General features: G+C 57.1%; 206 protein-coding genes, 6 tRNA genes and 2 pseudogenes (1 of these 214 cut by a window edge). 86 read left to right on the plus strand and 128 right to left on the minus strand.

All coding sequences use genetic code 11. The features are described from left to right. Positions 1-365: 365 nt before the first annotated feature. On the minus strand, positions 366-425 hold the full coding sequence (locus QP503_RS08885) for a DUF8730 family Cys-rich protein (protein WP_502929447.1): 60 nt from the start codon (positions 423-425) through the stop codon (positions 366-368). A 309-nt stretch (positions 426-734) separates the two neighbouring features. Here QP503_RS08885 and QP503_RS00005 point away from each other — a divergent pair, with 309 nt between their 5' ends. After that, the gene (locus QP503_RS00005) at positions 735-2,174 is read left to right on the plus strand and encodes an alanine/glycine:cation symporter family protein (RefSeq protein WP_103632459.1); all 1,440 of its coding nucleotides are present in this window, start codon (positions 735-737) and stop codon (positions 2,172-2,174) included. Positions 2,175-2,680: 506 nt separating this feature from the next. Here the strand turns inward: QP503_RS00005 and QP503_RS00010 are convergent. The 22 genes from QP503_RS00010 to QP503_RS00115 all read right to left on the minus strand — a co-directional run bounded on the left by QP503_RS00010 (position 2,681) and on the right by QP503_RS00115 (position 26,429). Continuing rightward, a complete protein-coding gene (locus QP503_RS00010) occupies positions 2,681-4,285 on the minus strand; it encodes an alcohol dehydrogenase catalytic domain-containing protein (protein ID WP_103632460.1) in 1,605 nt (534 codons plus the stop codon). A 34-nt stretch (positions 4,286-4,319) separates the two neighbouring features. Beyond that, the gene (locus QP503_RS00015) at positions 4,320-5,339 is read right to left on the minus strand and encodes an SDR family NAD(P)-dependent oxidoreductase (RefSeq protein ID WP_006680213.1); all 1,020 of its coding nucleotides are present in this window, start codon (positions 5,337-5,339) and stop codon (positions 4,320-4,322) included. 21 nt (positions 5,340-5,360) lie between these two features. Further along, complete coding sequence (locus QP503_RS00020) at positions 5,361-6,662, minus strand: PHP domain-containing protein (protein ID WP_006680214.1); 1,302 nt, start codon at positions 6,660-6,662, stop codon at positions 5,361-5,363. A gap of 95 nt (positions 6,663-6,757) precedes the next feature. Continuing rightward, entirely contained in the window at positions 6,758-9,208 is a 2,451-nt protein-coding gene (locus QP503_RS00025; protein WP_103632461.1) for an alpha-ketoacid dehydrogenase subunit alpha/beta, read from the minus strand. A gap of 32 nt (positions 9,209-9,240) precedes the next feature. Then, entirely contained in the window at positions 9,241-10,608 is a 1,368-nt protein-coding gene (gene lpdA, locus QP503_RS00030; protein ID WP_103632462.1) for a dihydrolipoyl dehydrogenase, read from the minus strand. Positions 10,609-10,627: 19 nt separating this feature from the next. Beyond that, entirely contained in the window at positions 10,628-11,980 is a 1,353-nt protein-coding gene (locus tag QP503_RS00035) for a dihydrolipoamide acetyltransferase family protein (RefSeq protein ID WP_006680217.1), read from the minus strand. Between the two features lie 10 nt (positions 11,981-11,990). Beyond that, a complete protein-coding gene (locus tag QP503_RS00040) occupies positions 11,991-12,737 on the minus strand; it encodes a DeoR/GlpR family DNA-binding transcription regulator (protein WP_006680218.1) in 747 nt (248 codons plus the stop codon). A gap of 246 nt (positions 12,738-12,983) precedes the next feature. Further along, on the minus strand, positions 12,984-13,415 hold the full coding sequence (locus QP503_RS00045) for an RbsD/FucU family protein (protein WP_006680219.1): 432 nt from the start codon (positions 13,413-13,415) through the stop codon (positions 12,984-12,986). Between the two features lie 15 nt (positions 13,416-13,430). After that, on the minus strand, positions 13,431-14,426 hold the full coding sequence (locus QP503_RS00050) for a LacI family DNA-binding transcriptional regulator (protein WP_006680220.1): 996 nt from the start codon (positions 14,424-14,426) through the stop codon (positions 13,431-13,433). After that, the gene (locus tag QP503_RS00055) at positions 14,401-15,810 is read right to left on the minus strand and encodes a rhamnulokinase (RefSeq protein WP_006680221.1); all 1,410 of its coding nucleotides are present in this window, start codon (positions 15,808-15,810) and stop codon (positions 14,401-14,403) included. Before QP503_RS00055 ends, QP503_RS00050 begins: the two co-directional genes overlap by 26 nt. Positions 15,811-16,013: 203 nt before the next feature. Further along, positions 16,014-17,774, minus strand: a complete 1,761-nt coding sequence (locus QP503_RS00060; RefSeq protein WP_006680222.1) for an L-fucose isomerase — start codon at positions 17,772-17,774, stop codon at positions 16,014-16,016. Between the two features lie 121 nt (positions 17,775-17,895). Further along, on the minus strand, positions 17,896-18,942 hold the full coding sequence (locus QP503_RS00065) for an ABC transporter substrate-binding protein (protein WP_006680223.1): 1,047 nt from the start codon (positions 18,940-18,942) through the stop codon (positions 17,896-17,898). Between the two features lie 94 nt (positions 18,943-19,036). Further along, positions 19,037-20,038, minus strand: coding sequence for an ABC transporter permease (locus QP503_RS00070; protein ID WP_006680224.1), 1,002 nt, complete (start codon positions 20,036-20,038; stop codon positions 19,037-19,039). Next, complete coding sequence (locus tag QP503_RS00075; RefSeq protein WP_006680225.1) at positions 20,035-21,555, minus strand: sugar ABC transporter ATP-binding protein; 1,521 nt, start codon at positions 21,553-21,555, stop codon at positions 20,035-20,037. Before QP503_RS00075 ends, QP503_RS00070 begins: the two co-directional genes overlap by 4 nt. Before the next feature lie 611 nt (positions 21,556-22,166). Further along, positions 22,167-22,241: transfer RNA gene (locus tag QP503_RS00080), tRNA-Asn, on the minus strand. Positions 22,242-22,455: 214 nt separating this feature from the next. Further along, on the minus strand, positions 22,456-22,836 hold the full coding sequence (gene rplL, locus QP503_RS00085) for a 50S ribosomal protein L7/L12 (RefSeq protein ID WP_006680226.1): 381 nt from the start codon (positions 22,834-22,836) through the stop codon (positions 22,456-22,458). Positions 22,837-22,926: 90 nt separating this feature from the next. Further along, on the minus strand, positions 22,927-23,448 hold the full coding sequence (gene rplJ / locus QP503_RS00090; protein WP_006680227.1) for a 50S ribosomal protein L10: 522 nt from the start codon (positions 23,446-23,448) through the stop codon (positions 22,927-22,929). A 347-nt stretch (positions 23,449-23,795) separates the two neighbouring features. Further along, on the minus strand, positions 23,796-24,512 hold the full coding sequence (gene rplA / locus QP503_RS00095; protein ID WP_006680228.1) for a 50S ribosomal protein L1: 717 nt from the start codon (positions 24,510-24,512) through the stop codon (positions 23,796-23,798). Between the two features lie 68 nt (positions 24,513-24,580). Next, a complete protein-coding gene (rplK, locus tag QP503_RS00100; protein ID WP_006680229.1) occupies positions 24,581-25,012 on the minus strand; it encodes a 50S ribosomal protein L11 in 432 nt (143 codons plus the stop codon). A gap of 162 nt (positions 25,013-25,174) precedes the next feature. Then, positions 25,175-25,930 (minus strand): transcription termination/antitermination protein NusG, encoded by a 756-nt coding sequence (gene nusG, locus QP503_RS00105; RefSeq protein ID WP_179369930.1) that lies wholly within the window; start codon positions 25,928-25,930, stop codon positions 25,175-25,177. Positions 25,931-26,026: 96 nt separating this feature from the next. Next, entirely contained in the window at positions 26,027-26,320 is a 294-nt protein-coding gene (gene secE / locus QP503_RS00110; protein ID WP_006680231.1) for a preprotein translocase subunit SecE, read from the minus strand. Between the two features lie 33 nt (positions 26,321-26,353). Continuing rightward, positions 26,354-26,429 (minus strand) — tRNA-Trp (locus tag QP503_RS00115). A 133-nt stretch (positions 26,430-26,562) separates the two neighbouring features. On the opposite strand from QP503_RS00115, the gene QP503_RS00120 reads away from it, so the two are divergent. The 3 genes and pseudogenes from QP503_RS00120 to QP503_RS00130 all read left to right on the plus strand — a co-directional run bounded on the left by QP503_RS00120 (position 26,563) and on the right by QP503_RS00130 (position 29,921). Continuing rightward, the gene (locus QP503_RS00120) at positions 26,563-27,777 is read left to right on the plus strand and encodes a pyridoxal phosphate-dependent aminotransferase (protein WP_006680232.1); all 1,215 of its coding nucleotides are present in this window, start codon (positions 26,563-26,565) and stop codon (positions 27,775-27,777) included. A 185-nt stretch (positions 27,778-27,962) separates the two neighbouring features. Then, positions 27,963-28,773, plus strand: a pseudogene (locus QP503_RS00125) (alpha/beta hydrolase). Further along, entirely contained in the window at positions 28,773-29,921 is a 1,149-nt protein-coding gene (locus QP503_RS00130; protein WP_285069749.1) for an adenosine deaminase, read from the plus strand. Before QP503_RS00125 ends, QP503_RS00130 begins: the two are co-directional and overlap by 1 nt. 41 nt (positions 29,922-29,962) lie before the next feature. On the opposite strand, the gene QP503_RS00135 is transcribed toward QP503_RS00130, so the two are convergent. Continuing rightward, positions 29,963-31,093, minus strand: a complete 1,131-nt coding sequence (locus QP503_RS00135; protein WP_442953378.1) for a UDP-N-acetylmuramate dehydrogenase — start codon at positions 31,091-31,093, stop codon at positions 29,963-29,965. Positions 31,094-31,374: 281 nt separating this feature from the next. On the opposite strand from QP503_RS00135, the gene QP503_RS00140 reads away from it, so the two are divergent. Continuing rightward, positions 31,375-32,328 (plus strand): cation diffusion facilitator family transporter, encoded by a 954-nt coding sequence (locus tag QP503_RS00140; protein WP_179369933.1) that lies wholly within the window; start codon positions 31,375-31,377, stop codon positions 32,326-32,328. Positions 32,329-32,355: 27 nt separating this feature from the next. Here QP503_RS00140 and QP503_RS00145 read toward each other — a convergent pair. The 3 genes from QP503_RS00145 to QP503_RS00155 all read right to left on the minus strand — a co-directional run bounded on the left by QP503_RS00145 (position 32,356) and on the right by QP503_RS00155 (position 35,257). Further along, a tRNA-Thr gene (locus QP503_RS00145) sits at positions 32,356-32,428 on the minus strand. Positions 32,429-32,530: 102 nt separating this feature from the next. Further along, a complete protein-coding gene (locus QP503_RS00150) occupies positions 32,531-33,349 on the minus strand; it encodes a DsbA family protein (RefSeq protein WP_006680237.1) in 819 nt (272 codons plus the stop codon). A 63-nt stretch (positions 33,350-33,412) separates the two neighbouring features. Beyond that, positions 33,413-35,257 (minus strand): serine/threonine-protein kinase, encoded by a 1,845-nt coding sequence (locus QP503_RS00155; RefSeq protein ID WP_179369936.1) that lies wholly within the window; start codon positions 35,255-35,257, stop codon positions 33,413-33,415. Between the two features lie 264 nt (positions 35,258-35,521). Between QP503_RS00155 and QP503_RS00160 the strand changes: the two genes are divergently transcribed. The 3 genes from QP503_RS00160 (at position 35,522) to QP503_RS00170 (ending at position 38,874) form a co-directional block, all read left to right on the plus strand. Further along, complete coding sequence (locus QP503_RS00160) at positions 35,522-36,646, plus strand: ABC transporter ATP-binding protein (RefSeq protein ID WP_006680240.1); 1,125 nt, start codon at positions 35,522-35,524, stop codon at positions 36,644-36,646. A gap of 146 nt (positions 36,647-36,792) precedes the next feature. Beyond that, positions 36,793-38,049: a DUF4032 domain-containing protein gene (locus tag QP503_RS00165; RefSeq protein WP_179369938.1), complete on the plus strand. Its 1,257-nt coding sequence runs from the start codon at positions 36,793-36,795 to the stop codon at positions 38,047-38,049. Positions 38,050-38,124: 75 nt separating this feature from the next. After that, positions 38,125-38,874, plus strand: coding sequence for a glycerophosphoryl diester phosphodiesterase (locus QP503_RS00170; protein WP_285100931.1), 750 nt, complete (start codon positions 38,125-38,127; stop codon positions 38,872-38,874). 134 nt (positions 38,875-39,008) lie between these two features. Here the strand turns inward: QP503_RS00170 and QP503_RS00175 are convergent, their stop codons facing one another. The 3 genes from QP503_RS00175 to QP503_RS00185 all read right to left on the minus strand — a co-directional run bounded on the left by QP503_RS00175 (position 39,009) and on the right by QP503_RS00185 (position 42,243). Further along, positions 39,009-40,187 (minus strand): hypothetical protein, encoded by a 1,179-nt coding sequence (locus QP503_RS00175; RefSeq protein ID WP_179369939.1) that lies wholly within the window; start codon positions 40,185-40,187, stop codon positions 39,009-39,011. 206 nt (positions 40,188-40,393) lie between these two features. Then, complete coding sequence (fbaA, locus tag QP503_RS00180; protein ID WP_006680244.1) at positions 40,394-41,410, minus strand: class II fructose-bisphosphate aldolase; 1,017 nt, start codon at positions 41,408-41,410, stop codon at positions 40,394-40,396. A 209-nt stretch (positions 41,411-41,619) separates the two neighbouring features. Further along, positions 41,620-42,243 carry a TrmH family RNA methyltransferase gene (locus tag QP503_RS00185; protein ID WP_285084596.1) on the minus strand — a complete coding sequence of 208 codons (624 nt, stop codon included), beginning with the start codon at positions 42,241-42,243 and terminating at the stop codon, positions 41,620-41,622. Positions 42,244-42,392: 149 nt separating this feature from the next. Between QP503_RS00185 and QP503_RS00190 the strand changes: the two genes are divergently transcribed. The 4 genes from QP503_RS00190 (at position 42,393) to QP503_RS00205 (ending at position 45,226) form a co-directional block, all read left to right on the plus strand. Further along, positions 42,393-42,902 (plus strand): PH domain-containing protein, encoded by a 510-nt coding sequence (locus QP503_RS00190; RefSeq protein WP_285068172.1) that lies wholly within the window; start codon positions 42,393-42,395, stop codon positions 42,900-42,902. A 45-nt stretch (positions 42,903-42,947) separates the two neighbouring features. Beyond that, the gene (locus tag QP503_RS00195) at positions 42,948-43,772 is read left to right on the plus strand and encodes an HAD-IIA family hydrolase (protein WP_006680247.1); all 825 of its coding nucleotides are present in this window, start codon (positions 42,948-42,950) and stop codon (positions 43,770-43,772) included. 248 nt (positions 43,773-44,020) lie between these two features. Further along, entirely contained in the window at positions 44,021-44,590 is a 570-nt protein-coding gene (gene pyrE, locus QP503_RS00200; protein ID WP_006680248.1) for an orotate phosphoribosyltransferase, read from the plus strand. A gap of 18 nt (positions 44,591-44,608) precedes the next feature. Continuing rightward, complete coding sequence (locus QP503_RS00205) at positions 44,609-45,226, plus strand: hypothetical protein (protein ID WP_285068175.1); 618 nt, start codon at positions 44,609-44,611, stop codon at positions 45,224-45,226. Between the two features lie 173 nt (positions 45,227-45,399). Here QP503_RS00205 and QP503_RS00210 read toward each other — a convergent pair whose 3' ends face one another. The 3 genes from QP503_RS00210 to QP503_RS00220 form a co-directional block, all read right to left on the minus strand. After that, on the minus strand, positions 45,400-47,616 hold the full coding sequence (locus tag QP503_RS00210; protein WP_285100934.1) for an NlpC/P60 family protein: 2,217 nt from the start codon (positions 47,614-47,616) through the stop codon (positions 45,400-45,402). A 213-nt stretch (positions 47,617-47,829) separates the two neighbouring features. Then, positions 47,830-49,101 (minus strand): hypothetical protein, encoded by a 1,272-nt coding sequence (locus tag QP503_RS00215; protein ID WP_285100936.1) that lies wholly within the window; start codon positions 49,099-49,101, stop codon positions 47,830-47,832. Positions 49,102-49,284: 183 nt separating this feature from the next. Continuing rightward, the gene (locus QP503_RS00220) at positions 49,285-50,070 is read right to left on the minus strand and encodes an SDR family NAD(P)-dependent oxidoreductase (RefSeq protein ID WP_006680253.1); all 786 of its coding nucleotides are present in this window, start codon (positions 50,068-50,070) and stop codon (positions 49,285-49,287) included. Positions 50,071-50,247: 177 nt separating this feature from the next. Between QP503_RS00220 and QP503_RS00225 the strand changes: the two genes are divergently transcribed. Further along, positions 50,248-51,045 (plus strand): exodeoxyribonuclease III, encoded by a 798-nt coding sequence (locus tag QP503_RS00225; RefSeq protein WP_006680254.1) that lies wholly within the window; start codon positions 50,248-50,250, stop codon positions 51,043-51,045. Positions 51,046-51,080: 35 nt separating this feature from the next. On the opposite strand, the gene QP503_RS00230 is transcribed toward QP503_RS00225, so the two are convergent. From QP503_RS00230 to dnaK, 13 genes are all read right to left on the minus strand, one after another. Further along, a complete protein-coding gene (locus tag QP503_RS00230) occupies positions 51,081-51,893 on the minus strand; it encodes a serine hydrolase domain-containing protein (RefSeq protein WP_006680255.1) in 813 nt (270 codons plus the stop codon). Between the two features lie 166 nt (positions 51,894-52,059). Then, on the minus strand, positions 52,060-54,696 hold the full coding sequence (clpB, locus tag QP503_RS00235) for an ATP-dependent chaperone ClpB (protein ID WP_285084419.1): 2,637 nt from the start codon (positions 54,694-54,696) through the stop codon (positions 52,060-52,062). 249 nt (positions 54,697-54,945) lie between these two features. Next, a complete protein-coding gene (locus tag QP503_RS00240) occupies positions 54,946-55,935 on the minus strand; it encodes a DUF5692 family protein (protein ID WP_006680257.1) in 990 nt (329 codons plus the stop codon). A gap of 203 nt (positions 55,936-56,138) precedes the next feature. Continuing rightward, positions 56,139-56,762, minus strand: coding sequence for a TetR/AcrR family transcriptional regulator (locus QP503_RS00245; protein WP_006680258.1), 624 nt, complete (start codon positions 56,760-56,762; stop codon positions 56,139-56,141). A gap of 81 nt (positions 56,763-56,843) precedes the next feature. Next, positions 56,844-57,524: a YbjN domain-containing protein gene (locus tag QP503_RS00250; protein ID WP_006680259.1), complete on the minus strand. Its 681-nt coding sequence runs from the start codon at positions 57,522-57,524 to the stop codon at positions 56,844-56,846. Continuing rightward, positions 57,521-57,973: a type III secretion system chaperone family protein gene (locus tag QP503_RS00255; protein WP_103632488.1), complete on the minus strand. Its 453-nt coding sequence runs from the start codon at positions 57,971-57,973 to the stop codon at positions 57,521-57,523. The genes QP503_RS00250 and QP503_RS00255 overlap by 4 nt, the downstream gene beginning before the upstream one ends. 520 nt (positions 57,974-58,493) lie before the next feature. Next, the gene (locus tag QP503_RS00260; RefSeq protein ID WP_006680261.1) at positions 58,494-59,384 is read right to left on the minus strand and encodes a hypothetical protein; all 891 of its coding nucleotides are present in this window, start codon (positions 59,382-59,384) and stop codon (positions 58,494-58,496) included. Between the two features lie 120 nt (positions 59,385-59,504). Beyond that, the gene (locus tag QP503_RS00265; RefSeq protein ID WP_006680262.1) at positions 59,505-60,242 is read right to left on the minus strand and encodes a type 1 glutamine amidotransferase; all 738 of its coding nucleotides are present in this window, start codon (positions 60,240-60,242) and stop codon (positions 59,505-59,507) included. Between the two features lie 11 nt (positions 60,243-60,253). Continuing rightward, positions 60,254-61,594, minus strand: a complete 1,341-nt coding sequence (locus QP503_RS00270) for a Mur ligase family protein (RefSeq protein WP_006680263.1) — start codon at positions 61,592-61,594, stop codon at positions 60,254-60,256. A gap of 102 nt (positions 61,595-61,696) precedes the next feature. Further along, positions 61,697-62,245 carry a heat shock protein transcriptional repressor HspR gene (locus QP503_RS00275; RefSeq protein ID WP_006680264.1) on the minus strand — a complete coding sequence of 183 codons (549 nt, stop codon included), beginning with the start codon at positions 62,243-62,245 and terminating at the stop codon, positions 61,697-61,699. A 3-nt stretch (positions 62,246-62,248) separates the two neighbouring features. Continuing rightward, complete coding sequence (locus QP503_RS00280; protein ID WP_285084420.1) at positions 62,249-63,262, minus strand: DnaJ C-terminal domain-containing protein; 1,014 nt, start codon at positions 63,260-63,262, stop codon at positions 62,249-62,251. Positions 63,263-63,313: 51 nt separating this feature from the next. Continuing rightward, positions 63,314-64,000, minus strand: a complete 687-nt coding sequence (locus tag QP503_RS00285; RefSeq protein ID WP_285084421.1) for a nucleotide exchange factor GrpE — start codon at positions 63,998-64,000, stop codon at positions 63,314-63,316. Next, complete coding sequence (gene dnaK, locus QP503_RS00290) at positions 63,997-65,853, minus strand: molecular chaperone DnaK (protein ID WP_285084422.1); 1,857 nt, start codon at positions 65,851-65,853, stop codon at positions 63,997-63,999. Before dnaK ends, QP503_RS00285 begins: the two co-directional genes overlap by 4 nt. Before the next feature lie 181 nt (positions 65,854-66,034). Here dnaK and QP503_RS00295 point away from each other — a divergent pair, with 181 nt between their 5' ends. From QP503_RS00295 to QP503_RS00335, 10 genes are all read left to right on the plus strand, one after another. Continuing rightward, the gene (locus tag QP503_RS00295; protein WP_285069757.1) at positions 66,035-66,250 is read left to right on the plus strand and encodes a hypothetical protein; all 216 of its coding nucleotides are present in this window, start codon (positions 66,035-66,037) and stop codon (positions 66,248-66,250) included. Positions 66,251-66,389: 139 nt separating this feature from the next. After that, on the plus strand, positions 66,390-67,556 hold the full coding sequence (locus QP503_RS00300) for a methyltransferase domain-containing protein (protein WP_285101061.1): 1,167 nt from the start codon (positions 66,390-66,392) through the stop codon (positions 67,554-67,556). A 279-nt stretch (positions 67,557-67,835) separates the two neighbouring features. Continuing rightward, entirely contained in the window at positions 67,836-68,054 is a 219-nt protein-coding gene (locus QP503_RS08820) for a helix-turn-helix transcriptional regulator (protein WP_350338031.1), read from the plus strand. Between the two features lie 26 nt (positions 68,055-68,080). Continuing rightward, on the plus strand, positions 68,081-68,752 hold the full coding sequence (locus QP503_RS00305; RefSeq protein WP_285100938.1) for a hypothetical protein: 672 nt from the start codon (positions 68,081-68,083) through the stop codon (positions 68,750-68,752). 21 nt (positions 68,753-68,773) lie between these two features. Beyond that, positions 68,774-69,892: an SPFH domain-containing protein gene (locus tag QP503_RS00310; RefSeq protein ID WP_285100940.1), complete on the plus strand. Its 1,119-nt coding sequence runs from the start codon at positions 68,774-68,776 to the stop codon at positions 69,890-69,892. 654 nt (positions 69,893-70,546) lie between these two features. Further along, on the plus strand, positions 70,547-70,807 hold the full coding sequence (locus QP503_RS00315; RefSeq protein WP_285100942.1) for a hypothetical protein: 261 nt from the start codon (positions 70,547-70,549) through the stop codon (positions 70,805-70,807). A 42-nt stretch (positions 70,808-70,849) separates the two neighbouring features. After that, entirely contained in the window at positions 70,850-71,212 is a 363-nt protein-coding gene (locus QP503_RS00320) for a hypothetical protein (protein WP_285100944.1), read from the plus strand. Beyond that, the gene (locus QP503_RS00325) at positions 71,209-71,868 is read left to right on the plus strand and encodes a hypothetical protein (protein WP_285100946.1); all 660 of its coding nucleotides are present in this window, start codon (positions 71,209-71,211) and stop codon (positions 71,866-71,868) included. The genes QP503_RS00320 and QP503_RS00325 overlap by 4 nt, the downstream gene beginning before the upstream one ends. A 55-nt stretch (positions 71,869-71,923) precedes the next feature. Beyond that, on the plus strand, positions 71,924-72,403 hold the full coding sequence (locus tag QP503_RS00330; protein ID WP_285100948.1) for a hypothetical protein: 480 nt from the start codon (positions 71,924-71,926) through the stop codon (positions 72,401-72,403). 399 nt (positions 72,404-72,802) lie between these two features. Beyond that, a complete protein-coding gene (locus QP503_RS00335; RefSeq protein WP_285100950.1) occupies positions 72,803-73,900 on the plus strand; it encodes a Fic family protein in 1,098 nt (365 codons plus the stop codon). Positions 73,901-74,196: 296 nt separating this feature from the next. Here QP503_RS00335 and QP503_RS00340 read toward each other — a convergent pair whose 3' ends face one another. Both QP503_RS00340 and hemH read right to left on the minus strand, forming a co-directional pair. After that, complete coding sequence (locus tag QP503_RS00340) at positions 74,197-74,550, minus strand: DNA cytosine methyltransferase (RefSeq protein ID WP_285100952.1); 354 nt, start codon at positions 74,548-74,550, stop codon at positions 74,197-74,199. 68 nt (positions 74,551-74,618) lie between these two features. Then, positions 74,619-75,611, minus strand: coding sequence for a ferrochelatase (gene hemH, locus QP503_RS00345; RefSeq protein WP_285100954.1), 993 nt, complete (start codon positions 75,609-75,611; stop codon positions 74,619-74,621). A gap of 240 nt (positions 75,612-75,851) precedes the next feature. On the opposite strand from hemH, the gene QP503_RS00350 reads away from it, so the two are divergent. After that, positions 75,852-76,094: a hypothetical protein gene (locus QP503_RS00350; RefSeq protein ID WP_285100956.1), complete on the plus strand. Its 243-nt coding sequence runs from the start codon at positions 75,852-75,854 to the stop codon at positions 76,092-76,094. A 390-nt stretch (positions 76,095-76,484) separates the two neighbouring features. Beyond that, positions 76,485-76,937, plus strand: a complete 453-nt coding sequence (locus QP503_RS00355) for a GNAT family N-acetyltransferase (RefSeq protein WP_006680274.1) — start codon at positions 76,485-76,487, stop codon at positions 76,935-76,937. A gap of 230 nt (positions 76,938-77,167) precedes the next feature. On the opposite strand, the gene QP503_RS00360 is transcribed toward QP503_RS00355, so the two are convergent. Together QP503_RS00360 and QP503_RS00365 are read right to left on the minus strand one after the other, a co-directional pair. Then, entirely contained in the window at positions 77,168-77,371 is a 204-nt protein-coding gene (locus tag QP503_RS00360; protein ID WP_006680275.1) for a hypothetical protein, read from the minus strand. A 36-nt stretch (positions 77,372-77,407) separates the two neighbouring features. Continuing rightward, a complete protein-coding gene (locus QP503_RS00365) occupies positions 77,408-78,247 on the minus strand; it encodes an aldo/keto reductase (protein ID WP_006680276.1) in 840 nt (279 codons plus the stop codon). A gap of 41 nt (positions 78,248-78,288) precedes the next feature. On the opposite strand from QP503_RS00365, the gene QP503_RS00370 reads away from it, so the two are divergent. Continuing rightward, entirely contained in the window at positions 78,289-79,590 is a 1,302-nt protein-coding gene (locus tag QP503_RS00370) for a M18 family aminopeptidase (protein ID WP_285100958.1), read from the plus strand. 90 nt (positions 79,591-79,680) lie between these two features. Here the strand turns inward: QP503_RS00370 and QP503_RS00375 are convergent, their stop codons facing one another. From QP503_RS00375 to QP503_RS00385, 3 genes are all read right to left on the minus strand, one after another. Next, positions 79,681-79,860 carry a hypothetical protein gene (locus QP503_RS00375; RefSeq protein ID WP_285068189.1) on the minus strand — a complete coding sequence of 60 codons (180 nt, stop codon included), beginning with the start codon at positions 79,858-79,860 and terminating at the stop codon, positions 79,681-79,683. A 70-nt stretch (positions 79,861-79,930) separates the two neighbouring features. Next, entirely contained in the window at positions 79,931-81,499 is a 1,569-nt protein-coding gene (locus tag QP503_RS00380) for an aspartate:alanine exchanger family transporter (RefSeq protein ID WP_285100960.1), read from the minus strand. 13 nt (positions 81,500-81,512) lie between these two features. Continuing rightward, a complete protein-coding gene (locus QP503_RS00385; RefSeq protein WP_006680279.1) occupies positions 81,513-82,220 on the minus strand; it encodes a TetR/AcrR family transcriptional regulator in 708 nt (235 codons plus the stop codon). 121 nt (positions 82,221-82,341) lie between these two features. On the opposite strand from QP503_RS00385, the gene QP503_RS00390 reads away from it, so the two are divergent. The 3 genes from QP503_RS00390 to QP503_RS00400 are packed head-to-tail and all read left to right on the plus strand — an operon-like array spanning position 82,342 to position 87,985. After that, positions 82,342-85,020 (plus strand): MMPL family transporter, encoded by a 2,679-nt coding sequence (locus QP503_RS00390; protein WP_285100962.1) that lies wholly within the window; start codon positions 82,342-82,344, stop codon positions 85,018-85,020. After that, the gene (locus QP503_RS00395; protein WP_285100964.1) at positions 85,017-87,452 is read left to right on the plus strand and encodes a YhgE/Pip domain-containing protein; all 2,436 of its coding nucleotides are present in this window, start codon (positions 85,017-85,019) and stop codon (positions 87,450-87,452) included. Before QP503_RS00390 ends, QP503_RS00395 begins: the two co-directional genes overlap by 4 nt. Before the next feature lie 29 nt (positions 87,453-87,481). Continuing rightward, positions 87,482-87,985, plus strand: a complete 504-nt coding sequence (locus QP503_RS00400; protein WP_285100966.1) for an RNA-binding S4 domain-containing protein — start codon at positions 87,482-87,484, stop codon at positions 87,983-87,985. Between the two features lie 76 nt (positions 87,986-88,061). On the opposite strand, the gene QP503_RS00405 is transcribed toward QP503_RS00400, so the two are convergent. The 4 genes from QP503_RS00405 to QP503_RS00420 all read right to left on the minus strand — a co-directional run bounded on the left by QP503_RS00405 (position 88,062) and on the right by QP503_RS00420 (position 92,868). Continuing rightward, on the minus strand, positions 88,062-90,785 hold the full coding sequence (locus QP503_RS00405; RefSeq protein WP_285100968.1) for an ABC transporter permease: 2,724 nt from the start codon (positions 90,783-90,785) through the stop codon (positions 88,062-88,064). After that, a complete protein-coding gene (locus QP503_RS00410; protein ID WP_006680284.1) occupies positions 90,782-91,495 on the minus strand; it encodes an ABC transporter ATP-binding protein in 714 nt (237 codons plus the stop codon). Before QP503_RS00410 ends, QP503_RS00405 begins: the two co-directional genes overlap by 4 nt. After that, the gene (locus tag QP503_RS00415) at positions 91,492-92,088 is read right to left on the minus strand and encodes a PadR family transcriptional regulator (RefSeq protein WP_285100970.1); all 597 of its coding nucleotides are present in this window, start codon (positions 92,086-92,088) and stop codon (positions 91,492-91,494) included. The genes QP503_RS00410 and QP503_RS00415 overlap by 4 nt, the downstream gene beginning before the upstream one ends. 123 nt (positions 92,089-92,211) lie before the next feature. Then, positions 92,212-92,868 (minus strand): hypothetical protein, encoded by a 657-nt coding sequence (locus QP503_RS00420; RefSeq protein WP_103632476.1) that lies wholly within the window; start codon positions 92,866-92,868, stop codon positions 92,212-92,214. Positions 92,869-93,073: 205 nt separating this feature from the next. Here QP503_RS00420 and QP503_RS00425 point away from each other — a divergent pair, with 205 nt between their 5' ends. After that, entirely contained in the window at positions 93,074-93,919 is an 846-nt protein-coding gene (locus QP503_RS00425) for an aldo/keto reductase (protein WP_006680287.1), read from the plus strand. 9 nt (positions 93,920-93,928) lie between these two features. On the opposite strand, the gene QP503_RS00430 is transcribed toward QP503_RS00425, so the two are convergent. Then, a complete protein-coding gene (locus QP503_RS00430; RefSeq protein ID WP_006680288.1) occupies positions 93,929-94,051 on the minus strand; it encodes a hypothetical protein in 123 nt (40 codons plus the stop codon). Positions 94,052-94,098: 47 nt separating this feature from the next. Between QP503_RS00430 and QP503_RS00435 the strand changes: the two genes are divergently transcribed. Together QP503_RS00435 and QP503_RS00440 are read left to right on the plus strand one after the other, a co-directional pair. Then, positions 94,099-94,509 (plus strand): ACT domain-containing protein, encoded by a 411-nt coding sequence (locus QP503_RS00435; protein ID WP_103632490.1) that lies wholly within the window; start codon positions 94,099-94,101, stop codon positions 94,507-94,509. 265 nt (positions 94,510-94,774) lie between these two features. Further along, positions 94,775-96,094: a DUF4921 family protein gene (locus tag QP503_RS00440; RefSeq protein ID WP_103632478.1), complete on the plus strand. Its 1,320-nt coding sequence runs from the start codon at positions 94,775-94,777 to the stop codon at positions 96,092-96,094. A 3-nt stretch (positions 96,095-96,097) separates the two neighbouring features. On the opposite strand, the gene QP503_RS00445 is transcribed toward QP503_RS00440, so the two are convergent. Further along, the gene (locus QP503_RS00445; RefSeq protein WP_006680291.1) at positions 96,098-97,276 is read right to left on the minus strand and encodes a type 2 periplasmic-binding domain-containing protein; all 1,179 of its coding nucleotides are present in this window, start codon (positions 97,274-97,276) and stop codon (positions 96,098-96,100) included. A gap of 152 nt (positions 97,277-97,428) precedes the next feature. Here QP503_RS00445 and QP503_RS00450 point away from each other — a divergent pair, with 152 nt between their 5' ends. Continuing rightward, entirely contained in the window at positions 97,429-97,686 is a 258-nt protein-coding gene (locus QP503_RS00450) for a DUF4235 domain-containing protein (RefSeq protein WP_006680292.1), read from the plus strand. Between the two features lie 93 nt (positions 97,687-97,779). On the opposite strand, the gene QP503_RS00455 is transcribed toward QP503_RS00450, so the two are convergent. Further along, positions 97,780-98,172, minus strand: coding sequence for a sterol carrier family protein (locus QP503_RS00455; RefSeq protein WP_040318326.1), 393 nt, complete (start codon positions 98,170-98,172; stop codon positions 97,780-97,782). 160 nt (positions 98,173-98,332) lie between these two features. Here QP503_RS00455 and QP503_RS00460 point away from each other — a divergent pair, with 160 nt between their 5' ends. Beyond that, a complete protein-coding gene (locus tag QP503_RS00460; protein WP_006680294.1) occupies positions 98,333-99,337 on the plus strand; it encodes a hypothetical protein in 1,005 nt (334 codons plus the stop codon). A gap of 32 nt (positions 99,338-99,369) precedes the next feature. Here the strand turns inward: QP503_RS00460 and QP503_RS00465 are convergent, their stop codons facing one another. The 13 genes from QP503_RS00465 to QP503_RS00525 all read right to left on the minus strand — a co-directional run bounded on the left by QP503_RS00465 (position 99,370) and on the right by QP503_RS00525 (position 113,940). Next, positions 99,370-100,173, minus strand: coding sequence for a CDP-alcohol phosphatidyltransferase family protein (locus QP503_RS00465; protein WP_006680295.1), 804 nt, complete (start codon positions 100,171-100,173; stop codon positions 99,370-99,372). A 284-nt stretch (positions 100,174-100,457) separates the two neighbouring features. Further along, positions 100,458-102,830 carry a phosphoribosylformylglycinamidine synthase subunit PurL gene (purL, locus tag QP503_RS00470; RefSeq protein ID WP_006680296.1) on the minus strand — a complete coding sequence of 791 codons (2,373 nt, stop codon included), beginning with the start codon at positions 102,828-102,830 and terminating at the stop codon, positions 100,458-100,460. 103 nt (positions 102,831-102,933) lie between these two features. Next, positions 102,934-103,641, minus strand: coding sequence for a phosphoribosylformylglycinamidine synthase subunit PurQ (gene purQ / locus QP503_RS00475; protein WP_006680297.1), 708 nt, complete (start codon positions 103,639-103,641; stop codon positions 102,934-102,936). Then, entirely contained in the window at positions 103,638-103,904 is a 267-nt protein-coding gene (gene purS / locus QP503_RS00480; protein ID WP_006680298.1) for a phosphoribosylformylglycinamidine synthase subunit PurS, read from the minus strand. Before purS ends, purQ begins: the two co-directional genes overlap by 4 nt. Positions 103,905-103,979: 75 nt before the next feature. Beyond that, the gene (locus tag QP503_RS00485; protein WP_006680299.1) at positions 103,980-104,891 is read right to left on the minus strand and encodes a phosphoribosylaminoimidazolesuccinocarboxamide synthase; all 912 of its coding nucleotides are present in this window, start codon (positions 104,889-104,891) and stop codon (positions 103,980-103,982) included. 25 nt (positions 104,892-104,916) lie between these two features. Further along, on the minus strand, positions 104,917-106,248 hold the full coding sequence (gene purD, locus QP503_RS00490) for a phosphoribosylamine--glycine ligase (protein WP_006680300.1): 1,332 nt from the start codon (positions 106,246-106,248) through the stop codon (positions 104,917-104,919). A 123-nt stretch (positions 106,249-106,371) separates the two neighbouring features. Continuing rightward, positions 106,372-107,469, minus strand: a complete 1,098-nt coding sequence (locus QP503_RS00495) for a hypothetical protein (protein ID WP_103632479.1) — start codon at positions 107,467-107,469, stop codon at positions 106,372-106,374. Continuing rightward, complete coding sequence (locus tag QP503_RS00500; protein WP_181002134.1) at positions 107,459-108,535, minus strand: vWA domain-containing protein; 1,077 nt, start codon at positions 108,533-108,535, stop codon at positions 107,459-107,461. The genes QP503_RS00495 and QP503_RS00500 overlap by 11 nt, the downstream gene beginning before the upstream one ends. A 1-nt stretch (position 108,536) precedes the next feature. Next, a complete protein-coding gene (locus QP503_RS00505) occupies positions 108,537-109,556 on the minus strand; it encodes a vWA domain-containing protein (protein WP_103632481.1) in 1,020 nt (339 codons plus the stop codon). Continuing rightward, entirely contained in the window at positions 109,553-110,023 is a 471-nt protein-coding gene (locus QP503_RS00510) for a hypothetical protein (RefSeq protein WP_103632482.1), read from the minus strand. Before QP503_RS00510 ends, QP503_RS00505 begins: the two co-directional genes overlap by 4 nt. Beyond that, positions 110,013-110,906 carry a DUF58 domain-containing protein gene (locus QP503_RS00515; RefSeq protein ID WP_103632483.1) on the minus strand — a complete coding sequence of 298 codons (894 nt, stop codon included), beginning with the start codon at positions 110,904-110,906 and terminating at the stop codon, positions 110,013-110,015. Before QP503_RS00515 ends, QP503_RS00510 begins: the two co-directional genes overlap by 11 nt. Positions 110,907-110,956: 50 nt before the next feature. After that, a complete protein-coding gene (locus QP503_RS00520; RefSeq protein WP_103632484.1) occupies positions 110,957-111,946 on the minus strand; it encodes an AAA family ATPase in 990 nt (329 codons plus the stop codon). Positions 111,947-112,104: 158 nt separating this feature from the next. Further along, a complete protein-coding gene (locus QP503_RS00525; RefSeq protein WP_103632485.1) occupies positions 112,105-113,940 on the minus strand; it encodes a phosphoenolpyruvate carboxykinase (GTP) in 1,836 nt (611 codons plus the stop codon). A 240-nt stretch (positions 113,941-114,180) separates the two neighbouring features. Here QP503_RS00525 and QP503_RS00530 point away from each other — a divergent pair, with 240 nt between their 5' ends. Genes QP503_RS00530 through QP503_RS00540 form a run of 3 tightly spaced genes read left to right on the plus strand, consistent with a single transcriptional unit; the run spans position 114,181 to position 116,345 of the window. Next, positions 114,181-114,813 carry a DUF47 domain-containing protein gene (locus QP503_RS00530; protein ID WP_006680308.1) on the plus strand — a complete coding sequence of 211 codons (633 nt, stop codon included), beginning with the start codon at positions 114,181-114,183 and terminating at the stop codon, positions 114,811-114,813. Between the two features lie 3 nt (positions 114,814-114,816). Further along, the gene (locus tag QP503_RS00535; protein ID WP_006680309.1) at positions 114,817-115,878 is read left to right on the plus strand and encodes an inorganic phosphate transporter; all 1,062 of its coding nucleotides are present in this window, start codon (positions 114,817-114,819) and stop codon (positions 115,876-115,878) included. Positions 115,879-115,883: 5 nt separating this feature from the next. Continuing rightward, entirely contained in the window at positions 115,884-116,345 is a 462-nt protein-coding gene (locus QP503_RS00540; protein ID WP_285100974.1) for a septum formation family protein, read from the plus strand. A gap of 430 nt (positions 116,346-116,775) precedes the next feature. On the opposite strand, the gene QP503_RS00545 is transcribed toward QP503_RS00540, so the two are convergent. The 5 genes from QP503_RS00545 to QP503_RS00565 form a co-directional block, all read right to left on the minus strand. Next, a complete protein-coding gene (locus QP503_RS00545; protein ID WP_179370303.1) occupies positions 116,776-119,742 on the minus strand; it encodes a restriction endonuclease in 2,967 nt (988 codons plus the stop codon). 15 nt (positions 119,743-119,757) lie between these two features. Continuing rightward, complete coding sequence (locus tag QP503_RS00550; RefSeq protein WP_285100976.1) at positions 119,758-121,077, minus strand: DNA methyltransferase; 1,320 nt, start codon at positions 121,075-121,077, stop codon at positions 119,758-119,760. After that, positions 121,074-121,598: a site-specific DNA-methyltransferase (adenine-specific) gene (locus QP503_RS00555; RefSeq protein ID WP_285100978.1), complete on the minus strand. Its 525-nt coding sequence runs from the start codon at positions 121,596-121,598 to the stop codon at positions 121,074-121,076. The genes QP503_RS00550 and QP503_RS00555 overlap by 4 nt, the downstream gene beginning before the upstream one ends. Before the next feature lie 79 nt (positions 121,599-121,677). Next, on the minus strand, positions 121,678-121,878 hold the full coding sequence (locus QP503_RS00560; RefSeq protein WP_006680313.1) for a helix-turn-helix domain-containing protein: 201 nt from the start codon (positions 121,876-121,878) through the stop codon (positions 121,678-121,680). A gap of 11 nt (positions 121,879-121,889) precedes the next feature. Beyond that, positions 121,890-122,234, minus strand: coding sequence for a hypothetical protein (locus QP503_RS00565; protein ID WP_285100980.1), 345 nt, complete (start codon positions 122,232-122,234; stop codon positions 121,890-121,892). A gap of 661 nt (positions 122,235-122,895) precedes the next feature. Here QP503_RS00565 and nrdI point away from each other — a divergent pair. The 10 genes and pseudogenes from nrdI (at position 122,896) to QP503_RS00615 (ending at position 134,658) form a co-directional block, all read left to right on the plus strand. Next, complete coding sequence (gene nrdI / locus QP503_RS00570) at positions 122,896-123,342, plus strand: class Ib ribonucleoside-diphosphate reductase assembly flavoprotein NrdI (protein ID WP_464812787.1); 447 nt, start codon at positions 122,896-122,898, stop codon at positions 123,340-123,342. Continuing rightward, the gene (nrdE, locus tag QP503_RS00575; RefSeq protein WP_285100984.1) at positions 123,339-125,492 is read left to right on the plus strand and encodes a class 1b ribonucleoside-diphosphate reductase subunit alpha; all 2,154 of its coding nucleotides are present in this window, start codon (positions 123,339-123,341) and stop codon (positions 125,490-125,492) included. The genes nrdI and nrdE overlap by 4 nt, the downstream gene beginning before the upstream one ends. Before the next feature lie 42 nt (positions 125,493-125,534). After that, entirely contained in the window at positions 125,535-126,557 is a 1,023-nt protein-coding gene (nrdF, locus tag QP503_RS00580) for a class 1b ribonucleoside-diphosphate reductase subunit beta (RefSeq protein WP_179369981.1), read from the plus strand. A gap of 501 nt (positions 126,558-127,058) precedes the next feature. Next, entirely contained in the window at positions 127,059-127,442 is a 384-nt protein-coding gene (locus QP503_RS00585) for a primase alpha helix C-terminal domain-containing protein (RefSeq protein WP_285100987.1), read from the plus strand. 729 nt (positions 127,443-128,171) lie between these two features. After that, positions 128,172-128,297: pseudogene (locus tag QP503_RS00590) on the plus strand (terminase TerL endonuclease subunit); the annotation flags it as partial. A gap of 107 nt (positions 128,298-128,404) precedes the next feature. Further along, positions 128,405-130,192, plus strand: a complete 1,788-nt coding sequence (locus QP503_RS00595) for an ABC transporter ATP-binding protein (RefSeq protein ID WP_285100991.1) — start codon at positions 128,405-128,407, stop codon at positions 130,190-130,192. Continuing rightward, on the plus strand, positions 130,189-131,937 hold the full coding sequence (locus QP503_RS00600) for an ABC transporter ATP-binding protein (RefSeq protein WP_285100993.1): 1,749 nt from the start codon (positions 130,189-130,191) through the stop codon (positions 131,935-131,937). Before QP503_RS00595 ends, QP503_RS00600 begins: the two co-directional genes overlap by 4 nt. Before the next feature lie 36 nt (positions 131,938-131,973). Then, positions 131,974-132,570 (plus strand): MptD family putative ECF transporter S component, encoded by a 597-nt coding sequence (locus tag QP503_RS00605; RefSeq protein WP_103632986.1) that lies wholly within the window; start codon positions 131,974-131,976, stop codon positions 132,568-132,570. Beyond that, positions 132,563-133,249 (plus strand): energy-coupling factor transporter transmembrane component T family protein, encoded by a 687-nt coding sequence (locus tag QP503_RS00610; protein ID WP_285100995.1) that lies wholly within the window; start codon positions 132,563-132,565, stop codon positions 133,247-133,249. Before QP503_RS00605 ends, QP503_RS00610 begins: the two co-directional genes overlap by 8 nt. After that, positions 133,246-134,658 (plus strand): ABC transporter ATP-binding protein, encoded by a 1,413-nt coding sequence (locus QP503_RS00615; RefSeq protein WP_006680336.1) that lies wholly within the window; start codon positions 133,246-133,248, stop codon positions 134,656-134,658. The genes QP503_RS00610 and QP503_RS00615 overlap by 4 nt, the downstream gene beginning before the upstream one ends. Before the next feature lie 236 nt (positions 134,659-134,894). On the opposite strand, the gene QP503_RS00620 is transcribed toward QP503_RS00615, so the two are convergent. After that, positions 134,895-135,008: a GIY-YIG nuclease family protein gene (locus tag QP503_RS00620; RefSeq protein WP_243440748.1), complete on the minus strand. Its 114-nt coding sequence runs from the start codon at positions 135,006-135,008 to the stop codon at positions 134,895-134,897. A 158-nt stretch (positions 135,009-135,166) separates the two neighbouring features. Then, complete coding sequence (locus tag QP503_RS00625) at positions 135,167-136,390, minus strand: MFS transporter (protein WP_006680337.1); 1,224 nt, start codon at positions 136,388-136,390, stop codon at positions 135,167-135,169. A 93-nt stretch (positions 136,391-136,483) separates the two neighbouring features. Here QP503_RS00625 and QP503_RS00630 point away from each other — a divergent pair, with 93 nt between their 5' ends. Next, a complete protein-coding gene (locus QP503_RS00630) occupies positions 136,484-137,185 on the plus strand; it encodes a TetR/AcrR family transcriptional regulator (RefSeq protein WP_006680338.1) in 702 nt (233 codons plus the stop codon). A gap of 898 nt (positions 137,186-138,083) precedes the next feature. After that, the gene (locus QP503_RS00640; protein WP_006680340.1) at positions 138,084-139,829 is read left to right on the plus strand and encodes a glycerol-3-phosphate dehydrogenase/oxidase; all 1,746 of its coding nucleotides are present in this window, start codon (positions 138,084-138,086) and stop codon (positions 139,827-139,829) included. A 435-nt stretch (positions 139,830-140,264) separates the two neighbouring features. On the opposite strand, the gene QP503_RS00645 is transcribed toward QP503_RS00640, so the two are convergent. The 14 genes from QP503_RS00645 to QP503_RS00710 form a co-directional block, all read right to left on the minus strand. Next, the gene (locus QP503_RS00645; protein ID WP_040318328.1) at positions 140,265-140,564 is read right to left on the minus strand and encodes a hypothetical protein; all 300 of its coding nucleotides are present in this window, start codon (positions 140,562-140,564) and stop codon (positions 140,265-140,267) included. 195 nt (positions 140,565-140,759) lie between these two features. Then, positions 140,760-140,960, minus strand: coding sequence for an LPXTG cell wall anchor domain-containing protein (locus QP503_RS00650; RefSeq protein ID WP_006680342.1), 201 nt, complete (start codon positions 140,958-140,960; stop codon positions 140,760-140,762). Positions 140,961-140,996: 36 nt separating this feature from the next. After that, positions 140,997-142,652: a Cys-Gln thioester bond-forming surface protein gene (locus tag QP503_RS00655; protein WP_285069580.1), complete on the minus strand. Its 1,656-nt coding sequence runs from the start codon at positions 142,650-142,652 to the stop codon at positions 140,997-140,999. Positions 142,653-143,156: 504 nt separating this feature from the next. After that, positions 143,157-144,710, minus strand: coding sequence for a recombinase family protein (locus QP503_RS00660; RefSeq protein ID WP_006680344.1), 1,554 nt, complete (start codon positions 144,708-144,710; stop codon positions 143,157-143,159). Beyond that, positions 144,707-145,945 (minus strand): recombinase family protein, encoded by a 1,239-nt coding sequence (locus QP503_RS00665; RefSeq protein ID WP_040318399.1) that lies wholly within the window; start codon positions 145,943-145,945, stop codon positions 144,707-144,709. The genes QP503_RS00660 and QP503_RS00665 overlap by 4 nt, the downstream gene beginning before the upstream one ends. Positions 145,946-146,027: 82 nt before the next feature. Further along, a complete protein-coding gene (locus QP503_RS00670; RefSeq protein WP_006680346.1) occupies positions 146,028-146,216 on the minus strand; it encodes a hypothetical protein in 189 nt (62 codons plus the stop codon). Beyond that, a complete protein-coding gene (locus tag QP503_RS00675; protein ID WP_006680347.1) occupies positions 146,213-146,626 on the minus strand; it encodes a hypothetical protein in 414 nt (137 codons plus the stop codon). The genes QP503_RS00670 and QP503_RS00675 overlap by 4 nt, the downstream gene beginning before the upstream one ends. A gap of 216 nt (positions 146,627-146,842) precedes the next feature. Then, positions 146,843-147,670 carry an N-acetylmuramoyl-L-alanine amidase gene (locus tag QP503_RS00680; protein ID WP_285084311.1) on the minus strand — a complete coding sequence of 276 codons (828 nt, stop codon included), beginning with the start codon at positions 147,668-147,670 and terminating at the stop codon, positions 146,843-146,845. Beyond that, entirely contained in the window at positions 147,670-148,125 is a 456-nt protein-coding gene (locus QP503_RS00685; RefSeq protein ID WP_285084309.1) for a phage holin family protein, read from the minus strand. Before QP503_RS00685 ends, QP503_RS00680 begins: the two co-directional genes overlap by 1 nt. An 82-nt stretch (positions 148,126-148,207) precedes the next feature. Further along, positions 148,208-148,426: a hypothetical protein gene (locus tag QP503_RS00690; RefSeq protein WP_004007216.1), complete on the minus strand. Its 219-nt coding sequence runs from the start codon at positions 148,424-148,426 to the stop codon at positions 148,208-148,210. Between the two features lie 148 nt (positions 148,427-148,574). Then, on the minus strand, positions 148,575-149,981 hold the full coding sequence (locus QP503_RS00695) for a DNA cytosine methyltransferase (protein ID WP_006680351.1): 1,407 nt from the start codon (positions 149,979-149,981) through the stop codon (positions 148,575-148,577). Next, a complete protein-coding gene (locus QP503_RS00700; protein WP_285084308.1) occupies positions 149,978-151,228 on the minus strand; it encodes a site-specific DNA-methyltransferase in 1,251 nt (416 codons plus the stop codon). The genes QP503_RS00695 and QP503_RS00700 overlap by 4 nt, the downstream gene beginning before the upstream one ends. Beyond that, positions 151,200-152,390, minus strand: coding sequence for a methionine adenosyltransferase (gene metK, locus QP503_RS00705; RefSeq protein ID WP_004007620.1), 1,191 nt, complete (start codon positions 152,388-152,390; stop codon positions 151,200-151,202). Before metK ends, QP503_RS00700 begins: the two co-directional genes overlap by 29 nt. 79 nt (positions 152,391-152,469) lie before the next feature. After that, positions 152,470-153,042, minus strand: coding sequence for a P27 family phage terminase small subunit (locus QP503_RS00710; RefSeq protein WP_004007621.1), 573 nt, complete (start codon positions 153,040-153,042; stop codon positions 152,470-152,472). Positions 153,043-153,112: 70 nt separating this feature from the next. On the opposite strand from QP503_RS00710, the gene QP503_RS00715 reads away from it, so the two are divergent. Beyond that, positions 153,113-153,649 carry a ClbS/DfsB family four-helix bundle protein gene (locus QP503_RS00715; protein ID WP_240923141.1) on the plus strand — a complete coding sequence of 179 codons (537 nt, stop codon included), beginning with the start codon at positions 153,113-153,115 and terminating at the stop codon, positions 153,647-153,649. 237 nt (positions 153,650-153,886) lie between these two features. Further along, positions 153,887-154,321: a hypothetical protein gene (locus QP503_RS00720; RefSeq protein WP_227469326.1), complete on the plus strand. Its 435-nt coding sequence runs from the start codon at positions 153,887-153,889 to the stop codon at positions 154,319-154,321. Here the strand turns inward: QP503_RS00720 and QP503_RS00725 are convergent. The 8 genes from QP503_RS00725 to QP503_RS00760 all read right to left on the minus strand — a co-directional run bounded on the left by QP503_RS00725 (position 154,312) and on the right by QP503_RS00760 (position 162,860). Further along, positions 154,312-156,801, minus strand: coding sequence for a glycoside hydrolase domain-containing protein (locus tag QP503_RS00725; RefSeq protein WP_285100999.1), 2,490 nt, complete (start codon positions 156,799-156,801; stop codon positions 154,312-154,314). The two genes, QP503_RS00720 and QP503_RS00725, sit on opposite strands and share 10 nt — an antisense overlap. A gap of 409 nt (positions 156,802-157,210) precedes the next feature. Continuing rightward, positions 157,211-157,588, minus strand: coding sequence for an HNH endonuclease (locus QP503_RS00730; protein ID WP_006680358.1), 378 nt, complete (start codon positions 157,586-157,588; stop codon positions 157,211-157,213). Between the two features lie 158 nt (positions 157,589-157,746). After that, positions 157,747-158,205 (minus strand): ArpU family phage packaging/lysis transcriptional regulator, encoded by a 459-nt coding sequence (locus tag QP503_RS00735; RefSeq protein ID WP_006680359.1) that lies wholly within the window; start codon positions 158,203-158,205, stop codon positions 157,747-157,749. Beyond that, positions 158,196-159,572, minus strand: coding sequence for an SNF2-related protein (locus QP503_RS00740; RefSeq protein ID WP_006680360.1), 1,377 nt, complete (start codon positions 159,570-159,572; stop codon positions 158,196-158,198). The genes QP503_RS00735 and QP503_RS00740 overlap by 10 nt, the downstream gene beginning before the upstream one ends. Continuing rightward, positions 159,553-159,831, minus strand: a complete 279-nt coding sequence (locus QP503_RS00745) for a PDDEXK family nuclease (protein ID WP_006680361.1) — start codon at positions 159,829-159,831, stop codon at positions 159,553-159,555. The genes QP503_RS00740 and QP503_RS00745 overlap by 20 nt, the downstream gene beginning before the upstream one ends. Positions 159,832-159,964: 133 nt before the next feature. Further along, on the minus strand, positions 159,965-162,223 hold the full coding sequence (locus tag QP503_RS00750; RefSeq protein WP_006680362.1) for a phage/plasmid primase, P4 family: 2,259 nt from the start codon (positions 162,221-162,223) through the stop codon (positions 159,965-159,967). Next, positions 162,220-162,660 carry a DUF7768 domain-containing protein gene (locus QP503_RS00755; RefSeq protein WP_006680363.1) on the minus strand — a complete coding sequence of 147 codons (441 nt, stop codon included), beginning with the start codon at positions 162,658-162,660 and terminating at the stop codon, positions 162,220-162,222. Before QP503_RS00755 ends, QP503_RS00750 begins: the two co-directional genes overlap by 4 nt. Next, entirely contained in the window at positions 162,657-162,860 is a 204-nt protein-coding gene (locus QP503_RS00760) for a hypothetical protein (RefSeq protein WP_006680364.1), read from the minus strand. Before QP503_RS00760 ends, QP503_RS00755 begins: the two co-directional genes overlap by 4 nt. 242 nt (positions 162,861-163,102) lie before the next feature. On the opposite strand from QP503_RS00760, the gene QP503_RS00765 reads away from it, so the two are divergent. Continuing rightward, entirely contained in the window at positions 163,103-163,285 is a 183-nt protein-coding gene (locus QP503_RS00765) for a hypothetical protein (RefSeq protein WP_131367586.1), read from the plus strand. A gap of 100 nt (positions 163,286-163,385) precedes the next feature. Here the strand turns inward: QP503_RS00765 and QP503_RS00770 are convergent, their stop codons facing one another. From QP503_RS00770 to QP503_RS00810, 9 genes are all read right to left on the minus strand, one after another. After that, on the minus strand, positions 163,386-163,631 hold the full coding sequence (locus QP503_RS00770) for a hypothetical protein (protein ID WP_006680366.1): 246 nt from the start codon (positions 163,629-163,631) through the stop codon (positions 163,386-163,388). Positions 163,632-164,057: 426 nt separating this feature from the next. Beyond that, entirely contained in the window at positions 164,058-166,025 is a 1,968-nt protein-coding gene (locus tag QP503_RS00775) for a DNA polymerase (RefSeq protein ID WP_006680367.1), read from the minus strand. Between the two features lie 72 nt (positions 166,026-166,097). Then, positions 166,098-166,286, minus strand: coding sequence for a hypothetical protein (locus QP503_RS00780; protein ID WP_006680368.1), 189 nt, complete (start codon positions 166,284-166,286; stop codon positions 166,098-166,100). A gap of 13 nt (positions 166,287-166,299) precedes the next feature. Beyond that, the gene (locus QP503_RS00785; RefSeq protein ID WP_006680369.1) at positions 166,300-166,851 is read right to left on the minus strand and encodes a DUF2815 family protein; all 552 of its coding nucleotides are present in this window, start codon (positions 166,849-166,851) and stop codon (positions 166,300-166,302) included. Positions 166,852-166,868: 17 nt separating this feature from the next. Beyond that, the gene (locus QP503_RS00790; RefSeq protein ID WP_103632976.1) at positions 166,869-168,005 is read right to left on the minus strand and encodes a DUF2800 domain-containing protein; all 1,137 of its coding nucleotides are present in this window, start codon (positions 168,003-168,005) and stop codon (positions 166,869-166,871) included. Then, entirely contained in the window at positions 167,998-168,396 is a 399-nt protein-coding gene (locus QP503_RS00795) for a hypothetical protein (RefSeq protein ID WP_006680371.1), read from the minus strand. The genes QP503_RS00790 and QP503_RS00795 overlap by 8 nt, the downstream gene beginning before the upstream one ends. Next, complete coding sequence (locus tag QP503_RS00800; RefSeq protein ID WP_006680372.1) at positions 168,393-168,671, minus strand: hypothetical protein; 279 nt, start codon at positions 168,669-168,671, stop codon at positions 168,393-168,395. Before QP503_RS00800 ends, QP503_RS00795 begins: the two co-directional genes overlap by 4 nt. Before the next feature lie 34 nt (positions 168,672-168,705). Continuing rightward, positions 168,706-169,347 (minus strand): hypothetical protein, encoded by a 642-nt coding sequence (locus QP503_RS00805; RefSeq protein WP_006680373.1) that lies wholly within the window; start codon positions 169,345-169,347, stop codon positions 168,706-168,708. Between the two features lie 273 nt (positions 169,348-169,620). Next, positions 169,621-169,767, minus strand: coding sequence for a hypothetical protein (locus tag QP503_RS00810; protein ID WP_006680374.1), 147 nt, complete (start codon positions 169,765-169,767; stop codon positions 169,621-169,623). A 459-nt stretch (positions 169,768-170,226) separates the two neighbouring features. On the opposite strand from QP503_RS00810, the gene QP503_RS00815 reads away from it, so the two are divergent. The 8 genes from QP503_RS00815 to QP503_RS00850 are packed head-to-tail and all read left to right on the plus strand — an operon-like array spanning position 170,227 to position 180,587. Then, positions 170,227-170,988: an ABC-three component system protein gene (locus tag QP503_RS00815; RefSeq protein ID WP_285069578.1), complete on the plus strand. Its 762-nt coding sequence runs from the start codon at positions 170,227-170,229 to the stop codon at positions 170,986-170,988. Then, positions 170,985-171,407, plus strand: coding sequence for an ABC-three component system middle component 2 (locus QP503_RS00820; RefSeq protein WP_131367587.1), 423 nt, complete (start codon positions 170,985-170,987; stop codon positions 171,405-171,407). The genes QP503_RS00815 and QP503_RS00820 overlap by 4 nt, the downstream gene beginning before the upstream one ends. Next, complete coding sequence (locus tag QP503_RS00825) at positions 171,404-173,230, plus strand: AAA family ATPase (RefSeq protein WP_006680377.1); 1,827 nt, start codon at positions 171,404-171,406, stop codon at positions 173,228-173,230. The genes QP503_RS00820 and QP503_RS00825 overlap by 4 nt, the downstream gene beginning before the upstream one ends. Further along, positions 173,223-173,471, plus strand: a complete 249-nt coding sequence (locus QP503_RS00830; protein WP_006680378.1) for a helix-turn-helix domain-containing protein — start codon at positions 173,223-173,225, stop codon at positions 173,469-173,471. Before QP503_RS00825 ends, QP503_RS00830 begins: the two co-directional genes overlap by 8 nt. 28 nt (positions 173,472-173,499) lie before the next feature. Further along, on the plus strand, positions 173,500-175,065 hold the full coding sequence (locus QP503_RS00835; RefSeq protein WP_006680379.1) for a type I restriction-modification system subunit M: 1,566 nt from the start codon (positions 173,500-173,502) through the stop codon (positions 175,063-175,065). After that, the gene (locus QP503_RS00840) at positions 175,062-176,564 is read left to right on the plus strand and encodes a type I restriction-modification system subunit M (RefSeq protein WP_006680380.1); all 1,503 of its coding nucleotides are present in this window, start codon (positions 175,062-175,064) and stop codon (positions 176,562-176,564) included. Before QP503_RS00835 ends, QP503_RS00840 begins: the two co-directional genes overlap by 4 nt. Continuing rightward, entirely contained in the window at positions 176,561-177,673 is a 1,113-nt protein-coding gene (locus QP503_RS00845) for a restriction endonuclease subunit S (RefSeq protein ID WP_006680381.1), read from the plus strand. Before QP503_RS00840 ends, QP503_RS00845 begins: the two co-directional genes overlap by 4 nt. Then, positions 177,663-180,587: a type I restriction endonuclease subunit R gene (locus QP503_RS00850; RefSeq protein WP_006680382.1), complete on the plus strand. Its 2,925-nt coding sequence runs from the start codon at positions 177,663-177,665 to the stop codon at positions 180,585-180,587. The genes QP503_RS00845 and QP503_RS00850 overlap by 11 nt, the downstream gene beginning before the upstream one ends. A 278-nt stretch (positions 180,588-180,865) precedes the next feature. On the opposite strand, the gene QP503_RS00855 is transcribed toward QP503_RS00850, so the two are convergent. Beyond that, positions 180,866-180,939, minus strand: a tRNA-Gly gene (locus QP503_RS00855). Positions 180,940-181,316: 377 nt separating this feature from the next. On the opposite strand from QP503_RS00855, the gene QP503_RS00860 reads away from it, so the two are divergent. The 8 genes from QP503_RS00860 (at position 181,317) to QP503_RS00895 (ending at position 190,001) form a co-directional block, all read left to right on the plus strand. Further along, positions 181,317-181,751: a (deoxy)nucleoside triphosphate pyrophosphohydrolase gene (locus QP503_RS00860; RefSeq protein ID WP_103632974.1), complete on the plus strand. Its 435-nt coding sequence runs from the start codon at positions 181,317-181,319 to the stop codon at positions 181,749-181,751. Positions 181,752-181,821: 70 nt separating this feature from the next. Continuing rightward, positions 181,822-182,508 (plus strand): TetR/AcrR family transcriptional regulator, encoded by a 687-nt coding sequence (locus QP503_RS00865; protein ID WP_103632973.1) that lies wholly within the window; start codon positions 181,822-181,824, stop codon positions 182,506-182,508. A 220-nt stretch (positions 182,509-182,728) separates the two neighbouring features. Continuing rightward, entirely contained in the window at positions 182,729-183,091 is a 363-nt protein-coding gene (gene trxA / locus QP503_RS00870) for a thioredoxin (protein WP_103632972.1), read from the plus strand. 61 nt (positions 183,092-183,152) lie between these two features. Then, on the plus strand, positions 183,153-183,977 hold the full coding sequence (locus QP503_RS00875; RefSeq protein ID WP_219810995.1) for a sensor histidine kinase: 825 nt from the start codon (positions 183,153-183,155) through the stop codon (positions 183,975-183,977). Next, positions 183,977-184,669 (plus strand): response regulator transcription factor, encoded by a 693-nt coding sequence (locus tag QP503_RS00880; RefSeq protein ID WP_006680387.1) that lies wholly within the window; start codon positions 183,977-183,979, stop codon positions 184,667-184,669. Before QP503_RS00875 ends, QP503_RS00880 begins: the two co-directional genes overlap by 1 nt. A gap of 214 nt (positions 184,670-184,883) precedes the next feature. Further along, positions 184,884-186,263 (plus strand): MFS transporter, encoded by a 1,380-nt coding sequence (locus QP503_RS00885; protein ID WP_006680388.1) that lies wholly within the window; start codon positions 184,884-184,886, stop codon positions 186,261-186,263. Between the two features lie 133 nt (positions 186,264-186,396). Beyond that, positions 186,397-188,892 carry a substrate-binding domain-containing protein gene (locus QP503_RS00890; protein WP_285084305.1) on the plus strand — a complete coding sequence of 832 codons (2,496 nt, stop codon included), beginning with the start codon at positions 186,397-186,399 and terminating at the stop codon, positions 188,890-188,892. Continuing rightward, a complete protein-coding gene (locus QP503_RS00895) occupies positions 188,889-190,001 on the plus strand; it encodes an ABC transporter ATP-binding protein (RefSeq protein ID WP_179369998.1) in 1,113 nt (370 codons plus the stop codon). The genes QP503_RS00890 and QP503_RS00895 overlap by 4 nt, the downstream gene beginning before the upstream one ends. Before the next feature lie 66 nt (positions 190,002-190,067). Here QP503_RS00895 and QP503_RS00900 read toward each other — a convergent pair whose 3' ends face one another. Both QP503_RS00900 and QP503_RS00905 read right to left on the minus strand, forming a co-directional pair. Next, positions 190,068-191,117, minus strand: coding sequence for an aspartate-semialdehyde dehydrogenase (locus QP503_RS00900; protein ID WP_285084304.1), 1,050 nt, complete (start codon positions 191,115-191,117; stop codon positions 190,068-190,070). 153 nt (positions 191,118-191,270) lie between these two features. After that, the gene (locus QP503_RS00905; protein WP_285084303.1) at positions 191,271-192,587 is read right to left on the minus strand and encodes an aspartate kinase; all 1,317 of its coding nucleotides are present in this window, start codon (positions 192,585-192,587) and stop codon (positions 191,271-191,273) included. 238 nt (positions 192,588-192,825) lie between these two features. Here QP503_RS00905 and ptsP point away from each other — a divergent pair, with 238 nt between their 5' ends. The 5 genes from ptsP (at position 192,826) to QP503_RS00930 (ending at position 198,317) form a co-directional block, all read left to right on the plus strand. After that, entirely contained in the window at positions 192,826-194,520 is a 1,695-nt protein-coding gene (ptsP, locus tag QP503_RS00910; RefSeq protein ID WP_285084301.1) for a phosphoenolpyruvate--protein phosphotransferase, read from the plus strand. A 230-nt stretch (positions 194,521-194,750) separates the two neighbouring features. Further along, positions 194,751-195,749, plus strand: coding sequence for an ABC transporter substrate-binding protein (locus QP503_RS00915; RefSeq protein ID WP_103633020.1), 999 nt, complete (start codon positions 194,751-194,753; stop codon positions 195,747-195,749). A 98-nt stretch (positions 195,750-195,847) separates the two neighbouring features. Then, on the plus strand, positions 195,848-196,795 hold the full coding sequence (locus QP503_RS00920; RefSeq protein WP_006680395.1) for an ABC transporter permease: 948 nt from the start codon (positions 195,848-195,850) through the stop codon (positions 196,793-196,795). Next, positions 196,795-197,595: an ABC transporter ATP-binding protein gene (locus QP503_RS00925; protein WP_103632967.1), complete on the plus strand. Its 801-nt coding sequence runs from the start codon at positions 196,795-196,797 to the stop codon at positions 197,593-197,595. The genes QP503_RS00920 and QP503_RS00925 overlap by 1 nt, the downstream gene beginning before the upstream one ends. 344 nt (positions 197,596-197,939) lie before the next feature. Further along, entirely contained in the window at positions 197,940-198,317 is a 378-nt protein-coding gene (locus QP503_RS00930; RefSeq protein WP_083856915.1) for a TM2 domain-containing protein, read from the plus strand. A gap of 61 nt (positions 198,318-198,378) precedes the next feature. On the opposite strand, the gene recR is transcribed toward QP503_RS00930, so the two are convergent. The 5 genes from recR to QP503_RS00955 form a co-directional block, all read right to left on the minus strand. Continuing rightward, the gene (gene recR, locus QP503_RS00935; RefSeq protein ID WP_006680398.1) at positions 198,379-198,975 is read right to left on the minus strand and encodes a recombination mediator RecR; all 597 of its coding nucleotides are present in this window, start codon (positions 198,973-198,975) and stop codon (positions 198,379-198,381) included. Between the two features lie 2 nt (positions 198,976-198,977). Further along, positions 198,978-201,833, minus strand: coding sequence for a DNA polymerase III subunit gamma and tau (locus QP503_RS00940; protein ID WP_285084300.1), 2,856 nt, complete (start codon positions 201,831-201,833; stop codon positions 198,978-198,980). A gap of 546 nt (positions 201,834-202,379) precedes the next feature. Next, positions 202,380-203,123, minus strand: a complete 744-nt coding sequence (gene hemQ / locus QP503_RS00945) for a hydrogen peroxide-dependent heme synthase (protein ID WP_103632965.1) — start codon at positions 203,121-203,123, stop codon at positions 202,380-202,382. Between the two features lie 109 nt (positions 203,124-203,232). Beyond that, positions 203,233-204,495, minus strand: a complete 1,263-nt coding sequence (locus QP503_RS00950) for a ferrochelatase (protein ID WP_181002160.1) — start codon at positions 204,493-204,495, stop codon at positions 203,233-203,235. Further along, complete coding sequence (locus QP503_RS00955; RefSeq protein ID WP_285084299.1) at positions 204,440-205,639, minus strand: glutamyl-tRNA reductase; 1,200 nt, start codon at positions 205,637-205,639, stop codon at positions 204,440-204,442. The genes QP503_RS00950 and QP503_RS00955 overlap by 56 nt, the downstream gene beginning before the upstream one ends. 152 nt (positions 205,640-205,791) lie before the next feature. Between QP503_RS00955 and hemE the strand changes: the two genes are divergently transcribed. The 6 genes from hemE to hemL all read left to right on the plus strand — a co-directional run bounded on the left by hemE (position 205,792) and on the right by hemL (position 212,921). After that, positions 205,792-206,901: a uroporphyrinogen decarboxylase gene (gene hemE / locus QP503_RS00960; protein ID WP_285084298.1), complete on the plus strand. Its 1,110-nt coding sequence runs from the start codon at positions 205,792-205,794 to the stop codon at positions 206,899-206,901. Continuing rightward, the gene (locus QP503_RS00965) at positions 206,898-208,448 is read left to right on the plus strand and encodes a protoporphyrinogen/coproporphyrinogen oxidase (protein ID WP_285084297.1); all 1,551 of its coding nucleotides are present in this window, start codon (positions 206,898-206,900) and stop codon (positions 208,446-208,448) included. The genes hemE and QP503_RS00965 overlap by 4 nt, the downstream gene beginning before the upstream one ends. 202 nt (positions 208,449-208,650) lie before the next feature. After that, positions 208,651-209,667 carry a hydroxymethylbilane synthase gene (gene hemC, locus QP503_RS00970; RefSeq protein ID WP_285084314.1) on the plus strand — a complete coding sequence of 339 codons (1,017 nt, stop codon included), beginning with the start codon at positions 208,651-208,653 and terminating at the stop codon, positions 209,665-209,667. Next, positions 209,664-210,503, plus strand: a complete 840-nt coding sequence (locus tag QP503_RS00975; protein WP_219585494.1) for a uroporphyrinogen-III synthase — start codon at positions 209,664-209,666, stop codon at positions 210,501-210,503. Before hemC ends, QP503_RS00975 begins: the two co-directional genes overlap by 4 nt. A gap of 6 nt (positions 210,504-210,509) precedes the next feature. Next, positions 210,510-211,493, plus strand: coding sequence for a porphobilinogen synthase (hemB, locus tag QP503_RS00980; RefSeq protein WP_179370008.1), 984 nt, complete (start codon positions 210,510-210,512; stop codon positions 211,491-211,493). A 108-nt stretch (positions 211,494-211,601) separates the two neighbouring features. Then, complete coding sequence (gene hemL / locus QP503_RS00985; protein ID WP_103632957.1) at positions 211,602-212,921, plus strand: glutamate-1-semialdehyde 2,1-aminomutase; 1,320 nt, start codon at positions 211,602-211,604, stop codon at positions 212,919-212,921. Between the two features lie 302 nt (positions 212,922-213,223). Here hemL and QP503_RS00990 read toward each other — a convergent pair whose 3' ends face one another. The 4 genes from QP503_RS00990 to QP503_RS01005 all read right to left on the minus strand — a co-directional run bounded on the left by QP503_RS00990 (position 213,224) and on the right by QP503_RS01005 (position 217,376). Next, complete coding sequence (locus QP503_RS00990; protein WP_285084295.1) at positions 213,224-214,456, minus strand: N-acetylglucosamine-6-phosphate deacetylase; 1,233 nt, start codon at positions 214,454-214,456, stop codon at positions 213,224-213,226. Continuing rightward, positions 214,438-215,214, minus strand: coding sequence for a glucosamine-6-phosphate deaminase (gene nagB / locus QP503_RS00995; RefSeq protein WP_179370010.1), 777 nt, complete (start codon positions 215,212-215,214; stop codon positions 214,438-214,440). Before nagB ends, QP503_RS00990 begins: the two co-directional genes overlap by 19 nt. A 240-nt stretch (positions 215,215-215,454) precedes the next feature. Further along, positions 215,455-215,543 (minus strand) — tRNA-Ser (locus QP503_RS01000). Positions 215,544-215,693: 150 nt separating this feature from the next. Further along, on the minus strand, positions 215,694-217,376 hold the full coding sequence (locus QP503_RS01005) for a hypothetical protein (RefSeq protein ID WP_006680411.1): 1,683 nt from the start codon (positions 217,374-217,376) through the stop codon (positions 215,694-215,696). Between the two features lie 527 nt (positions 217,377-217,903). Between QP503_RS01005 and QP503_RS08890 the strand changes: the two genes are divergently transcribed. From QP503_RS08890 to QP503_RS01020, 3 genes are all read left to right on the plus strand, one after another. Beyond that, positions 217,904-218,044, plus strand: coding sequence for a DDE-type integrase/transposase/recombinase (locus tag QP503_RS08890; protein ID WP_006680413.1), 141 nt, complete (start codon positions 217,904-217,906; stop codon positions 218,042-218,044). 779 nt (positions 218,045-218,823) lie between these two features. Beyond that, positions 218,824-219,297, plus strand: a complete 474-nt coding sequence (locus QP503_RS01015) for a LytTR family DNA-binding domain-containing protein (RefSeq protein ID WP_006680414.1) — start codon at positions 218,824-218,826, stop codon at positions 219,295-219,297. 41 nt (positions 219,298-219,338) lie between these two features. After that, positions 219,339-219,782 (plus strand): DUF3021 domain-containing protein, encoded by a 444-nt coding sequence (locus QP503_RS01020; protein ID WP_103632951.1) that lies wholly within the window; start codon positions 219,339-219,341, stop codon positions 219,780-219,782. Between the two features lie 91 nt (positions 219,783-219,873). Here the strand turns inward: QP503_RS01020 and QP503_RS01025 are convergent. Then, a tRNA-Ser gene (locus QP503_RS01025) sits at positions 219,874-219,960 on the minus strand. 170 nt (positions 219,961-220,130) lie between these two features. Next, a complete protein-coding gene (locus tag QP503_RS01030) occupies positions 220,131-221,471 on the minus strand; it encodes an AGE family epimerase/isomerase (RefSeq protein WP_103633019.1) in 1,341 nt (446 codons plus the stop codon). Between the two features lie 233 nt (positions 221,472-221,704). Here QP503_RS01030 and pgm point away from each other — a divergent pair, with 233 nt between their 5' ends. The 3 genes from pgm (at position 221,705) to QP503_RS01045 (ending at position 226,618) form a co-directional block, all read left to right on the plus strand. Then, complete coding sequence (gene pgm / locus QP503_RS01035) at positions 221,705-223,375, plus strand: phosphoglucomutase (alpha-D-glucose-1,6-bisphosphate-dependent) (RefSeq protein ID WP_285101001.1); 1,671 nt, start codon at positions 221,705-221,707, stop codon at positions 223,373-223,375. A gap of 625 nt (positions 223,376-224,000) precedes the next feature. Beyond that, positions 224,001-225,311, plus strand: a complete 1,311-nt coding sequence (locus QP503_RS01040; RefSeq protein WP_006680418.1) for an MFS transporter — start codon at positions 224,001-224,003, stop codon at positions 225,309-225,311. Between the two features lie 14 nt (positions 225,312-225,325). Continuing rightward, positions 225,326-226,618, plus strand: a complete 1,293-nt coding sequence (locus tag QP503_RS01045) for an App1 family protein phosphatidate phosphatase (protein ID WP_103632948.1) — start codon at positions 225,326-225,328, stop codon at positions 226,616-226,618. A 164-nt stretch (positions 226,619-226,782) separates the two neighbouring features. Here the strand turns inward: QP503_RS01045 and QP503_RS01050 are convergent, their stop codons facing one another. After that, the gene (locus QP503_RS01050) at positions 226,783-227,499 is read right to left on the minus strand and encodes a LytR C-terminal domain-containing protein (protein WP_006680420.1); all 717 of its coding nucleotides are present in this window, start codon (positions 227,497-227,499) and stop codon (positions 226,783-226,785) included. A gap of 146 nt (positions 227,500-227,645) precedes the next feature. On the opposite strand from QP503_RS01050, the gene QP503_RS01055 reads away from it, so the two are divergent. Beyond that, positions 227,646-228,791: an acyl-CoA dehydrogenase family protein gene (locus QP503_RS01055; protein WP_103632947.1), complete on the plus strand. Its 1,146-nt coding sequence runs from the start codon at positions 227,646-227,648 to the stop codon at positions 228,789-228,791. Positions 228,792-229,002: 211 nt separating this feature from the next. Here the strand turns inward: QP503_RS01055 and QP503_RS01060 are convergent, their stop codons facing one another. Both QP503_RS01060 and QP503_RS01065 read right to left on the minus strand, forming a co-directional pair. Then, complete coding sequence (locus QP503_RS01060; protein WP_103632946.1) at positions 229,003-230,145, minus strand: variant leucine-rich repeat-containing protein; 1,143 nt, start codon at positions 230,143-230,145, stop codon at positions 229,003-229,005. Positions 230,146-230,310: 165 nt separating this feature from the next. Beyond that, positions 230,311-230,686, minus strand: partial view of an anaerobic ribonucleoside-triphosphate reductase activating protein gene (locus QP503_RS01065; RefSeq protein WP_006680423.1) — the final stretch only. Its footprint extends 467 nt past the window's final position; only the last 376 of its 843 coding nucleotides appear in the window; its start codon lies off the right edge, out of view — the gene reads right to left on this strand; it ends in the stop codon at positions 230,311-230,313.

The raw sequence follows: 230,686 nt of genomic DNA on the forward strand, positions 1-230,686 counted from the left end.
AATAAAAACAAACTCAAAAACAAAAAACAGGCATAAAAACAAACACACTATCGAGTTCACAAACAACACCCACACACTCACCAAAAGCACTCAACTTTCGTTGGTTACCTCAGTGAGGGAGGCAGTCGATTCGAGCTTTTCTCGCTCTCGGCGACAGGAAAATAATTTACACACCTTCGTGGCAACTCGTCAAATCATTTTGACGTGAGCGTCACCACACTCGGCGCGAAGGCTCATTTTCTCCTCAAATTCAGCCACTTTGACGAGCTAAACACAAATTTCTTCTTCTGACGATTGCCACTCTCCTCACAGTGACCAGGGCACCAGTCGCTTGCAGGAACCGATGCCTTGACAGCGTCAATATGCTACCCACAGCCAGCCCACGTCGTCTTTCCGCAGATGTCACACTTCACCGGTCGACACATTGTTCATTCCTCTTCCTTTAGGGTCTTCGAAGCAATCGACGATTGCTTCACCGTCATGTCTCAGTAGTCCAATAGTTCCTGATGGCAATGAGCCCACGCTTCAGGGCATCAGCATTCACCCTGCGCGAATGCGTATCCAACGACGAAAACCAGGAGACAAGCATTGCTGAATTGGAGAAGCTTTTCCTTTCCCTTTCCTAGATTTTCCAAACATTAGCCCAAACGTGACTAGTCCTTTGCCTTTCCCGTACAATCACCTTGTCAATCGCTACGCCATGTAGCGTCCCATCTTCCGACAAGGTAACGAGCATGCTTCCTGCTTCTTCATCGATTGTCGACTCGATTAACACAGTCCTCGACGTTCTCAACACCTGGCTGTACTCATACATCCTGATCGCACTGCTTATCGGTGGCGGCCTCTACTTCTTCATTCGCACCAAAGGCTTGCCTGTGCGTATGTTCCGCGAATCAATCCGCGTGGTCACCGAGCCCCCAGAGAAGAAAGGCGAGCTTTCATCCTTCCGCGCACTGATGGTCTCCACCGCATCGCGCGTGGGCGTCGGCAACATCGCCGGAGTCGGTACCGCAGTCGCTCTTGGTGGCGCAGGCTCCGTCTTCTGGATGTGGGTCATCGCAACACTCGGCGCCGCGTCAGCATTCATCGAATCCACACTTGCCCAGATCTACAAGAAGCGTGGCCACTCAGCTGACGACCATTCCATCGGCGGCCCCGCGTACTACATCCAGATCGCGCTCAAGCAGCGTTGGCTTGCAGTGATCTTCGCAATCGCATTGATCCTCACCTACATGGGTGGCTTCAACCTGCTGGCCTCGTTCAACGTCGCTGACGCATTCACCTCGTACTCCTGGTACCACGAAGGCTCGACCCCGTACATCATCGGCGCAATCCTTGCCATCGCGATGGCACTATCAATCTTTGGGGGCACACGGCGCCTGACTTCGGTTACCGGCGTCTTGGTTCCGATCATGGCCCTCATTTACCTGACCGTTGCTGCGATCGTCATCATCTTCAACTACCAGAACATCCCCACAATGCTCGCCGCGATCTTCCAAGGCGCCTTCGATTTTGAGGCAATCTTCGGCGGTTTCGCCGGCTCGGCAATGATGCTCGGTATTAAGCGCGGTCTTTACTCGAACGAAGCCGGTGTCGGCTCTGCTCCGAACGCGGCTGCGTCCGCATCTGTTTCACACCCCGTGAAGCAGGGCTTGGTCCAGATGCTTTCCGTCTTCATCGACACGATGATCATTTGTACTCTGACCGCGTTCCTGATCCTCTCCTCTGGCGTCCAGGGTGGTGACGATCTGAAAGGCGCTCCGCTGGTTACAGCTTCGATGCAGACCGTTCTCGGTGGCGTCGCTCTGCCGTTCACGACCACCGCGTTGCTGCTCTTCGCATTCACGACGATCATCGGTAACTTCTACTACGCCGAGGTCAACCTGCGCTTCCTCGCTGGTGGACGCGTTCCGATCTGGGGTCTGCAGATTTTCCGTGGCATCGCAGTGATTCTTGTGTTCTCGGGTGCTCTTCTGGACTTCTCAGTTGCATGGAACCTTGGTGACCTATTGATGGGTCTAATGGCTCTGATCAACCTGCCGGTCATCATCATCTTGGGCAACAAGGCCATTAAGGCTGCGAACGACTACCAGGCGCAGCGCAAGGCTGGAAAGAACCCCGAATTCAAGGCGACTTCCATCGGTATCACCGAAGAACTCGACTACTGGAAGTGATAATCACGCTCAACTAGTTCTGACCTCACATCCGTGACGTGTGGCCCTCGTTCAGAAATGAGCGAGGGCCACACTTTTACCTTTTTCAGGATTAATTTCGAGAAGGCAGCCCCGTATCGGCATTCATCAGGCGGGTACACGCTTTCCGTTTCGCGAATCATCCCACCAGTCAGTTTTTCCAGCTCAGGCATACGAGGCAACGAAATCAGGCTCCCAGCTGGTAAAACAACATCTCAGACGACAAAACCTGCCACACCGGACCTCGTACACCAGCGCACACGCACAAGGCCCACAGACGCGCATAACCCAGTCACAGCCCAAGGCTCTTAACCAACCTCAATCAGGGACAAACACACCTGGGCCGGACCTGCAATGCAGATCCGGCCCAGGCCTCGGCAATTATTCACCAACTGGCACGAGCACGAAAGGAACAAAGGCTTGCGCCACGATGAGGCTTACCGCTGAGTTGCTAGGTAGCTTTCCCCTTCAAAAACCACCCAGAAACGTCATTTGGCTACTTCGAGAAGAACTTCTTCAGCTTCCTTCGTCCACAGACCATCCACCAGCTTGGCAGCAACCTCAGGGTACTTGTCACCAAGTTCCGTCAGCGGCGTCAAACCAAGGTCATGCAGGGTCGGGAAGACCATGATCTTACCCCCCGACGTACGGTTGATCACCGCGTTGATGGCGTCGCCGAAGCCTGCCATACCGGTCACTGCGTACAGGGAGATCGACGTATCAATGATGCCGGCTTCGATCTTGCGCAGAACGGTACGCATATCGGAAACATCAGAGCCTGACGTGCCCAGCATGAAAATCTTGCGCTCGATGATGCCCTGCAGATCAAAGTCACCAAAGGTGCCCGCCGGAATACCAGCGAACGCATTGAGGATCGCACCATCTGCACACATATCGACAGCCTGAGAAACCAGCGCCGGCACCGGCACCAGGCAGGTGATGTAGGTGTAGCCGTACTCAAGCGGAGTGGTGGAGGTGTTGATGATCTCCAGCGGAACACCGTTCTTTTCGGCGGTCGGGCCAACGGTCTTCTTCAGACCTGCCAGGCGATCGTCAGAAAGGTCGGTGCCGACAACGGAGATGCCCTCAACACCGGAGGTGACCGCACGCATCGTGTGCATCACACCCATCGGGCCGGCGGCACCGATGAACGCGCATTTATCGTTCGGACGCAGGTCGCCGTTAGCGGGGATCCATGCATAGCCTTCGCGCGGGTCCGTGCCGACGGTGCCACAGAAGCGGATAAAGTCGTAGTGAACACGACCGATGTCAAGGCTGACCTTGCGGGAGATGGTTTCTCCGCCGAGGACAACACACATGACCGCACGGGTACCGAGCAGCAGAGACGCCTTTTCAATGCCGTCCGCGTCCGCTCCGAAGAAGACGATGTCATCGAAGGTCTGTCCTTCAAGACCATCAATACCGGCAACGTCAACGGTAACGATCTGCGCAGGCTTGTGATCAGCGGTCAGCTCTTCGACAGAGCCTTCGCCGACAACCAGCAGGCGACCACCGTCTGCAACGTGGTTGCGCTCTGCCCACGCGTAGGAGCCTTCAACGGTTGCCCACGGCTCGATCAGGCCAACGGCCGCTGCCGATGGACCCTCGGTCACGTGGATCAGGAACTCTTCACCTTCGGGGGAGACGACACAACGCTCATCGACGACCGTGTATTCCTGAAGGGCACCGTCGAAGTTGTAACCGAATGCGCCATTGGACTTCGCAGTGCGCAGATGCTTCCAGTCAGCCTGGACCAGCAGACGATCGCCAACCTTGAAGTGGGTGACCTTCTCGCCTACCTCGACGACGCGGACAACGGGCTCGTGACCCGGAACCGTCGGCTGGGAGCCGGGACGGTAGTTCGGGATCTCGGCAAGTGCTTCGGGGGTGATTCCCGCGATGACTTCGGACTTACGCGGGTGCTTGTCGAACTGGTGCAACAGCTTCGTGTCAGAGAAGCAGATGCCACATGCCTCAACCTTGAGCATCATCTGGTGAGGGCCGACCTTGTCGATGCCCTTCTCCTTGTTGACGACGAATTCTTCGGCGCCGACGATCTGGATCGCATACTGCGATTCGGGGTACTCAGTCATTGGATTCTCCTTATTTTCCGGATCAAGCTTGCGCTCAGTTCATCATGACTTGGCCACCCGTAACCGGGACGGCCTGGCCGGTTTCGTATGCCTGCTCGACGATGTAGAAGATCGCGCGCAGAACGTCGATGCCTTGGGCACCACGACGCATCGGAACCTTTGCTTCGTAGAACTCCTTGACGTCCGCGACAGTCTTCGCGCCGGGGACCTTGCCCGAGTTCAGGTACTGAACGAACAGGCCACGGTCGGGGTCAGACCAGAGCGGGCCGTCGTAGAAATTACCGGGGCAGATTGCGTTGACCTTGACACCATGCTCGACCATCTCGAGGGCGAAGGACTGGACCAGGCCGATGCCACCGAACTTGGAGCCTGCGTATGCGGCGTTCTTGTTCGAGCCCACCAGACCGGACTTGGAGTTGATCTGGATAATGTCGGTCAGCCATGCACCAGATGTTGCATGCTGACGAGCAAGCAGACCACCAAGGTGCTTGGTAACCAGGAAGAATGCGACGTAGTTGATGTCGGTCGACAGGCGGAAAGCAGATGCGTCTTGTTCAAGGACAGATCCCGCACGAACGATGCCTGCGTTAGAGACGATCAGGTCGATACCACCGGTGACCTTTTCGATTTCCTCGGTCATCGCGGTCACGGATTCTTCATCCGCAACGTTGACGGTAATCGGGTACGTGGTGTCTTCGCCGAGTTCCTTGCACTTGGCAGCAGCGCCTTCGCCGTTCAGGTCAGCGATGTAGACGAAGCAACCCTGGCCGACGAGGCCTTTGGCGATCTCGGCACCGAAGCCCTGTGCGCCACCGGTAACCAGCGCGACACGACCGGAGATTTCACGGTCGTTGCGCGGGGTCGCGGTGATCTCGTAGGTTTCTTCGCCGACGGTGACGACGACGGGAAGTTCGGTTTCGGAAAGAGTCGAAGCGTCAACCGTTTCAAGGTTGGCATCGAGGGTCAGGGTCGCAGCCTTATCGGTTGGGCGAACGATGACCGGTCGAGCAAGCGCGCTCAGGAACAGGCCTCGAAGCAACGGTGCATGAGTCATGTTTAATCCTTCGGATAGTTCTCAGACGGTAGGAATATTTGCTGCGACTTCAGCCGGATCTGCGCCATCAGCAATAGCGCGTCCAAGCGGAGCGTAGGAAGCAATACGGACGGCAAGGTGCTCAGGAGTGAGTCGCTCGCTACCCAGGATGTTGTACTTCGGATCGAAGCTGGTCAGGGCCTCGTGCGCGACAAGTGCCCACGTGGCCTCGTTGAGATCTTCGAACTCGGGGCGACGCAGTTCGGGGCAGTTGAAGAGCTGGCGTGGCTGGTTAATGTCGACGCCGGAGATCTCGAGCATGCCGTGCTTGACTGCGAGTTCATGGATTCGCTTGAGCTGTTCCGGAGTGTTACGCGGAGGCATATAGGTAACAGCGCGCAGGCCCTTTTCTTCGAGAGCTTCGAAGAGCTCGTCAAGGAATTCATCTTCGAACTTTTCAGCCTTCTTGTCGCCGGTCGGCGAAGCGGAAACATCACCGAGGTAGGCGTAGGTGGCAATGGCACCGATGGAATCTGCGAACTGAACAACTTCCTTCGCAGTCGGCAACTCGTCAGTGGGCTGAATGTAGATGCGACCCAAGTATTCCGACTTCAGTACACCCAGAAGATCGTAGACGAGGTGCGGATTCTCAGCGTCACCGAGTGCGCCTTCGAGGGCTGGCGGAATGTTGACACCCATGCTCTTCAGGCCATCGACGAGGCTCTGACCGCGACCGAATCCCTTAATGAGAGCCGATGCCATCGCGGCAAGCAGGTGGCGCTCTGTGATACCGCCACCGTTGGCATACTGAGAGATGCCGACCATGTCAGTTTGAGGATCGAAAGGCTCCAGGCCAAGACCAACGAGGATCTTGTTCGCGGCCTCAGCCATCTTCAGGGTGCGCTCGAGACGGGCAGCGCGCTTGGGCGCCAACCACTCGGTAACCTTTTCGCGAGCAGGAGCCGGAACACCCTGAACCGTCATGTAGGCGATGCCTTCGGAGTCCGGATTGTTCAGCTTACGAGTAGCAAACGGACCGTCGGGATCAAAGAAAGCGCGGATTTCAAAGCCGGTGACTGAGCCCATTCCCAGCAGACGACATGCGCCGGTCATTTCGGGCGCAGCTGCGATCGAGTCATGATCGACGGAGCCAACAACACGCAGGCCTGCGCGACGAGCATTCAATGCTGCAGCGGTCGGCGTGTAGGGGCTGAAGGAGTAGCACGTATGAATGTGGTTGTTCGATTCAGGAACCCACGCGGGGAACTCTTCATCATTCAGAACTGCGGCAAGAGCGGCGAGGCGGTCCTCCTGGCTCAGGCTAACGTCGTTGGTGGCGTCCATCGGATCCTCGTATCGAAATGTAGAAAAAAATTAAAGCGTTAAATGCCTGATGGCACCGGTGGGGCGAGCCGAAGCCCGCCCCACCGGGTCAATCATCAGAGACCGAGACGGTTGCGACGAGCAATCTCGCCTTCAGTCTGGTTCGACGAGGGCACATGGCCCGGGAGCGGAACAATGCGCTCGTGGATTGTGTCGATGATCCACTCGACCTGCGGGAAGAAGTAGGACTCCAACTCGGGGCCGGGGGTGATGCCGTTGCGCGAGCCGACAACCGCGATCGGCGCGTCGAGAGCGTCAAATGCGAGAGTCTGGACGTTCGCTGCAACGGTGTTGAGGAAGTTGCCACGCTCGACAGCATCGGAGGTGAGAAGCAGGCGACCTGTCTTCTTCACGGATTCGATGAGCTTGTCGTAGTTGAGCGGTGCGACGAAGCGGAGGTCGATGACCTCGGCGCTCATGCCGTACTTCTCCTGAAGGACATCAGCAGCCTCAAGTGCACGGTAGATCGTTGCGCCGTAGCCGGCGATCGTGATGTCGGTGCCTTCGCGACGGATTGCCGGTTCACCTTCGGGGGTCTCGTAGTAGCCTTCCGGAACACCACCGGGCTCGAATTCTTCGCCCTTGTCGTACAGGAGCTGGGATTCGAAGAAGACAACCGGGTCGGTGCCACGAAGAGCAAGGTTGAGCATGCCCTTTGCATCGGTCGGCGTGGTCGGGAAGTAGACCTTGAGGCCCGGGATGTGGGCGGTCAATGCCGACCAATCCTGCGAGTGCTGTGCACCGTACTTGTTACCAACGGAGACACGGAGGACGAGAGGCATCTTCAGCAGGCCAGCGGACATGGACTGCCACTTTGCCATCTGGTTGAAGACCTCGTCGCCGCTTCGGCCGAGGAAGTCGCAGTACATGAGTTCGACAACTGCACGGCCACCGGCCATTGCGTAGCCAACGCCTGCGCCGACGATTGACGCTTCAGCGATCGGCGAGTTGAACAGACGACGGTACGGAAGCGCTTCGGTCAGGCCACGGTAGACAGCGAATGCGCCACCCCAGTCACGGTTTTCTTCGCCCCATGCGGCCATCGTCGGATCTTCCTTGAAACGATGGAGCATAGCTTCGAAGAGACCATCACGGAACTGGTACATCTTCATCTTGGAAACGGGCTTGCCGTTCTCGTCCTTAGCGGTGCGGATCTTGCGCGAGATCGCGGCGACGCGCGGGTTGTTTTCGAGATCAATCTCCGCTTCGCCTTCTTCCATCTTCTCGGTCGGCGTGTTCGAGAACATAACCGTGTCGATGTAGCCGTCGGCAACGCGCGGGCAGGTGTCTTCGTCGATGGCAAGCTTGAGGACCTTAACGAGCTTTTCGGTGAGGGTAGCGGTGTAGTCCTCAATATCGGACTGCGTGGTCAGACCGTTGGAGATCAACAAATCCGAGTAGGTCTTGATGCAGTCGACCTTCTCCCAGAGCTCGACCTCGTCCTTGGTGCGGTACGAGGAGGCATCCGACGGGGAGTGACCAGAGAAGCGGTACGTGATGGTATCCATGAGGACCGGGCCACGTCCCTCTTCGAGGATCTTCTTCTTGCGGGAGACGGCGTCGGCAACAGCCAGCGGGTTAATACCGTCGACGCGCTCTGCGTGCATAGCCTCGGGGTTGAGGGCTGCACCGACACGGGCGAGGATGTCGTACCCCATGGTCTCACCGAAGGTCTGACCGCCCATGCCGTAGAAGTTGTTGAAGAAGTTGAACAGAATCGGCGGGTTGCCACCGTCCTCTTCACGCCACAGCGTGCGGAACTGATCCATGGAAGCGAAGTTCATTGCTTCCCAGACCGGACCACATGCAAGGGCTGCGTCGCCGACGTTGGAGACAACGATGCCGGGCTTGCGGTTGATGCGCTTAAAGAGTGCTGCACCGTTTGCGACTGGAGCAGAGCCACCAACGATTGCGTTGTTCGGATAGGAGCCAAACGGCAGGAAGAAGGTGTGCATCGAGCCGCCGAGGCCACGGTTGAAGCCGGACTTGCGGGCGAAGATTTCCGCGAGGGCACCGAAGAGGATGAAGTTCTCGGTGAGGTCCTTTGTGTCCTTGTAGTCGATCTTCTCTGCGAACGAGAGGGTCTCGCCGTCGAGGAAGGTCTTCATGATGTTTTCAAGCTCACCGTTTTCGATCTGGCGCATTGCCGAGTAGCACTTGGCAAGAATTTCACCGTGCGAACGGTGCGAACCAAAAACCTGGTCATCCGGGGTCAGGACTGATGCCTGGCCAACGTATGCCGATTCCTGACCGATACCAAGGTGAGCCGGACCCCTGTGGTTGTAGGCAATGCCCTGCCACTCGCCGGTCTTTTTGATGGAGTCAAGCATGGATTCGAAGGTACGGACCACGATCATGTCGTGGAGCATGTTCACCATGCCGTCCTTGCCATAGCGACCAAGTTCGGTATCGAGATCAAACGTGTACTGGTTCACCGGGATGTCCGGGAACTGGATATGACCTGTCGCGCGGACCTGCGACGGGTCGATGATCAGAGACTTCGTCATTGTGTCTTACTTCTTTCTTCGTCTGTGGAGGTTCAGAGCTTGACGGCCCAGGCAGCCTCGCGAATAACTTCGGAGACAGTCGGGTGGGGGAAGACAACCTGACGGAGGTCTTCGACGGTCAGTTCCATTTCGAGGACGGCCTGTGCGCCCCAGATCATTTCTGCTGCGTATGCGCCGAGCACATGGATGCCGAGGACCTGCTGGGTCTTCGGATCAACGAGGATCTTGGCTTCACCAGGAGCCTTGAAGCCGTTCTCCGCAATGAAGCGACCAGACATCTGAGCGGGGACCTTTGCAACTAGGACGTCGCGGCCTTCGCGCTTTGCAGCAGATTCGGTGAGGCCAACGCCTGCAGCCTCGGGAATGGAGAAGACTGCCCACGGAACAGTGTTCCAGCGCATAACCTCGCCAACCTTGCATGCATCGGGGTTGATGATGTTCGCGGAAGCAATTTCTGCCATGCGGTATGCGGCGTGTGCTAGCAGTGAACGGCCGGTGACGTCACCAATTGCCCACACGTTCGGCAGATTGGTACGCATGCAGTCATCGACAACGATGCCTCGGTTGATTTCGAGACCCGCTTCTTCGGCGCCCCAGCCAGCGGTTGCCGAGCGACGACCAACAGCCATGAGCACGACGTCAGCTTCGAGGACCTTCTTTTCGTCACCCTTCGAGTAGTGGACCGTTGCGCCGTCGAGAGACTCAACGCGGCAACCGAGTTCGAAGGTGATGCCCTTCATCGCTGCGCGCATCTTGGCAGCCATGTCATCATCCATGAATGGCAGGATTTCCGGGGTCATTTCGATAATCGTGACCTCCGAGCCGAGGGTCGAGTACAGTGAAGCAAACTCGACGCCGATAACGCCACCACCGATAACGGCGAGACGCTTGGGGACCTCAGGCAGAGAGAGGATACCGGTCGAATCGACCAGGTGCGGGTTGTCCTTGACACCCGGCAACGGCGGAACAGCGGGAACCGAACCGGTTGCGATGATGACGTGCTCGGAAGTGTAGGTGATACCGTCAGCGGTGACCTTGCCGGGACCGTCGAAGTGACCACGTGCGGACACAACGGTGACGCCTGCTCGCTTTTCGGTTGCTGCAACACCGGAAACGAGGCCCTTAACAACCTTTTCCTTCCAGTCCTGCAGGCGACCCCAGTCGAGGGTCACGCCGGTTGCGTCAACACCGAACTGGCCAGCTTCCTTGGCGTGCAGGTAGTTCTTTGCACCAGCAAGGAGGGTCTTGGTCGGGATGCACCCAACGTTAAGGCAGGTGCCACCAAGGTACTGCTCTTCAATGAGAAGAACCTTTTTGCCGGCGTGCCCCAGACGCTCGGCAGCAAGGTAGCCACCAGGGCCTGCGCCGAGGACAATTACGTCGTAGTGAGTTTCAGTCATTATGTGTACTCCTAATTACTCAAGCCAGAACAGTGACGTCGATGTTTTCGATAGCGACAACGAGGTCCTTCAGGAAGCGTGCGCCGTCGGCGCCATCAATGACCTGGTGGTCGATCGTAAGCGACAGGTTGATACGTTGTTCAACACCGATCTCGCCGTCAGCTTTGACAACCGGACGCGGCGTGATGGTGCCAACGCCGAGGATTGCGGTCTGCGGGCGGTTAATGACCGGGGTGAAGGTTTCGATGCCGAAGGAACCGATGTTGGACACCGTGAAAGTGCCACCACCAAGAAGGTCGGGGCTGATCGTTCCGGCGATGGCGTCAGCTGCGAGGCTCTTTGCCTGAGCAGAGAACTGCTTGAGCGACAGGGCCTGAGCGGAGCGGATCACGGGAACCAAAAGACCGCGCGGAGTATCGGCTGCGAAGCCGAGGTGAACCTGCTCGAACTTGGTCAGGGTGCCATCCTCGAGGTGAGCGTTGAAAACCGGGTACTTCGGGAGCGTGCGGGACACTGCGAAGCAGACGAGGTCGTTCAGGGTGATCTTGTTGAGGCCCAGAGCTTCGTCCGAGTTCTTGACCTTCTTGCGCATCGCAAGAATGCCGGCTGCGTTGGCCGTCGTGTTGAGGGTCAGCTGTGCCGACTCCTGCAGGGATGCCATCATGCGCGAAGCAACAACCTTGCGGACACCCTTGAGCTTCTCGGAGGTGGAAGCACCCGGGAACTCTGCAGCAGGAATTGCAACTGCAGTCGCCACGACGGGAGCCGGAGCAGTCGGGTTTGCCAGATCAGCAGTCGTCACGCGACCACCAATACCGGTGCCTTCGCCAGTAGCCACACCTCCTTGCGCCTGCGCCGCTGAAGTGTACGCGGGGCCTGCTGCAATAGCGGCCTGAACATCACGTTCAATCACGCGACCGTGAGGACCGGAGCCCTCAGCAATCGCAGCGGTGTCAATACCCTTAGAACCGGCAAGAGCACGAGCGCGCGGGGAGACTGCACCGGTCGCAGCGGTCGTAGCAAAGGACGGCGCGGGAGCTGCTTCTTGAGCCGGAGCGCTTTCCGCCGCTGCTTCAGCAGCGCCGGCCTCGTCCGCCGAATCGTCAGCGGGAACAAGAGCGGAAATATCTTCGCCGGGCTCGCCGACGATGATGAGCGGATCCTTAACCGGAACCTCGTCGCCCTCTTCCCACAGGATCTTCAGGACGGTACCGGCGTCAGTGCTCGGCACCTCCATTGTGGATTTGTCGGTCTCAATCGAGCAGAGAGTCTGGTCAACAGCGACGGTATCGCCAACCGAAACCTGCCATTCGACGATAATGCACGACTCCACAGAGTTGCCCAGCTGGGGCATCACCACGATGGTGGCCATGTGTTTCCTCCTAGACGATGCGTAGCTGCGTACGCTCGGTCAATTCCTTGATGGATTCTTCAGGAAGGTCGCCATCGGTAATGATGCCGGTGACGTCCTCAATTCCCATGAAGCTAACGAAGCCTGCTCGCCCAAACTTCGAAGAGTCTGAAAGCAACCAGGTTTCCTCCGTGCGCCCTCGCATGAGACTGCCAACATGCCCACCTTCAGCGAGCTGGGTTGTCAGACCTCGTTCGACACTGAATCCGTCAGTGCCAAGAAATACTAGGCGCGCGTTGAAGTCATTAATGGAACGCTCTGTAACAGGGCCGACCAAAGATTCGGTTTCAGCATGGAAGCTACCGCCGGTCAGCGTGACCCGAATATGCGGGTTCGGACGAGCATTCTGGAAAACAAGAAGAGAATTAGTAACGACCTGAACGCCACGACGTCCGGTCAGGTGCTTGACGACAAGAGCGCACGTCGTGCCAGCTTCGATCATGATGCGATCATCGTCGCGCACCATTTCGGCGGCCGCGCGGGCAATGCGCTCTTTGTCCTCGATTCGGTCAGACTGACGCAGTCGAATATTGCGGTAGGCAGTCGGACGAGCACCACCGTGGGTGCGAACAAGATGACCCTCATCTTCGAGGTCCTTCAAAGTGGTTCTAATCGTGACAGGCGAAACGTCGAGTTCTTCAGCCAGGACGTTAACATTCACCTCGCCTTCAACGGCAAGGCGATCAAGGATGTAACTGGTTCGTTGTGCGCGCCCCACACCCATCCCCTCTTCGTGAGCATCGATTAGATTGTCACTTTCGTTTCGGTTTTTACAGTCTAGCAACTAAAACGAAAATCAACAAGACCTGCCTCACAAGAAATAATAGCGACAATTCACTGAAAAACTCACGAAAATATACGCAATTTTCACTGAAAAATCGCCAAATAACGAACTGCACTGTCGCTCAAACACTCAACGCGCTTGAACAACAGTGCAGTTTCGTATGAAAGTTCTACGAAAGACTCATTCTCCGGGCTGACGAACGCCCACAGTCAGCAAAAGATTGCCGTACAGGCGCTGTTCGCCAGTCGCCACAATGATGCCCACATCTTCGCTACGCGCTGCATCGTAGAAGTCGAAACGCGACAGCTCACCGAACTCGGTATCGGGCAACTGGGCCTTGAACTCATCATGGATCGGGATCTCAACGGCCGGCTGATCGGGAGCCGGAACCATGATCTCTGCCTTCTCGATCGGGCAGACCTGCTTCAGAACTTCCAGAATCTGAAGAACGTCCAGCATGCCAGGAGCGAAGTTCAGCGAGATAAGCTCGCAACGCTCAGACACACCGGTGGTGTGCGGGTAGTTCGCATCAGCAAGCAGAATCTTCGAACCGTGGCCAGCCGCGGCCAGTGCACGCAGGAACTGCGGGTGCGTCATTGCTCCATAGATCATGAAGATCTGTCCTTTCTATTCAATCGAGCTGGACCGGATGATCAGCTCAGGGTCAATCGTCACATCCTCGCTCTTACCGCCGCGCATCATCGAACACACGATACGAACAGCAGCACGACCAAGGCGGTCAAAAGGCTGACGAACAGTCGTCAGCGGAGGGGCATAGCAATCAGCGCCATCAATATCATCGAATCCAACGACCTTAACGTCTGTCGGAATCTTCGCTCCCCGTTCGTGAATCAATCGCATGGCACCAAGCGCCAACTGATCATTCGCTGTTTGAATTCCCTGGGGAAGCTCTGCCAGCGAGCGCATAGCGTCATATCCATCTTGCGAGTTCCACGAATATGACTCGATCACTTTGCCTTCGACTCCGTGTTCTTCGCACGAGAGTTTAAAGCCCTGCAAGCGCATGGAAGCATCAGACCAACCCGACGGGCCCGCAACATGAACGATGTCGGTAATCCCTTGATTCAGCAGATGATCAGTCGCTAGCTCTGCGCCTCGAACATTATTAATGGACACTGTCGAAATTCCATCCAAATCGTGTTCGCTAGTCAGCACCAAAACCGTCGGAACCCGCTTGCCAATCTGAATGGCAAGGTCAACGCTCGGGTCCTGTCCAGCAAGGATCACAACCCCATCAACATCGAATGGCGCCACGTCGTTATGCAGTTCACCATTTGGCACATATGCGTTTGAAAGCGACACGTGATAGCCGGCTTCAGAACCTGCATTCAAAACCGAAAGCAAAACCCTCGCATGCCCGTGAAACATCGGGGCAGCCAGCAAAACGTGCAGAACGCCCGTCCGATTCGACGCAAGCGCGCGCGCCGCGTAATTCGGTCGATACCCAACTTCAGTAAGGATCAAGGAAATACGCGCACGCGTCGCATCCGCAACCTCAGGATCACCGCGAACAACGCGTGAAACGGTATTCGATGAGACGCCCGCTAAACGCGCAACGTCTGCTAGCGAGACCTTCTTACCTGTTGGACGGCGTGTGGACATGGGTCTTTGCCGTTGCCGCAATCATCGCGGGGCGATCCGCGGGATCAAGGTGTCCAAGAAGTTCGAGTTGAGCAAGAAGCGAACCGAGAGTTGAAGCTTCAATCGGGCCGGCAACAACACGAACCTGCGCCGCTTCTGCCGTGAGATCGCACAGCAGGTGGTTGCGGGCACCTCCACCCACAAGGTTCAGCTGATCGGGTCGCTCTCCTGAAATCTGAGTCAGCTCATCAATCGCACGCGCATAGCGACGAGCGAAGGATTCGATAATCAGGCGAACGTACTCGGGCATCGAGGTCGGATGCGGAGCACACTGGTCATCGAGGGCAATATCAATCTTCTGTTGCATCTCACCAGGCTCAGCAAAGCGCGGGTCATCCGGGTTGAAGAACACGGTGCACGGTGCACATTCACGGGCCTGCGCGACAAGCTCATCCGTATCAGTCGGAGTTCCTTCACGCTCCCACTGACGCTGGATTTCCTGAAGAATCCACATACCCGTGATGTTGAAGAGCGGGCGAACTCCCCCGTCAGTGCGAGATTCGTTCGTCAAACCACGTTCGTATGCAGCATCCGAGATCAGCGGGTGATCCTCAAGAGCACCAAGAACTGACCAAGAACCACACGAGAGGAAGTACGCGCGGACGCCTTCATCAATGGGCAGACCGTGAACTGCGCATGCGGAGTCGTGTGCACCACCGCGGACGACGGTCAGTTGCTCGAGGCCTTCGACGGTGCACTGCCCAACAGCGGTGAGGTCGTCATTCAATTCACCAACCCACGAGCGATCCAAGCCGAGGCGTTCGAACATGGCGTCGTTGAATCGTGGTGAGCCCGGTTCACATAGACCCGAGGTAGAGGCGATGGTGCGCGACCAGCCCTTCACTCCGGAAAGCTTCCAGGCGAAGTAGTCAGGAAGGAAAAGAATCGAGTCGGTCTTGGCAGCAAGTTCTGGATCTTCCAACGTAAAAGCCAGAAGCTGGTTTGCTGTGTTGATCGTTGCCGGGGCGATACCCGACATTTCAAAGAATGTGCGATCATCAACGCGCGAGCGGAATTCTTCGTGTGTGCGCTCGGTGCGCTCGTCGCGGTAGGCACGAACCTTGCCAACTCGCTCGTTATTTGCATCGAGGGGAACGAAGTCAACACCCCACGTATCCACGGAAACAGACACCGAGTCCGGGAATTGTTCCACTGCCTTTTTCAAACCGATAACGGTCTGTTCCCACATCGTGTCAACGTCCCAAGTCAACGAACCCGTTTCGTCACGGATTGCCTGATGCTTGAAACGGTGAACGTCAGTGATCTCAAGACGGCCATCAACAATAGTTCCAGCTAGAACTCGACCCGAAGCGGAACCGAGGTCAACAGCAAGTGCGGTGGTCATTAAACGGGTCCTTCCTGGTACGGCAGGCGGGATGCTCATTTCGCGTCAATGCGAAGTGGCGACTTTGAGTGTTTTATAGCTTTATGGTCCGCGTCATCATTGAACGCTTGGGTGACTCTCAACATTGAGAGTCGGTGCGGTGGGTGAGCCCTAATGGGCTCACCCACCGCTTTGACTTTCGTCAGCTAACTGCGACTAAACAATCAGCGGTACATCGGACCGAAGGTCTCGCATGCACGGTAGTCCGCGCCTTCGAGATCAACGGTACCGAACAGCGACCATGCCTTCGGGCGGAAGATCTTTTCTTCCGGAACGTTGTGCATGTTGACCGGGATACGGAGCATCGAGGCAAGCGTGATGAACAGGGCACCGTTGTGACCGTAGGAAATCGCGCCGTGGTTTGCGCCCCAGTTGTTCATGACATCGTAGGTCGTCTTAAAGGCACCTTCACCGGTGAGGTTCGGAACGAACCAGGTAGTCGGCCATTCGATATTCGTGCGCTCTTCGATGGTGTAAGCAACTTCGTCAGGAAGCTCGACGGTCCAGCCTTCGCAGATCTGCATGACTGGCTTGCCGGCAACCAGGTTAATGCGAATCATGGTGACAGGCATTTCACCTTCAGTGCGGAAGTGAGTCGAGAAACCACCACCGCGGAAGTAACCTGTCGATGCTGGGTGGAAGGTGGTTGCCTCAAGGGTTGCCTTCTGGTCTTCTTCGGTGACCTCCCAGAACGGCTTGATGACGGGCTTACCGTCACGGGTTGCCTTGCCAGCACCGTCAAGGGTGGTGGAACCGGAGTTGCGCAGGTCAAGGAAGCCCTGTGCCGCGCGCCCTTCCGGCTTCCAGCCGGTGACGCGCTCGACGGACTCGGGGCTCCAGTAGGTGCGAACATCGGAGAAGATCTGGGGCGTATTGGTCAACAGGTAGCCAAACAGCATCGAAGCACCGTTGAGCGAATCGTTCTCGGTTGCAAGAACGTTGGGCTGACGCGGACCGGTCCAGTCGAAGTTCGTGTTCAGAATGGTTTCCATAACGTCACCATTCGGGAAGTGGTCGGTCCACTGGCGCTGTCCTTGGAAACCTGCGGCGATAGCACCGTGGCCACCAGCTTCTTCTTCAAAACCGAGCTCTGCAAGACGTGGGTTGCCGTTCATCAGGTCGCGACCGATCAAGGTCATCTTAGTGACGAACTTCCACCAGTCCTCATGCTTCTCTGGGAACTGCCAATCTTCGGGGTTCCAGTCCTTGCCCTGCTTGAAGTTCTCGCGGATCCAGGTGTAAGCCCTCTCGTATTCTTCCGGATCGTAGATGCCTTCTTCAATGCGGCGGGCGAACTCGGACATGTCGATGTATTCGTTGCGCATTCCAAGGTAGGCACCGAAGAAGTCAGGGTTGACGACAGAACCAGCAATACCCATGGAAACCGAGCCCATGGACAGGTATGCCTTGCCACGCATCTGGGCAACTGCAAGACCAGCGGTAGCGTAGCTCAGAAGACGCTCACGAACATCTTCCGGAATGGAATTGTCATCGCCATCCTGGACATCCTTGCCGTAGATGCCGAATGCGGGGATACCGATCTGTGCGTGCCCAGCAAGAGCTGCTGCCAAGTAGACAGCGCCGGGGCGCTCGGTGCCGTTGAAGCCCCAGATTGCGTGCGGCATGGTGGCATCCATGTCCGTGGTTTCAGTGCCGTAGCACCAGCAGGGGGTAACGGTCAGGGTCAAGCCGACATTGTTGACGCGGAACTTGTCAGCGCAAGCCATTGCTTCGTGGACACGACCAATGGTGGTGTCAGCAATGACGCACTCGACGGGGGTGCCGTCGGTGTAACGGAGGTTTTCGGAGAAGAGCTTGGCAACAGCCTCAGCCATGCCCATGGTCTGCTCTTCGAGGCTTTCGCGGACACCGCGACGGCGACCATCGATTGCCGGGCGGATACCGATGCGGGGGTGATCAGTCATTTGTTCCCTCATTCCTTGATCAAAACTTCATTGTTGAGTGGGGGGCGATTCACACCCCTCGGATCCTACGTGTGAGTTGGGGCGGGCCCGAGTGAATGAGCCCACCCCAACTCAGTCAACATCACTCGTAGAGGTTCGGAGCGACCTTGTCAGAGTCGATGTTGGATGCGTCGTACCAGTAGAAGCCGGAGTCAATCGTCTTCGGGAGTGCGATGCCGTTGATTGCCTGGATGGCTGCAGTGACGGTCTTGTAGCCCATGAGCTTCGGTGCCTGGGTGATGGCGCCGGCCTGCGTGCCGTCCTTGATTGCAGCGATCTGGGTCTTGCCGGAGTCAAAGCCGACAACGGTCAGGGTCTTGCCGGACTCGTTAGCACCCTGGATGGCGCCGGAAGCTGCTGCTTCGTTGGAGCCGTACATGCCGACGATGTCGTCGTTTGCCTGGATGATGGCCTTGGAGGTGTCAGCTGCCTTGCCGACCTCGCCTGCAATCTGCTCTTCGAGGAGCTTCAGGCCCTCGGGTGCGTTGGCCTTGAAGTATTCCTTGAAACCATCGCAACGCTGCTTGCCGGTGGTGGAGGTTGCGTCGTGGCAGATCACGCCGACGGAGCCGGTCTTGCCATCGAGCAGTTCGATCATGTGCTTTGCGGCCTCAGCTGCTGCTGCCTTGTTATCGGTCGAAACCGTGGTCAGCGGGAGGTCGGAGTCAACACCGGAGTCGAATGCGACCAGCGGGATGCCTGCGGACTCAATCTGGGTGAGTAGCGGGGTTGCTGCGCCCGAGTCGAGAGCTGCAAGGCCGATAGCTGCCGGGGAGGTGTCGAGTGCTGCCTGGAGCTGGTCGAGCTGCTGGGTCACCTTGGTCTCGTCGTCCGGGCCGACGAACTGGATCTTGTAGTTGAACTCCTTGCCGGCGTCCTCGGCGCCTTCCTTCACTGCCTGCCAGAAGCGGTGCTGGAAGCCCTTGGAGACGAGGTAGATGGTCTTGGTGCCATCGCCAGCAGGAACTTCGTCAGACTGCTCGGTGACCTCTTCCTTTGATGCGGAATCGGAGCCCGATGCCGCTGCGTCGGAACCCGACTCGGAGGTGTTCGAGGTGGAGCAAGCTGCCAGGCCGAAGGCCATGGTTCCGGCTGCTGCGACTGCAACGATACGGCCGATGGGGCGCATGTGTTTTTCCTTTCGTGGGGGCCAAGAAGACGTTTGCCTTCTTGAGGGTGTGAATCAAACGCCTATGTAAGATTCACGGATTCAATTGGTTTTATCAGGCTGCGTTCTCGCGAGCGCGGCGGATGTTGTCAATGAAGACTGCGAGGAGAACAACGATACCGGTAACGACCAGCTGCCATTCAGAAGCAACACCCATCATCGTCAGGCCCTTCTTCAGGGTTTCCATGATGAGTGCACCAACGAATGCACCTGGGATCGATGCGCGGCCACCGGAGAGTGACGTGCCACCGATAACGGTTGCTGCGATGACGTTGAGTTCGAAGCCGACGCCTTCAGCGGGCTGGACGAAGCCGAAACGTGCCGAGTAGAGGATTGCGCCGATTGCCATGAAGACACCAGCGGTGATGTAGATGATGACCTTCCAGAGGCGGACGTTCACACCGGAGAGGCGGGTTGCTTCCTCGTTCGAGCCAATGGCCAGAGCGTAACGACCAAGGAGGGTCTTGTTCAGCAGGAACGCTGCAAGAATCGTCAAGATGATGAAGATGACTGCTGCGTTCGAAACGCCCGGGATGATCGAACCGGTGGATAGTGCGATGTAGCCAGGGTTTGCGATCGAGATCGTGGACTTATCGGAGATGATCAGTGCCAGACCACGGGCCACCATCATCATTGCCAGTGTTGCAATGAACGGCGGAAGACCGAGAATCGAGATGTTCAGGCCGTTGATCAGACCAACGAAAGCACCGAACAGGAGAACGAGGATAAGACCGACCCCCAGGGGCAGGTTCAGCCAGTCAGCCGACAGGAAGACACCGGCCATAACGGCGACGAGGGTCATGCCCGTACCGACCGAGAGGTCAATGCCGGATGTTGCGATAACGAACGTTGCGCCGAGAGCCATCACGCCGGTGTAGGCGGCCTGCAGAAGAATATCGGTAAAGATCTTCGGCTGCGCAAAGTTCGGGGCTGCGAACATGAAGTATGCGTAGATGATGACCAGTGCGATGATCACCATGACTAGCTGCATGTTCGATTTGAAGAAGGCTGCCACCGGGCTGGTGGACTTTTCCGCCTTAGTAGCTGCGGTGCTCACGCGAGAACTCCATTCGCTTCTTCCTGACCAACGGTGGCCAGTTCCATGATGTTTTCCTGGGTGGCGACCTCGTTGTCGAGTGTGCCGATGATGCGGCCGTGGGCCATAACTGCGATGCGGTTTGCCAGGCGCAGAACCTCAGGCAGTTCGGAGGAGATCACGATGATCGCCTTGCCCTGCTTGGCAAGAGCCTCCAGAAGTGTGTAGATTTCATCCTTCGCGCCAACATCGATGCCTCGGGTCGGTTCGTCGAAGATCAGCACGTCGGAGTCGCGGACAAGCCACTTGGCGATAACGACTTTCTGCTGGTTACCACCAGAGAGGGAACGAACTTCAGTGTGAATCGAAGGGGTACGAGTGCGGAGCTTCGCGACGTATTCCTGAGCTACTGCGTCGATCTTCTTGGAGTTGATGACGCCGGCACTGGTGAATTCGCTCATCGTAGCCATTGCAGTGTTGTCTGCGATGGTCTTGTCGAGAAGAAGACCGAACTGCTTACGATCTTCGGAGAGGTAGCCGATGCCAACCTTAACGCCGTCAGCTGCGTTGCGGATCGAGACCTTCTTACCGTTGATGTAGACATCGCCGGAAGTATGGGGGTCAGCACCGGAGAGAGCGCGAGCAACTTCGGTACGACCTGCGCCAACGAGACCTGCGAAGCCGAAGATTTCGCCCTTCTTAACCTCGAAGGACACATCGTGGACGGCCTTCTTCGTGGACAGGTGCTCAACCTTCAGAACTGCTTCGTCAGACAGAGGCTTAGTGGTGGGGCGAGCATCAGCCGGAACCTCGCGACCAACCATGAGGCGAATAACCTCGGAGAGTTCGGTGGCCTTGGTATCGACGGTGCCGACGTACTCACCATCGCGCAGAACAGAGATGCGGTCAGTGAGCTCCTTGAGCTCAGGCATACGGTGCGTGATGAAGATCAGGCCGGTTTCCGGAGTAATGAAGTTGCGAACGAGCTCGAACAGGGATTCGGTCTCAGTCGTGGTCAGAGGAGCTGTGGGCTCGTCCATGACCAGGATCTTCGTTGACTCGTAGGAAAGTGCACGGGCAATTTCAAGCATCTGCAGACGGGCAACCGTGAGGTCACGGCAGGTGTCCGCCGGGTTCAGGTCCATGTTCAGGCGCTCGAACAGCTCCTTAGCATCCTTGTTGAGCTTGCGGTCGTTGATGACCGAGCCTTTGTGGGAGCCAGCACGACCGATGTACAGGTTCTGCGCAACCGTGAGGTCTGGAATAATGTTGAGCTCTTGGTGAATGATGCTCAAACCCAGATCACGAGCATGGTTGGCGTTCTTGACATCAACCTTCTGCCCCTGGAGCCAAATCTCACCGCCCGGATCCGCCTTATGGATACCAGTGAGAACCTTCATCAGCGTCGACTTACCGGCGCCGTTCTCACCACAGAGACCCAAGATCTCGCCAGCGTTAAGGTCAAGGTCCACGTTGGACAACGCCTTGACGCCAGGGAATGTCTTTGAGATCCCCTTTAACTCAAGTAACTTTGTCACTTCTCACCCCTTGGGTACCGATCACTACAGTGTGGCCGGAGTTTGTTATCTGAAACTCGTTAGCGCTACCGAAACAAGCCCCAGGAATCGCCCTCATTGGCGTGTGATAAGCCTACGACAACTGAGAGCGCCTTTGAAATCGAAAATGACGCTCCGTTATTAAATCGTTACCGCTAACGAAAAGGACTCGCGAGATATCAACAAAAGCACCCCGAGAGCTTTCACGCACTGACCTAACGACCATTTCAATTGGACATATTTGCATCTCCAACCTGCAAAAATCTGTCAACAAACAGCAGATTCCAGTGGGGACGATTCACTACACACGAACGCAAGGGAGCGAGTTGCGTTCGCCCCTCCGCTAGTCAACGACGAGGCCGGGCACATCAAATAGCGACTCCCCCACAGTGCCCGAAGGCACGAGCTATAGAGGCATGAAACTGGGGATAATGCCCGAAAGTCAACACCCCTTAGAAAACAAGCCCAAAAAGCTAACTAAACCCCTCATCACAAAGCACCCTGGCCAAAACACCAAAATTAAGACACAAAAATGGGCATTAGTCCCAAGAAACTGGGGCTTCAGTGAGTAACTCACTGAAGCCCCAGTTATGTGGCTCCCGCGACTGGATTCGAACCAGTAACCGTCCGATTAACAGTCGGATGCTCTGCCGTTGAGCTACGCGGGATTGCGACCTGTTAATTATGCCGAAGTTCAACCGCTGATTGCAAATTGACTCTGCGTGGTGCGCGCCTCATTTTGAAACACAGCATAAACAGGACCTCATCAGGCAAAAACTGTCCCCCGGGAATCACTCCCAGGGGACAGTTTCAAGCGAATGAATCGCTGAAGCGTTTCTTACCTTCTATGCGCACAAAGACACGTCAGGTAAGAAGACGAAATCACTTAAGGGTGACCTTGCCGCCTGCTTCTTCGATTTCAGCCTTTGCCTTCTCAGCGTCGTCCTTCTTGGCAGCTTCGAAGATGGTCGACGGTGCGCCGTCAACAAGATCCTTGGCTTCCTTCAGGCCGAGACCGGTGAGGTTCTTGACAGCCTTGACAACTGCGATCTTCTTATCACCTGCGGACTCGAGGACAACCTCGAACTCGTCCTTTTCTTCAGCAGCTTCAGCAGCAGCCGGAGCAGCAGCAACGGCGACAGCAGCCGGAGCAGCAGCGGTGACGTCGAAGGTCTCTTCGAAGAGCTTGACGAAGTCAGAGAGCTCGATGAGGGACATTTCCTTGAAAGCTTCGATGAGCTCATCGTTGGAGAGCTTTGCCATGATTGGCATCCTTCCTAATTGGCCTGCCTTGCGAGCAGATTGTTGGTGAGTTCCACGCGGTTACGAATCGAACGCGCGGGGCCTGTCGCTTCAGGCCGCTTCGCCCTGCTGTGCACGCAGAGCATCGATGGTGCGCACCGTCTTGGACGGGAGCGCGTTGAATGCGTACGCCGCCTGCGAAATCTTCGCCTTGAGGGCGCCGGCAGTCTTGGCCAGCAGAACCTCGCGGGATTCCAGATCAGCAAGCTTCTTAACACCCTCAACGGACAGCGCTACGCCATCCATTGCGCCCGACTTCAGGACGAGCTGGGGGTTTTCCTTGGCAAAATCACGCAGCGTCTTGGCAGCCTCAACAGGCTCACCGGTGACGAAAGCAATAGCGGTCGGACCCTTCAGGTCCTCAGCGAGGAAGCCGAGGCCGACTTCCTGTGCCGCCAGCCTTGCCAGCGTGTTCTTCACCACGGCGTAGCTCGCGTTTTCGCCCAGTCCGCGACGCAGCTGCTTGAGCTGGCCAACGGTCAGGCCGCGATACTCAGTGAGCAGGACAGCGTCAGACGCGCGGAAACGTTCCACGAGTTCGGCAACTGCTGCTACCTTGTCAGACCTCGCCATGGTCCTCCTTCCAGATAAGTGACCACCGAGTAATGAAAAAGCCCGACACGTAGGTTCGTGTCGGGCATAAATGTCCGGTGTAGTCATTGCTGACTAGTCACTCACCTACGTCGACAGCTTTCGCATTTCATCTCAGTTTCCTGAGAAACCGACGGTCTTCGGCAGTGACCAGACTAGCAGGATGGGGTGAAGCAAATCCAGTCGCGACGATGTGCAGTAGGGCACGCAGACCTCAATACTCACTCACACAACCCATGAACATAAAACGTGAGTGGGCTTGATTGGTGTTTAAGCCAATCAAGCCCACTCATACGTCAATGTTTCATTCCCCTACAGGGAGTTCAACATCAGGAAGCGTCAGCAGTTGCGACGTTCTTCGTCTTCGTGGCATCGAGCGGGATGCCCGGGCCCATCGTGGTGGAGACGGTTGCCTTCGAGATGTAGCGCCCCTTGGCGGAAGCCGGCTTCAGACGAAGGATTTCGTCCAGGACAGCGCCGTAGTTCTCGGCGAGCTGTTCTGCGGTGAAGGAGGACTTGCCAACAATGAACGCAAGGTTCGAGTGCTTGTCGACGCGGAACTCAATACGACCACCCTTGATCTCCTTGATCGCCTTCGCGACGTCCATGGTGACCGTGCCGGTCTTCGGGTTCGGCATCAAACCACGCGGGCCGAGGACGCGACCGAGGCGACCAACCTTGCCCATGAGGTCCGGGGTTGCAACGGCGACATCAAAGTCGGTGTAGCCCTTAGCAACCTTTTCGATGAGCTCGTCGCCACCGACCTCGTCAGCACCAGCGTCGATTGCATCCTGCGCACGCTCACCAACAGCGAAGACCAAGACCCGGGAGGTCTTGCCGGTGCCGTGAGGCAGCGAGACGGTGCCACGCACCATCTGGTCAGCCTTGCGAGGATCAACACCCAGTCGGAAGACGACCTCGACGGTCGAATCGAACTTGGTGACGGTGGTCTCCTTGGCCAGCTTCATGGCCTCGAGAGGGGTGTAGAGAATGTCCGCGTGAATCTTTTCAGCCGCGGCGCGGTAGCTCTTGGAGCGCTTAGTCATTCTGCTTCTTCTCCTTGCAGTTGTGGGTTCCGGGCAGCGCATGCCCTACCACGGGAAATAGTTTGGGGTCAGCCTTCGACGACGATGCCCATGGAGCGGGCGGTGCCGGCGATGATCTTGGCTGCAGCTTCGATGTCGTTCGCGTTGAGGTCGACCATCTTTGCCTGTCCAATTTCGCGAGCCTGGTCCATAGTGATGGAGCCAACCTTCACAGTGTTCGGGGTGCCGGAGCCCTTCTGGAGGCCAGCGGCCTTCTTGATCATTTCGGAAGCCGGCGGAGTCTTCAGAACGAAGGTGAACGTACGGTCTTCATAAACGGTGATTTCAACCGGAACGATCGAACCACGCTGCGACTCAGTTGCAGCGTTGTAGGCCTTCGTGAACTCAACGATGTTCACACCGTGCTGGCCCAGTGCAGGACCAACCGGAGGTGCAGGGGTTGCGGCGCCGGCTGCGATCTGAAGCTTGATCAGGCCGGTGACCTTCTTCTTCGGTGCCATATTTCGGGTCTTTCTTGTTCAATTACCAGAAGAACGGAATTCCTTCTGGTTGCATGTAGAGGCAGGGCGCTGAAGGCGCACTGAACCCACTACACACGAAGTGCAATGCTATCGCGCACCCGCCCATGTTCCCAAGTTCGGGTGCGCGACTTCACTCTTTGGTCAGTCTTCGCGCTTGGCAACCTGGTCGAAACCAAGTTCAAGCGGAGTCTCGCGTTCGAAGATCATGACGAGAACCTTGAGCTTCTCGGTCTCGGGCGAGATCTCGGAAATAGTCGCTTCCAGCGACTCGAACGGACCATCGATGACGGTGACGATCTCGCCAACCTCGAAGGCCACGCGGATCTCTTCCTTGACCTGAGCCACGGCAGGGACCTGCGGGCCAGCTTCTTCAAGGATGTTGTACTTCAGCAGATCAACGACCTCATCGATGCTGAGCGGAACCGGGTTGTGCTGGTCTCCAACGAAGCCGGTAATAGCCGGGGTGTCCTTGACCATGCGGTACGACTCTTCATCAAAGTCCATGCAGACGACGACATAGCCAGGAATACGAACGTGGCGAACACGCTTCTTCACCGAACCACGGAACTCGGTGATGTACTCATCCGGAACCTCGACGCGGAAGACCTTATCGGTCATGTTCTGGCTTTGAACGCGTTGTTCGAGGTTCGCCTTCACCTTGCGCTCGTGACCGGAGTAGGTGTGCAAGACGTACCAGTCACCGGGGATCATCATGATCTCGTTGCGGAACTTTTCGAGGGGATCAATGTCGCCAGATTCTTCGCCAGATTCAGCTTCTTCAGCTTCAACCGGCTGCTCAACGCTTCCGGCTTCTTCTTCCGCCGCTTCAGCGGGGTTTTCGGTCAGTTCAGCCTGGGCGGCCTCGTCGATTTCGACAGGCAGATTCTCTTCACTCACGCGTTCCTCCTGGGTGCTAGTTTCCTAGCAGAAAATTGAGTGCCGAAGGCTAGAAGAAACCCGCCTGCAGTATCTGCGGGCGGGTTCGCATCAGCTTCAGCTGAATATCAGTGCGTTCAGTTTACCGAATCCAAGATCCAAAAGACCAGTGAAAGCCATGATTACGGCCACAAAAACGACCACGACAACGAAGTAGGTCCACGTTTCAGAACCACTCGGGTAGACGACCTTCTTCATTTCTTCAATCACTTGAAGGAAGAAAGTCCACATCCTCACGAAAATATTCGGCTTCTTCTGAGCCTCTTTTTCGTGGGAGTCACGGGACGGCGTAGCGCCAGACTTCGTGCGATCTGTTTTCGCTGGCATGTGTGATGCCGTTGCGTCAGCCACGGAACCCCTCCTGAATTCGTGCCCAGAATATAGTGGCAGGGCAGGCGGGACTCGAACCCACAACCGCCGGTTTTGGAGACCGGTGCGCTACCAATTGCGCCACTGCCCTACTGCACGCCGTAGAACGTGCGGGAACGAGTTTATGGAAAATCTCTTCAACTGTCCAACTGGGGAGTGTCGCAAACTGCTTGATATTCGGAATTAGACTACCGAACAGCCCCATTTAATGCGACGATAGTCCTATGAGCACAACACCTCGATCGCGCGTCAGCGCACGCTTTTCCGCTATCACCCCTTCAGCCACTCTCGCGGTTGACGCGAAAGCGAAAGCCCTGAAGGCTGCGGGTCGTCCCGTCATCGGCTTCGGCGCAGGTGAGCCGGACTTCCCCACCCCTGACAATATTGTCGAGGCCGCCGTCCGCGCAGCGCGCGAGCCGGCGATGCACCGCTACACTCCGGCGGCCGGCCTTCCAGCTTTGCGCGAAGCAATTGCCGCAAAGACTCTGCGCGATTCCGGCTACGAAGTTGATCCGTTGCAGGTGCTGGTCACCAATGGCGGTAAGCAGGCCGTATTCCAGGCTTTCGCTTCCATTTTGGATCCGGGGGACGAGGCTCTTCTTCCGACCCCCTACTGGACGACCTATCCGGAAGTCATCAAGCTTGCCGGCGGTGTCACGGTTCCCGTTTTCGCTGGTGCCGATCAGAATTACAAGGTAACCGTCGAACAGCTCGAAGCTGCTCGTACGGAAAAGACGAAGCTTCTATTGCACTGCTCACCCTCGAATCCGACCGGCGCTGTTTACACTCCTGCAGAAGCTCGCGCGATTGGCGAATGGGCTCTTGAACACGGCATTTGGATTATCACCGACGAAATCTACGAGCACTTGCTCTATGAAGATGCCGAGCCGGCTCATATGGTGAAGCTTCTTCCAGAGCTTGCCAATCAGACCATCGTGTTGAACGGTGTGGCGAAGACCTACGCAATGACCGGCTGGCGTGTTGGTTGGATGATCGCTCCGACTGACATTGTGAAGGCTGCAACCTCGTTCCAATCACATTTGACCTCGAACGTATCGAATATGGCTCAGCGTGCAGCCTTGGAAGCTGTCACTGGCCCTCTCGACGCTGTTCATTCCATGCGTGAGGCATTCGACCGCAGGCGCAAGACCATGATCTCGATGCTTTCCCAAATCGACGGCCTCGATGTTCCGACCCCGAAGGGCGCGTTCTACGCCTACCCGAACGTCGAGGGCATTCTGGGTCGCGAAATCCGTGGCAAGGTCCCCACAACGTCGGCTGAGCTTGCCGACCTGATCCTCGAAGAGGTCGAGGTTGCTGTGGTGCCCGGCGAAGCGTTCGGCCCATCTGGCTTCATTCGTCTCTCCTACGCCCTGTCTGACGGCGACCTTGTTGAAGGTGTCGGCCGCATTCAGGAGCTTCTGGCGCAAGCGCACTGAGGCCAGGCCTTACTAGCACCTCCCCAGGACAGGACCTCGCGCCCAGGATCTCGAACCCACACAGTGTCTGTATTCTGTTCACGCTTGGCATGTCTGGACGAACGGACGGCTCTGAGAACCGCACAGGTTCTCAGAGCCGTCCCGTATTCTGCACACACTGCCTTCCACCTGCCACAATAGAGTGCATGAATATCCAGTATCGTTCCGCGTCAACGCTCGCCCCGAAGGGCACCGTCTTGCTCTGCCACGGATATGCCGAGCACTCGGGCCGTTTTCTTCCCCTGCAAGACGAACTTATTGAAGCTGGATACGACATCGCGTTCTACGATCACTATGCTCACGGCACATCCCCAGGCCCACGTTCGCAGGTTGATGTTGGACGCCTGATCAAAGACCATCTAGACGCTCGACGCATTGTGCTGGCGCACGCACGCACATCAGACCTCTTCCTCTTTGGTCATTCCATGGGTGGTTTGGTTACCGCCGCATCGCTTCTTCTGAACCCCTCGAACGTGAACGGTGCGATCTTGACGGGCCCAGCATTCCGCCCGCTTCCTCCGTTGCCGGCTGGCGTGGCTCGCTTACTGCTTCCGCTTGCGCGCGTTTTTCCCCGCTTTGACGGCGCAGAAGCCTCGCTCAGCAGATGACCCTTCCGTCCTCTCTCGCGACCCCAGAGTCCAAGAAGCGTTCGATGCTGATCCACTCAACTACACGGGTGGCGTTCCTCTGATCACGGGGGCAACAATGATCACTCAGGGCGACCTTGTCCTGAAGAATGCTCACCGCGCCAGGACTCCTATGCTGATCCTTCACGGAAACGCAGATACGTTGGCATCGTTGAACGCTTCAAAGACTTTCGTTCAGAACGCACTGGCATCACACCCTGATGCTGATATTCACCTACGAATCATTGACGGCGCGTACCATGAGGTCCTCAACGAACCCGAGGGTCCAGGCCTGATTAAAGACATCGTCGCCTGGCTGGACAGGCACTGATGTCCCAGTTCGTCGCCTCGTCGCCTATCCACCGATTCACTGACCAGGCCAAACGCGCACGCCCAACCCAACCGAATCTGACTGCCCCGGCGCACCAAACATCTGGTCGACGCGATTTATCGCGCCTACCGAAAGCGCATCTGCACCTGCATTTCACTGGAGCAATGCGCCCGCAGACTCTGATTGACCTGGCCAATGAGCAGGGCGTTCGCTTGCCCAGCCACCTTCTGGCCATCGACCCGTTAAAAGTCCCCGCCGACGGACGAGGCTGGTTCCGCTTCCAACGTTCCTACGATTCTGCGCGTCATCTGGTGCGCTCAGAATCCGCCATGCGACGCATCGTCCGCGAAGCTGTAGAAGACGACGCGAAAGAGGGCTCGGTTCGCCTTGAAATGCAGGTGGATCCGACCTCTTACGCCCCGTGGGTTGGTGGCATCACTCCGGCCCTCGAAATCATCCTTGACGAGGCCCGACAGGCGTGGCGCGATACGGGCGTGGAAGTGGGAATTATCGTTGCCGCATCGCGTATCCGACATCCTCTTGATGCCCGAATTCTGGCACGATTAGCCGCGCAATATGCTGGCGAGGGTCCGGGCACGGTCGTCGGTTTCGGCTTATCGAATGATGAACGCGTGGGCACAACCAGCGAGTTTGGCGCGGCCTTCGGCATCGCACGGCGCGCAGGACTGGCTTCTCTTCCCCACGGTGGTGAACTGCTAGGACCCGAGTCGGTACGCAATGTTGTCACCGCGCTCAACCCGGCACGACTCGGCCACGGCGTGCGTACGACGGAAGATCCAGACCTGCTTCGCAGGCTCATTGACGAAGGCGTTGCTTTCGAAGTCTGCCCGACCTCAAACGTCCATTTGGGGGTCTACCAGGACTTTTCACACGTTCCCCTGCCCGTTTTTATGAAATACGGGGCAACGGTGGCACTGGGCGCAGATGACCCGCTGTTATTCCGTTCGCGACTGATCCAACAGTACGCACGAGCACGCGACACCTTTAGTCTGTCCGATCAACAGATCGCAGACTTGGCTTCTCAGTCAATCAACGCTTCCCTGGCATCAAGCGCTTCGAAGAACCAATGGCACGCCCACATTCAGGCGTGGCTCAACACACCCCCATACGACGGTCACAACGACTAAGCGGGAGCCTCGCAAGCCGTCGGGAAAGGCAGAAGCGGACGCTACCAGCTGATCCCAACCGTGACGGGCTCGGGAACCAAGGTGATGCCGAATTTTTCTTGAACGCCGGCGCGAACCGCGAGCGCAAGCTCGACGACCTCATCGCTGGTGGCATCCCCGCGGTTGGTCAGGGCAAGAACGTGTTTCGTTGACAGCGAGGCGCCGTTTTCGCGCGCTCCATCCACTGCCCAGCCTTTCGTGAAGCCCGCGTGGTCGATCAACCATGCAGCTGACGTTTTCATCATGCCATTTCCGGCGTCAAAGCGTGGGGCCTCGGGTGGGAGCGTGGCAACGGTTTCGGCATCGACGATGGGGTTCGTGAAGAAGGAGCCAGCACTCCACGAATCGTGATCGTTGGGGTCGAGCACCATACCCTTTGACGTGCGCAACTCAAGGACAGTATCACGCACACGCTGAGCATTCGCGCTCTGCCCTTGTTCAATGCTCAAGCGATTCGCGAGTTCGCGGTACAGGACGGGCGCGGACTGATCGGAGATTGTGAGGCGGAACGTGGCTTCGAGGACAACCCAACGCCCGGTCGGACCCCATATACGTCCCTGGTCGTCACCTTCGCGGACTGAGCGCTTAATAATCGACTCACGGTAGACGAGATCCAGTTCAGATGCATTCAAGCGCTTCTCGCACTGTTCACCGCGATCCCAGACGTCAACGTAGGCAAGCGTGTCAGAGATCTCGTGACCGTAGGCTCCAACGTTTTGAACAGGCGCAGCTCCGACGGTTCCGGGGATGCCGGACAGGGCTTCGATGCCCGAGAGGCCTTCGGCAAGGGTCCACTGGACGAATTCGTCCCAGACGGTGCCAGCAGTCGCCGTGACGAGAACGGTGTCATCTGAGCTCTCATAACGAGTGATCTGCTGACGCCCATCTTTAACGACAATGCCTTCGAATGGGGCATCGGAGGCAAGAGTGTTTGAGCCACCCCCGATCATCAGAATCGGGAACTCACCCTTGTCTGCGCTGTCAAAGGCTGCAATCAGATCGGAACGTGAATCGGCAAGAATATAGGTAGCGACCGGACCCCCAACGTGGAAGGTCGTCAGTTCTTTCAGCGTCGTCATTGCCATTAAAGCTCCCTTATCAATTACTGCCTCTATCCTACGGCCAGGTACCACCCACTAGTCTTCGGCAGGCTCGATTCCACGCTTGAGACACATGGACTCACTCAACCGAAAACGCAGTGGTCACATCACGGTCATATTTTCATTAAAACCGTCTACGAGAGCCTCTCACTCACACACAAGCGACCTTTTTCCCAAGAAAGAACAAAGCAACTAAGGTATGACTTAGTTAGATGCACACCTCTTGGCTCCGTTCGACTTTTCCGTACCTTATGCGCTGGTACAGATGATGGATTCACGAGGGCGTGCTCGATTAATTCGACGACAGGATGGTCATGCAGCACGAGAACGAGCACGCTCATCACCACGATGACACTCACGGTCACACACATAGTCACGGGGCGAATGCGTCACGCACACGCCTTGCGATCGCACTTGGCATCACCGCATTCATTCTGGTGAGCGAAGTTGTCGTCGCAATCCTGACCGATTCACTGGCTCTTCTTGCCGATGCCGGTCACATGACAGCGGATTCTGCGGGCCTCGTATTGGCACTTGTTGTCGCCCACCTGGCTCATAAACCTGCGACCGACCGCTCAACGTGGGGGTTGCGTCGCGCCGAGATTATCGGCGCGGCTATCCAGGCTGGCGGGCTCGCCGTTATCGGCATCATCGTTGCCGTTCGCGCCACGATAAACCTCGTCAACCCGCCCCAGATCGAATCTGGCGGAATGCTCATCATGGGCGTTATTGGTTTGGTCGCGAACGTCGCATCCCTGCTGGTTCTCATGGGTGGTCGTGAAGCGAACCTCAATATGCGCGCCGCTTTCTTGGAGGTGACGAACGACGCCCTAGGGTCGATCGGCGTTATCGTCGCTGCCGCGGTTATCCATTACACCAACTGGACCCGAGCGGACGCCCTCGCTTCCCTGTTGATCGTCGTACTCATCTTCCCAAGGGCAGCACTTCTGCTTCGTAGCGCCGGCATGGTTCTGATGGGATTTACTCCCGAGAACCTCGACCTTGCCGAGGTGCGCGATCACATGCTCCGCATCGAAGGCGTCGAAGCAATCCACGACCTGCACGCGTGGACCGTCGCGTCGGCTATGCCCGTCCTGACAGCACACATCATCATCAGCGAAGAGGCTTTCCAGGCCGGCAGAAGCGAGCAGATTCTTGACCGCCTACAAAACTGCGTCGCCAAGCACTTCCCCGTTGAAATTAAACACTCCACATTCCAGCTTGAGACTGCCGAACACCTGGTCCACGAGCAGATTGAGTGCTCATAAAACCTTAAGACAAAAGGGTGTAACGAGAGCCGCCTATCGGACTCGAACCGATGACCTGCTGTTTACAAGACAGCTGCTCTACCAACTGAGCTAAGGCGGCTTCGACAATTCAACGAATCGTCATCACATAGTGTGCCATGAAGAACGGGGTCCCGACCAATCGGCCGCGACCCCGCACTTCACGTTTGTCAGTTCTTCGAACTCATCTCAGGCCAAGTCCTGAACGCAAGGACGCCATGATCGAAGCAGAATCAGAGCCCGACAACGTCAGCAGGTCCGTATGATCCTTAATGAACTCCGGTGTGCCTTTCGACTCACGGTTCGTGAAATTCGCGTTGCTCCACGTGTCGGTGGCGGTTGTCAGATAGTCGGTGACCGCGTTCACGGGCAGGGACGAAACCACGTCAGAGGAAACACCCACCTGAGAAGCGATCGTCTTCACCTGTTCCCAGGACTTCGTCGCATCCTGAATCACCGTACCGTTACCAGCCTTGAACTGGCCAGCAAAGTACGCCATCAGCCCCTGGTGAAGAGCCCCCCAGTGCTCAGGATCCCGCTGAGCAACAATCAGCGAAGCAGAGGTAGCGGCATTCGCGTATTCCATGCCGACCGTCCTCACGGGCTGGAACTCAATGTTGTATTCGCCATTGTCAGCGCCTGCGATCAAGTCTTCGCCAATCAGAACCTCAAGATTCGCGCAGTGGTGGCACGAGTAGTCGAAGTATTCGGTAACGGTCGGAAGAGAGTCATCAACCTGGCCGACACCAAGATGCGAGTAACGAATCGGCTGACCCGACGCGTAGTCACCCAAGTAATCACTGGGGTTCGCGCTCTGCGCTTCATTCTTTGCAGAAAGCTGCTGAGAAATAATCACACCAACGGTCGCAATCACTGCGATAACGATGACTGTAACGACTGCGATGATGATCGAACGTGTGCGACGCTCAGCCTTTTCCTGCGCTTCGCGCATCTGCTGAGCTTTCGCGCGCACGGAGGTATCCGTTACCTTCTTGCCTGCCATGGTTTTCCTTTCACAGGTCACATCTTTAAGGCAACCCTACCTAGCGCTAGGCACGTATGCAGTTCAGAGCGCGCCTCCGGTGACGAGGAACCATGTGGCACCTACCACGCCAACAGCAAGGAGGCCAGCAATCGCACGCACCCACACTGGGCCCAGCAGTCGCCTGACCGCAATGCTGGTTCCAACTCTCAGATCGGAAGAGGTTGGCATCAACCACGCTGAAACGATGGTCGCCAGGACAACGATCCACACGCCGATCGAGCCAATCGGTTCGGTCACTAACGGGTCGAGCGTCGCATTCGGATCGGATGCCAGAACAATGTCCAGTAGACGCATCCACTGTCCGCTTCCGCCGTGAGCAACCGTGTAGAGATTCCAGGCAAGATACGGGACGATTCCACCGATAGTCATCCCAAACACCACCTGCACCAGAGCGCGAATAAGGAGCAGTGGCGACGAGGCCACGGTCGCAGCGGTATCACTGGATCGCGCAATGCCAGCCCGAACACGGCGGTTTTCTCTATGTCGATGGAACGCGCCACCAAACGCCATGAAAAACATGAGCACGATGACCGTAGCAGTCCCCATCACTCCTGCGAACATGGGGATAAGAGCAAGTGGCATCGCAATGATGCACCCGAAGATCCACACGATTCTGGGAAGGTCAGCTTCATATCCCAGATCCTCATACGGGTCATCGACATCGAATTCATCCGACCCCGGAGCCGTCCACTGACCCGGAACCGCCACCGCATGAGGATCTACGTATCCGCCGACGGCCTGCCCATACATGCCAGCAGGTGCGCCATTCGGGTAGGTCAGCGGTTGAAAGTCCGCGGTGTTGCTGACCGTTTGCCCCATTCCCAGTTGGGGAATTGACGAGGCCGCGCTCCCCACATTCCACTCATCAGTTTCAGGGCGCGGAAGGAGCCTCGTCGATGGGTGAAGCGGAGAATCCCCAAACTGAACAGTTTCGTCGTTATTGGACCACGCCAGCATCCCTGACGAGGAGGCGACAACGCGGGGCTCATCTGCGACAACGGGGCGGACAGCGGAAACGTAGGGGTTCGCGAAGGCAGCGCTCCAGTCAAGCTGGTTGATCGACATGACGTCGCCGGGAAAACCGTAAAGTTCGACTAACGTTGCGACGACCTCGTCGGGTTCGGGGCGAGAATTCACGTCCGGAGACAGAGCCTGGTGAATGATCTGCGCAAATGAGAGCGGAAGTCCCTCAGTGTCCGGCTCGCCCGTCAGAACACGAGCAATAATCGCCTGAACATCGCCCGTGCCGTACGGAGGACGCCCGGTCGCAAGCGAGAGCAGGGTCGCCGACCACGCCCACCAGTCTGAATCATCGTCGGCCGGGCGAGCACGCAACAGCTCTGGAGCCGTGTAACCGGCAGTACCTGAAACCAGACCGGTGCGAGTGAAATGCTCATCCGCTTCACTCATTGCGATCCCGAAGTCAATCAGAATCGGGCCGTGCGGGGAACAAATAACATTCGATGGCTTGATATCGCGGTGAACGATCCGCGCGTCATGGACAGCCATCAATGTGCGCGCGAGACTGGCTGCAATCGCCGCAATCAACTCCGGCGCAAGCGGCTGGCCATTCATCAACGAGGCCAACGTCGGGCCCTCTACATATTCAGTCGCAATGAAGGGCTGCGAGGCATCGGTTTCAATGTCAACGACGTGGGCAACCCTGGCGGAGCGAACCGAATTCACGGTCGCAGCTTCACGTTGCAGGCGACGGCGAGATTCTTCGTCGGCGGCCAAAGCAGGGTGCACAAGCTTGAGGGCAACTCGATCGCCGCCCTCGTCCTCTGCAAGCCACACGGTACCCGCGCCACCCGTACCCAGCTGGGATACGAGCGTGTAGCCACCGATCTGATCGCCTTCATTCACCCGTTCAGATTACAAGGAGCCATGGGCAGATCGATTGAACAAACTCCGTGCGACGGTGAACAAGCGCAGTCTCAACAACACGCCACGCGGTGAACAAGCGCGGTGAGTAATGCGCACGACACACTGAAACCTGTTGCATAACCACGCCGTGTGCTAGGTTGAGAAAGGTTGCTCGCACGAGGAACCCGCCAGTGATGACGCTGGTGAACATCGACCCACTCGGATCGTCCGGCACGTACCTGCCGGTGGGAAGGAAAATGAATAATGGCAACTGTTACCTTTGACAAGGCAACCCGTATCTACCCGGGTAACGACAAGCCCTCGGTCGACCAGCTGGACCTCAAGATCGAGGACGGCGAATTCCTGGTCCTCGTCGGCCCGTCCGGTTGCGGGAAGTCCACTTCCCTGCGTATGCTCGCCGGCCTCGAAGAGGTCAACGGCGGTCGCATCCTGATCGGCGATAAGGACGTCACCAACGTTCCGCCAAAGAACCGCGACATCGCAATGGTCTTCCAGAACTACGCGCTCTACCCGCACATGACCGTCCGTGAAAACATGGGCTTCGCCCTCAAGATCGCCGGCACCCCGAAGGACGAAATCAACAGGCGCGTTGATGAAGCCGCACGCATCCTCGACCTTGAGCCCTACCTTGAGCGCAAGCCGAAGGCACTCTCCGGTGGTCAGCGTCAGCGCGTCGCCATGGGTCGCGCAATCGTTCGTAAGCCTCAGGTCTTCCTCATGGACGAGCCCCTGTCGAACCTCGACGCGAAGCTCCGCGTTCAGACCCGTACCCAGATCGCTTCTCTGCAGCGTGAGCTCGGCGTTACCACCGTGTACGTCACCCACGACCAGACCGAAGCTCTGACCATGGGCGATCGCATCGCCGTCCTCAACAACGGCCTCCTCCAGCAGGTCGGCACCCCGCAGGAAATGTACGAGCGCCCGGCAAACGACTTCGTCGCAGGCTTCATCGGCTCCCCGGCTATGAACCTCGGCTCGTTCACCGTCGACGGCACCAACGCTATCCTCGGCCCGGCACGCGTTCCACTCTCGCAGGCAACCCTCGACGCCCTCACTCCGGCAGACGGTGGCAAGATCACCATCGGTTTCCGCCCTGAAGGCCTCGAAGTTGTTTCCGAAACCGAAGAAAACACGATTCCGATCGAAGTTGAATTCGTTGAGGAACTCGGCTCGGATGCCTACGTTTACGGTCGTCTTGCAGGCTCTACCGAGGGCCTCGGATCCACCGACGAAGGCTCAGCGAAGCAGATCATCGTTCGCGTTCCTCCGCGCACTGCTCCGGCTCGCGGCGGCGTGATCCACGCTCGCATCCGCCCCGGCCAGCAGCATAACTTCTCTGCTGCAACCGGTATGCGTCTGCCTGAGTGATTCATCCACAGTTGGCCCCGTTCTCGTTGATAGTGACGAGGCGGGGCCAACTCATATCCCTGACGCCTGACCAGTGCCCCACTTTTGGTGGGTTGGCGCTTTCTCCTCAATAATTGCGTCCCTTTAAGCAATGAGAGAATAGAACTATGTCCGAATCACTAGAGATCATGGCCGCGACCGTTGATCCCTCGCTTCTTGATCTTCCTTGGGAAATTCCGCTGGAAGAATGGCCCGACGAGATCCTCGCGGCTCTCCCCCGTGGCATTTCTCGCCACATCGTGCGATTCGTGAACCTCTCTGACCGTGTGATCGCCGTAAAGGAAATTGGCCCGACCGTCGCACATCACGAGTACGAGATGCTTCGTGACCTCTCACGTCTTGGTGCCCCTTCCGTGCTCCCTACCGCAGTGGTCACCGGTAGGCACAGTGTTGACGGCGAGGAGCTCAATGCCGTCCTGGTCACCGAACACCTGCAGTTTTCCCTGCCCTACCGTGCTCTGTTCAGCCAACACATGCGCGCTGACACGGCAACACGTTTGATTGATGCCCTAGCGGTACTGCTTGTTCGCCTGCACCTTCTTGGTTTCTACTGGGGCGACGTTTCACTGTCGAATACTTTGTTCCGTCGAGACGCCGGAGCATTTAGTGCCTACCTGGTGGACGCAGAAACCGGCGAGCTCCACCCGAAACTCACCTCTGGCCAGCGCGAGTACGACGTTGATTTGGCACGAACTAACATCATCGGCGAACTCATGGATCTTCAGGCTGGAGAGTACTTCCCCGAAGACGCGGATCCCATTGAAGTTGGCGACCGTATTCGAAGCCGCTACGACGAATTGTGGAATGAGCTGACCGGAACAGAACTCATTGATTCTTCCCAGAAGTGGAAGGTTGCTCAGCGAATCGAACGCCTCAATGACCTGGGGTTCGACGTTGCTGAATTGAAGATGACATCGGTTGCCGGATCAACCGAACTGATGATCCAGCCGAAGGTCGTTGACGCCGGACATCATCATCGCAAGCTCATGCGACTCACCGGCATGGATGTTGGCGAGCACCAAGCACAACGCTTGTTGAACGACATCGCCACCTACCAAGCCACCTCGGGCACCCCGAACATGCCACTCGAATTGGCCGCACACCAGTGGTTGAACAACGCCTTCGAACCCGTCATGCGAGCAGTTCCAGCCGAGCTGAAAACCAAGCTCGAACCGGCTCAGATCTACCACGAGTTCCTTGAACACCGCTGGTACCTGGGCGAACAAGCCGGCCACGACGTTCCCCTCGAAGAAGCGATCGACTCGTACGTTGAAAAGATTCTTGCCGCCAAACGCGACGAAGAACGCTTCATCGACCAGACAGAAGAAGAAACCACCGCCGCATCAAACCCTGACCTCTGGTAAGAACAAGCGGTCTAGCCCCCAAGCGACTAACGTTGCAGGCAGACAACTGAACGAGAACACCCAAAAGGAACACGCATGGCATTCTCCAGGATTTTCGCGCACCGCGGAGCCTCATCCTTGGCGCCTGAAAACACGATCGCCTCCTTCGCGAAAGCAGCGGAGGTCGGTGCCCGCTGGTTCGAATTCGACGTCGACGTCATCGGCGACGGATCTTTGATCGTCATCCACGACGATAAGCTTCAACGCACAACGACCGGCAAGGGCGGCTACTACAACCTCAGCTTCTCCGACATTCGCACACTTGACGCCGGAAAGTGGTTCTCTGACACCTACCGGTTCGAACGAATCCCAGAAGTAGCTGACGTCATCTCATTCGCCAACTCGGCAAACATGGGCATGAACCTCGAGATCAAGCCCTGCTATGGTGGCACCGAACTTCGCGAAAAGCTGATCGAGAACCTCGCTGTTGCAGTTGATTCGGTCGCGAACACTGAGCGCTTCATCGTTTCTTCCTTCGACCACGAGGCCCTCGCACGCTTCCACGCTATGCGACCGAACATTAAGCTCGGTTGGCTGTTCGACCGCGAAAACCAACCCGGCCCTACCTGGCAACAGGGAGCTGATCTGCTGAGATGCACCGCAATTCACCCCGATGTCAACGGTCTCACCCCTGAAGAGGTCAAGGAAATGCGCGACGCAGGCTTCGACGTCAACGTCTGGACAGTCAACGATGTGGATCAAGCTCAGGAGCTCGCATCATGGGGCGTCACCGGTATCTTCACCGATCGCCCACAGGACTTCCCCGCTGAAGCACACGCGCTCTAAAACGCGCGTTTTAAAGTGCCACATTCCTGACGTAACGCACCGGGGTCGGCAGTTCGAATGAACTGCCGACCCCGGCCTCGTCAATAAGCAGTTGGCGCGATCATCACACGAGGACGCATCAATCGCAAGCGATACTAGCGGTCCTCTTTCGCACGCAGGTAACGCGACAGCGACAACTCTGCCACCGAATCAAACAGCAGAATAGCGCCGAGCACACCACCGAACTTCATCCAACCACGACGCGGAGCCTGCGCGCGCGCCGCGAGGGTCAGCAACGTCGTGCCGACGATAGCCTCGGCACCGGCAAAATACTTCACCAGATGCGGACGATCGACAGCGATTGAATGGTAGGACTCCCACAGAGGCTGAGCCGGTGAATCCGGTTCCTTCAGCATGATGTCCACGCTGCGACCGATCGCGTTTGAAATACCGCGAGCCATGTGGAGCTTCGCGCCTTCAACCTCATCGGCATCAATATGCCCCAGCAGGAAGCCCGCAACGGACTCGGGCAGACCAAGCGCCTTCACCGCAGCGACAACAGCGTCATCACCGAACAGGGACGTCGACTTGTACAGATCGTCAACGTTCGACCCGTTCACCGCGTCCGCAATCTTCTTCAAATTCGGACGTTCGCCGACGAGATCCAGGATCTCGTCGTCAACCTCTGTCGGCACATTGTGCGCGCCCGGAATGATCTTTGAGTCCATCGCCCAGTTGTGAATAACAACGTGTTCCAAGTGGTCATCCGTGACCAGGAAAATTTGGAACTCATCATCCTGCTTCGACAGGGTTATCAGTGGCAGTTCACCGAAGTTCCAACCGGCTTTTTCAACCGGAAGCTCAGCAAGAAGCAGGCGCTGGCCACCATTGCCCTCAAGATCGGCAAGATCGATACCCTCAAGCGCTGCAAGCAACGGCACCGACGACGCAGGTGTATTACCAATCTCAACGATTCGCGAGGATTCTGCCGGCTCATCGTCATCCAAGTCGTCATCCCACACGTCAGCAAGCGGACTGCCCCCTTCGGGAGTATGGTCCACGACCACGGTCGAAATACGGACTTCGCCCTCAAAACGGGATGCAAGCTCTTCGGCAAGATCCTCGATTGTGGGACCTTCAGAAATCGTATTGTCACGAACAACGCCAAGACGACCGCCAGAAACAGCGAAGTCAACGCCCACAAAGTGCGGGGCAGACGGATACCACTCGACTTTCGCTAGGATGGCGCGCTCATGCAACTCATTGATAACGGCCTTGGGATCAAGACCCGCGCCGATGATCATGCCTTCAACTGAAGTCCACACCTGGCCCATAGCGACCACCCTTCTTACGTCGAACTGTTCTAATCTCATCACGTTTCACCCGCGTTGTCGCTATCTGAGGCACTCTTTCAGCGAAAGCGCGCAAAACTTCCAGTGTGGCCGGACAAAAGTGCGCCCTCACGCATGCGAAACAGGGCTAAACGCGGAAAGGGCCCGCAGCCGTAGCTGCGGACCCCGTCCGTTGATCAGGTAAAAGATCAGGCCATCTTGGTTCCGACGGAACCAAGACGCTGGCAAGCCTCGACGACGCGAGCAGCCATGCCTGCTTCAGCAGACTTGCCCCACGAACGCGGGTCGTACTGCTTCTTGTTGCCGACCTCACCGTCGATCTTCAGGACACCGTCGTAGTTGCGGAACATGTGCTCCACGACCGGACGGGTGAAGGCGTACTGGGTGTCGGTGTCGACGTTCATCTTGATGACGCCGTTTTCGACTGCGAGGGCAATTTCCTCTGCGGTCGAACCGGAGCCACCGTGCATGACCAGGTCGAACGGACGGTTGTTCTTCCAACCAACCTTTGCTGCAACCTCTTCCTGGATGGTGCCCAGAATTTCGGGACGAAGCTTGACGTGACCCGGCTTGTAAACACCGTGGACATTACCGAAGGTCAGAGCGGTCAGGTAACGGCCGTTCTCGCCAAGACCGAGGGCCTCAACGGTCTTGAGTGCATCTTCGGTGGTTGTGTAGAGCTTCTCGTTGATTTCGCCGACAACACCGTCTTCTTCGCCACCGACAACGCCGATTTCGATTTCGAGGATGGTGTTTGCCTTCTGGGAGAGGGCGAGGAGTTCCTTGGCGATCTCCAGGTTCTCGGCGAGCGGAACAGCGGAGCCGTCCCACATGTGCGACTGGAAGGTCGGCAGATCCTGGGTTGCTTCAATCTCCATGAGCGGGCGGATCCAGGAATCAATATTCTGCTTTGCGCAGTGGTCGGTGTGCAGAGCGATGGTCACGCCGTAGTTCTTGGCGACCTCGGTTGCGTATGCAGCGAGGGCGAGCGAACCGGTGACGCGGTTCTTGATCGTCGAACCGGAAGCGTATTCAGCGCCACCGACGGAAATCTGAACGATACCGTCAGATTCTGCCTCGGCGAAGCCCTGGATAGCAGCGGTAACGGTCTGGGAAGAGGTCACGTTGATCGCGGGGTAGGCAAACTTGCCTTCCTTCGCGCGGTTCAGCATCTCGGCGTAGACCTCAGGGGTTGCGACAGGCACAGGAGCCTCCTATTCGAACGACAGATTTGTCACTGGCTATTGTTCCACACATCGCAAGTTTCATGTGAGGTAGGAAGTCCCTATTTCCTGCACATAAGTGCCTCTAAGGTGGACTTTTGCCCGTGCAGGCAACAAAAAAACAGCGTAGTTTTAGCTTCGCCATCCCGGCCTCGCCGATGAGGAACGAGGCCGCGCACATCACTGAAGCGTCAGGCCAAACTGGACGCGTGCGCCCACATCGCGATTGCCGCCGCGTGGCCAACATTCATTGAGCGCGTCGATCCTCGCTGGGTAATGTGGACGATCACCTCGGCAAGGTCGCTCATTTCCTGGCTCAAACCGGAGGATTCTTCGCCGAAAATCAGGCACGCTCGCTTCGGCAGTTCAGTGGATTCCAGTGGCTTGGAGCCCTCCACGTTATCGACGCCGACGAGGCTCATTCCGCGCTCTGCGCACGATCGGGCAAGGTCTTCGGGAGTCTGGCAGTGATCGATCTGCAGGTAGCGGTCAGTCACCATTGCCCCGCGACGATTCCAACGACGACGCCCGACGATGTGGACTCGGCTAGCTCCTAGCGCATTCGCAGTGCGCACGATAGACCCGATATTGAAGTCATGACCGAGGTTCTCGATTGCAACCTCGAACGGGAGCGCATGGGCTGCGATGTCTTCGCGGATCGCGTCCATCGTCCAGTAGCGATACTGGTCTTCAACGTTACGATGATCGCCGTTCTTCAATAGTTCAGGATCGTACTTTTCATCGGTCGGAAGCTCGCCAACCCACGGACCAACACCGGGCCTGCTTTCAGAAGCAGGCGTGGCCTCGCCCCCCATTGCACCACCGGAGAGCGCACGGTCTAGCACCTGCGCACCGCGCTCATCGGCGCTGACGACATCCTGATAATCATTACTCACGGGCATAACGATAGCGTCTTGCATTACATAGCACGCACAAGCGGGGGAAATAATGGCACGATTAAGACATGTCTCCACGTCATGCACTCTTGTCACAAGATGAACACATTGTCCGCCGTATGCGCACGCACTTCAAAGCCATCCTGGGCAATACGCTGGCTGAGCTGGTTCTGATCATTGTCGGCGTCTTCGCGTCGGTCTACCTACCGACTGAGTGGGCGCCCTACAGCCACGAGATCGTCTGGGCAATCGTCATCGTCGCGACATTCCCGATCTTCATCATGCCGTTCATCCGCTGGCTCACCACGACCTTCACGCTGACCACGAAGCGCATCATCACGCGCCACGGCATCATCAATAAGAAGGGTCACGACCTGCCTATCACGCGCATTTCCGACGTAGCAATGGACCGCGACTTTATCGACCGCCTGTTCGGGTGTGGCACTCTGACTCTGCAGACCAGCGCAGACGACCCGCTTGTCCTGCACGATGTTCCGCGCGTCGAATACGTTCAAGTTGAAATCTCGAACCTGCTGTTCAACGACATTCACGGCGCAATCGTCGCAGATCCCGAATAGACCCTTATCCATGTCTTTCCCCGATATTCCACATAGGATAAAGACATGACTGATAACGAAATCGCGCCCAAGGCGCTCACTGACATGCCACCTGTTTCCGCATGGCTTTCCGACATGGACGGTGTTCTGGTCAAGGAAAACCGCGCGCTTCCCGGAGCTCAGCAGTTCCTTGAGGCACTGCGCGCCAAGAACATGCCATTCTTGGTTCTGACGAACAACTCAATCTTCACCAACCGCGACCTGTCTGCTCGACTTGAACGGTCCGGTTTGGATGTTGCCGAGGAGCATATTTGGACTTCGGCAAACGCAACCGCAGCATTCCTGTCGCAGCAGTCACCCAACTCGTCCGCATTCGTGATTGGCGAGGCCGGACTGACGACCGCGCTCCACGGCGCCGGCTACATCATGACCGATCAGGATCCTGAGTACGTGGTGCTCGGCGAGACACGTAACTACGACTTCAACGCGATTACCCGAGCAATCCGACTGATCGAAAGTGGCGCAAAGTTCATCGCCACCAACCCGGACGTCACGGGTCCCTCGGATGAAGGCACACTGCCCGCCACCGGTTCGATCGCAGCAATGATCACCGCAGCCACCGGTAAGCGCCCCTACTTCGTCGGCAAACCGAACCCCGTGATGATTCGCGCAGGTCTGAACAAGATCGGCGCTCACTCTGAGCACGCTGCAATGGTCGGCGACCGCATGGACACGGATATTCAGGCGGGTGTTGAAGCCGGTCTGCGCACGCACCTTGTGCTGTCCGGCTCAACGTCAATCGAACAGGTCGAACAGTATCCATACCGCCCATTCGGAATTCACGAGGGTATTGGTGAGCTGATTGAGCTGGTCGAGGCAATCGCCGGCTGACCGCCTGTTTTCCCTTCTCGGGCTGAATGCTCGAGCTCTTGACGATACTGCCCCCAGCCTGAAGTGAACTGTCCTCCGGAAGAAAACTGAATAAATCAGTCCAACTTCCGGGAGACAGTTCAAAGGTTGGGGGCACTTTCGTATACGGCCGGCTACGGAGCGAGAGATGTGGCGAAAGCGTCCCATCCTCTATGCCCACCTACCGTCACCTCATCCTCTATGCCCACCTACCGTCTAGACTGTGAAGCATGACGAATGACTCTCAAAAAGCCCGCCTGTCCGAACTCGTCAAGGAACTCGCCGTCATCCACGAAAAGGTGACTCTGGCTTCCGGTCGCGAATCTGATTTCTACGTTGATATGCGTCGCGCAACGCTTCATCACGAAGCTGCGCCCCTGATCGGCCACGTCATGCTCGATCTTTTGGAAGAATCCGGTTTCGCTCCGGGCGAAGACTATGTTGCAGTTGGTGGCCTGACCATGGGAGCAGACCCCGTTGCAGCCGCAATGATGCATGCCGCTTCTTCGCGTGGCCTCGACCTTGATGCTTTCGTTGTGCGCAAGGCTGCCAAGGATCACGGCATGAAGCGTCGCATTGAGGGGCCGGACGTGGTCGGCAAGCGCGTGGTTGTCCTCGAAGACACCTCGACCACTGGCGGTTCACCTCTGGAAGCTGCCACTGCTCTGCGTGAAGCAGGAGCCGAGGTCGTTGCTGTTGGAGTCATCGTTGACCGCGCAACTGGCGCTAAGGAACGCATCGAGGCTGAGGGATTCCCCTACTTCTATGCGCTCGGTCTTGAAGACCTCGATCTGGCCTGATTTCACGGTAGGAATCTGATGCGAAATCAACTCTTTCCGGGACGTTGCTCAGTGTGTTTGAGCGCGGTTGCAGGTCTCACGCTTACTCTTGGCGCATGCTCACCATCGCCCAAGGCAAGCCCACAATCTGCCCCCACAGCGCAGTCAATCGGATCTGAGGCTGGAGCGGGGATCTATGCCGATCCTCAATCAACCCAAGCGCTTCCCGAGATGAGCGCTCCTTCAGCGGGCTGCCAAGCGATGGATGACATTCTCGTCCAGGCACTCGAGTCCTTACCTGAAGGACAAGCCTTTACTGAAGCAACAGTCTCAGGCAATTCCACCACTGCAACTACCGCGTGGGCTTCTTTCGTCAAGGCTTTTGCCTCGGCACAAACTGATGCTCTGGTGCAAGCAGGATCGGTGGATTCCACTGGTACTCATGCAACGGAGGCGTTCAAAGCGTACGCGGATGCAAGTGCGCGCCTGTCTGATGGCTCCTTAAACGAATACGTTGATGATCGGGCTGCAGAAGAAGCAATTAAGACCGGGAAGATGCCCGAGTTGAACCCCGAATATGCATCAACTGTGGAGCTCTTCAACTCCGCGCACATCACCTTGACCGACTGTCTTCCGCACTGGCCAATCGTGTTCTAAGACAGAGTTCCAAGGCAGATCTCCAAGGAAAATCTCAAGACCAGTAAAGATCTCAAGACCAGTAAAGACTCTCGCTTCCCTATACTGACGAACGAGGCCCCTCAGTTTCCTGAGGGGCCTCGTTACGTGCCGGCAAACTGGAAAGCTACCGACCTGCTAGATCACGATTCTCTTTACGGGAACGGGCGAATGACCCACGGTGCGGTGTTGGAGTATCCGTAGCTAGTCCACACGGAATCAACACGAGCCGGATTCCCCATCCAGTCGGTGTGGACAACCCGCTCATTACCCAAGTAGAGCGACACATGCGTCACTACGCCACCCGACGTGTAGAAGATCAAGTCACCACGTTGCCTTTGCGACAGCGGAAGATATTGGAATCCGGAGTAGTTGTAGAGCTCCTGCGAGGTGCGATAGTCAGGCCACGCATGCTTGAGCACGTTAATCGGTTGTGGATCAAGGCCACCTGCGTGTAGTGCTTGAAGCACCAAACCCGAACAGTCAAAGCCCAAGTTGTACGGGCCAGCTCCACCCCAAGTGTAGGGCGATCCCACCTGCGCCAAGGCGTAGGAAATCATTGCTTCAATGTGTTCGGAGCGACTTGCGCTAACCGAAACGGTCGGCGCAACTTGATACTGGTCGACATACCAGGAATACCCGGTTCCCATCGCGTTCCATGTGCGCTCATCGACGACGCCCGTTTGTGGCAGGCCCGCTCGACGCTGGAAGTTACGCACTGCCGACATAAAACTACTGTCAACGGACGCCAGCTTCATCGTGTGCCAGATACCTAGGCGCTGTTGAACGATTCTGACTTTCACGCCGTTCATGCCGTAGGTCAGAGTATTGGTAGCCCATCCAAGGGACTGAATTGACATTGTCGGTTGTAGATAGCCGGCAGGAGCTTGGTAGTTGACCCATTGACCCGACGAGAGGAAGTTGTACCATTTCCCGTCGATCGTGCGACCAGCATTCGCCATGATGCCTGTAGACGGTTCCAGGTAGTACCAATCTAAACCAACCCGTTGCCATCCAAGACCGACTTCACCTGAAGGCTTGCGGTAATGCCAGCCATCTGCGCGCTTGTACCATCCGGTCAACATCGCGCCGTTAGATGCGAACTCATAGGAGTTCCCGCCGATAGTTCGCTCGCCTGTCGCCATGATGCCCATAACGGGATCAAGGTAGTACCAATCTAAACCAACCCGTTGCCATCCAAGACCGACTTCACCTGAAGGCTTGCGGTAATGCCAGCCATCTGCGCGCTTGTACCATCCGGTCAACATCGCGCCGTTAGATGCGAACTCATAGGAGTTCCCGCCGATAGTTCGCTCGCCTGTCGCCATGATGCCCGTAACGGGATCAAGGTAGTACCACGTACCTCGATCATTCAACCAGCCGTAGGTTTCGTACCCGGATGCGTTGAGGTAACGCCAACCGTCAGAGTTTGATACCCAGCCGGTCTTCATCTTGCCATTGGCATCGAAAGTGTAGGTCCTGCCACCAATTGACTTGGAAGCATTTTCAACCATGACGCCATTTGATGGATCGAGGTAATACCACACCCCATTCAGACCCAGCCAGCCGAGGTACTCGACGCCATTGGAATCAGAATAGCGCCAGCCTTCCTTCAACTTGGTCCAGCCGGTAGACATTGCACCCGAAGAGTTGAACACGTAGGTGGTTCCATTGATCGCGCGTCGGCCGGTCTGCATGATTCCCGTGGACGGATCAAGGTAGTACCACGTACCTCGATCATTCAACCAACCATGAACTTCAACGCCGAACGTAGTCGCGTAATGCCACCCATCGGGCATCTCAACCCAACCGGTCAACATCGCGCCGGAGGCATTGAAGAAGTAGGTTTCGTTTCCCACTTGCTTCTGGCCGGTGACCATCTGTCCCGTTTCAGAATCGAGGTAGTACCACGTACCTCGATCATTCAACCAACCTGTGGTAAGAGCACCAGACGCGGATGCGTAGAACCACGAATCAGAGTTGCGGAACCAGTTACTTGCCATGGTCCCGTTCGCATCGAAGTAGTAGGTGGAGCCGTTAATACGCGCCCACGAGTCTTTCAGGAGCGTCCCATCGGGTTGCTTCCACTGCCAGACGCCGGAGTAGATCCATGAACCTTCAGGGGATTGCAAAGGTTCGTGGGCAGTCGTCTTTTTCGGGGTAGCGACAGGAGCTACGGTTTCAGCTCCTAGAGGTGAAGTACCCTCCTGATTCTGCGGGTTTTCTTGGGGATCGCTCTGGGTTGCGACGGTCAAAGGTGCGCTTTCACCGTTTTCGTCAGCAAACGTGGCGACGTTCGTCGACAGGACAAGCCCAGAGATAACACACGCGCTTGCCAATGTACGCCACGGGACTTGGTGTGAAACTCTCATTGTTCCCCTTGTATTGCAATTCCGTAGATGGCACCAAGATCAGCCACATTGGATTACTAGTAAATACTACTCAGGAATCACCTTATCGAATGGCGCACGTTACTGTACAGCAGCGAATCACGACGAAATGAGCACGTCGACTTCCGGACTATCCAGCACATCGAACAATTTCACGTTCGGGGTTGCGCGGATTTTACGAGGACGACCAGACGTTCAGGAACGCCATACTCCAGAAGCGTCGAAGGAGTAGGTTTTTCCACCAATATTCTTCGAGGTGTTTGCGACCATGATGCCCGTTGAGGGATCCATGTAGTACCAGTAGCCGTTCACGATTGCCCAGCCAACAGCCTCGGCACCACTGGTTGAGGAGTAGTGCCAACCATCGCTCAGACGTGCCCAGCCGGTAGACATTGCACCCGAAGCGTTGAACACGTAGGTGGTTTCATTGATCGTGTGGCGTCCGGTCTTCATGATTCCCGTGGACGGATCAAGGTAGTACCACGTTCCTCGATCATTCAACCAGCCGTAGGTTTCGTACCCGGATGCGTTGAGGTAACGCCAACCGTCAGAGTTTGATACCCAGCCGGTCTTCATCTTGCCATTGGCGTCGAAAGTGTAGGTCCTGCCACCAATTGTCTTGGAAGCATTTTCGACCATGACGCCATTTGATGGATCGAGGTAATACCACGCCCCATTCAGACCCAGCCAGCCGAGGTACTCGACGCCGTTGGAATCGGAATAGCGCCAGCCTTCCTTCAACTTGGTCCAGCCGGTAGACATTGCACCCGAAGAGTTGAACACGTAGGTGGTTCCATTGATCGCGCGTCGGCCGGTCTGCATGATTCCCGTGGACGGATCAAGGTAGTACCAGGTGCCGTTCAGCTTGAGCCAGCCGAAGACGCGGTCACCTAATGCGTCGATGTAGCGCCAACCTTGCGACATGGAGACCCAGCCGGTCTTCATCTTGCCGTCAATGTCGAAGAGGTATAGCTTTCCGTTGATGATCTTCTCCGTGTCTGCGATCATCTTGCCGGTCGTCGGATCAAGGTAGTACCAGGTTTCGCCGAGCTTGAGCCAGCCGGCGGTGTGTAGGGCTCCCGCATAGCCTCCTGAAGGCTGGAAATAGTACCAAGTGCCATCCTCTTTGTACCAACCGGTATTCATCCAGCCTGTTGATTCAAAGTGATAGATGTGCCCATTGATTTTTGCCCAGGTTGACGCAATCTGGAGACCCGTGCCATTGGCAGCCCAACGCCAATCGCCACCAATGTTCTGCCAGTTTCCTCCGGACGGGGCGTAGGGAGTGGTGGAGGTTGTCACCGTTGAAGGGGAGAAAGGATTTACGCCCGACTGCAGGTCCATCTGAGCTGCTTGCGGAATACTTACCCCTGTTGCACTCTGCGCGGAGTCGGCGCTTGTCGCTTTTACTCCGGGAATGATGAGCGCGGCAGCTACGAGGCCAAGCAGAGCCGTTCGCTTCGTCATACGCAGTTTCATTGGCGAGTTCTTCCTTCAATCGACTGATCGTTGATGGGAGTCAACAGACACACGTCGAGCAGACATGTCATTACAGAGTATCGGTGAACAAAATGAGGGAGCAAGAGCTAAACCACATTATTATCACCAATCACATTAGTAACAGTAGCCCCATTAAGTGCTGGTATGCACTCACATATGCGGAACAGCCCGCATCACACGACGCGTCAAAGAACGCGGAGCAAACTTCATCAACGCCATCCCGACCTTCGCAGGAACAGTCGGCGTGACCAACACTTTCCCGCGACGCACCGCGTCAAGGCCAGCAGTCACAACTTCCTCAGGGGTCGCCAAGAACGCACCCGGCATCTCTTCCATATCGACACCAGCCTTTGTAAAGAATTCAGTACGAACCGGCCCCGGCATAACAGCGGTAGCAGTCACTCCCGAGCCTCGTAATTCCTCCGACAGGCCCTCGGTGAACGCAACGACCCACGCTTTATGCGCGGAGTAGGTGCCCGCCCCTGTTCGCGACGCTACCGACGCCGTGTTGATGATGGCACCTCGGTGACGCACGCGCATCGACCGAGCTGCATGATGCGACAACACCATCACCGCACGAACCATGACATCCAAGCCATAGAGCTCAGCATCAAGGTCGTTGTCAGGGAAGGACGTACCTAGCCCGAATCCGGCATTATTCACCAGCAGATCGATGGGCTTCAGAGCCGAAGCGCCCACTTCAGCACCACCCACATCCAGACGCTCAGCGACGCGAGCCAGCTGGTCAGGATTCGCCAAGTCAGCGACAATCACCTCTGCGTTAATCCCCGCGTAGGCGTGAAGTCGCTCCGCAAGCTGGTGCAATGTCGCTTCACTCCGTGCCACCAGGACCAGATCATGGCCACCTGCAGCCAGTTGCCAACAAAACTCTTCGCCAATGCCCGACGTCGCGCCGGTAACAAGTGCAGTTCCCATGAGATAAGCCTACGAGGCAAAGCACGCCATCGTCAGGGACCTTCACCCGCAACTACCGCAGGAGCGAAAAAGACTGACAAACAGGTCTTTGGTGAACAAGCGCGGTCAATCCCTGAACAAGCGCGGACTCAAACCCCGAACAAGCAAGGTCGGAGCCTGCCGGCTAGGGTTTATCCCATGAGATTTGCTACCTGGAACGTCAACTCCATCCGCACCCGCGTCGATCGCGTCATCGCTTTCCTTGAACGCTCGAGCACAGACGTACTGGCGATGCAGGAAATTAAGTGCAAACCCGACCAGTTCCCCGTCGACCAGTTCACCGAAGCGGGGTACGAGGTTCGGATTCACGGCCTGAATCAGTGGAATGGTGTTGCGGTAGCCTCGCGCCTACCGATTCTTAAGGTCGAGGATCATTTCGCGGGCCAACCCGCATTTGGGAATCCTCCGGTTGTGGAGGCTCGCGCACTCGGCGTTACTGTCGAATCGCCCGATAGCTCACCATTCACGATCTGGAGCCTGTATATCCCGAACGGTCGTGAGCTGACCGACCCTCATTACGTCTACAAGCTCGAGTGGCTACGCGTCTTGAAGGAAAACGGTGTGAAGTGGCTGTCTGAGGACCCGAAGGCGCAGATCGCCATGGTCGGTGACTGGAATGTCGCCCCCTTTGATGAGGACGTGTGGGACATGACCGCATTTGCCGACGCCACCCACGTCTCACAGCCCGAGCGCGACGCATTCTTTGCTTTCGCCGATGACGGGTGGGACGAAATCACCCGCGACCGCGTCACCAACTACACCTACTGGGATTACCAGAAGCTACGCTTCCCGAAGAATGAGGGCATGCGCATTGACTTTGTGTACGCCTCCCCCGCGTTGGCGTCGCGTGTGGTTGAGGCTCAGATCGATCGGGATGAGCGTAAGGGCAAGGGCGCGTCGGATCATGTGCCAGTCATCATCGACATTGCCGACTGACCACTTGGGATCAGAACCGCCTTCGCGCCTGACAGTTAGGCATTCACGAGGCCCTGCAATTGGGCGTTGAGCTGCGACCATTGTTCCTTATGCCAGGGGCCGAATTCTTGTGAACCAAGGAACGCTGCGGTCGCGTCGTGTTCACGGTCAACCCAGAGGAACGAGCCTGAGACTCCGAAGTGGCCGAATGTTGTGGCCGGGGCATCTGGGGCGGTCCAGTGCGGGTTCTTCGTTCCCCGGATTTCAAGGCCGAGTCCCCACGGGCACGGGTTATGCCGACCGTATCCGGGGACAACGCCCGCGAGGTTGGGGAACTGCGGGGTTACCGCTTCAGTCGATAGCGCATCGCTGATCAAAGTTGGATGCAGGAGCTCCTGGCCGAGGATCAGCAGGTCATCAATACTTGCTCGCCCAGAGCGTGCGACTGAACCGGGAACGTCCGCCGTTGTCATGCCCAGAGGCTCGATCACGGATTCTTCAATCCATCGACCGATGTCTGTTCCCGTTGCTTCGGCAACCGCATCACCAAGGATCTCGAAACCGGCGTTGGAGTAAACACGTCGTTTTTCGACGCCGAACTGTGCATCGCGAGATTCTGCGGGCAAGCCCGAGGCGTGAGCCAGAAGGTGGCGAATCGTGGACCCTTCGGGACCAGCCGGATCGCCCAAACTGATAAAGCCTCGCTGGACTGCAACCAACGTTGACCATGCCATCAGAAGCTTCGTGACAGACGCCAGCGGATAGACGGTCGACGTGTCACCAACCTTGACCAGGGTCTGTCCCCCAGCATTCAACGCATACGCATGAGCAAAAGGAATATCCATCAGTTCGCTCGTGATCACTGCCATGCGTGTCCCCTTCTGCGTTGTGACGCTCGCTCGATTGTTCGGGCCGTGCTGTTATCGGTGTGCCCCCCTATTCTAAACGCGCCCTTATCGGCCACGAGTTCTGGTGACAAGCGCACGTGTGGGGCGCGCGTTGAAAACCCGCGCCCCACACGGCCTCGTGAATCAATCAGCAGGAGAAGATGTCCGGCTCTTCACCTTCTGCGACTACCTGCATCGACAGAGTCTCCAAGTCTTCGGAAACATCGACGCGAACGGTCGAACCATCGCCAACCTCGCCGGCTAGAAGCATCTTCGCCAGCTTGTCACCGATTTCCTTCTGGATCAGGCGACGTAGCGGACGAGCACCGTAAGCCGGGTCGTAGCCAATCCGGGTCAGCAGACCGCGGGCAGGCTCGGACACGTCGAGCGTGATGCGACGGCCCTCAAGACGCTTCGCGAGCTGGCCGACCATCAGGTCAACAATGCCAGCCAAGTCATCCGCCGACAGCGGGTCGAACATGACCGTCTCATCCAGACGGTTTAAGAACTCCGGCTTGAATGCATGACGCACCGTCTCCATCACCGCATCAGTCTTCATCTCTTGCGTCAAAGACTGATCGGATAGGAACTGCGAGCCAAGGTTCGATGTCAAAATCAAGATCGTATTCCTGAAATCAACCGTGCGACCCTGACCGTCAGTCAAGCGACCATCGTCGAGAACCTGAAGCAGAATGTCGAAGATCTCCGGATCAGCCTTTTCGACCTCATCCAAAAGGATCACCGAATACGGACGACGGCGAACAGCTTCGGTCAGCTGACCACCCTGCTCGTATCCAACGTATCCCGGAGGGGCGCCGACGAGGCGCGCGACCGAATGCTTCTCGGAGTACTCCGACATGTCGATGCGAATCATCGCTCGCTCATCATCGAAGAGGAACTCCGCCAGCGACTTCGCCAGCTCCGTCTTACCGACACCCGTCGGACCGAGGAACAGGAACGAACCGGTCGGACGATTCGGATCCGCAATCCCCGCACGGGAACGCCGAACCGCATCGGACACCGCCGCGACGGCCATCTTCTGACCAATCAGTCGATGCCCGATCGCATCTTCCATGGTCAGAAGCTTCTCGGTTTCCGTCTGTAGGAGCTTACCGGTCGGGATACCCGTCCAGGACTCCACGACTTCCGCAATCTCAGCCGGCCCAACCTTCTCTGCGATCATCGGCTCGCCGGCTGCTTCATCTTCCGCTTCAGCGTTCGCCTCGGCTTCGCCAATCTGGCGTTCGACCGCGGGGATTTCACCGTTCTGAAGCCTTCCGGCTTCTTCCCAACGATTCTCACGGATAGCAAGTTCCAACTGAGTACGCAGTTCATCCAGCTGAACGCGCAGATCACCGACCTTGTTATGCCCGGCCTTCTCTGCCTCCCAGCGTCCAGTTAATGCAGTCAGCTCTTCCTGCTTATCAGCGAGGTCCGCACGAAGCTTCTCTAGGCGAATCTGGGTCGCTTCATCCGTCTTATCCGAATCAGATTCGGTCAGATAGGATTCTTCCATTCGCAGACGATCCACCTGGCGACGCAACTCATCGATCTCGATCGGGGAAGAATCAAGTTCCATCCGCAGACGAGACGCAGCCTCATCAATCAAGTCGATCGCCTTATCCGGCAGTTGACGCCCCGTGATGTAGCGATCCGACAAGGTTGCCGCCGCAACGAGCGCACCATCGGAGATTGTCACCTTATGGTGAGCCTCGTACTTCGGCGCAATACCGCGCAAGATCGCAACCGTATCCTCAACGGACGGTTCGCCGACGAAAACCTGCTGGAAACGACGTTCCAGAGCCGGGTCCTTTTCAATGTTCTCGCGATACTCGTCCAGCGTGGTCGCGCCAACCATGCGCAGTTCGCCACGCGCAAGCATCGGCTTGAGCATATTGCCAGCATCCATCGCACCTTCAGACCCACCACCGGCACCGACGACCGTGTGAAGCTCGTCGATAAAGGTGATGACCTGCCCGTCAGAGCGCTGGATTTCTTCGAGGACAGCCTTCAGACGCTCCTCAAATTCACCGCGGTATTTCGCGCCTGCCACCATCAATGCCAGGTCGAGAGCAATAAGCGTCTTATCCTTCAGGGATGCCGGAACATCGCCCGCGACAATACGCTGAGCCAACCCTTCGACAACCGCAGTCTTACCCACACCGGGCTCACCGATGAGGACAGGGTTGTTCTTCGTACGACGCGACAGTACCTGCACAACGCGACGAATCTCCGCGTCACGACCGATCACCGGGTCGAGCTTGCCTTCGCGAGCAACCTCGGTCAGGTCTCGCCCGTACTTCTTGAGAGCTTCGAAGCTCCCCTCCGGGTCAGGTGATGTAATCGGATTCGGACGGAGCGTCTTCAGAGCTTCCTCCAAAGCGGTGGGCGGTGCCGCGTTGTGAGAAAGAATGGTGCCGGCCTCACTCTTTGACGCGGCAAGCGCAATCATCAGGTGTTCAGTCGACACATAAGCGTCGCCAGCCTTTTCTGCACGCTTCTGAGCGTCGTTGATGACTCCCATCAGAGCCTGGTCTGCCTGAGCGTTTTGGGCGGTCGAGCCTTGAATACTTGGCAATGCGAGCAGAGCGTTACGCGCTCTCGCGCCGATCGTCTTACGGTCGGCACCGACAGCATCGAGAAGCGCCGTCGCAATTCCTTCGTTCTGAGTCAGCAGAGCATTCAAAAGATGCAGGGGCGTAACTCCCGGGTTGCCAGCTGCCCTGGCTGACTCGAGCGCAGAGCCAATAGCTTCCTGCGCTTTCGTCGTGAATTCGTTGGTCATATTTCCTCCAGTGACGCATTGCGTCGAGATATGGGCACGTGGCGATCCCACGTGCGTCTGCATATATCAACGCTCCAAAGTTGAGTCTATTCCACTCAACTTTATTTTTCTCGCCGAAAACTCAACTTCCACCCCTTCCGCTTCCCCATTCACGAGGCCAGCTACTCACCCTTAGCTGACAAAGGTGATCTGACAAGCGAAAACCCCGCCCGACACATGCCGGGCGGGGCCTCGTCCATACAAACTGGATCAGGCGGTAGCCACATCCTCACGGCGCGCCATTGCAGCCTCGAAATCCTTCGTCCCCACGAAGATTTCATTCGTGTACGGGTTACGGCCAAGCTTGCGCGAACGGTAGATCACGTAGCCGAGAGCCAGAATGTTGGCAGCCAGAGCGAGAATCGAAACAAACAGGTTTACATTCGGATTATTCACGGACTGAACCGAGAAATTCGAGTAGTCCTGGAACGCGGGAACAACCTGCGCGAACATACACCAGAGAGCCAACGTATTTGCACGATTCTGGATCCAACCACCCTTATTCCAGAAGGCGTTGGCAACCGTCGGTGCAAGAAGCAGGGCAACACCGCAGTACCAGGCGTGAGTCGGCAAACAGTTGTAGGTGTAGCAGAAGTTCCAGAGGTCGTAGGCGACAATGAACACCCACGTCATGTCTGGCCAGAGCATGTCCTGCTTCTTTCGAGAAGCGTAGATACCAAACCAGCCGGTCATCAGGAAGATATTGATCAGACCCGCGATGCCATTGAAGACATTGTGCCAACCGCCCATCAGCGTGACACCTTCGGAGGAAACCCAGGTCGTGCCGAATGCGCGGAACGCCGACTCAAAATCAGAGACAACGGCAATCAGAATGTTGATCGCAACAATAACGAACGGGAAGCACTTGAATGCATGTGAACGACCGATTTTTCCCCAGCCATACTTCAGCATCATGAAGCCAATACAGCCAGCAGTTGCCGCATAGAGCTTCGCATAGTGGAACCAGCTATTCATGTGCACGTAGGTCGGGTTATTGAGCGCCCACTCGGCACCCTGTCCAGCACCTACGTAGATCGCAATGAAATAGACCGTCAAAATAGCCGGCAGTACAAGGAAACAGAAGATGCCTCCCGCCTTTGTACGACGCGCGATCTCATTCGCTCCGATGAGCGCAGCGAAAACTAGCACCCATCCAATCCACTGATATGCGGCATGTTCGCCGTAGACCTCGAACAACATTGTTCTTGCCTTCCTTGCACTCACAGGACGCTGAGTCGTGACACGGACTCAAGAAATGAAGGTCCACCCTTCGGGGTCAAGATCCAGATTCAAAGCGCGCGCCACTACAGATATGAACTGACTCACACAGTCTAGGGCCAACATTTACACCCTGTCAATCACTGTTTGAGCTCCGCGCATTCCCTCAATGAAGAAATCCTTCATCAATCGAGTTGAACGAGATCGTCAATCTGGAGGGTGTGGGCGACGATTCGTTTAACCGCCGCTTCGCTGATATCCGGGCGCGTTCTCATCAGGGAGATCAGACCGACGATAAGCATGTAGAAGGTCTCGTAAAGGTCACCAATTTTGATCTCATGGTGTCGGCGGAAATCTTCTACGGTGTTATCCACAATGAAGTGCGCGATACGGTCGGCCGCGCGGTCAATGAACTGCAGATACAGTTGCCCGTTCCCAGTCCCCGCCAAGCTCATGCTGAATGGACTGTCTTGATCGATGATCGAACACATAAGATGCACTGCGTCATCAAGAGCTTTATCAACGTTTCCGAGTTCTCGCCCCTCGTTCCACTGACGAACCTGAGCGAGAAAGTCATCAATCACACTGTCGAGGACCGCCGAGGCGGCTTCATCTTTGGTCGCAAAGTAGTGGTAGAACAGGGAGCGCGTGAGGTTCGCTCGCTTCGAGATTGAAGAAACCGTCATCGCTGTAGCCCCACGCTCAACAATCTCAGCTCGGACAGCGTCGAGGATGTGAGAACGCGTCGTTTCACCGCGCTCATTCAGCAGGGGATAAGCTGTAGCCCGCGATGTGAGCGGAGTGTCCATCACATCCCCCCCCCCTTTAATAAATGACTGTGTCTGCCACATGATCGGCAGAGTTCCTACGCTAGTGTCGCGAACAGCGCACTATTCGCTGTAGTCGCCGTTCATGTCAGATTCCGATGGAGCTGGGCCAAATTTCTGATCTACTTCCTCAAAGAAGGCGGAAATTGTGCCGATTCCGCATTTGCACTGAGTAACAAGCTGCGCGTCAGAAAGCCCCCACTCACAGTCCAAGTTCACTTCTGCCAGAATTCGAATCTCTCCGTTCTTTTCAGTAAACGAAGCCATCGGCCACAGGTGAGTCGCATGCCAATCTTCAATCAGTAGCTCGACTTCTGACCTCAGCTGAGCATCAACGGGGGTGCTTCGAAAGGCAATAATTGTGAAGATTTCATTCTTCTTGCCGGTGATCCGGAACACGTACTGATTCGAATCGAAACCTGTCACAAAGTCACCCTCGTCGTCGATCTCCCAATTCCAACCCTGTGAGTCAAAAAAGAACCCGACACGTTCAAGGGTGACTGGACGAGTCAGATCCAGCTGATCGGGCTGGTCCGAACGATCCTGCACATCATCTGCCGAAGAAGCTCCCCTACCTTGGTCTTCCCCGTTGTCATCTTCACTGGGAACCTGAAGGGACTGGAGTTCTTGCAGGTCTGCGTCTACATCTAGGACGAGGCCGTCTTTGGCAGAAGCATCCTTTTGCACTTCATCTGCTACTTGGGCATTCAAGATCTTCCTAATTCGATCAAAGATTCCGCTCATAACGACAGCTCCTCGTTCAGTGCTTCAAAGAATTGCATCCCCGTGCCAAGCGCACAATCGATCTGCTGGTAGAGCTGTTCGTCCGTTGCTCCAGACTCCCAGTCAACAGTGTTCTCTACTCGAATATTGACGACTCCCTGATCGTTAAGGGTCGAGCAGACTTTCGGCCAGAGGTGCTTCCTATGCCAGTCAGCAATAAAAGCACGTGCCTCTGGTAGACGGTCCGGATTGATGGGGTTACCCCAGCCACCCAGGATATGGAGAATCTCTTGCTTCGTTCCAGTCAACAAAAAATAAAAGGTGTAGCCATTCCAGCGACCACCCAAATCGCCTTCATTATCAACGAACCACGTCCAGCTACGTTGATTGAAAAGATCCTTCAGGCGGTCTTGAGTTACCGGGGTAGGAATCTTCAATCGATCTGCGCTGTTTGACTCGATGTAACCCATGCTTTCCTTCCCCTTTTTAACGAAATTACCGTTTATCTCTACCAATAACGCTAAGAAACGCATTGTTTCACGATGTCGATACCTGCGCTGAACCGTTCTCCATTCAGGGATGAGCAGTCATCCCAGGCAATCACGTGCCATGGCATCGTTGCCGACCCACCATTGTTCCCAGTCTAGAAGAGACCATGTAGAAATCATTTTGCATTTAGCGTCAATCTGGTGTGTACATGGTCCATGTCAGAATCTTGATATGAATGCTGGCGTCTTCTTCATTTAAAGCCCAAACAGCGCCATGCACCCTCGTGGGCATCCCTCTTCCAAACGCTCGGCGACTGACAGTCCCGGAAAAGAAACACGAACGCCCTCGCAGTTTTTCAGTGAAGAGGATCTTCCCTGTCACTCTGGAAGAAGCGAACCAAGAAGAACCTCGTCGACGCCGAGGAAAACACCCAGGGTGGACGTGAGGGCGAGGCGGTATCACTACCAGCCTCGCCCTCACGCGAAAGAAACTGTCAGGACATCACTGCCACTGATACGGCGAACCTATCTGAGTGGCGCGGATTTGCGAACGCTTACGATTCGTCACCACCAGCCAGATGATGCCGGCAATCAGTAGGATCAGACCAAGAATTCCGATTCCCGTCGCCCAAGCAACTCCCGACATTCCAGCCCCCACCAAATCGTCGGCGGTAACACCAGAAATTGCCATCAATCTAGTGGTTTCACCCTCACATTCAACGACGTAATTTCCGGGCGCCAGACCATCAATGTAGAAAGTGTCCGTCGCACTCGTCGTCATCTTATATTCGGTGTCCGTTTCAACCGAGGTGACCTTACACGAGTAGAGGGTGCCCGCGTAAGCCGAAGGATCCGAACGTGAGGCCGTCACCATCAGCGATCCGCCGTCACCGATGGTGATTGTGTCGCCAGAGCGGATCTCATTCGTTCCAGCAATAACACCGTCAAGATCGAGACCAGCCAGAGCGCCCACCAACAGGGAAATCGGGGCAACGATAAACATCATCAGCAAGCCAACGACCATCATGATGATCGAACCGGCACGGCTAGGAAGCTTCTGAGGCACACCCGGCATCGGCATTCCAGCAACGTTGGGGCCACCAGCCTGTTGGCCGCCATAGGGCTGTCCCATCGGCTGATTCATCGGCTGACCCGGGTACTGAGGTGCATCAGAATTCCACTGCGCTTGCGCACCCTGCGGGTAGCCCGCGCCACCATCATTGAACGTCCCACCCGCGTAAGAACCGTAGGTTGGATTCGATGAACCGGAGACCTCGCCGTACTGAGGCCACGGTGTTTGGGATGAAGCCTGAGGGGCTTGTCCGTTGAAACCGGTCGCGAAACCACCATTCGGCTGGCTACCAGTCGGATCGGTGTTCATTTCAGGGGTCATCAATCCTCCAGATCGATAGTCAATTCTTATCCATCGTATCGGTGAAGAAGCGCCCTGTCTTTGGGGAGCAACCCCGATCAAACCCTGATTTTCCGTAGACAACAGCGCAAAGCACGCTGATCAGCGGCACGCAAAATCCAAACGTTCAGCGCGCAGAGCTTCGACGCCTGGAACATCAAGTGGCGCCAGTTCAAGCCCTGTAGCGCGAGTAAGAAGCAAGTCGGCAAGCTCAGGATTTCGAGCTAAAACGGGTCCATGCATATAGGTAGCAATAACGGATCCTTGAACGACACCATCGTAGGCAATAGGCTCCGGTGTCATCCCTTCGGGAGTTCCGTTGCCAACGCCCGCAATGACGCGACCAAGCGGACGCGCGTTGGGCCCAAGAACCGTCCCACCACCGTGGTTTTCAAAACCGCTCATTGGCTGGGTCAGTCCTTCAAGAAGGGGTTCACAGACAAGCTCGCCAATTGCACGATGCCCCTGCGGATCCGTGGTGACATCAAGAACGCCGAGGCCTTCGACTCGCTCGTCGCGCGCATCGCGATACCAGTGCCCCAAAACCTGCAATGAGGCGCAGATGGCAAGAAGTGGCTTGCCGGCGTCCAAGGCGTGAAGCAAGCCCGAGTCGTCGCGGAATTTCTGAGCCGCCAGTGACTGCGCAGTGTCTTCGCCACCGCCGAGAGTGTAAAGATCCAGTTCTGCTGGGATGTCTTCGTTCAAAGACACTGTCACTAGTTCCGCATCGATACCTCGACGGCGGGCGCGCTCTGCCAGAATCAGAGCATTGCCCGTATCTCCGTAGGTGCCCAGCACGTCGGGAAACAAGACCCCGATTCGCAGGGTTGATTCACTCATCGTCCACCCTCCTATCGTCCAGTTGCTGATTTCTGGCGAGCATCAAGGATTACTTTAAAGTCTCGAAGAGCCGTGTAGTTCAGCAACATTTCAACCTTGCCGGGCTCAAGGAGCTTCAAGGCGTCCATGGGTAGTGGCGCAAGATCGCAGTGAATTCCCGCGTATTCAAGGCGGACGGCCAAGTCGGCGCCTCGTTCACCGCACGCGACAATGCGACGATCGTCGGACGCGGACAACACGGAGAAGTCGACATCCCAGAGCCACGAGAGATCCTGCCCGTCCGGAACCTGGCCGTTGACTGCAATCACGACCTGTTTGACACGCGGGTCAACCATCGTCATCGCTTCTTGCCAGCCTGCCGGATTCTTCGCCAACATGATGCGAGCGCGACGCCCATCAACGTCATGAATGGAATAGCGTCCGGCAACCTGACGCACTTGACCGATCGCGTTGGCGGCCACCTGCGGATCAATCCCCAACGCGACCGCGGCCGCTACCGCCTGGGCAGCGTTGCCAAGGTTTGCGCGCCCCGGGAGCTGCAGGTGCAAAGGAACGCGAACGTCGTTTGGTCCGTACAGAATTGCCGAGGGCCCGCTTGCTCCTTCCGGCATCAAATCGATGTTGCCGATTGTCCAGTCTGGCGTGGGACGCTGGCGAAGTTCGGGGAGTTCTTCGCCGAGGAAAGCTTCAATGAGATGCCACGAATCGGAGTCACGAACAACCCTGCCACCGCGCGGATAGGCCACGGAGTCGTCTCCCCATCCGGCGCCCGCGGCAACCCAGACAACGTTTCGCGCTTCGCAGGCTGCCGACACGATCAGCGGATCATCACAGTTCGCAACAACAAGGGAATCAGGGTTTTCTTCAACTGCCTGACGCAGACGGCGTTCAACCGAACCAATTTCACCGACGCGATCCAGCTGATCGCGAGACAGATTGAGGAAGACAAAAACTTTGGGCGAAACGTGCGCTGCAACGGCGGGCACGTGCATCTCATCAACTTCGAGGGCCGCGTGTGGCGCGGTCGGCGTGCTCATCAGCGCGGTGATAATACCCGAGCCCATGTTGTCGCCATTCACGTTCGAGGCAACCTGACCTGCTGTTTCAAGGGCCGCGCGAACGAATCGGTTGGTCGTTGACTTGCCGTTCGTCCCTGACACGATCACGGAGTCCATCGGGACTGCAAGTTCCGACAGAATATTCGGGTAGATACGGCTGGCGACTTCACCGCCGATCATTCCGCCTGATCCTCGTCCCAGAATTCGCGAGGCCGTGCGGGCAAGTGTGCCCGCACCGAGTGCAAGTTGGGCGCGCATCGGCAGTCGGTGCGCCGACGAATCGTGAGAACTCATGGGGTAACCCTAACGCGAGTGTAGAACTATCTGCGCAAATACACTTCGGGGCGAGCGTGACTATTGTCAACGCTCGCCCCGAAGATGCAGAGGTTATGGCGATTAGTCGACGACGGAAATCGTCCCGTCGATCACCCTGACACCCGAAGGTCCTGCTTCGATAACAGCCCGGATTGTGCGTTCCGGGTACGGGCTTGCAGTACGGATTGGACGCCAGATAGAGATTTCCCTCCCTTGCCCATCGCGGGCAGAAGGATTAACCCACGGGCGCTCACCGCGACGCATCGGCGACACCACGCCGTTTGCGGACGCGGCGAAGACTCGATCTTGACGAGCTTCAAGTTCTTCGATCCGCTGGCACAGCGCGACGCGCTCAGCTTCGAGGCTTTCCACTCGGCGTTCAAGTTCAAGGATCCGCTGGATTCCAGCAAGATTGATGCCTTCATCCTGGCTCATCCTCTGTACCTCGCGCAGACGTTGAACGTCGCGTTGCGAGTAGCGACGTCCTCTGCCCTTTGTGCGCGCGGGCGTCACCAAACCGAGGCGATCGTATTGACGAAGAGTCTGCGGGTGCATGCCTGCAAGCTCAGCCGCCACTGAAATAACGAACGTCAGTGCGTCATCAGAATCGGAAGAACGCCGCCTGACCATCGGTCACTCCTTCGCCTTCTCCATCAGGGTGGCTCGCACGTCCTGGTGATCAAAAGAGTCAGCAAGTGCCTTCACGGCATCTTTCTGTTCCTTGGTCAGGTGGTCTGGAACGGCAACCATGATCTCGATCAGCAGGTCACCCGTGTGCTTCGCGGTTTCAACACCGCGTTTGCGCACGCGTAGAACCGCGCCTGATTGAGTTCCAGCAGGCACCTTCACAGTCACGGTATTCCCATCGATCAGTGGAACGTCGATCTTCGTACCCAAGGCCGCTTCGGCGAACGTCACGGGAACTCTCACGCGCAGATTGTCGCCATCCCGGGTGAATACCGGATGGGGCTCAACGTGGATCGTCACCTGAAGGTCGCCGGACTGGCCACCGTTTTCCCCGGGCATTCCTTTGCCACGAAGACGAACCTTCTGACCTTCTTTAATGCCTGCGGGGATACGAATAGTGTTCTTCTTCCCGTCGACTTTCATGGTGAGCGTTGCTCCCTTGAGCGACTCACGGAAAGTGATCGACGTCGACGCGATTCGGTCGGCGCCTTTCCTGGGACGTGGCGGGGTGTGACCAAAGCGGGTACCAGCCCCGTAGCTCGGCTGAGGGCCGCCGGCGTTGAAGCCACCGGCCGCCCCACCGAACATTCCGAAGAGATCCTCGATATTGACTCCCGAACCGGAAGTTGAGAAGTTGAAGCTAGTGCCTTGACCACCGAACATCGACGAGAACGCATCTGTGAAGCCGGCGCTACCCGGCCCACCGGCGGAGAAGCGAGCTCCTCCACCCATGGCACGGATCGCGTCGTATTGCTTACGCTGTTCCTCGTCAGACAGCACCGCGTAGGCTTCGCCGATTTCCTTGAACTTGGTTTCCGCCTTTTCATCACCCGGATTCTGGTCGGGGTGATACTGGCGAGCAAGCTTGCGGTAGGCCTTCTTAACCGCTGTTTGGTCGGCATCTTTTGCTACGCCCAGCGTCTTATAGAAGTCTTTTTCAAGCCAATCTTGTCCGCTCACTTTCACTCACCTCCATCATTCTTTGAGTTTGGGCGGATACGGGTATGTGGTTTATTCAGGGTTGTCCACCATGACCTTCGCAGCACGCAGAATCTTTTCATCGCGACGATAGCCGGGCTGGAGGATCTGGGCGATGGTTGCTACCTGAACCTTAGGGTTCACGTTGGCAAGCAGGGCCTCATGCTGAGCGGGATCGAATTCTTCACCTACAGCGCCGTAGCGTTCCAGGTTGAAGCGCGAGGCCAGAACGCTTTCCATCTTCGTTGCGATCGCAGCAAAGGGGCCATCTTCGAGCTCCCCGTGAGCGCGGGCCGCATCGATGTCATCGAGAACGCTGATGAGCGCTTCAATGACTTCGCTCTGGCCGGATTCACGGTGGCCTGAAGCAGCTTCCTTCGCCCTGCGCACGTAGTTCGAGTACTCCTGATTCAGGTTGTACAGGTCAGCGTGCGCACGTGCCAGCTGGTCTTCGAGGTCAGCGATTTTCTCGAGTGCGTTTGCGAGGTCCGAGTCTTCAACTTGTTCCTCGAAGGCGCTCATGTCAGTCAGTGCCTCGTCAGCTAACTGCGCGGTGGCTTCTCCTGCAGTTTCCCCGGTTGATGCGGACGCGGCCGCGCCGGCTGCGAACTGTTCGTCCGAGCTCGGTGCGACCTGCGCCTGCGATGCCTGGTCGTTGGCCTTGGCATCGCTGTGATCCTGGGGACCGGACTGGAAGCCCTGGTTCTCAGTTTCGCTCACTTGGTGTCGTCCTCATCCACGATTTCAGCATCGATGACGTCTTCATCAGCTGCGGGGGCGTCGCCAGCCGGAGTCTCGGTGCCTGCTGCTTCAGCCGCCTGCTGGGAGGCATAGACCTCTTCGCCGATCTTCATCGCGGAAGCGTTGAGCTTCTCGAGAGCTGACTTCACGGCCTCGATGTCCTCACCCTTGAGCGCTTCCTTGACGGCGTCAACGTCAGCCTGAACCGCGGTGCGAGTCGCCTCGGTGACGGTTTCGCCGTTGTCCTTGAGGAGCTTCTCAATCGAGTAAACGACCTGCTCAGCCTGGTTACGAGTGTCGGCGTCTTCACGGCGCTTCTTGTCCTCGGCTGCGTGCTCTTCAGCTTCCTTCACCATGCGGTCAATGTCTTCCTTTGGAAGAGCGGAGCCACCGGTGATGGTGACGGACTGTTCCTTGCCGGTGCCACGGTCCTTCGCAGAAACGTGGACGATACCGTTGGCGTCGATGTCGAAGGTGACCTCAATCTGCGGGATGCCACGTGGAGCCGGCGCAATACCGGACAGCTCGAAGGTGCCGAGCAGCTTGTTGTCCCGGGCGAACTCACGCTCACCCTGGTAGACCTGAATGAGCACGGACGGCTGACCGTCTTCGGCGGTCGAGAAGACCTCGGACGCCTTGGTCGGGATCGCGGTGTTGCGATCGATCAACTTGGTCATGATGCCACCCTTGGTCTCGATACCGAGGCTCAGCGGGGTCACGTCGATCAACAGGACGTCCTTGCGGTCACCCTGGATGACGCCGGCCTGGAGGGCCGCGCCAACGGCGACAACCTCATCGGGGTTCACACCCTTGTTCGGTTCACGGCCGCCAGTCAGCTGCTTGACCACGTCGGAAACGGCAGGCATACGAGTGGAGCCACCGACCAGAACCACGTGGTCAATGTCGTTGACGGAGATTCCGGCTTCGGCAATGACGTCGTGGAACGGCTTCTTGGTGCGATCCAGCAGGTCCGAGGTCATTTCCTCGAACTTTGCGCGGGTCAGGGACTCGTCCAGGTGGATCGGGCCGTCTGCGGTCATCGACAGGTACTGCAGGGAGATGTTAGTCGAGGTTGCGCTGGAGAGTTCCTTCTTGGCCTGCTCAGCGGTTTCCTTCAGGCGCTGCAGAGCGACGGTGTCCTTGGACAGGTCCGCGCCAGTCTTTGCCTTGACCTGATCAATCAGCCAGTTGACGATGCGCTGATCCCAGTCGTCGCCACCGAGGCGGTTGTCGCCGGAGGTTGCGCGAACCTGAATGGTCGAGAAACCGTCGTCATCCTTGCCAATTTCGAGCAGGGAGACGTCAAAGGTTCCACCACCGAGGTCGAAAACCAGGATGAGTTCATCTTCCTTGCCCTTTTCGAGGCCGTATGCAAGCGCCGCTGCGGTGGGCTCGTTAACGATGCGCTGGACGTTGAGGCCTGCGATCTGGCCTGCGTCCTTCGTTGCCTGACGCTCAGCGTCGTTGAAGTAGGCGGGGACAGTGATGACGGCATCGGTGACGGGTTCGCCGAGGAATGCTTCCGCGTCAGCCTTCAGCTTGGAGAGGATGCGCGCGGAGATTTCCTGAGCGGTGTACTTCTTATCGTCAATTTCGATGCTCCAGTCGGTGCCCATGTGACGCTTGACCGAGGAGATCGTACGGTCAACGTTGGTCACAGCCTGACGCTTTGCGATTTCACCGACGAGGACCTCGCCAGACTTGGAGAATGCGACAACGGAAGGCGTGGTGCGCATGCCTTCTGCGTTCGCGATGATTGTGGGTTCGCCGCCTTCGAGGACAGCGATTGCGGAGTTGGTGGTACCGAGGTCAATGCCTACTGCACGTGCCATGTATGTGTTCCTTTCGTTCAGCCACCCAGCTTCGCCGGTGACTGCATGTGAAGATTTCTTGGACTGCCGTATGCGCGAGGCGCCTACTTGAGTCCGACAGGCTCAACTTTATACACCCGAACTTCATCACGCAAGAGGAAAACGAAAAGTTGAGTCACCAAAACTCAATGTTCACACGTTTATGCAGGTCAAGACAGTATTTGACTTCACACATTACCGAGCGCTTACCGGTGTTTTCAACGATCCCGTCGACGATAACCCCACTGGAATCATGGAAGAGGCTGACTACGAGGCTCTTGGTCTCAACCGGCGTTACATCACCACGAAAGCAAGCCACTCCGGGCGACTTCCCCAACGCGATCACCGATCAGATGACAGTCTGCGACGTTGTCTTTAAGGTAGCGAACACTCACTTCCGTCTTACCTGCCAAGGAGTGAGAGAATACTGAGACGTATCCGACCCTCCCTCTTACAGCGAATAGGCGGACCTTGTGTCTTCGATCCAGCTCAGGCTTTCCCCGCGTTCCATAAGCGACATTCTCTGTCAGCACTGGAATGCAGGTCGTTGCCACTCGTGCACGAATATTGAGGTTCCTTACGGCGACCAGCTTGCCACGAAGACAACGCGTGTTCGCGACCAGTTAGCCGACGTTGCTGGAGCCACCGATATCGCATGGCTTCCCCCTGTTGCCTCGTCGCCGACCGGCTTTCGCACGAACGCAAAGTTGGTCGTCGGTGGCACGAGGCGCCGGCCGACTCTTGGCATTTTGGGACGCGATCGCAGGGGTGTTGACCTGCCGGATTGCCCGATTCAGCATTCTGCAATTAACCGTGCGACGCCGGGGTTAAAGCGCTTTATTCGCCAGCTGAACCTGACGCCGTATGACGTGCCCACAAAGAGCGGCGAGTTGAAGTATGTGCTACTCACCGTCGGCGTGGATAATGCTCTGATGTGTCGCTTCGTGCTTCGCACGCGCGACCGCGTCTCCGATATTCGCAAGGCACTCCCCTACTTGTTTGACTTGGTGCCCCATATTGAGGTCGTCACCGCAAACATTCACCCCACACATGAAGCGATCGTCGAAGGTCCCGACGAGATCATTCTGACCACGCGTCGCACACTGAAGATGGCGGTCGGCGATGTTCAGCTGGCGCTCGGGCCTCGTTCATTCACGCAGACGAATACGGAGGTGGCCGGAAAGTTGTACCGCCAGGTCACCGAATGGGCAGTTTCGGATAACGAGGCCGACCACCCTCGCTCAGCCTGGGATCTTTACTGCGGGGTCGGAGGTTTCGCTCTTCACTTGGCAGCAGCCGGCATTATTCCCGTAACAGGCGTCGAAGTATCGGATCAGGCGATAGCTTCGGCAATTCAAGGTGCTCGCCAGTTGAAGCTGGGGCGCGCGGACGCGCAGTTCATCGCTAAGGACGCGACGGCTTGGGCTGCTCGCCAGCCCGAAGAAAGCCGACCGGACGTGCTGGTTATTAACCCGCCACGTCGAGGGATCGGCTCAGAATTGGCCTCGTGGATTAACGAATCTGGAATCCCGCGAGTCATCTACTCGTCGTGCAACCCGAAATCGCTCGCACACGACTTGACGGAAATGCCGAGCTATCGGGGCCTCGAAGCGCGCGTATTCGACATGTTCCCGCACACGGATCATGTGGAGACGGTAGTATTGATGTCGCGGGTTGAGCGATGAAGTGTGAAAAAAGACTTGATGTAAGGGCTTTTCTGGCATTTGCCCGTCAGTGGTTACGAGCAAAAGAACCGAAAAGCCGTTTTTTGAAAACATATCAAATGAAATCTGTAGAAGTTTGAGTAGGAGTTTTAGATGTCGCAGGGTTGTGGCTGTGATATAGATGTCGAGGTAAAATATTAGACGAAAAGTAAACTTGAAATATGACGAAAGCAGATATAGGAAATGTTAATATGAAAAAAAGAAATAGCCAATGTTGATAAAGCTCGTCTAATTGAAATCTTGACAGAGGAACTACCTGCATTAAGAGCTAAAATCGGATACACACAGGACGATTTGTGTGATGCAGTAGGGATAAGCAGGCAGACATATAGTTCTATTGAAACGAAAAAGAAAACGATGTCGAGGAATATATTTTTATCATTGATAATGTTTTATTCTACAAATAAAAAAACGTCACCGATTTTGGAGTCTATAGGCGCATTTCCTAAGGCAATTTGAGAGTCATTTAATATTAGCAAACGTTAATGCAACATGAAAAATATTTTACGAAATTTGGAGGACAAAGAATAGTGGCAAAAGAGTATAGGCTTATGCCAAATGAGGCGGTTATTCTCAAAGAAGTAAGTGTAGCTCACGGTGGAGTGAGGGCTGTTTATACTGATGAGCTAATGCTTACAAACTTAAATATTGTCTGTACTAACAAGGGCATGCTAGGAAATACGAAAAATATTTTACAATATCCTTTGAGTCAGATTAAGAAGTACAACGGGAGACCGCAAGTCATAATGGGAAAACTTTCAAACGGTATGCCCTGCCTTGAAGTGTATTTTATTAATGGAGGCAAGGAGTCTTTTAAATTTCAATCGGGTAATAAGAAAAAAATCAATCAATGGATTAAAGCTATTGGGGAACTAGTTGGAGGCGAAAGTGTTGATCAATCCACAGATATTGACACAAACGATTACGATGGCGAAGATACCTTGGTTGGAGCTTTCAAGGAGGTTGGTGAGCAATTTAAGGATGTTGGTACAGAGATTTTAGGATCATTAGGATTTAGACTCGGGAAAAAAATGTCTGCACCAAATCAAGGAGTAGAAAGGATAAGCAAGAAATGCGTTTCCTGTTCAGCACCGCTTGTTGGAAACAAAGGACAAACTGTAAAGTGCAAATATTGCGATACAGAACAGAGTTTATAAAGTAAGGAGAGGCTATAAAGCATGGGTATTATTAAAGCATTTACGGGTGCAATTGGCGGCACTTTTGCTGATCAATGGAAAGATATAATTACAGTAGGAGGCTTTGATGAGCACGTCGTCGTTTCTCCCGGTGTGTTGAAATCATCAAATAATGGTCGCGGAACCAATTTCTATGGTTCTGATGGTATTATTTCAAATGGATCTAAAATATATGTCCCAGAGAATACTGCAGCGTTCATTTTCAGTCAATCAGGTATTGAAGAAATTATTTCGGAAGCTGGTGGATATGAATATCAAAACGGACAGGAAAGTGTTTTTAATGAAGATAAGGTCGGGAAGGCGATTTTTGGTCAGATAAAGGACAGATTTGGCTATGGTGGCATTTCATCAGATTATAAACAGATTGCATTTGTAAATTTACGTGAGATTCGAGATATTAAATTTGGTACGAAAGGTGCGCAGGTTTATAACGATATCTTCTATGGAACTGATCTTGAAATTTTTGCATATGGTTCATTTACAATTAAGGTAACTGATCCAGTAAAATTTGTAAGAAATTTTGTTCCGGCAAATATGACTTTCTATACATTTGATGATCAGAAAGTACGTGCACAGATCTTAGCAGAATTTCTGCAGTCGTTTATCGTTGCATTAAACTCACTATCGAATACATATCGTGTTTCTCAATTGCCGTCGCAAGCAACAGCTATAGCAGAGATCGTTGCTAATGATTCTAATAATGCAGGTACTTGGGAGGAACGATTTGGCTTCAAGCTTGTACAAGTGGCAATTGAGAATATCGAATTCACAGAGGATTCCCGTGAGCTTGTTAAGCAGTATTCCGCAAACAAAATGAATCTTATTGCATATGATGATGTGTCAGAAAAAGCATCTAATATTGCTGCACAGCAAAAAATCGCTCAAGGTATACAAGATAATGGTCTTGGGAATATGGGCGGCATGGTCTTTGGAATGAATATGGCTCAAGGCTTGAATCCTACTAATGCTGAGCAAAGGTCAACAGCGTCCTCTATTGATGATCAAATAGCAAATTTGAAAAAATTGAAAGAGCTTGTAGATGCTGGAATACTTACACAAGAGGAGTTTGACATTAAGAAAAAAGAGATTATGGGTTTGTAGGAAAAACAGAAATAAAAAATAAGACAGGTATAGAAAGCACCAGCATTATCAAACTTAGTGAATAAGTCTTGTTTTACTGTGATGTCGATTATGATTCTGGGTTTGAACTCTATGATAAAGTGGTTCGCAAAGAAGACAATCTTTTCAATCAGGCGGATGACCAGCGTCTCATCAAATTCTGTTATGGGGCAGGCAGGCTTTTGACAAAATTCTGCAGGTCTCGGATTGACTTAATTTTTTCATCCTTAATTACACTATCCACCTCGGACTAATGGAGCTGATCACGGAACTGGAGCATCTTCTCTGCGATGGCGTCGTAGTAGTCTTTTTTCTTGACATTCTTTAAGTGATCCATTTGCAAATATTAATAGTCTCCAAGGTAAAAGGTAGATCAATACAAAATCTAATTCAAATTTACAAAATAAAATTGAGAAAATGCTTTTTGGGGGCGTATTTGCTACTGCTTGTAAAGAATTTCATGTAATGTAATCTTCATAAGACTCACGCCCTCAAACGAAATTCCATTTGAAAAACTCTCTCCTGCAACGAGCGTGCAGACCAAGTTCTTGATGCAGGTTTATCATCAGAGTAGTCTTAATACATTTTGAGAAGGTGTGTCTCTTAACCCGGCAACATGTCAAAGAGCATTTATATGTGGATGTTGATATGAAAGACCTGAAGAGTGAGAAACTACCACCAAAGCCAACATACAAGCAGATTCAGGCGTACGTGCTTGAAAAGTACGGTCTGAAAGTGTCGCCGCTATTTATCGCAACTTTACAAGATGAACTAGGGCTTGAGAAGCAGTTCTCCTATGAAAAAGAAGGGATGGCTGCTAAAAATCGACCTCGATGTCCGAAAGACAAACACGATGCAATCATCGAAGCATTTAAGCACTTCAAGATGATTTCATAGAGGCACTCAGAACATTGCAAGAAAAGAAACGGAGGAAAAGTAATGGTTGATGAATCAGTGAAGAAGAAACGAACGATATTATTAGTGGTGATAGACGTTATAGCGGCAATTGCGCTCTGCTGCGGAGGCGCGTATCTGTATTTCTCAGCACAAGAAGCCAAGACGTATGGCGTGCCGCTTGTAGTGAACGCCAAGGGGCTTGATACGGAGAAGGGCACAAAAATCCCTGTCCATGCTACTGGAAAAGATTCCAAGGGAAATGATGTGGACAGCGTGTTCTATGGAGGGTCAAGTTCCTCTGACATAGCGCTCAAGCCGGGGGATTACAGCCTTGCGATTGCGGCATCGCCAATCGCAGAGGATGGCACCATCTATATGACACAAAGGATGCGGTTACGAAGGTGAGCATTGCCAAGGATGGCAAGACCGATGTTGAGAAGGAAATCACTATCGAGCCAATCCCTGCGGAAGAGGTGACAGACGAGCAAATCGAAGCAGCATATAACGCAGCGAAGGACAGTGGAATAGACGCGGCCAAGCTCGATCGGCTGAAGCAGGCAGCACAGAAGCGCAGGGACGATGCCGTAGCAACCAAGAAGGCAGAGGAAGAGAAGAAGGCAGCCGAGGAGAAAGCCGCTGAGGAGAAGAATGCGGCACAGAATAGTCATTTGCTGGCGACAGACTACTTCTATGTGGATGTACTTCCTGCCTATCGGAATCCAAGTGATTGGACTGTAAAAAAGATAGATGACCATACATGGCAGATTTCGCGCCAACCTGCGAATGATTATGGCGGAGCGATTAGCATTTCCGTTGCAAAGGACAATCCGTGGCCGTATTACGGTACAAAGGAACTGGGCGCAACAGGTACTGGGCTGAATGTGTATGTTGGAGCCGGGGCAGGCGCTGGTATAGAAAAGTACCTAAACATTAAGTTGACGAAGACATGGAATCCATACGACCCCGATTCTATCCGCAAAGACGGCTTCTCAAACTCCGAATATCAGGATATTGCCGAGGCAAGGCAGCGATTGAGGGAAGAGCAGACGGGCAAGAAGTAAGTTCTTTGAACCTAAGCGGGTCGCTAGGAGCGCTATTGCCTCCCTTGCCGACAGGATGGACTCGCTGGACGTCATGGATTCTAACTATAAGAGAAAGTACGACGACGCCCAGAAAAGACAGGACAGGCTATTCGACCAGCAGGGCAAGCTGGAGCAGTCCATCAAGGAGACGATGTCTAAGCTCAGAGGTGTTCAGTTGGAGCAGGTATCGGCAGATGATGCCTTGGAGTATCTGGCTTATTTCGGGCAGGCACTGAAAGGCATCCAGAACGACGCCAAAAAGCGGTTTTACGCCACGTTCATCGACCACATAGAAATTTACGAAAACGCCGATTGGAAGAACGGCGAGGACATCGTCAAGAAAATCCGCTTCAAAATTCCGCTGACATACGGAGGACAGCAAACTTTCGAGTTAACGCATCTTGAAGATGAAAAAGGCAAGCCAACCCAGAAAGTCGTCAAGGCGGAAAACTTCCGGGTTAAGGAAAATACCGACGAGACGGCAGTATTGATGTCAAGGGTCGAAGGAAAATAGGCTCGAAAGCCCTTGATTTCAGGCACTTTTCGGCTTCCGCAACCCCGAAAACTACCGCCTCCGCATGCTCCTCGTCGGCGGAGGACTCAACCTATGACCCACGCTCAAGTACGAAGAGCCAATTTAAGAATAACCATACTTTTTAAGGATTGCCCTTTAGGGGTTTCAGAAAGGAGGCGCAGTCGGAATGAGCACAGCTACAGCAAGAGCATATCGGAGCAATTTCACAGGCCGGATTGCGCCTACGAAAAGCCACAAAAGCCCTGAAATCAAGCCTTTTCACAGGGGTAGGAGCACATATTCGCAGGAAGCACATTGTGTCAAAGATAGAATCTTGTTAGACGAGACCTGCGGAAGCGGTGGATTTATGGCATGGGCAAAAAAGCAGGGTGATATGGAGTGAACAAAGATCCCTTTAAGGAATATATCAGGGAATCCGAGCCTGCAAAGCGGGACAAGGGCTATGCATGGCATACAGCCATTGGCCTGCAGGCGGTTGACGGGTTGAAGACATCAGAATATCTGGTACATACTGCCGTCCGGAATATCGAGGGCGAGATTTCCTTTGAAGAGGCAAATGCGCTTTTGCAGACCCACTACGAGGAAAATCCTACCCGTGATGCGTCAGACCGCACCGAGGAGGCCGACAAGGTTTCTGCCCGGATTGCCACACTGCTTTCCGAGCGCGCGTTCAGCTTTACGCCGAATGAATATATCTCCATTCACAGAAAGCTGTTTGCCGGCATCTATTCTCACGCTGGACATATTCGGGGTTATAACATCACGAAGAAGGAATGGGTCTTAAATGGCGCGACTGTACTCTATGGCAGCGCTACAGAGCTGCGGGCGACATTGGATTATGATTTCTCGGAAGAGAAGAAGTTCTCTTATAAGAATCTCTCGATGGATGAGATCATCCACCACCTTGCACTTTTTGTTTCCAGACTGTGGCAGATCCATGTTTTCGGTGAGGGCAACACCAGAACGACGGCGGTATTCTTTATCAAGTATCTGCGCACGTTGGGCTTTGATGTGACAAACGATATTTTTGCTGAGAACGCTTGGTATTTTCGGAATTCACTGGTCAGAGCAAATTACAATGACCTGAAAAACGGCATTCACGAAACGATGGAGTTCCTTGAGGCGTTCCTTCGCAATCTCCTGTTGAACGAGAACCATCCGCTGCATAATCGGACATTGCACATCAGCGGCACCTTTAAGGAAACAGAAAAATCGGACATTGAAACTGCAAAACCGGACATTGACGATCTAAAATCGGACATTGAAGCTGTTTTTCAACCGAAAACGGCAAGCCATATTTTGAAGCTGCGTGAAGCATTTCCGGGGCAGACGATCTTTGGGCGGTCAGATGTAATGAAGGCGATTGATCTTAAAGCATCCAGAGCCTCTGATCTTCTGAAGGAAATGGTGGAACATGGAGTCATTGAGCCGGTGACCGGACACGGAAAAGGCAAGTATCGCTTCCGGCAGCAGTAGAGTTGAGTGGATGGGAAATAACAGGTTTTCGGATATATTCCCTCAGAGCGATGAGTAGAGACGATTGGAAAATCTGTGCGTCCGCTTATATATAGTAGGAACAACCACATCAACCTGTTTCCGAGAACGTCCGAAGTCGATAAAATGGCGGTTTTGAGGGTGTAAAAGTTGTGGATTTATTTCCGAGAACGAGCGATACCGAAAAATCGGCAAAAATGGCCATTTGACATCCATCTGGAGCAATCAAGCCACGCCGAGGTTGCAATTGCCTTGGAGCGTTGCTGACTACAATCGCCTCAGGCTTGGCTGAACTCAGGCTTGGCTGAGCACTGAGACAAGCTCAGAAATTGGACGCATATCCCCAGTTTGAACGTAGTGTCCTCCTTCACCCATATTTGACGATATCCCGCCACTGAAAAAGCCTGACAGGGGAAACCTCCGACAAAGATATCGGCATCGGGTACTTCTTCAGGCAGAACCTCGTGAATATCGCGCCCATCTACTTTGAGGTCACAGTTCTGTTCGTACGTTTGGGCGGCATATGGATCGAACTCACTGGCGTAAATCATCTTTACTTTGCCGGTTTCTTCGAATCCGAGTCGATCCCTCCGACTCCCGCCAAGAATGACTAACGTCCAGTTCTCGGCCATGAATATGCCCCATTTCCACTTGGTACGCCCCACGGCTAACAGGAATTGCGGCACGCCGCAGCTTGGCCTCAATCACCCCAGCCGGCAAGCAGGTTTCGCGCCTGCACAGCCAATGCGTCAATTGCAGGCTGCGCTTCATTGGCCCATGGAATGTAGTGGAACTCTGATCCGCCCGCATCAGTGAATGCTGTACGGTTCAGCTGGTCAATCTCTTCAAGGGTCTCCAGACAGTCGGCAACGAAGCCGGGGCAGATGATATCGACGCGCCTCGTCCCCTGCTTGCCGAGTTCACCAACCGTGTCAATCGTCGCCGGACCATTCCACTCGGCAGGACCGAAAACAGACTGGAAAGTAGCGATGCAGGACTCTTCATTCAGTCCCAGTCGCTCACGCAGAAGCGCAGCCGTTTCCTTGCATTCGTCAATATAGGGATCACCCTTCTTCGACATCGCAACCGGAATTGAGTGGAACGAGAGGATCAGACGGTCACCACCGGCAAAGTCCGGAGTTCCGTTGAGCTCCCACGACTCACGGATTGGAGTTTCAAGCGCGTCAATATAGGTGGACGCAGTCGGAAACGAACGGGATAGCCGGATTTCAGGGTGCTCGCGCCTCGACAGTAGCCACTTGGCGGCCGCGTCATTCACGGACGCAATCGTGGTCGCCGAATACTGCGGGTAGGCCGACAGGATCGCGATCTTTCGATAGCCCTGCGTCATCAGATCATCAAGGACACTTCCGAGGCTTGGCTGGCCGTAGCGCATTGCAGGCACAACTTTCATTCCAAGCTGTTCGCTCAGAAGTTCCGCCTGACGTGTCGTGTAGTGCAGTAGCGGGGATCCTTCATCCAGCCACACGGTCCGATATTTCGCGGCGGATTGGGCCGGTCGAACGCGCAGGATCACTCCCTCAAGGATCGGGCGCCAGACAGCTTTCGGCATTTCAATGACTCGCGAATCACTGAGGAACTCACGCAAATACGTGCGAACATCCGCAGTCGTCGGAGTTTTCGGAGTTCCAAGGTTGGCAAGTACGAGGGCCGGAGCATCACGGTGGCGCATAGTCCGAGTTTAACGGGTGGTTCACAGCGCTTTTCTGACAGGTGTCATCAGAATGTGTTCTGTCCGGTATTACGCGCGAACCGTCGTATGTGTCGATGGCTACGTTACGACAACACGTCCAGCAAATCTGACCTGACTAGCACAACCGACCTCACACAACCGACCAACCGACCAAGATACCAACTAAGGTGCCGACCAAGATAACTATTGGAAGTTCGACAGTTTTCTTGGGAGGTGCAGATGGAAAACGTTTCAGCAGGGGAAAACGGCGCGGTCATCGACCGTGTCACAGTCCTCGGCTTGCGCACAGTGATCGGCAGCCTGGCACTACCCGTCATCATTGCTCGCATTGTTTCCGCGAACGGCAATTTTGCTCTTAATAGGAAGGTTTTCCATGCTCGCCCTGGCACTCTTGTCTCAACTGGTCTCCGGTACGCTTCCCTCGCTTTCACACTCGTTGGCACGTCGTACGTGGGCCTTTGACTTCTGACTCACGTCGGAATCCCGCTCTGGATTGCGAAGTTGATCGTCGACATTTCGCTCTACTGTGTGTCCTAGCGCGTGCAGAAACGTTGGGTTTTCGCCAAATATGAAACGCCCATGTACGAGGCCGGATAGGTTTCACTCCCTGGCCTTCCGCTCCGATTTCACTGCTCGCGACCGCGGGGCAAGCCGGCTAGGTCCATGCGGATCAGCCGAAAGAGCACGAACTGTTTATTCGTCTGACCTCGCGGTTTGGAACGCATAAGACGGCGTGACATTCGAAGGGCGATCACGGTCGTTTCCTTGGGTGGCCTTCGCCCGTAGAATTGCGACAAGATTGCGACAAGATTGCGACAGGATTGCGTGAAGACGCGAAGTGAAAGGACCCTTATGACCATCGAGATCATCACCGAATCGTCCCCCGAAATCGTCGAGGCGATGGAGCGCCTGATTCCTCAGCTGTCCCGTTCAGCTGCCCCACTGGACGCGGCTGGGTGCGAGCGTTTCATTTCTCAGCCCGGCGTTCACCTGTTCGTTTTCCGCTCCGACAAGGCTGACGAGTCCGGCGCTTTCCCGATCCTCGGCATGCTCTCGCTGGCAACCTTCGAGATCCCGACCGGCGTGCGCGCCTGGGTCGAGGATGTCGTTGTTGATTCAGCTGCTCGTGGCCAGGGTGCCGGTCAGGCGCTCGTTGAGGCCGCGATTCGCCATGCTCAGGAAGTTGGCGCACGCACGGTCGATCTGACCAGTCGCCCGTCACGCGAGGCAGCGAACCGCCTCTACCAGCGCGCCGGTTTCGAGTTGCGCGAGACGAACGTGTACCGCGTTCCACTGGACAAGTAAGCGCTACGGCGCCAGTTGGCGCCTTTTTCTTGGGTACGAGGCTAGGTCTGCTGACCTAGCCTCGTCCTTTTTGTTGCCCGAATTGCGAGCGAGGATCCGCTAGACACACCGCGTATTCACTCCGCCCTTGATGCAAGAGAGGGGCGAGAAGCGGTGGGCGACCTCGTGAATCAATCACACGGCGAGCGAGTGAAAACTAGCTGTTATCGACCAAGTCCGAAACCGTGGAGTCAACGACCTTTGGCGCACCGCCCGTCTCCCATTCGGTCGGCATCCTTACGCAGTTTCAAGCCATAGAGAACGAAACCAATGGCAGCGGCAAGGAAAATCCAGCGAGGCCAGAAATCCACGGCATAGACCAAGTACGCGGAAAAAGCTGCGACAAAAAAGTTAACGTTCGAGCTCCGACGAAGATCATCGGGGTTGCGTGCCATAGTTCATCCTTTTCATATGCGCTTGTAAGCGTCGGCTTAGAACTCTTCGTAGAAAGCAGGGTCTTGGTTCGCACTGCGACCATCGGGGCGTGCAAGAGTGGCAATACGCGCCATCTGGTCTTCGCTAAGCTCGAAGTCGAATACGTCGAGATTTTCCGCCTGACGTTCTTTACTTGCTGACTTCGGAATCGGAAGAGTACCACGCTGGAGGTGCCAGCGAATGACAACCTGCGCGGGAGACTTACCAGTCTCGTGACCGATCTGAGTGAGAACAGGCTCATCGACAACGTGCAGTTTTCGAGCCAGCGGACTCCACGACATTGTCTGAACACCAAGATTGCGGTGGGCTTCAAGGCTTTCGGCCTGCGGGAAATACGGATGAAGCTCGATCTGATTGACAGCGGGAACAACCCCGACTTCGTCGCGCAGGCGCTCAATGTGTTCGGGCAGAAAGTTCGAAACGCCAACCGATCGAATCAAACCCTTCTTCTGCAGGTCAACAAGCGCTTGGAAGGCTTCAACATAGAGACCCTGACGCGGGTTCGGCCAGTGAATCAGGTAGAGATCCCAGTAGTCCAAACCGGCACTGAACAGGGATTCTTCAACCGTGTCAACGGCTTGTTCGTAGCGGTGATGGCGACCAGGAAGCTTTGAGACTAGGCGCAGGTCCTCGCGTGGAACGCCACAAGTGCGGACCGCTTGGCCCAGAGCCCCCTCGTTTTCGTAGTTGAACGCAGAGTCCAGCAGACGATATCCGGCATGAATCGCGTTCACCATTGATTCGACGCCGGCGTGACCACGCAAATTGTACGTGCCCAAGCCGATCAGGGGAATTGTGGTGCCGTCGTTCAGGGCGTAGGTGTCTAAATGCTTCATTGCAGACATACCCTCAGCATAGTCGGGCTTACGATTAACCCATGGGCTACTTCGATTACTCTGAGACTGACGTACACACGATCGACTATCAGCACTTCCTGCTTGACTCCCCTTCCCCATATCACGCCGCCGACTTGGTGGCGCAACGCCTGGTGGATGCAGGTTTCACTCGCCAGGACGAAACTGAGCCGTGGAACGCGAGTCCCGGCGGACACGTCATGGTTCGCGGTGGCGCCGTCGCAGCGTGGGTCGTTCCGACTTCTGTCACTGAGCAGACCGGCTTCCGTATTGTTGGTGCGCACACCGATTCCCCTGTTTTCCACGTGAAGCCGTCGCTGACGTCGTCGACCGCAGATGGTTGGGGTCAGATTGACGTCGAGGTCTACGGTGGCATGATGTGGAATTCGTGGCTTGACCGCGAGCTTGCTGTTGCCGGCCGATTGATGATGAAGGACGGTCGCCAAGTTCTGGTGCGCACCGGCGCACTGGCACGTATCCCACAGCTGGCAATTCACTTGGATCGTGGCGTGAACCCGGAAGGGCTGAAGCTCGATCCGCAGAAGCACCTGCACCCAGTGTGGACCGTCGATAACCCGGAAGCGAACTTCATGGCTGAGGTCGCGAAGTACGCCGGCGTGAATGTCAAGGACATCGTGTCACATGATTTGATCCTGATTCCTCAGCAAGGCCCTGCCACTTTTGGCGAGTCCGGCCAGTTCTTCGCTGCGGGCCAGCAGGACAATCTTTCCTCCGTTCACGCCGCTCTGACTGCATTTGAGCGCCTGACGAAGGCTGGGACTCCCACCGATGGTGACGTTCGAATTTTTATGTGCTTCAACCACGAGGAAATTGGTTCCGCAACCCGCGAAGGTGCTGCCGGCCCGATTTTGCAGACCGTTCTGGAGCGTACCGCCTACGCTCTGAGTCGCGACGCCGACGGGGTTGCGCGCATGTTTGCCGCTTCGTCGTGCATCAGCGCGGACGCCGCCCACTCAGTACACCCCAACTACGCGGAGTATCACGACCCGGCAACTCATCCGGTGATGGGACGAGGCCCGGTCTTGAAGATCAACGCCAACCAGCGGTATGCGACCGACGGAGAAGGTATTGCCCTGTGGCACCGTGCGTGCGCTGCTGCGGGCGTGCCATCTCAGGACTTCGTGTCGAATAACGCGATGCCGTGCGGATCCACGATTGGCCCGATCACGGCGACTCGCCTGGGCATTCTGACGGTGGATGTGGGCGTCGGCCTCCTGTCGATGCACTCGGCTCGCGAAATGAGCCACGTCAACGACCTGATTGGTATGTCGAAGACACTCGAGGCCTACTGGCTGGGCGCCTGACGTACTCAGACGCATTGGTGCCCCGCGGACGATCCGCTGGGCACCAATGCGTAGTTCTGCATAATCCCCCCTAGGCAAAGGTTTTCACGATCAGAAGCTGGTGAGCTCAGTCCTCGAAGGAAACAACAGCGGAACGGCCTGACCACCAAGGCCACCGGTGTTGGAAGAAGAAACGGTGTATGCAATTGCGTGTGGCGTGTTCATAGGTCCCATCTGACGACGGGAATTGAAGTCTCGCAAGCCGAATTTCGCACCGTGTGGGGTACTCATACCGCACACCCAACATCCGTTCAGCTCATGCAATGGGCACCAATGGCGCTGGCGGTGGAGCACGTCGGTGTTAGATCGACCAGATGAACGGAACCAACAGGATCTTCACGACGATGGAGAAAGCAAACAGGCTCGCGTAGGCGGCCTCGATGCGTTCATCGGGAACGCGGGCGTCCGCGGCCTGCAAGACTGCCGGTTGCCCCAGGAAACCTGCGACTCCACCGGCGCTACGAGGCGCGGACAGACCGGCAAATCGACCGGCAAGAGCCTGAGCCAAGCAGCAGACCAATACCAATATCACAGCGAGCAGCGCCGCCTTCGGACCATCGGGGCTGGTCAGAAGCGAAGCGAGTTCTGGCCCTGCATTCAAGCCGAGACCAGCAAGGAAAAGAAGCAAGCCGATCTGACGGATCGTAATATTCGCCGAGGTGGGAAGTGTCCATACCAGCGGCCCGGTGCGACGCAGGGCACCCAGCAACATGCCAACGATCAGCGGGCCGGCAGCAGAGCCAAGAGTGAACGAGGCCCCCGATGGCATCGGGAATGGAATCGCGCCGAGCAACATGCCCAGCACCAAACCGATACCGAACGCCATTGCGTCGACTTCCGCAACGCGCTTTTCGGAGTCTCCGAAGAAGGACTGGATTTCATCAAGCTCATCTGTCGGAACAACGACGGCGACGTGATCGCCGAGTTGCAGATCTAGGTCGTCTCGGGCAAGCAAGTCAAGGTCGCCTCGGCGGACGCGCGTGACAACAGCGCCGAAACGTGTGGCTACATTGAGCGCAGAAATCGGCTGGCCGGCAACTTCGGGGTTCGAGACAAGGATGCGCTCAAATGCGACGTCCGAGCGGTCATCTTCAAGGTGGTGCTCGACGGGTTCGCCGATTTGATACGCGGCTTCTTCAATCTTTGCCGGGTCGCCCACAACCAGCACGAGATCCCCTTCGTACAGGTCCTCACCGGGAACGACAACGCGGGTTTCGCCTTTGCGACGAAGGTAGGACATGCGAACCTGCTGGTCACGCCACAAGGTTACGTGACGGGTGTTGATGCGTTTGGCAACGCGAACAGTCATCGTTTCCAAGGACTGACCGGCCAGTGAGGGGGTGTCTTTTTCGCCCACCCATTTGCGGGTGACGGTCATGGTAACAACGATGATCCCGATGATGACGCCGATCGGGTATCCGAAGGCGTAACCGACTGCGGCTTGCGGGTCGCCGGTGACGCGAGTGGCCGCGTCTAGGGCAGGAGCAGCGGTCAGAGCACCGGTGAATAGGCCGAGTGTCAGCCCCTTGGGAAGCTGAAGCAGACCGCCGCCGATGAACGCGGTAATTGCGCCGATGACGCAGACTACGGCACAGCTTCCAAGAAGCGCCGTCTGTTTTCGAATGTCTTTAAAGAACACTGCGCCCGACGAGATGCCGACCGTATAGACGAAGAATGCTAGGCCGATCTGTTGGACGATTTCCATGCCTTCGCCGACTTCGGGGTTCCACGCGGAGGCTGCGAGGCCGACGAAGAGTGCCCCGGCTGCGCCGAAACGAAGTGGACCGAAGCGGATTGCGCCGAGCGCAGCACCCACTCCAACAACCAGGAAGAGGGTAAGAAGGTGGTTCGCAATCAGCAGGGAGGCCATGCTTCAACCCTAGTCAGGCTCCATTTTCAGTTCCATCTTCTGTGCGTGGAACTGCCCACGTTGGGGTGAGCCCGGCGTTAGTTGCGTCCCAATTATCACCCTGGGAGGAAATCAGTCGCGACGAGGCGAAAATAAGCCCCTCGATCATTTGGGCGAGCATCCGCTTATTCGTACCACCGCCCATTGAGGGCGCAAACGACTCCAGATAGAAGGTGGTCAGGATTCGCGAGATCACTCCTGGCTCGAAAATCGATTGGCGTCCCATTCGGGCGAGCACGCCGCGGACGATTCTTCCGACTGCTGCTTCGAGCTGTTCACGTTCAGTGACGGGGAATGCATCATCGCTAGCGATAAGTTCGGGATGACGCATCATGTAGAGGTTGTATTCGCAGGTCAGAACGTACATTGTTCGCCCCTGCGCCGAAAAACTGTCAAGGACTGCCATGATGGTGCCAACGTCGGGTTCGCCTTCGATACCCGCGAGCGCCGCTTCGATTTCATCGACGATTGTGTGGGCGCGTTGGACGAGGACATCCTTCAATACTTCATCCATTGACGAGTAGTTGGAATAGAAGGCGCCTCGGGTAAAACCCGCTGCTTTGACGACGTCATCAATTTTTACGCCGGAGAATCCTTTTTCTACGAAGACGTCTGCGGCAGCGTCGAGAAGGCGGGCGCGGGTGTTGACGCGATTGCGTACGTCGCGGGTTTTGCTGCTCACTGCCCCTCCTTCGAGGACTGAAAATATCTATAGGATCACCCTAATCGAAGTTTCAATACATTTGTGAATCGGATACGCTTTTGTATCGAAACATTGATGCGATTCATCGAAAGGACCAAACGTGTCCTCCCTTCTTCACCGCGTAGGCCGCTGGTGCGCAGACCATGCGAAGCGGACGCTTGCCATCTGGGCAGCTCTTCTTACTGTGCTCGCTATTGCCGTTGGATTACTCGGCATTAATCTGTCGGGCGCTTTCAAGATCGCCGAAGCTGAGTCGATGACCGGCTTGGAGATCCTGGCCGAGCGACTCCCCCAGGCTGCGGGCACATCCGAACAGGTACTTTTCACCGCGTCGGACTCGAATATCACCGCTCACAAGAAATCAATCGATGAGTTCGTCGACAAGGCCGGCGATATCGACGGTGTCGCGCTGGTCTCCGACCCGTTTGATTCTGAGCGTTCCACGATCACCGACAACGGGAAGAACGCGCTTGTTCAGATTCAAGCAGACACGTCGGTGGGGTCGCTCGCGGGCGGTGAAAATGCGAAGGCTCACGACGTTTCAGCCGCCCTTGATGAATTAGCATCATCCGTCCACGATTCCGATTCCGCGCTTACGGTCCAGCTGGGAGGCAATATCGGCAAGACGGTCGATATTGCCTTATCCGCGACCGAACTGGTCGGCGTTTTGATCGCAGCGATCGTCCTGCTCGTCACCTTCGGGTCACTACTGACCGCGGGCGCACCGATCCTTTCAGCGTTCATCGGTGTGGGTGTCGGCATGGCCTCGCTTCTTGTTGGCGCAACGTTTATTCAGATCAATTCGGTGACCCCGGTCCTCGCGGTCATGATCGGTTTGGCTGTGGGCATTGACTACGCGCTATTCATCATTTCGCGCGCTCGCGAGTATCTCGCCAAAGGGATCGAGGCTCACGAGGCCGCGGCTCGCGCAAACGCGACCGCGGGGTCGGCAGTGGTGTTCGCTGGTGGCACGGTGATCGTTGCACTTACTGGCTTGGGTGTTGCTGGTATCCCGTTCTTGACGGTGATGGGCGTCTCCTCAGCGATTGTTGTTGGCATTGCGGTTCTGGTTGCTTTGACCGCTGTTCCGGCTCTGCTTGCTCTTCTTGGCCAGCGCGCAACTCCAAAGAAGCGCACCCGTAAGGCCGTAGCGAACAATAGTAAGCCCGCAAAGAAGCACCGTTCCTTTGCTGCACGTTGGATCGACACAATCACGAAGATTCCCGCTTTGACGGTCCTTGTCGTCATTACGATTCTTGGTATCGCAACGATTCCAGCAACCGGTATGCGCTTAGGGCTCACTGACAACGGATACGAAGCCAAAGATACGCAGTTGCGTCAGACCTACGATGCGATCACACAAGCCTACGGTGACGGATACAACTCCCCCATTGTTGTCATCGCGGATATTTCCCAAACGGCTCAGCCACTCGAAGTGACGGACGCTCTCGCCGATCGCCTCTCGTCCCTAGACGGCGTCGACCGAATCGCACTGGCAACACCGAACCAGGATGCAACGATCGCATTCGTCCAGATCCTTCCGGAAAAGGGCCAGACCGATCCGAAAACTCACGCGCTTGTTCGAACCATTCGCGATGACGCATCCCAGATTGAAACCGACCTTGGGATCCGTGACATCATGGTGACGGGCCAAACCGCAGTCGCCATCGACATTGCCAGCCAACTCAATGCCGCGCTTGTTCCCTTCGGCATTGTTGTTGTCGGGCTCTCGATCATTCTGCTGATGATTGTCTTCCGCTCAATCGCTGTCCCACTGACAGCAACTCTCGGCTATCTGCTGAGCCTCGGCACAGCATTCGGCGCAGTCGGCCTTGTCTTCGGATGGGGCTACTTCGCTGACTTCATCCACGTGACCAAAGTGGGCGTCGTCATCTCGTTCCTCCCCGTGATCGTCATGGGTGTCCTCTTCGGCTTAGCAATGGACTACGAGGTTTTCCTTGTCTCGCGTATGCGTGAAGAATGGATCCACTCCCGCGACGCCAAGCGAGCTGTTCGACGCGGCTTCATCGGATCATCCACGGTCGTCACAGCAGCGGCCGTCATCATGACCGGCGTCTTCGCGGCGTTCATCCCACACGGGAACGTCTACATCAAGCCCATCGCTGTCGCCCTGACCGCCGGCATCGCAACAGACGCTTTCGTCGTACGCATGACCCTGATCCCCGCACTCATGGCGCTCCTCGGCAAGCGCGCATGGTGGATGCCCGCATGGCTTGACCGCATGCTCCCCGTTGTCGACGTCGAAGGCGAGGGGCTTGCCCGCTCGCTCGAACACGCCGACTGGGTAAAAGCACACGGCGAATCCTCCCTCAGGATGGAAGGAGTTCGCGTCCAAGAAGGAAGCGACGTCGTATTCAGCGGATTCACCCTTGTTTTGAAACCCGGAGAACTCGGCATCGTCAGAAGCGACGACACCCTAGCGCGTCACGCGCTCGCAACCATCATCAGCGCACGTCTTCGTCCAACACGGGGAATCATCGTCGTCGGCGATCGCGTCCTCCCAGACGGGACCGCATTCGTCCAACGTCAAACCCTTTCACTGCATAACCACGATGACGCTGTTCCTACACACACCAGGATCGTGATCGTTGACGATCCGGGAACCAGGCGGTGGAAACGTATCGACGAATTGATCGCCGCAGGTAAGACCGTGGTTGTCACCGGCAAGCGCGGCCTCGTCGTCCCTGAAAATCTCACCCCAGCAGCCGACGTTGAACTGGGTGCGAGCACCACCACCTCAAAGGAGAATGTTCGATGAAACGCCACTGGATGCTTCTGACTCTGATCCTTCTGCTCCCCACTCTGCTGGGACTGACCACCCTACTCGGCGTCAATGCGGGCACGGCAAACGCCAGCCAGATCAGTGCTGCCATCGTGAACAACGACGAAATTGCGACGCTGGATGATGGGACACAGGTGCCCGGTGGCCGACAAATCATTGCGGCCCTGACCAAGGATGACGTCAACGGCGAGCAATCACTGAACTGGTCGGTTGTTACCGAAGAGACCGCAGCCTCTGGTCTTCATGACGGCACCTACGATGCTGTCGTCACGATCCCCAAGGACTTCTCACAGTCTCTGGTCGACATTTTGGTGAACAATTCTGGCGATGTTCCACAACTGAACCTCGAAGTTGCGGACGGTTCAAGCGATGCTTTTGGCACCTTGTCGAATGCGCTTGCTCACAGTGCCGCATCGGAATTCGGTACGACGCTCACTGTCAAATACCTGACGCAATCCCTTGAAGCCACGGGGACAATTGCCGATAAGATCGGCCAGGCCGCCGACGGAGCGCGCCAAGTTGCTGACGGACAAGTCAGCGCGACTAACGGAGCGCGTCAGCTGGCTGACGGCACATCGACACTGGCAAGTGGAAGTGGCCAGCTTGCCGACGGGACACGCTCTCTAGCAAATGGGGCTTCTACGCTCAGTTCCGGAGTTGCTCAGCTCACCTCGGGGAGCTCATCCCTGGCAGACGGAGCGCGCACGTTGGACAACGGGTTGAGCGCTCTCAACGACGGCTCAACCACGCTCGCTTCCGGAGCCTCCTCCTTGGCCATGGGCATCGATTCTCTTAAGAGCGGCTCAACTTCCCTGAGCGACGGCGCCTCCTCTTTGGCAGGAGCAGTCGCGAAGTACACAGGCGGAGCCGCCCAACTCTACGCCGGCATGACTCAGTCTCTTGATGGGACCTCGCCATCATTGCAGACGGGCGCACAACAGGTCGCAGCCGGCCTTACCCAGCTGGATCAGCAGTTGGGCACCCTCGACACTACTGCTCTCAACGCTCTGCCCGGTCAGCTGAGTGCAGCAAGCAACGGAGCAAGCACCATCAAGACCAACGCAGACGCGCTACCCGCACTCATTAGCGCCTGCCAGGCAGGAAGCGCTGTAGCATGCGCGGGGGCAACCCAATACGCGCAAGGCATTTCTGCCGGTGCCGAACAGCTGGCAACTCAACTCAGCCAAGGAGCAACCGTGGCGCAAAACTCGGTGGACTCCACGGGCACACAGCTCCAGGCATTGAAAGCCGGAGTGAGCACGCTGAGCGCAGGCGCCACCAGGGTCTCCGGCGGTATTGACACCGTCGTGGCAAACATGGGCCAGCTGGCTGGGAAAAACTCTTCCGACCTGAACTCCGCTGCTTCGCAGGTGGCAGCCGGGGCGACGAAGCTCGACCACGGTGTCAGCCAGCTGAGCACGGGAGCCCATCAGGTAGCTAGCGGATCATCAACACTGTCGAGTTCCCTTGCCCAGGCCCATAGCGGATCATCTGCTCTATCTTCCGGAGCTTCAACGCTCGCCGACGGTGCATTAGAGGCGAATAGTGGCGCCTCCCAACTATCCTCCGGAGCCTCCACTCTGGCGTCGAAGACCGGCGAATTGGTCAGCGGAGCCCAAACGCTGAACTCCGGTGCCAACCAGTTGGTTGACGGCCTGAATCAGCTGAGCGACGGTTCCACCACGCTCGCCGACGGACTCCAGTTAGCCACCGATCAGATCCCCACACACTCGAAGGCAGAAGCGGCCTCGTCCGCGAAGGCACTGGCCACTCCGATCGACGTCACCTCCACTTCTGGTAAGCAGGATACGACGACATCGTGGTCTCCCACCGCAGCGGTTCTTGCCCTGTGGCTGGCGACAATGGTGGGGGCACTCGCGTTCGGCGCGCTCAATTCCAAGCGCGTTGATTCGGCGGCCACCCCCGCTGCACTCGCGTTCAATGCCCTTTGGCCGAACCTGATCGTGTCCGGTGTTTCCGCAGCTATCCTTGGTGGCGCACTGCGTATTGCCGGAGCCATGACAACTCGCCCCGTCGCAACATTCGTCATTCTTGTGGTAAGTGCGCTGACGCTCGCAATCGTTCAGCAAGCACTGATCGCAGCGTTTGGTCAGCGCGTAGGACTGGCAATCTCCGTTGTTTTATTCGCCTTCCAAGCAGTGTTGCTCGTCGGCATTTTCGCCGGCCAGCCGACCAGCGGATTCATTGGTGGCTTGCGAGGCGCGATGATCCTTCCTGCGGTTGAAGGAACGCTACGAGCGCTTGTTTTGGGAGTCGGTGCGACGAACCTTGGGCACACCGTAGGTCTGTTGATCGCATGGTCGCTTCTTGCTTTCATCGTTTCGATCGGTGCTGTTGCGAAGCGTCGCCAAACCTCCGTGAGCGAACTGCGAGCACGCCTCGCCTAGCTCCCTCGGCAACCGTCTACGATTGCCGTATGACTAGTACACCGGGCACCTCGGGCGAATCCCCGTCGACCTCTACCAGCGAGCAGAAGGCCGTCGAGATTCCCCGAGGCGCTTTGGCACCCGGAGACTCGGTTCGCGTCGATACGTGGCTCTGGGCTATCCGCAAGGTCAAGTCGCGGTCGCAAGCAACCTCTGCGGCTCGCGCCGGACATGTGAAAGTCAACGGTGACAGCGCAAAAGCCGCTCAAAAAGTGAAGGTGGGCGACGAGGTCCGCCTACGAGTCGACGGTTTCGACCAGATACTGACGGTAACGAAACTGCTGGTCAAACGCGTTGGTGCCCCTCAAGCGCGCGTCTGCTACGAGGACCTCACTCCCCCTCGTCCCAGATTGTTCATCCCGGTTGCTCAGCGTGAACGTGGAACTGGTCGCCCGTCGAAGAAAGAGCGCCGAGAGTTGGATCGCCTACGCGGGCGTGACTCTCATGAACATGCGCGTCTCGACCATCATCTTTCCGATTTCTATTGGGATTGACGAGGCGCCACTGGGGGGGATTACGCCGGGGCGCTGACTGTCCGGCTCAGTTCGAGCACCGCAGTCAGTAGGCGGCCTAGCTCACCGAAATCAGGGAGCCCGGCTTCTGCTGGCGCGAAGCAACAACGCCCGCAACGACAGTCGCCAAAATCGGAGAACCGAAGAACATCACGATCACCTGAAACCACGGGATCACAGGATGAAGGTTTGCAAGCTCAGGGAATACACCTGAACGAGCGATCGTCATGACCGTCAGCACCCCTGCAATCAAGCCGGACAGTATGGAAATAGGCAAGCAGAGCAATGCGAGTCCCATGCCCTGGTAGGCGGTAACGCGCGAACGGAGAGTCCTAGACGCACCAATCGCTTCCAGCGTCTCGAAGTCGGGACGCATAGCGTTAGCCGAAAGAACGACAATCAAAGCGATCGTTCCGGTGGCGGAAAGCAATGCGATCAGCGTAGCGATGTAGGGCATGATGATGGTCGACAACGGAGGTTGAATGACCGTCACCGATGAACCGGGGGCGCTCGACTCAATTGCTGAAATAAATCCCGACATCGCCCAAACAGACACGGGCTTATCAACAATCAAAAGCTGTCCCAGTGGAAGGACGGGAACCTTCAACACTTCAGCAGCTTTGGGAGACAAGACGATCACGTTCAGCTTCGACCAGGTGATTGCTTGAATCTGGGCTTCGGACACGGTGGTGGGGTCAGGAACCGTGTTCGAGCCTTGCGTAGCTGCCTCAACCGTGTCGCTCATATCTAGAGCACGAAGTGTCGCTTGGCCCGATTCAGAAATGTACGAGCCCTTCGGCATAATCGCGCCACCGGAGTTCAGGGTCGTTACGGCCTTCACCATCTCGTCACCGGAAATCAGGTTGGAGGCGGAGAGGAAAGTGCCATCGTCCACGATGTACGCCAAATCCAATTCCGCGAGCGAGGGAACATGGTCGTTCATTGACTCTGTGGATGACTCGTCAGGGGAGATCGTTTCGATCACGATGGAGGGGCCACAATCAGTGGATTCCCATTTCAGCCCTGACAACGTGGTGGCGCTCGATACCGAGCGACGATCCGTCACAGCTGCAGCGGCAGAATCGTGAATCACTCGCGCCTGAGAAACCCTATCCGTGACATCGGCGTCCGACACGAAGACGCTTCCTTTCGGCCCCAGGTGCGCGTGTGCATTCCACGCGGCTTCGTTCGCGCTTGTCAGAGTGATCAGAAGCGCTGTGGCCAGCAGTGCGGTGGTCATCAACGAGGCCATTGCTGGAAGCGTCCGCTGGCCGTTCCTGACCGCGTCACGAACCGCAAGACGCAAACCCAGCGAAGGATGAAGTCGGCCACGCCAGTCATATGCAACAAAGTAAGGAGCGGTTCCGATAATTCCACTGATCAGCAGGGCTAGACCGAAAGCAAGAATCCCCAGAGCCCCCGCCATCGCTGCCCACATCAAAAGCGGGATAGCAAGGACAAGAAGAAGCGGGTAGAACGGGATCTTCCGAACAAGACGCGACGGCGCACGAGTATGCCCAGAGAACAGCGTGGTCACATCCGTGTCCGCAAGGTCACGAGCCGGCGCATAACAGGCGATCAGACACACCACAATCGGTGAAATGAAGGAGAAGACTAGAGCTTCCCAAGGAATCATCGACAGACTTAAACCTTGAATCTGGACGAAGGTACCAAGGACGATCCCCACCCCTGCAAGGGACAGGAATGCCGACAGGACACCCAGTACCAGTCCCAGCGACATCATCAGACGAATCAGGTGAAAACGTGTCGCGCCAACGGCAAGCATCGTAATCGCGCTGGGGATACCGTTCGTTTGAGCGACCGCGAATAGCGGTGAGACGAACAGGATCAGCTCGATGAAAACCAGAAGAACACCGATAACAATGATGAATGGAAGCCATGCCTGAGCCGATGAAAATTCCGTGGATTGCGGAGGCGGAGCGTTCTGAGGGGGATGTGCCAGAACAGCACGAGAGATAACAGCGAAGCCTGAATGATTGAGCAACTGCACGTCGTCCCACGTCACAGGGGATTCACTCAAGATGTAGTAGTGAGCAGAGGTTCCTTGAAGTTCACTCGGCGATCTCGATGCAAAAGTTCCAAGACCTACAACAATGCTTCGTTCCTGATCCGCCACTTGGTCAATCATGACCGTCGCAGTAATTGATGGCTTCATGCTCGTGCTTGATACTGAAACATGAATCGTGTCCCCCACGCCCACGTTCAGTTCTGTAGCAACGTCTAAAGCAAGAACAGCATGCCCATTTTCAAGCCTCGGAGTCTGTTCATCCTTCTCAGCAAAAATATCCAACGACGAAGTCTCTGTGGCTGTCGTAACTAATGCAGAGCGTAAACCGTCTTCAGTTGACACATTGACCGACGGGAAAGATAGCGTTGTGACCATCACAGCATCGCTGGGGAGCCACCGATTCAGTTGAAACTCATCGACAGACGATGAATCCACGGACGCAGAAGTCACATCACCCGCTGGTTCACCCAAATAATCCTGTTCGATCGGATTAAAGCTGACGCGTGTAATTCGCGCTTGAGTCGAATCATTCGGCCCTAAGTTCTGTATCGCCAAATAGCGTGATGATGACATCATCGACCAGAGAGTGATCGACGAAATAACCAGCACGATCGGTAGCGAAACGATCAGTAACGACGTCAGGGTACGCCATCGATCACGGATCGTTGCGCGCCTCGATATCCGCAATACAATCTTCCAAGTATTAGCACGTGCGCGAATTCCGTGGCTCAATCCGGATCCGCCTTCGCTCATAGAAGATCCTCAATCCGATCTGACGAAGAGGTATCAGTCATCTTCCCATCACGAAGGAAAACTGTACGGTCAGCCCACGCGGCAAAACGGGCCTCGTGAGTCGCCAGGATTCCTGCAGCGCCCGCATCAATCTGTTGACGCAAAGCAAGCATAATCTGTTCACCCGAGTGAGAATCGAGGGAACCGGTGGGCTCGTCAGCCATGATAATCGAGCGACGACCAACCAGAGCGCGGGCAATTGCAACCTGTTGTTGCTCACGACCATTCAGGCCATCCGGGAACTTTTCAGCAAGGTCAAGAGCTCCCACTTCCTCGAGGGCAAAAAGTGCAGCATCGCGTGCTTTCGAGGAAGAAAAACCATCCAGTTCAAGTGGCATTTCAACGTTTTCCACCGCAGTCAGGGTGGGAAGTAGATTTGAATCGCGGAACACGTATCCGATTGACTTACGGCGAACCATCGCACATTCCACAGACGACATATCTGCAAAGGACTCGCCGTGAATGTAAACCTTGCCCGACGTTGGGCGCTCTAGTCCTCCAGCGATGGCAAGCAGTGTGGATTTACCAGAGCCCGAAGGTCCCATGATGGCAAGAAGCTCGCCAGGCTCAACCTGTAGGTTGATCCCAGCGAGCACCTGAACCTTCGTATTGCCGGTACCGTATTCGTGAAAGATATCGACAAGAGCAACCGGATGGGAGTTCAAACTCATCGCACGCCGGTAGCAACGTTCTTCGAAGACTTCTGACGTTCCTGACGTTTGAAGCGAGCGAATGCTGCGCGACGAGCGACCTCGGAAACGGCACCGGACTCAATGTGATCCAGCCAGTTCAGTTCCGCTTCGAGGTCGAAGATATGACGCTCAAGAATCAGCTTCCATGCGAGTTCTTCATCCGAGGCAAGCGACTTCAGACGCGTAACATCACGCAGTGCCCTCAGCGAGGAACGACGCTGGGTCTGAATGAGTGCCGTGACATCAACACTGGGGTCAGTTGCTGCGACGGCAAGCTTCATGACGAGCTCATCGCGTTCCGGGCTCTGACGCGAAACCGGGGTCTTCCACCAGTCGTTGAGGATCTCGCGACCCTTTTCGGTGACCTCGAAGACTTCAGAGTCCCGCCCAGCGTTTGTTTCCTGGCGCAAAGAGACAGAACCATCGCGTTCAAGGCGTTGCATCGTCTGATAAGCCTGACCGATATTCAACGGCCAAGCTTCGCAAGTCTGATCCTCAAACATCTGCTTGAGGCGGTACACACCAGCAGGCCGCTGAGAGACGAGCGCGAGGAGCGCTTTGCGTACTGACATTGACGACTCCAGACTTTCCGACTACCTACGTCTATCCACTCTTACAAAGGACTAAGTTTATAACTGAGGAGTCTAGTTTAATCAACACTTCATTGCTTTTACGAAATGCAATTATTCATAGGTTCATGGTTCAACAGAAGCGAGGATCACACTCCAAGTCCCATACCTCTGTCGCAAAGTGGCAACAGAAGCAACATCGTCCCTGCCCGTCGCACGTTGCCGCTTCGACCATTTCCTGTACCCCTGAAGTGTCGGTTCGATCTGATTACGCTCACATTCGGCAATGAATTCGCGCAGAACAACGGCCATTGATTCGGAAGTAAACCTGCCAGATCCGCGGGCCCGGCCTCGCGAATTCGCGCGGAACCCAAGACGAGCGGTAGCCCGACTCCACGATCCTCCCCCAAGGCGAGCTGAAATTGTCTGCGACGACGGTGGCCAGAGCAACGCGCCTTTCGTGGACGCTAAATTCCAGCGCTTCAGCAGCGCATCGCGTTCACGATTGCACTGCGACACGGACAGTGGACGCAGTTCATGGCGCTCCATCGCCCATTTGGCAGCCTCGATCAGCAAGACCGCTTCATCCACTTGCTCATCGCTGAGCGGGACCTTGCGCGCGACGGGAGCCAAAAGATCACGAAGAGCCGAATCTTTCCCCGGGATCTCATCACCGAGGCTGGACCGCGAGTTCAATGCCAGCAGAAGCCAAAGACCAGCTTCAATCTGCTCTTCAGTAAACGCGGCGGTACGTTTGTGTACTTTCGGGGTTTCTTCAGCCATACCCCTCACTTTAAACAGGACGCACGCCACTGTGAACTGCCACCCACTGCCCCATTGAGATAGAGCGCCTACGACACGTAAAATACAGGCTTTTCAGGCACCTGAAATTCTATTGGAAGTAGTGACGCATACTCTTCGCACTCGCGTGGCGACATCTACGTGGCAGAACGTGGGAAGATGAAAGTACCCGACGAAGCGAGGAACCATGCCCACCCCAACCATCCCAACGCTCACACTGCCAACCGGAGCGCCTATTCCGCAGTTCGGTTTTGGCACGTACAAAGTGACTGAGGGCGTCTATGAAGCGGTGTCAAACGCGCTGGAGCTGGGGTATCGGCACATTGATACGGCTCAGATGTACGGCAATGAGCCAGAGGTTGGGCGTGCGATCGCAGATTCTAAGATCCCGCGCGAGGAACTGTTCATCACGTCGAAGTTGAACAACACAAACCATGAGCCTGACGTTGCGCGCGCAACTTTCGCTCAGACTTTGGAGGATCTGCGTACTGACTACGTGGATTTGTTCCTCATCCACTGGCCTTTACCCACGCTGTACGACGGAAATGTTGCCCTGCCGTGGAGTGCGCTGGAAGAGTTCTACGCTGATGGTCGTGCGCGTGCGATCGGCCTGTCGAACTACGAAATCGCGCATATCCAGGCGGTTCTCGACGTGGCGACGGTGGCTCCGCATGTTCTGCAGGTGGAGGCTCACCCCTTCCTCCCCAACAACGAGTTGCGCCAGTTCGCGCGCGATCACTCCATGGTGGTGGAAGCCTGGTCTCCGTTGGCACGAGGCCGCGCCCCCTTTGACGAAACCTTGGCCATGATTGGTGCGCGGATCGGGGTCAGCGCCGCTCAGGTAGCTCTGCGGTGGGCGTTGCAACGCGGAGACGTGATCTTCCCGAAGTCGGTGACACCATCGCGTCAGGCGCAGAACCTCGATGTCTTTTCCTTCACGTTGTCGGACGAGGACATGAGAGCCATCGACGCCCTAGACGAGGGCGAGGCAGGGCGCACCGGTTCGAACCCGAATACGATGAATAGGCTCTGACTAGCACTTTTACCGGCTCTTCTTCTTCAGCCCCCACCGCGCTTGTTCACCGTCAGCACGGGCGATCGCGTGCGAATAGAAGAAGGAAGCGAGCGCGAAACGGTCCATGAAACGCTCAAGGATGTCCAGCATGAGACGACGCCTTTTACTCACCCGTGCTGAGCGATAGCATCTACGTCATGACTGAAACCCATGCTCTCGACCAAATTCTTGCCACGCTGGATCCGACAAACGCCGGCGAATACGTTTTCGCCATCGTTGACGAGGTCCCAGCAGGCACCCACCCCTTCGCCGTCATTCGTGATGAGGACAAGCTGACCGCTGTTCTTCCCGTTGACGAAGCCGAAGAGGCCGGTCTTCCGACCGAAAAGCGCTACGCTCACATCTTCCTCGGCCTGCAGGCTGACCTTGATTCGATCGGTATTACCGCGACAATCGCACAGATCCTATCGGCTCGTTCGATTGCAGCGAACCCGATCGCCTGCGCTCGTCACGACCATTTCTTCGTCCAGGCAGATCGTGCGCAGGAAGCTGCCGCTCTGATCGCTGATCTGGGTAAGAACGCTCGCGGATGGCTACCGAACGCCTGACGTTCACGTAGCATGTGCGCCATTTAATGTCGGCGAGAACCTTTCGAGGTTCTCGCCGATTGCGTTTTGCCAGCCGGCCCTACCCACCCATACAACCGCGCTTGTTCACCACCGGCCCCGCCCGTTCAGCGGCCCGACACCAGTACTTGCGCTGGTCAGACCCCATTGCGCGTGTTGGGCATGATCGCACCCCTGTCTGTATCGAATGCAAAGAATCGTTCACCGACTCTGGGAGAACGTGCATTTGGCAGGTAGAATTAACCTCATGGCAAAGGAGCTCTCTCGAACCGACCGTGCCATCGTGCGTTTAGCCGATGGCACGGTAAAGCAGCAGAACCTTCTCACCGGAACCGAGGTGTGGACCGTTCCTGGACGCGGTCACCGCCCGCTATCGGTTCCCCCGGCTCACCCAATGCCCATCGATCACGATCAGGATGGATGCCACTGCGCCTTCTGCGATCGGCGTTATCTTGAGACTCCGCCGGAAAAGTCCCGTTTGGTACGTGACCAGGCCGGAAACTGGAGTGAACTGACCGGACTTCCCGCTGACCAGCTTTCCACGACGACAGCTGAGTTCCGTCGCATCCCGAACCTGTTCGAGATCGTGTCCTACAACTACTGGCATCTGAACCACGGCCACGTTCCCAGCGAAGCTGAACACCGTCGCATGGCGGAATACTTGGCATCCTCCGAGGGCTACGACCATGTGATGCGCGTGGTGCACGCTCGCCTGTCGGCATCAGGTGTCAGCGATGGCGAAATCGACGCAATGTCGGATTCTGACAAGCTACAACAGGCGAATGGCTTCTTCTCCGGCGGTCACGACCTGATCGTTGCCCGACGCCACTACATCGATGGCGCGAAAGACACAACGCAGCTTGCTGCTTCAGGCACAATGACTCCCGAAGAGCACTTCCAGTACACGGCGTTCACAACGCGCACGATGGCGGACCTGTACACCCTTGACCCGAATGTTCGCTACGTCGCTGCATTTCAGAATTGGTTGAAGCCCGCGGGAGCCTCGTTCGACCACCTGCACAAGCAGTTGGTGGCAATCGACGACTTCTCGGTGCAGACGGAAGCCGAACTGAACCGCCTGCGCTCCCAGCCGGATATTTACGACGATATTCTGACCGTCGCCGCCACGCGCAAACTGCTGATTGCGCAGAACGACCATGCGATCGCGATGGCGGGCTTCGGACATCGTTTCCCAGGCGTCGCTATTTGGCCCCTGCATTCCCCGCGCAATCCGTGGGAAGCTTCCGAAGAGCAACTTCGTGCCGTTTCCGACCTGTTGCACGCGGTCCACGCTGCGACCGGTGCCGATGTTCCCTGCAACGAAGAGTGGTACCATCGTCCGCCCACGGTTCGCACGCCGATGCGGTGGAGGATCCTGCTCAAGTGGCGCATTTCGACGCTGGCAGGTTTCGAGGGTGGCACACGCATTTACCTCAACACGCTTGACCCGTGGCACGTGGTCGACCGCTTGGTCCCGCGCCTGGAGGAAATGCGTGGAGCAGGCACGATCGCTCCGATGAAGATCGGCGCGGAATGTCGCGTGGACCCGCAGATGCTGGCTGACTGACGTTCAGCCCGCGAGCGCGCTACTCCACTGGTCGAGCGCCCACGTCGCGGCATTGGAGGACGGCTCGTTGACGGTGATGGCATCGTCTTGAGGGGTCATAAACCAGCTGGCCGGAGTGTTTTCGCCGGCGCTTTCTTCCAGCGGGTAGACGACTCCGTCCTGCGCTAGCGCGTGTTGCCCGTCCCAGCTCAAGAGCCACGCGGCTAGGGAGCGGACACCGTCAAGCTGGGTGGTCTGCGCGGTGGGCGCAATGTACAGGTATCGGGTGACACAGCTGCTTCCCATTGCGACGCCCTGGGATTCGATGCCGGTGTTCGACGTTGTGCGAGCAAGTTCGCGCATGGAGCCGACCATGTAGGGCAGTCGTTTCGCGGGTGCGACGACCGTTTGGGCTCCACTGAGTTCTGTGGCGTCTTTTTGTGCTTCAACTCCGCCCGTGAGCGAGGTTCCTGTCCATGTGGCTAAGGCGGCCTCGTCGTTTTCGATCATCACCGAAGCGGCTTTGAGCGCGCCCACCCACTGGCCGAATCCTTCGCCGTAGGAGGTGGCGACGCCGTCGATGAACGCTCGCCCGATGTCGGATGACACGGGGTCGGGGACAATCAGCGAGGCCGCATCACCGGGATTGCGTAGCGTTTCGAGTCCACTTGGGAGGGCATATCCGTTGACGCTCATCCAGGCTTTGTCGATGAGGACGCACACGTCGTTGCGCCCGTACGCCAACGCCGAGGCGGTTGCGGCTACTTCGGTGCCCGGGGTTGGCGTCAGAGAGAAGAGTGCGTCCGTCGCCAGTTGTGCTGAAGAATTCACGAGGCTCGGCCTGTCGATTCCGAGCACTGCATCGATGTGCTGGCCATCGAGAGCGAAGGCGGAATCAATCACCTGTTGCGCGACGTCGTAGCCGGTTGCTTGGTGGAACGCCTCAATAACTGAGTCGGGAAGTTTTTCTGCCTGAGTGACACCGATGGTGATAGTGCCTGTTCCTTTGGACGGTTCGGGGGCGCCAAGGGTGGAGGCGTTCTCGGACTGCTGGCCGGATGTGGAGTCGGACGAGTGTGGAGATGAGCCGATCGGTCGCGAGAACGGGTCGGTTCCTGAGCCGATGGACGAAGAGCATGCGCTCAGCGCCATGCACATCACGACAATTGCGACGGATGTGGGCATTACGCGACGCAGGTTCACTTTAAGCTCCTCGGATCTGGATCCCAACACCCCAAGTCTACGGCTCGCGTGTGGAATCGTGGCACTCGGGTGCACTCTTCACGTGTCGTGGGGCATGATTGAAGCAGGAATTTACCGCACGTGGTGTGTTGTCGACAGAATTGGAGTGTCCCATGGAGGATTTCGGCTGGAAGATTGCAAGCGCTGGAGCGATGGCTCTTTCTGCTCTTGCCGCAGGAAAGGTCACTGAGCTCGGCTGGAAGCTGGTGACGGGACACGATATTCCGCGTGAAGACGATGACGAGGCCGCGATGGTGTCGCTGGTTCTCTTCGCCGCTACGTCGGCGGCGATCGTAGCGGTTGCTCAGCGTTATGCTCTGCGAGGCGCCAAGAAGTGGTACGGTCCGCGCGCTCCTCAGATTGAGGACTGACAGCTCTTTTTCAGACGCTGAATCTGAGCGCTTCGGCGTGATCACTCGGGCGTGGCTCTGGACTTGATGTCCCCTTTGACTCAGCCGTGATTGCTACAGCGCGGAGTCGCGATCAGCTTTCAACCCCGGAATAACGGGGAAGAACGTGGTCAGGTCAGTGCGCTCACCGGTCGCCTGAACGCGCCCATCCCCTGTTGCTTCGTCCCAGGTAATGATGCCTGTGGCCAGTTGTAACCACACCTGCATAGTCGTTTCGACGACTGCGGGTGGCGTCCCACGACGATGCGTTGTACCCGTAATAATCTGAACCGCGCCCGCAGGTGGGACACGCACCTCGACCGAACGGCCGGGGTGTAAAACTGCGAGTTCCTCAAGAGTGAAACGCACCGCTGTTAAAAGAATGGCACGTTTCGTTTCATCCCGCTCACGCATCCACGTGCGCAGAGCATTCATGCCCTGATCGGTTGGAATCTTCCGGTTAGCCATAGTGCAATCGTAGTCGCCCGGCATTTTCGGGGCTGAATGCGGGTAGACCCCTATATCTTTATTCGCTACTCTCAGACAGGCTAGACACGTAAAGTCGCTCATAGAGTGCCCATCGATGATGCGGGGCTAAAGCTTCGCTCCTCATTTATTAAGGAGATGCATGAACCAGGCAGGCTCTGTTGAGCGCCCAAGCGACGCTGAAAAGCCAGCAGGCACTATGCCTCCATGCGCCTCGTACACTCCTTCAGCTGTCGATAGACTCTTCATCCCCGCAAGTGTCGCCGATATTCCCGAGGCCTCGCGCTACTGCTGGGATGCCGACGTTCTGCTGGAACTGTCAGGCGCTGATCGTATTGGTGAAATCAGCGCACGTCGTACGCAGTTCTTCGATGACCTTGGCGATTTAGCCGATGAGGTAACAGACTCGTTCTTTTCCCTTGACTCCTGGGGACATGCGTTCGGTCACCGACTGCGTGAAGCTGTCGAACGGCGTCAGACGTTGTGGCTGGGAATCTTGCCCGCGCACCTGTTAGAGAAGCTCCGTACTTTTGCTGGCGACCCCGCGCTTGTTCGAGTTGCGGGCGTTCCGTTGGACGACGGATCTTTGCCGGTTGCTATCAACCCGATTGCTCTGATCAATCAGTGGAAGACGTCTGAGGTCACTCGCCGGTATCTGCAGCGTGTTCTTACGGGCGCGGATTCTCTCCGCGCGACGAGAACCGCCATCCATGCCTTGCGGGAGGCTGGCGTGGCTTTCCGTGACCGCTCATTCGCTATTCGAATGATGGTCAATCCGACGTTCTTGGCGTACCTGGTTGTGTTCGTCTACTCGTCACTGCGGGCACTACCGGTTGCTTTTGTTCCGGGGTTCCACGGGAAAGTCTGGGTTCTCTGGTCGATCGACATGATCACCGCTATTCCCTACACATGGGGCGTTCTGGCGATGGTTGCTGGTCGCACGTTCTTTAAACGCGTCATGGGGTTGATTGTCACTATCGTGACCTTCGTGTCCCCCTACGTGTATTTCTGGATGCACGGGCGTCACTATCCACCAATGGTGATCGTGTTCGTCGCCGCGATGATTATTGGCGCCATCGCGTTAGAAGGATTCCGCTGGTGGCGCGACCGCGTCGTGAAACGCACGCTTGTGAATTCGGTGAGTTAAAGCGTCACTCGGCTGATCTCACTGCCCTGAAGTCACTTCGCAGAAACGGCGGGCCCCTGATAGGTGCGCACGAACCCGGTGAAGAGGAACCACGCGGATGAAATCCAGAAGATGATGTTCGCCCACATCGGGATAGTGGGGAAGACTGCGACCATGAAACAGGTGACGGCAATCCAGATGACTGTGACGATGATGTTCGAGGTGCGGTTCTTCTCTACTCGCATCGGATGCGTGAAATAGAGGGGAACCAAGGTCAATACCGCCAGCATCAGCGTTGTCACGACGTTCATCCACGCCGGCGACTGGGTAATGTACATCGTCACGGCAACGATGTTCCAGGCTGCGGGGAAGCCGACGAAGTAGTTGTCGCTCGACTTTTCCCCATCGTTGGCGTAGCAGAACACCGAGGACACGGTTGCGACGATCGCCATCAGCATCGCAACCCACTTCGGACCAAACGGCAGGTAAAGGTACATGAATACTGCCGGCAGGAACGTCCACGTGATGTAGTCGATGATGTTATCCAGAACCGACCCGTCGAACCACGGGATCACTTGGCGTACGCAGGCTTTACGTGCACACGTGCCATCCACGCCGTCGACGATCATGGAGATGCCCAGCCATAGCCACATCAGTTTGATCTGACCTTCAACAAGCGCGACGGCCGCGAGGCAGGCAAAGACAAGGCCCGACATGGTCAGACCATGAACTGCCCAAGCTGCGATAACTCGTTTAATACCAGCGGGTCCACATTCGCCTGTTGTGGGAGTTGGGGCAGGTAATGAAGAATCATTGTGATCGGAATTCTCCGCCGTATTCGTCATACCAGTGGTCACGTCATGCTCCAGTCAGTCGTTTTTGGGATGAACTGGAACCAGTTTCACCCTTCACGTCGACAAAGTGTAGCGATCACGCCGGTGTTCAGGGAAGAATCAGGGCTACCCCCAAAACGAATCATAAGCAAGGCGAGACTCTCGTCTCTTTTCTCATTCATTCCTCGCGATGCTCACTGTCGGTGTTAGTCCGGGCACCATCGCATTAACGGTATACCAATACAACACAGACCCGGGGTGGGTGCGGTTTGTGCACCCACCCCGGGCCGTATGAGTTCAGTCGTATTTCAGAATCGGTCTCGCAGGGCAGCTTCTGACTGAGCGCGAAGGTCGTCCAGGTCGGCGATCCAACCAACAGACTCTCCCGAGTCAGCGAGCAGATCAGAGCCGTGAAGAACCAGCATGTCACCACCGGTCGTACCGATGCGAGCAAAGTCAATGCCTTCTGCCTGGCAGGCAGCGTAGACCGCGTCAAGTGCACCTTCAGGAACGGCGATGATCGCTCGTGCCTGCGACTCGGAGAAGAGCATGTCGAAGTCGCTCAGACCGTTCTGACCCTGTGCACCGGTCAGGTCGAAGGCACCGCCAATTCCGAAGCGGAGCACCGAATCAACGAGAGCCTGTGCCAAGCCACCGTTCGACAGGTCGTGTGCCGAGCGGATCAGCGGGCGACCATCCGGACCATCGGCCTCGGACAGGGCACGGACCACGTTGCCGAGGGCAACTTCAGCCTTCAGATCCACCTTCGGCGGGCGACCGCCCAGGTGATCGTGGCAGATACGTGCCCACGCGGAACCGTCGAGTTCCTCTTGAGTCTGGCCGAGCAGAATGACTGCCAGGCCTTCCTCGGTGAAGCCGGACGGGTTCGCGCGCGTCACGTCCTTCATGATGCCGAGCATACCCACAACCGGCGTCGGGTTAATCGACGAGGTCGGAAGGTTCTTCTCGGTACCGGATGAGTTGTAGAGTGACACGTTACCGCCGGTGACGGGCACGCCCAATTCGATGCAGCCGTCGGCCAGACCCGTCATTGCAGTAACCAGCTGCCACATGGCGTCGGTGTCTTCGGGGTTACCGAAATTGAGGCAGTCGGTAATCGCGACCGGTTCGGCACCAACGATGGCGACGTTTCGGTAGGATTCCGCGAGTGCTTGTAGCGCACCTTCACGAGGATCGAGCTTCGTATACCAGCCGTTTGCGTCGGTGGCCAGGGCAACGCCGAGACCGGTTTCTTCGTCGACGCGGATAACGCCGGCATCATCGGGCTGAGCAAGAGCGGTGTTGCCCTGCACGTAGCGGTCATACTGGTCGGTGACCCAAGCCTTAGAGGCTTGGTTAACGTTGGAGATCACCGCGTTGATATCCGCGAGCAGTTCTCCACCAGTTTCGGGACGCTTCAGGGATGCGGACGTGTTCGCCTGCAGTTCGTCCTGCCATGCTGGGCGGGCGTAGGGACGGTCGTAGACCGGGCCGTCATGGGCAACGGTCTTCGGGTCAACGTCGACGATGCGGTGTCCGAAGTGGTCGATGGTCAGGCGACCGTCACCGGTCAGCGTGCCAATGATCGACGCCTCGACGTCCCACTTGTTGATGATCTCGAAGAAACGTTCCTTATCTTCGGGGGTCACGATCGCCATCATGCGTTCCTGCGACTCGGACATCAGGATTTCGCCTGCGGTCAGGGTCGGGTCACGCAACAGCACGTTCTCAAGGTCGACGTGCATACCAGAATCGCCGTTAGAGGCCAGCTCGGAGGTGGCGCAGGAAATACCTGCGGCGCCGAGGTCCTGGATACCCTGAACGACGTCCGCTTTGAACAGGTCGAGGCAACATTCGATGAGGACCTTCTCCATGAAGGGGTCACCGACCTGCACGGAGGGACGCTTGGCGGGCATGCCGTCTTCGAAGGTTTCGGACGCCAGAATCGATGCGCCACCGATGCCGTCACCGCCGGTGCGCGCGCCGAAGAGGACAACCAGGTTGCCTTCACCGGTTGCGTTTGCCAGGTGAATGTCGTCGTGACGCAGGGTACCGACGCAGAGTGCATTGACCAGCGGGTTGCCCTGGTAGGACGGGTCAAATTCAGTTTCACCACCGATATTCGGCAGGCCGAGGCAGTTGCCGTAGCCACCCACGCCGGAAACCACACCGTGAACGACGCGCGGGGTATCCGGGTGGTCAACCGCGCCGAAACGTAGCTGATCCATGACGGCGACCGGGCGCGCGCCCATGGAGATAATGTCGCGGACAATACCGCCGACGCCGGTTGCAGCACCCTGGTAGGGCTCAACGAACGACGGATGGTTGTGCGACTCAACCTTAAAGGTAACCGCCCACCCGTTACCGATGTCGACGACGCCAGCGTTCTGCCCCATGCCGACCAACAGGTGGCGCTTCATTTCTTCGGTGGTGCGCTCGCCGAACTGCTCAGCGAGGTGCTTCTTCGATGACTTGTAGCTGCAGTGCTCTGACCACATGACAGAGTACATCGCCAGCTCAGCGTTCGTGGGGCGACGACCTAATATCTCGCAGATCTTGGCGTATTCGTCTTCCTTCAGGCCCAGTTCTTTCCAGGGCATATCTTTCGTGGGGGTTGCGGCCGCATCTTCTGTCGTATCCGGCAATTCCCGAGGATTCTCTGCTTTGACCTTCGCGGTCATACCTGCTCCATTCGTTACGCACGTTTCGGTTCGCGTCTATGAACGTTTCGTGAAAAATTCAGCGGGCGCGGCCTCGTATCTATTCACGAGGCCACACGTCGGATTACCCCACTAATCCCATCAGGGCGGACTGGAAGATCTTCAGGCCTTCGGTACCACCGTGTCCGGAGTGCACGCCATCCTTCGTGGCCAGCGGACCAAAGCCCGCTTCGGTCGCGTGTTCGGGGTGTGGCATCAGACCAACGACATTGCCCGCAGCATTTGTCACGCCAGCAATATCGTCCGCGGAACCATTCGGGTTCAGGCCGATGTAGCGGAAGACGATGTGGCCTTCACCTTCGAGACGCTCCAGCTCAGCCGGGGAGGCTTGGAAGTTGCCTTCACCGTTCTTCAGCGGAACCGTGAAGTGCTCGCCAGCGCTAAACGCACGTGTCCACGCGGTATCGGCGTTTTCGACGCGCAGTTCCTGGTCGCGGCAGAAGAACTTCTGATGATCGTTACGGATCAGAGCGCCGGGAAGCAGGTGCGCTTCGCAGAGAACCTGGAAGCCATTGCAGATGCCAAGAACGGGCATACCCTTACCGGCTGCCTCGACAATTTCACCCATCACGGGAGCAGTCGCAGCAATTGCGCCACACCGCAGGTAGTCGCCGTAGGAGAAACCACCGGGGATGACGACCGCGTCAACGCTGTGCAGGTCGGCATCCTTATGCCAGAGAGCGACGGGCTCGCCACCGGCAAGGCGGACGGCGCGCGCAGCATCCCGGTCATCCAAGGTGCCCGGGAAGGTAACAACACCAATGCGGGTCACTTGGTGGCCTCGCCTTCATCCAGCGCCTCGACGCGGACGACATCTTCGATGATCGGGTTCGACAGAACCTCTTCAGCTGCCTTGCGGGCATCCGCGAGAAGTTCCTCGGTGACCGGGCCGTCAACCGTCAGGTGGAAGCACTTGCCCTGGCGAACAGAAGCAAAGCTTGTGATTCCAAGCCTCGGAAGTGCAGATCCCACTGCCTTACCCTGGGGATCCAGGATTTCCGGCTTCGGCATCACTTCCACGATGATTCGCCCCACGGCGTCCTCCTATTGTGCGTGCGGAATTTCCGCGTGTTGGGTGACGGGCTTGACCCGCTTAATTGGTGGTGATGGTTATAGTGTCGGTTCTTCGCCGGTCAGGCGAACAAACGCTTCGATGTAACGGTCGCGAGTTGCGGTCACAACGGATTCTGGAAGGACGGGCGGATTTTCTCCCGACTTCTTGTCCCATCCGGATTCGGCGCTGGTCAGCCAGTCGCGAACGTACTGTTTATCGAAGCTCGGGGTGATCTGGCCGGGCTGCCACTGGTCGGCGGGCCAGAATCGCGAGGAATCAGGGGTCAGGATTTCGTCGCCCAGGACCAGGTTGCCTGTTGCGGGATCCAGCCCGAATTCAAACTTGGTGTCGGCGATGATGACACCGCGCTCGGCAGCGATTTCGCGAGCACCTTCATACAGGGCGATAGAAACGTCGCGCAGGCGAGACGCAAGTTCTTCGCCGACCATTTCAGCTGCGCGTCCGAAGGAAATGTTCTCGTCGTGATCGCCCAGTTCCGCCTTGGCAGCGGGAGTAAAGATCGGGGTTTCGAGGCGCGAGGCTTCAACCAGACCCTCGGGAAGAGCGATATCGCAAACGGTGCCCGACTCTTTGTATTCGACCAAGCCGGAACCCGTCAGGTATCCGCGAACGACGCACTCGATCGGAATCATATTCAGAGCCTTGGCAACCACTGATCGACCGACGAGGGGAGCCGGAACGCTCAAAGGATCTGTGGCATCAGTTTCAGCAGTGATGACATGGTTTTCAATCACGTCGCGTAGCTGTTCCATCCACCAGAGAGCAAGCTGGTTCAGCACCTTGCCCTTTCCGGGGATTTCCGACGGCAGAATGTAGTCGTAAGCGCTGATGCGGTCCGAGGTCACCAGAAGAAGACGGTCAGGTGTTTCCTGATCGGCGGGCGCGTAGATGTCACGCACCTTGCCGGAGGACACATGTTTCCATCCTGGAAGTTCCATAGCAGCCATTACGCGTCCTCCGTCTCTATTCAGTTCAGTTCTTAGCGTCTAGCTCGGCCGGCCAGGTTGCAATGTCTTTACGGTGATGCTCACCAGCGAAGCTGATCCAATCGACGCCCTCGTAGGCCTTGGCTCTGGCTTCTTCAACGGTTGCGCCGCGTCCCACGACGTCCAGCACACGCCCACCGGAATTCACCAGCATTTCGTCGGGTTCGAACCCGCAACACCCCAGTGCAACCTCCTCCGCCGAAGATGTGATCTCAAAACGAGTACCCGCGTGAATAACATGCACGCCGTCGATAGCTTCCGCGTCCTCAATGCCTGTGATTTCATGTCCGGTATCGGGTGTGTCCGGGTAGCCACCCGATGCCATCACAACCGTGACCACCGCATCCGGGGACCAGATGGGAGCAGGCAAATGAGCAAGCGTTCCAGTCGCCGCGGCGTAGAGCAGGTCAGCAAGTGACGAATCGAGGCGTTCAAGAACAACCTGCGTCTCAGGATCACCGAAGCGAACATTGAATTCGACGACGCGAATACCTTTCGACGTCATTGCCAGACCGCAGTAAAGCAGCCCCACGAACGGGGTTCCGCGACGAGCCATCTCGTCAACGGTCGGCTGAGCAACGGTCTTCACGACCTCGTCGACAACCGAGTCATCCAGCCACGGAAGCGGCGTGTACGCACCCATGCCACCCGTATTCGGACCGGAGTTTCCGTCGCCAACACGCTTGAAGTCTTGAGCGGGAACTAGCGGAACAACAGTCGTGCCATCGCTGACGCAGAACAGAGAGACCTCGGGGCCATCCAAGTATTCCTCAACCAAGACAACGCCATCTTCACGGTTCAGGCAGGTGGTTGCGTGAGCAAGCGCCACATTGCGATCATCAGTCACCACAACACCCTTGCCAGCGGCAAGCGCATCATCCTTCACCACGTAGGGAGCGCCGAATGCGTTGAACGCAGCCTCGACCTCTTCGGTCGTACGGCAGGTGAAAGCGCGAGCGGTCGGAACACCAGCTGCTTCCATGACCTCTTTAGCGAATGCCTTGGACGCCTCAAGTTGAGCAGCAACCTTCGACGGGCCAAAAACCGGGATACCTTCAGCGCGCACAGCGTCAGCGACGCCGGCGACAAGAGGAGCCTCAGGGCCAACAACAACCAGGTCCACTCCGCGACCCTTCGCGCGCACAGCGACATCATCCGGATTCAGCGGGTTAAATACAAGTGATTGCCCCAGTGGCTCAAGCCCCGGGTTACCCGCCTGAACAATCAGTTCAACCGGATCAGATGAAGATGCAGTACGTACGAGGTTTCGGGCGAGGGCGACCTCGCGCCCCCCATTTCCCACTAAGAGGACCTTCATGGCTTCAGCCTATCGATGTTTGCGAGCTGGCGCGACACTCGTCCAATTCCTCCCGACGTGGGACGTGCCACGAATCCACCTTCCGCGCCGCCCAGTTTCGTGATTGACGAGGCCGGATCCGACCTACCATGCGCCATTCGAATCGCCGGTCCGAGTGGTCGCAGACGAATCTTCATCAACGTCAGTGCTACGACGCAATCGACGTTCAATTTCTTGACGACGTTGCTCTTCTGGGGTCAATGGCTTCGATTCTTCATCGCCCTCCTGGTCCAACGAATCACCCTGCTGACTCTGTTCTTGACCGCCACCGGAAGAACTCTGGCCCGAAGAGTCGCTGCTCTGCGAATTATTCGACTTATCCGGCTTACCTTGTGCGCGCTGACGCTTATTCTTCAAGCGCTCGCGAGCCCTACTTGCCTGCTCAGATTGGGAAGATTCTTCCTGATCAGCAGATCCGTCACCCGACCCCTGGTCAGGCTGAGAGTCTCCGCCCTGCCGGTCGGCCTCGTTATCCGAAGACGAACCGGACTGCGACGAACTCGATTGGTCGGAATCGCCAGACTGACCTTGATCGCCACCTTGGCCCCCTCGGCCACCGGAGGACTGATCCTGCGGATCCGACGGGTCTTGCGGCCGGGAATCAAGAGTGCACGCAACAAGCATTTCATCCGCCTGCTGGTAATTCTGATCCGCTTCATCACCCTTGCCGGATTCTGTCGCCTGGTCGCCCAATACCTCGAGCGCAAGAGCAGTGTTAATACGCACCTGACACTCGTAAGAGAAGGCTTGAATGTGCCCCTCTTCGTCCTGTGTAGCCTTCGGGACGCCTTCAAGAGCAATCTGCAATTCGCTGAGTGCCTGACCTGCTTTGCCCTCTTTCAAAAGAGACGTGCCCACGTTGTAATGCGCCACCCATGACTCTGGCCCGTAGGTCGTCAACGTACGTTGCGTTGAATACTCGCCCGTTGCCTGGGTGTACTCGCCCGCCCGCCACTGGTCTCGCGTGTGATGAGACCAGACGGGAAGCCCCACAAGGAACGACGCAATCAGGCTAGCAACGACAATGAGGGGCGTAGACCTCAGGAGTCTGCGCAGATCTTCCTTTGTTCGCTCCCGCTTTGCCGGAACAGGCTGGCGTTCAGGATCACCAGCAGTACGCCCACCGAAGGGAAGCGCGACCTCGTACTTATTCGCCTTACGGGTGTTCTTCTTAGATGGCACGAGCCCTCCTCATGTTTCGGGCTTTACCTGCAACGATCGCGGTTTCCCACTGAAGCATTCCGCCCAAGAACAGGGCAAACGGCCAAATCAGGTAGCGTGCTGCCTTCACTTGGGCTCGCTGAGTGGCCACTACCTGCGAATTTTCATCCAGAGTCGACGCAGCCTGTTTGACCTCGGCAGTTGCCGGCGAGTGGATGTACGTCAGCCCCGTTTGCTCGGCAATGTCTTTCAAGGCGTCCTCGTCAATGCGCGTAATCGCGATCGGAGAATCCGGCTCGGAACCATCGCGAATGTACTCGTCTTCGACCACTTCACCTGCTTGATCGCCCGACTGAGAGTCTTCGGTGTATCCGCGCTCCTGCGCGTCACCCGTCAGGCGACGCACCTTCATCGGCCCACCCTCTTTCGTGCCGTACCCGATGATCGCACCACCGTCGACGTATCGGCTCATCAACCCCCACGAAGACGTACTCATGTCGTCGATGGGACTCCAGACGTCTTCATTCGAGCTTTCCCCGTCAGAGAAGACGAAAAGCCCACGGATTGCGTCCGGATCTTGTTCTTCAGCGTCAGACAGCGCACTGAAAAGAGCTGAAGCCGGACGATTCGGTGTCGACCCGTGGGACGAGTCAGAAAGCTCCTGACGCAGGTTCGTCAGATAGCTGTCGGCAGCATCCCGATCCGTCGTCAGAGGGAGAACCGTGCTGACATTCGAATCCCAGACCATGATCGTGATGCGAGCACCCGGCATTGCATCAAGGATGGTCTGAACGTCCTGTTTGACGCCCTCGATTCGAGGCCGATCGCCATCCCAGTCTTCACCCGCCATCGATCCTGTCCGGTCGATGACAATCCACGCTTCGGCCGCCGAGCCAACGTCACTTGCCTTGCCAGGAATGGAGGGGCCCGCCATCATAAAGACCAACAGAGCAACGATCGTGGCACGTCTGGCGGCTTCACGTTTCGATGTGCGCGTACCTCGCTTCAGCCCAAGCAGGACCAGCGCGAATCCAACAAGCGCCACAAGAATGAACGCTGTTAAAGAAAACACGGGACGGAAGAACATGTCAGAGCCTCCCGATCGCAAGCAGACCGAGGAACCCGATAATGCCAACAGCGGCAAGACTGAGGAAGCCAGCCGGCTTATCGATCTCAAGAACCTTCGCATGCTCGGACAATTCGATGCGCTGTAGAGATTCGATTTCTTGGATGATCCCTTGGACGCTCGCAGCGTCGGAGGCATCATAGAAGACACCGCCGTTGTCTTCGGTCAGCTCTTTCAGTTCTTCACCCTCGGTGGTCAGCAGGTCACCATCCCCGGGATACAGGGTGGTCACCTGAACGTTCTGCTGATGAGCAAAATCAAACGCCTGAGCAAGCGTGTAAATCTGCGGACCGTTGATCTCGTTATCCGTGGCAAAAAGAATCAGACGTGAACGGTCTTCGCCGGAGTGGTCAAAACTCAGCACACACGACGCCAAGCCGTCGCCTGCAAGCGACGCGGCTTCTTCTTCGTCGTCAAGGGTCGCCGCCGTGTAGTCAATCAGCTCCTGCGTGACATACACGCCGTCGGCGCTTTCACCCAGGTAGCCTTCCTTCATGATTCGGCTCATCTCGTCGAGCTCAGACACCGCAAGGTCGTAGTCGTTCGTCAGCGGGAACTTCACCAACGTGCGAGAATTCCACAGGTTCAAGCTGATTCTTTCGCCTGCAAAATGCTGAACAATCCGCGAAAAAGCATCGCCGATATTCCCGTCGTAGGGGATCATCGACCCCGACGTATCCAGGCACAAAACAATGTCACGTGACGCCGTCTTCTCATCCTGGATCACGCGATCAATGGGTGCCCCGGCACTGAATGCCACGCCGACAATGCCCAAGCTCAAAAAGACAATCGCGCCCGCAAGCATGATGCGACTACGCCTGACCAGGCGTTTAAAGCCGGGCAACGTTGAGATATAGCCGGAATGCGCCACCCAGCCTCGTGAATCATTCGCGATAGAGGACGAGGCCGCACGCCTCCACCCAACGACCAACGCGACCAGGGCGGCTCCGATAACGAGAACAACGAAAAAGGTGAACTTCACTGATCGATCACCTTCAACGCTGACTCAAGAAGCGTCGACACCCACTTGCGCGTCGGTTGGCCGGAGAACGAGGGTTCGACGCAGCGCTCCATCAGATGCACGTACGCCGGCCACATCGGCACGAGCGCGCGAATCTCAGCGACCGTCGCGGACTCAAGATTGCGCCCCGTCCGCTCGGTCCCCAGCGCGCGCATCAAGCCCGCAACCGCCAAGTGAACCTCGGATTCGTTCCATTCTCCGGCGAAGAAATTCGCTTCGATCTGCACAAGATTGTCACGGTATGCACGACGTTGCTCAGCGCTCAGATCACGCAGGCCCCGCGGACGATTCGCATCCGACTTCCACCAGCGGACAAGGCACGCCACAATCCACGCGACGATGACGAGGAACAGAATGAGACCGGCAACCCACATCCACTCGGGATACACGACCGGCTCGCGAACACCGTCCAGAATGTTACCTGACACGAATCCCCCTTTCGAGGGCGCTCATCAGAGCACGCGGCACGTCCTTCGAGCCCGAAACCGACACTCGGATCACACCGCGATGATCCAGTAGGGACGCGACCTCTTGACGCCTAGCCGACACGATCAACTTCGCCTGGTCAGCCAACTGCGTGTCACCCAACAGGAAATCCGGCAACGGCCCCTGATCGACATCGACAATGCGAGTTCCCTTCGGCAAGTCCATCGGATTCATATCATTCACAGACACCACGATCACCGCATGTTTGCGCGTCAGCTTCGCTAAGACTGCATCCGCTTGCGAACCTGGCTCAGGCTGGAGCGAATCCGTTGCCAGAACAATCAGGGACCTACGACGAATCGCAACACACGCTCGCTCAAGAAGCGCCGTCACATTCGACGCGGGTGTTTCAAGCGTGATCGTCGGGCTGAGCCGTCGCAGAAGCATCTCCGCGTAGGCATTACCTGAACGCGCCGGGGAAATCGTGATCTTCTGACTATCCCCTGAAATCGCACCCAACTGATCGCCACGCGCTACCGCCAACCATGCGATCGCCTCACAGGCACTGGCGACAACATCAATCTTCGGCTCGCCCGATGGAGCAAGCGCCCCCATCGAACGCCCCGTGTCGACCAGCAGGACAACCTGCAGGTTAGCCGTCGACTCATAGCGACGAATAATCGCCTGCCCTGTACGAGCGGTCGCAGCCCAATCAATATCCTGGACGTCATCGCCCGCATGATATTCGGCAAGATCAAGAAAATCCCAGCCACGGCCCGGACGCGCACCGGAATGCTGCCCATCCATGATGGACAGCAGTTTGCGCATGATCGGCAAGCGCGCACGCGACGACAACGCGTGGATCTCGCGACTACGAACGGGCATGACAGCGTATCAGCTTCCTAGAATTCGACCGAAATAACATGAAGCGGGGCTCACGGAACAGGGACAGCGTTGAAGACAGCATCAATCAGGCCTTCAACCGACACATCGTCAGCCAACGCATCGAACGTGCGGATAATGCGGTGGCGGAGCACCGAATAACGCATGGCCTTCACATCGTCGGGAACAACAAAATGACGACCTTCAAGGAGCGCAATGGCCTGAGCGGCACGCATCAACGCAATACCACCGCGCGGAGACGCACCCACCCGCACATGATTTGCCCACGCTGGCAACGGAACGGGCCCGGAACCGCGGGTCGTGTTCATCAAGTCTACGATGTAGCCCTTCAACGTGTCGTGGACAAACACCTTCTGAACGGTGTCCTGCAGACCCACCAGCTCCTCAATCGAAATCGGCTCACCCGTAGCGGGTTGCGCCATCTGGCCAGACTCAATGCGAGACAGGATCTCAAGTTCTTCGCGTGGCTGGGGGTATGTAATAACCTGCTTCAAAAGGAAGCGGTCCATCTGAGCCTCGGGAAGAACGTACGTGCCTTCTTCCTCGATCGGGTTCTGGGTGGCCATCACCATGAACGGCTGGGGAAGCGGATAGTTCACGCCACCAATCGTTGTCTGATATTCCGCCATTGCTTCAAGCATCGCGGACTGGGTTTTCGCGCTGGAACGGTTGATTTCGTCCATCAACACGAAGTTTGCGTGGACAGGACCAAGCTGAGTGGTCATTTCTGCGGTTGCCTGGTTCCAGATCTGCATACCGACGATGTCGTTAGGCATCAGGTCAGGTGTGCACTGGATTCGACGGAACGAACCGGAGACAGCGGAGGCAAGCGTTTGGGCGGCAGTCGTTTTCGCCAGGCCGGGGACGGACTCGATCAGGATGTGACCACGAGTCAGCAGACCCACCATCAGTGCACGCTTGAGGTCGTGCTGGCCGACAACTTTCGAAGAGAAAATGTCGGAGACTCGCCCTAAAAGCTCCCCAGCCTTTTCAAGTTCTTCAGCGGAAATAGTTGGTGCCACCGTTGGCCTCCCCACTCGATTGTGTGTATTTCTTAGGGCTAATGCCCAAATTTTATCGCAGGCCACCGAGAACACGGTTTGCATATAAAAGCCCGGTGGTCGGACCCATCGGGTCCGACCACCGGTATAGATCGCGTGCGCTAGAGCGCTACCTGAAATCAGGCGCGAGCTGCTGCGATGCGCTCACGGAACTTCGCGAGCTGCTCGGTGATCTCCTTGGGGAGCTTGTCACCGAACTTCTTGAAGTATTCCTCGGTGTCGTCCATCTCAGCGGTCCATGCGTCGAGATCGATCGCGAAGAGCTTGGCCCACACGGACTCGTCAATGTCGAGACCATCAAGGTTGAAGTCCTCGAACTTCGGGTAACGACCGGTGACACCGTCGATTGCCTCAACCTCGCCAGCGGCACGACGGACGATCCAGTCGAGGACGCGCGAATTGTCACCGTAGCCCGGCCACATGAACTTGCCGTTCTCGTCCTTGCGGAACCAGTTCACCTGGTAGACCTTCGGGAACTTGTCGCCAAGCTCTGCCTGCATCTCGAGCCAGTGACCCCAGTAGTCAGCCATGTGGTAGCCACAGAAGGGGAGCATTGCGAACGGGTCGTGACGGAGCGAGCCGGCCTTGACGTCGGTTGCTGCTGCGGTGACCTCGGAAGCAACGGATGCGCCGATGAAGACGCCGTGTGCTGCTTCGTACTGTTCTGCAACGAGCGGGACGTTGGTGGCGCGACGGCCACCGAAGAGGATGGCGTCAATGGCAACACCCTGAGGTGCTTCCCAGTCGGAGCAGATGATCGGGCACTGCGATGCCGGGACGGTGAAGCGGCTGTTCGGGTGAGCAGCCTTCTCGCCGGACTCGGGGGTCCAGTCGTTGCCGTGCCAGTCGATCAGGTGTGCCGGGACCTCGCCGTCGATGCCTTCCCACCACACATCGCCATCGTCGGTCAGTGCGACGTTGGTGAAGATGGAGTTGGCGCGCATGGTGTCCATAGCCATCGGGTTGGTGTCGTACGAGGTGCCCGGTGCAACACCGAAGAAGCCGGCTTCCGGGTTGATTGCGTACAGGCGACCATCCGGACCCGGGCGCATCCAGGCGATGTCGTCACCGACGGTCTCAACGGTGTAACCCGGGATGGTCGGCTGGAGCATAGCGAGGTTGGTCTTGCCACATGCTGACGGGAACGCAGCTGTGACGTGGAACTGCTGGCCGGTCTCGGTGCGGGTCAGGCGCAGGATGAGCATGTGTTCTGCCATCCAGCCATCGCGGCGAGCCATGGTCGAAGCGATACGGAGAGCAAAGCACTTCTTGCCGAGCAAGGCGTTGCCACCATAGCCGGAGCCGAAGGACCAGATTTCGTTGGTCTCGGGGAAGTGGGTGATGTACTTTTCGTCATTGCACGGCCAGTTGTCATCAACCTGGCCCTCTTCGAGCGGAACGCCCACGGAGTGAACGGCGGGAACCCAGGTTGCACCTTCAGCGATGAGGTCCATTGCAGCCGTGCCCATGCGGGTCATGATGCGCATGTTGCAGACAACGTAGGGGGAGTCGGTGATCTCGATGCCGAGCTGCGAGATCGGACCGCCCAGCGGGCCCATGGAGAAGGGGATCACGTACATCGTGCGGCCCTTCATGGAGCCGGTGAACTTCTCCTTGAGGATGGCCTTCATTTCGGTCGGGTCTGCCCAGTGGTTGGTCGGGCCGGCGTCCTCTTCCTTTTCGGAGCAGATGAACGTACGGGACTCGACACGTGCAACGTCAGAGGGCTTGGAGCGAGCAAGGAAGGAGTTCGGACGCTTCTCTTCGTTGAGCTTGGTGAACATGCCAGTCTCAACCATGAGAGAGGTCAGGCGATCCCACTCTTCCTGCGAACCATCGGCAAACTCGATGGCGTCAGGCGTCGTCAGCGCGGCGATCTTAGCAACCCATGCGAGAACGTCTTCTGGAGCGTTGGACGGAGCTGCTGCTCGCACATCCTGTTCGGTCACGGACATTTTGCCTCCTGAGGCTTTCGGTATTCCAGGGCGACGGGTGCGCCCCTGTTCTACGTGTTCCATAATCCCAGATAGTGGAGGAAAATGCGCGGGCGATAAGTCCCGTGAGCATGTGTGCAACACTTCACAAACGTGGCGCGTCGGTATCCGTTCGTCTTCCTTCATTCATCTGAACGCCTCGAGTGCCTTAATCTGTAAGTGCGTTTTGGAACGCATCCCCAATCCTCAGGAGGAAAAATCGTGGGACTTCGTAAGGCCGCTGACGGCCCGTCCTTCTTCGACCTGTATTCACAGCAGGCCGCGAACCTTGTTTCCGGCACGACGATTCTTTCGTCAATCCTTGACTCCTCACCGCAGGAACAGGTCGCAATGCGCGATCAACTGCACGAGGTCGAACACTCCGGTGATGAAATTAATCACCACATTTTGAACCTCATCAACCAGACTTTCATCACCCCCTTCGATCGTGAAGACCTTGGCGCCTTGGCCTCGTGCCTCGACGACTGCATGGACCTCATCGACGAGGCCGGCGACCTCTACGTCATGTACGGTCTGAACGACCTACCGGACTACGTACACTCGCTTCTACACGAGCAGGTCGATATCTTGACTCGTTGCGCAGCGCTGACGGCAGAGCAGATCCCCGGCCTCAAGTCCCCACTGGACATGCGCGACTTCTGGGTTGAGCTGAACCGCCTTGAGAACGAAGGTGACACGACCTACCGTCGCGCTCTCACTTCGATCTTCGATTCCGGCCTTGATCCGGTGACGATCATCAAGCTGAAGGACCTTGTTGAGGTCCTAGAATCGGCATCCGACGCATTCGAAGACCTCGCAAACTGCGTTGAAACGATTGCGGTGAAGGAGTCCTGACCCGTGGATCTTAATCTGGTCCTGGTCTCGCTGGTCGTGATCATTGCTCTTGGTTTTGACTACACCAACGGCTTCCACGATGCGGCGAATGCAATCGCAACTTCCGTGTCCACCAGGGCACTGACCCCGCGAGCCGCTCTCCTCATGGCTGCTGTCATGAACATTATTGGTGCACTTTTGGGCACGGAGGTCGCAAAGACTATCGGTGAGGGCATCATCGATATCTCGCACTACACGAATTCGTCCGACGTTCTTCAACAGAGAGAGGGCTTGGCGATTGTGCTGGGCGCTCTGGTCGGTGCGGTTGTGTGGAATCTGATCACATGGTGGTTTGGGCTTCCATCGTCCTCATCACACGCCTTGATTGGTGGTTTGGTGGGCGCTGGCCTTGCTTCAGCGACCCAGGTGAAGTGGATTGGAATTCTTCAGCACGTCGTCATCCCGATGTTCGCGTCCCCGGTGATCGGCTTCCTTCTGGGCTTCTTCCTCATGAAGGGCCTGATGAGACTGTTGCAAAATCTGCCCTATCACCGCACGATGCGTCGCTTCCGTATTCTTCAGACTCTGTCAGCTGCAGCAATGGCCCTTGGCCACGGCCTGCAGGACGCTCAGAAAACGATGGGCGTCATTGTGATGGCGCTGATCGCCGGTGGCTACGGCGAGACGCACAACGTGATTGACCCGGTGACGGGTGACATCATGATTCCGCTGTGGGTCAAACTTGCTGCCGCAGGTGCAATTTCGCTGGGCACGTATGCCGGTGGCTGGCGCATCATGCGTACGCTCGGCCGTAAGATCATCGATCTAGATCCGGCTCGTGGCTTCGTCGCCGAGGGTGTTTCCGCCATCGTTCTCTACCTGTCCGCATTCGTTCTTCATGCTCCGATCTCCACGACGCACACGATTACGTCGGCGATCCTTGGTGTGGGTGCAACGAAGCGTTTCTCGGCTGTCCGCTGGGGGGTTGCTGGCAACATCGTGGTCGGTTGGTTCTTGACGCTTCCGGCTGCTGCGGCGGTTGCGGCGATCGTGTACTTCATCGTTCACGCGGTTGTTGGACTGTGACGATAGTGTTCGCCAATTTACGAGGCCGAACGGCCCACGCCACCGGCGCGGGCGCGTTCGCTGTTTCAGCCGTCGCGCTAATAGCAGGGTGTTCGAATTCGTCTGTCCTTGATTTGAAGGTCGGTGATTGTATTCAGCTGCCGAACACAGAGACGGCGGTGACGATCGATCGCACGTCCTGTTCCGAGGAACATCGGGGCGAGGTTTCAGCCGTTGTTCAGACAAACCCAAACGGTGCTGATGATGCGTTCCCTGGCGCTTCCAAACTGAACTCGCAGGCTGAAGAGGCGTGCGTTTCCTCTTTTACCGACTATGTTGGGTCAAACTATGTGACGTCATCGTTGGATGTATCGTGGCTTGTTCCGACTGAACAGTCTTGGAAGGACGGAGATCGTCATATTGCGTGCGTTGTGTATGCCCAGGGCGATCAAAAGCTCACGCAGTCTGTGAAAGATTCGAACTTGTAGGGCTCGCTTCTTCGGCTTTGAAGCTGTATACGGGGTGGGGGCGTCTTGCCGAGACGCCCCCACCCCGTGTGTTTTTACCGGATGATTAGCTGTTCCGGTCCGCCATCAGATGCGGTTAAGCGGGTTGCGGTGGAGGCGGCCTCGTCGATAAGGAAGCGACCAGCTGGTGAGCGTCACCACCTACGCCCCACGCGACACATCCGGGCTCTTTCGCGCAAAACCGTCGCACCAAGTGCAGCCAGTGCACACAAACCACCCCCACGACCGCCGATCTCACCCAGACGATCAAAGCCTTGCTCGAGAGCGTCAACGAGTTTGACGGCTTTCTAATTAACCGTGATCGAGCGCGCCAGATCCGCATAGGAGCGATCCAGCTCGTAGGCGTAGAACTTGGCCTGCTAATCGCTGAGCACACCACCCTCCATCACGGTTACAGTCTCCAGTTGTCCGGGGCGGCGACCTTGTAGTTCACCCCGATGGCTTCGAAGTGCTTGATCGCCGCGTTAATCTTCGCGTTCTCACCCGGGCGACGCTTCGTCGGATCCAGGCTCGACTTCGTCTCCCGGATCAAATACAGCCGGTCCTGTCCCTCCTCGGTTTTGATGATCGCCCAGTCCGGGTTGTAATCCCCAACCGGGGTGGGGATACGGAACTTGTCGGGCAGTTTCATGAACAAGCGGATGTCTTCTCGCCCGTCCAGGTGCTCGGCGAACTGGCGCTCGACCGCGGAGTCAAAGACGACGTAGTCAAAGTCTGTCTTTCCCGTGTTGGTCACCTTGTAGAGCTGGTCAAGGAAGCGGTCTTTCTCCTCGAGGCCGTCTTCTTGCAACTCGCGCAGCTCGTAGATACTCCCGCCGATCTTCTCGTACTGGATACCCTCAACCACCACGTGAGCGAGTTCTTCTTGAATACAGGTCGACGCCATCTTGATGAAGTCGTTCGGGTTCCCCAAAAACTCCCCAAGCCGCCCCGAGTCGGTGAGGATATCGATGATCGTCCGCCGGGTCAGCGAGGTCGCTTCCTGCAGCTGGGCCACGATATCGGGCAGAGGGTAGGAGCCGGTCAGGTTCGCGCCACGCGACCCAAGCGCGCTGCCCTTGGTGCCACCACGAGTCATCGTCATTTTCGTGCGCGTGACCTGGATACGGATCGGCTCGATCCTGGGAGCCGTCTTGATTCGGTTCACGCACGCGTCCACCAGGGCTTGGCGTTCAAAGTTGACCCGGTAGATGGTGCGCTGGGTGATCTTGTCCCAGAACTCCTCAAACCCAGGGGCTGCGTAGAGTTCCTTGTTCAGTTTGCGGGCCACACGCTTGCGCTTGCGCTTGATGATGGTTTCCATCTTGCACGCGTTGACGATGTTGATGACATCATCCTCGTACTCCGCATAGGGCTCGGGCAGATCAACCGTGAAGCCAAGCTGCTCGGGCACCCAGCTGCCCTGGACCTCACCCTGCTCGTTAATGAAACCGCGCCGGTGGAGGTGATCCCAGATCTCGGCCGACCGCTTCGCACCCAGCACGGTCTCTTTCCCATCAACCGTGATCGGCAGGCGCGAGAATTCCTGCTTACGCACAAACCCGATCGCCACGCCCGCCTTCTGGTACTCGTTCTGAAGCGCTGAAGCGAACGCCTGATACGACTCGCTGGCCACCACCGTCAACTGCGCCAGCCCAGTATCGCTAATGCGCTGCCCGGCCTGGTTCACTGGTAGACGCAGGCCACGACCGATCGTCTGGCGGCGCTCGGTTTCCGAGGCCATGTCACGCAGCGTGCAGATCTGGAACACGTTCGGGTTATCCCAGCCCTCACGCAAAGCAGAGTGGGAGAAAATAAAACGCACCGGCTCATCCATACTCAACAAGCGGGCCTTGTCACGCATGATCAACTCATACGCGTCATCATCAGCCTTGGTCTTGCCAGACGAGTCCTTGAACGTCATCACCGCGTTTTTGCCCTTGCCAGACTTCATCTGGGCGAAATAACCACTACGCGCCTCCAACGCCGTAACAGGCATGATGTCCCTGGCCTCGGGCTGGCGATCCAGCTCCTCGGTGTAAAGCTCATCGAACCAGGTAGCAAAATCACCGTTCGCGTCCAGGTTGTTGACACCGTCGCCCAGATACGAGGCGACTTTGTCGATAAAGAACAAAGACAGCACCTTGATACCCCGGGCATGAACCTGGAGTTCTTTACGGATATGTTCGCGGATGGTCTCGCGGATCATCTCCCTGAACACCGCGTCCTGGTTCGAGCCGATCTCATCCCCGACATGCAGGTACCCGTAGTTGGATAGTTCGATGCGTTCAGGCTCAACACTGATCTCGCTCACCCGCCAGTTACCCTCATAAGCCGGGTTACCGCCAGAGACATGCTCCAAGTCATCACCCTGCGTAGCGGTCACTTTACGCTTGGCGTACGAGCCGTCCTTCTTACGGCACACCAACTCCAGGGAGGCTTTGAACGGGTCGCGAGACACCCCAAGCAGCTTCACATACGGTTTAGCGCTCCCGCCAAGCTCCTGAGCGTCCGAGACCACGATCGTCTTCACCAGGCCGAGCTGGTGGGCGTCGAGCGGGTCAAGCCGGTACACCACGTTACGGGTCACTCTGTGGGTTGCGGAATAGCGCAGCGTGCACAACGGGTCCAGATCAGCCACCGCTGACTGAGCCAACTGTGACTCCATGTTCTGAGGCTCATCCATGATCACGATCGGACGAGTCGCCCGCAAATAATCCAGAGGCCGCAGTCCAGCAAGCTTGTCCCTGGTTTGGTGCATGATGCGCGTGTTCTTATCCCCACGCAGCGAATCAATCGTCATCACCAGGAACTGCAAACTCGTCGCCGACGCGAAATCACGCACCTCCTCAGCGCGCTCACCCGCATACACCGAAGCATCCATATTGATCTCCGGATACAAGTGGCGGAAATGCTCCCGCATCAAATCAATCGAGGTCTTCACGCCCTCACGGATCGCCACCGACGGCACCAGAATGATGAACTTGGTAAACCGGTAACGCTTGGCCAGCTCAAACGCGGTACGCAAATACACGTAGGTTTTGCCCGTACCGGTTTCCATCTCCACATCAAACTGCAAACCATCAGCAAGCGCCTGAGCACTCTCCAGACCGTTACGGTCTTGAACCCGCTGCACGTTCGCCAGGATCGTGTCCTCGTCCAGCACCAAGTTGTTACCCACCGCGCCGACCTCGGCAGCGATATCCAAACTCACCTGACCAGACACCTCGTCTTGGTCAAACAAGGCAGGCTCGGACGGCAACAGCCGGAAGGTGGTCACCAGCTGGTCCGCGTCCGCGGGCTGCCCATCGAACAAGTCCGTGACCGCTTCGATCGCGGAAGCCTGATACGGCTGATGAGGATCAAACTGAAAACGCATCACACCCGCTCCCTCTTAGGCCGTCCACAAGTCCACGCCACGGGAGCGGCATTCCTGAACCAGGTTCGTCTTGAGCACGTCATCGCCCTGGAAAGCATCCTCAAGCACCACCAGACGACCCGGTTCGAGGGCGACCATGGCACGCAACTGCTCCAGGGTGGGCTTGACGTGCTCGTTCAGATAAGCGACCACCAGGCCCCCGGCGACGCTGAACGCCTCCAGCCCGGCCACATCCACACGCTCAACCTGCTCGGTCAGCGAGAAACCAAGCTTGAGCAGAACCTCAGTCAACAGCGCTTCAGGGCGGGCGTCATCATCCGCGGACTCACCCATCCCAGCGAACAAATCGGCCAGCTCCTCCTCGGACAGCGAGGAGTCCGCACGCCACTTCGCAAAATTCGTATCCACCAACCGGTAAGCACGGAAGCCCACGTCCAAGCCTTCAGCACGCCCATCGAGCTTGGCAGATTCCTCTTCCAGAATCTTCGCCCCAGCCCTACGGATACGCTCACGCGTAATCTCCGCGATATTCTCATAGCCCGCCTTGCGGGCCTCAGACTTCTCATCGGTCGGCTCAGGCAACTGCACCGAAATACACCGACGGTTCCCACCATCCTCAGCATTCAACGCCATCACAGCATGAGCCGTCGTACCCGAACCAGCAAAAAAGTCAAGAATGATGTCGGCGTTTGATGAGCTTTTCATTGTCGCGCCTCGAATAAATGATTTCACCAAGGAGACAGGCTTGGGGAAATCAAAAGAAGCGCTCAGGTCAGAGCCAAGTTGAGCCAGATCATGGACGCCATCTTTGTTGAGATGCTTAATCACGGAATAGAATTTGGAGCCATCTTCGCTGACTTTTCGGTAACGTCCGACGATGTGGCCTTCAGCCTTCTTCTTCAACACATATTTTCCGGCTGCAAGTCCTTCGTCTATTTCAGCCAATTTCTTCGCGCCATGGTACTTCTCTATCTCCTCATATAGACAGGTACCGTACTTACCGAATTCTTTACGAAGCCAGTCTTCTTCGATCCAGTATTCCTCCCCATCGATCACTACCCGCGAGCCTCGGATATCCTTGGGCCGCAGAAGGGGCTGAAACGTCCCAATATTTCTTGCAAAAACGAGTGCATAATCGTGTCCTCGGATTAAATGTTTTGCCAGGCCGCCTCCCTCCGCCCTAATAACGGCGAGGGTGCCGACGTAGTTAGCTTCGCCAAACGTTTCCGACAGAACCGCCCTTGCGTGATCAATCTCCTCGTCGCCGATCGAGACGATGAGACAACCGTCATCGGTCAGAAGATTCCTTGCAAGTTTGAGGCGCGGATACATCATGTTGAGCCAGTTGGAGTGGAATCGTCCGCCTGTTTCCGGGTTAGTGGAAAGTCTCCCCCCCCCCGTCCTATTTGCCCTGTTTTTTCGAGGTAGGTACCGATCGGGTCTGCGTAGTCATCCGGGTAAACGAAGTCGCTACCAGTGTTGTAGGGCGGGTCGATGTAGATCATTTTGATCTTGCCGTAGTAGTGCTTCTGCAGCACTTTCAACACTTCAAGGTTGTCGCCTTCGATGATGACGTTGCCTGTGGTGTCCCAGTTCAGAGAGTTCTCCCGGTCGGGTGCGAGCGTGGCCGTGGTGGGTGTTTGGGCGGCGCGGATGGCTTGTGTCTTGCCCGGCCAGAACAGGCCGAAGCGCTCGGTGCCGGTTGTGGCGTCATCGCCGAGTACAGCCTGGAGCGCGGCGACATCGATCTTGCCGTCAGCAACGACCTCGGGCAGGAGGTCTGCGAGCTTGCGTGCGACGTCGGTGTGAAGGTTCAGTGTTGTGGGCGGAACCTGCTGGATGTCTTCTTCGTTCATTCTTCTGTACTCCGGTGATTGTTGGGATTGGGGCGAAACGCTGGGGCCGGCCTATCTGGCATCTTGTCACTGCGACTGCTCATTGTTTGGCTTCCAAGTCCAGTCGTCCTTCGCGCACCCACTGGTCTACTTCAGAGAGTTTGAACTTGTACAGTTTGCCGACCCTGTAGGCGGGCAAGAGTCCCTCTTTGATCCAGTTACGGATGGTGTCTTTGCTGACTGTCAGGTGATCGGCTACTTGTTCTAGATTCACCCAGGGTTCGTTGACGTCGTTCGTCATGATTTGCCTCCCTACAGTGCGTTGGCGACGCCCCGCATTGGGGCGCTTGCGGCTCCTAGAACCCCAAGGAGGTCCACGTTCTTCAGGGCCCAGTGTGTCTGGTTGAGCTCGTTGAATCGGCTATTGCCCCACAGGTCCAACTCTGTGAGCAGATCGTTGATCACCCGTTGAGGGACGGTATCGATCGCACAGTACTCCACGCGGATGCCTGAGCACAGGATTCTCACATCGGTCAGGCCATCCGACTTACCTTCGTAGGAGTCTCGCTTCTTAGAACGCGTGCGGAAGGCACCCTTAAGTAAGGCGAGCAACGTGCCGCCTGTGAGCCGAACATGTGGCTGTTCAAGCTGGCCCATGGCTACTCCCGAAAATTCCGAACGTTCTGCACCTTCTGAACATCACGGTTGATGTCAGAGATGAACGGCAGGGTTCGTTCCACGCTCGAGACGAGATCCAACTGGTTCCCATCAATTCCTAGGAAAATAGTGTAACTCAGGTCCCATCGCGAGTGTGGGTGACTGGCCGAGATTCTTGGCCAGGCCCTGATCAAGCCCGGTCCCACGTGTTCACGTGGGAGAGCTGTTGAGTTGACCTGGCGGGTGCCCTGTTTGCGGGGTGCCCGCCTTGGTCTTTTTACCAGTTTTCCTCCCGTTGTGAGCCCGTAACAGCTCAACGGCTCTCCCTTCATTTGAAGGGACGAGTCAATGCCAACTCCGGTCAGCTCCACCAATCCGTCCGTTTCCGACGACGAGTCCGATTCGGCGGGGCAAGCGGCTCCTTACGGCGGGGCTCTGGGTAATGGATGAGAAGTGCGGGTGTGACGCACGGAACATCAAAAGTTCGGCGTGGCGAACTAGAGGATTCGGCGTGCCGAACTTATCGTAAAAGCCCATCAAGACACTACATGTAGTGGCGGAATGATCATTTCGACCCAATATCTAGTGTTTCTTGTGGTGGCTTCATACAGAAAGGACATCCGTGCCCGGCACCTCCAACCGACTCGAACGCGCTAGGCCCATCAAGGAACTGTCGCCCGAGGAATCCCCCGACCTCGTCTACTTCTCCTCCGTCTCGGAGAACACCCACCGCTTCATTCAACGTCTGGGCCGCCCCGCCGTGAGAATCCCCCTGCGCCCGGCGATCGAGGGCATGATCCGCGTGAGCAACCCCTACGTCCTCATCGTCCCCTCCTACGGAGGCGGCGACCCCCGAGGAGCCGTCCCGCGACAGGTCGCGGCATTCCTCAACGACCCCGCCAACCGCCGCCTCCTGCGCGGCGTCATCACTTCCGGGAACACGAACTTCGGCGAGCACTACGGCATCGCCGGCCCCACGATCTCCGCCAAATGCGCGGTGCCGGAGCTCTATCGGTTCGAACTGCTCGGAACCCGACGCGACGTCGAGAAAGTCGCGGAGGGACTCGACCGCTTCTGGGAACGACTCAACGAAGAAGGAACACGATGACCAGCACGATCAGCGCGCCGACGACCACCGGCGCCGGAAAGCGCGAGGACTACCACGCGCTCAACGCCGAACTCAACATCTTCGGCCCCGACTCCACCATCCAATTCGACAAGGACCGCGCGGCTGCCCGACAGTTCTTCCTCCAGAAGATCATCCCCGCGACCAAGCGCTTCGACTCCGTCCTCGACCGGCTCGACTGGCTCGTCGACAACGGCTACTACGAGGCCGACGTCCTCGCCCCCTATTCGCGGGACTTTCTCGTCGCCGCTCACGAACGCGCCGCCGCCCACCGCCACCGCTTCCGCACCTTCCTCGGCGCCTTCAAGTTCTTCACCTCCTACGCGCTCAAGACCTTCGACGGCGAGGAGTACCTCGAGGGCTACGAGGAGCGCGTTGTCATCACCGCCCTGCTCCTCGCACGAGGCGACGAGGACCTCGCCCTCGGGCTCATCGACGACATCGTCTCCGGACGATTCCAACCCGCCACCCCCACCTTCCTCAACGCCGGCAAGGCCGCTCGCGGCGAACTCGTCTCCTGCTTCCTGCTGCGCCTCGAGGACAACCTCGAATCCATCGGCCGCGGCATCAACTCCGCCCTCCAACTCTCCAAACGAGGTGGCGGCGTCGCCCTTCTGCTCACCAACCTGCGCGAAGCGGGCGCCCCCATCAAGCGCATCGAGAACCAGGCCTCCGGGATCGTCCCCGTCATGAAGATCCTCGAGGACTCCTTCTCCTACGCCAATCAGCTCGGAGCCCGTCAGGGAGCCGGAGCTGTCTACCTCAGCGCCCACCACCCCGACATCATGGCCTTCCTCGACACCAAGAGGGAGAACGCCGACGAGAAGGTACGGATCAAGACCCTCTCCCTGGGCGTCGTCATCCCCGACATCACCTTCGCTCTGGCGCGCGACAACAAGGACATGCACCTGTTCAGCCCCTACGACATCGAACGCGAATACGGCGCGCCCCTCTCCGACCTGTCCATCACCGACCACTACGACGAATGGGTCGCCAATCCGCGCATCCGCAAGCGCACGATCAACGCCAGGGACTTCTTCAAGACCCTCGCCGAACTCCAATTCGAATCCGGCTACCCGTACCTCGTGTTCGAGGACAGCGTCAACCGCGCCAATCCCGTGTCCGGGCGAATCAACATGTCGAACCTGTGCTCGGAGATCCTCCAATCCAACAGCCCCTCGACCTACGACGCGGCCGGCGGATACACGAGCGTGGGTAAGGACATCTCCTGCAACCTCGGTTCGCTCAACATCGCCAAGGCCATGGGAAGCGGGGACCTCGCCACCACCGTCGAACGAGCCGTGAGGGCGCTGACCTCCGTGTCCGACCGGACGAATATCGACGCCGTCCCCTCCGTCGCGGCGGGCAACGCCGCATCCCATTCCATCGGTTTGGGGCAGATGAACCTCCACGGCTACCTCGCGTCCCAACGCATCCACTACGGGAGCCCGGAGGGCATCGACTTCACGGACATCTACTTCCTCACCGTCGCCTACCACGCGATCAGAGCCTCGAACCTCATCGCGAAAGAGCGCGGGCGGCGTTTCGAGGGATTCGAGGAGTCCGACTACGCGAGCGGCGCCTACTTCGACAAGTACCTCGAACGCGAATGGAAACCCGCCACCGAACGCGTCGCCCGCCTCTTCGACGAAGCCGGGGTCGCGATCCCCACAAGGGCGGATTGGGCCGAACTCAAGGAGTCCGTCGCCGAGCACGGCATCTACAACGCCTACCTCCAAGCCGTGCCGCCCACGGGATCCATCAGCTACATCAACGACTCCACCGCATCCATCCACCCGATCGTGGCGCCCATCGAGATCCGCAAGGAGGGAAGACTCGGGCGCGTCTACTACCCGGCCCCCCACATGACCCAGGACAACCTCGAGTTCTTCCGGGACGCCTACGAGATCGGCCCGGACAAGATCATCGACACCTACGCCGCGGCCACGCGGCACGTCGATCAGGGACTCTCCCTCACCCTCTTCTTCCGAGACACGGCCACGACCCGCGATATCAACCGGGCGCAGATCCGCGCCTGGCGAGCGGGGATCAAGAGCCTCTACTACATCCGCCTTCGTCAGAAGGCCCTCGAGGGCACCGAGGTCGAGACCTGCGTGTCCTGCTCCCTGTGAGCCCCGCCCACCCGATCCGCTGACCCGAAACAGGAGACGACAATGACGACCAATACCGCTGCGCCCCTCACCGACATCTCGGTGACCCCTCCCCACTACAGGCTCGACCCGAATGCGCGCCTGCGCCCCATCAACTGGAATCGGGTGTCCGACGACAAGGACCTCGAGGTCTGGAACCGCCTCACCGCGAACTTCTGGCTGCCCGAGAAGGTCCCCCTGTCCAACGACCTGCGCTCGTGGAAGAGGATGAGCGAGCAGGAGCGCACCCTCACCATGCGAGTCTTCACCGGACTCACCATGCTCGACACGGTCCAGGCGACGGTCGGCGAGGTGTCCCAGATCCAGGACGCCCGCACCGAGCACGAGGAGGCCGTCTACACGAACATCGCATTCATGCAATCCGTCCACGCCCGCTCCTACTCGTCGATCTTCTCGACTCTGTCCGACACCGCGCAGATCGACGAGGCCTACAGGTGGGCGGTGAACAACGACCTGCTCCAACAGCGCGCGAAGACCGTCCTGCAGCACTACTACGGGGACGACCCGCTCAAACGGAAGGCCTCCTCGACCCTCCTGTCCTCTCTGCTGCTGTACGCGGGCTTCTACCTTCCGCTGCACTTCTCGGTTCACGCGACCCTGACGAACACAGCGGACATGATCCGGCTCATCCTGCGCGACAAGGCGGTTCACGGCTACTACTCGGGATACAAGTACCAGCGCGGCCTGGAAACCCACCCGGCCGCCGAGCGCGAGGAGATGGACGAATTCGTCCATGCGCTGCTCTCCGAGCTGTACAAGCTGGAGTTGCAGTACTCGGGGGAGCTGTACGAGCCCTTCGGCTTGATGGACGACGTCGCGGTGTTCGTGCGCTACAACGCCAACAAGGCCCTGATGAACCTCGGATACCCGGCGTACTTCCCGCCCGAGGAGACCGAGGTCAATCCGGAGATCCTCGCGGCCCTGGCCCCCGGGGCCGATGAGAACCACGACTTCTTCTCCGGATCGGGCTCCTCTTACGTCATCGGCAAGGCCGAGGACACCAGCGACGAGGATTGGGAGTTCTGATCCGCCAGGCGGGCGGGTCCCGATGGGGCCCGCCCGCCTTCCTCCCTTCATCGCTCCTGAGAGCGATCAGATCCACCCCCACGAGCGCACCACCTACACCCCACGCGACACATCCAGGCGCTTCTCGTCGACGAGGGCGATCGCCTCCGGTCCGGACATGGCGACGCCGACGACCTCGATATCGGTCTGCCGATGAGCTTGGATGCGGTCGGTACGGCTCTTGACCTTGAGGTTCAGAAGAACACGGCGGGTAAGCGGCTGATCAAACAGTTCTGCACCCCGGCCACGCCCTCCGTGCTCAACGGTGGCGGCACCAGGAACCTGCCGGGCAGCGACCCCCGGATGGATGGCAGGCGTTCAGAACAACAACCACTACCCGAACCCACATCAGGTCATTGACGCGGCCTCACTATCGGGGGTCGCGGGTTTGATCACGTTGCTGCCATGTACGTGAATGGCCGCCGCTCAACTGCAGCCTTCATAGCGTCGGACTGCGTGGCCATGGGCATCAACAACGACCACACCGAAACCCACACCGAGCGGATCACACCAGAGCGCTTTGGTTTCTTTGATCGCAATGCTCTGGATGCCGGTCGCTTCATCTACGGCACGTTGAACGCTGTGGTGACGGCGCATGAAGGCGATCAGCTCCTCGATGCATGGCTGGACGCGGCTGACGAGATCGACGTGTTCGCTGCCTTCGATCAGAGCACTCTCGTGATCGGTGAAGGGTCACGCAATGCCACGCTCTCTCGCTTCGCCGGGCGGGTCCTCATCCGCTACGGGCAGACCAACCAGGCGCGTGACTTGTTCGACCACAAAGCGAATCTATGCGAACCACCGCTCAGTGACAGCGAGCTGACGACGATTTGGAACTCGGCGTGAGGTTGCCTCCCCAAAAGCCTAACCACAAGCCCGTCAGGGAATTGGGGTGAAAACCTCACCCGTCTGACATACCTCGCACACCGCTACCTACATCTGGACCGGTGGGAGGTCGCGCTCATGCCCCTGGGCGTGCTGCTCGACCTGGTCGAATGCCACTGGCAACACACCCAACCCGGCCGCAACAGCGCTGAGCCCAGCATCGACGACATCATCCCCGTCGAGATCTGAGTTCGCTTATCGGTCGAAGGGAGGGACATGCCTATTGCGGAGCCTGGGCGGCGTGCTATCTAGAGTTCTCGCTGGCAGAGTTTCTCGCCGGGGCAAGGCCGGGCAAAGTCGTCATCTTGGCATCGGTTAAACTGGGCATAATTGTTCAGCCCGTCTCGGAGCCTTGCTTCTGGGAGCGGGCTGGATCTTTGGGTATTAACCCGATCTTTACTCATCGACCGGCGTCGACGCCAAGGCGCTGCCTATAGTTGCCGGTGGCAGGGAGCTGATTCGGCTAACCTCGTTATGGGACGCCAGATAGCGCTCCCATTCCGAGGCCCGTGTTCATGCACGGGCTTTCGCGTAGACGCAGTGCCGGAATAGACGTAACCCCGGCGATGCAACCGAGGCTGGTGATCGTTCCGGGGTCTTCGTTAACGAACGATAGCAGCGGAGGTTACTCAGTGACCAGTGACTCCCACCTCGAGTGGAACCCTCAGGTCATGCTGGACCTCCTGTCACGAGGGGCGGGTGTGTTACAGCGGGCACCCAGTCCTATCGTGGATGGTTGACAATATTCACGCGCGTACCGACCCGGCCGGCAACATCAAACCCGACAAACAAAAGAGCACCGAGAAGATCGACGGTGAGCATGGCCCTGCAAGGATGATGTTGTAGCGGTTGACGCACACAGTTAGGTACACCTCCCAGAAATAAAGTAAGTTTAGCCTTATCTAATTAAGGATGGTGTTTGCGTGAACGATAGTGTAACGGATCAGGTTGTTGACGGTGAGTATGGGTCCGCGAAGGAAAAATCTGTCGCTGGCCAGAACGCAATCCGTCAGCTATCGCAGCCGGTGAAAGGCAAGCTGTTCGTCGCGCAGGTTTTGGCTTTTCTCTCTGGTGTGTTGGCTATTGCCCCGTATGTGGCTCTGGTGGAGCTTGGCAGAGAACTTATGCAAGACCAGATGGACCCGGCGCGGGTGAACTGGATTGTCATGCTTCTCGTCAGCGCATACATGACCCGGTTGACCTTATATTTTGTTGCATTGGGCGTGACGCATTTTATTGACCTGTCGTTGCGTAATCAGATGCGTCGGCAAATTGCCGCCCGAATGTCGACTGCTCCGCTGTCGTGGTTTACCCGCGAGGGTGAGGGGAAGATCCGCAAGACCATTCAGGATGATACGTCCACGGTGCACACAGTGATCGCGCACGGGCCGATCGAGAAACTGAACGCGATCGTATCCCCGCTCGCCTTGTTGATATATGCGTTTGTGGTGGATTGGCGACTCGCGTTGCTGTCGATTGCGACGATCCCGCTCTATGTGGGCATGTATGGCATGTCGATGCGTGGGATGAATGAGAAGACCGCCCAAATGGACACCAAGCTCGCTCAGGTTTCGGCAACGATGGCCGAGTTCGTTGCCGGTATCTCAGTGGTGAAAGCGTTCGGCAAGGTTGGCCAAGCACATAAAGCCTATTTAGATGCAGCTAACGAGTTTTCTAAGTTCTACCGGGCGTGGTGTATGCCGCTGGTGTCGATGTCGGTCGCCTCATTTTCGTGGGTGTCGATCCCGGTGTTGTTGATCGTGAACCTTGGCGGTGGCGCGTTGATGATGAACGCCGGTTGGGTGAGCATCTACGAGGTGATAACGACGACGTTGATTGCCTTGGTGTTGCCGGGAGCGTTGATGACGGTGGCAACGATCGCCTGGTCGTACCAGCTCGCAGGGTCTGCGGCAGTGAGGCTGGTGAACGTCATGGAGCTACCGGCGTTGAGTCAGCCCGATGCGCCACAGACACCACACGGTCATGATATTGAGATTCGGGGTGTGTCGTATGCCTATGACGACACCCAGGCATTAGACGAGGTGAGCCTGAGCGTTCCGGCAGGCACGGTGACCGCGCTGGTTGGTCCGTCGGGTGCGGGGAAGTCGACGTTGGCGAGTTTGATGGCCCGCTTCGATGACCCGGACGCTGGCATGATCACCATCGGCGGGGTTGATCTAAAGAGCATTTCCCAGGATGTGTTGTATTCGACGGTCGCATTTGTCCTGCAAGATGCACAGCTTATTCGCGACACCATCCACAACAACATTGCCCTGGGCGCGCCAGACGCAACCTTGGATCAGGTGCGGCAGGCGGCGCGGGCAGCGCAGATCGATGAGTTCATCATGAGCCTGCCAGATGGTTACGACACCGTGTTGGGGGAGGACACCCACGTTTCGGGCGGGCAGGCAGCCCGTATCGCGATCGCCCGGGCGCTCATGGTTGATGCCCCAGTGTTGGTGCTGGACGAGGCGACGGCGATGGCGGACCCGGAATCGGAATCGAAAATCCAACAAGCTCTCTCGACTCTTGCCAAAGGCAGAACCGTGATTGTGATCGCCCACCGACTGGCCTCGATCAGAGGGGCAGACCAAATCGTCGTCATGGAACGCGGGCGCATTGCTGTGGTCGGTAAACACGACGAGCTGTTGGGTAATGCGCACTATCAGGCACTTCTTGCCCAAGGTGCATGCGAGGAGATGACACGATGAATCAACTATTGCTGCCACGCTTTAAGCGTTTGATGGAACCCGCCTCGTGGCGAGACCTCTCGGTCGGTCAAGCGTGGGGTGCGGTCTCAGGACTGTGTCACGGCTTTGCCCTGCTGACTTTGCTTCCCGCAGCAAGTGCCCTAGCGACCGGAATGCCGGTGTGGGGGTTATCGTTTTGGGGCTGGCTCATCGCCTTGGCGGTGATCTCGGTAGCGGGTGTAGGCACCGAGTTTTATGGCATGCGCACCGGCTATATCGGCGCGCTCGGATTCATTCACGACGTCCACCAAGCGGTGGGTAACAAGGTAGCCCGCCTACCACTGGGCATGTTCGATTCGGGTAGCTCTGGCCGACTGTCGCGCATGGTCACCCAGGAAATGATGAACCTGGGCGAGTCAGCGGCACATTTCATTTTCTCCCTCGTCCAAAAACTCTCAGCCGTGCTCGTAGTCACTGTGGGAACCTGGTTCTGGGATTGGCGGCTGGGTCTAACCTTGACGATCGCCTTCCCGATCATGCTCGCCTTCCTTCATAGCTCCCGTGTCCTACTCAATAAAGGTAAGCAGATTTCCGAACCAGCCGAATCAGAGTTGGCGGCTCGCATGGTCGAATTCGCCACCTGCCAAGGCGCGTTACGTTCCTGCCACGTCGCCGACGACTACCCAGCCCTTGATCAGGCATTCAAACAGGCTGACCGTAAGGGCCGCACCGCGTTATGGATTGAAACATTAGCGAACCTGATTAATGGGATGTTCGTCCAAGCGCTTGTCGTAGTAATGATTTGGCTGACCGCCCAACTCGCCCTCGGCGGGCAGATGAATGCGTTGAACGCTGTGGTCACCATCGGCATGTGCCTGCGGTTCACCACCATGCTCCAAGACATCGGTGGCTGCATGACCGGGCTGGAAGAACGCCGCCAGCAGATGAATCACGTCGACAAGGTCATGGACGCTCCCGAACTGTCCGAACCCGATGTCTCCACACCGGTGAGCGCTCCTGGCGATGTTCGTTTCGAGGACGTCACCTTCGGCTACGATCCGGACACTCCGGTGCTGCACGATATTTCCTTCCATGTCCCGCAAGGCGGCATGTGTGCCCTGGTTGGCCCTTCCGGCTGCGGAAAAACCACAATCGCGAGGTTGGTTGCACGTTTCTGGGATGTGCAGTCCGGCAGCGTGCGCGTTGGCGGAGTGGACGTGCGCGAGCAGACCACCGAAGATTTGATGCGCCAGATATCCCTGGTCTTCCAAGACGTCTACCTATTCAATGACACGCTCGAGGCTAACATTCGCCTTGGCAACCCCGAAGCCACCGATGAAGAAATCAGGTGGGCCGCTGACCTGTCGGGCGTGACCGAAATCGTCAACCGGCTCCCAGACAGCTGGAATTCACTGGCTGGGGCTGGCGGGCGCGCACTGTCAGGTGGGGAACGGCAACGCGTCTCTATCGCCCGCGCCTTGGTGAAGAAAGCCCCAATTGTGCTGTTCGACGAGGCCACCAGCGCGCTGGATGCAGAAAACGAAGCCAACATTGTTGCGGCGATGAACGAGCTACGCAAGCACTCCACACTGATCGTGATCGCCCACAAACTTGAAACCATTCGCCAAGCCGACCAAATCATTGTGCTCTCCCATGGTGGGCGTATCGCCCAGCGCGGGTGCCACGACGAGCTGGTCAACCAGCCGGGTCAATACCGCGATTTCTGGCAAGAGCGCATCAACGCCGCCGGATGGCAACTCGTCTAAAACACAGCACTGTTCACAATCGTGAAAGGAATAACTATGTCCACACCCACGTCCTCGCGCCTCAACACGCGCGACTTCATTAACATCGGCGTCTTCACCGCTTTGATGTTCGTCATCGTGTTCGCGTTCGGAATGCTCGGGTTCATCCCCGCCGCCATGTATGCCGGTTTCTTGCTTTCTATCCTCGTTAACGGCATCATCTTTGCGCTGTTCACAGCACGCACCCCAAAGATGGGGGCATTGACAATCATGCTGATCCTCGTCGAAATCCTCTTTTTCGTGACCGGCCACTGGGTGGGAGGAATCGCGGTGGCCGCTGTGTTCGGCCTGCTCGCCGACCTAGTCATCACCAAGGGGCCGAAGAACGTGAAGGTTCGCGTCCCGCTGGCATACGCACTGTTTATTCTGCCGATCTATGTTTCCCCGTGGATGCCGCTGTTTATGAACCAAAAAGCATATATGTCGCAGATCGCCGAACAAATGGGCGCAGAGTACGCCGCCAAGATGGCGCAGGTTGTCACGATTCCGATTCTACTGGGCTTCTTCGTCGTGATGCTCATCGTTGGCTGGCTTGCTGGTCTGTTGGGAACCAGGGTCGCGCGCAAACACTTTGAACGGGCCGGTCTTGTCTAAACTTCCCGACCCGCGCACGATTATCGTAGCGCTCGTCATCGTCTCCACCACGATCTACAGTGCCTACTCGCCGTGGTTCGTGTGTGCTCTGGGCGGATTCGCCGCCGTGATGCTGGCGAGCGCTGCGATCAACCCCAACACGCTCGTGCGCCCGAGCTGGGTGGCCGTCTACCTGGCCACGTTTGCGGTCCCCGGCGGGCTCATCTTCGCGATACCACTGGTGTGGAAGTCAACGGTCAGCGCGTTCCTCGTGCTGTTTTTGCAGTGGATGTGGCGATTCAGTGTCAGCGCAGGAATGGGAGCCTACGCGATCGGCGTGATCCGACCCGCAACCTTGCAAAAAGCGCTCGCCAGCTCACGGATCCCGACCTGTTTCACGATCCCAATCTCGGTTGCCTTACGTGTGCTGCCCGTGATCGGCCACGAGGTTAAAGCGATCTCAGATGCGATGAAGCTACGCGGCATGTCCGCGCTTTCCCTGCGCGCGGCCCAGTACTTCACAATCCCGCTGCTATCGACCGTGGTACGCAGCGGGGACGAACTGGCATCTGCTGCCCTCGTGCGCGGACTGGGCGGAACCGCAAAGCCCACCTCAGTCACAGTCGTGAAATTCCGTGTGATCGACGCAGTCATTCTGCTCATCGTTATCGGCTTCGCGATATGGAGAATCGTCCTATGACAACAGCCCAAGCAACTGGGGTCACCTTCACCTATCGAGGAGCAGACCACCCCTCAATCAATGACGCAACCATCACCATCACACCTGGAACCGTCACCTTGCTGTGTGGCGCGTCAGGGTCTGGGAAAACTACCGCGCTACGGCTGTTTAACGGGCTGATCCCGCACTTCCACGACGGCGGCCTTACCGGAAGCGTCACAGTCGACAACATTGACGTGGCACGAGCCGACCTGCCACGCCTTGCCCACCACTGTTCGACAGTGTTTCAAAACCCGCGCACCCAGTTCTACACCACTCACGTGCGTCAAGAACTCGCCTTCGGCCCAGAAAACCTCGGCCGCGACCCGCAGGAGATTTGTGCGCGCATTAACGAAGTCGCTACCGAGTTAGGCATCGCCGACCTGCTGGAATCCCGCGTCACACAACTGTCGGGTGGGCAGATGCAACGCGTGGCCTGCGCCGTCGCCATGTGCAACAACACGTCGCTGATCGTCTTTGACGAGCCGACCGCGAACTTGTCCGCTGACGTTATCGACCAACTCGCCACACTCATCGCCAGGCTCAAAGCCGATGGACACACCATCATCATTGCTGAACACCGGCTAAGTTTCCTTTCCGGGATCGTCGACCGCGTCTATTGCTTCGACAAAGGTAACATCGCCCTCACCGCAACCGGCGAAGAGTTCTACGCTACCTCGGATGAGGAGCGCAAACAGCTTGGACTGCGATCCCTAGTGACTGTGTCTATGCCACAACTTCCGCAACCGGCAGGAGATGGGCTGGAGATCAGCAATCTCACCTTCGCCTACCGGCACGGGAAAACGGTTCTCAACATCGACCATGTGCTCTTTCCGGCAGGGAAAATCAGCGCACTGTTGGGCCCGTGCGGGTCGGGCAAATCAACACTGGCACGGATCCTCTGCGGACTTGAAAAGGCCAAAGGTGCATCCATCACACTCAATGGACAGAAATTCGCCAGCCGGGACACATACCTTGTCATGCAAGACCCCACCCGGCAGCTGTTCTCAGACACCGTCATTGACGAAGTCACGCTCGGGATAACGAGAGCCGAAAAACAACACATCGACGCCCAGGCGATCCTTGAAGAACTCGATCTTGCGGAGCACAAGTCCGATCATCCGCAAGCGCTGTCTGGCGGGCAGCGCCAACGCCTGGTCATCGCCACAGCACTTGCAGCGAACAAAAATGTCTACATCTTTGACGAGCCGACCTCGGGTGTTGGCTACAAGCACCTCGTCGCAATCTCTCAAGTGATGCGCAAACTCGCCGATACCGGTGCCGTCGTCATCGTCATCACCCACGACGCCGAACTCGTCACCGAAGCCGCCGACCACGCTATCCACCTCGACCAAATCAACACCTGCTCAGACATGTGCCTACAAGAGTGAACGAGGGATTCACGAGCCGGGTTTCTACAAGGAAGTCATCGTGAACGAACACCACCACGATTACGGGCCGAGTGCGCAAGAGATCGCCACGGATCCTCACCTGCGTAACAAGCTTGCGATCGCGTTCGGACTCGTGTTTAGCATCGTCCTGGCGCAAGCTATCGGCGCGTTTATGACGGGAAGCTTGGCACACTCCTCGTCGACGTTGTCCACTCGTTGGCTGATTCTCTTTCCCGCTACGGCTTCTTTTTGTCATGATCGCGTAAACGCTCAACAAAGTTTTCAGTCTTGCCGATGTAACACCAGGTGTTCTCAATAGCTTCAGGGTCATTACCAAGAAGAATATACACACCATTACAAGCGATTGAGCTGAATGCCCCCGTATTTACATGGGGTTTTTGAGACGTTTAAGTTTGTTTGAATCTCGCAGCGACTAGACATCATAGTTCTGAAGTCAACACCGCTTTAGCAGGGATTTTTATGGTTTTTGCTTCTAATCATAAAGAGATTATTCGCGGAACTCGGGATGATAAAAACTCAGCAAAACTGCCGCAGCTATCAGAACTGTGCAACATGTCATTGGTAGCCACGGAGAGAGTCCGTAAAGTGCGGTGGAGGCTATCGGTGCCACTACATAGGCTGCACCATTGTTAGCATTAATCAACCCGGCCAGCCCACCTTGCTCTTCGGGCTTCATTTGCAAAGTAGGCGCCGTGTTGTAGCCAGGCATCGCCAGACCTAGACCAAAGCCTGTCAAGATGCTGGCCACGATGAACAGTCCAAGATTTAGTGGATAAACCAAGAGCAGTAACCCGAGAAGAACGATTATTAATCCTCTTCTAAAGAGTTTTTTAGCACCCCAGTTTAACCTTGGAGCCACCAAGGCCTGCGCCAGTATCATCACCACACCCATTATTGACATGCACAAAGCGGTGAACCCTGCTGTGGCGCCGGCCGCTAGCTTCAAAACATCCTGCAGCAAAAAGCCGAAAAGTGTAGCCACGGTAGAAAAAGCGGTAAACATGAGGAAACCGCAAGCCAGGAACACGAATACTCTTGAATCAAAGTAGGAAACTTTTGCCGGTTGAGCGACTTTTTCTTCGCCACCTGTGGGTTTGAATGTTAGAAGCAAAACGGCAACGCCTAAAAGCATGACCAGAGGCATCACCAGCAGGGGCATCATGAAGCCTCCTATAGCTGCAAGGCTGCCACCCACTAAGGCTCCAAGAATAGACGAGAATCCTTGCGCAGCGCCCAAGACTCCCACACCTTTTACCCGTTGCGTCTCACTGTAGGTATGAGTCACAACGTAGGTTTGCGCGGCTGGGGAAACTGATGCGATGGCACCGCCGTACAGCACGCCCCTAGTTATGACTACTCCTATAATCAACGCTATGCCGGTGAGCAGACCCTTAAATCCTAGCCACACCACCATAGCGAATCCGCCTAGAGCCAGGATTCCGGCAAGCATGCCAATAAGCAAGATACGCCGAGATCCCCATCGCAATGAGACCCGTCCCCACCTGGTGGAGGTAAGAGAAAACATTACGGCTGCTAACGAAATGGTGGCGCCAATATGCCATTCCTTCAACCCGATTTCGCGCGATAGCGGAGCCAGAATTGGATTAAGAATCATCTGCCCCATATATGCCAGTAACACCGTCAAAAACAGGGGAAACAGTCCCGTTATTTTTGATTCGACTTTCTCGTTTTGTTCGTTAGTGGCGCACATTAAAACATCCTTTCCAAAGTGAGCAGACAATCAAGCCGAAACAATACTAGAACAATGTTCTAGTATTGTCGAGGTTGAGGGTATGCTGTTTTCGTGGGAAATAAAGACAAGCGGGTAAACACGGGTAGACGCGCCTGGCTGACGCAGGAAAAGATCACGTACACCGCAATGGAACTGACCCGAGAGTGCGGTCTAGAAAAATGGTCGATTCGTGACCTTGCGCAGCGTCTGGGAGTAGTTCCCTCTGTCATCTACCACCATTACCAAAACCGTGACGCCATTACCGCTTCTGTAATCGGCGAAATCACTAGCACCATCGAGCTACCGGACGAGCAGCTGGAATGGAAAGATTGGTTCATCTCCCTAGCAGAAAATGTCAGGCCCGTCTTTCTTGAATTCCCCGGAGTCACCGACAAACTGATGTATGGACATATGGACGCCGCGTTTATACCAATCTTGGAGGCGGCTTACGAAAAACTACGGGACGCTGGTTTTAACAAGTACATTCACATCACATACTCAATTATCATCAACACGACGCTGTGGAGCATCACTGCTCGCAACTTGCGCAGCCCAACCAAACAGGAACAGCGCCACGACCTAGGCCAAATGATTACCCAACTTCAGCCCCTAGCTGCCTGCTCCACAACGCTGACCGACATAATCCAGGGCTACTTAATTCCGCTAGCCAACCCGAAAAACGAAGACCGCATGAGTCAGGAATACTTTGAAATCATCATAGAAGTCGTACTCGCCGGTTTAGAGATAGCGATCTTGCCTCGCGAAAACGCCTAGCGAACCCGAGAACAAGAGAAATCATCAATACGCATAAAATATTTCCCAAAATCGCAAGTCATCCAGCTAAGAACAGAGCCTTTCAGCCTCTCCCTCTATTTCCTGCGATTTTCCAATAAACACAAGAAAATCCACCGCATCCAGAGCTTTCCAAACAACTGGTACGACTACATCAAATACGTCACCACCAATGAACTAGCTATCGCTCTTCACAGCACGCAGGCTTCTCCCAGGAATCCGCAGCCTATACCGAAGCCTAAGCCCAGCCTATTGCGTATGGACGAAGAGGAAACATCATGGCAACTGAAGGATTTAAATCCGGCAGACTAACCCTCGACGTCGATGGTCTCTAGGTCGAGGCAGCAGCCGCACTCACCAGGGCAACACTGGATGTCAACGAAGTACTGATGCCCGCTTCGGAAGATGTCAGGACTGTGGTAGCTACCGGATTCCGTGCCGCTAGATGTTTTCTCACACAGTCCACCCTCGCAGAACGGCGTTTAATAAAGGCCGCACAGCGAGGTTACATTGCCCTTAAGTAGAATTGATACTTCCTTTTGGCCGCATCTGTGATTGGCCAACGAAAGCTTGTCGGGGGTTCGATTAATAACCGCCACCCCCATTTTATGTTTCCTTCCGCGCATTAGGGCCTGTTTTGATTGCCCCTTTACTGTTTTAGGGCTTTTAGCGGACCTGGGGAGTTTTCAAAGGACACAATTCTTTCTACTTATTTTAAGTCCGGGTTATTTTTCACGGGTAAATACGTGATTTTATGCCCTAAGGCGAGAGGCCGGTGAAAAAATGTTCAAGCGTGATGACCATTAGTGCTCACTTAGGTTAGTCTAACCTTAGGGGCTGATTGGGTTGCCCTAAATCAACTAATACGACTGGAGCTACGATGTTCACAACGCAGTTATCGCCAAGCAAGCGCGAAGAGGCGCTACGCAACATGGAGGAAAAGCCGCTTGATGTTTTAGTGATTGGCGGAGGTGTTACGGGAGCGGGGATCGCACTGGATGCTGCAAGCCGTGGTTTACGAGTCGGTATAGTCGAGGCGCAAGACTGGGCCTCCGGCACTTCGTCGCGATCTTCAAAGCTGGTGCACGGTGGTCTGCGATACCTTTATCAACTTAATTTTGCCTTGGTTGCTGAGTCTTTGAGGGAACGTGGCTTATTACTTACCCACACGGCTCCACATTTGGTGAAAGCACAGCCTTTTTTGTGGCCCATAAAAATGCGCGTAATAGAGCGGGCTTATTCGGCTGTTGGGGTGGGAATGTATGACGCCATCGCACAGTTTGCACATAGGGGTTCAGTGCCCATTCAAAAGCACTACTCGAAGAAAGGGTCATTGGAGCTTGCGCCCGCGTTGAAAAAAGACGCACTTATTGGCTCTTTGGTTTACTACGATGCCAGGGTGGATGACGCCCGTCTGGTGGTGAATCTGGTTCGCACGGCCGCTCAGTTTGGCGCTTTGGCTGCGAATCGTACCCAGGTTGTTGAAATGCTCAAGGATGGAAACAAGGTGGTTGGCGCCAAACTTCGTGATATGGAAACAGGCGCTGAACATGTGGTTAAGGCAAAATCCATCATTAACGCAACGGGAGTTTGGACTGAGAAAACACAGTCTCTTTCCGGTTCTACGGGTGGCTTGAAAGTTTTGGCCTCCAAGGGCATTCATATTGTTGTGCCGAAGGAAAAGATTGATTCCAAAGTTGGTTTATTCTTGCGCACAGAGAAGTCTGTGTTGTTTATAATCCCGTGGAAGCGTTATTGGGTTATAGGAACTACTGATACCAAATACCATGAAAACAGGTTGGAACCGGTACCTGATTCTGAGGATATTGATTATCTGCTTGAACATGCGAACTCGGTGCTGGCTAACCCGCTAACACGTGATGACATCATTGGGGCTTTCGCTGGGCTACGGCCTTTGTTGCAGCCAGGAACTTTGGACGGAGATAAGGCTAAGTCAACCAAGGTTTCCAGGGAGCACACAGTTACCGAAGCTGCTCCGGGGCTCACTGTTATAGCAGGTGGGAAGCTTACGAGTTACAGGCAGATGGCTGAAGATGCTGTTGATTTTGCCTTGGGTAAGGAGCTGGCTAAGCAAATGCCGTGCGTTACCAGAAGCACTCCGCTTTCTGGAGCTGTTGACTATGAAGCTATGTGGGAACAGCGTGAGGCGCTGGCAAAGAAAAACGGTTTGAGCGTGGATCACGTAGAAGATCTGTTAAACAGGTACGGAAGTGATATCAAGCTGATTTTCAAAATGATTGAGAAGGATCCTTCTTTAGGGAAGGAGCTTAAGGGCGCTGAAGAGTATCTGCGTGCAGAAATAGCGTTTGGTGTTTTGCATGAGGGCGCTTTGCATGTGGAAGACTTACTGGCGCGCCGCACCAGACTCTCTTACGAGCATCGGGATCGCGGATTGGCTGTTATTGACGAGGTTGCGACAATATCTGCGGATATTCTTGGCTGGGACGAGGCGGCCAAGGCGCATGAGATAGAAAACTACAAGGCGCGGTGTGATGCCGAAGAAAAGGCAGAGGCTATAGTTAGCGAAGCCGAAGCGCAAAAGGTACGTGAGCAGGCGGCGCCTATAACCGAATTTGTTGACGTGTCTCCGCAAATTGACGGTTAAATCCGTGGGGATTTTTCCCTTTTAAATCGCTGACTCTAAGGCCTTGGAGGCGTGTACTCCAAGGCCTTAGACGCGCTTAGGAGGCCACTAGGTCCGCTCTGGCAACAGAGCAAAATTCAGTTTTAGGCGCTTGCTGTAAAAGCACTTTCGATAATGCGATATTCGGGCTAATGCCCGAGAAATAAGACAATATCATTCTAAGTTTACTGACCTAGAACCACCCCCACGACCGCACCAAGTACACCCCACGCGACACATCCAGGCTCAAACACCCAAAACCGTCGCACTAAGTGCAGCCGGTAACGTGATGAGCTTGGATCGCAGATAACGGCTGGGTTCACGCAGACGATTGGGAACATCTTGGCTGACCACCCGACTGCAGATCGAAACGCCCGACCCGATGAATGTTTGGAAGGCTCGGCTTTGAGACGCTGATCAGGCCCGCACGTCTAACCGAGCGACGGGCTCGACGTTGAGGCGCGGTTTGATAGTGACGCGCGGGAACTCCGGAGCAACGCCCATGCCGCCAACGTCTAAGACCCTGTCGGGACCGTAATGGTCAACAAAGCACCACGCGCCAATGAGGGACCGGCGTTGGAGTAGCGTGCGTGCGACAGTCATTGCGCACAAGCCTCCAAGAGGGACTGCGCGCAAGGTCAGAATCTCTACCTTCGCTCCGTCAACGCAGTGCGGGGCTAGGGGCGATGCATCCACCTCAGGTGGTTTGAGTTCCACGTTGGGTATCGCGCTTCCCCTTTTTTCAGTATTCGCCTTTTGGCTGTGTGGTTGGTGTTTTTGTCTTTCAGCCTAGGCGTAAACAGTGCTGATCATGGGGGACGAGGCTCATGTGCGGGTATACATAATGACGCGCCACCGAACCGGTGAGATTCGACGGCGCACCATTGTGTGATCAGGACTAGGTCCTTGTAATCAAATGGGTCGCATGAGGTTCTTCTTGCGACGTGTCACCAGAAGAGCTCCATCTGCTGTCATCAGGCCACCGAGGGCCAGCAGTGTCAGGATTCCGGAAGCACCGGCCTTCGACAACTTCGTCTTCGGTGAAGCCGGAGGGGTCGGAGGAACAATCGGCTGGTGAGTATAGGAACGGAGCCAAGAATAAGATTTTGTCATATTCTTGGCTCCGTTCCTTTTCAACTAGCTAGGAAGTTACTCCTTTGAGCGCTTTCGAGTAGATAGTCCAATAACTCCTACTGCGAACATAGCGGCTCCAATCCCGAGAAGATTGCTGCTAGATAGGCCTGTTAACGCAAGCGAACGTTCCTTGGCCTGCGCCTTTGGCTGCGGGGTACAGGTTTGGAGTTCAGCATCGGTCATCTCGCGAGTACGATTTACGTCTTCTGTGGTGGCCTTGTCAGTATCGAGAACCCACGTCTTGCTGGCGGTATCCCACTTGTATGGCGTGGTCGTCACAGTGAAGGTCTCAGTGACCTGCTTCTTCTTGCAATCAGACTGCGGATTCTTCGCCGGCGACTCCTTAACATCCGCCTTTGGCTGCGGGGTACAGGTTTGGAGTTCAGCATCGGTCATCTCGCGAGTACGATTTACGTCTTCTGTGGTGGCCTTGTCAGTATCGAGAACCCACGTCTTGCTGGCGGTATCCCACTTGTATGGCGTGGTCGTCACAGTGAAGGTCTCAGTGACCTGCTTCTTCTTGCAATCAGACTGCGGATTCTTCGCCGGCGACTCCTTAACATCCGCCTTTGGCTGCGGGGTGTCTGGCGCTACGGTCTTTTTATCTACCATCGCGATAACTGGAATGCGCTCTTGCGGGGTGTCCTTGGAGCTAATGAAACGCTGGTAATTCGAAAGGTTTGGGATGTAAACGCCGATGTTTTTATCAACAATGTCGCTATCTGAATTTGAATCCTCAGCATAGGCAATGATTTTCTCGTATGCTGCTTTAACTTTTGCTCCCTCAGGAGTATCAATTCTTCCGAAACCGTGAGTTTTCTGGGAATCTACGCCATCTTTAGCTACTATTTCGCGGATTTTCTCTAAGGTGAAAGAGTCTGACCAGTAGTAGACAGCAAGCTGAGTAGCTGCGCGGAACTCGGTGGAAGTCAGCCCAGTGCCAAAAGTTTTCTTGTTATTTGGATAGCCGGCCTCGATGACCTTACGAATTTTAAGAGCAAGAGTAGCTGGATCTTGCACCTTGGGAGTATTGGCATACTGAGCCAAGCCATCGAAAACATAGCGTGCTGTGAAATTGACTTCTTTCCCAGTCACATCTGGGTCGATGTTTTCACCATAGTTATAAGAGTCCGGTGGTTGGTTCAGATCCATATTGAAGCAATAAATGACCTCGTCTCCTGCGGCAGACTCGTTTTTAGTATCCCGATCAACATAGTAGTTTTTGCCGTAAGGATTCTGTCCCCAATGAGGAGTTTCGTCATTGAAATCGTTATAGGCTCTTACTGGAGTTGCGTCTACCGGAGAAAAGCTCAAAACTGTTGACGGGGCTTCGATTGTGCCTTTATCTGTTACGGTAAAGCTGATCGGCTCTGCTACATCATAGTCCTTCGGTGCAGAAGTTTCGGTAAGCGTATATGTACCAGGAGCAAGCTTTACTTCATGCGGGCTTGTTGATGATGTCCAGGTTTGTGGATCGCCTCCCGGAATTGAGAGGCTTAAGTGTGCATCTTTGAGCTCAGAAGAAGTATTATCTTCCGCTACTTTGCTTATCCTGACGGGGTAAGTGGCGGAATCCGCAGCGGAAGCTTGAGCGGTTGCTATTCCGCCAGTGAGTATGAGAGCGCTCGTCGATATAGCGACTATTAATGATTTGCGAAAAGTGGGCAACATTATACATTCACCTTTCTTGGTAGATGCACGCTGTTATGGTTGCATCCTAAGCGGTTTCTGTAGAAAAAATGGCGTTTTAATAGGAAAAATGCTGATATCATCGCAAGAAATGAGTGACAAATGTCACATTATGGAAAATTCTTTAGGAGCATGTTCCGTATGCCCTATTAGCTAAATTTTTACGTCTAGTCGATCTAAATATTTGAGCGGGCGACGGGATCCCCAGTGCCACACCGCGGCACAGTGGGCCCATTTCAATTCCCGGCCCGACACTAAAACCGACACGCCATCTAAAGCACCACGTTTGCGCCTATAGCCCCACAATTCGGGCATTAGCACTAAAACCGACCACAAGGGAACAACCTTGTGGCCGGCTACAAGAGACTTAGACGTTCATTTTGATACAAGACTGGCTTGGGGGCAGATTCATTCGGTAGGGGGTGTTTTCCAAAGACGGGGGTAGAATTGCTGGTTTTTATTGCTGTGAGCGAGTTAGCTGGCCGATTATTCGTCTTTGAAGATGACGCTGATGGCTCCATTAGCGTTGATAATGGCGTGGTCGACGAGGGTGTTCCATGCTTGGTCGCTGTATGCGAGTGGTGGCAGGGTGGCGAGGTAGAAGTGGACTTTGATGGCTTGTGCTCGGCGGTGGCGCAGATCGTCGATCTTGTCGGTGATGTGCTGGTGCTCGGTCTCGAGTTGGCGGTGTCGGGTTTCGAGCTGGTGGTAGCGGCGGTCGTAGTCGTCGGGGTCGTGGGCTGTGGCTGCTGCGGTGGTGATGAGTTGGTTCATCAGCGTGATCGTTTCTTCGATCCGCTCCCCTAGCGTGGCCTGCTGAGTTTCCAACTCGCGGGTGTCGTAGACGGTTTCGTCGAGCAGGCACATGGTGTCATCGAGAACGTCAGTGTTGGTGACGCGCTCAGCCAGGGCGGCGACGAAGGCGTTTTTGATCTGCTCCTCGGTGACGTGGGGTGTCGCGCAACGATGAATTTTCTTGTATTTGTTGTTGCAGCGCCAGATATAGCGGCGGTATTTGCTGGTGGAGTGCCACACTTTCCTCCCGAATGAGCCACTACACTCGCTGCAGGTGATCTTGTTGGCAAAGGGGTGGGTATTAGAGGTGCCTTTGCCTGCGCGGCGGGCGAGTTCTGTTTGGACCACGTCCCAGGTGGCTGGGGTGATGATGGGTTCGTGGTTGCCGGTGACGTAGTACTGGGGTACTTCGCCTTCGTTGACTTTCATGGTTTTGGTCAGGAAGTCGGTAGTGAAGCTCTTTTGGAGCAGCGCGTCGCCTTTGTATTTCTCGTTGGTCAGGATCGATCGCACAGTCGAGGGCGACCAGATTTGTTTGCCACGCGGTGTAGGAATCTGATCAGCGGTGAGTTCTTTGGCGATGGTTTGAGGGGTTGCGCCTTCTAGGAAGCGGGCGTAAATGCGCCGCACGATCGGGGCTTGGGTTTCGTCGATGGCGAGGTTTCCCTCCTCGCCTTTCTTGTAGCCCAACAGTGAAGCGTAGGGAACCATGATTTTCCCGTCGGCGAAGCGTTTACGGTGGCCCCAGGTGACGTTCTCGGAAATTGAGCGGGATTCTTCTTGCGCCAGACTCGACATGATCGTGATGAGTAATTCGCCTTTGGCGTCAAAGGTGTAAATATTTTCCTTCTGAAAATAGACCTCGACGCCTGCATCCTTGAGCTTGCGCACGGTAGTGAGCGAGTCGACGGTGTTGCGAGCAAACCGGGACACACTCTTGGTGAGGATCAGGTCGATTTTGCCTGCCAGAGCGTCATCGATCATGGTTTGGAATCCTTCACGGCGTTTCATAGAAGTGCCAGAGATGCCCTCATCGGAATACATGCCCGCGAACTGCCAATCATTACGGGAGCGAATGTAGGTGGTGTAGTAGTCGATTTGGGCCTCATACGAGGAGGTTTGTTCTTCCATCTCGGTAGAGACGCGAGCGTAGGCGGCGACCCTTCTGCGCGCTGGTACCCCAGACGGGGTTGTGACATTCCCAAATTTCTTTGTTGCGGGTATCGCTGTGACGGTGCGACTCATGCCAACCTCCCCTCACTGGTTAACCCCACTGGTGTCATGGTTCCATCCGCGAGGTGGAAGGTGAGCTGATGCTCGAAGGCCTCGATCATCACGATCTGCTCGCCAACCTGGACGGGGTCGAAACCCTGGGTGCCGAGCATGTATGCGCAGGCGTGTTCGAGGAGGCTTTCGCGTAGATTATGTCCGCCGCAGGGGTTGCCGTTCCCGGTGCAGGCACTCCAGCAGCGCCAGAACTTGTATGAGGTTCCAGACTTGTAGGTGCGGGTTTTGCGTTGATAGCTCTTCCCACACGCACCACAACAGATTCGTCCAGTGAATACGCCCGTGTTCTTTGACGGGGTCGCCGCCGGGCCCACCTCACGCCTGTGCGCGATTTCTGCTTGCACCGCGTCAAACATCGCCTCATCAATGATTGGTGGGAGGGCTTGCTCGACCCAGTATCGCGGCAGCTCCCCGTCGTTGAGGGCACGTGTGGGTGCTTGGATTGTGGGGCGGTACATTTTCTGCAGCATTTGGCAGCCCTTGTACCGCTCATTTTCGAGCATGCGACGAAACACGGACCCGTAGAACCGTCGCCCTCCCCGAGAGCGTTTACCTCCAGCATTGAGCATCGTCGCGGTTTTCTCCGGGCTGATCCCATCGAGATAATTAGCAAACAGTAAGCGCACAATCTTGGCTTCTTCGTCAATGATGGTGAACTCGCCGTTTGCCCAGCTATAGCCGTAGACGACGAAAGAATTTGTGCCACCATTCTTGTACCGGTTGCGGATCGCCCATTTGACGTTCTGGGATAGTGAACGGGATTCTTCTTGAGCAAACGACGCCAACAAGGTCAGTAGGAGTTCCCCGTCAGCGCTGAGGGTGTCGATCTGTTCACGCTCGAAACGCACCGCCACACCAAGATCTTTGAGCTCACGGACCGTAGCGAGCAGGTCGACAGTGTTGCGGGCAAGGCGAGAGATCGACTTCGTCAAAATAACGTCAATGCCGCCTGCCTTAGCGGTGTCCATGAGGTGTTTGAATCCATCGCGATGCTTGGTGGAGGTGCCGGTAATACCTTCGTCGATAAATACCCCGACATAGTCCCACCCAGGGGTGGATTGAATCAGATGGGAGTAGTACGATACCTGGGCGGCGATCGACGACAATTGCCGTTCGTGCTCAGTGGACACCCGCGCGTAGGCCGCTACCCTCAACCGCTGCGGCCGTGCTGGTCTCGCCGGGATCACCCTCATCTCACCCACGTATCTCAATCTCCTTACACTGCTCGTTTCCCCTAATAAATAAGGGGTTCAGCTGGTTGTATCCATCTACGCTCTAAACCCGCGTTTTATCCAGTCGAACCCGCAAAATCAGCCCACCAACAACAGCAGGAAACTCCCCCGCCACACGAGTCAACACCACGCGGGCTTCACTGTCCGTCAGTGCACCAGTGTCAGTGAGCCGATCAATGAACCCCACAACCCTGGCTAGATCAACCTCGGCATCAAACACGCCCTTGGTCATCGACTGCCACCCTTGGTGCCGAACCGGTGGCGGATGTAGCAGGCATGGCAGCAGTACTTACGCCCCGCATTCCCATACGCTTGAAAAGGCATGTCACAGTTTGCGCACGTGAACTCATAGAAGGCTTTGCGGGTGCCTGCTTCTGGGTGGGTATGCCAGAACGCCCGCCGATGCTCGCTACAGCAAAATGATGGTTTCTTCCCATCCGCGCGTTGCGACAGTTTGATTCCGCACCAGCGGCACCACCGCCCATCAGGGTCAGCTTTCGCTGTTGGTTCGATACCTGTGCGGGTGACATAGGCGCGGATCTGATCGCGGCTGACCGCAAGACGTGCAGCGATCGCCTTATACCCAAGCCCGCCCAAGCGCATGCGCCTGGCTGCTTGTTTTTCTCTCTCATCTAACGCCATCACTGGCCTCCTCTCCGTAGAAGGCCACGAATGCGTGCCGAGTTAACCCTTCGCCGGAGGTCGCGTGTGGGCCTTCTGCCCATACGCCCTCGGGCACCTGCGAATCCGGACGGGTAAGAAAACCTCAAGAATGATGAAAAGCCCCGCCACCACCGGCTCCCCGAGAATCTGGGAAGTCACAGTGGTGACGGGGCTAAGTTCGTTGACCTCTAGCTGTTAGTAGCCGAGCTTGGCGTTGACTCGCGCCTGGACAGCGCTGTAGAGATTTCCGAGGCGGCGCTTACGATCTTCACCGTTGCCGTACTCGCCACGGATCACGGTGTCGGCAAGAGCATCAATGTTGGGACCCGCAGGCTTGGCGGCAGGTGCACGGCCCGCGAGCTTCTCATTTACGCGAGCTTGCACGGCGGCGTAGTTGGCTCCGAGGCGGAGCTTGCGCTCCTCCCCGTTCCCGTACTCGCCGCGAATCACCGCGTCGGCGAGGGTGTCGATGTTCGGCGTTGCAGGAGCAGGTGCTGGTGCTGGTGCTGGGGTGTTGCCGGTCATTTGGTCATACCAAGACTGGGCGCGAGCCATGTAGGCGGTGTGCTGGGAGCCAGCCAATGAGGCTGGGCAGGCGGTTGGGATGAAGTCTTTGTGCCCGAACACGTTCTTGCCCCACGCCGGGCGGCCAAGGCCGTAGAACTTGCAAACGGCCGCGACGAGGTGTGCACCGTTATCCAGGCAGGCTTCGGATACCGCCCACGGGTTCGAGGACACGTCGGCGTGTTCGATGCCGATACTGGTGGTGTTGGCGGCAAAGTTGCCTGCATGCCAAGCGGTGTCGCGGTCCCATACGAGCTGGCCGATTGTGCCATCGGTTTGGACTTGGTAGTGGGCGGATGCAGGACGGGACTGCCACACGTCGTAGCAGCCCCTGATGGTGAGGTTTCCGGCGTTGTGGTGGATGATGACCTTATCGATCCGCCTGCCGTTGCGGCCGGGTGTGTAGTGTGTGTTCATGATGAGGTCGATGTCGGCCTCAAGCGTGTTCCAATTCTTCATCAGTGAATCTCCTTTTCAGTGGTTGGTGGTTCGGTGAGTGAGGGTCTGGTTTCGGCGCGATTGGCGATCGCATCGAGCGCCCCGCGCATCTGCGCCGGGACAGGCAGACCCAATCGGGTGGCGTTCTCTACGAGGGAGATGCCTTCGTTGGATAGGTAGAAGAAGATGACCGCCGCGCATAGGACTCCGGGTGCTCCGAGGATGTGGACGTCGATCAAATGGGCGAGGCCGACGAGGGTGAAGATGAGGATCTTTCGGCTGATACCCCTGAAACCAACTGCGCTGGAGAGGCGGCGCTCGTTGATGGCGGCCAGCACCCCGGTGATGTAGTCGGCGATAGCGAAGACGATCAGCGCATAGACGAGGCCGTCGAGGCCTCCAAGATAAGCGGCGAGCCAGGCACCAATACCAGCGATCCCGGTTTGGATGGCGTGCCAGATGGCGTGAAGAGACATGGGAATGATTCCTTTCGTGGGCATAAAAAATTGCCCACACCCATCTGGGGTGAAGGCATCTAAAAATTGGTGTAGTACTGGGCTACATGGTCGGGTCGGTGAGGACCTCGAGAATTGGCAGGCTCAAGTCGAAGGACGCCGCCTTGGGCGCTGGGAGTTCTTGGGCTTCGATGGTCTCTGCTGGTGGTGAGGGCGTGGCATCTGACTCAACTGGGACGATCGGAAGCTGAACCTCATCACCGGAAGAGGATTCATGAGCGGAGGGTTGGGTCAGCTCTGTTTTCTCGTTTTCAATGCTCATTGGTTGTCCTTGGTGATGGCGTCGTAAAGGACGTCGTAGGCTTCAGCCGCTTCGCCAGAAAGCTCACCCTCATGACCATCCTCCATCTCCTCTTTCCTCTAGTTAGGGGGTCGTTTGGTCATGTACATACAGCCATAGGTGCGAGCGCTTATCCAGTCCTTGCGCGAGCAAAATTCTTCAGTCTTTCAAGGACGTGGCGAGCCACGGGCAAAGCGATCCCGTTGCCCCACAACTTGTATTGCGCCGAATCCGACGTCGGGTCTGCGAGCCAGCTGGCGACCTGCTTGCGGGAGCGCGGCCTAACGCCTCGGAGGCGGTTCCATTCGGCCCACACGTCCACCCAGTAGTCGAGCTGGGCATCGGTGGGGTCGGTGATGGCGAGCTGGTCGCACCAGTCGTCGGGGAAGCCCTGCAACCGGGTGCACTCGACCGGCGTCAACCGTCTGGGGCGCAGCGACGAGCTGGCGACCATGGGCGGGTCGGTGTAATCCGTGGCCAGCAGCGCACCTGCCTGATCCTTGGTGGTGCGGGTGAAATAGTCGGCCTTGGATGCGGCATAGACGGGTTCCAAGATGACCATGCCGCCTTGGTTGCAGGTCGGCTCTCCGCCTTTCAGGTCGAGGGTTTTCGACACTTCTGCTTCGTAGCCGTAGTGGCCGCCACCGCTGCGGGACTGGTGGATCGAATTCAGGCCAAACACCCTGCGTTCCTCTGGGGCGTCGAGGAGGATGGGGACGTTGGTGGGTGAGTTGCCCATCCGGGCAGTCAGCGTCTGCACCACCCCCAAGGAGTTGACGGTCAACCTCGAGTCCTGCGGATGATGATCCATCAATATCACCGAGCTGCTACGGCCTCCAAGGCTTGCTTCAGGGGTGTGGGCATGGTCTTGTTCTTGCGTGCCGCCCGATTCAGGATTCCTTGGCAGGCTCGCGGGCTCAAAAAGAATCTCGGGTGCGGATCGGCCTGCAAAATCTGCGACAAGGTAGATGCGGCGGCGTCGTTGGGCGAGGCCGAAATGTTGCGCATCGAGTACACGCCACGCAACCGAGCATCCGCCTGCCACGACGGTCCCAGCGTCGGCCCACCGCGTGTCAGGAACAGGCACGTCAGGGACGGACGGCGCGACGACCTGGATGAGGCTCGTGAGGACGGCGGCGAAATCCGCCCCTTGGTTGGAGGAGAAGGCTCCCGGCACGTTCTCCCAGACAGCAAATCGGGGATATTGGTCATTAGTCGCCTCCCTCATTTCCTTGATGATGCGAACAGCCTGAAAGAACAGGCCGGAACGTGAACCTGCCAGCCCGGTCTGCCGTCCTGCGACCGACAGGTCTTGGCACGGCGACCCGAACGAGATGATGTCCACCGGCTCGATCACGGTGCCGTCGATAGTGTTGACGTCGCCGAGGTGGGTGACCGCGGGCAGACGGGTGGTGGTGACGAGGATCGGAAACGGCTCCACCTCGGACGCCCAGACGGGGCGGATACCGACGTTGAGGGCGGCGAGTGGGAAGCCGCCCGACCCGTCAAACAGAGAGCCAAGCGTCAACGCGGTCATGTGGTGCCTCGATCCACTGCCTTCACGACATCCAGGTAGGCGAGCTGCTGGCTGTCGCGGAGACACGTGATTCCTGCGGCGTCTCCGGTGGCGTCGGCGTAGCGGCGCAGGATCACGGAGGCGTATTTTTCGTCGAGTTCCATGCAGTAGGCGATGCGGTCGGTTGCCTCAGCTGCCATGAGTGTGGAGCCTGAGCCTGCGAAGGTGTCGAGCACGATCGTGTTCGCCTGGGTGGAGTTCCCGATCGGATACGCCAACAAATCCAGCGGTTTGGAGGTGGGGTGGTTAGCGTTGCGGCGGGGCTTGGCGAAGTTCCAGATCGTGGTTTGTTTCCGGTCGGCGTACCACTTGTGCTTACCCGTCTTCACCCACCCGAATAGCACCGGCTCGTGCTGCCACTGATACGGGGAACGTCCCAATACGAGGGAATCTTTAACCCAAATACAACAGCCCGACAGGTAAAAGCCTGCCTCAACGAAGGCGCGGCGGAAGTTCAAGCCTTCAGTGTCAGCGTGGAACACATACGCGGACGCGCCCTTCTCACACACGCCCACCATGTTCGAAAACGCTGATAGCAGGAAATCGTAGAACTTATCGCCATCCATCTTGTCGTTCTTGATGGACAATCCGGATCCTGATTCGAAGGCGACGTTATATGGCGGATCAGTCAACACAAGATTCGCACGTTTACCATCCATCAACAACTCGACGTCCTCGACGCTGGTGGCGTCGCCGCACACGAGTCGGTGACGGCCAAGCGTCCAGATATCCCCACGCTCCACGAAAGTAGCAGCTTCTAACGCGGCGGTGAGGTCAAACTCGTCATCCTCCACCTCACCCTCATCCAATGAGCCGATAAGCTGCGCGATCTCAGCGTCATCGAAACCGGTGAGTTCAGCGTCGAAATCCGAAGCATCGAGGTCGGCAATCAAGAGTGAGAGTTTGTCCTGGTCCCATTCGCCGCTGATCTTGTTGAGCGCGATGTTGAGTGCTTTCTCGCGGGTCTCATCGAGCTCAACAACGATCACGTCCACGTCCGTGTGGCCGAGATCTTCGAGCACCTTCAAACGCTGGTGTCCACCGACGATGTTGCCAGTGGTGGAGTTCCAGATGACGGGTTCGACGTAGCCGAACTCGGTCAAGGATCGCTTGAGCTTCTCGTATTCGGCATCGCCAGGCTGGAGGTCTTTACGCGGATTGTAGTCAGCGGGCTTGAGTTCACTGATGGGCATTGGTTTCATGAGCATGTGTGGTCACCGCCTTCTTTAATGCGTCGACGTGAGCGAACGAGTTCTCCCAGTGCAAACCGGCATGGCCGAAGTGTCCGTAGGTCGAGTAGCGGGTGTAGCCGGGTGCTCGCAACCCCAAAGCGTCAATGATCGCTCCTGGGCGTAGCGGAAACACCTCACGCGCAGCCTCGGTCAGGATCTTGTCGGAGTATTCACCACTGCCGAGCGTGTCGATGGTGAAGGCGACCGGATCAGCCTTCCCAATCGCATAGGAAATCGCGACCTGGCATTCCTGCGCAAGACCGGAGTCGACGATAGTCTTGGCTATCAGACGCGCCATATACGCACCCGAGCGGTCAACCTTGGACGCGTCCTTACCCGAGAACGCCCCACCACCATGTGGGGCGAGACCGCCGTAAGTGTCGACCATCAGCTTGCGACCAGTGAGCCCCGTGTCTGCCTTTGAACCACCCACCGTAAACAAGCCCGAGGGATTCACCAGAATCTCGGTGTCAGCGCTAATTGGCAGATACGGCTTACACGCGGGTGCGACGATCAGTGTTTTGACCTCAGCCGCAAGCTCGTCCAGAGTCTTCGTAGCGTCGTGTTGGATCGACACCACCACGGTTTCGACTGCTACGGGTTGTCCGGCGGCGTCGTAGCGAACCGTCACCTGCGCCTTACCATCGGACTTGATACCGCTGATCGTGCCGTCCTTGCGGGCGTCATCAAGACGCCCACAGATCTCATGCGAGAGTACGAGCGGCAATGGCAAACGCTGCGGGGTTTCGTTGGTGGCGTATCCGTAGACGGTGCCTTGATCGCCAGCGCCCTGCAACGCAAACTCACTCGTGTCTCCGAAGCGAGCCTCCAAGGACTTGGAAACTCCTGCGTTGATGTCTGGGGATTGGCGGCGTGTCCAGACGAAAACGAGGAACTTCCACGGCACATAACCCGCCTTCACCAGCGCGTAACGCACCGACTCACGAATACGCGGACGAACCTTCGAAGTGATCTCGCCAGTCACAATGATCCTGCGGCCAGATGCCATCACTTCTACTGCAACGCGGGCAGCAGGATCCTCGTAGAGGATATCGTCAAGGATCGTGTCAGCGATCAAATCACAGAGCTTATCGGGATGGCCGATACACACGGCCTCAGCAGTCTTCGTAACAGACATACACACTCACTTTCCAAAGAATCGGGACATAGAAAAGTGCCCACCCATCTCGGGCAGGCACACGAGAATCAAAGGGGTGTTAGGAGCGGGCTTGCAGCAGGCGCTCCATCACGTCATCACCCGGCGCCGAACCTGAGTAGTCGCTGGTGCAGGTGGCGCGCACTATCTCGTAAATCTCGTACCAGTACACGTTCGCTTGCTTCCCGAAAGACTGGGACATAGCAACGAAAGGGGATGCGATCGCAGCCCCTGTGGTTGGGTGTTTGCCGAGCAAGCCGAACTTGGAGATCGCCTGTTCACACTGCACATAACGCGCGAACGCCTGCGCATAGGATTCGATCAAGCGCGGTGCGACGAACTGGGAACAGCCACGTTGATCGAGCCATTGCCATGTTTCTCGGTAGACGAGGTCAGCGCCGAGGGGTTTACCATCACGCTGAATCTCCGACAGATACTCGGCAGGCTCCGGCATCACCTCACCAGCAAGCACCGCACCATCCCCGATATCTGAGCCTTCAAAGTCAAACGGCTCACCCAGCGGATCATCAAGCCGCGTGGCTGGGCGGCCAGCTGCGAGCTTCGCATTCAGCGGATCGGGTTTCGCACCTGCCCGCACACGGCGGCCACCCCGGTTCGTTCCGTCTTTCGCCATAGGTTTTCATCTGCTTTCCTGCTGTGAGACAATTAGTGGCGTGCCGAGACCGAAGACGAAAACTGAACTATTGGATGCCGCCGAGGCGCAGTATGCGAAACTGGACAGCCTCATTGAGGGCATGAGTTCCGACGATCAGCATACGAATTTTGATCCCAGCATCACTCAAATCGGTAAAGAAGCCCACTGGGCGCGGGACAAAAACCTGCGCGACGTCCTTGCCCACCTGCACGAGTGGCAGCGCATGTTGCTTGGCTTCGTCGACGCCAACCGCCAGGGTCAGCCTCGACCGTTTCTTCCGTTTCCTCACACGTGGCGAACCACGCCAACGCTCAACCAAGAGATTTGGACTCAATATCAGGGCACTGAGCTTGAGGCTATCCGCGAGAACCTCGCTGACAGCCACACCGCAGTAGTGGCTCTCATCGGCGAGTTCACCAACGAGGAGTTATTCACCAAGGCGCATTTCCCGTGGACGGGCACAACCTCGCTCGGCTCCTACTGCGTGTCAGCCACATCAAGCCACTACGAATGGGCAATCAAAAAGCTCCGTGCATTCACCAGAAAGCCGCCAGAACAACCCCATAACCAAGCCGCCCCCCAGTAGCTTCTTACCACGCTGTACACCACAGACAGATACTCGGGAGCCTCTGGTATAGGCGCTCCCGTGCGCCTTTTCGTGACTGTCGGGTTCAACGCACCAGGCCTCGTGCCTGCATTCACGCAACATCCGCCCGATCAGCGCTATCCTTAGCAATGCAGGGAAACCCTTCTTGTAGAATGAGAACTTATTGGGGCATACAACTCCTGATGCCGTTGCCGTATCAAAATGTGTAGCGAAAAGTTGAAGGGACTGGTCATCAAAAAAATATCTGTGTTTCTTGTATCCGCTCTGGCATATTTTGTCGGCGCGTGGCTTTTCGCCGCCATCTTTCTACGGTGCAAGGATCAGGATCAGAGATTTTTTGTGGTCTTCTTATTGATGCCACTCATGTATGTGTGTTTCACGATTCTTCTTCTGCTTTTTAATAAGCATTTCATCGGTATTCAATCTGCCCGCGCGTTGCAACTTTCAGCAGGAGCCTTTATCGGACTCTCAGCTTTTCTCTTTTCACTCGATGGTGTCGGCTCGTTAGTTCATAGTGATTCTTTTTCTCAACTGCTGAGCCAGTTTTCCGTTCCCGCCATCGGCGCTCTTGTTGCTGGTGGTGTAGCGCTTGGGTTTAGCGTTTTTACCCAAGCGCCACACCAAGGAAAAGACCAAATCAATTATCGGTAGATGAATTCAGCTAGCTTTCGGCAAGCTGTCAAACGAATCTCTTCCTTGACGTATCCAGCCAGGAACCATCCTAAAACGGCGCTATCCAAGTCGGCATATTCACTTATTTTCTGATATGCCTCAGTGGAATTATTCGCCCCCAAGCTCCAGCCAATCTGCTTGAATCTGTTGGCAAGTTTGCTGGAATTGTTGTAGTACTCTCGCAATGTTGCTGACAGAAGATGAGCGTTGGAGTCGTTGCCGTTTTCTAGCGTGTTAGCGATAACGATGGCATCTCCGTCACAGCAGAGATCGTCACGGTTACAGTTGTTTCCTACCGATTCCCATTTTCCCTTGTCGTTTTTCTTGTCAAGTACTAGCCCCTTCAAGCCAGGATGCTGACGGTAATCGTTACCTTGACCGATTAGAGCTGTGGCCACCTGATCCAGGTTCGCACTGGGATTCCACTCAAGTGTTTTCTGAATATTCTCCATGGCAGTAGCTAGGTCTCCGGCCCAGCCAGTCCACGCATCAGGGATAACATTCCAGTTGGTGTATCCAAGTGTTGTTGCCGCCAGATGCGCCAGATCAACCGATTCTCCGGTCTTGTCGGTCATGGATTGCCGCCACGTGTTATCAATATAGCGATTCAAGGCAGCGATGATCTTCTTGCCTACAGCGTCCTTCTCGAGTACGCTCGCGTCAGCACTCCTGAAACTTTCGGCAGACACGGACCAATTCACCGCAGATCCACTACCACCGTCACGCAGGTAGGCTTTTGCTAAATAGTTGAGGATGCAACGCCAAGTCGGAACGGCAATCCGCGTTCCCGCACCATGAGAACCCGCAACGTAGTCTTTTCCAACCTTGCCACTGGCACGAAGTTCTTCGAAGCGTTTCTCTAAATGCCAGATCAGATCAATCGGAGCCAACTTGTTGTAGTCAATGCTGGTGTCGGGCCCAGCGCCACCGGCACTCGAAGGAGCAACATGATCAACTGCCGCTGCTTGTCCTGAATAGGCGACCCTGTCTAGGTCAAAACCAGCACCCTTGTAGTCACTGATTTCAGTGAACTGGTCATAGTTCCAACTATCAGGAATAGGGAAGCCGAGGTTGCCAGAAAATCCTGTAGACATGTCCGAGACGAACGCGCTTCCAGCGTAGCCGGCTTTAATGATGCGGCTACAAATATTGCGTGATGCGTAAATACCCACTTTGTATCCGCCTCCCAGGCTTCCACGCACACCCTGAAAATACGGAAGAATATGACTTGTGACCTCGGGGTCGGTCGCGTCGAAATCAACTGCGAAATAGATATACGTTCCCGGAATGCCAAGTCTTTGGGCTGCTTGCCTTGCGAGCGTGGCATGGCGAGTTCCGTTTTCTCGAGTGAAGTGGCGCAATTCGGTGGAATACTCTTGGAATATCGGGAAGAACTTCATCCCTCCGTTGGTGATGCGTTCAAGTTCTCCGGGGCGAATTGCTTTGAAATAGTCAGACGGATCTTTTGAATCCTGATTCGGCTCAGTCAGGTAACGTCCTACGATCTCATAGCCGTTCGCCTTAAGTAGGTTAAGTCGCTCAGCCGTAATCTCGAAGCGTGTATCGCATGCTTTGCAGGCGCGATTCGGATCACCTTTCGAGGTCAACAGGCTCATCCATGTAGTCGAGTCGACCACCCCGCTTCGTGGGAGCTGATACTTTGCTTGGAATTGCGGAACGAACGTTGACAGTGCGGTTTGTGCAGAAGGATAGATATCGGGAGAAATCCGGTTACACACTAGAGCAACCTGAGCTAGCCAAGCCCACTTCGGTAAACTTGCCGCATTGCTGGGTGTAACTATTGTTAGACGCGCTTTGGTGCCATTGCCGAAATTACCTGTGGCTTCCGCAGGGCTAAATCCTTCAATGGCTTGCAAGACCTGAATCAGAGCAGTGTTCATTTCCCGACCGTAGAGTCCATCGGTTGGGATGATTCCGGTATAAGCGCGATACTGTTGGTTGATTTGTTGCTGTGCTTGCCGAATCGCTGAAATGCCCCCATAAGAGCGAAGCAGGACGAATTGCTGCATTGACAACAGCGCTTTCATGACGTCGAGCGTCACAGTGGAATCTCCACCAATGCCCATGTCGCTCTTAAGCTGTTTGATGGCCTTTCCAGTTCCGCTATAGAAGTGAGTCGTGATATCGCTGGCACCGGCAGAATATCCCTTGCACCACAAGGCGCCTTGGATAATGCCGTACACATTAGAAGTCTCCTGTGCACCGTCATCCTGTTGGCGGATGCCGTTAGGCCACCGCGACTGGAAGCGACTGATAGTTCCCGGTCCGAAATTGTTCGCCGTTGTCGTAATACCCAGCTCGATTTGCAGGGCCCGAATCAAAGCGTTGACCGTGCCCCAGCCGGTATATCCGTCCTCTATGACTGAACCGAAACCAGCCTTGCTCCTATAGGTGCGATTAAGCCATTGCTGTGTTTTTAGCACCATTTGATCTGTCATGATTCCTCCTTTTTGGAAACCAGTTTGTTAATTCAAGACAGGCGAACACCTGCCAGGGAGGGATCCAGAACACCGGATGAGAAGCTCCGAGTTTATTGCCCTCACCTGTACGTCCCTGGCAAACCCAAATCCGGACGGACAAAGCGCAAGAAAACCGAGCAACACTCAGCGGGATTTCACCCCTCACTGGCACTGCCGACAAATAACGAAGTGTTAATACCCTGTTTGATTCAGGAACTTTGCGCGCGGTTGGCCCCGCCCGCTGACCTTCTCAAGAGCTGTAGAAATCGAGACCCCCCTACCCCTCGCCAGGCTTTCGACATTGCCCCGTATCCAACGAACACCATCGAGGTAGGCATCTTTGAAGTTCTAAATGATCGACGCGACAGGCGCGAACGTAGCGGGCTCGTCAATACGAGTAGACCCTAGATGCTTGCCTCCAGCGATCATCATCGAGCGCACTCTGGCGCGAGTGGCAGGGCTTACACAAGGCGCGGAGGTTATCAAAGTCGTGGGAGCCACCGTGCTCAAGCGGGAGAACGTGGTGGACTTCCTGTGCGGGCGTGTACCGGCTGGCCGCGAGGCAGTCTTCGCAGAGCGGGTGGGCGGCGACGTAGGCGGCGCGGATTTTACGCCAGCGCGCGCCGTAGCGGGCGTTGATCTTCGGATCACGCTGATACTTCCGATAGTGTGCGTCTTCCACCTTCGCGTGCTGCTCGCAGAAACGTTCGTGGGTGAGCTCAGGGCAACCAGGATGGGAGCACGGGGACGCTGGTTTGACCGGCATCGCTTGCTCCTTCCCACTGGATGTGGTGAAGCCCCAAGACTCCCGTGTGTGGGTTCTTGGGGCTTTTCCTACTTTTCAACCACCTACATCATTGCAGGCCGGAAACGGTAAATGCATCCGCCGTTCCTGACACCTTTTGGCGCAAGGGTGCAAAACCCTCACAAACGGCCATACAGAGCGGTCGCAAGACGAGCCAGCGCGCGCGACTTCTTCTGGTAGGCGGTCGTGCGCTCAACATAGAAGTGGTTGCAGATCTGCTGGACCGCATCATCCTGGGTACCCTCGCCGAGGAAGAACGCCTCCAACACCAACCGGTCATCCTCGGAGAGGATCTCCCATGCAGGCAGGAACCAGTCCATGTACTGGCGCGCCTCAGCGTATCGGGCTTTGTAGGTGTCGATGCGCTCGATCGTTGCAACGATGCTGTTCTCCGAAGCGTGAAGGTCGCCTGATGGCGGGGTGCCGTCCATACGTGGGGATGCGGGGCTAGCCGCATCCGCATAAGCCGCCTTGATCTGCTCGTCGGTACTCTCGATGATCTGTTCCATCACCGCATAATCCTGTAACGCAGCGATCGCAGCTTTCCTTGTGTCGAGGTACTTCGTCATCACATGCATGACGACTCCTTCCTGCTTGTGGTTGTGAGTTCGGTGGCGACCGCGTCAATCAACGCAGCCTGCGTAGCGTCTTTCGCATCAAGGGCTTTAAGGACGGCTTCATCGAGCGTCCCCTCAGCAACCAGATGCGTGATCGTGACCGGCTCTAATTGCCCTTGCCGATACAAGCGAGCGTTCGTCTGCTGGTAAAGCTCCAAAGACCAGGTAAGCGAAAACCACACCAGCAGATGCCCACCTGCCTGCAGGTTCAATCCGTGACCGGCAGATGCTGGGTGGATCAGTGCGAGGGTGATCGCACCTTTGTTCCATGCCTCGATATCCGCGCTTGTTTTCAGTTCGCGAGCCTGCGGGAATCGCGCGATGATGCGTTCGCGGTCGTGAGTAAACCAGTAGGCCACGAGCAGTGGGTTGCCGTTGGCTGCCTCGACGAGGTCTTCGAGGGCGTCAAGCTTCCGATCATGAACCGCCGTCCATTCGCCATCGCCCGTGTAGATCGCGCCCGATGCCAACTGCAGGAGCTTGCCCGACAACGCAGCAGCATTCGCAGCATCAATCGTCGCCTCACCAAGTTGGAGGACGAGGTCGGCTTTGAGTTGCTCGTAGACCTTGCGTTCTTTCGGCTCCAACTTCACGGGCATCGTCGTGACCGTCAATTCCGGTAGCTGCAGGTGGTCGGTGGTGCGCATCGACAACGTCATGTCTGCGATGGCGTCGTAGATCTCGTCCTCCGCCCCCTCGCGGGGTTTATAGGTGAACACCTGCATCCCATTGCGCTTATCGGGGGTGAACCAGCGCTCGCGGTAGCGGGTAATGAAACGGCCCAAACGCTCGCCGCCGTCGAGGAGCCGGAACTGTGCCCAGATATCCATCAACCCGTTGGATGCTGGTGTTCCGGTCAGGCCTACCCAACGCTTCACGTGCGGACGAACCTTCACCAATGCCGTGAATCGTTTCGCCCGGTGGTTTTTGAAGGAGGACAGTTCGTCGATGACGACCATGTCGAACGGCCAGCCATCGCCGTACTGACCCACGAGCCAGGGGATGTTCTCCCGGTTGATGACGGTCACCATCGCAGACGCCGCGAGAGCGTTCAGCCGGTCTTGTTTGGTGCCGACAGCGACCGATACGGTCAAACCTCGCAGGTGATCCCACTTCGCTATTTCGGTTGGCCACGTATCGCGGGCTACCCGCAGTGGTGCGATGACGAGGACGCGGTGGATGGTGAAGTAGTCGAGCATGAGCTGCCAGATCGCCGTCAACGTGATCACCGATTTGCCCAAACCCATCCCAAGGAAGATCGCGGCCTCGTCATGGTCGATGATGAAATCGGTCGCTTGACGTTGGTAGTTATGCGGCGTGTAGTGCATCAAGCACCTCCTGTATGCCGTCCATCGAATCAACAACCAACGCGGTGAAGCCTTGCTGGCGTAGCTGGTTCATCCGTCGGCGTTGGATCGGCCGAGGCTTTTTGCCGGGGGCTTTCACTTCGACGAAGACGACCTGGCCTCCCATCAGGCATAGCCGGTCAGGTACGCCACTGGTTCCAGGGCAGACAAGCTTCCAGCACAAGCCCCCGGAGGCTTCAACGGCCTTTTTGAGCTGGGCTTCGATGTGGTGTTCGTTCATGGTCACTCCTTGAGTGGTTTTCCACGGGGTGACGACTGGTGACGGTTGGATTTGAACTTTTCTAAAGGCGATATTTTTATGGCCTTAGTAATAGTTCAATACCGGTCGTCACCGGTCGTCACCCTCATCGGGTTTAGCTGTTGAATTCGCTGGTCAGAGCTAGTCCGTAGACGTACATGCCGTGCTTGGACTTGCGTCGTTCAAACCCGGATTGTTCGAGAGTGGCGTTGAAGTCGACCATCGGCCGCGCCCACCCGCTGGTGGATTGCGCCCACGCCCGATACTCCTGATACAGGTCACCGGCGCGTTCGGATAGGGCCGGGTCCACCTCGCAGCGGGCGTCAAGGAATTGGGCGAACCAGTTGTTCTCTTCCCGATATGCGCTTGAGGCAGCGACCACTTGGGCGGGCGGGGTGAGCTGGTACTCCTCGGCGTGGATGAGCCGCGCGCCTTCCATGATCCATGCAAGTACCGCTCCGCCGGCGGTCTCGTAGAGGTAGTCGGCGTAGTTCTTCACATCGGAGCTACCCTCGATGACCGCGTTGAACGGGATCACGATGAGCCTGCGCCAGATGCCCGCATCCATCGCGCCCACCCTCGGTAGGTGGTTTGTGTAGAGGATGAGCGTGTGGGACGGGGTGAACGCGAACGGCGCCTTGTACTTCTTCTCCGCGTAGATCTGGTCGGTGGAGGCGAGCTGTTTAACCGTCGAGGTCGACAGTCTTACGCCTTCTTCGGACTCGGCGGCGATGATGAGCCGTTTGCCTTTCGCCTCGGCAAGTTCAGGTTTGACGTTCCGGTTCCCGCCAATGGTGAGCACGTCGGCGGACATGTTGCCCGCATACGTGCCGAGCACTCTCGCGATCGTGTTCCAGAACGTGGACTTGCCGTTGCGGCCGTCCCCGTAGGCGATTACAAGCGCTTCGACCATGACCTTCCCGACCGCTGCCAGCCCGACGATCCGCTGCACATATCCGATCAGCTTCCGGTCGGATTCGAAGAACACGTCGAGCGCCTGTTTCCAGATGTCTGTGCCCGTGTCGGTGGGGTCGAGCGCAGTTTGTTTCGTGATCAGATCCAGCGGGTTATGGTCACGTCGGGTGCCGTCACGCACATCCCATGTCCCAGACGGCGTGTTGAGGAGATACGGGTCAGCGTCCAGTTGATCGGGCGTGGTGAGCAGCATCGGGTGCGCTTCCCGCAGGCAGGAGGTGATTGCCCGGGACTCACGGCGTTTCAACACGAACGCCTCGTAGGCCTTCGCATCCTCGAACGCCCGGTAGGCGGCCCGCTGAGCTGACGTGAAACCGGCGAGTGCTTTCGCTTTCGATGAAGCGGCTGCAAGCACCGCATCCGCGCCCGTCACCGCGAGCTGGTCGCGGGCTTTCTCCAACAGATGGCCGGCCTCGGCTAGTTGCCGGTCGGTCAGTTCCTGGGCGATGCCTTGCGCAGCAGGCGCAGACTCAGACCACACGCCCCCGTCGTAGACGAGCCAGTCTGTGGCTTCCGTAAATGCCAGACGTGACGAGTATTCTGCGGTGAGCATCGAAGCTTGCCCCACATCGGTGAAATCATCCGGCCGCAGGCTCGTCAGCTCCGCGTACACTTCCGGCGAGAGGTAGTCCGGATCGGCAGCGACTTTGGCGGCGAACCGGCACGCCGAGCCCCAGATCGACTCCAACTCGTGATCCGACAGGGGCGGCTCGCACAGCAATGCTTTCCGATCGAACAGGTCACGGGCCTGTGCGGTCTGCCCGTAACGGATCAGGACACGCCCGGCGAAGCGGGACAGGGTGGCGTTGCGGGAGCCTTCCCCGATCACCTGGGTCGAGGCATCGAACGCTGCGAACACGTCGATCTCATCGGCTTCGTCCAGCCAAGCATCCAGTAGCTTCGTGCCGTCGTGGACGGTGACCTCGGGGTTGGTGGTGCCGTAGATGAACCGTCCGGCATCCAACGCCTGCGGGTCGAAGAACCTGAACCGGGCTGCCAGGCGGCGCTTCAACCCCGCATAGGTATCTGCGTCCGTGACTTCGGTGATCGGGAAGTAGACGTGGAAACGAGGCCTCGCCGACAGCACGCCCTTCGCCTTCTGGTGGTTCCGGGAAGTGGCGGTCATGAACTCGACTCCAGCCATCAACTCGGCGAGCTTCTCCGGTGTGACCCAGTCGGACGATTCTTCGGTGTGGTCGTTGTCGATGTCCATCACCACACAATCCGAGGACACGAAACTCGCCGACGAGCGCCGATCGCCAGTGTAGGTGGCGGCGACGTGATCCCACCTGGCCACCAGCTGCAGGTCAGCCTGGTCGGTGACGTGGTGGTGGTTCGGATAGTGGTTGTTGTGCGGGTTGCCGCTGTTGGTCGCGGCGCACAAGGTAAACGGGGTCATGCGGGGTGCACCTCCTGGAAGTCGGCGTTGAAGAAGCGGACGGGGATGTTCATCTGGTGGGCCCAGTCGATTTCGGCGCGCATCCCTGCCGACACATGTCCGATGTAGGCCCATAGCTGTTCGCATTTCGACAGCAGGATGCGGTTGAAGAACATGACCAGCTCACGGGCATCCGGGTCGGTGTCGTCCATGAACTGCGGATAGTGCAGATGCGGGGCGAGTGGGATCCGGCGTGCCGACACCGCGAACGCGCAGAACCGGCGGGCAAGTTTCACGTTGGCGTCGATGTCTCCGGAGTACGGGGAGCAGATGTACACCAAGGGCCGATACCCGTACTCGGCGCGCTGGATTTCTTTCAGCGCCTTGTAGCAGGTGGGGTCGGGGTATCCTTCGATGTTCTTCTTCGGGATACCGATGTCGAGGGCAGCGGCGGTCATGACTGGTCTCCCGTCTGCCCGAAGGCGAGAGCGTGGTAGGCGTCGATCATTCGCGCCTGGCAGGCGACCTGTTGCTCCAGGTTGTCGATGCGGGCATGAGCCACGCGCAGGGCATCCAGTAACGCGATAGCTGTCTGTAGTGGGTCAGTGTCGAGGTCGCGTAGGAACGTGGCGACGCGTGGATCATTGGGGCATATCATGAGTCGGCTCCATTTCTGAGAGCCTGATAGACAAGTAGGTGGCGCGGTTACGCACATGGCTCTCAGTAGGAGGCCAGAAACCAGCAGGGAGTTAACCCCCTCGGCAGAGTTTCTGGTCACTGAGCTTTGAGGCTCTCGCCCATACGCCCCTGAGGACCGACGAATCCGGACGGGTCAACCCCAGGTCGATACCGGGTATATCCGGTAGACCTTCCACTACGGGTCAGGTGATCATGAGAGCTATGAGCGAGATGGATAAAGCGACCGTATGGGCGGTGTTCCAGAACATGCGCCTGTTCTGCCTCTTGGAGTACCTGCGTGACCTCGACCAAGCACTGGTGCGGAGCCGGAGTGATGAGCAGATCCGCCAGTACTTGCATGAGCTTCTCGACGCTGACCCGGCAATCGTCCTCGACTACCAGTAGGCCGCCCAGCAAGTTATTACGGTCTACATCAATCCACGCAAAGAGGCGCCCCAACTAGTTGTGCTAGTTAGGACGCCTCTCACATCGACGGTTCAGGAGGTCATGATCGGAAAATAATCTTCACTCCGTCGCTGATTTGCTGAGCGTAGTCACTCAGTTCGGGATCGCTGATCTTTCCTCCGCGTTTCTTGAATATGCGTTGCAGCGCGGGCTTGATCTGTTCTACAGGCTTACCGCGATACTGACGAGCCAGTGACTCGAAATCTCGGTTGTACCCTTTAGCCATTTCATCCATAGCAGGCTGAACGAGCTTCTGAAGAGCTTTCTCGTCAAAATTGATCTTCACGCTCAAACTCCCTGCCGGATAGTAGTGTCTGGATGCCGTTTAGCCGTGGCTTCCGTAACAAAACGGCCGGTAATGGATGAGCGGTGCACTGGACGGTTTCCGCCGTTACCCACCGTTTCTGCAGTCGTTGTACGTGGGCTTCGGCGAGCCGTCGAAGCTTTGACGAATCGCCCTGTAGACGCACTTCGGTGAACAGTTCGTGCCATGAGACACCTTCTTTCTGGCTTTCGCCAAATGGTGAACACTACGCACGAGAGCATGTAGAGTTGGAATCCTAGAGACCAAACTAGGTACCAGCCCCGAACGCCTCGCAACCCCGAGATTCGGGGCTTCGGTGTTCATGGGATAGATTTTACCTGCCTAATTACACTGATGTGATTTCCGTGCGCTCTCGAAACGAACCCTGTGGATAACTTCCAAACCTGGTCAGTCTTTCTGGTAGTAGTCACATTCGTAGCCATCCGCGTTGAGCGGTAGCCCGTCTGCCCAGGCAGGGAGCGTCGCCATGAGAGCACAGGCGTCAGCGACGGTGAAGACCGAGTCTTGGGGTTCGTCGATGACGATTTCGTCGTGGACGTGCATGACAATCCTGTGCCCAGCCTCGGCGACGAGCTGCATGGCGTGGACGAGGAGGTCACGGGCGACTGCTTGGACGATGTTCTCCACGAGTTTCCCGCCGTAGGTTTCCAGTCGACCCCACTTCCTGCCCGTGGTGACGCCGCTGTAGGTGATGGAGGTGCCGCCCCACCGGTTCTCACCAAGCCTCGGCTGCACATACGCCAGCCGTCTGCCCGAGGGCAGGGTGATGAACAAGATGCCCGACTCGACCGAGAAACACAGGTTGCGCAGCCGGAGGGTACTGCGGGTAGTGATCGCGTCGAGGGCGGCCTGCTCGACGTCTGCCCAGAGTTGCACGATGTTGGGGTTGGCTGCCCGCCAGGCGTCGACGGTCGGTTTGAGTTCGTGCTCGGCCAATCCCATCCGCAGCGCACCCATCGCCTTGAGCGCTCCGACGGAGCCGTTGTAACCGCAGGCCAGCGTGGCGATCTTCCCCTTCTGGCGAAGCTCGGCGTTGACGCCATGTTTCTCGACGGGCACGCCGAACATGCGCGACGCGGTTTCGCAGTAGAGGTCTTTGCCGTCACGGAAGGCTCGGAGGGTGGATGTTTCTCGGGCCAGCCAAGCGATCACGCGGGCTTCGATCGCGGAGTAGTCGGCGACGATGAGCCGGCAACCCTCGCTAGGGATGAACGCTGTCCGGATCAATTGGGAGAGCGTGTCTGGGACGGAGTCGTAGAGCAGTTCGAGCGCGTCGAGGTTGCCTTGTCGGGTGAGGGTGCGGGCAGCATCGAGGTCGGGCAGGTAGTTTCGAGGCAGATTTTGGACTTGGACGAGGCGTCCGGCGAACCTGCCGGTGCGTCCCGCGCCGTAGAACTGGATGAGCCCACGAGCCCGTCCATCGCTGCCTGCCACGTTGTGCATCGCCTGGTACTTCTTCACCGAGCTTTTCGCGAGGTCGCCACGCAGCTCCAACACTTCCCGCACCACGCCGGTGGCAGTCTCTAGCGCAGCTGCGACTTCTGCCTTCGCCAAGGACGACATCTTGCAGCCGTTGGTGGTGAGCCAGTCCTTCAACTGGATCGGTGAGTTCGGGTTCTCCAGGCCGGTCAACTCCCGCGCCCTCACCAATGTCGCCGTGCTGTGTTGGCCGTCGAGAGCGACGGCAGCATCTGCAAGGGTGCGGTCAAGCAGGATTCCGGTGTCGTTGATGGTCTGGTCCAGGGCATAGGCGTCCCACTCGGCCTCGGGCATCGGAAATGGCGAGAGCCGGTCGTGGATTGCGAGCTCAACCTCGACGTCGCGCCGGTTATAGTCGACAAACTGCGCCCAGCCGGTTGGGTCAGATGCAGGTAGGTTCCTGGTGCCTCCACCGTTCAACACGCTCGGTGTTGCCGGCGTGCAGAACTGCTTGATCAGCTTCTTGCCCGCGCTGTCTTTCTTGACGTCGAGATCAAGAGCCGTACCGACCGCATCCAAGCTCATCGGCAGACCGAGGTAGGCCGCCCACACCATCGTGCAACGCCACTGCGCCGGATCAAGAAACTCCTCAGCGAGGAGGTCTGGGTGGTGGCGGCGCAGCCACGCCGAGAATGCGACCCGCTCGAAGGCGGCGTTATGCGCCCACTTGACCACGCCAGGATCGACGAGTGCGGCAAGCAGCTCGTCGGGCAGCTGCTGGCCGCTGGCGAGGTCGATGACGTGGACGTCGCCGCTGTCGATGCTGTAGCCGAACAGAAGCAGCTCGAACTCAGGATCAGTGGCATACGGGTACACGCCGGACTTGGTGAGGTTGACGGGGCTGTACGTTTCGAGGTCACAGGCCAATGAGCGCATGGATCAGTCCTTTCATGGACAGATGTGGAGGGAACCACCGTGATCGGCAGTCCCCTCCACAAGGTGATGGTGTTACTCGGGTGCAGTTTCAGTGCGGGCGATATCGTTGGCCGTCACGCGTGCTCGTTCTTCTTCGAGAAGCTTGGCGAAGCGTCGTTCTTCACGCTTGTCGGAGATCCACGACAGCAGTAGCGTGACGCCAACGGGGATCAGGACATAGACCCACACAGCGAGGGTGATCGCCATGAAGCAGTCCTTCATCACGGTGAGCTCCTTAGTTGAGGAAGTCGTCGCTGGCGGCGGGGGTGCCGAAGTCGGACTCAGCGGAGATGCGCCCTGCGCCGAGGGGTTCACCGTCGCGGAGCTTCTGGATGTTGCCCAGCCCGCAGGCGATACCACGGTTCCCGTTCGTGTTGAACGCATAGAACGACAGGCTCACGCGGGCGTAGCAACCCGAATAGACTTCGGAGCGGTCGAGGATCGGGGCGACGTTCTCGTCGACCACCTGCGGCGGGGTCAGCGAGTTCGCGTTGACGAAGTAGGCGTTGGCGTAGGCTTCGTCGTCGCGCTCGGTATCCCCGTCACGCAGCGGCAGTTTCAACGCGGCCTTGTTTGGCCGCTTGCCCCCGAACTTGGCCGTACCGGCATCGATCGCCGCATCGATGGCCTTCTCGATGGCGGTGATGGTGGCGGTGTCGGTCTTCGGGATGATCAGCGACACCGAGTACTTGGGCTTACCGCCCTGGATCGAGTTCGGCTCGAACACGTGGGCATAGGAGAGCCGGACTTCACCGGTGACGATACGAGTCGGATTCTGAGTAGACATGATTGTCCTTCTTTCTGTTAGTTACTGGTTTTCGTGAATTCGGATTCAGCGCTGCGAATGTCGAGCGCGGGTCGTTTGTCGCTCTCGGGTACGAGCGTCGGCTTACCCACCGGCTTGACCACCAGGCCGCCGAGAACCTCGTTGAAGGTCTTCTTGCCCATCAGCTTTTCCATCGCCGTGAGCGTGATGAGGCGCTTGTCGTAGATGTCGTGGTACCCGGCCGCCTCAGCCGCCTCGGAGACGGCGGTTTCGTCGGTGTATTTGCGGACAGACCGGCCTGCGACGAGCTTGAACCCGTCCCACGTCTTGCCCTGGTTCACCGCGAGGGAGAGGGCGTAGGCCTCCACGTCCGCAGCCCACGTTTTGAGCTGTGGAATCCTCGCAAGGACATCCGCGATCTCCGCATCCGTCAGCTCGGCTGGTGGGGTGAACTCCCGCTTGGCGAGCGCCAGGTTGGCTTCGGCTCGTACCCGGCAGGTCGGCGCGATGCGGCAGAACTGACACCACGAGCCGGCCTGGTAGTCGCCTTCGCCGCGGGCAGCCAGGGCAGCGATCGGCTTGACCGTGTTCTCGCCCCATGTGATTAGGTCCTGGGTGCTGATCGTCCAGGTTTCGACGTTGGTGCGACGAGGCTGGAAGATGCTTAGCGCGACTTCCTCGATGTTGTAGAGGGCGTCGAACGCGGCCAGGGCTCCGAGCCCGTAGAGCATGAGCTGTGGGTTCTCTACCGGGGACACCTCAACGCCCATGCCGTACTTCAGGTCAATGACCTGCAAGGTGGGCTCGGCAACGATCACGCAGTCACCGGTCCCGAAGCCGCCCGGGGCGAGGTGGGAGTAGTCCAGGCGCTGCTCGACATACACCTGCGGGTCCGGGCAGTGCTCCCGAGCAGACTCGAGGTGCTGGGCCACGAAGGCGACGTAGTCGTCGGTGTGGCCCTCCATCTCCTCATCAATCCACTCTGAGGTAGGCCGCTTGGCGCGGCGCTTGAGGAACCGCTTGAGCTTGTACTCAGCCAGAGCGTGCGCGGCCGTACCCTGCAACGCTGCGTCCGACGGGGCGTCAGCCACGCCATCTGTGGCGAGTGCGGAGGGCGGGCAATGCACCCACCGGTGAGCACTCGAAGCACTCAAAAGTGCGTGGCTTTCAGGCATGGGCGATCTCCTTAGCCCCAGCCATGATCTGGCCGAACTTGGCCGGGTCTACCTCTGAGAGGGCCTTCGCGCCAGCGTCCAGGATGAGCTGGCGCACCTTGGCGGTGTAGCCCTGCTGGGACAGCTCCGCCAGGAAAGCGCGCACCTCTTCAAGCGTGTACTCGCGCATCGAAGCCGCCTCAGCCTGCTGTGTCTCGATCTGTTCCTCAAGTTCGGCGTGGAAGGAGGGTTCCTCGAGGCGCGCGGCGGAAACAGGCCTGTGGCCAGCCAGCGCGTACTCGTCCTCAATCTGCTCCCAGCCGTCAGCTTCGAGCGCCTGCGCAATCTGGGAAAGGCCCTCCATGGTGTGGTTGATGCCCGCGACCAGGGCATTGCGGTGCTGCGGGTTCATGCCGCAGCACCACCGTTGTCGTAGGTGAGCTTGCTGCCTGCCGGGTGACGCTCGATGGACGCGTTGAGAGCTGTCTCATCGACCTCGGGCTTTGTTGAACGTCGAGTCAGGGTCACGTCATGAACCCACCGCCCTGGCACAATCAACATCAGCTCGTTGATCGGGCCAAACAGCCAGCGCAGGATGCGCTCCCTGATATTCACTCGTGCGAGGTTGACATCGGCGGCCGGGTCCGGCGCCTCGTCGATACCGACTCGAATATGACGACCACTCATGATTCATGTCCTTTCAGTTGAGGTTGTTGGTCGCCTATACGTCTTCCCGTGGCTGTTGAACCGGACAGCCGTCGGGGAATTGGTCATGGATCTTCTTGATGGCGCGTTTGACTGCGGTGCCGATTGTGTTGGCGTGCCGGTCAATCTCCGCCTTACTCGCATCGGGATGCTCCGTCCTCGCAATGTCGGCATAGCTCAGGTTTTCGCCCAAATTCAGGCGCACCCAGCCCCGATGTCGGGGCGAGACCACGGAGAGCACGATCTCAACCTGCTCGCGTGCCAGGTCGAACTCCTCGCCCCTCATCAGGAGAGTCTCGGGTGATGCGTTGTCCGCCGGGTCGAGCTGCTGGGCAAGCCTGCGCCGTGCACTTGGTCTAAATGTCGACGGGTCATCCAAGTCATGTTCGCGGCCACCATCCTTAGTGGCATGCTTGCGCGCGTTCTCCCGTTCCCTGAACACGGCATACTGTTCACCTAGGTACTCGAGCTTCCACTCAGGCAGATACTCCTCGTCGAAGATCATCCGACGAAACTGCGCATCAGCCGGCAAATCATAAAGCTCAACCCACGCGCCGCCGCGCGTCGTGGGCATACGGAAATGGACGTGTTCCTTACCCCGAAAGTCCTTTGTGAACCGGATTGTGTAGGGCTTTGGTGTGGTGGCGTTGCCTGCCATGGTGGACTCCTGTCGCTTACTGCGACGGAGGCCCGACTCCACCTGGACGTTGGTGGTGCGCGAAGATCAACCACGGGGACGAAAACAGGGCAGGCCAACCACCCAGGCATGCGTGCCTGAGTGACTGACCTGCCCTGGACGTCCAGAAGGGCGAATCTCCGCGCGGATTGTTGAAATAAGTTGGGTGCGGGCAGCTGTCCCGCGTGTCATCGAAAGATCTCGGTGAAGGTGGGAGGGTGCCCGGCCGGTACCAGGCCAGACACCCCCAACCGGTTACTTCTTGCCACCCTTGGACTTGGGAGCCCGTTGGGACAGAGCAGAAGCTGCGGCGGTCTTAGCCGCCTTGGAATACCGCTGGTCACGCATGACCTTCGATGCGGCAGAAGCAGCAGCCTTGCTAGTTCGACGTTGACTCGTCATCTCGGTTCACCTCCTCCCAATCAGCCTGATTCGTCCTTTTTGCCGAGTTTTTCTCTCGGTCCGCCTACACCGGCTGGTAACATGGGCCACAGTGGTCGATGCGCCTACGCCGGTGGATGGCTTGTTTTCAACACTAAGAAAGCCCCCTGTTTTGACAGGAGGCGAAAGAAGGCGAAAGGAGGCAAGATGGCTCGCCTTCCTCAGCCAGAGTTTGCTCTAGGTCTGCTATTGCGGACTATCCGGCCGTCCTTATCTCTCGACGTCAAAGGCGACCGTGGATTCGTTCTTGACTTCTTTGACCGGGCTTGCGACGAAAAGCTCCTCCCAGGTCGGCTACCTGAAAACGAGTGCAGCAAGAACACCATCCCTGCTGGATGGCTGAGAGGTATCGATCGACGAGACCTCAACAAGATCTGGAATGGAAAACGGCCTCTACCAGAGGACACCGCAAGACGCATCTTGCCCGCCATCAGCGAGCAGAGAATCATCGCACTGTGGGGAGATACCTCTACCGGCGATGCAATCAGGGATCTTGCACTCAAGCTTCGTAAGGACGGCCTACAGATCAACAAACCGATTGATGTTCCGAAGGCCGTGTATGTGCTCATCAAAGAAGTCGTCAAATCAAACGCTGAGGGAAATGACCTCCTGCGGGACCAAGGCGGCGACGAGAAAATCGTCATCCCCGGCGTACAGACCTACCCGTTATCTACCGGCCGTATTTCCGGCAATTCGCTCCAGATCGGGACCTCGAGCATCGCAATTTCTCCAGCTCCGCCCGTCCCTGAGGAGTTAGCGCCTGAAGAGGTCTACGTGCAACGCGCGCTTGACGCGATCGCCGAAAAACTTGGGAAGGAGCCCGTCTCCTTCGAGCAGCTGAAGGCTCTTCCGGGTAAGTACGCGAAGTTCTTGGTCCGTCAGCGCACCCATTACTGGTCCGCTGTCGGACGTCACCGTAACCTGCAGGAGATTCGCCCAGATGATGGGGATGAACAGTTTGAACGGATCAAGGATGATCTTGACGACTTCCTCGAAACCACGTGGATGTCAGATGTTTTCCCTGACGGTTACGAGCGGATGCTGAAGACGCTTGGGCAGGCTAGCCATTATCAGGTAGGGGGGTCTGTTCTAACGAGCATCCCTGACTTGTTTGCTGCGAGCCACAAGCAAGGTATGACGCACATGCTGGTCAACGAGGACCGAATCGAGTGGTCATCATGAGCAGCACAATCTTCAACTCCCAGTTCGAAAACTGCATGCGCTTACTTGTCGCCCTAGACAAGCTTGAAACCGCGGTGACAGCGACCGAGCTTGCTGACGCCGATTTTGCAGCAACCTACGCTAGACACTTCGGTCTCGGCAGAACCGACCTGCACGGGTCCACGGCCTTCGTTAATGCGATTTACACGCAGCGCCGAAGCAAAGCTCACGAGGCAATCCAGCTGCTCGTGGCACACGGTTACGCCTATGCAGACCATGCTGGTGACGTGCCGCGCTTCACCATATCCGAGTCTGGTGCCCACCTGGTGAGCCACGTGTCTTCTAGCTACGCCCAGCACTACCAACGCTATGTCGCAGCAGCATTGGCGGCCCTACGCAACGACACGCTGCACCTGATCGGTGTGAAGGAGGAAGCATGAGCGGACTTTGGATTAGCGAGATTCGCGCATACCCAAACCACGGCGCCCCCTCCACGATCACGCTCACACAGGGCCTGAACGTCATTGCCGGACCATCGAACACTGGGAAAACCCGCGTCGCCCGCACTATCGACTTCGTCATGGGCGGGGACCTCGTCCCTTTCACCGATGACTCGGACTACTGCACCGCAGAAATCGACCTCGTCACCGCCGAGGGAGAAATCATCACCCTGCGACGCAGCATCGGAGGAGACTACGTTGTCAGTCCACAGCCTGGCGCTGACAGCAAGGTCTACAGCGTGAAGCGAGACGAGAAGGATCCCAAGACGGATCTGAACTCGTTCCTAGTGTCGCTACTCGATTTCAAGCCCAGCCGCAAGGTCATCAAGAATTCCAGCTGGGAGAGCCAGGCGCTGACATGGCGCAGCCTTTACCACCTGCTGTACGTGCCTGAGAGCTACATTGATCGGCTCGACTCAACAATCTTGCGCAGGGGTGGAGCCAACGATTACGTCACTCGTACTGCGGAACTGTCGACTCTGCTTGTGCTCGCGCAAGACGAAAACTTCGATGACATTGAGCCTCAAGAATCCGACAAAGATCGCCGTATCCGCCAGCGATCAGTCAAGCAGTTCATCACCAGGCAAGTTGAGGCAGCTCGAGAGAAGGAGACGGAGCTCAGGAAAGTAGAGGAGCAGTACCGGGGCCGCGATATCGAAGCGGAACTCGCTACCCTCAACGCCGAGTTCGACCAGCTCCGTCGAGACCAGATCGAGCTCAACGCCACCGGGCGAACGATCACCACCAAGATCAAAGAGATCGATGAGAACGTCGCTGCGTTTGCAGTAGACAAATACCAGCGTCAAGAACTCATCAGCCACCTGGAAGCAGACCTGCACCGGCTCGAGTTCCTCGCCGGGGCAAGCGTTGATCCCGACACGTTGAACATCAACATGTGCGGTTACTGTAAGCAACCAGTAGACGCGAGCATGAACCATCCCAGTCAGGAACAAATCGACGTCCAGCGCACTCGCCTAGAAGAGCAACTCTCGGGTGCACGGTCCAACCTGGCCGAGCTGGACTACATGATGTCGGAACTGACCCAACAGCGAGCTGACCTGGTGCTCAAGCATGCCGAACTTCAAGATAGAATCGCTCACACGATCACGCCGCGCCAAGAACAGCTGACGCGTGAGGTTCGCACGCTCAAGGAGGTAGCGGGTATACAAGCGCGTCTCGAGCAGCTCCAGGAAACAATCCTGGCCCTGACTGATCTGGGGCCGCAAGCGGCTGAGAAGCGGGAACCATACAAGCCTATGGAGTTTTTCAACGCGGACTTCATCTACTCAATGAACACCACGATTCGTCGGATCCTCCATGAAATCGGCTTTCCCTCTGCTGACACGGCGGTATTCGACGAGGCCACCCTCGACGTGACGATCGACGGATACCGAAAGGACACCAAGGAGGGTAAAGGCTTCGCCGCCTTGCTCAACACCGTGGTGATGGTCGCCTTCCATGAGTACCTCGATCAACGCTCACCCCACGCACCGCAGTTCCTCATCATTGATTCACCGCTGAAAAACTTCGACGACAGCCAGCTCACAGCGCCGGACTCCATGCGACAGAAACTACTGGACTACATCGCCTGCACAACCACAAACCGTCAGGTCATCCTGTGCGAGAACCTCAATCTCCTCAGCGGGGTGGACCTCGACGCACTTCCCAACACGACAGCCATCCGATTCAGCAAAGACCCGTACCAGGGCCGCTACGGCTACCTCAACGGGGTCTACGAGCCGGGAGAACACCCACATGAGTAGCCAATCCACCAAGCTCAAGATCAGCTACAAACCCCTGTGGAAAACACTGATCGACAAAGGAATGCGCAAACAGGACCTCCGCGAAAAGGCGAAAATCTCGGCATCCACGATCGCCAAACTCGGCCGGGACGAGAACGTCACAACCGCAGTACTCGTGCGCATATGCGAAGCACTCGAATGCGGGCTAGGCGACGTGGCTGTTTTAGAACGACGTCCAAGCCAAGAGAACATTAGCCAATAGAACTTAGAAACAATCCAAGGAACATTTAGTGACCAACAAGCAACTAACCCTCAGTGAATTGGAGCAGTACCTCGCTGCTGCTGCCGATTTGCTGCGCGGCGGGATCGACCAGGCCGACTTTAAGGCCTACATCTTTCCGCTGATGTTCTTCAAGCGTCTCAATGACGTGCACCAGGAAGAATACGAACTGGCGCTCTCGCAGTCAGGCGGCGACGAAGATTTCGCTGCACTGCCAGAGAACTACTCCTTTGTCATCCCTGAGCAGGCTTCGTGGGAGAACGTTCGCTCGACAACGAAGGACGTGGGGCAAGCTCTCGTGACCGCGTTCCGCTTGATCGAAGCGAATAATCCTCACCAACTCGGTGGGATTTTCGGCAGCGCTGCCTGGACTAACAAAGCCAAACTGCCCGATGAGCGCCTGCTGGATCTGCTCGAGCACTTCTCCACCAAGACTCTGTCAAATGCGAATGTGGCACCGGACGTGTTCGGGCAGGCCTACGAGTACCTGATCAAGCGGTTTGCGGACCTCTCCCGCAAGAAAGCGGGCGAGTATTACACCCCGCGCTCAGTGGTGCGCATGATGGTGGAAATCCTGGATCCTCAGCCGGGCCAGACCACTTATGATCCTGCCTGCGGCACGGCTGGCATGCTCATCGAGGTCATCGCCCATGCCAAGGAACAGGGGCATGATCCGCGCCTGCTCTGGGGCAAACTGTATGGGCAGGAAAAGACACTCACGACGGCTTCGATTGCTCGCATGAACCTGCTACTGCACGGGGTTCCGGAATTCAACATCGTGCGTGAGGACACCCTGCGAGCTCCCGCTTTCCACGCCGGTGAGCGCCTGCAACAGTTCGACAACGTGATCGCGAATCCACCGTTTTCGCTGAAAAACTGGGGGCGCGATGCGTGGGAGACGGACCCGTGGGGCCGAAACCTGCTCGGAGGTACCCCACCTGCGGGCTATGCGGACTGGGCATGGATCGAACACATGGTGGCATCCGCCAAACCCGGCTCGGGCAAGGTAGCCGTGGTCGTGCCACAGGGCGCACTGTTCCGTGGTGATGTGAATAGTAAGTCTGGGGATAACGAGGCAACGATTCGCCGCGAGTTCATCGAGCGTGACCTCATCGCGGCAGTGATCGAGCTGGCCCCCAACCTGTTCTACGGCACGGGGCTGGCTCCCGCGATTGTGGTGCTGCGTACCAGCAAACAGCCTGAGCGAGCAGGCAAGATCCTTTTTGTGGACGGCTCGGAGCTGTTCACTAAGGGGCGTAACCAGAACACCTTGGAGCGTGAGCACGCCGTCCGCATCGTACAGGCTTACCAGGAGTTCAGCGTGCAGGAGCATTTTGCGCACGTGGCCAGCCTGGACGAGGTGCGCGCCCAGGAATACAACCTCACCGTCGCCCGCTACGTCGCCAAACCACAGAGTGAAACCGGCACCAGCCTGGAAGACGCCATCGAACAGCTGACGGAAACGTGGCAGCAAGTGCAAGCCTCACGTGCACGCCTTGAGGAAGAACTCGCGAAGTGGGGCCTGGTGTTTGATGCTGCAGCGGCAGTGGATGAGGTCGCGGAGGAGGCGAGATGAGTAAGCGAATCACCCAAGAACAGCTTGAGTCCTACCTGTGGGGCGCGGCTGAACTTCTGCGCGGCCTGATCGATGCCGGTGACTACAAGCAGTACATCTTCCCGTTGGTGTTTTTGAAGCGCATCAGCGACGTCTACGACGAAGAACGCGCCCAGGCGCTCGCCCTGTATGGCGATGAGGACCTAGCCGACCTGCCAGAGAACCACCGCTTCGCCATCCCCGAGGGTGCCCACTGGCAGAACTTGCGCGAAACCACCACCAACATTGGCGAGACCGCGCGCACTATCATGCGCGCCATCGAAGCAGCCAACCCCACCACCCTCGCTGGCGTGTTCGGAGACGGCGACTGGTCCAACAAAGAACTGCTGCCGGATGCCACCTTGGCGGACCTCATCGAGCACTTCTCCAAACGCACCCTGAGCCTGGAAAACCTCCCCGAGGACGAGCTCGGCCAGGGCTACGAGTTCCTGATTAAGAAGTTCGCCGATGATTCGGGGCATACCGCCCAGGAGTTCTACACCAACCGCACCCTCGTACACCTCATGGCGCAGATGCTTGCGCCACAGCCGGGAGAATCCTGCTACGACCCCACCTGCGGCACGGCTGGCATGTTGATTTCCACCGTGGCAGAGCTGAAACGCCAGGGCAAGGAATGGCGCAACCTGAGCCTGTACGGGCAGGAGCTCAACTACGGGACCAGCGCTATCGGCAAGATGAATATGTTCCTCCATGGCATCGAAGATGCCCACATCGCCCACGGGGACACGCTGAAAAATCCGGCGTTCACCAATGCTGACGGCCACCTGCAAACCTTCGATATCGTGCTGGCAAACCCACCGTACTCGATCAAGAACTGGGACCGCGATCTCTTCAGCAACGACCCTTATGGGCGCAACATGTGGGGCACCCCACCGCAAGGGCGCGCCGACTACGCCTTCTTCCAACACATCGCCGCATCCCTCGAGCCCCGCACTGGCCGGGCGGCGATCCTCTTCCCCCACGGGGTGCTCTTCCGTCAGGAAGAATCCACGATGCGCCAGGCTGCTGTTGAGTCTGACCTGATCGAGGCGGTCATCGGCCTGGGGCCGGGGCTGTTCTACAACAGCCCCATGGAAGCCGTGGTGATCATTCTGCGCGCTAACAAACCCGCCGAACGCAAGAACAAGATCCTGTTCATCAATGCGGTAGATGAATACGCCCGCATCAGCGCCCAGAGTTTCCTGCTCGGCGAGCACCAGCAAAAGATCCTGCGCGCCTACCAGGCATTTCAGGATCAGCCGGGGTTTACCCGCGTGGCCACCGTGGATGACATTGCCGCTCTCGACTACACCCTGGCCATCCCACGCTACGTCAGCCCAGCCGCAGCCAGCGATGCAGGCAACGGGGATGCAGGTCCTGGCTTTGCCGAGGCGCTCACCGCGTGGCGGCGCGCAGCCGCCCAGACCGATGCCGCCTTCGCCGAACTACTCGATTCTCTCACCGAGGAGGTGAACAAGTGAGCCTGCACATCGATAAAGGCACCTGGACCGGAGTCAAGCTCGGTGATGTGGTGCGCAACGTCAACGAAAGCGTGAAAGACCCCGCGTCGATTGGAATCGACCGTACTATCGGGCTGGAACATATCGAATCAGGAAACTTTGAGGTGCAAGGCTATGGCACCTTGGACGAAGGCGTGAGCTTCACCCGACGGGTACGCCCTGGTCAGGTGCTGTTCGGGAAGCGACGCGCATACCTGCGTAAGGTCGCTGTTGCCTCCTTCGATGCAGTGTGCTCTGGCGACATCCTGGTCTTCGAGCCGAAGGACGATCGACTCGATGCGCGTTTTCTACCTTTCCTTGTGAGCTCAGACGAGTTCTTCGATACCGCGCTGCAAACCTCGGCGGGCTCGATGTCTCCTCGCACCAGTTGGAAAGCCCTCGCGGCCTACGAGTTCCTGCTCCCACCTATCGAAGAACAACACCGCATCGCCGACCTCCTATGGGCTGTTAAGAGTCACCTGGCGACACTCAAGTCTCAAGCACTGATTCTTGAAGCCACGGACACTCGGAATGGGTTTGGAAAATGGCTAGCTGAGCGATTTCGGAATGCTGAGACTGCAAAATTTTCCGAGTTATTTCAAGTGTCGAGTGGTAGTTTTCTTCCCGCCAAGAACTTTATCGAGGGTCAGATTCCCGTTTATGGCGGAAATGGTATTGCTGGTTACCACGGCAGTTCAAACACTGAAGCCGATGCCATCATTATTGGTCGTGTTGGCGCTTACTGCGGTAACGTACATAAGGTGGAGGCTCCAGCCTGGATTACAGACAATGCGCTGATAGTCAAAATAAAAAATCCAGAGCTTTTTGTCTCATTGGACTACATTGCACTGTTGTTGAAGCTACTAGGTCTAAATGCTTATGCTTCACAAACTGCACAGCCTTCTTTGTCGGGTAAAACTCTAGCCGAATGTCGGGTTCCGCTCGTGGCGATAGAAGAGCAGTTTCACATTCAAGAAGTTTTGAACTTTATCCAGGCAACGCAGTCTGCTATCGAGTTTGAGTCTCAGAATCTCGCTAGCTTTGCAATGGAGATTCAATTTTCGATATTTGGAGGCTCTGATGTTCGCTGAGAATCCGACTGTGCGAGATTTTGTGTTTGACCGGGTGGCCAGCCTCGACGTGCAGGGTATTGAGGGTCACGACCTGCCGCGTGACACACACGAGGTGCTGCTTGAAGGTCCTCTGCGTGCGGCGCTGATTCGCTTGAACCCTGAGATCGCAGCCCAGGAGTCACGCGCTGATGAGGTTATCACCGCCCTGCGGCGCATCCTGCTCGACGCGACCCACACCCCGCATCCGGTGGTAGCTAACGAGCAGTTCACTGCCTGGCTCACCGGCGATAAATCCATGCCCTTTGGCGAAAGTGGCGAGCACGTGCCCGTGAGGCTCATTGATTTCGACCACCCGGAGGACGACTCCTCAAACCAATGGATGGTCTCGCGCGAAGTTACCTTCCGGCAAGGCAAAGAAACCAATCGCTTTGACGTGGTGATCTGGTGTAACGGGCTACCACTCGTGGTGGTAGAAACCAAGACTGCAGTGGGGCCGTCGAAGACCTGGCTTGATGGTGCCCAACAGATTCACGACGAGTACGAGGTGGAAGCCTCCCAGTTCTTCGTGCCCAATGTGTTTAGCGTAGCCACAGACGGAAAAGAGCTCCGCTACGGCTCAGTAGGGATGCCGATAGAAAAATGGGGGCCGTGGCGCGATGAAGACGAACCCTCCGACGCAGTACCTGGCCTAACCAAGGTCGGCAATGCCATCGACGGCCTCCTGCAGCCCGAGGTGATTTTGGACTTCCTGCGGTTCTTCTCCACCTTCGGCACCGACCGTCAACATCGGCGCATCAAGCTCATCGCCCGCTTTCAACAGATCCAAGCCGCCAACAAAATCGTTGCCCGTGTGCTGGAAGGCAAGAAAAAGCAGGGGCTGATCTGGCATTTCCAAGGCTCTGGTAAATCACTGCTGATGGTGTTCACCGCGCGCAAACTGCGCGCCCAGCCACAGTTGAAGTCGCCCACAGTCATGGTGGTGGTCGACCGCACCGACCTGGATGCGCAAATCACTTCAACGTTCCTGGCCGCTGACGTGGCCAATATGGTGCAGGTGGGCAGCAAAGCAGAACTGAAAGACCTGCTGAATGCTGGTAGTCGCAAGGTCATCATCACCATGATCCACAAGTTTGGTGACATCACCGAGGCGCTCGATGAGCGCGACAACATCATTGTGATGGTCGACGAAGCCCACCGTACCCAGGAGGGCGACCTAGGCCGCGCCATGCGCACCGCACTGCCGAACGCGTTCCTCTTCGGCCTCACCGGCACGCCCATCAACAAGCGCGACCACAACACCTTCAAGTGGTTTGGAGACCCCAGCGACGAATCCGGGTACCTCTCCCGATACAGTTTCCAAGACTCCCAGCGCGACGGAGCCACGCTGCCGCTGAACTTTGAGCCTCGCCTGTCTGAAATGCACCTCGATGAGCACGCTATCGATATCGCGTTTGAGGAGCTGACACGGGAAAACGAGCTCACCGAAGCGGATCGCACGAAACTCTCCAAACAGGCATCCAGCATTGAGGTGCTCATCAAGGCCCCTGACCGCGTGGCCAAGGTGGCCGCCGACATCGCAGAGCACTTCCAGTCGCATGTCGCCCCGCAAGGCTTCAAAGCGCAGGTGGTGGTCTACGACAAAGAAATGTGCGTGGCCTACAAGCACGAACTGGACAAATACCTTCCCACTGAGGCCAGCACCGTGGTCATGAGCTCGGCACAAACCGACCCGCCCGAGTGGCATCAATGGACACCAGATCGCAGCCAAATGGACCGCCTACTCGAGCGATTCAACAACCCGAATGATCCGCTCAAGATCGTCATCGTCACCGCCAAACTGCTGACCGGCTTCGATGCCCCCATCTTGCAGGCACAGTACCTCGACAAGCCCCTGCACGACCACACACTGCTGCAAGCCATCACCCGCACCAACCGTGTCTACCCGCCAAACAAGGCCTACGGGCTGGTGGTGGACTACCTGGGAGTGTTCGATGACCTCGCCAACGCGCTGTCCTTCGATGACCAGTCCGTTCGAGACGTCATCAAGAATCTCGATGACCTGGTGGACCAATTCCCGCCGGCAATGCAGGCTGCTCTCGCATTCTTCCCTGGCGTGGACCGCACGCAAGACGGATGGGAAGCACTTCAAGCCGCACAGGAAATGCTCGGCGAAGACCGCCGCGATGCTTTCGCTAAGGCCTACTCGATAGTGCACCAACTGTGGGAGGCACTAAGCCCTGCACCATTCCTGGCCGAATACAAGCGCGACTACACCTGGCTGACTGCTGTCTACCAGTCCACCCGCCCAGCAGAGACCTCAAACAGGCTCCTTTGGCATGCGCTCGGCGGAAAGACCCTTGCCCTCATCCACGAGCACGTACAGGTAGACCTGCCGCGCCGAGATCTGGAAACTATCGTCCTGGATGCAGACTTGGTCGAGGACCTGATGCTCGGTGGGCGCGGCACCGTGGACCCAGATGAACTCGCCAAGATCGTCTCCAAGCGCATTGCCAAACACGCGGGCGATCCCCTCTTCATTGCCCTGGGTAAGCGACTACAGGATCTGCGCAAACGCTATGCCGACGCGCAGCAGCACAGCCTGGACTTCCTGCGCGAACTCCTCGAACTAGGCCGCGACACCTTGCAGGCCGAGAAAGAAGCCGGCGAGGTGCCACGCGAGGAACGCGGCAAGGCAGCACTTACGGAGCTGTTCGAGACCGTGCGAAGCGAGTCCACGCCTATCATCGTGGAGAAGGTCGTCGAGGAGATCGACAATGTCGTTAGGCAGGTACGCTTCGACGGTTGGCAGTCTACGAGCGAGGGGGACCGAGAGGTTCGCCGCCAACTGCGACTGATATTGGTCGTCAAGTTCAAGATCAAGTCCACCGACGTTTTCGACAAGGCTCACGAATACATCCGTGAGTACTACTAATCGCCGAAGGTGAACCTTTGGACGCTTGCTCGATACTTTTTGACGCAAGCCCCATACTTTTTGACGCGGGGCCGTACTTTTTGACGCTTCCAGCCTCGACGGACCGAGCAGGCCCCTGAGGTACCCCTCCGAGGCCCTGATTCGCCCCAACTGGGAGCTGCTCCACAGCTCCACGACCCGACCTCAACGCCCCGAAAACCGCCCCAGAACAGCGAAAACGCCACTCCGAACACTTCCCGGCGGGACCGGGACTCTTTGTATCCAGAGTGACGTTCTATTGGAGCGGGCGACGGGAATCGAACCCGCCTCTGAAGCTTGGGAAGCTTCCATTCTACCGATGAACTACGCCCGCAATTCATCGCCATTGGCAACAGGTTTGATCATACCAGAGGTCAAACATACTGGTCAGCCAAGGCGACAGACAAAGAGAGGAGGGACGCTGTCCCACAAGGAATCGCGCCCCTCCTCTTGATCAACGCTTGACTAGGCCGACAGGATCAGCCTGGCGCACGCAGATCAACAGCGGCAGAGACGGTGCGCCCACCCCACGCAAGTACCTCCGCGTGGGTTTCGACTCCGTTGGAATTCAGATCAGACCAACGAGATCCATCAGGACGCGTGTGGCCAAGCTTAAAATCGGCAGTTTCAACGGCTCGTTGAAGGGAGATCTTTTCAAGTTCGTATGACCACTATATTACCTTCGTCCCACACACTGCCTACACTGCAGTCATGCCCCGCTTAGTTGTTGCCGCCGCCATCGTCGACTCGCTCGACAACCCAACGCAGTTGCTCTGCGCCGCACGCTCATACCCGCCCGAGCTGGCAGGAAAATTTGAGCTTCCCGGCGGAAAGATCGATCGCGACGAGGCCCCGCTTCAGGCACTTCACCGCGAAATACGCGAAGAAATGAACACCGCCATCCGCGTGGGCGCTCAGGTAATGACAGAAGAGGGCACGTGGTGGCCGATCCTGCAGGGGCGCACGATGGGAGTCTGGTTAGCTGAACTAGCGCCGGACGCGCCCGCCCCCACTTTGAATGGTTCCCATAGTGAGTTCCGCTGGACTCCTTTAGACAAGGTCGACACGCTTGACTGGATTGGCTGCGATCTTGAGATTGCGATGGCCGTTGCACGCACATCCGGTTTCGAGCCAGCGGACCGCTAAGAGCCTGAATATATGACCAAATACCTAGATAATTTGGCGACATATGGGGTACATCTGTCAGAATAGTCCTATGCCTAAGATCATCGGAGACTCCCTAGAAAACCACCGCGCTCTGACTCGCCACAAGCTTTTCGACGCGCTCGGAGGGCTCCTCGCCGAACAGTCTTTCGACACGATCACCATGTCGCAGATCGCGTCACGCGCCAACGTCGGACGCACCGCTGTGTACAACCACTTCGAAGATAAAGAAGTTCTGCTCCTTGCCTACATGAACGAGGCAACCGCAGAATTCTCGGCACTTCTTCACGAATCAATCGACACAGAACCCGACCCGATTGAGCGCCTCCGCATCTACGTGCACGCACACTTGGAGATGACCAGTCGCTACCACCTAGCAAGTCGCGTTCACCTGCGCGATCAGATGTCGACGGAAAAGTCCGAACATCTTCACGAGCATGCAGGCGTGATCGGCAACCTCCTTCTCAACATCCTCATCGATGCAATGAAGTGTGAAGCGATCCCCATGCAGGACCCGCACATTCTGGTCGCGCTGATCCACGCCTGCTTGTCCGGGCAACGCCTGCCCTCGGATCCCGACAAGCGACGCGCACTCTGCGTAGCATCGGAAGCGTTCGTCTTGCGCGCAGTTGGAGCCTCGTCGGAGAAAATCCACGCACTCCCCTCGCCGAAAAAGTGCGCCGAAGCCGAAGAGCACAATACCCAGGCCTCTTTTATGCGGTGCCCGGTCGCGCACTGACGCGCAGATACGAGGCCCCCTGAAACAGCCTTACCGTCACAGACGTGCGACGCACACCACACCTCTCAAACAATCGCAGGGAATAGATTCACTACTCAGGCCGTTGAACTCTACGAAACGGGAAACCGCAACGAAATAATCAAAGCGATTCCCAGCAATAGATCACGCTCATACAATCGCACCTAGGGTTCACTCGAACCCCGCACATAAGGAGACCGCATTGGCCACCGTCACGCTTCACAACGACAACTTTGAAACCACCGTCGCCGAAAACGCCATCGTCTTGGTTGACTTCTGGGCAACTTGGTGCGGCCCGTGCCGCCAGTTCGGTCCGGTCTACGAAGAAGCCTCCAACAAGCACACCGACATTGTCTTCGGCAAGGTCGATACCGACGCAGAGCAGAACCTTGCTCGCGCAGCTCAGATCTCGTCCATCCCGACGATCATGGCGTTCCGCGACGGCATCGCCGTCTTCCGTCAGTCCGGCGCCCTTCCGGGTGCTGCACTCGACGATCTGATCCAGCAGATCCGCGACCTCGACATGGATCAGGTTCGCGCATCCATTGCCGAATCCCAGAAGTGAACCGGCAGAAAACCCACCTTCCAGGTTTGGCAAGTCGCACTATTAGCGACACACTTGGACCATGAGCCACCCGACGATGATCTTCACAATCGTCGGGTGGCTTTTGTTTATTGCAACCGCAATCACCCTGATTTACGTCATTTCACGGGCGCACAACGGCGAAAAAACGCGGGGTGCCATCCTGCTGAAAAAGAAGAATCACGATGACGAAACAGGCGACGATCTGCTGAGATACCGGCCCGCCATCATCGCCCACGAAATCCGTACTCCGCTGGCACTCATCCGCGGAGCCGGCGAACTGCTCGAAGAAGGTCTTGCTGGCGACCTGAACGAACAGCAACACCACTTCGTTCGCACCATGACAACGAACACTCAGCAGGTCATCGACCTGACCGAGTCAATCATCACCGACCTCAAACTCTCACGTGGCGGAACACTGTCAACCGAGCTCGTCGACGTGAGAGACATCGTTGCCTCAACCGCACGAGAAATGCGACGCATCACCGACATCCCCATCCATGTGAACGCGGTCGGGGGAGTCCTCAACATCCACGCGAACGCTTCCATGCTCCGGCAAGTCATGTGGAACCTGATCAACAACTCACTCCACCACGGAGACGGCACCTCGCCGATCACGATCAGCGTCGCCTCAACCGAAGATGGCGGAGCGCAAATCACCGTCGAGGACTCCGGCCCGGGAATTACCCCTGAAACCCAAGAAAAAATGTTCGACGCTTTCACGTCGGAAACCACCGATGGCCGGGGATCCGGAATCGGACTGATGGTCTCCCAACGAATAATCGAGGCGCACGGTGGCAGAATTATGGTGGACTCGTTGCCTGAGTGTGGCACGGTCATCCACGTTGTACTGCCGAAGGGGAAGTGATGGGACAGCACGCGCTTATCGTCGACGACGAACCCCAGATGCTCTCAATCATCGCCTTCGCGCTGGAAACCCAAGGCTTCACGTGCGAAACGAAACCCAACACCACAAAAGCCTGGCAATACCTTCAAGATCGCAGTGTTGATCTGGTTGTCCTTGACGTCATGACGCCGACCGGATCAGGCGTTGACCTGACCCGAAGAATCCGTGGCGCCGGCATGGCGGTTCCGATCATTTTGCTTACTGCCCTTGGTGATGAAGAAGACCGTATCGTTGGCCTCGAGGCAGGCGCCGACGACTACGTGACCAAACCCTTCAGTCCCCGCGAGCTCGCACTGCGCGCCCAAGCAATCGTCAGGCGAACCCAGCCTGTACGACAACAAGAATCCGTGCACCTCGGGCCCATCACCATCGATGCTGATATGCAACGCATAACCTGGGACGGAGTCGTCATTCCGCTCAGCCCTACCGAACAGCGTGTCCTGACAATCCTAGCCTCGCGACCAAACCAGGACATCCCCTGGCGAGACCTCCTCAGCGAAGGCTGGTCCACAACCGACCAAGTCGGCGCACACGACATGATCAAAACAACGATGTATCGCCTTCGCCGTCAGCTAGAACGTGCGGGCATCGACTCTTCGTGTATCCAGTCGGTCAGGGGACGAGGTTACCGTTTCGTCATCGAGGCCTCATAACGCTGACTTTGAGCACTCGCGCTTGATAAGGGGCCTCGTGCCCCCACTTATGTCCGCCAGACTGCGCGCACGCACCTAGCCCGCACACTCTGGAACGTAGCCCGCCCACTTTGGTAACAGCACTGTTTCCAAACGCCACCAAAACCCGCCCGAATTGTCACCAACCAGAAGACACAATCGTTGAGTCTTAACTCTTCAACTAAAGGAGACACTGTTGTCTTCCCAGTCAAACTCTTTGGGTTTCCTTTCGGCGCCACCGGCAGCACCGCCCGTCAGCCCCGAACGCGTCGACTCGATGTACCGCTCATGGCGCTTCAAGGTGTTCATGGGAATCTTCCTCGGATACGCCGGCTTCTACCTGATCCGTAACAATGTGTCACTAGTGTCGGCAATCCTAAAGGAACACGACATCATGAACGCTGCCGGCATCGGCATCGTTGCCAATGCAGTGCTCTTCGCATACGGCCTGTCGAAGTTCTTTATGGCCATGCTGTCCGACCGCGCAAACGCACGCTACTTCATGCCGATCGGCCTGGCACTCTCGGCAATCATGAACCTGCTGATCGCATTCGTGCCCGTTCTTTCCGCATCAGTCGGCCTCTTCGCGATCATGATGTTCATCAACGGCTGGTTCCAGGGCATGGGCTGGCCTCCCTCAGGTCGCGTCCTGGTCCACTGGTTCTCCACCACCGAACGTGGCTGGATGACCTCGATCTGGAACTGTGCACACAACGTTGGTGGCGCGGGCGTCGGCCTGCTCTCCGCTTGGGCACTCGACACCTTCGCAACCTCCGATGCTGACTGGCGTCCCGCCTTCTGGGCACCGGCAATCGCAGCGCTCATCGTCGCCCTCATTGCACTGATCCTTGTCCGCGACCGCCCCGAAGCCCTCGGCCTTCCGCCGATCGAGGAATACCGCAACGACCCGGCAAAGGTGAAGGAAACCTCGGATATGCCGTGGAAGGAAATGCTGTTCAAGCACGTCCTGACCAACCGCGTCGTCGTCCTCCTGGCCGTCACCAACGTCTTCGTCTATACGCTCCGCTACGGCGTCCTCAACTGGATCCCGATCTACCTGACCGAACAGGTTCACGGCGTCAACGTCAAGGAAGGCATCCTTGGCTTCGCAATCTACGAAGGCGCCGGCATCGCCGGCACCCTGCTCTGCGGCTGGGTTTCCGACAAGATCTTCAAGGGCTGGCGTTCAGGCGCAGGCATCCTCTTCCTGGCAGGCGTTGGCATTTCTCTTCTCGCCTACTGGCTCATGCCTCACAGCGCCCCCATCTGGGTCTTCTACCTGCTCATCGCCGTCATCGGTGGCCTGATCTACGGCCCGGTCATGCTGATCGGTCTTCAAGCAATCGACCTTTCACCCACGAATGTTGCGGGCACCGCAGCTGGCTTCACCGGCCTCTTCGGATACCTGCTCGGCGCAACCCTGGCATCGTCCGGCGTTGGTCTGCTGATCCACAACTTCGGCTGGAACATCGCCTACGGCTTCCTTATTGTCGTTGCCGTCGTCGCCGTCATCCTGATGATGATCGTCGGCAAGGAGGAACGAGCCCTCATGAAGCGTCACGTAGCCAATAAGTGACCTTCTTCCCCGATGTGTATCGCCGGCGACTTCCCAATCTTGGTCGCCGGCGATACTGCATCCTCGCACTAGTCTGGTTCCTATGAAATCCCTACGCCAAAGCCGCCTCAGTTCACTGATCGCGGTGGCGGTCGTGGGGATCATCAGCATCTCGCCACTCTTTCTTCTTTTCGCAGACTCAAAGCCGGGCCTAAGAATCCTGTGCTCCAACACGTCAACGGTGTGCGAAGCTCTAGCTAGGCGCTACGAGCAACGCGAAGAAACAAGCGTCGACGTCGTACGAGTACCAACGTCAGAAGCCCTTGCTCGTCTGATATCAACCCGTGCCCACTCAGAATTCGACGTCTGGGTTGGTGGTCCAGCCGAAGCGCACGTCCAAGCCGAAAACCTCGGACTACTTCGCCTTGCCCCGGACGTTGACACCAGTGGGCTACCCGATGCTTTCCACTCTCGATCGTGGTTCGGGATTTACGGTGGCATCTTGTCCTTCTGCCAGTCACGAACGGTCACACATTCCCCAGAAGGTCTTCGAAGGTGGCAGGACCTGTCATCAACTTCCCTCCCCCTGATCGTCCCTTCTCCCCTGACCTCGGGAACAGCAGCAACATTCTTGAACGTGCAGAAAGAACGCTTCGGCAGTCCCTCGCAAGCAATCCAATTCCTGCGCCAAGTCGACGCTCACACCCTGACCTACGTGAACTCAGGAACCGACCCCGCACACCTTGTCGCAATCGGACGCTCACCCGCATCCATCACTTTCGACAACTACTGTCGCCTTGAAGCACACCATGGCGCCGACGTCATGGTCACCTACCCACTTGACGGAACCGGCTTCGAAATCGGAGCAGCATCTCTTCCCCGACGCACTCGCGAATCCGAGGACGCACAAAAGTTCCTGCAGTGGGTTGTCAGCGACGAAGGACAGGCGCTCGGTGCCGAGGTCGCAGACCAATCCCCCGTCAGTACGCGCCTCCCCGAACACATTTCACGACGTCTTGAAACACTCGGAATATCAATCTTCGGCGATGATCCCAGCGCGGCCTCCCTTCAGCGCGCCACCCTGATTAAGCGATGGACGAAAGACGTCTACCTTCCATCGTCCACCCAGGACGCACCCGCCCCCATTGGCGCGCCCCGCGCCAACCACCACGTGTCAGACACTGAATCTTTACCTCTAGCCGATGAACTGTCATGGAGTGACCTCGTCCCCACTGCCATTCGCACGCTGAAAATCAGCACGTTAGCCGGACTGGGCGCGACAATCCTCGGAATCGCAATCGCACTCCCCCTGTACCTGCGCTCCCGACGAACATTCATCTGGATTCTTCCAGCACTCTTGCCTGCACTGATCCCACCGGCAGTCATCGCTCAAGCACTGATCTGGATGGGCGCCCCACCCTACTCGCAGGCAACAATCGTCGTCGCGCTTGCCATCAACGCAAGCCCCTTCGCTGTCCTCATGCTGAGCTTCATCCTGTCGTCCTTCAACCACGGCGAAGTCCAAACAGCAGTCACTTTCGGGAGCCCCGAGCGAAACATTTTTAAAAAGCTTCTTGCTCCACGCATCCGCGCAGCCCTGATCCCCGCATTCGCGTTGACCACATTCATGGCAGCTTCCGACGTGTCAGCAACAAGCACGAACGCGTCGGCTGAACCGTACCTACCGGTGTTGGCGCTCAATGCGTTGAACTCAGGACTCGATTCTTCCGTCCCCACTCACATCGCACTCATCTACGTTGGAGTCGCGTCCGCGACCACGTTCATCGTTTTGCGTAGCTTGACGCTGACTCGTTACACAGCCCGGCAGACAACGTACCCAACCCCGCTGAAGGAATACCTTCCGACGCTATCCGCAAGCGTCATCCCCTTCGCGTTGATATTCGTAATTATGAGTGCAGGAATCATCATCGTGATGCTCGTCGGAGCGTCCAATTGGTTCATCCACACCGCATCTGCGGAACTCTTGGGGCAGACCGTCAGAGAATCACTGCTGATCCTGGGCATCGTCCCGCTGAGCGCAGCAATAGGATTCTTGATTGCCAGGCACCGCTGGGCATTCCCCCACGCGATCAACGCCCTGTTCCTGACTGCCTTGTTGTCCGCCCCCATTGCCGGCGGAATTCTGATTCACTTAGTTTTCCAACACCCGATATCAATCGGCGACCACACGATCCTGCCACGTTTGTTGGGTGGCGGCTCGATTGCGGGTGGCATGCTGACGGTGGTTCTCACCAATCTTCTTCTTGCCCTGCCGGCCTCATATTTCCTGATGTCGTTCTCACTGCTCTCTGTTCGCCAAGCGATGAGGACCGCGGAAGAGCTGGGAGCAAGCACTACGCGCACCACTCTCACAGTGGTGATTCCCGCCTTGGCAGGTCGACTGATCGGTGTATTTGCAGCACTCAGCGGGTTGCTCATGTGTATGAGCGCCCCCTCGGCGTTCGTTGTCCCCGTCGGTTCCGCGTTCCCAGCCGTTGCGCTTCTTCCACTTGGCATCCACGGCGATCACTGGTCAGTGTTAGCTCTTGGCACGCTCGCCGCATCATCTGCCCTCGTCATGATTAGTTTGGGCATCGCATTCATTACCTCAACGACACGTCACTCCGGATATGTCAGGAAGGGCCTATGACAACCTCTACTCACATGAACTCCGGACTGCATGTTTGTGGTCTGGACGTTCACCGTGGCTCACGCATCCTGAGCGACATTTCATTCGACGTTGCCCCGGCCGAGATCCTTGCTGTCGTTGGACCATCGGGGTGCGGCAAGACAACGCTCTTACATACCCTTGCGGGCATCGAAGCGGCCAGAAGTGGTTCCATCGTCGTTGACGGCTCGGACATCACCACTCTTCCCGCAGGAAAACGCCCAACCGGCCTACTTTTTCAGACGCCCTCGTTGTTCAATCATATGAACGTCCACGAAAACATTGCTTTCGCGCTGGATAGTACGAATGTTCCCCCTGCTCAACGCGAGTCTTTGATCGATTCGATCATGGTTCGCATGGGTATCGTCGGCCTAGCATCACGCTACCCCTACCAGCTGTCGGGCGGTCAGGCTCAACGCGTCGCTCTGGCACGGACACTTGTGCGACGACCCTCCGTCCTGCTGTTGGATGAGCCCCTCGCGCACGTGGGCGCATCCGTTGCGTCAACGATCCGAGCTTCCCTGATTCGCGAGGTTCGACGCTTGGGCAGTGCAGTTCTCTACGTGACGCACGATGTGACCGAAGCGTGTCTGGTCGCCGATCGAATCATGCTGTTGGATTCGGGGCGGTGCCTGCAGATCGACACCGCGCGGATGCTGTATGCGCAACCGAGTTCCATCGAAGTTGCGCACCTGATGGGCATCCCCAACATCGTGTCGGGCACGGTCGAAAGTGTTGATGAGGCTCCCGATTCATCGCTTCTTCTGGCAACGGTGACGTGTGGGACTGTGGCCTATTCGATTCCTGCTCCCCACGACACGAAGCCGGGAGACGTTCAGATCAGCATTCCGCCCGAGAATATTCATTTGACTCCCAGTGCCCCGTATTCGGTGATCGGGCGTCACGGGCAAATCATTTCCGCTTCGTTCGTCAGATCCCATATGTCCTATGACGTAGAAACCGAGATCGGGACGTTGGTTGTCCGCACGCCCGACACATCAATTCCCTTTGAAGTCGGTGCACTGGTTGAGTTTGATGTGACGTCGGGGTGGGTGCTTCCGAGCTCAGATGCGGACAACGAAGTCGCGTAAAGAAATGGGGCGCTGGGGTTTCATCCCACCAGCGCCCCTTCCCTAGGCTTGGCTTGATGCGCCTGGTCAGGCAAGCAGTTCAGCTGCCACCAGTTCGGCGACCTGGATCGCGTTGAGGGCAGCGCCCTTACGCAGGTTGTCGCCGGCGACGACCAGAACCAGACCGCAGTTGTCATCGACAGCCTGATCCTGGCGGATACGACCGACCAGAACCTCGTCGCGCCCCGCAGCTTCAAGCGGAGTCGGAACGTTGACGATGCGTACACCATCAGCGGTTGCCAGAACGGAACGCGCCTCGTCGGGGGTGATAGCGCCGGAGAATTCGGCGTGGATCGAAAGCGTGTGGCCGGTGAAAACGGGGACGCGGACGCAGGTGCCCGACACCTTGAGGTCCGGGATGTGTAGGATTCGGCGGGACTCGTTGCGGAGTTTCTGCTCTTCATCGGTCTCTTCCGATCCATCGTCAACGATCGAACCGGCCAGAGCCACAACGTCGAATGCGATCGGGGCGACGTAGACCTGCGGATCGGGCAGAGTGACCGCGTGGCCATCCAGTGCAAGACCGGCAAGATTCTGAGTGACGCCGGCTTCACTCTGGCGCACGAGTTCTTCGACGCCCTTCACGCCGGAACCGGAGACTGCCTGGTAGGACGAGACGAACAGGCGCTTCAGGCCACCCGCCTTGTCAACCAACGGGCGCAGGACCGGCATAGCTGCCATAGTCGTGCAGTTCGGGTTCGCGATGATGCCCTTGGGACGGTTCGCGATGTCTTCGGGGTTGACCTCAGACACGACCAGTGGCACGTCCGAGTCCTTGCGCCATGCGGAAGAGTTGTCGACAACAACCGCGCCGGCAGCAACGAACTTCGGCGCGTACTCAAGCGAGGCCGAGGCACCCGCAGAGAAAACAGCAATATCGATACCGTCGTAGTTCGCGGTGGCGACGTCTTCGACCGTAATCTCTTCACCCTTGAAAGTCAGGGTCGTGCCCGCCGAGCGAGCAGAAGAGAAGAAGCGAATCGACTTCACGGGGAAGTCGCGCTCTTCGAGCAGAGTGCGCATGACTCGGCCAACCTGTCCGGTTGCTCCGACGACTGCGACGTTCAGTCCGGTCATTGTTTTCTCCTTTGGTGTGGGCGCCCATACGGTGGGGCGACCGAGGGATCCGGCGTGGTTTTCACGCGGAAGTCTGCGATTTTAAATTGACGAGGCCGCCTAGCGTTTCTCCCCTATCCCTATAAGGGGGCGGAGCAACAGGCGCTACGCCTTTCAACGCCCGGTGCCACCGTAGACGACTGCCTCAGATTCGGTGGCGTCAAGGCCGAATGCCGTGTGGACGGCCTGGACTGCGCGGTCAAGATCGTCGAGGCGGGTAACAACGGAGATACGAATTTCGGAAGTCGAAATCATCTCGATGTTGATGCCGGCATCAGACAGGGCCTCGAACAGCTTGGCGGACACGCCCGGGTTGGTGCGCATGCCCGCGCCGACCAGCGAGAGCTTGCCGATGTTCGGGTTGTAACGCAACTGGTCGAAGCCGATTTCGTCGCGCGCAGCTTCAAGAGCGTTGAGCGTGCGCTGCGCATCGCCTTCGGGAAGCGTGAAGGTCACGTTCGCGCGGGTCGAGTCAGAGACTGGAACGTTCTGAACGATCATGTCGATATTTGCGCCGACCTCGGCGCAAATGGAGAAGACGCGCGCTGCCATACCGGGGGTGTTCGGCAGGTTGGTGACGGTGATCTTGTCCTGGGAGCGGTCGTGGGCGATACCGGAGATGATTGGCTGTTCCATGGGGTCCTCCTGCGGATCGACAAGTGCGGCTGAGGGAACGAGTCCCTTAAGTTCTGGGTTTGCTGGACCGTCGAAGATCCAGGTGCCGTTCTTTTCTGAGAACGATGAGCGGACGTGGAGCGGCACCTTGTAGCGACGCGCGAATTCGACGGCGCGCAGGTGCAGAATCTTTGCTCCGTGCGCAGCGAGTTCGAGGGTTTCTTCCTGGGTGACGCGACGCAGACGGTGCGCCTTGGGGACAATACGAGGATCTGCAGAGAACAGGCCGTCGACGTCGGTGTAAATTTCGCAGACATCAGCGTGCAGGGCTGCCGCGAGCGCGACTGCGGTCGTATCCGATCCGCCACGGCCCAGCGTGGTGACGTCGTCATCTTCGGAGATTCCTTGGAACCCTGCGACGATGGCAACGTGGCCGTCTTTGACGGTGCGGGCAATGCGTTCGGTTACCAGACCGACGATCTGGGCACGCCCATAGTGTGAAGTCGTTTTAATGCCGGCCTGAGCGCCGGTGAACGCCTGGGCTTGAACGCCGAGTTCGTTGACTGCCATGGACAGCAGGGACATGGAGATGCGCTCGCCGGCGGACAGCAGAATGTCCATCTCGCGTTCGGGAGCGTGCTGGGTGATTTGCGCGGCTGTGTCGAGCAGGTCGTCGGTAGTGTCGCCCATTGCGGATACGACGACAACGACTTGGTGTCCTGCCTGGTGAGTTTCGACGACTCGGCGGGCGACTCGTTTCATCGCTTCAACATCTGCGACGGATGAGCCACCGTACTTCTGCACGATGAGTGCCACGATTCCCCATTTCTTCTTTTACTACGCACCTTCGTGCGTCCTTTCATCCTAGAGATGCGCCCTATCTAGCTCGAGTGCGACCGCCATACGGGCAAAGGAAACACAATAGGCGGACAAACGAAACATCAATCAGGGCTCTTCTAGGTCACTTGTGCAGGCTCAGGGTTGACAATCGCTTGAGTCCAAGTCAGCTTTTATGCTGGTCACAGCACGTGACCCGTTGAGCAAGGAGGCTCGCATGGCTGACCCGATCACAATCTATGGAACTCCTGTTGTTCAAGGTGTTGCCTACGCCCCGGCACTCTGGGTGCGCAGGCCTGAACTTCCGCCTGAGTCGGCTCCTGCTTTGCCGGAGGATGTCCGCGAAGCCGAAGTAAGTCGCTTCCTTGATTGTGCAAATGCCGTGGCTGACTCGCTCATGAATCGTGCTTCGAAAACCACCGGACAAGCGGCTGACGTTCTGATCGTGACCTCGTCGCTGGCCACTGACCGCGCGTGGACGAAGGACGTGTCGAAGCGCATCCGCGACGGCATCCCCGCGATTCAGGCGGTGATGAAGGCGACCGAGCGGTTCGTCGTCATGTTCGAGACTGCCGGCGGTGTGATGGCGGAGCGCACGACCGACTTGCGCGACGTTCGTGACCGCGTGATCGCGCACCTTCAGGGCGTGCCTGAACCGGGCATCCCGGACTGCGATTGCCCGTTTGTCCTGTTGGCGGATGATCTGTCGCCCGCCGACACCGCAAGCTTGGACACGAATGTGTGCGTCGCGATCGTGACTCAGTTAGGTGGTCCGACCTCGCACACGTCGATCATTTCGCGTCAGCTGGCGATTCCGTGCATCGTGGCAGCACGCCAGGTGGACCAGATCGCGTCGGAGGTGCCCGTCTTGGTCGACGGTGGGACGGGTGCGATCACAACCGGAATCGACGAGGCCGTGGCACTCGAAAAGGTCCGGGCTGATGCAGCGCGACTGGAACTGATTCGTTCATGGACGGGTCCCGCGCAGACCTCGGATGGGGTGCATGTCCAACTGTTGGCGAACGTTCAGGACGGGCCCAGCGCTACTTCGGCTCACGAGTCCGGCTTCGCTGAGGGCGTCGGTTTGATGCGCACCGAGCTGGCATTCCTTGACCACCCGACTGAGCCCAGCGTCGAAGAGCAAGCGCGCTCCTATTCTCAGGCACTGCTGGCATGGAGCGGCTCGAAGGTTGTGATTCGCACTCTGGATGCAGGATCTGACAAGCCCGTTGCCTACGCGACGCTACGTGATGAGCCGAACCCCGCGCTGGGTGTTCGCGGTATCCGGATTAACGGCATTCACCCGAATGTTCTGGCTAATCAGCTGGACGCGATTGCCGTCGCAGCCATGACTGCCCCCGACACCGACGTGTGGGTGATGGCACCGATGATCGCTACTGCCGCTGAAGCACGCTGGTTTGCCGGGTTGATTAACGAACGCAACGACGTTTTTGGCGTGTCTTTGAAGGCTGGCGTGATGGTCGAGGTTCCCGCGACCGCGATCCTGATCGACCAGATCATGGAGTACGTGGACTTTGTTTCTATCGGTACGAATGACCTGACCCAGTACACGATGGCCGCTGACCGTCTGTCAGCAAACCTGGCGGAGTACTCCGATCCGTGGCAGCCCGCACCGCTTGCGCTGATCCGTAAGGTCGTCAAAGCTGGCCTGCGGTTGGGCAAGCCCGTTGGCGTGTGCGGTGAAGCAGCCGCCGATCCGCTTCTTGCGTGCGTGCTTGTGGGCATGGGTGTGACATCGTTGTCGATGGCATCAAGTGCGATTTCCGGTGTGGGCGCCCAGCTTGGTCAGGTTTCTCTTGAGCAGTGTCGCGCAGCCGCCGATGCGCTTGTCGGCGCCTTCGATGGTGGCGATGGGCGCTATCGCGCGCGCCAAGCTCTTGGACTTGAGTGAGTTCTTTCATTGAGCACCGTTTTTGCCTGATTTTTAGCCGTTTTTGTTTCGACTAAGAATCAGCATGCTGAAAACAGAGTAGCCCGTTTCATATTCTGAGATATTTTCGACCGCTCTATGTTCACCCACTGAACACCCACTCCCTGAAAACCACTTCACTCGTTAGCGTCATGGAAGAAGGTCAGCCCGGCTGCCCCTCCAACCGTAAACGTCAACACGTGGAGTTCACCATGAAACGCACCGCGCAGATCAGTGCCGTCACTGGCGCAGCGCTCGCCCTTGTCCTTGCTGGATGCTCCGGCTCAGCATCGACCAAATCCGAATCGGGAGCAGCCGGCGCGTCTGAGGAATACTCAATCGGCATCAGCCAGATCACCACTCACACCTCGCTCGATGCGGCACGTGAAGGCTTTAAGCAGGCGTTTACCGACGCTGGCTTGAACGTGAAGTTCGACGAACAGAACGCCCAGGGTGATCAGGCAACCGCAACTTCGATCGCAGCGAAGTTCGCAGAAGCAGATCACGACCTGATCCTGGCTATCGCAACTCCTTCAGCTCAGGCAATTGCGCAATCCATCGTTGACACTCCCGTCCTGTTCACATCCGTCACCGACCCGGTTTCTGCTCAGCTCGTAGACTCGCTCGACGCCCCTGGCTCGAACCTAACGGGCACCACCGACATGAACCCGGTCGAAGAGCAGATCAAGCTGGTCAAGCAGTTCACACCCGGGGCGAAGAGCATCGGCATCATCTACTCGTCCGGTGAAGTGAACTCCGAAGTCCAGGTGAAGCTTGCCAAGACGATAGCCGAATCCGAAGGCCTTTCCGTGAAGGAAACGACCATCACGAACTCCGCCGAAGTTCAGCAGGCAGCCCAGGATCTGGCAGGCACGGTCGACGCTATCTACGTCCCGACCGATAACACCGTCGTCTCTGCATTCGCTTCTGTCGTCCAGGCAGCTGAAGATGCAAAAATTCCGTTGATCGCAGGCGAAGCTGATTCCGTTGCTAAGGGTGCGCTTGCCACATACGGCATCGACTACAACGCACTCGGCTACCAGACCGGCCAGATGGCAATCAAGATCCTCACCGAAGGCGCCGAGCCTGCCACCATGCCTGTCGAATCCCAGACCGAATACAAACTGACCGTCAATAAGACGACACTTGAAGCAATCGGTTTGACTCTTCCGGATGCTCTCAAGGACACCGCCGTCCTGGTCGGAGAATAACTCAACGCGCTGACGCGCAACCCACGCGCAGGTGCTCAGTGAACAACCAATGTTCCTGAGCACCTGCGCGTGAAAACAAACCCTGAAAAGGAAAACCAGTGCTTACAGCTCTCGACCTTGGCCTGATCTACGGCCTCATGGCACTCGGCGTGTACCTGACATTCCGAGTACTCGATATCGCTGACCTCACCGTCGACTCATCCTTTACAACGGGCGCAGCGGTTGCAGCAATCATGATCACCGCCGGCCAGAACCCGTGGCTTGCCTCGATCGCCGGCTTCTTTGCCGGTTGTATTGCGGGCTCAATTACCGGTTTCCTTCACGTCAAAGCAGGCATCCACCCCCTGCTTGCCGGAATTTTGACGCAGATCGGCCTGTACTCGATCAATCTGCGTATTCTCGGCAAAGCAAATGTTCCGCTTCTTCGTGGTGTAGAAACTGTCCTCACTCCCCTGCGCGAGGCGGGCCTGAACGGCTCGTGGGCATCCGTCGTTATCTTCGCCGTCTTGATCGGCGTCGTCACCACCGCCTTCAACTGGTTCTTGTCCACCCAGATCGGTCTTGGCATGCGCTCAACCGGTGACAACGAAGGTATGGCTCGCGCCCAGGGTGTTCCCACAGGAACGATGAAGATTATCGGCCTTGCCCTTTCAAATGGCCTCGTTGCCGCCTCTGGCGCTCTTGTCGCTCAGTACCAGGGCTACGCCGACATTTCGATGGGCATCGGTTTGATTGTTGCCGGCCTGGCATCGGTCATTATCGGTACCGCACTGATCGGGTCGCGTGGCATGTGGATGACCTCGCTGTTCGTCGTGATCGGCTCGATCGTCTACCGTGTCATCATCCAGCTTGCCCTCGGCATCGAGTTCCTTGAAGCGAATGACATGAAGCTGATCAGCGCAATCATCGTGTTCCTCGCCCTGATGATTCCTCGCGTCGGTTTCTTCTCGAAGATCCGCGAACGCCGTCGCGCCCACACACTGGTTCCCGAACCTGACATTACGCACACGCCTGAAGAGCGCGACAACGAAAAGGTGGTGCTCTGATGCTTGATATCGAAGCCGTCACTAAGACATTCTTCCGCGGTACCGTCAACGAGCGCGTGGCGCTTCGCGATATTTCACTCCACCTTGACGAGGGTGACTTCGTCACGATCATCGGCTCAAACGGCGCCGGCAAGTCAACACTGCTGAATGTTATTTCTGGCCGTTACCAGGCTGACGTGGGACGCGTGACGATCGATGATACGGACGTCACGAAGCTTCCGGATTACGCGGTTGCGCGCTACGTTTCGCGTGTCTTCCAGGATCCGATGGCTGGCACCGCGCCCCACCTTTCGATCGAAGAGAATCTTGCGCTCGCATGGTCACGAGGCAACCGCCGAACCCTGGGGCCTGCTCTGACAGCGAAGAAGCGCGCCATATTCCGAGACATTCTGGCACCTCTCGAACAGGGCCTCGAGAATCGTCTGACTGCCAAGGTTGGTCTGCTGTCCGGTGGCCAACGTCAGGCTCTGTCGCTGACGATGGCGACCTTCTCTAACCCGCGCGTCCTGCTTCTTGATGAACACACCGCCGCTCTTGACCCGAAGCGTGCTGCTCTGATTACCGAGCTGACCCGAGATGCTGTCGCGTCGAAGAATCTGACGACGCTGATGGTCACGCACAACATGGAGCAGGCACTCTCCATGGGCAACCGCCTGATCATGATGCACGAAGGTCGCATCATGTTCGAGTTGGCGGGTGAAGAAAAGAAGAATGCAACTGTCGATTCCCTTCTTGCGGAGTTCGATAAGCTGCGAGGCAAAGATGGAGAGGGACTCTCTGACCGCACTCTCTTGGCCTAGCACCCGGTGACGCACTGAAGCGTTACCAACAGTGTTGGGGGAGCACGTCAATGATGTACTCCCCCAACACTGCTTTTCACGGTTAAACCACTAGGCGACAACGGCAGACGGCAAGCGAAGACTCTTCATCCACGCCAAGGATGCGAGCGAGCGTGCCATCAGAGCGAACACATGACGATTCAGATGCTGGACTCATGCCCAGATTGTTTCGCTAGCTCACTATCTGTCCCGCTCGCCTGCTGTGGGTTCCCTGTGATCATTCACTGCACACATGGTCTAGGTCGTGACATTTCCTTGTGTCCGTAGTAAGTATTCAGTACCTTAGTGGCGTAAACGTTCTCACAATGAAACGAGTTCATACGATGACAACGCCGACTCCGCAGTTCAACGGCCAATCAGACCCGCAGTACACCAACCAAGAGCAAGCTTACGCCCAGCAGGGACAGCCTTACGGCCAGCCTACATTCGCACCCTCCGGCCCGGCGGGCTACCAGCAGAAGTCGAAGATTATCGCCGGTATCCTGGGCATCTTCCTTGGAGGTTTTGGCATCCACAACTTTTACCTTGGTCGCACCACCCGCGCTGTCATTCAGCTGGTTCTGACGATCTTCACCTTCGGTGTTGCTTCGCTGTGGGGCTTCATTGAAGGCATCCTCATTCTGGTGTCCGCTCCGGGTAGCGAGTGGCACCGCGACGGCAACGGCATTGAGCTCACCGACTAAGTTTCTTCGTCTGTGTCGGACTTGCAGTCCGAACACACCGCACCGCTCTGGGATGGCACTGTCAACCCAGGGCGGTTCGTCCTTCAAGGGCCCGACCCAGAGTCTTCGAGTCGGCGTATTCAAGGTCGCCACCCATTGGCAAGCCCATGGCAAGACGCGATGTTGAAACGCCGATGCTCTTCAACATTCTGACGATGAACGCAGCGGTTGCGTCGCCTTCGACATTCGGGTTGGTCGCGATAATGACCTCGGTAATCTGATCGTCTTCAAGACGCGACAACAGTTGACGGATGCGGAGTTGCTCGGGGCCGATGCCACGGATCGGGTCGATGACCCCGCCGAGCACGTGGTAGCGTCCGCGGAATACCCGTGACGCTTCGATCGCTTGGATGTCTTTCGGTTCTTCGACGACGCAGATCATTGTGGGGTCACGCCGGACGTCTCTGCAGATAGAACAGGTTTCTTCTTCTGTCAGGTTCGCGCACACCGAGCAGTGGTGAACCTTTTTCCGCACCGCCTGAATAGCATCGACGAGTCGAGCAACGTCATCTGGTTCCGCATCCAATATGTGCATGGCCATGCGTTGTGCAGACTTCGGTCCGATTCCGGGAAGCTGACCGAACTCATCAATCAAATCTTGAAGAGCACCTTCGTACATGGTCAACGTTCACTTCCGTTCGGGATTGTTTCAATGATCTTGCCACCGAGGACGTCGAGGACAACGGGGAGGCCAACCATGGTTGTGGTTTCAATATCTTCGTCATCCATTGAGGGCAGGTCTTCACCCATGTCGAGCGGAGTGGAATCCTGATCGTCATCGATAGGCCCATCATTATGGGCATCGCTACCAGCGCTGTTGTCACCGTTAGCCCAGGCATCACCTGCAGATTGAGCCGTATCATCTGAGTCTTCAAAGCTCACCGAGTTCGTCTGAGCAACGGGAGCATCCGCCCAGCCACCGGGCGTTGTCTGCTGATTATCGCTCGTATTTTGCGGGTCAAAATCGTCGTAGGTGAAGACGCTCATGGCACGGCGTACCGGCCCCCCGGTAGGCACCGGTTCTGCCTGAGCTAAAGACTCAGAATCTGCCTGCTCGTCGCCGTGGCTATCGGAGGGGCGATCATCGGATACTCCCGACGAATCCGAGTGAACCTTAAAACCCGGGCTGGAATCCGCAAGCGGCCAAGCGGGATCCGCATCCACGCACGTTGAAGCAGAGTCAGCCCCAGCTGACCAAGCGTCATCACGGCGAGGTTGCGGGCCGTTGTGCACCTGTTGTGATTCGCTCAGACCGTCCTGCGGTTCAGGTTCACACGCTTGGGCTGGCTCTTCAACGTCTTCGTGCGGAGTGCGAATAACTACTTCACCCCACGGGTCATCCGACGCTACCGGATCAGAGCCGACGTGTGGGGCTGAATCGGGGGCAACACGTGGCGCTGGATCACCCAGGGCCTGTGAACCGACGTCAGGAGCCTGGACAACGCGGTGCTCAAAAGGGGGCGGCTCCGAAACCCATCCAGCATCGGGCCGTCCATCTCGGTTCGCGTTGTTGTTGAGTGGGATGTTCGGTGTCTGACCTGAATAGGAGTGATCGGCGTGAGCCGGATCGGAATATGCATGGTGTGATGCAGGTGCCGAAGGTGCCGTTACTGCCGGCCCTCCCGATGCTTGTCCCACCTGTGCGCTGAGTTCATAGCGCAGACCAGTGACCTCGTAGATCGCGTCGGAGACGATCTGATGCCTGCCACCGCGTTCAAAGTTCGCCATGATTCCTTCGGAGGGGAACACCAGCACAAGGTTCGACCCATCGATCGCACCCAACTGCGCGTTCGTGTTGATCAGCGACCATGCGACGCGGCTCATCGAGGCCAGACGGTCAAGCACTTCATTCCATCGAGCTCGAACGATGTCCGCCTGCTTCCCGCCGTTCTGACGTGGTGTCTGGCGAGCTGGTGCTTCAGTTGACGAGGCCGCGTCCACCGAACGGGGCTCCGCCTTTGGCGCAGGCGCGGGCTCTTCAGTTTCAACAGCGGGAGCACTGTTCTGGGACTGGGCGACCGACGAGTCATCCCACGAGGATGAAGGGGTCACAGCCACATCGGGCCACGAGGACCCCTGCTGAGGCATTGGGGTAGGAGCATCGGGAACCGATTCCCCATCACGATGTGGAGACGAAGGAGCTTGGGCACGTGGTGTCAGATCCGCCGGCTGGTTCTGCTGGTTCGAATCAGGGCGCGAAGCGCGTTGGGCTGTCTGCGCCAACGCAGCGCGAGCCGCCTGGGGGCCAGAAGCTGAAGGGGCGACACCAATCGGCTTATTTCCAGCATAATCAGCACCGTGATGTTCCCTTGGAGCACCCCCACCGGGCATGCCAACCGTGCCGGGAAGTGGCATATCTGCAACGGCCTGGCCAGAAGGTGTCGGCACAAGAATGCGCCCAATAAGAAGCTCAAGCTGGAGGCGCGGTGATGTTGCACCGGTCATGGAGCGAAGTGCCTCATCGGTCAGATCAGCTGCGCGAGACAGCGGACGCGGACCCCAATTCACTGCCTGATGGCGCATACGATCGAGGCGCTCAGCAGGGATGGATGTCAGGACATCGCCTGCGCCGTCACCTGCGACCGCGATAATCAGCAGGTCACGCAGTGTTTGAAGGAAGTCTTCAACGAAGCGACGCGGATCATGACCAGAATCCACCATGCGTTCAATAACGCGGTAAGCCGCCGCACCGTCGCCACCAGCGAGGCCATCAACGATCTCGTCAAGAAGAGCAGAGTCCGTGTATCCCAGCAGCGAAACAGCGGTTTCATACGTGACAGCCGAGTCGATGGAGCCTGCCATCAACTGATCAAGAACGGAAAGAGTGTCACGCACTGAACCGCCACCGGCGCGCATGACCAGTGGCAGAACACCGGAGCCAATGTTGACGTGTTCTTCGTCCGCCAACTGCTGCAGGTAGGGTTCCAACACATCTGGCGGAACCAGACGGAACGGGTAGTGATGGGTACGAGAACGAATCGTTCCGATCACGCGCTCTGGTTCTGTCGTTGCGAAGACAAACTTCACGTGCTCTGGGGGTTCTTCCACCAGCTTCAGCAGCGCGTTAAAGCCCTGATTTGTGACCATGTGGGCTTCGTCAATGATGAAGATCTTGTAGCGATCACGCACGGGCGCGAAGGTGGCGCGCTCACGCAGGTCACGCGCATCATCAACGCCACCGTGGCTGGCCGCGTCGATTTCGACAACGTCGAGCGACCCCGAACCACCGGTGGCCAGTTCCACGCACGACGGGCAGGTTCCACACGGAGTATCAGTCGGTCCTTGCTCGCAGTTCAGACAGCGGGCCAGAATACGCGCTGACGTGGTCTTTCCACACCCGCGCGGACCCGAGAACAGGTATGCGTGAGTCACTTTGTTTGCACGCAGAGCAGCACGAAGTGGCCCCGTCACATGGTCTTGACCGATGACGGAAGCGAATGTGTCTGGACGATAACGACGATACAGAGCTGTGGTCACAGTCCAACCCTACGTGTACCCATGTAGAAATGCGTTTGCATGGCAGAAAAATGGGAAGAACCACTCCCCCATATTCACCGTCATTATCGCCTCAATAGCAAGGAAAAGTCGGTGTTCAGATCCCGTTTATTCAACGAACGTGAGAATAATCAGATTTCGGTGCTCCCCCTTCGCTTTTCCGACTCGCCACTAGCCCATAAACGCAACCGCACGACGGAGACATCGAACGCTGGAAAGACGAAATTGACTCTGGATTCCCTCACAGCTCCCTCGAACCGAGGGTTCCACGGGCATGGGAATACACAACCCAAGCAATGACCCCTCGGACGATTCACGTTCCCGACGCACTATGGAAGCTTGCCGAGATTCGAGCCAAACAGCTCTGCTCCACGCCTTCAGAGTGTGTTCGCCAGTCCCTAGCTCGCCAACTCGTCGAATCCTGGCCGCGCGTGTCACAACAATCGGGCTCGCACCACGGTAGTGGCACGAGCCCGAAAGATTATGTAGTCAGTTTATGTAGTCAGGGGCTTCACCCCATCGCGAGTATCACGCCTGTGGCTGAACGTCAGCCCATTCGCCAAGCGAGACGCGGTGACCGGTGTAGAACGGACGATCCTCGCGCACGTGCAGGCGAGCCCGGGTGTAGCGCTGAGCGTGAAGCACGCCCTCCAGGCGATCGAGCGTGTCAGCCTCGAATGCGAGAATCCACTCGTAGTCGGACATACCGAATGCGGACAGGGTCGAACCCTTGACATCCGGGTACTGGCTGAAGCCATTCTTGCCGTGCTCGGCCATGATGGCGCTACGCTCTTCGGGCTCCATCAGGTACCAGTCGTAAGAGCGGACGAACGGGTAGACGGTGATCCAGTCGCGCGGTGCGACGCCTGCGAAGCATGCGGGCACGTGGCGGGTGTTGAATTCTGCGGGAGTGTGCTGGCCCATGACGGACCAGACGGGGATCAGGTAGGCACCCAGGGGCGACGCGAGCAGACCGCGGTAGGCCTTCTGCAACGCGAGCGGATCGTCGGCGAGCCACCACACCAGCAGGTCAGCGTCGGCGCGCAGACCAGCAAGGTCGTAGGTGCCACGCAGTTCCACGCCCTCGGGGGTGATGGCTGCCAGGGTTTCCTCAACCAGGACCTTGCGTTCTACTTCATCAGTCGGTAGCGGTGCACCGGTCGCGAAGACCGAGGTCAGGCCGTAGTGGAAGCCGTTGTTGATGGCGTCGATATCGACGTCGGTGGCGTCGCGCGGATCCTTGTGCGAGTAGGTCTTTCCGGTCTGGCTCATTGGTTCTCCTTTGATGTGAGCTTTGTGTGAAGCTATTTGGTTGTTTGTTTCAGTTGGCACGAATGTTCAGCGGGCAGTTTTCTCCGATTGACGAGGCCGCCCATCGTTCTTATTCGCGTGACTTTTCTGGGCGGGTTCGGCCGGGGTGGTGTGCGTCGCGTGGGTGAGTGTGCGTGGGTAGTTCGCCGTTCTTCGCGGCGGTTGGCCCTGCAACGACTGTCTTTCCCGTGTCGAGACCTTCGATCATGCGACAGCAGTGGCTTGCGCATTCGTCCGGCCACGCGCCCAGCGGAAGGGTCGAGGGTTGTTCTGGGTTTTCTCCGCGAGCGCGGGCTGCGCGTTCAAGGATGAGGTCGGCAAGGGATGCGATGAATGCGGGGTGCGTGTCGACGGTGCGCGCGCGGTCGTAGTCGAGTTCCAGGTCGGTAGCGGTTTGCTTGGCTTCGGTGTCGAGGTCAAAGACGACTTCCATATGGTCGGAAATAAAGCCGATGGGTGCGCATGAGACGGCTTTGACGCCTTCGGCTTTGAGTTCTTCGAGCCGATCATTGATGTCGGGTTCCAGCCAAGATGCGTTCGGGTTGCCCGAACGCGAGCAGAAGGCCAAGTCGGTTTTCAGCGTTCCTACTTTGAGTCCAAGCTTTTCTTCGACTGCGGGGACGATCAGTTCCATGAGCGCGAGATGCTGACCCGCGTAGTCTGAGCCGGTCTTGTCGGAATTACCGGATCCGCCCTGCATCGGGGTGGGGATGGAGTGGGTGACGAAGACGAGGTGCAAATCGTCAATCACAGTTCCTCGATCGAGTAGCGTCTTCACTGATTCGCTGACAACATCGATCTGGGCGGTAAGAAAGCCGGGGGAATCGTGGTACGAGCGAACCTTATCGACGATCACGTCCTTGCCACCATCGGGGAGCAGGGCGAGTGCGTCCGCGACATCTTCGCGGTACTGCCGGCATCCGGAGTAGGAGGCGTAGGCAGAGGTCTGCATCATCAGGATTCTGCGGGCACCACCCTGGACAAGTTCCGCGATTGTTTCCGACATGAAGGGATGCCAGTTTCGGTTTCCGAGGCCAATAGTGATGTCCGCGCCTCGTGAGTGCAGTTCCTCGCGCAGAGCTTCTAGCAAGGCCTCGTTGCAGGCGTTGATGGGACTGACTCCCCCGAAACGTCCGTAGTGACCAGAGACTTCCAGCAGGCGCTCGTCCGGAATCCCCTTGCCTTTCGTGGCGTTACGCATGAAAGGGAGCACATCGTCGGGGCCATTCGGGCCACCGTAGGAAACCACGAGAAGCGCATCGTAGGGTGCGGTCAGATCAGACATTTTCTGCTCCAATTCCAAGGACTCGTTCAAGCGCTTCGAGGTATTCATGCGCATTTCCGTCTGCTACTGCTGCCCTGGCAGTACGGCAGGGCGCGTTCACCAAACGCGCCGCCAAGTGGTGGAGGGCTCGAGCAGTGCGCGCGGCCTCGTCCTCATCACGGTGAGAAAGAGTGGCACATTCTTCTTCGACGATCGCGTCAACTGCGTTTCTGAGGTTCACAATCGCACGGTCAACATCCGCCCCATGGGCGACGTTGACGAAGGTTGTGACAGCGTCGGCGATGATGGCTTCGGCGATGTCGATGTCTTCACGTTGGACCGCGGGCAGGCGATCAGAGACGTTGTCCAAGCCGATGCGAACCACCTGGTCTGCTTCGAAATCGTCGATTTCAATATCGGGAACCAACGCAAGATCCACAATGATCAGTGGGCTGTCGGCGCCTCGGGTGGATACGGCCGCGCGGATCTGATCTGCGGTCAAGACCGGCTGACCACTGCCTCTGCACGAAACAATGAGGTCCGCGTGGGCAAGCTCGTCATCAATGGTGTCGGGGACAATTGGGCGGGCACCGTGACCTTCACAAAACGCTTCGGCGCGCCCCGACGCTGAGTGGACTCCGATCTCGCGGACGCCATGGTCGCGCAGGGCACTGACAGTTGCACCCGCGTAGGACCCGGTTCCAAAGAGGATGGCGCGTTGGTCGCCGAGGTCGCCTCGTATTTCCTCCGCTAGGTCAAGGGCGACGTGAACAATGGAGCGTCCATGGCCAGCAAGACTTGTTTTCGCAGCTACTTTGCGTGACACCGCGGACGAGGATTGGAAGAGGCGCGAAAGAGCGGGAGTGATCGTCCCCCGTTGCGTGGCCACTTCAGCTGCGCGACGGACTTGACCGACAATTTCACGTTCGCCGATGACCATGGAGTCCAAGCCCGAGGCAACGCGAAACAGGTAGGCGACAGCGTCGCGACCAGAGCGCGATGTCACCGCGTCGAGTCGTTCACTCAGCGCCACCGGGAATTCAGCGGAGTCGACAACAATATCGACGCGGTTACAGGTCGATATCGTGACCGCGCCGTCGATCACTCCGACTTTGAGGAATTCATCGACAATCGACGGGGTGGTGCGACTAGCCTCGGCCACGGCATCAAGGCCCTGGTCGGAATGGCTGACGGATAAAATATGAATTCCCATTTCGTCGCAATCAAACCATAATTAAACCTATGATTCACAATTTATGTGAATCATTTTGGAAATTCATTTAACGACAATCTGACAGATAAAATAAATGACACTTTGACATAAAAACAAATTGTTGAATCTGCCCCCACCATGTAAGGAAAACCGTGACCCTTTCGGACAACGCGCCCTTGGCGACGAAGGCCACCACGTCACCCGTGGCCGAGTCTTCGTTCATGCAAGCAGTGTCAGGCCGTCGACCAGCCACGACCCCCGTCTGGTTTATGCGCCAGGCAGGACGTTCTTTGCCCGAGTACCGCGAGCTGCGCGCACGCTCGCAGGCATCAATGTTGGACGCGTGCCTGACTCCCGAATTGGCAAGTGAGGCGACACTACAGCCGGTTCGTCGCCACGGGGTTGACGCAGCGGTGTTCTATTCGGACATCATGGTTCCCCTGCGACTTGCGGGGGTGGATGTGGAGATAGTGGGGGGCGTTGGCCCTGTCATCGCGTCTCCGATTCGTTGCGCGGATGACGTTAATCGTCTGACAGAGCGCGGAGCGTCGCTTTCAATCGCGCCCGGAATTGAGCAGATCCGCCAAGCCGTACACATGACAGTTGCCCAGCTTGGGTCCACTCCCCTGATCGGTTTTGGTGGCGCACCTTTTACCCTCGCCTGCTACCTGGTTGCCGGCCGACCTTCTCGCGACCATTGCGAAGCTCGAGCGTTCATGTATTCGGATCCGGAGTCATGGGATCGGCTGATGACGTGGTGCGCAGATGTCACCGGAGCGTTTATCGCCGAGCAGGTATCGGCTGGCGCATCAGCCACTCAGCTGTTCGATTCGTGGGTTGGCGTGCTGGGCGAAGACGATTATCGGCGCCACGTGTCCCCCTATTCAGCGCGTGCAATCGAGGTTGCCGGTCGCGCCCTGAGTTCAACAACTGGAACGCGCGCCCCGATGATCCATTTCGGCACGGGCACACCGCAGTTGCTGACCGCGATGCATGATGCAGGTGGCGATATCATCGGCGTTGACCAGCGCATTTCTTTGGACTCAGCATCCGCGCTTTTTGACGATACTGTTCCCCTGCAGGGCAATCTGGATCCCGCCTACCTGACCGCCCCATTCGACATTCTTGAAGCAAAGGTGCGTCAGATTATTCGTCAGGGTAAGGCCGCACCGTCCCATATTTTCAACCTTGCTCACGGCGTTCCAAAGGACACAGATCCACGCGTTCTGACACGTCTGGTCGAGTTGGTGCATTCGCTATGAACGCCGGAAATCGCACGATCTCATCAACAAACGAATTGTCCCGCGATCACTGGGACACGATCGTGATCGGTGGCGGAATTGCTGGACTTGTTTCCGCCTGGGAATCCGTCAAAGCAGGCCAGACGACCCTGCTTGTTGAGTCGCGAGGCTATGTGGGCGGGCAGGTCGCGTCAATGATGGTGGGTGGTGCCCACGTCGACATCGGCGCGGAGAGTTTTGCTCTACGAGGCACCGCGATGACCTCCATGGCTGAAGAGCTGGGGCTGAAAGTCACAGCACCCAGTGGAGGGCGCTCGCATTATTTCCTGCCGCCCGTTCCTCATTCTCTCCACACCACATGGGGTCTTCACCGGTTCCCATCGGACTCAATGATGGGCATCCCTTCTGACCCAGCATCGGCAGAAGTCCGAGCAATTCTTGGGGATCAAGGGGCGATGCGCGCATGCGAAGACCTGACTTTACCTCCCCACCTCGGCGCCGAATGCGCCGACGTGGCCTCGTTTATTGAAGCCCGCATGGGGCGAGTCGCGCTTGATCGCTTGGTCCGCCCGCTGGTTGCTGGCATTCACTCGCAGGATCCTGAGAAGCTGGATGTCGACCGCGTACTACCCGGGATGCGCGCTGACCTACTCCATCACGGGAGCCTTGCGAAGGCTGTTGGCGCACGACTGGAAAAGTCGAGCGGGTCACGTGGCGACGTCAGCATCGAGGGTGGAATGCAGGTTCTGATCGACGCCCTTACAGCTGAGATTCTGGCAAAGGGTTCCGCGATTGCGACGCGTTGCGGCGCGGAAGCGATCTGTTGCGCGTCTCTCAGCGCCAGCGACTCGAGCACCGTCCAATGGCAGGTGGATATTCGCGATACGACCCCGGCTGGAGCTCCTTCCGCAGAACCTCGTCGAACGTCGGTCGGACGTCTGCTCACAGCCAGTCGCGTCATTCTGGCTTGTTCGCACGCAGCCGCTCTGCGTGTGCTCACCCCTTTGTTCCCGGAAGCCCAAGAATGCGCGTTTGCGCCGGGCTCGCCGATTGTGCGGTCTTTCCTCACTGTTCGAGCAGAGGCACTGGATAGCGCTCCGGTTGGTCCTGGATTGCTGGTTTCGCCCGATATTTCTAGCGTTGCCGAGTGCCCTGTAGGCGCGAAAGCACTTTCTCAGCTGGATGTGAAGTGGGCATGGATTGCCGACGAATTGCGCGAGGCTCATGGGGAGCACGTTCATCTTCTTCGCCTGTCTCACGGTCGACCAGGGGATGAAGATCGAACGCCATCACTGGGCGAGCTTCTGCATGACGCTAGCGTGCTGACCGGTACGGATCTTGGAGCCGAGAACGTGATCAATCACAGGGTGATTCACTGGAATGGCACTTTGGCGCAGGCGACACCCGACTTGGCTCGTCGAATCAGCGCCCTGCGTCAGAAGGCGGAATCATTGCCCGGCTTGCTGATTTGTGGGGCGTGGGTATCAGGTTCCGGAATCGCCAGCGTGGTGGCAGATGCACGTCAGCGCGTACGGGGTGAGAGGCACTCAATCCTTTCCGGCAGGTGAAAAGAATTCATTTAATCCTGAAATACGAATTACGTCATTACCTATTGCCGAATATCTGTCACCTAAATTCCGACTCCCCAGATAGTTTTTAATTCACTCTGTCATAAAATAATTGAATCCGAAGAATTACGTGAAGAGAACCGACTTTTGTCACTATCAATTATCGAATTACCCTCATCTCGTCTAATCTGCAATGGTGACCATGAACTCCCCCATCCCCGCTTCCGATACCCCCGTCCTCAAGCTGGGCACGCGAGCTTCGAAGCTTGCCCTCACCCAATCGCAGATGGTGGCGGACGCAATCAAAGAAGCTGGCACACATGCGGGCACCCCCGTCCGCGTGGAGCTTGTTCATATCACGACTCACGGCGACGTTGACCCAACTCCTCTGTCGAAGCTGGGGGGAGCCGGGGTATTTGTTGCCCGCCTGCGCGAATCTCTACTTGCTGGCGAATGCGATATTGCCGTGCATTCGTGTAAGGATCTGCCGACCGACGATATTGACGGTTTGTCCCTCGTCGCGATGCCACCGCGCGAGGATGTTCGCGATGCTCTCTGTTCGCGAGGTGGCGCGCCGTTGGCAGAGCTTCCAGAAGGCGCAAAGGTTGGCACGGGTTCTCCCAGGCGTAGTGCGCAGATTCTGGCTACCCGCCCCGACATTCAGATCGTCGATATTCGTGGCAATGTTCCGACGCGCCTCGCACGCATCAACGAAGATCTGGACGCCGTCATATTAGCAACCGCAGGGCTCAACCGTTTAGGCATGTCAGAGGCGATTGCACAGTACCTTCCGACCAATCAGATGCTTCCTGCCGCCGCCCAAGGGGCACTGGCTATTGAAGTGCGATCCGACTGGGATCCCGCGTTGATCGCTCTTGTTGCGTCGTTGGATGACCCGGCAACACACATCGGCGTAACTGCAGAGCGTTCGCTCATGAACGCATTGGGTGCCGGATGCGCTGCACCACTTGGAGCGCTTGGCACAATCGACGACGGAGTATTGACCCTGCACGGACGCGTGATCGCGACCGATGGCAGCCAGGTGCTTGAACGTGTGGCCTCGTGCCCCATTCCCCAGGTCCACGATTCCACGTCCGCGATCTCCACCGAGACGCACGAGGCCGCAATCTTACTGGGACGCGCGCTTGCGCAGACCCTGCTTGGGGCGGGGGCCGAAGAAGTCGCTGACATACACGCCACGAAGAATCAGACGAAATGAGCACTGACGCACACGTCTTCATCACGCGCCCGCATTCTAAGGAGCGCCCCGACCCGTTTGGGCAGGCGATCGAAGCCCTCTCGACTCCGAACGTTCACGTTCACGCTGAATCTTTGGAACTCACTCGCACCACAGTGAGTGACGAGGAGTGCAAGCGTTTCGCAGATGATCTCATGACGTACGCGTCAACGGGTTCGTGCGGATGGATTCTGTTTACTTCAGCGCGCACGATTCGCGTATGCGCACATCGCATCGAGAATTTTGTCGATTATATGAAGTGCGTGCACGAACGAGGCGCGCGCATCGGCGTGGTTGGCCCCGCCACAGCGAAAGCATTGAAAGCGCTCGGCATCGACGTTGATCTGCAGTCCGAAGGGTCCGGGGAGGACTTGGCGAACGCTGTTGTCGCTTTCGATCGCGAGCGCAGTGTCCAGACTCGTGAAGTACTACTTCCACAGTCGGCAATCGCCAGGGTTCAGCTTCGCCAGATACTGAGCGAGGCCAGCTATCCTGTCCGTCATTACCCGGTCTACACAACGGTCACGATCGCTCCACGGTATTCTCTCGAGCTTGCCAGAATGTGCTCGTCCACCTACGTGGCCGCAACGGTCATCACCGCTCCCTCATCAGCGCGAGCTTTGAAAGACGTTGCACCCTACTTATTCCCCCATATCCCCGTCATTGTGTTGGGACAGGCGAGCGCCACAACGATGGCAGAGATCGCTCCCGAAGCTCAGGTCATTGTCGCCGATCATCCCACTCCTGACGCGGTTGCCGACTGTATCAAGCGCATTCTTGAAACACATGCTGGTCATTCACCACAGAAAGGGATCTGACTTTCCATGACTTCTCCCGCTCCATTCTTCCGCCCCCGCCGAGTTCGACAGTCCGCTGCGATGCGTGGCCTCGTCCGTGAAACTCGAGTGAGCGCCCAGCAACTGATCGCACCCGTGTTCGTTCGCGAAGGCATCGACTCTCCCGTGCCGATCACTTCAATGCCCGGCCAGTTCCAGTTCGACATTGATTCGTTGCGTCGCTACGCAGCCGAGTGTGCCGAAGCTGGCATCGGCGGGATTGACCTGTTCGGTGTGCCCGAGGTGCGTGATCCGACCGGTTCGCAGGCGTGGGCAGAAGACGGGATTCTGAACCGTGGCATCACTGCCATTGCCGAAGAAGTGGGCGATGCACTCGTCATCTGTGCCGACACCTGCCTCGACGAATTCACTGACCATGGGCACTGCGGTGTCCTCGACGAACAGGGCCGCGTTGACAACGATCCAACCTTAGACCTGTACGTCAAGATGTCTCTGTCTCAGGCTGAAGCCGGCGCCCACATGGTGTCCCCATCGGGGATGATGGACGGCCAGGTGCGCGCAATCCGCGAAGCGCTTGACGATAATGGGCACGCAGACGTTGCCATCCTTGCCTATTCGGCAAAGTACGCGTCCGCGTTCTACGGCCCATTCCGCGAAGCCGTCGACTCGACCCTGAAAGGCGACCGTCGCACCTACCAGCAGGATCCCGCGAACAAGCGCGAAGGCGTGCGCGAGGTTCTGCTCGACATCGAGGAAGGGGCTGACATCGTCATGGTCAAGCCCGCGCTTGCCTACCTTGATGTTTTGGCTGAAGTCGCTTCACTGTCGAGCGTCCCAGTTGCCGCCTACCAGGTGTCCGGCGAATACGCCATGGTCGAAGCAGCCGCCGCAAACGGGTGGATCAACCGCGATGCCATCATCGACGAATCCATCACCGCGATCGTGCGCGCAGGCGCTGACATGGTGCTCACCTATTGGGCGCTTGAAGTTGCCAAGCGCTTTCGAAAGTAAACCCGCGCACCACCCAGCGACACCCGGCAACTGCGCAAAACAGCGCGAAACTGACCGGCCTCGTCAATTTCTATACGACGTTAGACTCATGAATATACGGAGAACCCGATGACCACCAACGAAGAACTATTCACCCGTGCTTTAGGCGTGATTCCCGGCGGAGTTGATTCTCCCGTGCGCGCGTACGGATCCGTCGGTGGCGTCCCGCCGTTCATCACATCCGCGAAGGGCGCATATGTGAAGGACGCGACTGGGCGCACATACGTGGACCTGGTGTGTTCGTGGGGACCCGCCCTGCTGGGACACTCGCACCCAGCAGTCATCGAAGCCGTTCAGAAGGCGGCAGCGAAAGGCTTGTCGTTTGGTGCACCGACCGAGGCGGAAGTTGAACTCGCCGAACTGATCCGTTCCAGGGTGAGCCCCGCCGAGCGCGTCCGTTTCGTCTCCACCGGCACTGAAGCCACCATGACCGCCATGCGTCTGGCACGCGGAGCGACCGGTCGCGACCTGATCGTGAAGTTTGCCGGCTGCTACCACGGGCATTCTGACGCCTTGCTTGCGGCCGCCGGATCGGGTGTTGCTACCGGAGGTTTGCCCGGATCCGCGGGCGTGCCGACTGCGGTCAGCGCTCAGACGATCGTGTTGCCCTACCACGATGAGGTAGCCCTCGAAGAATGCTTTGCCACCCGCGGTCAAGAAATTGCCGCCGTCATCTGCGAAGGTGCGCCGGCCAATATGGGCGTCGTTGATCCCGGATCGTTCAACCTAGCGATTCGTCGCGTCACTGAAAAGTACGGTGCGCTGATGATCTTGGACGAGGTATTGACCGGCTTCCGCGTTTCCGCCGGCGGAATGTGGGGCTTGCGTTCAGCATCCGAAGGTGGTTGGGCACCCGATCTTTTCGCGTTCGGGAAGGTTGTCGGTGGCGGTATGCCACTGGCGGCGGTCGGCGGACGCGCAGATGTGATGAACCTGCTGGCTCCGCTCGGTCCCGTCTATCAGGCAGGAACCCTGTCCGGCAATCCGCTGGCGACCGCAGCCGGTATTGCCACCCTGAAGCTTGCCGATCAGGGCGTGTACGACCATGTTGACTCAGCCGCGCAGACGGTCATCGACATCGTGTCGTCCGCCCTTGTCGCCGAGAGTGTCCCCTTCGGCATTCAGCGCGCCGGTTCGCTGTTCTCCATCGCATTTGGGGACGAGGCCGCGCAGGCTCCACTGATCAACTACGCCCAAATGCAGGCGCAGGACACGTGGCGTCACCCGGCGTTCTTCCACGCTTTCCTTGATGCTGGCGTTTCCTTGCCACCGTCGCTCTTCGAAGCGTGGTTCGTGTCAGCCTCGCATGGCGAACGGGAGTTTGAAGCAATTGCCGCGGCGGCTCCTGTAGCGGCGCGCGCAGCTGCGCGCGCCGTAAAGCCACAGTGAGGGCTCGCCTGCGCCCCCACAATCTGACGAGAATGTCAGAGCACTACCCCTGATAGGGCGTGCCCGCTACCTGGTTTCCCAGACAGCGGGCACGTCTTTCTAGGCGCTTCTTCTACGCGAGTATCTTGAGGGAGCTACGGCTTAGAAGGGCTCGTAGAAGTCACGACTCATAGATGAGCCGTAGTCCGCGGAGGCATTCCAACACAGCACACGTATGCCCTATACACCACGGTGTCCCCGCCGACTTGCTCGTCAGAGGGGACACCGTGCGCTCAATGCGTGAAAACAGCGACCAGATTGGCCTACTTCAGACGCTGGCCTTCCCTGTAGACCTCAGCAACCTCAAAGTCCTCGGTAAAGACAACGGCATTCAGGACGACACCAGGCTCGAAAGTGAGGGTCACGCCAGCGCGTCCCTCGATTCCGAGCACCGCGGCGGGCGCACCAACGCCTGCGCGAACAACCTGTTCAATGCTCAAGAATCCGCCTCGCACCAAGCGTTGCAGTTCCTCGGCGATACGAGCCGTGCCACCGGCAATCGTGTCCGTTCCTGCAAGAACAGCAACACCGTCAGTGATGTCCACGTCCAAGCCACCTAGCTGGTAATTACCGTCAGGCATACCAGCGCCCGCCATCGCGTCGGTCACGAAGACAACGCCGTGTGGGTTTTCAGGCTCAACGAAGCGGACGACGTCAGACACCAAGTCAGCGTCCACGTGGATCGTGTCAGCAACCAGTTCAACGGCGACCTCACCCGCACGAGCAGCAGCGAGCAGTTCCCGGACAGGACCGGGAGCGCGGTGCGTGATCCCAGGCATTGCGTTGAACAGGTGCGTCGCAGTCTGTGGCAGAGTCTTGAATCCGATCTGCTTCGCGTAGGCGGTCGTCTCGGCGATGACCTCGCGAGTACGAGGCCCCGACGACACCGTGTGCCCCCACGACGGGATTGCGCCGTAGTCCAACAGGAGCTTCGCAGCCTCGGTAGCACCTTCCACTTCGGGAGCGATCGTCATCGAGCGAATGTAACCCTTGCCCGCTTCAAGCCACGTGCGTAGCTCATCAAGGTCGGGGTTACGTACCGCTTCCGGATTCTGCGCACCACATTTGTGAGGCGAAATGTACGGGCCCTCCATGTGGATGCCGATCAGATCACCGGACTCGCAGGCTACGACGAGTTCGCGGATCGCCGGCAATGGGTCCACCAACGACACCGTTGACGCCAGCATTGCCGTCGTCCCCATCTGACGGTGAGCGTTGATCACCGTCATGATCTTTTCAAACGTCGGCTCATCCGGGAACGAGCATCCCCCACCACCGTGGCAGTGAATGTCAATGAAACCCGGAGTAATCCAGCCCTTCACAGACTCGTCATACGGCAGAACCTCGACAACGCGACCATCCTTCACAACCAGGCCGGAACCACGCGTGTGACCGTCAGCGTCCAGTACCTGCCCGGTTAGAGTGACGACAGAGTCCTCGTCGACCAGTCCGTTGACTGGGAGTGCACCCGCGGCGCTCATCGCAGGATCTCCCACGCGTTCGTGTACACCTCCTTGTGGGCGAGCTTTGAGGCAGCCGCTTCGTCGAGCAGAACCGTGACGCTGGGGTGCATCTGGATGATGGACGCCGGCCAGAGAGCCGAAACGCCACCCTCGATCATCGCTGCAACCGCGTCAGCTTTGCCTTCTCCGGTGACGATCATCAGCAGGTGCTTCGCATCCATGATCGTGCCCAGGCCCTGCGTCATGCAACGGGTCGGAACCTGGCTCACGTCGCCGTCGAAGAAGCGAGAGTTATCTTCGCGAGTCTGCTTGGTCAACGCATCAACGTGCGTGCGCGACACCAGCGAACCGCCCGGTTCATTGAAGCCGATATGACCATCTGAACCGATGCCGAGGATCTGCAGGGTCACGCCACCAGCAGCCTTGATTGCCTCGTCATAGTCTTTCGCTGCAGCCTCAAGATCGTCGTCGAAACCGTTGGGAACATTGAGGTTTTCTTCGGTCAGGCCGGTCTTGTCATCACCGACGAGCTCGCGGGACAGTACCTTACGGTAACCCTCCGGATGATCCTCGGCGATGCCGACATACTCGTCAAGCGCGAACGCCTTGAAATCCGTTAGAGAGAACGTCCCCGCTGCGTGAGCATCGCGAATACGAGCATAAAGAGCCAAGGGAGTAGAACCCGTAGCAACACCCAGCGTCTTCACGTCGGCGACCGACAGGACATCAATCAATTCCTTGATAGCGACGTCTGCAACTTCGTCAGCCGTCTTAAAAATACCGATCTGCATGGTGTGGGACTCCTTTGATGACCCAAGTGCGTCTTTTAACCGATGCCATCAGTTTATGATTTGGACGATTGTCGCGGAATACGTTCACCGCATGTGCGAAGCGCGGTGGAATTATGCCCATAACGTAACGCCAATCATGCCACCGGAACCGGCGACCACAACACAACCCCGCCATTCGTTGAAATGGACTAGCCCCAAAAATTGGACTGGTTTCATTCTAGGCGGTTAGCGCTTCAAGGGCGGAGACGGCGGGATTCGAACCCGCGGTACGCTTCAACACGTACACACCCTTAGCAGGGGTGCGCTTTCAGCCACTCAGCCACGTCTCCAGTACGGAAGTACCCACTGATTCTAACGGGTTTCGATGCCGTGAGGGAAATTGGCACATCGAAATCACATGACGAAAGCATGGCACTCCCCGATGGAGAGAACTCGGCTCAGTCGAGCCGAGTTCTCTCGTCCTCAGGAACGATCAACTGTTACGAACGATCAACCGTTACCGAGTCTTCATCCTTGCGACGACGAGATATCAGTGCACCAACACCCGCTAGACCAACAAGCACTGCCACTCCGAGAAGTCCCACAATCGATGCACCAGTGAGTGCAAGCGTGGATTCAGCTTTCTTCATCGGCCTCCCACTCAATGGTGTAGCCACTTCGTTTTTCCCACCGCTAGGCTTTGCCACCGCAAGTGCACGAATAGTTACCGGCTCTTGCATGGACTGCTCGAAAAGAATCTGAAGCGTCTGAGTTGCAGGGACCTTCACCGTAGGCTTCAAGATCTGGGTCGGTAGCTTCGCACTCCACGTGTCTCCATCAACCGTTCCAGCAACCGGCTGATCGTCAACTTCAAGCATTGGAGCTTTAACTGCACACGCTTGAACCTTGGACTGATCTGCAACTGCACCCAGGGTTAAGGTAGCTTGGATCTGCGGGTCATCCTTTGAATCCAGCAGAACGTAGTCGGGCTTCTTCTTGGAAACACACGCAAGGTTTGCTTCGCCAGGAGCGCCCTTGCCATCCACCTTCGGAAGGTAGAGCGGATCGGGCGAGCAGGTTCCCTCCGCATCATTATTAAGCGAAGCAGTCCAGTTCGTTGATTCGATACCTGCATGCTTAATCGTCAGATATGTAACGTAAAGATCCGCCTGGGGGTTAGCAACTTGCTCAGCATTGGCGACAAGTTCGAAAGAGGCTTCTTCACCTTCGGTGACACTCTTTTGGGTTTGCCCCGTTATCCCCTTGTACTGCCAACGATCCTTGGTTTGGTGAGTAACGGTTGCAGTGCCCGACAGTTCAGCTTTTGAGGACTCCACAGTCACCGATTGCTGGGACTTCGAATCAATGTCGCACAACGCGTTTACGGTCGGGGCAACAGGAGCCTTTGCGCTGGTTGCGACCGTGAACGAGGGGACGTTTGCCAGATCCTTACCGTCAACGTTCACCACCGGCGTGTGCGTTTCAGTCATGTCGTGATCTGCCGGAGCGGTGCGAGTGACGCTCACCGTTGCAGTCCAGACATTGTTTTCAATAGTGCCAGTGGCACGCTTCCCATCGATCGTAACGACGGGGTCAGCAGGAAAAACAGGTTTGCCCGGCTCCGGTTGGGCTTGCGAGGCAATCTGCCAGGCTCCATACCTTTCATAACCCCACTCTGACGCGGGATTATGGTATGCACTGAGCCAGTAGGCGTTGTCGGGAAGCGTGCACGTTACCTCAACAGTTGATCCTTCGGGCATCTTTTGGCTGGCAGGAGTACAGGTTGCAGGCAGATGCTTCCGGTCCTTGGTGTCGATAAGAAACTCGACGTCGTAGTTAGTGAGTCGCCCCTTTTCGTTTTCGACGACGAATGTTGCCTTCTTTTCTTCCTTCACCTGCTGAAGCGGGATCGACACGGTGTAGTCAACGCTGACGTCTGCTTTCGGTTCAACGTCGAAACGGCTGGCGGCAAGTGGCTGGACGGTAGCGTCGCCGAGAGCCATTATGGGTCCCGGCTGAGTGTCAGCGTAGCGCGCACGCATGGTTCCGAACATGCTCGAAGCCGGGCTGTATCGGTCGCCGGTCAGGTTCGCCCCGGCCGCCCATGCCGTCGGGGTGACTAGGATGCTGGTAGCAAGAACCACACATGTAGCGACTCCAGCAACACGCAGTTGAACTTTCATGTCTACTCTCATTTCTGGGACTTTTTAGGCATGGCTACATTACATTAGGCTCACCTTATTTCAAAGGTGAAGGCACGCATCTATCCGCGCACCCTGACCCAAATAAAGCCCGTCCAGCACCCCTAAGATTCGGGCATTAGCCCTCATTAGCCCCAAGATCCAGCCCGCCGTAACACACCCGCCCCTCCAGATCAGAAAGATCAACAAGGGCAGAGTTTTGGTTCCACACGTGCATGGGCATCCACCGCACGTTTTGTTTGACCCATTGGTTGAGGCGAAGTTGTCGGAAGGTGTTTTCTTCAGCTGGTTTTGAAGGGTCCTGGGTTTTGTTCCTCGGTTTTATCGAGGAGGATAAGGGCTATGGCCCAACATTATTCGCAAGAGTTCAAAGCTTGAGCAGTGTGTCTTGTCAAGGAGCGGTTAAAACAGGACCCGGCATTGTCCATGAGGGTGTCAGTGGCGTGCGTCGGGGCAGATCCCCGATCACTACTCAGCCCACACACGTACCGGATAGGCGACCAGACCTTATGGAGCGTAACTTCCGCGCTAAGCACCCCCATCAGCTCTGGGTTGCTGATATTACCTATGTCCGCACCCGGGCCGGGTTCGTTTACACAGCGTTTGTCACCGATGTATTCTCACGCATGATTGTGGGCTGGTCCACCTGATCAACCATGCGAACCGAGGCATTGCCATTGGAAGCCCTTGATCAGGCGATTAGCCAGGCCAAAGGGGAATCTCGCCTCGCTGGCCCACCACAGTGATCATGGCTCTCAGTACGTCTCCAGCGCTTATGGAAGTTTGCTTGCCGAGCATAGTATCGCCTCGTCCACTGGAACAGTTGGAGACTCTTACGATAACGCTCTAGCAGAAACAATCAACAGGCTATACAAAACCGAGCTGATCTACTCCCAGACCTGAGCAGGAGTGACGGAGGTCGAGTTCGCGACAATAAACTGGGTCCACTGATGGAACACCACTAGGCTCCACAAAGCTCTTGAGCACCACACCCCAACCAAGATCATCACAACTTATAACCAGACCCACGCCAGACAACTGGCACCCAATTTAAGAAGCAGAACAAAACCCAAGACACTTCATTTCGCGCTCAAATTGACATGAGGCACCACGTACTTTTCATGACAGAAGTAGTATTTAGAAATTACAGATAGACCCGGTAGCGTCTTCGCCACAACGACTGCACGCAAGATCTCAGGGCAGCAGTAACCACGGACATTTTCTGGGGATACTTTCAGGGTAGAAAATCTACCTTTGCGGACGGGCGGGAGCCTCAAAACCCTCCCGCTTGGCGTGGTTTTTATACCGCTTAGTTCAGATTACTTGTACTGCCGGCAATAAGGCTTTTAACTGTAAGTAGCAGATACACAAACATCCTGGTTTTACGCAATATTGCTGGTTAATACGAGAGGAAAGGAATTGGAACGGAATGAAATTCACGCTCACGATTGATCCCGCCGTAACCGAAACTATCGTGACGGTAACGGCGCGGGAGGTCGATGCTGAGGTGCAAGCGATTCAAAGGCTTGCTTCCGGTAGCCTAGATAGCTCTTCCTCCCCCGCAGTCGAGCGCCCGCTTCGCCGCCTCATCGGGACAAGTGGCAATGACGCCACGGTGTTGGAAGTGCGTGCGATCCTCGCGTTCTTTACTGAAAAGAAAGCGGTGTTTGCCCACACCAGTAAGGGTGATTGGCGGATCAAAGCCCGAATGTACGAACTCGAAGAATCTCTACCTGCAGGCGATTTCGTACGTATTTCACAATCGGAGATTGTCAATATTGCCGCGATTAAGAAACTTGATCTTTCTTTCTCGGGAACGATTAGTGTGCAGCTAAAAGATGGCTCGCGCTATTACGTCTCCCGCCGACAACTTCCAGCTTTCAAAGCCAAACTTGGAATCTAACCCCCGCAGAAAACCCCTAACTCACGCAAAGGATAAAACCCATGGAAACTAAAAGCATAATTGGTCTCACCCTGGTAGGGGCTTGCATTGGGATCACTATCGGCACCAGTATCGAACTTATTTTTTCTTCTCTTTCCTCCTCTAGCTATTACCCGGGAGCTCCAGAATTCTTAAACAGTTTTGGAAACGAAAACGTGGCAGTATTGATTGAGCGGCTTATTTACGCAGCCTACGGCATAATCAGCAGCTTCGCGGGGTTGCTTTATCGTAACGAAACCCGCCCGCTTATCCTCAATACCGCCCTGCATTTCGGGATCGTACTTATCTGTGGCATCGCAGCTGGCAGTTACCTTAAATGGTGGAGCTCTAGCTTCGATATGCTCGGCGTAATCATCACAATAGTGCTTATCTATCTACTGATTTGGCTATTCAATTGGCTAGCGGCTCGCGCCGAAGTCAAAAAGATGAACCAAAAATTGCGATAAAGCCGGGTTAAGCACCACCCCATCAACGACAACGAGGTGCACAAAAAAGTGTCGTGACATTGCAAACGCAATGTCACGACACATACCAGAGCGGAGGGCGAGGGATTCGAACCCCCGGTGCCATTGCTGACACAACGGTTTTCAAGACCGTCACCTTCGGCCACTCGGTCAGCCCTCCAGTGGGATTCAGAGTACATGAAAAACATTCAAACTCAGAACCGAACAAACACCTGGGGCCGCGGAATGCATCATGATGACACAATCCGTGGCCCCACGGTAAGCGAGAAGATCAGTCAAGCGTGGCCGGCCTCGTCAATCAGTAACGAAACCACCACCCCACTGAGATTCTCAGTGGCGGAAGTGGAACAGGTTCCACGACTTCTTATCCGACGGCGCCTCTTCCGGATGATCCAACAGTCCGCGCGACAGGGAGGACGCGTAGGGCGGCCAGAGCGGAACTCGGACGGCAAGCATCGCCTGAACAGCGTGGTACACATCCCAGCGCGACGACTTCGCCGCAACAACGGACTGGTTGTGCGCGTCGAGGCGACGAACCCAGCGTCCCGGCTGAGAAATCAGGTAGTCATTAGCGAAATCAAGGAAGGAACGGTAGCAGTGTTCGAAGTGCTCAACCTCGCCGGGAGTGACGCCGTCATCTAGGTAGGCACGACGCAGGGACGCCGCCGCGGTAATGCCCTCACAGACAACCCACTGCTGGTGCTCATCTTCCCCTGGGACGGGCTCACCCATGGCATCAACGCAGGTGGCGAAACCGGGTTCGCCGTCGCAACGACGCCAACCATCAACGCGGGCGCGTTCAAATAGTTCGAGGCCCATTTCCATCAGATAGTCGGGCACGGTGCGATCCATGGAACGTAGGCCGGCACGAATCTGCAGGGCAAGGCGCGACCACTGCAGAGCGTGGCCGGTGACGTAGCCGTGGTAGACGCGACGCCCGTCGGTCTGCCCCTGAGGTTCTCCGGTCAGCGGCCGCCATGAGTTGTCGTAGTACTCGGGCAGGCGCCAGTTGTTTGTGGACGCGGTGCGATACGCGAAGGCCGCCATCGCTTCGGCGCGTTCGAGCCAGACGGGGTCGGTGGTCGCTTCGGCGGCAGCAAGGTAGGCCTCGGCGGTGTGAAGCAGAGTGCCCATAGTGCGTACCGGCAACGCTTGCGTGAATGCTTCGTCGAATTGATCAACGACTAGGCCATTTGGTTCGATCCAGTGGCGTTCTTGGTCGTGGAGCAGGGTGGTCAGCAATTCGTGGGCAACCGGGCGGTTGGCGACCGCGGCTGCGGCAACACCAAGGATCACGTACGCGTTGTGGTACTGCGACTTGTCACGGACGCCGTCATCCCACGGGACGCCGTGTCCGTCGGCGTCAGGGTCAGACTTGATGGAGGTCCACATGCCCCCGTTGACAGGGTCAACGAAGTAGCGATTCATGCACTTGATGGCATGGTCGGCGTAGCGACGTGTGCCAGGCAGGCCCATCAGAACACCCAGCGAGAAGACGTATGCCATTCGCGCGGTGACGGCAAGGTCGATGCTTCGGGTAGGGTCAGGTTCGCCCTGATCGGTCAGATGCGCGAAGCCCGTGGGCACAATCGCCCCTTCTGCTTCGGCGATTAACGCTTGCATTTGGGCTGATAGCCACCTGTTGTGCTCAATAGAGTCGAACCACCCCACGAGGGCCTCCTGCATCATCTTCGTTGCATGGTCACGTACGCGCACCGGAGTGACCGGCGTTACATATACTAACGGTATTGGTGCCTCGTCTGCGAATTCGGTTCACGAATACTGTCACTTTTCGCTTTTCATTCATCGACGAGGCCGGCTCCACTTACCTATTCACCTACCCATTTTGTTTCGCCAGTCGAAAATGACTCCCCATTTCGGCGCGCGAGTGTCAGACTGTGACCATGCATGAAAGAGCTGGCACCATCGCCCTTCCAGAAGACCTCATTAACGTCGACGAGGTCGTTTCCGCTTACTACGACATCGAGCCCAATCCGGCCAAGGTCGAACAGCGCGTCTCATTCGGTACGTCCGGTCACCGCGGATCGAGCCTGAATGGCACCTTCAATGAAGCACACATCGTTGCAACCACCGCGGCGATCGTTGAGTACCGTGCAGCCCAGGGTTTTGATGGCCCGCTGTTTATCGGTCGCGATACCCACGCTTTAAGCGAGCCCGCCTGGCGCACCGCTCTTGAAGTTCTGGCTGCCGCCGGTGTGCGCGTGAAGATTGATGCTCGTAATTCCTACACGCCCACCCCGGCGGTTTCTGTTGCCATCCTTGGCGCCAATGGCGCGCCCAAGGCTCTGCGCACATCCGGCCCGGGCTTGGCTGATGGCATTGTTGTTACCCCGTCACACAATCCGCCGCGCGATGGTGGTTTCAAGTACAACCCGCCTCACGGCGGTCCGGCTGATACGGACGCCACCGGTTGGATCGCGAACCGCGCAAACCAGATCCTCGAAGATGGCTGGCGCAAGGTTCCGCGCATCATCGGCACCTCGTTGTTCAACGATGAGCACCTGGAGAAGTTCGACTACCTGACCTACTACGTCGACCAGCTGGATACCGTCATTGATATTGACGCGATTCGTCGCGCCAATGTTCGTATCGGTGCCGATCCGCTGGGTGGCGCATCGGTTGACTACTGGGCAGCGATTGCTGAGCGTTACGACCTGGACCTGACGGTTGTGAACCCGACCGTTGATCCGGCGTGGCCGTTGATGACGCTGGACTGGGATGGCAAGATCCGCATGGACTGCTCCTCCCCGTATGCAATGGCCTCCCTGCGCCAGGTAATGACGCCGGACGCTAATGACAAGACTCCGTATGACATTGCTACCGGTAACGATGCTGACTCGGACCGTCACGGCATCGTCACCCCCGACGGTCTGATGAACCCGAACCACTACTTGGCAGTTGCGATCGAGTACCTGTTCACGCACCGCCCGAACTGGCCGACGGATGCTGCGATCGGCAAGACGCTTGTTTCATCGTCGCTGATTGACCGCGTTGCTGAATCCATCGGCCGAAAGCTGATCGAGGTTCCGGTTGGCTTCAAGTACTTCGTCCCCGGTCTGCTTGATGCGTCGGTCGCTTTTGGTGGCGAGGAATCTGCCGGAGCTTCCTTCCTGCGCAAGGATGGCACGGTCTGGTCGACGGATAAGGATGGCATCATCCTTGCTCTGCTGGCTTCCGAAATCACGGCTGTCACCGGTAAGACACCGTCGCAGTTGCACGATGATCAGGTTGCTCGCTTCGGCGCTTCGGCCTACGCCCGTATTGATGCGGTCGCGAGCCGTGAAGAGAAGGCAAAGCTTGCAGCCCTGTCATCTGACGACGTGACTGCGACGGAGCTTGCTGGCGAGGCCATCACCGCGAAGCTGGTGCGCGCCCCGGGTAACGACGCTGCGATCGGTGGCCTGAAGGTGACAACCGAGTCCGCATGGTTCGCCGCTCGCCCGTCCGGCACCGAGGACGTCTACAAGATCTACGCCGAGTCCTTCAAGGGGGCCGAGCATCTTGCCCAGGTCCAGGAGGCCGCGAAGAAGGTTGTGTCTGATGCCCTTAGCTAAGTCTGAGTAGCAAGACATTCGTTTGACGAGGCCGTCGGGATTCACCAGAATCCTGACGGCCTCCCGTGTTGCGAAACCGATCTGTCCCTGCAGGGATACTCACCACCACATGGGCTAAGAAGGCACAGCTCAGTAGCCCCATTAAAAACGGTCTTGCCGGGACAGCTTCGCCCCCGCTACCAGCCACGCAAATCCTTACACCCATGCCTACCGACACCTACATAGAAAACGCCTGGAAACAAGCCAGCCTGAAACACCAAACCGACGGAGTTATCCCACAATGGGCAGACGCCATCGCATGAAACGAACTACGCCACTCCACCCCATACAACAACGTCTGGGACTACCCCCCCAGCAACACAATTTGTCCTATAACCCAAAACTTGCCACCGTCCCTCCCGACATCATGACCTTCAACGGCACCGCATTCCAATACAAGGCTCACCCACTGCAGGTCCACGTCAGCAAGCACATCCGCGTGTGGTTCCTCGAAGCGGCCACGACAACTTCGTCAACCACGCCATGAGTTACGCCGAAAAGGGCCAGCAAGAAACCTTCGAGGTCACCGAATAGGGGTGAGCAACCCCTCCATGAGACCAGTTCGCCACATCGATAGAATGCAAAGGTGTTCAAGTCATACGCGGAAGTCCTACGCCTCAACAGCGCATGGAAATTCTCGATCTCCGGGCTCATCCTGCGACTGCCCATGTCGATGATCGGTATATCCATCATCCTACTGATCAAGGCAACCTACGGTAACTACAGCCTTGCTGGCCTAGTATCCGCCGTGAACATCATCGCGACAGCTCTGGCCGCACCCACACTGTCCCGACTGGTCGACCAATACGGCCAAACAAAAATCATGGTGCCGTCCCTGATCATTTCTGTCGCTAGCGTGTCCGGCATGCTTGCGGTCGCACTGCTTCATGCGTATCCCGGCCTCGTCTGCCTTTTCGCAGCACTTGCCGGAGCGACCTGGGGATCCCCATCCGCGCTCGTCCGCTCACGCTGGGCAAAAACCGTACAACGCCCCCGCCAACTCACCACCGCATACGCCTACGAATCCGCGATGGACGAAGTCGTCTACACGCTCGGCCCTGTACTCTCAACAGTCCTGGGCACCGTTTTCCACCCGGCACTCGGCATCATCCTGATCGTCGTCTTTGTCCTCATCGGAGGCATCGGATTCTTTAGCCAGCGCGCAACCGAACCTGAGCCCTCGCCTCGACCTACCGGTCACCGCCGTTCATCCGTGATCCGTACACCCGCCGTCATTGTCCTCGCCCTTACCTACGTCGGCGCTGGCATGATGTTCGGAGCAAACGACGTTGCCGTCGTCGACTTCGCGGACGCACTCGGCTACCCCGCAATGTCGGGCGTCCTGCTCGCACTCTTCTCGCTGGGATCAATGTTCGCTGCGCTCGTCTACGGTTCGCGCACCTGGCAAGCCCCCATGTGGAAGCTCTACGCGATCGGCGTCTTCGCGCTCGCCATCGGGTCAAGCATGTACCTTCTGGCACACTCACTCCCCGTCATGGCCGTCATCATGCTGATCGCAGGCGTCGCATGCGCGCCCACCATGACGAACGTCAATATGATCGTCGCGCGAGTCGTCCCCTCTGAATCCCTCACCGAAGGACTCACCTGGATGTCGACCTCCCTCAACCTCGGCTTGTCCATCGGGTCAGCTCTTGCCGGCCCTGCCATCGACACGCGCGGATCGTACGGCGGATATCTGTTCATGGTGGTCGCAGCCTGGCTAATGGTGCTGCTCATGCTGGCTGGACTGAAGATCGTGCGTAACGCGACGAGTGGCGCAACCTCGACTGCCGAAGTGGCACCCGTGCCAGACGAAAGCAACACCCCCTCCGCGTCGGGCCATGCAACGCAGGAGCAGGACGCGGACGGGCAACAAATCGGGCACAATGGAAGCTGACCCTCAGGAGATACATGCTCGCCGAACCGCTTATCGATGACGAAACCCCGTCATTTCTGCTCGCACTGACCTCGTCAGTTGGCGAGGCAAGCTCCCGTATCCTCGCACGCGCATTGGAAGAGTGGGGCTTCATCCCCGGCATTGTCGGCTTCGGTGGGCACGGCTCCACGCGCAGAGCGCGCATCCTGGGGCGCGTGCTCATGGAACGCACCGCCGACCAGCGTTCGTGGCTGGCCGAGCGACGCGGGTGGCGCCAGTTCTTTGATGCCCAGGTTCCTCGTCAGCCTGTTCTGGTCACGGTTGGTTGCCAACGTCGAATTACTTTCGCTGATCGCGGTGGCTACATTGACCTGACCGTCGAGGGGCATGGTCTGACGCCGGGCTGGCATGACGCGTGGATGCAGGTTCTACACGAGGGGGATCTTCATACCCTAGGCATCGGCGAGGGCGAGAGTCTGACAACGCAAGATGCCCTCCGCCTGTCGGGGCAGACGGGACACGGGTCGCAGAGGATCCGCGCGGGGAAGCCCGTTTGCGTTTCCCTACGCATCGCTGGTGATAACGAAAAGTACGGCGTCGTGTCTGACATTGATGACACGGTGATGGTGACGATGCTCCCGCGTTTGGTCACTGCCGCGAAGCATTCCTTCGTTGACCGTGTGTCGTCGCGAGAGGCTGTTCCTGGGATGGCGGGCTTCCTGACGTGTTTAGCGGACATGGCGCACCGCCAAGCTTCGGCTAACTCGCAAGCTTCGGCTCACTCGCAAGCCCCCCACCCCCAAACCAAGGACAAGCACACTCCCGTAATTTCGACTGAATCGACAATCCCCCAGACTTGCGTCGACTCCCAGCACGAGGCGTTGCACGCTCCTCTTATCTACCTGTCGACGGGTGCGTGGAATGTTGTGCCCGCACTTCGCGACTTTCTGGATCGCCTGAATTATCCGCGTGGCGGGTTCTTGATGACGGATTTTGGGCCGTCGAATACGGGTTGGTTCCGCTCGGGTTTTGAGCATAAGCGTCGCGAGTTGCGAAGGCTTGCTCGGATGTTCCCGTCGATGAAGTGGTATTTGGTTGGCGATGATGGGCAGCGCGATCCGGAGATTTACGCTGAGTTCGCGCGTGAGCACCCTGAGAATGTTGCGGGGATTGCGATCCGCTCATTGTCGGAGATTGAGCAGTTCATGTCGCACGGTACTTTCGAATGCCTGTATCCGGATGCGTTACGCACAGTGCCGAGTTCGATTCCGGTGTGGTTCGGCTCAGACGGGGACGCGTTGGGGGAACATTTCCGTTCCGTGTTCTAGGGTGCTGGGATACGAGGCCGCGCCTACATCTTCAGCTTGAATACCTACTCTGGGCGCGATAGGAAACTGGATATTACCCGGATAAATGCGTGGATAGCACGCGTTTTAGCGCAAGAACAGGTATGCCTAGGCGCTAGGAATACCAGGTCGAACCGACCTAGCAGTCAGGAAGCAGATTCTTCCGTCGCAGCTTCTTCAGGCGCGCCGGACTCAGGGGTTTCGCCCGATTGCCCGGACTGACCCGACTGTGCGCCGAGCTGCCCACCGTTTGCGATCAGCTCAAGGTCATCGTCAGACAGGGGCAGGCACTGGGCAGGAGCTGTAAGAGCATCGGTGGACTTGAGGATTTGCTGGATTTCATCAGCGCTCAATGCGCCGTCATAGAACGTGCCCAGCAGAACGGTGACAGATTTGTCGGTTGCGTCGGTCAGGACGACCTTCGAGTTCGGGAAGAATCGCGCGACCGTGTATGCGTCAACAACGCCAGCGATGCCGGTATCAATTTCAACAGTTCCAGCGTATTCGGTGGAGTAGTTACCCGGTTCAGCGGGGGCGAAGCCTGCTGCGGTCAACATTTCTGTTGCGTCAGAGGCGATGCCTTGACGCGACGTGGTGTTCAGAACTTGAACTTTCACCGATGCGGGGTCAACCGGGAGTGCTTTTTCCGGTGGGCACGGTACTTTACCGCTGGTGGCGAACTTTTCTGCTTTCGAGAAGGAGTTGCCAAAGGGAGCTGAAACAATTCCCGTCAGAATCAGCGCACTGAGCAATGCAAGAACGAGCATGATGACGATCGTCACAGCGAACGTCATGTTTTGGCGACGCTGGCGTTCTTGAAGGAAGCGCTGACGAGGGCTAAGTGCGGGATGCGGTTGACTCACGTCTTTAACCTACTCGAAAAGTGGCCGATTCGGCAGGTTCGCAACACAACTATGGTCTGTCGTACGTTCGCTTTTGAAAGTCGAAGTGCATTTTTGCCCAGAAAGAGTAGCGTGTTAGGGAAAGCTAACTGTGTGAAAGGACCACGATGGGTTTCCTCTCTGATGACCTGCTTGCTCGTATTCACGAGCGCGCTACCGTTCACGATCAAGAGAACACGTTCCCGACAGACGATCTGGCTGACCTGCGCGAAGCTGGTTACCTGGCCGCTTTTGTTCCGAAGGAATACGGTGGCGCTGGCCTGAGCCTCGTTGAAATTGCAGCGGAGCAAACGCGACTTGCGAAGGCAGCTCCGGGCACGGCGCTTGGCATCAATATGCACCAGATCATCGTGGGCCTCGGCCGTCACCTAGTGCGCAACGGAAACGATCGCGGCGAACTGATCCTGCGCGACGCGGTTGCCGGTGAGCTTTTCGGGTTCGGCATTTCCGAGCCGGGCAACGACTTGGTTCTTTTCGGTTCGATCACGAAGGCGACGCCGGATGGCGAGGGTGGCTACTCGTTCGAGGGCACGAAGGTCTTCACGTCTCTTGCTCCCGTGTGGACGCGCCTGCTGACCTTCGGTCGCGATGATTCGGGCGAGGACGGCCCGCACTCGGTGTTCGGCATCATGCACCGCGAAGATGGCGGTTTCACGATCAAGGATGATTGGGACACGCTCGGCATGCGCGCGACCCAGTCGAATACGACGATCCTCGAGGGCGCTCACGTGCCCGCCGATCGTATTCTGACTCGTTGCGAGCCCGGCCCTTCAAAGGATCCGGTTGTTTTCGGCATCTTCTCGAACTTCGAAATTCTGCTGGGCGCCACCTACCAGGGCGTGGGCGAACGTGCGGTTGAGGTCGCTGCCGAGCACGTGAAGACTCGCAAGTCGGTGAAGAACCAGACGGTGTACTCGAACGATCCGGATATTCGTTGGCGTATCGCCGAGGCCGCGCTGGCAATGAACGCGGTTGGCCCGCAGATCCGCGAGCTTGCTCGCGACATTGATGCCGGTGTTGACCGTGGTCCGATCTGGATGCCACAGTTGTCGGCGGCAAAGAATGCTTCCGCCGAGGCCACTCTTCGTGCAGTTGAGCAGGCAATTCGCGCGTGCGGTGGCTCATCCTACTACAACCGTCACGAGCTGTCTCGTCTCTACCGCGATGCTCTCGCTGGTCTCTTCCAGCCATCGGATCAAGAATCGTTGCACGGCGCGTGGGCGAACGTGGTCCTTGGCCCGATCGAAAAGTAAGGCTCACCCCGACGCAAGCGGGAAGGCTACGGGATCACCCAGTCGGCGCAGATAGTCCAGTTCGTAGTTTTCCCCAATTGACGAGGCCGGCGTCCCTCACACCACGACAGTGTGTGAGGGGCGCCGGTGCGTTTCAGGGGCGCGAGCCTATGAGGCGCTCGCATGTTCCCTTACTCGCATGTTCCCTAGTTGTGGCGTTCAGACGTGGAGCTCACTGGTTCCAGATGAACTGGGACGGCAGGATTTCACCCTTGGTATCGAACATCCAGCCTTCGCGAGCAACAGCGAAGGAATTGCCGGAAATCGTGTTCCAACAGGAGATACCGTCTTGAGTTGAGATGCAGGCGACATTTCCGTTCTTCACGTACGAGCCGTACGCGAGGGAGCTGATGTATTTGCCGTTCATCGGCGGGGCAATGTTGGCGCAGGAATAATTCGTGTTCTTGGAGTCGACGGTGAAGAGTGCGCCTCGGTTGTCACCACACACCTCATACCCGGCCGCGCCAGTCCAGTGGGTTTCATTGATCTGGCAGGAAACCATGTCTCCGCCAAGAGTGCAGATGATATTACCGGACGGAGCTGAGAACGTATCAGCAACCATGGCGCTTGACGGCGCCGGATACTTTTCTTTTACCTCTGGCTTCGCCGACTGCGGTTGCGCGGGAGTTTGCGCCTGCGTATGTGTCTGAGCCGACTGCGTCATTGAATCAGCGGACGTGTCGCTCGACGAACCTGAATCAAACCAACCGGCGAATGCTCCAACAGCGCCAATAGCAAGAACGATCGCGATCACCGCTAGGACGGCCAGAATGATCACCAGTGTTTTGTTCGTGGAGTTCTTTGCAGGCTGCATCGACACGCCCTGAACGGGGTATTGTCCCTGGTAGTTCATGGGCTGTTGGTATCCCTGTTGCGGGATTGTACCTGCGGGCATGTAGCCAACGGGCATCTGCCCCTGGCTGGGCATGGTGACTTGGTCAACCGTGGTTTCTGGCTCTTCTTCGACCTGAGTAGACTCAAGGGTAACGTCCTGCGCCGGCTCTTGTACCTGAGTGTCCGGCTGTTCAATCGCATCAACGAACGTTGGGGTTGAGGCATCGGCCGACTGAGCCGTAGGTGCGCTAGCTGGCACAGCCCCCGCATCGAATGCACGACGCTGTGCGACTGCAGCGACAACCTCTGGATTGCCAAGTGACTCCATCCAGTCAAGCAGGCCAGCGTAGGCATTCGGGTGGGCTGCGATTGCCGTATGCAAGTCTGGACGCACCGCAGCAATCAGACGAAGATCATCTGCACTGGTGTTGGGGTCCGCGACAGCGAGTACCGCATCGGGAGCATTTTCAGACGTAGCCATGGCATTCCTTCATATCTTTGGCACACGAGTTGTCTTGCGACCATTGAGCTTGTGCTATTCACTCTAGCGTTCACCATGGGCAAATCGCGGTGTTCGCGCGCGTGAAACGATCTGCATTCACCTCATGCCCGCTCTATGAAGGTACGTCACCGACAGCTAGGGCATTCAAGCAAGCCGGCGCGTGAAGGTTTCAAAGCCGAGCGCCTCGCACGCATCTGCGAGCGCCAGTACTTGCTCATCCCATCCCGCTTGTTCGGCGATGAAGGCATCGGGGGTTCCTTGGGCGCGAGCCTGCTGGAGCGCGAACGAGGCTACCCCACGCTCTTTGAGCGCGAGAGCGACATCCAGTCCATCCCCCGGCCCTCCGGGGTAGACGGTCAGTCGGACCTCGTAATCAATTCCGGCAACGACAGGCGTAATGTGCGCGCGGGTCCCGGCCTCGTCCCCCATGACTCGGCTGGCGTGCGCCCCGCGGTGCGCTTCATCGGCGTAGTCGAGCAGGATGTCGAGGGCTTCCCACGCTTTTTCTCCGCTGCCGGGG

Source organism: Pauljensenia sp. UMB0895 (assembly GCF_030218905.1).
Lineage (GTDB): Bacteria > Actinomycetota > Actinomycetes > Actinomycetales > Actinomycetaceae > Pauljensenia > Pauljensenia turicensis_A.

Bases quoted from the DNA above. Each gene is read 5' to 3' on its own strand.
- QP503_RS00395 (WP_285100964.1), top strand. From the start codon at position 85,017: ATGAAACGCCACTGGATGCTTCTGACTCTGATCCTTCTGCTCCCCACT.
- QP503_RS00140 (WP_179369933.1), top strand. From the start codon at position 31,375: ATGCAGCACGAGAACGAGCACGCTCATCACCACGATGACACTCACGGT.
- QP503_RS00550 (WP_285100976.1), bottom strand. From the start codon at position 121,077: ATGATGTATCCGCGCCTCAAACTTGCAAGGAATCTTCTGACCGATGAC.
- QP503_RS00615 (WP_006680336.1), top strand. From the start codon at position 133,246: ATGACAACAGCCCAAGCAACTGGGGTCACCTTCACCTATCGAGGAGCA.
- QP503_RS00730 (WP_006680358.1), bottom strand. From the start codon at position 157,588: ATGCCGGTCAAACCAGCGTCCCCGTGCTCCCATCCTGGTTGCCCTGAG.
- QP503_RS00250 (WP_006680259.1), bottom strand. From the start codon at position 57,524: ATGAGCGGAATCTTTGATCGAATTAGGAAGATCTTGAATGCCCAAGTA.
- QP503_RS00355 (WP_006680274.1), top strand. From the start codon at position 76,485: ATGACCATCGAGATCATCACCGAATCGTCCCCCGAAATCGTCGAGGCG.
- QP503_RS00175 (WP_179369939.1), bottom strand. From the start codon at position 40,187: ATGGGCCAGGTGTGGACTTCAGTTGAAGGCATGATCATCGGCGCGGGT.
- QP503_RS00660 (WP_006680344.1), bottom strand. From the start codon at position 144,710: ATGAGTCGCACCGTCACAGCGATACCCGCAACAAAGAAATTTGGGAAT.
- rplA (WP_006680228.1), bottom strand. From the start codon at position 24,512: ATGACTAAGCGCTCCAAGAGCTACCGCGCCGCGGCTGAAAAGATTCAC.
- QP503_RS00165 (WP_179369938.1), top strand. From the start codon at position 36,793: ATGTCCGAATCACTAGAGATCATGGCCGCGACCGTTGATCCCTCGCTT.
- QP503_RS00060 (WP_006680222.1), bottom strand. From the start codon at position 17,774: ATGACTGATCACCCCCGCATCGGTATCCGCCCGGCAATCGATGGTCGC.
- QP503_RS01020 (WP_103632951.1), top strand. From the start codon at position 219,339: ATGGAAACTAAAAGCATAATTGGTCTCACCCTGGTAGGGGCTTGCATT.
- hemH (WP_285100954.1), bottom strand. From the start codon at position 75,611: ATGCGCCACCGTGATGCTCCGGCCCTCGTACTTGCCAACCTTGGAACT.
- QP503_RS00650 (WP_006680342.1), bottom strand. From the start codon at position 140,960: ATGACAAAATCTTATTCTTGGCTCCGTTCCTATACTCACCAGCCGATT.
- purL (WP_006680296.1), bottom strand. From the start codon at position 102,830: ATGACCGCGAAGGTCAAAGCAGAGAATCCTCGGGAATTGCCGGATACG.
- QP503_RS00400 (WP_285100966.1), top strand. From the start codon at position 87,482: ATGACTAGTACACCGGGCACCTCGGGCGAATCCCCGTCGACCTCTACC.
- QP503_RS00555 (WP_285100978.1), bottom strand. From the start codon at position 121,598: ATGAACGAAGAAGACATCCAGCAGGTTCCGCCCACAACACTGAACCTT.
- QP503_RS00930 (WP_083856915.1), top strand. From the start codon at position 197,940: ATGAAACGAGTTCATACGATGACAACGCCGACTCCGCAGTTCAACGGC.
- QP503_RS00205 (WP_285068175.1), top strand. From the start codon at position 44,609: ATGCGAAATCAACTCTTTCCGGGACGTTGCTCAGTGTGTTTGAGCGCG.
- metK (WP_004007620.1), bottom strand. From the start codon at position 152,390: ATGTCTGTTACGAAGACTGCTGAGGCCGTGTGTATCGGCCATCCCGAT.
- nagB (WP_179370010.1), bottom strand. From the start codon at position 215,214: ATGCAGATCGGTATTTTTAAGACGGCTGACGAAGTTGCAGACGTCGCT.
- QP503_RS00450 (WP_006680292.1), top strand. From the start codon at position 97,429: ATGGAGGATTTCGGCTGGAAGATTGCAAGCGCTGGAGCGATGGCTCTT.
- QP503_RS00035 (WP_006680217.1), bottom strand. From the start codon at position 11,980: ATGGCCACCATCGTGGTGATGCCCCAGCTGGGCAACTCTGTGGAGTCG.
- QP503_RS00020 (WP_006680214.1), bottom strand. From the start codon at position 6,662: ATGGACGCCACCAACGACGTTAGCCTGAGCCAGGAGGACCGCCTCGCC.
- QP503_RS00950 (WP_181002160.1), bottom strand. From the start codon at position 204,495: ATGAATACCTCGAAGCGCTTGAACGAGTCCTTGGAATTGGAGCAGAAA.
- QP503_RS00805 (WP_006680373.1), bottom strand. From the start codon at position 169,347: ATGGCAGGCAACGCCACCACACCAAAGCCCTACACAATCCGGTTCACA.
- QP503_RS01015 (WP_006680414.1), top strand. From the start codon at position 218,824: ATGAAATTCACGCTCACGATTGATCCCGCCGTAACCGAAACTATCGTG.
- QP503_RS01045 (WP_103632948.1), top strand. From the start codon at position 225,326: ATGCTCGCCGAACCGCTTATCGATGACGAAACCCCGTCATTTCTGCTC.
- nrdE (WP_285100984.1), top strand. From the start codon at position 123,339: ATGACCAGCACGATCAGCGCGCCGACGACCACCGGCGCCGGAAAGCGC.
- QP503_RS00485 (WP_006680299.1), bottom strand. From the start codon at position 104,891: ATGGCTGCTATGGAACTTCCAGGATGGAAACATGTGTCCTCCGGCAAG.
- QP503_RS00825 (WP_006680377.1), top strand. From the start codon at position 171,404: ATGAGCGGACTTTGGATTAGCGAGATTCGCGCATACCCAAACCACGGC.
- QP503_RS00765 (WP_131367586.1), top strand. From the start codon at position 163,103: ATGAGCGAGATGGATAAAGCGACCGTATGGGCGGTGTTCCAGAACATG.
- QP503_RS00515 (WP_103632483.1), bottom strand. From the start codon at position 110,906: ATGCCCGTTCGTAGTCGCGAGATCCACGCGTTGTCGTCGCGTGCGCGC.
- QP503_RS00675 (WP_006680347.1), bottom strand. From the start codon at position 146,626: ATGGCGTTAGATGAGAGAGAAAAACAAGCAGCCAGGCGCATGCGCTTG.
- QP503_RS00380 (WP_285100960.1), bottom strand. From the start codon at position 81,499: ATGGCCTCCCTGCTGATTGCGAACCACCTTCTTACCCTCTTCCTGGTT.
- QP503_RS00755 (WP_006680363.1), bottom strand. From the start codon at position 162,660: ATGACCGCCGCTGCCCTCGACATCGGTATCCCGAAGAAGAACATCGAA.
- QP503_RS00220 (WP_006680253.1), bottom strand. From the start codon at position 50,070: ATGGGAACTGCACTTGTTACCGGCGCGACGTCGGGCATTGGCGAAGAG.
- QP503_RS08890 (WP_006680413.1), top strand. From the start codon at position 217,904: ATGGAGCGTAACTTCCGCGCTAAGCACCCCCATCAGCTCTGGGTTGCT.
- ptsP (WP_285084301.1), top strand. From the start codon at position 192,826: ATGGCTGACCCGATCACAATCTATGGAACTCCTGTTGTTCAAGGTGTT.
- QP503_RS00190 (WP_285068172.1), top strand. From the start codon at position 42,393: ATGTCTCCACGTCATGCACTCTTGTCACAAGATGAACACATTGTCCGC.
- QP503_RS00195 (WP_006680247.1), top strand. From the start codon at position 42,948: ATGACTGATAACGAAATCGCGCCCAAGGCGCTCACTGACATGCCACCT.
- rplJ (WP_006680227.1), bottom strand. From the start codon at position 23,448: ATGGCGAGGTCTGACAAGGTAGCAGCAGTTGCCGAACTCGTGGAACGT.
- QP503_RS00710 (WP_004007621.1), bottom strand. From the start codon at position 153,042: ATGGCGAAAGACGGAACGAACCGGGGTGGCCGCCGTGTGCGGGCAGGT.
- QP503_RS00310 (WP_285100940.1), top strand. From the start codon at position 68,774: ATGGGTATTATTAAAGCATTTACGGGTGCAATTGGCGGCACTTTTGCT.
- hemL (WP_103632957.1), top strand. From the start codon at position 211,602: ATGACCACCAACGAAGAACTATTCACCCGTGCTTTAGGCGTGATTCCC.
- QP503_RS00425 (WP_006680287.1), top strand. From the start codon at position 93,074: ATGCCCACCCCAACCATCCCAACGCTCACACTGCCAACCGGAGCGCCT.
- QP503_RS00895 (WP_179369998.1), top strand. From the start codon at position 188,889: ATGACAACCTCTACTCACATGAACTCCGGACTGCATGTTTGTGGTCTG.
- clpB (WP_285084419.1), bottom strand. From the start codon at position 54,696: ATGACCAACGAATTCACGACGAAAGCGCAGGAAGCTATTGGCTCTGCG.
- QP503_RS00160 (WP_006680240.1), top strand. From the start codon at position 35,522: ATGGCAACTGTTACCTTTGACAAGGCAACCCGTATCTACCCGGGTAAC.
- QP503_RS01060 (WP_103632946.1), bottom strand. From the start codon at position 230,145: ATGGCTACGTCTGAAAATGCTCCCGATGCGGTACTCGCTGTCGCGGAC.
- QP503_RS00500 (WP_181002134.1), bottom strand. From the start codon at position 108,535: ATGTTCTTCCGTCCCGTGTTTTCTTTAACAGCGTTCATTCTTGTGGCG.
- QP503_RS00230 (WP_006680255.1), bottom strand. From the start codon at position 51,893: ATGGCAGTGATCACGAGCGAACTGATGGATATTCCTTTTGCTCATGCG.
- QP503_RS00185 (WP_285084596.1), bottom strand. From the start codon at position 42,243: ATGGGGGGCGAGGCCACGCCTGCTTCTGAAAGCAGGCCCGGTGTTGGT.
- QP503_RS00925 (WP_103632967.1), top strand. From the start codon at position 196,795: ATGCTTGATATCGAAGCCGTCACTAAGACATTCTTCCGCGGTACCGTC.
- QP503_RS00435 (WP_103632490.1), top strand. From the start codon at position 94,099: ATGACTGAAACCCATGCTCTCGACCAAATTCTTGCCACGCTGGATCCG.
- QP503_RS00120 (WP_006680232.1), top strand. From the start codon at position 26,563: ATGAGCACAACACCTCGATCGCGCGTCAGCGCACGCTTTTCCGCTATC.
- QP503_RS00560 (WP_006680313.1), bottom strand. From the start codon at position 121,878: ATGACGAACGACGTCAACGAACCCTGGGTGAATCTAGAACAAGTAGCC.
- QP503_RS00695 (WP_006680351.1), bottom strand. From the start codon at position 149,981: ATGACCGCGTTGACGCTTGGCTCTCTGTTTGACGGGTCGGGCGGCTTC.
- pyrE (WP_006680248.1), top strand. From the start codon at position 44,021: ATGACGAATGACTCTCAAAAAGCCCGCCTGTCCGAACTCGTCAAGGAA.
- QP503_RS00915 (WP_103633020.1), top strand. From the start codon at position 194,751: ATGAAACGCACCGCGCAGATCAGTGCCGTCACTGGCGCAGCGCTCGCC.
- QP503_RS00860 (WP_103632974.1), top strand. From the start codon at position 181,317: ATGCCCCGCTTAGTTGTTGCCGCCGCCATCGTCGACTCGCTCGACAAC.
- QP503_RS00410 (WP_006680284.1), bottom strand. From the start codon at position 91,495: ATGAGTTTGAACTCCCATCCGGTTGCTCTTGTCGATATCTTTCACGAA.
- QP503_RS01005 (WP_006680411.1), bottom strand. From the start codon at position 217,376: ATGAAAGTTCAACTGCGTGTTGCTGGAGTCGCTACATGTGTGGTTCTT.
- QP503_RS00680 (WP_285084311.1), bottom strand. From the start codon at position 147,670: ATGAAGAATTGGAACACGCTTGAGGCCGACATCGACCTCATCATGAAC.
- QP503_RS00800 (WP_006680372.1), bottom strand. From the start codon at position 168,671: ATGAGTGGTCGTCATATTCGAGTCGGTATCGACGAGGCGCCGGACCCG.
- QP503_RS00225 (WP_006680254.1), top strand. From the start codon at position 50,248: ATGAGATTTGCTACCTGGAACGTCAACTCCATCCGCACCCGCGTCGAT.
- dnaK (WP_285084422.1), bottom strand. From the start codon at position 65,853: ATGGCACGTGCAGTAGGCATTGACCTCGGTACCACCAACTCCGCAATC.
- QP503_RS00340 (WP_285100952.1), bottom strand. From the start codon at position 74,550: ATGGCCGAGAACTGGACGTTAGTCATTCTTGGCGGGAGTCGGAGGGAT.
- QP503_RS00150 (WP_006680237.1), bottom strand. From the start codon at position 33,349: ATGGCAGGCAAGAAGGTAACGGATACCTCCGTGCGCGCGAAAGCTCAG.
- QP503_RS00005 (WP_103632459.1), top strand. From the start codon at position 735: ATGCTTCCTGCTTCTTCATCGATTGTCGACTCGATTAACACAGTCCTC.
- QP503_RS00295 (WP_285069757.1), top strand. From the start codon at position 66,035: ATGCAGGTCAAGACAGTATTTGACTTCACACATTACCGAGCGCTTACC.
- hemC (WP_285084314.1), top strand. From the start codon at position 208,651: ATGAACTCCCCCATCCCCGCTTCCGATACCCCCGTCCTCAAGCTGGGC.
- QP503_RS00850 (WP_006680382.1), top strand. From the start codon at position 177,663: ATGTTCGCTGAGAATCCGACTGTGCGAGATTTTGTGTTTGACCGGGTG.
- QP503_RS00600 (WP_285100993.1), top strand. From the start codon at position 130,189: ATGAATCAACTATTGCTGCCACGCTTTAAGCGTTTGATGGAACCCGCC.
- QP503_RS00865 (WP_103632973.1), top strand. From the start codon at position 181,822: ATGCCTAAGATCATCGGAGACTCCCTAGAAAACCACCGCGCTCTGACT.
- QP503_RS00350 (WP_285100956.1), top strand. From the start codon at position 75,852: ATGGAAAACGTTTCAGCAGGGGAAAACGGCGCGGTCATCGACCGTGTC.
- QP503_RS00665 (WP_040318399.1), bottom strand. From the start codon at position 145,945: ATGAGGGTGATCCCGGCGAGACCAGCACGGCCGCAGCGGTTGAGGGTA.
- QP503_RS00810 (WP_006680374.1), bottom strand. From the start codon at position 169,767: ATGACGAGTCAACGTCGAACTAGCAAGGCTGCTGCTTCTGCCGCATCG.
- QP503_RS00830 (WP_006680378.1), top strand. From the start codon at position 173,223: ATGAGTAGCCAATCCACCAAGCTCAAGATCAGCTACAAACCCCTGTGG.
- QP503_RS00320 (WP_285100944.1), top strand. From the start codon at position 70,850: ATGGTTGATGAATCAGTGAAGAAGAAACGAACGATATTATTAGTGGTG.
- QP503_RS00700 (WP_285084308.1), bottom strand. From the start codon at position 151,228: ATGCTCATGAAACCAATGCCCATCAGTGAACTCAAGCCCGCTGACTAC.
- QP503_RS00045 (WP_006680219.1), bottom strand. From the start codon at position 13,415: ATGATCTATGGAGCAATGACGCACCCGCAGTTCCTGCGTGCACTGGCC.
- QP503_RS00215 (WP_285100936.1), bottom strand. From the start codon at position 49,101: ATGACGAAGCGAACGGCTCTGCTTGGCCTCGTAGCTGCCGCGCTCATC.
- QP503_RS00655 (WP_285069580.1), bottom strand. From the start codon at position 142,652: ATGTTGCCCACTTTTCGCAAATCATTAATAGTCGCTATATCGACGAGC.
- recR (WP_006680398.1), bottom strand. From the start codon at position 198,975: ATGTACGAAGGTGCTCTTCAAGATTTGATTGATGAGTTCGGTCAGCTT.
- QP503_RS00745 (WP_006680361.1), bottom strand. From the start codon at position 159,831: ATGAACGAACACCACATCGAAGCCCAGCTCAAAAAGGCCGTTGAAGCC.
- lpdA (WP_103632462.1), bottom strand. From the start codon at position 10,608: ATGACTGAAACTCACTACGACGTAATTGTCCTCGGCGCAGGCCCTGGT.
- QP503_RS00050 (WP_006680220.1), bottom strand. From the start codon at position 14,426: ATGTCCACACGCCGTCCAACAGGTAAGAAGGTCTCGCTAGCAGACGTT.
- QP503_RS00685 (WP_285084309.1), bottom strand. From the start codon at position 148,125: ATGTCTCTTCACGCCATCTGGCACGCCATCCAAACCGGGATCGCTGGT.
- hemB (WP_179370008.1), top strand. From the start codon at position 210,510: ATGACTTCTCCCGCTCCATTCTTCCGCCCCCGCCGAGTTCGACAGTCC.
- QP503_RS00670 (WP_006680346.1), bottom strand. From the start codon at position 146,216: ATGACCAAGGGCGTGTTTGATGCCGAGGTTGATCTAGCCAGGGTTGTG.
- QP503_RS00640 (WP_006680340.1), top strand. From the start codon at position 138,084: ATGTTCACAACGCAGTTATCGCCAAGCAAGCGCGAAGAGGCGCTACGC.
- purD (WP_006680300.1), bottom strand. From the start codon at position 106,248: ATGAAGGTCCTCTTAGTGGGAAATGGGGGGCGCGAGGTCGCCCTCGCC.
- QP503_RS00840 (WP_006680380.1), top strand. From the start codon at position 175,062: ATGAGTAAGCGAATCACCCAAGAACAGCTTGAGTCCTACCTGTGGGGC.
- QP503_RS00245 (WP_006680258.1), bottom strand. From the start codon at position 56,762: ATGGACACTCCGCTCACATCGCGGGCTACAGCTTATCCCCTGCTGAAT.
- QP503_RS00585 (WP_285100987.1), top strand. From the start codon at position 127,059: ATGGGCATCAACAACGACCACACCGAAACCCACACCGAGCGGATCACA.
- QP503_RS00625 (WP_006680337.1), bottom strand. From the start codon at position 136,390: ATGTGCGCCACTAACGAACAAAACGAGAAAGTCGAATCAAAAATAACG.
- QP503_RS00460 (WP_006680294.1), top strand. From the start codon at position 98,333: ATGAACCAGGCAGGCTCTGTTGAGCGCCCAAGCGACGCTGAAAAGCCA.
- QP503_RS00240 (WP_006680257.1), bottom strand. From the start codon at position 55,935: ATGTTGTTCGAGGTCTACGGCGAACATGCCGCATATCAGTGGATTGGA.
- hemQ (WP_103632965.1), bottom strand. From the start codon at position 203,123: ATGAGCCAGACCGGAAAGACCTACTCGCACAAGGATCCGCGCGACGCC.
- QP503_RS00690 (WP_004007216.1), bottom strand. From the start codon at position 148,426: ATGAGCATTGAAAACGAGAAAACAGAGCTGACCCAACCCTCCGCTCAT.
- QP503_RS00775 (WP_006680367.1), bottom strand. From the start codon at position 166,025: ATGCGCTCATTGGCCTGTGACCTCGAAACGTACAGCCCCGTCAACCTC.
- QP503_RS00015 (WP_006680213.1), bottom strand. From the start codon at position 5,339: ATGACTCATGCACCGTTGCTTCGAGGCCTGTTCCTGAGCGCGCTTGCT.
- QP503_RS00370 (WP_285100958.1), top strand. From the start codon at position 78,289: ATGGGCTACTTCGATTACTCTGAGACTGACGTACACACGATCGACTAT.
- QP503_RS00790 (WP_103632976.1), bottom strand. From the start codon at position 168,005: ATGCCTGAAAGCCACGCACTTTTGAGTGCTTCGAGTGCTCACCGGTGG.
- QP503_RS00785 (WP_006680369.1), bottom strand. From the start codon at position 166,851: ATGTCTACTCAGAATCCGACTCGTATCGTCACCGGTGAAGTCCGGCTC.
- QP503_RS00975 (WP_219585494.1), top strand. From the start codon at position 209,664: ATGAGCACTGACGCACACGTCTTCATCACGCGCCCGCATTCTAAGGAG.
- QP503_RS00305 (WP_285100938.1), top strand. From the start codon at position 68,081: ATGCAACATGAAAAATATTTTACGAAATTTGGAGGACAAAGAATAGTG.
- QP503_RS00875 (WP_219810995.1), top strand. From the start codon at position 183,153: ATGAGCCACCCGACGATGATCTTCACAATCGTCGGGTGGCTTTTGTTT.
- QP503_RS00055 (WP_006680221.1), bottom strand. From the start codon at position 15,810: ATGACCACCGCACTTGCTGTTGACCTCGGTTCCGCTTCGGGTCGAGTT.
- QP503_RS00275 (WP_006680264.1), bottom strand. From the start codon at position 62,245: ATGGTCAGGCGGCGTTCTTCCGATTCTGATGACGCACTGACGTTCGTT.
- QP503_RS00795 (WP_006680371.1), bottom strand. From the start codon at position 168,396: ATGAACCCGCAGCACCGCAATGCCCTGGTCGCGGGCATCAACCACACC.
- QP503_RS00365 (WP_006680276.1), bottom strand. From the start codon at position 78,247: ATGAAGCATTTAGACACCTACGCCCTGAACGACGGCACCACAATTCCC.
- QP503_RS00420 (WP_103632476.1), bottom strand. From the start codon at position 92,868: ATGGCTGAAGAAACCCCGAAAGTACACAAACGTACCGCCGCGTTTACT.
- QP503_RS00900 (WP_285084304.1), bottom strand. From the start codon at position 191,117: ATGACCGGACTGAACGTCGCAGTCGTCGGAGCAACCGGACAGGTTGGC.
- QP503_RS00375 (WP_285068189.1), bottom strand. From the start codon at position 79,860: ATGAGTACCCCACACGGTGCGAAATTCGGCTTGCGAGACTTCAATTCC.
- rplL (WP_006680226.1), bottom strand. From the start codon at position 22,836: ATGGCAAAGCTCTCCAACGATGAGCTCATCGAAGCTTTCAAGGAAATG.
- QP503_RS00130 (WP_285069749.1), top strand. From the start codon at position 28,773: ATGTCCCAGTTCGTCGCCTCGTCGCCTATCCACCGATTCACTGACCAG.
- QP503_RS00965 (WP_285084297.1), top strand. From the start codon at position 206,898: ATGAACGCCGGAAATCGCACGATCTCATCAACAAACGAATTGTCCCGC.
- QP503_RS00725 (WP_285100999.1), bottom strand. From the start codon at position 156,801: ATGACAGATCAAATGGTGCTAAAAACACAGCAATGGCTTAATCGCACC.
- QP503_RS00740 (WP_006680360.1), bottom strand. From the start codon at position 159,572: ATGCACTACACGCCGCATAACTACCAACGTCAAGCGACCGATTTCATC.
- QP503_RS00750 (WP_006680362.1), bottom strand. From the start codon at position 162,223: ATGACCCCGTTTACCTTGTGCGCCGCGACCAACAGCGGCAACCCGCAC.
- QP503_RS00210 (WP_285100934.1), bottom strand. From the start codon at position 47,616: ATGAGAGTTTCACACCAAGTCCCGTGGCGTACATTGGCAAGCGCGTGT.
- QP503_RS00440 (WP_103632478.1), top strand. From the start codon at position 94,775: ATGGCAAAGGAGCTCTCTCGAACCGACCGTGCCATCGTGCGTTTAGCC.
- QP503_RS00065 (WP_006680223.1), bottom strand. From the start codon at position 18,942: ATGCGCCCCATCGGCCGTATCGTTGCAGTCGCAGCAGCCGGAACCATG.
- QP503_RS00605 (WP_103632986.1), top strand. From the start codon at position 131,974: ATGTCCACACCCACGTCCTCGCGCCTCAACACGCGCGACTTCATTAAC.
- QP503_RS00330 (WP_285100948.1), top strand. From the start codon at position 71,924: ATGGACTCGCTGGACGTCATGGATTCTAACTATAAGAGAAAGTACGAC.
- QP503_RS00455 (WP_040318326.1), bottom strand. From the start codon at position 98,172: ATGGCTAACCGGAAGATTCCAACCGATCAGGGCATGAATGCTCTGCGC.
- QP503_RS00265 (WP_006680262.1), bottom strand. From the start codon at position 60,242: ATGAGTGAATCAACCCTGCGAATCGGGGTCTTGTTTCCCGACGTGCTG.
- QP503_RS00820 (WP_131367587.1), top strand. From the start codon at position 170,985: ATGAGCAGCACAATCTTCAACTCCCAGTTCGAAAACTGCATGCGCTTA.
- QP503_RS01055 (WP_103632947.1), top strand. From the start codon at position 227,646: ATGGGTTTCCTCTCTGATGACCTGCTTGCTCGTATTCACGAGCGCGCT.
- nrdF (WP_179369981.1), top strand. From the start codon at position 125,535: ATGACGACCAATACCGCTGCGCCCCTCACCGACATCTCGGTGACCCCT.
- QP503_RS00405 (WP_285100968.1), bottom strand. From the start codon at position 90,785: ATGAGCGAAGGCGGATCCGGATTGAGCCACGGAATTCGCGCACGTGCT.
- QP503_RS00260 (WP_006680261.1), bottom strand. From the start codon at position 59,384: ATGACCCCTGAAATGAACACCGATCCGACTGGTAGCCAGCCGAATGGT.
- QP503_RS00780 (WP_006680368.1), bottom strand. From the start codon at position 166,286: ATGAAGGACTGCTTCATGGCGATCACCCTCGCTGTGTGGGTCTATGTC.
- QP503_RS00565 (WP_285100980.1), bottom strand. From the start codon at position 122,234: ATGGGCCAGCTTGAACAGCCACATGTTCGGCTCACAGGCGGCACGTTG.
- QP503_RS00170 (WP_285100931.1), top strand. From the start codon at position 38,125: ATGGCATTCTCCAGGATTTTCGCGCACCGCGGAGCCTCATCCTTGGCG.
- QP503_RS00545 (WP_179370303.1), bottom strand. From the start codon at position 119,742: ATGCGTTTTCAGTTTGATCCTCATCAGCCGTATCAGGCTTCCGCGATC.
- QP503_RS00735 (WP_006680359.1), bottom strand. From the start codon at position 158,205: ATGCATGTGATGACGAAGTACCTCGACACAAGGAAAGCTGCGATCGCT.
- QP503_RS00430 (WP_006680288.1), bottom strand. From the start codon at position 94,051: ATGCTGGACATCCTTGAGCGTTTCATGGACCGTTTCGCGCTCGCTTCC.
- rplK (WP_006680229.1), bottom strand. From the start codon at position 25,012: ATGGCACCGAAGAAGAAGGTCACCGGCCTGATCAAGCTTCAGATCGCA.
- QP503_RS00360 (WP_006680275.1), bottom strand. From the start codon at position 77,371: ATGGCACGCAACCCCGATGATCTTCGTCGGAGCTCGAACGTTAACTTT.
- QP503_RS00255 (WP_103632488.1), bottom strand. From the start codon at position 57,973: ATGGGTTACATCGAGTCAAACAGCGCAGATCGATTGAAGATTCCTACC.
- QP503_RS00880 (WP_006680387.1), top strand. From the start codon at position 183,977: ATGGGACAGCACGCGCTTATCGTCGACGACGAACCCCAGATGCTCTCA.
- QP503_RS00025 (WP_103632461.1), bottom strand. From the start codon at position 9,208: ATGACGAAGTCTCTGATCATCGACCCGTCGCAGGTCCGCGCGACAGGT.
- QP503_RS00760 (WP_006680364.1), bottom strand. From the start codon at position 162,860: ATGATATGCCCCAATGATCCACGCGTCGCCACGTTCCTACGCGACCTC.
- QP503_RS00955 (WP_285084299.1), bottom strand. From the start codon at position 205,639: ATGGGAATTCATATTTTATCCGTCAGCCATTCCGACCAGGGCCTTGAT.
- pgm (WP_285101001.1), top strand. From the start codon at position 221,705: ATGCATGAAAGAGCTGGCACCATCGCCCTTCCAGAAGACCTCATTAAC.
- QP503_RS00010 (WP_103632460.1), bottom strand. From the start codon at position 4,285: ATGACTGAGTACCCCGAATCGCAGTATGCGATCCAGATCGTCGGCGCC.
- QP503_RS00270 (WP_006680263.1), bottom strand. From the start codon at position 61,594: ATGAGTTCTCACGATTCGTCGGCGCACCGACTGCCGATGCGCGCCCAA.
- QP503_RS00415 (WP_285100970.1), bottom strand. From the start codon at position 92,088: ATGTCAGTACGCAAAGCGCTCCTCGCGCTCGTCTCTCAGCGGCCTGCT.
- QP503_RS00525 (WP_103632485.1), bottom strand. From the start codon at position 113,940: ATGTCCGTGACCGAACAGGATGTGCGAGCAGCAGCTCCGTCCAACGCT.